This is a genomic window from Pseudomonas shirazensis, assembly GCF_050496565.1.
Classification (GTDB): Bacteria; Pseudomonadota; Gammaproteobacteria; order Pseudomonadales; family Pseudomonadaceae; genus Aquipseudomonas; species Aquipseudomonas shirazensis_A.
On record NZ_JBNWAE010000003.1, the window covers coordinates 106129 to 329820 of the forward strand.

Annotated in this window: 219 protein-coding genes, 3 pseudogenes and 1 riboswitch (2 of these 223 cut by a window edge); of the genes and pseudogenes, 132 read left to right on the forward strand and 90 right to left on the reverse strand. The window is 60.7% G+C overall.

What is annotated here, in order from left to right; translation table 11 throughout:
- The 21 genes from ACQZ2L_RS06370 to ACQZ2L_RS06470 all read left to right on the forward strand — a co-directional run.
- A protein-coding gene (locus tag ACQZ2L_RS06370) for an HNH endonuclease (protein ID WP_430325259.1) crosses the window boundary here: on the forward strand, positions 1-236 show its 3' portion. The gene continues 91 nt to the left of window position 1, outside the view; only the last 236 of its 327 coding nucleotides appear in the window; the start codon falls outside the window, past its left edge; its stop codon occupies positions 234-236.
- 293 nt (positions 237-529) lie between these two features.
- Positions 530-835, forward strand: coding sequence for a phage terminase small subunit P27 family (locus ACQZ2L_RS06375; RefSeq protein WP_430325260.1), 306 nt, complete (start codon positions 530-532; stop codon positions 833-835).
- Positions 789-2588, forward strand: a complete 1800-nt coding sequence (locus tag ACQZ2L_RS06380) for a terminase large subunit (RefSeq protein WP_430325261.1) — start codon at positions 789-791, stop codon at positions 2586-2588. Before ACQZ2L_RS06375 ends, ACQZ2L_RS06380 begins: the two co-directional genes overlap by 47 nt.
- The gene (locus tag ACQZ2L_RS06385; protein WP_430325262.1) at positions 2585-2794 is read left to right on the forward strand and encodes a hypothetical protein; all 210 of its coding nucleotides are present in this window, start codon (positions 2585-2587) and stop codon (positions 2792-2794) included. The genes ACQZ2L_RS06380 and ACQZ2L_RS06385 overlap by 4 nt, the downstream gene beginning before the upstream one ends.
- Complete coding sequence (locus ACQZ2L_RS06390) at positions 2794-4005, forward strand: phage portal protein (RefSeq protein WP_430325263.1); 1212 nt, start codon at positions 2794-2796, stop codon at positions 4003-4005. The genes ACQZ2L_RS06385 and ACQZ2L_RS06390 overlap by 1 nt, the downstream gene beginning before the upstream one ends.
- Positions 4006-4012: 7 nt before the next feature.
- A complete protein-coding gene (locus ACQZ2L_RS06395; RefSeq protein ID WP_430325264.1) occupies positions 4013-4636 on the forward strand; it encodes an HK97 family phage prohead protease in 624 nt (207 codons plus the stop codon).
- Positions 4637-4646: 10 nt separating this feature from the next.
- Positions 4647-5849, forward strand: coding sequence for a phage major capsid protein (locus ACQZ2L_RS06400; RefSeq protein ID WP_430325265.1), 1203 nt, complete (start codon positions 4647-4649; stop codon positions 5847-5849).
- Positions 5850-5888: 39 nt separating this feature from the next.
- Positions 5889-6170: a HeH/LEM domain-containing protein gene (locus tag ACQZ2L_RS06405; protein ID WP_430325266.1), complete on the forward strand. Its 282-nt coding sequence runs from the start codon at positions 5889-5891 to the stop codon at positions 6168-6170.
- Complete coding sequence (locus ACQZ2L_RS06410; RefSeq protein WP_430325267.1) at positions 6163-6480, forward strand: head-tail connector protein; 318 nt, start codon at positions 6163-6165, stop codon at positions 6478-6480. The genes ACQZ2L_RS06405 and ACQZ2L_RS06410 overlap by 8 nt, the downstream gene beginning before the upstream one ends.
- Before the next feature lie 11 nt (positions 6481-6491).
- Positions 6492-6797 (forward strand): phage head closure protein, encoded by a 306-nt coding sequence (locus ACQZ2L_RS06415; RefSeq protein WP_430325268.1) that lies wholly within the window; start codon positions 6492-6494, stop codon positions 6795-6797.
- Between the two features lie 11 nt (positions 6798-6808).
- Positions 6809-6997: a hypothetical protein gene (locus tag ACQZ2L_RS06420; protein ID WP_430325269.1), complete on the forward strand. Its 189-nt coding sequence runs from the start codon at positions 6809-6811 to the stop codon at positions 6995-6997.
- A 3-nt stretch (positions 6998-7000) separates the two neighbouring features.
- Positions 7001-7504, forward strand: coding sequence for an HK97-gp10 family putative phage morphogenesis protein (locus ACQZ2L_RS06425; RefSeq protein WP_430325270.1), 504 nt, complete (start codon positions 7001-7003; stop codon positions 7502-7504).
- On the forward strand, positions 7497-7883 hold the full coding sequence (locus tag ACQZ2L_RS06430) for a DUF3168 domain-containing protein (protein WP_430325271.1): 387 nt from the start codon (positions 7497-7499) through the stop codon (positions 7881-7883). Before ACQZ2L_RS06425 ends, ACQZ2L_RS06430 begins: the two co-directional genes overlap by 8 nt.
- Before the next feature lie 56 nt (positions 7884-7939).
- On the forward strand, positions 7940-8410 hold the full coding sequence (locus tag ACQZ2L_RS06435) for a hypothetical protein (protein ID WP_430325272.1): 471 nt from the start codon (positions 7940-7942) through the stop codon (positions 8408-8410).
- A 68-nt stretch (positions 8411-8478) separates the two neighbouring features.
- Complete coding sequence (locus ACQZ2L_RS06440) at positions 8479-8829, forward strand: hypothetical protein (RefSeq protein WP_430325273.1); 351 nt, start codon at positions 8479-8481, stop codon at positions 8827-8829.
- Between the two features lie 107 nt (positions 8830-8936).
- Positions 8937-9080 carry a hypothetical protein gene (locus ACQZ2L_RS06445; RefSeq protein ID WP_430325274.1) on the forward strand — a complete coding sequence of 48 codons (144 nt, stop codon included), beginning with the start codon at positions 8937-8939 and terminating at the stop codon, positions 9078-9080.
- A gap of 55 nt (positions 9081-9135) precedes the next feature.
- Positions 9136-14679 (forward strand): tape measure protein, encoded by a 5544-nt coding sequence (locus tag ACQZ2L_RS06450; protein WP_430325275.1) that lies wholly within the window; start codon positions 9136-9138, stop codon positions 14677-14679.
- The gene (locus tag ACQZ2L_RS06455) at positions 14676-15647 is read left to right on the forward strand and encodes a hypothetical protein (RefSeq protein ID WP_430325276.1); all 972 of its coding nucleotides are present in this window, start codon (positions 14676-14678) and stop codon (positions 15645-15647) included. The genes ACQZ2L_RS06450 and ACQZ2L_RS06455 overlap by 4 nt, the downstream gene beginning before the upstream one ends.
- Positions 15647-16375: a hypothetical protein gene (locus ACQZ2L_RS06460; protein ID WP_430325277.1), complete on the forward strand. Its 729-nt coding sequence runs from the start codon at positions 15647-15649 to the stop codon at positions 16373-16375. Before ACQZ2L_RS06455 ends, ACQZ2L_RS06460 begins: the two co-directional genes overlap by 1 nt.
- The gene (locus ACQZ2L_RS06465) at positions 16372-16992 is read left to right on the forward strand and encodes a hypothetical protein (RefSeq protein ID WP_430325278.1); all 621 of its coding nucleotides are present in this window, start codon (positions 16372-16374) and stop codon (positions 16990-16992) included. Before ACQZ2L_RS06460 ends, ACQZ2L_RS06465 begins: the two co-directional genes overlap by 4 nt.
- 58 nt (positions 16993-17050) lie before the next feature.
- Positions 17051-19648, forward strand: coding sequence for a hypothetical protein (locus ACQZ2L_RS06470; protein WP_430325279.1), 2598 nt, complete (start codon positions 17051-17053; stop codon positions 19646-19648).
- Positions 19649-19785: 137 nt separating this feature from the next.
- On the opposite strand, the gene ACQZ2L_RS06475 is transcribed toward ACQZ2L_RS06470, so the two are convergent.
- Complete coding sequence (locus ACQZ2L_RS06475; RefSeq protein WP_430325280.1) at positions 19786-20661, reverse strand: putative phage abortive infection protein; 876 nt, start codon at positions 20659-20661, stop codon at positions 19786-19788.
- A gap of 193 nt (positions 20662-20854) precedes the next feature.
- Between ACQZ2L_RS06475 and ACQZ2L_RS06480 the strand changes: the two genes are divergently transcribed.
- From ACQZ2L_RS06480 to ACQZ2L_RS06495, 4 genes are all read left to right on the forward strand, one after another.
- A complete protein-coding gene (locus ACQZ2L_RS06480) occupies positions 20855-21481 on the forward strand; it encodes a glycoside hydrolase family 19 protein (protein ID WP_430325281.1) in 627 nt (208 codons plus the stop codon).
- On the forward strand, positions 21478-21840 hold the full coding sequence (locus ACQZ2L_RS06485; protein ID WP_430325282.1) for a hypothetical protein: 363 nt from the start codon (positions 21478-21480) through the stop codon (positions 21838-21840). Before ACQZ2L_RS06480 ends, ACQZ2L_RS06485 begins: the two co-directional genes overlap by 4 nt.
- Positions 21837-22097, forward strand: a complete 261-nt coding sequence (locus ACQZ2L_RS06490; protein ID WP_430325283.1) for a hypothetical protein — start codon at positions 21837-21839, stop codon at positions 22095-22097. Before ACQZ2L_RS06485 ends, ACQZ2L_RS06490 begins: the two co-directional genes overlap by 4 nt.
- 140 nt (positions 22098-22237) lie before the next feature.
- Complete coding sequence (locus tag ACQZ2L_RS06495; protein WP_430325284.1) at positions 22238-22483, forward strand: pyocin activator PrtN family protein; 246 nt, start codon at positions 22238-22240, stop codon at positions 22481-22483.
- A gap of 29 nt (positions 22484-22512) precedes the next feature.
- Here the strand turns inward: ACQZ2L_RS06495 and ACQZ2L_RS06500 are convergent, their stop codons facing one another.
- A complete protein-coding gene (locus ACQZ2L_RS06500; protein ID WP_430325285.1) occupies positions 22513-22728 on the reverse strand; it encodes a helix-turn-helix transcriptional regulator in 216 nt (71 codons plus the stop codon).
- Positions 22729-23108: 380 nt separating this feature from the next.
- On the opposite strand from ACQZ2L_RS06500, the pseudogene ACQZ2L_RS06505 reads away from it, so the two are divergent.
- The 9 genes and pseudogenes from ACQZ2L_RS06505 to ACQZ2L_RS06545 all read left to right on the forward strand — a co-directional run.
- A pseudogene (locus ACQZ2L_RS06505) lies at positions 23109-23204 on the forward strand (DUF2514 domain-containing protein); the annotation flags it as partial.
- A gap of 67 nt (positions 23205-23271) precedes the next feature.
- The gene (locus ACQZ2L_RS06510; protein ID WP_430325286.1) at positions 23272-23481 is read left to right on the forward strand and encodes a hypothetical protein; all 210 of its coding nucleotides are present in this window, start codon (positions 23272-23274) and stop codon (positions 23479-23481) included.
- A 142-nt stretch (positions 23482-23623) separates the two neighbouring features.
- Positions 23624-24127, forward strand: a complete 504-nt coding sequence (locus tag ACQZ2L_RS06515; protein ID WP_430325287.1) for a DUF2441 domain-containing protein — start codon at positions 23624-23626, stop codon at positions 24125-24127.
- Positions 24111-24260, forward strand: a complete 150-nt coding sequence (locus tag ACQZ2L_RS06520) for a DUF2514 family protein (RefSeq protein ID WP_430325288.1) — start codon at positions 24111-24113, stop codon at positions 24258-24260. The genes ACQZ2L_RS06515 and ACQZ2L_RS06520 overlap by 17 nt, the downstream gene beginning before the upstream one ends.
- A 3-nt stretch (positions 24261-24263) precedes the next feature.
- The gene (locus ACQZ2L_RS06525) at positions 24264-24473 is read left to right on the forward strand and encodes a hypothetical protein (RefSeq protein ID WP_430325289.1); all 210 of its coding nucleotides are present in this window, start codon (positions 24264-24266) and stop codon (positions 24471-24473) included.
- Positions 24474-24606: 133 nt separating this feature from the next.
- Entirely contained in the window at positions 24607-24840 is a 234-nt protein-coding gene (locus ACQZ2L_RS06530) for a hypothetical protein (RefSeq protein WP_430325290.1), read from the forward strand.
- A 403-nt stretch (positions 24841-25243) separates the two neighbouring features.
- Positions 25244-26260, forward strand: a pseudogene (locus ACQZ2L_RS06535) (cytochrome ubiquinol oxidase subunit I); the annotation flags it as partial.
- A gap of 17 nt (positions 26261-26277) precedes the next feature.
- Positions 26278-27285, forward strand: a complete 1008-nt coding sequence (gene cydB / locus ACQZ2L_RS06540) for a cytochrome d ubiquinol oxidase subunit II (RefSeq protein ID WP_430325291.1) — start codon at positions 26278-26280, stop codon at positions 27283-27285.
- Complete coding sequence (locus ACQZ2L_RS06545) at positions 27285-27431, forward strand: DUF2474 domain-containing protein (RefSeq protein WP_430325292.1); 147 nt, start codon at positions 27285-27287, stop codon at positions 27429-27431. Before cydB ends, ACQZ2L_RS06545 begins: the two co-directional genes overlap by 1 nt.
- 133 nt (positions 27432-27564) lie before the next feature.
- On the opposite strand, the gene ACQZ2L_RS06550 is transcribed toward ACQZ2L_RS06545, so the two are convergent.
- From ACQZ2L_RS06550 to ACQZ2L_RS06565, 4 genes are all read right to left on the reverse strand, one after another.
- Positions 27565-28206, reverse strand: coding sequence for a 3-oxoacid CoA-transferase subunit B (locus ACQZ2L_RS06550; protein WP_186521048.1), 642 nt, complete (start codon positions 28204-28206; stop codon positions 27565-27567).
- Between the two features lie 8 nt (positions 28207-28214).
- Positions 28215-28907 (reverse strand): 3-oxoacid CoA-transferase subunit A, encoded by a 693-nt coding sequence (locus ACQZ2L_RS06555; RefSeq protein WP_430325293.1) that lies wholly within the window; start codon positions 28905-28907, stop codon positions 28215-28217.
- 255 nt (positions 28908-29162) lie between these two features.
- On the reverse strand, positions 29163-30473 hold the full coding sequence (locus tag ACQZ2L_RS06560; protein WP_430325294.1) for an MFS transporter: 1311 nt from the start codon (positions 30471-30473) through the stop codon (positions 29163-29165).
- A 322-nt stretch (positions 30474-30795) separates the two neighbouring features.
- The gene (locus ACQZ2L_RS06565) at positions 30796-31632 is read right to left on the reverse strand and encodes an IclR family transcriptional regulator (protein ID WP_430325295.1); all 837 of its coding nucleotides are present in this window, start codon (positions 31630-31632) and stop codon (positions 30796-30798) included.
- An 82-nt stretch (positions 31633-31714) separates the two neighbouring features.
- Between ACQZ2L_RS06565 and ACQZ2L_RS06570 the strand changes: the two genes are divergently transcribed.
- The 7 genes from ACQZ2L_RS06570 to ACQZ2L_RS06600 all read left to right on the forward strand — a co-directional run bounded on the left by ACQZ2L_RS06570 (position 31715) and on the right by ACQZ2L_RS06600 (position 40914).
- A complete protein-coding gene (locus tag ACQZ2L_RS06570) occupies positions 31715-32521 on the forward strand; it encodes an enoyl-CoA hydratase/isomerase family protein (RefSeq protein WP_430325296.1) in 807 nt (268 codons plus the stop codon).
- A 3-nt stretch (positions 32522-32524) separates the two neighbouring features.
- Positions 32525-34606, forward strand: a complete 2082-nt coding sequence (locus ACQZ2L_RS06575; protein WP_430325297.1) for an acetate--CoA ligase family protein — start codon at positions 32525-32527, stop codon at positions 34604-34606.
- Positions 34607-34821: 215 nt separating this feature from the next.
- Positions 34822-35649 carry an ABC transporter ATP-binding protein gene (locus ACQZ2L_RS06580; protein ID WP_430325298.1) on the forward strand — a complete coding sequence of 276 codons (828 nt, stop codon included), beginning with the start codon at positions 34822-34824 and terminating at the stop codon, positions 35647-35649.
- A gap of 26 nt (positions 35650-35675) precedes the next feature.
- The gene (locus ACQZ2L_RS06585) at positions 35676-36443 is read left to right on the forward strand and encodes an ABC transporter permease (protein ID WP_430325299.1); all 768 of its coding nucleotides are present in this window, start codon (positions 35676-35678) and stop codon (positions 36441-36443) included.
- Between the two features lie 36 nt (positions 36444-36479).
- On the forward strand, positions 36480-37478 hold the full coding sequence (locus tag ACQZ2L_RS06590) for an ABC transporter substrate-binding protein (protein ID WP_430325300.1): 999 nt from the start codon (positions 36480-36482) through the stop codon (positions 37476-37478).
- Between the two features lie 85 nt (positions 37479-37563).
- Positions 37564-38814 (forward strand): OprD family porin, encoded by a 1251-nt coding sequence (locus ACQZ2L_RS06595; RefSeq protein WP_430325468.1) that lies wholly within the window; start codon positions 37564-37566, stop codon positions 38812-38814.
- Positions 38815-38841: 27 nt separating this feature from the next.
- On the forward strand, positions 38842-40914 hold the full coding sequence (locus ACQZ2L_RS06600) for a 3-hydroxyacyl-CoA dehydrogenase NAD-binding domain-containing protein (protein WP_430325301.1): 2073 nt from the start codon (positions 38842-38844) through the stop codon (positions 40912-40914).
- A 10-nt stretch (positions 40915-40924) separates the two neighbouring features.
- Here ACQZ2L_RS06600 and ACQZ2L_RS06605 read toward each other — a convergent pair whose 3' ends face one another.
- Positions 40925-42034: an AbrB family transcriptional regulator gene (locus ACQZ2L_RS06605; protein WP_430325302.1), complete on the reverse strand. Its 1110-nt coding sequence runs from the start codon at positions 42032-42034 to the stop codon at positions 40925-40927.
- 99 nt (positions 42035-42133) lie between these two features.
- On the opposite strand from ACQZ2L_RS06605, the gene ACQZ2L_RS06610 reads away from it, so the two are divergent.
- Both ACQZ2L_RS06610 and pcaF read left to right on the forward strand, forming a co-directional pair.
- Positions 42134-43036 carry a LysR family transcriptional regulator gene (locus ACQZ2L_RS06610; RefSeq protein WP_430325303.1) on the forward strand — a complete coding sequence of 301 codons (903 nt, stop codon included), beginning with the start codon at positions 42134-42136 and terminating at the stop codon, positions 43034-43036.
- A 102-nt stretch (positions 43037-43138) separates the two neighbouring features.
- Positions 43139-44356 (forward strand): 3-oxoadipyl-CoA thiolase, encoded by a 1218-nt coding sequence (gene pcaF / locus ACQZ2L_RS06615; RefSeq protein ID WP_430325304.1) that lies wholly within the window; start codon positions 43139-43141, stop codon positions 44354-44356.
- Positions 44357-44409: 53 nt separating this feature from the next.
- On the opposite strand, the gene ACQZ2L_RS06620 is transcribed toward pcaF, so the two are convergent.
- Positions 44410-45336 carry a LysR family transcriptional regulator gene (locus ACQZ2L_RS06620; protein ID WP_430325305.1) on the reverse strand — a complete coding sequence of 309 codons (927 nt, stop codon included), beginning with the start codon at positions 45334-45336 and terminating at the stop codon, positions 44410-44412.
- A 153-nt stretch (positions 45337-45489) separates the two neighbouring features.
- Between ACQZ2L_RS06620 and ACQZ2L_RS06625 the strand changes: the two genes are divergently transcribed.
- Entirely contained in the window at positions 45490-46413 is a 924-nt protein-coding gene (locus ACQZ2L_RS06625) for a carbon-nitrogen hydrolase family protein (protein ID WP_430325469.1), read from the forward strand.
- Between the two features lie 102 nt (positions 46414-46515).
- Here ACQZ2L_RS06625 and ACQZ2L_RS06630 read toward each other — a convergent pair whose 3' ends face one another.
- The 7 genes from ACQZ2L_RS06630 to ACQZ2L_RS06660 all read right to left on the reverse strand — a co-directional run bounded on the left by ACQZ2L_RS06630 (position 46516) and on the right by ACQZ2L_RS06660 (position 52968).
- On the reverse strand, positions 46516-47409 hold the full coding sequence (locus tag ACQZ2L_RS06630) for an alpha/beta fold hydrolase (RefSeq protein ID WP_430325306.1): 894 nt from the start codon (positions 47407-47409) through the stop codon (positions 46516-46518).
- Positions 47406-48218 carry a molybdate ABC transporter substrate-binding protein gene (locus ACQZ2L_RS06635; RefSeq protein ID WP_430325307.1) on the reverse strand — a complete coding sequence of 271 codons (813 nt, stop codon included), beginning with the start codon at positions 48216-48218 and terminating at the stop codon, positions 47406-47408. Before ACQZ2L_RS06635 ends, ACQZ2L_RS06630 begins: the two co-directional genes overlap by 4 nt.
- Before the next feature lie 25 nt (positions 48219-48243).
- A complete protein-coding gene (locus tag ACQZ2L_RS06640; RefSeq protein WP_430325308.1) occupies positions 48244-49179 on the reverse strand; it encodes an SMP-30/gluconolactonase/LRE family protein in 936 nt (311 codons plus the stop codon).
- 36 nt (positions 49180-49215) lie between these two features.
- A complete protein-coding gene (locus ACQZ2L_RS06645; RefSeq protein WP_430325309.1) occupies positions 49216-50043 on the reverse strand; it encodes an amidohydrolase family protein in 828 nt (275 codons plus the stop codon).
- Between the two features lie 171 nt (positions 50044-50214).
- Entirely contained in the window at positions 50215-51033 is an 819-nt protein-coding gene (locus tag ACQZ2L_RS06650) for an SDR family NAD(P)-dependent oxidoreductase (protein WP_430325310.1), read from the reverse strand.
- Between the two features lie 10 nt (positions 51034-51043).
- Entirely contained in the window at positions 51044-51604 is a 561-nt protein-coding gene (locus ACQZ2L_RS06655) for a carboxymuconolactone decarboxylase family protein (RefSeq protein WP_430325311.1), read from the reverse strand.
- An 11-nt stretch (positions 51605-51615) separates the two neighbouring features.
- Complete coding sequence (locus tag ACQZ2L_RS06660) at positions 51616-52968, reverse strand: cation:dicarboxylate symporter family transporter (protein WP_430325312.1); 1353 nt, start codon at positions 52966-52968, stop codon at positions 51616-51618.
- A gap of 166 nt (positions 52969-53134) precedes the next feature.
- On the opposite strand from ACQZ2L_RS06660, the gene ACQZ2L_RS06665 reads away from it, so the two are divergent.
- On the forward strand, positions 53135-54061 hold the full coding sequence (locus ACQZ2L_RS06665) for a LysR family transcriptional regulator (protein ID WP_430325313.1): 927 nt from the start codon (positions 53135-53137) through the stop codon (positions 54059-54061).
- A gap of 207 nt (positions 54062-54268) precedes the next feature.
- Positions 54269-55135: an alpha/beta fold hydrolase gene (locus tag ACQZ2L_RS06670; protein ID WP_430325314.1), complete on the forward strand. Its 867-nt coding sequence runs from the start codon at positions 54269-54271 to the stop codon at positions 55133-55135.
- 512 nt (positions 55136-55647) lie between these two features.
- On the opposite strand, the gene ACQZ2L_RS06675 is transcribed toward ACQZ2L_RS06670, so the two are convergent.
- Positions 55648-57039 carry a tyrosine-type recombinase/integrase gene (locus ACQZ2L_RS06675; protein ID WP_430325315.1) on the reverse strand — a complete coding sequence of 464 codons (1392 nt, stop codon included), beginning with the start codon at positions 57037-57039 and terminating at the stop codon, positions 55648-55650.
- Between the two features lie 781 nt (positions 57040-57820).
- Here ACQZ2L_RS06675 and ACQZ2L_RS06680 point away from each other — a divergent pair.
- From ACQZ2L_RS06680 to ACQZ2L_RS06690, 3 genes are all read left to right on the forward strand, one after another.
- Positions 57821-58516, forward strand: a complete 696-nt coding sequence (locus ACQZ2L_RS06680) for a lipopolysaccharide kinase InaA family protein (RefSeq protein ID WP_430325316.1) — start codon at positions 57821-57823, stop codon at positions 58514-58516.
- A 232-nt stretch (positions 58517-58748) separates the two neighbouring features.
- Positions 58749-58910 carry a hypothetical protein gene (locus ACQZ2L_RS06685; RefSeq protein WP_430325317.1) on the forward strand — a complete coding sequence of 54 codons (162 nt, stop codon included), beginning with the start codon at positions 58749-58751 and terminating at the stop codon, positions 58908-58910.
- A 5-nt stretch (positions 58911-58915) separates the two neighbouring features.
- A complete protein-coding gene (locus tag ACQZ2L_RS06690; RefSeq protein ID WP_430325470.1) occupies positions 58916-59233 on the forward strand; it encodes a hypothetical protein in 318 nt (105 codons plus the stop codon).
- Between the two features lie 117 nt (positions 59234-59350).
- Here ACQZ2L_RS06690 and ACQZ2L_RS06695 read toward each other — a convergent pair whose 3' ends face one another.
- Complete coding sequence (locus ACQZ2L_RS06695) at positions 59351-61309, reverse strand: sigma 54-interacting transcriptional regulator (RefSeq protein WP_430325318.1); 1959 nt, start codon at positions 61307-61309, stop codon at positions 59351-59353.
- Between the two features lie 215 nt (positions 61310-61524).
- On the opposite strand from ACQZ2L_RS06695, the gene ACQZ2L_RS06700 reads away from it, so the two are divergent.
- The 3 genes from ACQZ2L_RS06700 to ACQZ2L_RS06710 all read left to right on the forward strand — a co-directional run bounded on the left by ACQZ2L_RS06700 (position 61525) and on the right by ACQZ2L_RS06710 (position 64561).
- Positions 61525-62406 carry a DUF1932 domain-containing protein gene (locus ACQZ2L_RS06700; RefSeq protein WP_430325319.1) on the forward strand — a complete coding sequence of 294 codons (882 nt, stop codon included), beginning with the start codon at positions 61525-61527 and terminating at the stop codon, positions 62404-62406.
- A gap of 12 nt (positions 62407-62418) precedes the next feature.
- The gene (locus ACQZ2L_RS06705; protein ID WP_430325320.1) at positions 62419-63123 is read left to right on the forward strand and encodes an RraA family protein; all 705 of its coding nucleotides are present in this window, start codon (positions 62419-62421) and stop codon (positions 63121-63123) included.
- Positions 63124-63199: 76 nt separating this feature from the next.
- Positions 63200-64561: a CitMHS family transporter gene (locus tag ACQZ2L_RS06710; protein WP_430325321.1), complete on the forward strand. Its 1362-nt coding sequence runs from the start codon at positions 63200-63202 to the stop codon at positions 64559-64561.
- A 344-nt stretch (positions 64562-64905) separates the two neighbouring features.
- On the opposite strand, the gene ACQZ2L_RS06715 is transcribed toward ACQZ2L_RS06710, so the two are convergent.
- From ACQZ2L_RS06715 to ACQZ2L_RS06725, 3 genes and pseudogenes are all read right to left on the reverse strand, one after another.
- Entirely contained in the window at positions 64906-65205 is a 300-nt protein-coding gene (locus ACQZ2L_RS06715; RefSeq protein ID WP_430325322.1) for a HigA family addiction module antitoxin, read from the reverse strand.
- Between the two features lie 8 nt (positions 65206-65213).
- A pseudogene (locus ACQZ2L_RS06720) lies at positions 65214-65490 on the reverse strand (type II toxin-antitoxin system RelE/ParE family toxin).
- Positions 65491-65644: 154 nt separating this feature from the next.
- A complete protein-coding gene (locus ACQZ2L_RS06725) occupies positions 65645-66337 on the reverse strand; it encodes a YoaK family protein (RefSeq protein ID WP_430325471.1) in 693 nt (230 codons plus the stop codon).
- A gap of 374 nt (positions 66338-66711) precedes the next feature.
- Here ACQZ2L_RS06725 and ACQZ2L_RS06730 point away from each other — a divergent pair, with 374 nt between their 5' ends.
- Positions 66712-66948, forward strand: coding sequence for a hypothetical protein (locus ACQZ2L_RS06730; protein WP_430325323.1), 237 nt, complete (start codon positions 66712-66714; stop codon positions 66946-66948).
- 44 nt (positions 66949-66992) lie between these two features.
- On the forward strand, positions 66993-67313 hold the full coding sequence (locus tag ACQZ2L_RS06735; protein ID WP_430325324.1) for a DUF3077 domain-containing protein: 321 nt from the start codon (positions 66993-66995) through the stop codon (positions 67311-67313).
- 157 nt (positions 67314-67470) lie between these two features.
- Here the strand turns inward: ACQZ2L_RS06735 and ACQZ2L_RS06740 are convergent, their stop codons facing one another.
- The 3 genes from ACQZ2L_RS06740 to ACQZ2L_RS06750 form a co-directional block, all read right to left on the reverse strand.
- Positions 67471-69516, reverse strand: a complete 2046-nt coding sequence (locus ACQZ2L_RS06740) for a TonB-dependent receptor domain-containing protein (protein WP_430325325.1) — start codon at positions 69514-69516, stop codon at positions 67471-67473.
- Between the two features lie 254 nt (positions 69517-69770).
- Positions 69771-69983: a DUF6434 domain-containing protein gene (locus ACQZ2L_RS06745; RefSeq protein WP_430325326.1), complete on the reverse strand. Its 213-nt coding sequence runs from the start codon at positions 69981-69983 to the stop codon at positions 69771-69773.
- A 65-nt stretch (positions 69984-70048) separates the two neighbouring features.
- Positions 70049-70663, reverse strand: coding sequence for a TetR/AcrR family transcriptional regulator (locus ACQZ2L_RS06750; protein WP_430325327.1), 615 nt, complete (start codon positions 70661-70663; stop codon positions 70049-70051).
- A 145-nt stretch (positions 70664-70808) separates the two neighbouring features.
- Here ACQZ2L_RS06750 and ACQZ2L_RS06755 point away from each other — a divergent pair, with 145 nt between their 5' ends.
- From ACQZ2L_RS06755 to ACQZ2L_RS06785, 7 genes are all read left to right on the forward strand, one after another.
- Positions 70809-72602: an ABC transporter ATP-binding protein gene (locus ACQZ2L_RS06755; RefSeq protein ID WP_430325328.1), complete on the forward strand. Its 1794-nt coding sequence runs from the start codon at positions 70809-70811 to the stop codon at positions 72600-72602.
- Entirely contained in the window at positions 72596-74362 is a 1767-nt protein-coding gene (locus ACQZ2L_RS06760) for an ABC transporter ATP-binding protein (protein WP_430325329.1), read from the forward strand. The genes ACQZ2L_RS06755 and ACQZ2L_RS06760 overlap by 7 nt, the downstream gene beginning before the upstream one ends.
- On the forward strand, positions 74362-75303 hold the full coding sequence (locus ACQZ2L_RS06765) for an ABC transporter permease (RefSeq protein ID WP_430325330.1): 942 nt from the start codon (positions 74362-74364) through the stop codon (positions 75301-75303). Before ACQZ2L_RS06760 ends, ACQZ2L_RS06765 begins: the two co-directional genes overlap by 1 nt.
- Entirely contained in the window at positions 75303-76250 is a 948-nt protein-coding gene (locus tag ACQZ2L_RS06770) for an iron chelate uptake ABC transporter family permease subunit (protein WP_430325331.1), read from the forward strand. The genes ACQZ2L_RS06765 and ACQZ2L_RS06770 overlap by 1 nt, the downstream gene beginning before the upstream one ends.
- On the forward strand, positions 76247-77011 hold the full coding sequence (locus ACQZ2L_RS06775) for an ABC transporter ATP-binding protein (RefSeq protein WP_430325332.1): 765 nt from the start codon (positions 76247-76249) through the stop codon (positions 77009-77011). Before ACQZ2L_RS06770 ends, ACQZ2L_RS06775 begins: the two co-directional genes overlap by 4 nt.
- 8 nt (positions 77012-77019) lie before the next feature.
- Entirely contained in the window at positions 77020-78003 is a 984-nt protein-coding gene (locus ACQZ2L_RS06780; protein WP_430325333.1) for a siderophore ABC transporter substrate-binding protein, read from the forward strand.
- Between the two features lie 197 nt (positions 78004-78200).
- Positions 78201-80330, forward strand: a complete 2130-nt coding sequence (locus tag ACQZ2L_RS06785; protein ID WP_430325472.1) for a TonB-dependent receptor — start codon at positions 78201-78203, stop codon at positions 80328-80330.
- A gap of 341 nt (positions 80331-80671) precedes the next feature.
- Here the strand turns inward: ACQZ2L_RS06785 and ACQZ2L_RS06790 are convergent, their stop codons facing one another.
- On the reverse strand, positions 80672-81385 hold the full coding sequence (locus ACQZ2L_RS06790; RefSeq protein WP_430325334.1) for a CPBP family intramembrane glutamic endopeptidase: 714 nt from the start codon (positions 81383-81385) through the stop codon (positions 80672-80674).
- A 323-nt stretch (positions 81386-81708) separates the two neighbouring features.
- On the opposite strand from ACQZ2L_RS06790, the gene codB reads away from it, so the two are divergent.
- From codB to ACQZ2L_RS06810, 4 genes are all read left to right on the forward strand, one after another.
- The gene (gene codB, locus ACQZ2L_RS06795; protein WP_430325335.1) at positions 81709-82968 is read left to right on the forward strand and encodes a cytosine permease; all 1260 of its coding nucleotides are present in this window, start codon (positions 81709-81711) and stop codon (positions 82966-82968) included.
- A complete protein-coding gene (locus ACQZ2L_RS06800; RefSeq protein ID WP_430325336.1) occupies positions 82965-84179 on the forward strand; it encodes a PucR family transcriptional regulator in 1215 nt (404 codons plus the stop codon). Before codB ends, ACQZ2L_RS06800 begins: the two co-directional genes overlap by 4 nt.
- A gap of 4 nt (positions 84180-84183) precedes the next feature.
- Positions 84184-85425: a cytosine deaminase gene (codA, locus tag ACQZ2L_RS06805; protein ID WP_430325337.1), complete on the forward strand. Its 1242-nt coding sequence runs from the start codon at positions 84184-84186 to the stop codon at positions 85423-85425.
- Positions 85426-85568: 143 nt separating this feature from the next.
- Complete coding sequence (locus ACQZ2L_RS06810; protein ID WP_430325338.1) at positions 85569-86309, forward strand: hypothetical protein; 741 nt, start codon at positions 85569-85571, stop codon at positions 86307-86309.
- Here the strand turns inward: ACQZ2L_RS06810 and ACQZ2L_RS06815 are convergent.
- The 5 genes from ACQZ2L_RS06815 to ACQZ2L_RS06835 all read right to left on the reverse strand — a co-directional run bounded on the left by ACQZ2L_RS06815 (position 86306) and on the right by ACQZ2L_RS06835 (position 91002).
- Positions 86306-88258, reverse strand: a complete 1953-nt coding sequence (locus ACQZ2L_RS06815; protein WP_430325339.1) for an alkyl/aryl-sulfatase — start codon at positions 88256-88258, stop codon at positions 86306-86308. The genes ACQZ2L_RS06810 and ACQZ2L_RS06815 overlap by 4 nt on opposite strands.
- A gap of 233 nt (positions 88259-88491) precedes the next feature.
- Entirely contained in the window at positions 88492-89253 is a 762-nt protein-coding gene (locus ACQZ2L_RS06820) for a DUF3618 domain-containing protein (RefSeq protein ID WP_430325340.1), read from the reverse strand.
- Positions 89250-89681 (reverse strand): phage holin family protein, encoded by a 432-nt coding sequence (locus ACQZ2L_RS06825; protein ID WP_340610142.1) that lies wholly within the window; start codon positions 89679-89681, stop codon positions 89250-89252. The genes ACQZ2L_RS06820 and ACQZ2L_RS06825 overlap by 4 nt, the downstream gene beginning before the upstream one ends.
- Positions 89678-90280 (reverse strand): hypothetical protein, encoded by a 603-nt coding sequence (locus ACQZ2L_RS06830; RefSeq protein ID WP_430325341.1) that lies wholly within the window; start codon positions 90278-90280, stop codon positions 89678-89680. The genes ACQZ2L_RS06825 and ACQZ2L_RS06830 overlap by 4 nt, the downstream gene beginning before the upstream one ends.
- Before the next feature lie 182 nt (positions 90281-90462).
- A complete protein-coding gene (locus tag ACQZ2L_RS06835; RefSeq protein WP_430325342.1) occupies positions 90463-91002 on the reverse strand; it encodes a WYL domain-containing protein in 540 nt (179 codons plus the stop codon).
- Between the two features lie 130 nt (positions 91003-91132).
- Positions 91133-91248: riboswitch (TPP riboswitch) on the forward strand.
- Between the two features lie 78 nt (positions 91249-91326).
- On the opposite strand from ACQZ2L_RS06835, the gene ACQZ2L_RS06840 reads away from it, so the two are divergent.
- The 3 genes from ACQZ2L_RS06840 (at position 91327) to ACQZ2L_RS06850 (ending at position 94745) form a co-directional block, all read left to right on the forward strand.
- Positions 91327-91974 (forward strand): TenA family protein, encoded by a 648-nt coding sequence (locus tag ACQZ2L_RS06840; RefSeq protein WP_430325343.1) that lies wholly within the window; start codon positions 91327-91329, stop codon positions 91972-91974.
- Between the two features lies 1 nt (position 91975).
- Positions 91976-92635, forward strand: a complete 660-nt coding sequence (gene tenA / locus ACQZ2L_RS06845; RefSeq protein WP_430325344.1) for a thiaminase II — start codon at positions 91976-91978, stop codon at positions 92633-92635.
- 154 nt (positions 92636-92789) lie between these two features.
- Positions 92790-94745 carry a TonB-dependent receptor domain-containing protein gene (locus ACQZ2L_RS06850; protein WP_430325345.1) on the forward strand — a complete coding sequence of 652 codons (1956 nt, stop codon included), beginning with the start codon at positions 92790-92792 and terminating at the stop codon, positions 94743-94745.
- Between the two features lie 55 nt (positions 94746-94800).
- Here the strand turns inward: ACQZ2L_RS06850 and ACQZ2L_RS06855 are convergent, their stop codons facing one another.
- The 3 genes from ACQZ2L_RS06855 to ACQZ2L_RS06865 all read right to left on the reverse strand — a co-directional run bounded on the left by ACQZ2L_RS06855 (position 94801) and on the right by ACQZ2L_RS06865 (position 98456).
- Positions 94801-96138 carry an ATP-binding protein gene (locus ACQZ2L_RS06855; protein WP_430325473.1) on the reverse strand — a complete coding sequence of 446 codons (1338 nt, stop codon included), beginning with the start codon at positions 96136-96138 and terminating at the stop codon, positions 94801-94803.
- Positions 96139-96163: 25 nt separating this feature from the next.
- On the reverse strand, positions 96164-96913 hold the full coding sequence (locus ACQZ2L_RS06860) for a response regulator transcription factor (protein WP_430325346.1): 750 nt from the start codon (positions 96911-96913) through the stop codon (positions 96164-96166).
- A 118-nt stretch (positions 96914-97031) separates the two neighbouring features.
- Positions 97032-98456 carry a PLP-dependent aminotransferase family protein gene (locus ACQZ2L_RS06865; protein ID WP_103437767.1) on the reverse strand — a complete coding sequence of 475 codons (1425 nt, stop codon included), beginning with the start codon at positions 98454-98456 and terminating at the stop codon, positions 97032-97034.
- 331 nt (positions 98457-98787) lie between these two features.
- Here ACQZ2L_RS06865 and ACQZ2L_RS06870 point away from each other — a divergent pair, with 331 nt between their 5' ends.
- Both ACQZ2L_RS06870 and tam read left to right on the forward strand, forming a co-directional pair.
- On the forward strand, positions 98788-100200 hold the full coding sequence (locus ACQZ2L_RS06870; RefSeq protein WP_430325347.1) for an amino acid permease: 1413 nt from the start codon (positions 98788-98790) through the stop codon (positions 100198-100200).
- A 362-nt stretch (positions 100201-100562) separates the two neighbouring features.
- A complete protein-coding gene (gene tam, locus ACQZ2L_RS06875; protein ID WP_430325348.1) occupies positions 100563-101339 on the forward strand; it encodes a trans-aconitate 2-methyltransferase in 777 nt (258 codons plus the stop codon).
- Here the strand turns inward: tam and ACQZ2L_RS06880 are convergent.
- Together ACQZ2L_RS06880 and ACQZ2L_RS06885 are read right to left on the reverse strand one after the other, a co-directional pair.
- Positions 101336-101701, reverse strand: coding sequence for a DUF2784 domain-containing protein (locus tag ACQZ2L_RS06880; protein ID WP_430325349.1), 366 nt, complete (start codon positions 101699-101701; stop codon positions 101336-101338). The genes tam and ACQZ2L_RS06880 overlap by 4 nt on opposite strands.
- Positions 101702-101777: 76 nt before the next feature.
- Positions 101778-102647, reverse strand: coding sequence for a LysR substrate-binding domain-containing protein (locus ACQZ2L_RS06885; RefSeq protein ID WP_430325350.1), 870 nt, complete (start codon positions 102645-102647; stop codon positions 101778-101780).
- A gap of 262 nt (positions 102648-102909) precedes the next feature.
- Here ACQZ2L_RS06885 and ACQZ2L_RS06890 point away from each other — a divergent pair, with 262 nt between their 5' ends.
- The 5 genes from ACQZ2L_RS06890 (at position 102910) to ACQZ2L_RS06910 (ending at position 108989) form a co-directional block, all read left to right on the forward strand.
- Positions 102910-104226: an MFS transporter gene (locus tag ACQZ2L_RS06890; RefSeq protein ID WP_430325351.1), complete on the forward strand. Its 1317-nt coding sequence runs from the start codon at positions 102910-102912 to the stop codon at positions 104224-104226.
- Positions 104227-104241: 15 nt separating this feature from the next.
- Positions 104242-105633, forward strand: coding sequence for an FAD-dependent oxidoreductase (locus ACQZ2L_RS06895; RefSeq protein ID WP_430325352.1), 1392 nt, complete (start codon positions 104242-104244; stop codon positions 105631-105633).
- A gap of 125 nt (positions 105634-105758) precedes the next feature.
- Positions 105759-106472, forward strand: a complete 714-nt coding sequence (locus ACQZ2L_RS06900; protein WP_103437761.1) for a YebC/PmpR family DNA-binding transcriptional regulator — start codon at positions 105759-105761, stop codon at positions 106470-106472.
- A 63-nt stretch (positions 106473-106535) separates the two neighbouring features.
- Positions 106536-107480, forward strand: a complete 945-nt coding sequence (locus tag ACQZ2L_RS06905; RefSeq protein ID WP_430325353.1) for a LysR family transcriptional regulator — start codon at positions 106536-106538, stop codon at positions 107478-107480.
- A 96-nt stretch (positions 107481-107576) separates the two neighbouring features.
- Complete coding sequence (locus ACQZ2L_RS06910; RefSeq protein ID WP_430325354.1) at positions 107577-108989, forward strand: DOPA decarboxylase; 1413 nt, start codon at positions 107577-107579, stop codon at positions 108987-108989.
- Between the two features lie 33 nt (positions 108990-109022).
- Here the strand turns inward: ACQZ2L_RS06910 and ACQZ2L_RS06915 are convergent, their stop codons facing one another.
- Positions 109023-110399, reverse strand: a complete 1377-nt coding sequence (locus tag ACQZ2L_RS06915; protein WP_430325355.1) for an MFS transporter — start codon at positions 110397-110399, stop codon at positions 109023-109025.
- Positions 110400-110703: 304 nt separating this feature from the next.
- Here ACQZ2L_RS06915 and quiC point away from each other — a divergent pair, with 304 nt between their 5' ends.
- Positions 110704-112611: a 3-dehydroshikimate dehydratase QuiC gene (gene quiC / locus ACQZ2L_RS06920; protein ID WP_430325356.1), complete on the forward strand. Its 1908-nt coding sequence runs from the start codon at positions 110704-110706 to the stop codon at positions 112609-112611.
- A 129-nt stretch (positions 112612-112740) separates the two neighbouring features.
- On the forward strand, positions 112741-113412 hold the full coding sequence (locus ACQZ2L_RS06925) for a TetR/AcrR family transcriptional regulator (RefSeq protein WP_430325357.1): 672 nt from the start codon (positions 112741-112743) through the stop codon (positions 113410-113412).
- Positions 113413-113418: 6 nt separating this feature from the next.
- Here ACQZ2L_RS06925 and ACQZ2L_RS06930 read toward each other — a convergent pair whose 3' ends face one another.
- Positions 113419-114426, reverse strand: a complete 1008-nt coding sequence (locus tag ACQZ2L_RS06930; RefSeq protein WP_430325358.1) for a GlxA family transcriptional regulator — start codon at positions 114424-114426, stop codon at positions 113419-113421.
- A gap of 141 nt (positions 114427-114567) precedes the next feature.
- Here ACQZ2L_RS06930 and ACQZ2L_RS06935 point away from each other — a divergent pair, with 141 nt between their 5' ends.
- From ACQZ2L_RS06935 to ACQZ2L_RS06950, 4 genes are all read left to right on the forward strand, one after another.
- A complete protein-coding gene (locus tag ACQZ2L_RS06935) occupies positions 114568-115038 on the forward strand; it encodes an FAD/FMN-containing dehydrogenase (protein ID WP_430325359.1) in 471 nt (156 codons plus the stop codon).
- Positions 115039-115111: 73 nt separating this feature from the next.
- Positions 115112-115324, forward strand: a complete 213-nt coding sequence (locus ACQZ2L_RS06940; protein WP_430325360.1) for a PLDc N-terminal domain-containing protein — start codon at positions 115112-115114, stop codon at positions 115322-115324.
- Positions 115325-115391: 67 nt separating this feature from the next.
- Positions 115392-115820, forward strand: a complete 429-nt coding sequence (locus ACQZ2L_RS06945) for a RidA family protein (protein ID WP_430325361.1) — start codon at positions 115392-115394, stop codon at positions 115818-115820.
- A 113-nt stretch (positions 115821-115933) separates the two neighbouring features.
- Positions 115934-118057, forward strand: a complete 2124-nt coding sequence (locus tag ACQZ2L_RS06950; protein WP_430325362.1) for a sensor domain-containing protein — start codon at positions 115934-115936, stop codon at positions 118055-118057.
- 21 nt (positions 118058-118078) lie between these two features.
- Here the strand turns inward: ACQZ2L_RS06950 and ACQZ2L_RS06955 are convergent, their stop codons facing one another.
- Positions 118079-118447: a response regulator gene (locus ACQZ2L_RS06955; protein ID WP_430325363.1), complete on the reverse strand. Its 369-nt coding sequence runs from the start codon at positions 118445-118447 to the stop codon at positions 118079-118081.
- A 254-nt stretch (positions 118448-118701) separates the two neighbouring features.
- On the opposite strand from ACQZ2L_RS06955, the gene ACQZ2L_RS06960 reads away from it, so the two are divergent.
- The 6 genes from ACQZ2L_RS06960 (at position 118702) to ACQZ2L_RS06985 (ending at position 125691) form a co-directional block, all read left to right on the forward strand.
- Entirely contained in the window at positions 118702-122160 is a 3459-nt protein-coding gene (locus ACQZ2L_RS06960; protein ID WP_430325364.1) for a response regulator, read from the forward strand.
- Positions 122157-122978 (forward strand): CheR family methyltransferase, encoded by an 822-nt coding sequence (locus ACQZ2L_RS06965; protein WP_103437751.1) that lies wholly within the window; start codon positions 122157-122159, stop codon positions 122976-122978. The genes ACQZ2L_RS06960 and ACQZ2L_RS06965 overlap by 4 nt, the downstream gene beginning before the upstream one ends.
- Complete coding sequence (locus ACQZ2L_RS06970; RefSeq protein ID WP_430325365.1) at positions 122975-123550, forward strand: chemotaxis protein CheB; 576 nt, start codon at positions 122975-122977, stop codon at positions 123548-123550. The genes ACQZ2L_RS06965 and ACQZ2L_RS06970 overlap by 4 nt, the downstream gene beginning before the upstream one ends.
- Complete coding sequence (locus ACQZ2L_RS06975; protein ID WP_430325366.1) at positions 123544-124770, forward strand: hybrid sensor histidine kinase/response regulator; 1227 nt, start codon at positions 123544-123546, stop codon at positions 124768-124770. The genes ACQZ2L_RS06970 and ACQZ2L_RS06975 overlap by 7 nt, the downstream gene beginning before the upstream one ends.
- A gap of 44 nt (positions 124771-124814) precedes the next feature.
- On the forward strand, positions 124815-125192 hold the full coding sequence (locus ACQZ2L_RS06980) for a response regulator (protein ID WP_430325367.1): 378 nt from the start codon (positions 124815-124817) through the stop codon (positions 125190-125192).
- Positions 125193-125289: 97 nt separating this feature from the next.
- A complete protein-coding gene (locus ACQZ2L_RS06985) occupies positions 125290-125691 on the forward strand; it encodes a hypothetical protein (protein WP_430325368.1) in 402 nt (133 codons plus the stop codon).
- A gap of 342 nt (positions 125692-126033) precedes the next feature.
- Here ACQZ2L_RS06985 and ACQZ2L_RS06990 read toward each other — a convergent pair whose 3' ends face one another.
- On the reverse strand, positions 126034-126651 hold the full coding sequence (locus ACQZ2L_RS06990) for a LysE family transporter (protein ID WP_103437747.1): 618 nt from the start codon (positions 126649-126651) through the stop codon (positions 126034-126036).
- A 175-nt stretch (positions 126652-126826) separates the two neighbouring features.
- Between ACQZ2L_RS06990 and ACQZ2L_RS06995 the strand changes: the two genes are divergently transcribed.
- Together ACQZ2L_RS06995 and ACQZ2L_RS07000 are read left to right on the forward strand one after the other, a co-directional pair.
- A complete protein-coding gene (locus ACQZ2L_RS06995) occupies positions 126827-127378 on the forward strand; it encodes a hydrolase (protein WP_430325369.1) in 552 nt (183 codons plus the stop codon).
- Between the two features lie 23 nt (positions 127379-127401).
- Positions 127402-128457, forward strand: coding sequence for a DUF1615 domain-containing protein (locus tag ACQZ2L_RS07000; RefSeq protein WP_430325370.1), 1056 nt, complete (start codon positions 127402-127404; stop codon positions 128455-128457).
- Between the two features lie 45 nt (positions 128458-128502).
- On the opposite strand, the gene ACQZ2L_RS07005 is transcribed toward ACQZ2L_RS07000, so the two are convergent.
- From ACQZ2L_RS07005 to ACQZ2L_RS07040, 8 genes are read right to left on the reverse strand one after another with little or no spacing between them, the layout of a single operon-like run.
- A complete protein-coding gene (locus tag ACQZ2L_RS07005) occupies positions 128503-129393 on the reverse strand; it encodes a metal ABC transporter solute-binding protein, Zn/Mn family (protein ID WP_430325474.1) in 891 nt (296 codons plus the stop codon).
- Positions 129394-129395: 2 nt separating this feature from the next.
- Positions 129396-130295 carry a metal ABC transporter permease gene (locus ACQZ2L_RS07010; protein ID WP_430325371.1) on the reverse strand — a complete coding sequence of 300 codons (900 nt, stop codon included), beginning with the start codon at positions 130293-130295 and terminating at the stop codon, positions 129396-129398.
- On the reverse strand, positions 130292-131041 hold the full coding sequence (locus tag ACQZ2L_RS07015; RefSeq protein ID WP_430325372.1) for a metal ABC transporter ATP-binding protein: 750 nt from the start codon (positions 131039-131041) through the stop codon (positions 130292-130294). The genes ACQZ2L_RS07010 and ACQZ2L_RS07015 overlap by 4 nt, the downstream gene beginning before the upstream one ends.
- Complete coding sequence (locus tag ACQZ2L_RS07020; RefSeq protein WP_430325373.1) at positions 131038-131955, reverse strand: metal ABC transporter substrate-binding protein; 918 nt, start codon at positions 131953-131955, stop codon at positions 131038-131040. Before ACQZ2L_RS07020 ends, ACQZ2L_RS07015 begins: the two co-directional genes overlap by 4 nt.
- Before the next feature lie 16 nt (positions 131956-131971).
- Positions 131972-132541: a DUF6162 family protein gene (locus ACQZ2L_RS07025; protein WP_430325374.1), complete on the reverse strand. Its 570-nt coding sequence runs from the start codon at positions 132539-132541 to the stop codon at positions 131972-131974.
- Entirely contained in the window at positions 132538-132858 is a 321-nt protein-coding gene (locus ACQZ2L_RS07030; protein WP_314872076.1) for a hypothetical protein, read from the reverse strand. The genes ACQZ2L_RS07025 and ACQZ2L_RS07030 overlap by 4 nt, the downstream gene beginning before the upstream one ends.
- A complete protein-coding gene (locus tag ACQZ2L_RS07035) occupies positions 132855-133394 on the reverse strand; it encodes a thiamine pyrophosphate-binding protein (RefSeq protein ID WP_101320276.1) in 540 nt (179 codons plus the stop codon). Before ACQZ2L_RS07035 ends, ACQZ2L_RS07030 begins: the two co-directional genes overlap by 4 nt.
- Positions 133391-134593 carry a PepSY-associated TM helix domain-containing protein gene (locus ACQZ2L_RS07040; protein ID WP_430325375.1) on the reverse strand — a complete coding sequence of 401 codons (1203 nt, stop codon included), beginning with the start codon at positions 134591-134593 and terminating at the stop codon, positions 133391-133393. Before ACQZ2L_RS07040 ends, ACQZ2L_RS07035 begins: the two co-directional genes overlap by 4 nt.
- Between ACQZ2L_RS07040 and ACQZ2L_RS07045 the strand changes: the two genes are divergently transcribed.
- Positions 134543-135274 carry a hypothetical protein gene (locus tag ACQZ2L_RS07045; RefSeq protein WP_430325376.1) on the forward strand — a complete coding sequence of 244 codons (732 nt, stop codon included), beginning with the start codon at positions 134543-134545 and terminating at the stop codon, positions 135272-135274. The two genes, ACQZ2L_RS07040 and ACQZ2L_RS07045, sit on opposite strands and share 51 nt — an antisense overlap.
- A 45-nt stretch (positions 135275-135319) precedes the next feature.
- Here the strand turns inward: ACQZ2L_RS07045 and pbpG are convergent, their stop codons facing one another.
- Positions 135320-136237, reverse strand: a complete 918-nt coding sequence (gene pbpG / locus ACQZ2L_RS07050) for a D-alanyl-D-alanine endopeptidase (protein WP_430325377.1) — start codon at positions 136235-136237, stop codon at positions 135320-135322.
- A gap of 276 nt (positions 136238-136513) precedes the next feature.
- On the opposite strand from pbpG, the gene ACQZ2L_RS07055 reads away from it, so the two are divergent.
- Together ACQZ2L_RS07055 and ACQZ2L_RS07060 are read left to right on the forward strand one after the other, a co-directional pair.
- Positions 136514-136714, forward strand: coding sequence for a hypothetical protein (locus ACQZ2L_RS07055; RefSeq protein ID WP_430325378.1), 201 nt, complete (start codon positions 136514-136516; stop codon positions 136712-136714).
- Between the two features lie 154 nt (positions 136715-136868).
- Complete coding sequence (locus ACQZ2L_RS07060) at positions 136869-137054, forward strand: hypothetical protein (RefSeq protein WP_430325379.1); 186 nt, start codon at positions 136869-136871, stop codon at positions 137052-137054.
- 81 nt (positions 137055-137135) lie between these two features.
- Here ACQZ2L_RS07060 and ACQZ2L_RS07065 read toward each other — a convergent pair whose 3' ends face one another.
- Positions 137136-137318 (reverse strand): hypothetical protein, encoded by a 183-nt coding sequence (locus tag ACQZ2L_RS07065; RefSeq protein WP_430325380.1) that lies wholly within the window; start codon positions 137316-137318, stop codon positions 137136-137138.
- Between the two features lie 236 nt (positions 137319-137554).
- Here ACQZ2L_RS07065 and ACQZ2L_RS07070 point away from each other — a divergent pair, with 236 nt between their 5' ends.
- A complete protein-coding gene (locus tag ACQZ2L_RS07070) occupies positions 137555-138376 on the forward strand; it encodes a shikimate 5-dehydrogenase (protein ID WP_430325381.1) in 822 nt (273 codons plus the stop codon).
- 10 nt (positions 138377-138386) lie between these two features.
- Here ACQZ2L_RS07070 and gloA read toward each other — a convergent pair whose 3' ends face one another.
- Both gloA and ACQZ2L_RS07080 read right to left on the reverse strand, forming a co-directional pair.
- Complete coding sequence (gloA, locus tag ACQZ2L_RS07075) at positions 138387-138908, reverse strand: lactoylglutathione lyase (protein ID WP_430325382.1); 522 nt, start codon at positions 138906-138908, stop codon at positions 138387-138389.
- Positions 138909-139133: 225 nt separating this feature from the next.
- Positions 139134-139508, reverse strand: a complete 375-nt coding sequence (locus ACQZ2L_RS07080) for a histone-like nucleoid-structuring protein, MvaT/MvaU family (RefSeq protein ID WP_259073245.1) — start codon at positions 139506-139508, stop codon at positions 139134-139136.
- 279 nt (positions 139509-139787) lie between these two features.
- Here ACQZ2L_RS07080 and cobF point away from each other — a divergent pair, with 279 nt between their 5' ends.
- The 4 genes from cobF to pssA all read left to right on the forward strand — a co-directional run bounded on the left by cobF (position 139788) and on the right by pssA (position 145626).
- Positions 139788-140537, forward strand: coding sequence for a precorrin-6A synthase (deacetylating) (gene cobF / locus ACQZ2L_RS07085; protein WP_430325383.1), 750 nt, complete (start codon positions 139788-139790; stop codon positions 140535-140537).
- A gap of 193 nt (positions 140538-140730) precedes the next feature.
- Positions 140731-141609 (forward strand): DMT family transporter, encoded by an 879-nt coding sequence (locus ACQZ2L_RS07090; RefSeq protein WP_430325384.1) that lies wholly within the window; start codon positions 140731-140733, stop codon positions 141607-141609.
- A gap of 261 nt (positions 141610-141870) precedes the next feature.
- Entirely contained in the window at positions 141871-144120 is a 2250-nt protein-coding gene (katG, locus tag ACQZ2L_RS07095; protein ID WP_430325385.1) for a catalase/peroxidase HPI, read from the forward strand.
- Between the two features lie 192 nt (positions 144121-144312).
- Positions 144313-145626 (forward strand): CDP-diacylglycerol--serine O-phosphatidyltransferase, encoded by a 1314-nt coding sequence (gene pssA / locus ACQZ2L_RS07100; RefSeq protein WP_430325386.1) that lies wholly within the window; start codon positions 144313-144315, stop codon positions 145624-145626.
- A gap of 36 nt (positions 145627-145662) precedes the next feature.
- Here pssA and ACQZ2L_RS07105 read toward each other — a convergent pair whose 3' ends face one another.
- The 3 genes from ACQZ2L_RS07105 to ACQZ2L_RS07115 form a co-directional block, all read right to left on the reverse strand.
- Positions 145663-146163 carry an HvfX family Cu-binding RiPP maturation protein gene (locus tag ACQZ2L_RS07105; RefSeq protein WP_430325387.1) on the reverse strand — a complete coding sequence of 167 codons (501 nt, stop codon included), beginning with the start codon at positions 146161-146163 and terminating at the stop codon, positions 145663-145665.
- 116 nt (positions 146164-146279) lie between these two features.
- A complete protein-coding gene (locus ACQZ2L_RS07110) occupies positions 146280-147566 on the reverse strand; it encodes a sensor histidine kinase (RefSeq protein ID WP_430325388.1) in 1287 nt (428 codons plus the stop codon).
- Positions 147563-148303, reverse strand: coding sequence for a response regulator (locus ACQZ2L_RS07115; protein ID WP_430325389.1), 741 nt, complete (start codon positions 148301-148303; stop codon positions 147563-147565). Before ACQZ2L_RS07115 ends, ACQZ2L_RS07110 begins: the two co-directional genes overlap by 4 nt.
- A gap of 210 nt (positions 148304-148513) precedes the next feature.
- On the opposite strand from ACQZ2L_RS07115, the gene ACQZ2L_RS07120 reads away from it, so the two are divergent.
- Positions 148514-148789 (forward strand): DUF2790 domain-containing protein, encoded by a 276-nt coding sequence (locus tag ACQZ2L_RS07120; protein ID WP_430325390.1) that lies wholly within the window; start codon positions 148514-148516, stop codon positions 148787-148789.
- Between the two features lie 41 nt (positions 148790-148830).
- Here ACQZ2L_RS07120 and ACQZ2L_RS07125 read toward each other — a convergent pair whose 3' ends face one another.
- From ACQZ2L_RS07125 to ACQZ2L_RS07140, 4 genes are all read right to left on the reverse strand, one after another.
- A complete protein-coding gene (locus ACQZ2L_RS07125) occupies positions 148831-149679 on the reverse strand; it encodes a shikimate dehydrogenase (RefSeq protein ID WP_430325391.1) in 849 nt (282 codons plus the stop codon).
- Positions 149676-150125: a type II 3-dehydroquinate dehydratase gene (aroQ, locus tag ACQZ2L_RS07130; RefSeq protein ID WP_430325392.1), complete on the reverse strand. Its 450-nt coding sequence runs from the start codon at positions 150123-150125 to the stop codon at positions 149676-149678. Before aroQ ends, ACQZ2L_RS07125 begins: the two co-directional genes overlap by 4 nt.
- 114 nt (positions 150126-150239) lie before the next feature.
- Positions 150240-151199, reverse strand: coding sequence for a FecR domain-containing protein (locus ACQZ2L_RS07135; RefSeq protein ID WP_430325393.1), 960 nt, complete (start codon positions 151197-151199; stop codon positions 150240-150242).
- Positions 151199-151729 carry a sigma-70 family RNA polymerase sigma factor gene (locus ACQZ2L_RS07140; protein WP_430325394.1) on the reverse strand — a complete coding sequence of 177 codons (531 nt, stop codon included), beginning with the start codon at positions 151727-151729 and terminating at the stop codon, positions 151199-151201. Before ACQZ2L_RS07140 ends, ACQZ2L_RS07135 begins: the two co-directional genes overlap by 1 nt.
- 170 nt (positions 151730-151899) lie before the next feature.
- Here ACQZ2L_RS07140 and ACQZ2L_RS07145 point away from each other — a divergent pair, with 170 nt between their 5' ends.
- A complete protein-coding gene (locus ACQZ2L_RS07145) occupies positions 151900-154095 on the forward strand; it encodes an OsmC domain/YcaO domain-containing protein (RefSeq protein ID WP_430325395.1) in 2196 nt (731 codons plus the stop codon).
- A gap of 33 nt (positions 154096-154128) precedes the next feature.
- On the opposite strand, the gene ACQZ2L_RS07150 is transcribed toward ACQZ2L_RS07145, so the two are convergent.
- Entirely contained in the window at positions 154129-154311 is a 183-nt protein-coding gene (locus ACQZ2L_RS07150; protein WP_101320094.1) for a DUF1289 domain-containing protein, read from the reverse strand.
- A gap of 148 nt (positions 154312-154459) precedes the next feature.
- On the opposite strand from ACQZ2L_RS07150, the gene ACQZ2L_RS07155 reads away from it, so the two are divergent.
- The 4 genes from ACQZ2L_RS07155 to ACQZ2L_RS07170 all read left to right on the forward strand — a co-directional run bounded on the left by ACQZ2L_RS07155 (position 154460) and on the right by ACQZ2L_RS07170 (position 158858).
- The gene (locus ACQZ2L_RS07155) at positions 154460-154897 is read left to right on the forward strand and encodes a DUF2231 domain-containing protein (RefSeq protein ID WP_101320092.1); all 438 of its coding nucleotides are present in this window, start codon (positions 154460-154462) and stop codon (positions 154895-154897) included.
- The gene (locus ACQZ2L_RS07160; RefSeq protein ID WP_430325396.1) at positions 154894-156186 is read left to right on the forward strand and encodes a PQQ-dependent sugar dehydrogenase; all 1293 of its coding nucleotides are present in this window, start codon (positions 154894-154896) and stop codon (positions 156184-156186) included. The genes ACQZ2L_RS07155 and ACQZ2L_RS07160 overlap by 4 nt, the downstream gene beginning before the upstream one ends.
- 187 nt (positions 156187-156373) lie before the next feature.
- On the forward strand, positions 156374-157876 hold the full coding sequence (proP, locus tag ACQZ2L_RS07165; RefSeq protein WP_101320088.1) for a glycine betaine/L-proline transporter ProP: 1503 nt from the start codon (positions 156374-156376) through the stop codon (positions 157874-157876).
- 85 nt (positions 157877-157961) lie between these two features.
- Positions 157962-158858 carry a PA4780 family RIO1-like protein kinase gene (locus ACQZ2L_RS07170; protein ID WP_430325397.1) on the forward strand — a complete coding sequence of 299 codons (897 nt, stop codon included), beginning with the start codon at positions 157962-157964 and terminating at the stop codon, positions 158856-158858.
- Between the two features lie 179 nt (positions 158859-159037).
- Here the strand turns inward: ACQZ2L_RS07170 and ACQZ2L_RS07175 are convergent, their stop codons facing one another.
- Positions 159038-159331: a hypothetical protein gene (locus ACQZ2L_RS07175; protein WP_430325398.1), complete on the reverse strand. Its 294-nt coding sequence runs from the start codon at positions 159329-159331 to the stop codon at positions 159038-159040.
- 139 nt (positions 159332-159470) lie between these two features.
- Here ACQZ2L_RS07175 and ACQZ2L_RS07180 point away from each other — a divergent pair, with 139 nt between their 5' ends.
- The 3 genes from ACQZ2L_RS07180 to ACQZ2L_RS07190 are packed head-to-tail and all read left to right on the forward strand — an operon-like array spanning position 159471 to position 163655.
- Positions 159471-160136 (forward strand): ABC transporter ATP-binding protein, encoded by a 666-nt coding sequence (locus ACQZ2L_RS07180; protein WP_430325399.1) that lies wholly within the window; start codon positions 159471-159473, stop codon positions 160134-160136.
- Entirely contained in the window at positions 160136-162598 is a 2463-nt protein-coding gene (locus tag ACQZ2L_RS07185; protein WP_430325400.1) for an FtsX-like permease family protein, read from the forward strand. Before ACQZ2L_RS07180 ends, ACQZ2L_RS07185 begins: the two co-directional genes overlap by 1 nt.
- Complete coding sequence (locus tag ACQZ2L_RS07190) at positions 162588-163655, forward strand: lipocalin-like domain-containing protein (RefSeq protein ID WP_430325401.1); 1068 nt, start codon at positions 162588-162590, stop codon at positions 163653-163655. Before ACQZ2L_RS07185 ends, ACQZ2L_RS07190 begins: the two co-directional genes overlap by 11 nt.
- A 31-nt stretch (positions 163656-163686) precedes the next feature.
- Here the strand turns inward: ACQZ2L_RS07190 and ACQZ2L_RS07195 are convergent, their stop codons facing one another.
- Entirely contained in the window at positions 163687-164643 is a 957-nt protein-coding gene (locus ACQZ2L_RS07195) for an MBL fold metallo-hydrolase (protein ID WP_430325402.1), read from the reverse strand.
- 221 nt (positions 164644-164864) lie between these two features.
- On the opposite strand from ACQZ2L_RS07195, the gene ACQZ2L_RS07200 reads away from it, so the two are divergent.
- Both ACQZ2L_RS07200 and ACQZ2L_RS07205 read left to right on the forward strand, forming a co-directional pair.
- A complete protein-coding gene (locus ACQZ2L_RS07200; RefSeq protein ID WP_430325403.1) occupies positions 164865-166247 on the forward strand; it encodes a PAAR domain-containing protein in 1383 nt (460 codons plus the stop codon).
- Positions 166228-166638, forward strand: coding sequence for a hypothetical protein (locus ACQZ2L_RS07205; RefSeq protein WP_430325404.1), 411 nt, complete (start codon positions 166228-166230; stop codon positions 166636-166638). The genes ACQZ2L_RS07200 and ACQZ2L_RS07205 overlap by 20 nt, the downstream gene beginning before the upstream one ends.
- Before the next feature lie 1044 nt (positions 166639-167682).
- Here the strand turns inward: ACQZ2L_RS07205 and ACQZ2L_RS07210 are convergent.
- Positions 167683-168231 carry a lipocalin family protein gene (locus ACQZ2L_RS07210; RefSeq protein ID WP_430325405.1) on the reverse strand — a complete coding sequence of 183 codons (549 nt, stop codon included), beginning with the start codon at positions 168229-168231 and terminating at the stop codon, positions 167683-167685.
- A 171-nt stretch (positions 168232-168402) separates the two neighbouring features.
- On the opposite strand from ACQZ2L_RS07210, the gene ACQZ2L_RS07215 reads away from it, so the two are divergent.
- The 3 genes from ACQZ2L_RS07215 to tcuB all read left to right on the forward strand — a co-directional run bounded on the left by ACQZ2L_RS07215 (position 168403) and on the right by tcuB (position 172070).
- Positions 168403-169329, forward strand: a complete 927-nt coding sequence (locus ACQZ2L_RS07215) for a LysR family transcriptional regulator (protein WP_430325406.1) — start codon at positions 168403-168405, stop codon at positions 169327-169329.
- Positions 169330-169453: 124 nt separating this feature from the next.
- The gene (gene tcuA, locus ACQZ2L_RS07220) at positions 169454-170908 is read left to right on the forward strand and encodes an FAD-dependent tricarballylate dehydrogenase TcuA (RefSeq protein WP_430325407.1); all 1455 of its coding nucleotides are present in this window, start codon (positions 169454-169456) and stop codon (positions 170906-170908) included.
- The gene (tcuB, locus tag ACQZ2L_RS07225; protein ID WP_430325408.1) at positions 170889-172070 is read left to right on the forward strand and encodes a tricarballylate utilization 4Fe-4S protein TcuB; all 1182 of its coding nucleotides are present in this window, start codon (positions 170889-170891) and stop codon (positions 172068-172070) included. Before tcuA ends, tcuB begins: the two co-directional genes overlap by 20 nt.
- A 41-nt stretch (positions 172071-172111) precedes the next feature.
- Here the strand turns inward: tcuB and ACQZ2L_RS07230 are convergent, their stop codons facing one another.
- The gene (locus tag ACQZ2L_RS07230) at positions 172112-173005 is read right to left on the reverse strand and encodes a LysR family transcriptional regulator (protein WP_101320065.1); all 894 of its coding nucleotides are present in this window, start codon (positions 173003-173005) and stop codon (positions 172112-172114) included.
- A 147-nt stretch (positions 173006-173152) separates the two neighbouring features.
- On the opposite strand from ACQZ2L_RS07230, the gene ACQZ2L_RS07235 reads away from it, so the two are divergent.
- The 3 genes from ACQZ2L_RS07235 (at position 173153) to ACQZ2L_RS07245 (ending at position 176977) form a co-directional block, all read left to right on the forward strand.
- Positions 173153-174226, forward strand: a complete 1074-nt coding sequence (locus ACQZ2L_RS07235) for a 4-oxalomesaconate tautomerase (protein ID WP_430325409.1) — start codon at positions 173153-173155, stop codon at positions 174224-174226.
- A 125-nt stretch (positions 174227-174351) separates the two neighbouring features.
- On the forward strand, positions 174352-175656 hold the full coding sequence (locus ACQZ2L_RS07240) for a CitMHS family transporter (protein WP_150572467.1): 1305 nt from the start codon (positions 174352-174354) through the stop codon (positions 175654-175656).
- A 67-nt stretch (positions 175657-175723) separates the two neighbouring features.
- Positions 175724-176977: an OprD family porin gene (locus ACQZ2L_RS07245; protein WP_430325410.1), complete on the forward strand. Its 1254-nt coding sequence runs from the start codon at positions 175724-175726 to the stop codon at positions 176975-176977.
- Between the two features lie 24 nt (positions 176978-177001).
- Here ACQZ2L_RS07245 and ACQZ2L_RS07250 read toward each other — a convergent pair whose 3' ends face one another.
- Positions 177002-178063 (reverse strand): AbrB family transcriptional regulator, encoded by a 1062-nt coding sequence (locus ACQZ2L_RS07250; RefSeq protein ID WP_430325411.1) that lies wholly within the window; start codon positions 178061-178063, stop codon positions 177002-177004.
- A 113-nt stretch (positions 178064-178176) separates the two neighbouring features.
- Between ACQZ2L_RS07250 and ACQZ2L_RS07255 the strand changes: the two genes are divergently transcribed.
- Positions 178177-179079 (forward strand): LysR family transcriptional regulator, encoded by a 903-nt coding sequence (locus tag ACQZ2L_RS07255; RefSeq protein ID WP_430325412.1) that lies wholly within the window; start codon positions 178177-178179, stop codon positions 179077-179079.
- A 9-nt stretch (positions 179080-179088) separates the two neighbouring features.
- Here the strand turns inward: ACQZ2L_RS07255 and ACQZ2L_RS07260 are convergent, their stop codons facing one another.
- Positions 179089-179451 (reverse strand): VOC family protein, encoded by a 363-nt coding sequence (locus ACQZ2L_RS07260; RefSeq protein ID WP_430325413.1) that lies wholly within the window; start codon positions 179449-179451, stop codon positions 179089-179091.
- A gap of 423 nt (positions 179452-179874) precedes the next feature.
- On the opposite strand from ACQZ2L_RS07260, the gene ACQZ2L_RS07265 reads away from it, so the two are divergent.
- Positions 179875-180132, forward strand: a complete 258-nt coding sequence (locus ACQZ2L_RS07265; RefSeq protein WP_430325414.1) for a hypothetical protein — start codon at positions 179875-179877, stop codon at positions 180130-180132.
- A 37-nt stretch (positions 180133-180169) separates the two neighbouring features.
- The gene (locus ACQZ2L_RS07270; RefSeq protein WP_430325415.1) at positions 180170-180457 is read left to right on the forward strand and encodes a DUF3077 domain-containing protein; all 288 of its coding nucleotides are present in this window, start codon (positions 180170-180172) and stop codon (positions 180455-180457) included.
- A 43-nt stretch (positions 180458-180500) separates the two neighbouring features.
- Here ACQZ2L_RS07270 and ACQZ2L_RS07275 read toward each other — a convergent pair whose 3' ends face one another.
- From ACQZ2L_RS07275 to ACQZ2L_RS07285, 3 genes are all read right to left on the reverse strand, one after another.
- Positions 180501-182840 (reverse strand): TonB-dependent siderophore receptor, encoded by a 2340-nt coding sequence (locus ACQZ2L_RS07275; RefSeq protein ID WP_430325475.1) that lies wholly within the window; start codon positions 182838-182840, stop codon positions 180501-180503.
- A gap of 137 nt (positions 182841-182977) precedes the next feature.
- Positions 182978-183949, reverse strand: a complete 972-nt coding sequence (locus ACQZ2L_RS07280) for a FecR domain-containing protein (protein ID WP_430325416.1) — start codon at positions 183947-183949, stop codon at positions 182978-182980.
- Complete coding sequence (locus ACQZ2L_RS07285; RefSeq protein WP_430325417.1) at positions 183946-184467, reverse strand: sigma-70 family RNA polymerase sigma factor; 522 nt, start codon at positions 184465-184467, stop codon at positions 183946-183948. Before ACQZ2L_RS07285 ends, ACQZ2L_RS07280 begins: the two co-directional genes overlap by 4 nt.
- Before the next feature lie 288 nt (positions 184468-184755).
- Between ACQZ2L_RS07285 and ACQZ2L_RS07290 the strand changes: the two genes are divergently transcribed.
- Entirely contained in the window at positions 184756-184935 is a 180-nt protein-coding gene (locus ACQZ2L_RS07290; protein WP_430325418.1) for a hypothetical protein, read from the forward strand.
- Between the two features lie 86 nt (positions 184936-185021).
- Here ACQZ2L_RS07290 and ACQZ2L_RS07295 read toward each other — a convergent pair whose 3' ends face one another.
- Both ACQZ2L_RS07295 and ACQZ2L_RS07300 read right to left on the reverse strand, forming a co-directional pair.
- Positions 185022-186644: a methyl-accepting chemotaxis protein gene (locus ACQZ2L_RS07295; protein ID WP_430325419.1), complete on the reverse strand. Its 1623-nt coding sequence runs from the start codon at positions 186642-186644 to the stop codon at positions 185022-185024.
- Between the two features lie 139 nt (positions 186645-186783).
- Entirely contained in the window at positions 186784-187224 is a 441-nt protein-coding gene (locus tag ACQZ2L_RS07300; protein WP_430325420.1) for a hypothetical protein, read from the reverse strand.
- Between the two features lie 169 nt (positions 187225-187393).
- On the opposite strand from ACQZ2L_RS07300, the gene ACQZ2L_RS07305 reads away from it, so the two are divergent.
- On the forward strand, positions 187394-188317 hold the full coding sequence (locus ACQZ2L_RS07305) for a LysR family transcriptional regulator (protein WP_430325421.1): 924 nt from the start codon (positions 187394-187396) through the stop codon (positions 188315-188317).
- Here the strand turns inward: ACQZ2L_RS07305 and ACQZ2L_RS07310 are convergent.
- Entirely contained in the window at positions 188314-189453 is a 1140-nt protein-coding gene (locus ACQZ2L_RS07310; protein ID WP_430325422.1) for a porin, read from the reverse strand. The genes ACQZ2L_RS07305 and ACQZ2L_RS07310 overlap by 4 nt on opposite strands.
- 375 nt (positions 189454-189828) lie before the next feature.
- Here ACQZ2L_RS07310 and ACQZ2L_RS07315 point away from each other — a divergent pair, with 375 nt between their 5' ends.
- Both ACQZ2L_RS07315 and ACQZ2L_RS07320 read left to right on the forward strand, forming a co-directional pair.
- Positions 189829-191139 (forward strand): MFS transporter, encoded by a 1311-nt coding sequence (locus ACQZ2L_RS07315; protein ID WP_430325423.1) that lies wholly within the window; start codon positions 189829-189831, stop codon positions 191137-191139.
- Positions 191140-191141: 2 nt separating this feature from the next.
- Positions 191142-192317: a M20 aminoacylase family protein gene (locus ACQZ2L_RS07320; protein ID WP_430325424.1), complete on the forward strand. Its 1176-nt coding sequence runs from the start codon at positions 191142-191144 to the stop codon at positions 192315-192317.
- Positions 192318-192356: 39 nt separating this feature from the next.
- On the opposite strand, the gene ACQZ2L_RS07325 is transcribed toward ACQZ2L_RS07320, so the two are convergent.
- Positions 192357-193565: an MFS transporter gene (locus ACQZ2L_RS07325; RefSeq protein ID WP_430325425.1), complete on the reverse strand. Its 1209-nt coding sequence runs from the start codon at positions 193563-193565 to the stop codon at positions 192357-192359.
- A gap of 135 nt (positions 193566-193700) precedes the next feature.
- On the opposite strand from ACQZ2L_RS07325, the gene ACQZ2L_RS07330 reads away from it, so the two are divergent.
- The 3 genes from ACQZ2L_RS07330 (at position 193701) to ACQZ2L_RS07340 (ending at position 196528) form a co-directional block, all read left to right on the forward strand.
- On the forward strand, positions 193701-194288 hold the full coding sequence (locus ACQZ2L_RS07330; protein ID WP_430325426.1) for a TetR/AcrR family transcriptional regulator: 588 nt from the start codon (positions 193701-193703) through the stop codon (positions 194286-194288).
- A gap of 191 nt (positions 194289-194479) precedes the next feature.
- On the forward strand, positions 194480-195463 hold the full coding sequence (locus tag ACQZ2L_RS07335) for a DUF1852 domain-containing protein (RefSeq protein ID WP_430325427.1): 984 nt from the start codon (positions 194480-194482) through the stop codon (positions 195461-195463).
- A 27-nt stretch (positions 195464-195490) separates the two neighbouring features.
- Positions 195491-196528 (forward strand): methionine synthase, encoded by a 1038-nt coding sequence (locus tag ACQZ2L_RS07340; RefSeq protein WP_430325428.1) that lies wholly within the window; start codon positions 195491-195493, stop codon positions 196526-196528.
- 161 nt (positions 196529-196689) lie between these two features.
- Here the strand turns inward: ACQZ2L_RS07340 and ACQZ2L_RS07345 are convergent, their stop codons facing one another.
- From ACQZ2L_RS07345 to ACQZ2L_RS07355, 3 genes are all read right to left on the reverse strand, one after another.
- Positions 196690-197364, reverse strand: coding sequence for an anti-sigma factor (locus ACQZ2L_RS07345; RefSeq protein WP_430325429.1), 675 nt, complete (start codon positions 197362-197364; stop codon positions 196690-196692).
- Entirely contained in the window at positions 197361-197927 is a 567-nt protein-coding gene (locus ACQZ2L_RS07350; protein ID WP_430325476.1) for a sigma-70 family RNA polymerase sigma factor, read from the reverse strand. The genes ACQZ2L_RS07345 and ACQZ2L_RS07350 overlap by 4 nt, the downstream gene beginning before the upstream one ends.
- Before the next feature lie 125 nt (positions 197928-198052).
- Positions 198053-198646, reverse strand: coding sequence for a fasciclin domain-containing protein (locus tag ACQZ2L_RS07355; protein WP_430325430.1), 594 nt, complete (start codon positions 198644-198646; stop codon positions 198053-198055).
- Positions 198647-198984: 338 nt separating this feature from the next.
- Between ACQZ2L_RS07355 and ACQZ2L_RS07360 the strand changes: the two genes are divergently transcribed.
- Positions 198985-199503: a cysteine hydrolase family protein gene (locus tag ACQZ2L_RS07360; protein WP_430325431.1), complete on the forward strand. Its 519-nt coding sequence runs from the start codon at positions 198985-198987 to the stop codon at positions 199501-199503.
- Positions 199504-199545: 42 nt separating this feature from the next.
- Here ACQZ2L_RS07360 and lysA read toward each other — a convergent pair whose 3' ends face one another.
- The gene (lysA, locus tag ACQZ2L_RS07365) at positions 199546-200778 is read right to left on the reverse strand and encodes a diaminopimelate decarboxylase (RefSeq protein ID WP_430325432.1); all 1233 of its coding nucleotides are present in this window, start codon (positions 200776-200778) and stop codon (positions 199546-199548) included.
- Between the two features lie 119 nt (positions 200779-200897).
- Here lysA and ACQZ2L_RS07370 point away from each other — a divergent pair, with 119 nt between their 5' ends.
- Complete coding sequence (locus ACQZ2L_RS07370; RefSeq protein WP_430325433.1) at positions 200898-201812, forward strand: LysR family transcriptional regulator; 915 nt, start codon at positions 200898-200900, stop codon at positions 201810-201812.
- A gap of 46 nt (positions 201813-201858) precedes the next feature.
- On the opposite strand, the gene ACQZ2L_RS07375 is transcribed toward ACQZ2L_RS07370, so the two are convergent.
- The 4 genes from ACQZ2L_RS07375 to ACQZ2L_RS07390 all read right to left on the reverse strand — a co-directional run bounded on the left by ACQZ2L_RS07375 (position 201859) and on the right by ACQZ2L_RS07390 (position 205342).
- The gene (locus tag ACQZ2L_RS07375) at positions 201859-202245 is read right to left on the reverse strand and encodes a cupin domain-containing protein (RefSeq protein ID WP_430325434.1); all 387 of its coding nucleotides are present in this window, start codon (positions 202243-202245) and stop codon (positions 201859-201861) included.
- Positions 202246-202316: 71 nt separating this feature from the next.
- A complete protein-coding gene (locus ACQZ2L_RS07380; RefSeq protein ID WP_430325435.1) occupies positions 202317-203135 on the reverse strand; it encodes an AraC family transcriptional regulator in 819 nt (272 codons plus the stop codon).
- Between the two features lie 36 nt (positions 203136-203171).
- Positions 203172-203969, reverse strand: a complete 798-nt coding sequence (locus ACQZ2L_RS07385) for a class I SAM-dependent methyltransferase (protein WP_430325436.1) — start codon at positions 203967-203969, stop codon at positions 203172-203174.
- 146 nt (positions 203970-204115) lie between these two features.
- Positions 204116-205342, reverse strand: a complete 1227-nt coding sequence (locus tag ACQZ2L_RS07390; RefSeq protein WP_430325437.1) for an MFS transporter — start codon at positions 205340-205342, stop codon at positions 204116-204118.
- 242 nt (positions 205343-205584) lie between these two features.
- Here ACQZ2L_RS07390 and ACQZ2L_RS07395 point away from each other — a divergent pair, with 242 nt between their 5' ends.
- Positions 205585-206151 (forward strand): nucleotidyltransferase family protein, encoded by a 567-nt coding sequence (locus ACQZ2L_RS07395; protein ID WP_430325438.1) that lies wholly within the window; start codon positions 205585-205587, stop codon positions 206149-206151.
- A gap of 66 nt (positions 206152-206217) precedes the next feature.
- The gene (locus ACQZ2L_RS07400) at positions 206218-206730 is read left to right on the forward strand and encodes an AAA family ATPase (RefSeq protein ID WP_430325439.1); all 513 of its coding nucleotides are present in this window, start codon (positions 206218-206220) and stop codon (positions 206728-206730) included.
- A 40-nt stretch (positions 206731-206770) separates the two neighbouring features.
- On the opposite strand, the gene ACQZ2L_RS07405 is transcribed toward ACQZ2L_RS07400, so the two are convergent.
- The 5 genes from ACQZ2L_RS07405 to ACQZ2L_RS07425 form a co-directional block, all read right to left on the reverse strand.
- The gene (locus ACQZ2L_RS07405; protein WP_430325440.1) at positions 206771-207223 is read right to left on the reverse strand and encodes an N-acetyltransferase family protein; all 453 of its coding nucleotides are present in this window, start codon (positions 207221-207223) and stop codon (positions 206771-206773) included.
- Positions 207220-207618 (reverse strand): GFA family protein, encoded by a 399-nt coding sequence (locus tag ACQZ2L_RS07410; protein ID WP_430325441.1) that lies wholly within the window; start codon positions 207616-207618, stop codon positions 207220-207222. The genes ACQZ2L_RS07405 and ACQZ2L_RS07410 overlap by 4 nt, the downstream gene beginning before the upstream one ends.
- A 221-nt stretch (positions 207619-207839) precedes the next feature.
- Entirely contained in the window at positions 207840-210920 is a 3081-nt protein-coding gene (locus ACQZ2L_RS07415) for an efflux RND transporter permease subunit (protein ID WP_430325442.1), read from the reverse strand.
- Complete coding sequence (locus tag ACQZ2L_RS07420) at positions 210917-212017, reverse strand: efflux RND transporter periplasmic adaptor subunit (RefSeq protein ID WP_430325443.1); 1101 nt, start codon at positions 212015-212017, stop codon at positions 210917-210919. The genes ACQZ2L_RS07415 and ACQZ2L_RS07420 overlap by 4 nt, the downstream gene beginning before the upstream one ends.
- A 79-nt stretch (positions 212018-212096) precedes the next feature.
- Positions 212097-212711, reverse strand: coding sequence for a TetR/AcrR family transcriptional regulator (locus ACQZ2L_RS07425; protein ID WP_430325444.1), 615 nt, complete (start codon positions 212709-212711; stop codon positions 212097-212099).
- A 90-nt stretch (positions 212712-212801) separates the two neighbouring features.
- Between ACQZ2L_RS07425 and ACQZ2L_RS07430 the strand changes: the two genes are divergently transcribed.
- Positions 212802-214259, forward strand: a complete 1458-nt coding sequence (locus ACQZ2L_RS07430) for an efflux transporter outer membrane subunit (RefSeq protein ID WP_430325445.1) — start codon at positions 212802-212804, stop codon at positions 214257-214259.
- A gap of 18 nt (positions 214260-214277) precedes the next feature.
- Here ACQZ2L_RS07430 and ACQZ2L_RS07435 read toward each other — a convergent pair whose 3' ends face one another.
- Complete coding sequence (locus ACQZ2L_RS07435) at positions 214278-215318, reverse strand: zinc-dependent alcohol dehydrogenase family protein (protein ID WP_430325446.1); 1041 nt, start codon at positions 215316-215318, stop codon at positions 214278-214280.
- A 161-nt stretch (positions 215319-215479) separates the two neighbouring features.
- Between ACQZ2L_RS07435 and ACQZ2L_RS07440 the strand changes: the two genes are divergently transcribed.
- Complete coding sequence (locus ACQZ2L_RS07440) at positions 215480-215962, forward strand: Lrp/AsnC family transcriptional regulator (RefSeq protein WP_430325447.1); 483 nt, start codon at positions 215480-215482, stop codon at positions 215960-215962.
- Between the two features lie 55 nt (positions 215963-216017).
- Here the strand turns inward: ACQZ2L_RS07440 and ACQZ2L_RS07445 are convergent, their stop codons facing one another.
- The 3 genes from ACQZ2L_RS07445 to ACQZ2L_RS07455 are packed head-to-tail and all read right to left on the reverse strand — an operon-like array spanning position 216018 to position 220160.
- Positions 216018-217607, reverse strand: coding sequence for an aldehyde dehydrogenase (NADP(+)) (locus ACQZ2L_RS07445; protein WP_430325448.1), 1590 nt, complete (start codon positions 217605-217607; stop codon positions 216018-216020).
- A 20-nt stretch (positions 217608-217627) separates the two neighbouring features.
- Positions 217628-218971 carry an MFS transporter gene (locus ACQZ2L_RS07450; protein WP_430325449.1) on the reverse strand — a complete coding sequence of 448 codons (1344 nt, stop codon included), beginning with the start codon at positions 218969-218971 and terminating at the stop codon, positions 217628-217630.
- A gap of 46 nt (positions 218972-219017) precedes the next feature.
- On the reverse strand, positions 219018-220160 hold the full coding sequence (locus ACQZ2L_RS07455; RefSeq protein ID WP_430325450.1) for an iron-containing alcohol dehydrogenase: 1143 nt from the start codon (positions 220158-220160) through the stop codon (positions 219018-219020).
- A 156-nt stretch (positions 220161-220316) separates the two neighbouring features.
- Between ACQZ2L_RS07455 and ACQZ2L_RS07460 the strand changes: the two genes are divergently transcribed.
- Positions 220317-221255, forward strand: coding sequence for a LysR family transcriptional regulator (locus ACQZ2L_RS07460; RefSeq protein ID WP_430325451.1), 939 nt, complete (start codon positions 220317-220319; stop codon positions 221253-221255).
- Between the two features lie 6 nt (positions 221256-221261).
- Here the strand turns inward: ACQZ2L_RS07460 and ACQZ2L_RS07465 are convergent, their stop codons facing one another.
- A complete protein-coding gene (locus ACQZ2L_RS07465; protein ID WP_430325452.1) occupies positions 221262-222074 on the reverse strand; it encodes a helix-turn-helix domain-containing protein in 813 nt (270 codons plus the stop codon).
- A 108-nt stretch (positions 222075-222182) separates the two neighbouring features.
- Between ACQZ2L_RS07465 and ACQZ2L_RS07470 the strand changes: the two genes are divergently transcribed.
- Positions 222183-222497: a DUF2834 domain-containing protein gene (locus ACQZ2L_RS07470; protein WP_430325453.1), complete on the forward strand. Its 315-nt coding sequence runs from the start codon at positions 222183-222185 to the stop codon at positions 222495-222497.
- Positions 222498-222554: 57 nt separating this feature from the next.
- On the opposite strand, the gene ACQZ2L_RS07475 is transcribed toward ACQZ2L_RS07470, so the two are convergent.
- On the reverse strand, positions 222555-223692 hold the 3' portion of the coding sequence (locus ACQZ2L_RS07475; RefSeq protein ID WP_430325454.1) for an OprD family porin. The gene runs 158 nt beyond the window's last position; the window shows 1138 of its 1296 coding nt (coding positions 159-1296); its start codon lies off the right edge, out of view; it ends in the stop codon at positions 222555-222557.

Here is a 223692-nt window from a genome sequence, read left to right on the forward strand (position 1 = left end):
GCCGCTGTGCTTCTCAGGGGCGAACAGTCGAGGCACGGATCGCTGACCACGTCACACCGCATCGCGGTAATGAGTCGTTGTTCTTCGACGCTGGCAACTTGCAGAGCCTCTGCAAGCTTTGCCACGACAGCGCCAAGCAGCGTCAGGAGAAGACCGGCGTTGTGGTTGGCTGTGATGTGAACGGCCTGCCTATTGATCCCAACCACCACTGGAACCGTCAGCGGCGCGGCAAATGAGATCTAATCGTGATTGAGGCGCACCCGAAGGCGTGTGGCACGTCACCGCCCCTAGGGGAGGGGCAAAAAGTATTCATTCTCGTCTAGCAAGACCGCCCTCGACCCTCTTTACGCAAAAAGCCAGAATTGGAGACTTTTTTTTGAAGGGCAGAACGCCAGTCCCCTCGGCCCAGAAAAAGGTCACCGGCACCTCGCGCCCGGCTCGGGAAAACAACCGCGAACCCCAGCTCGCGGTTGCCGGCTATCAGCCTCCACCCTCGCATATGACTGTCGAGGGGCAGGCGGTATGGAAAGTGTTTTGCCCACTCGCAGCTTCGATGGGCGTGCTCGCCGAAGCTGACCTTCAAACCCTCGAGCGGCTGTGCGAGGTGGCGGCCGAAGTCCGTCGGTTGACCAAGGTCATCTCCGAAGAGGGGCATACCTACGCAACCGAGGCCGGCCTGATCAAGGCGCACCCCGCTGTCGCCATGGCCGCGGACGCTGACCGCCGCCTGCTTTCCTATCTCACCCACTTCGGCATGACACCAGCCGCCCGTTCCAAGGTCCAGGCCATTGGCGAACCCCCGAGCAAAGACCCCGAAGACGAGTTCTTCAGCTGAGGTCAAGAAGGTTGCCTATGCCGTCGATCCAGTGACTGCCTGGGCTCAAGAGGTCCACTCTGGAAAAGTGCTGGCCGGGCCAGACATTCGAAACGCTTGCGGCCGACACCTGCGCGACCTGGTAGACGGGCCGAAGCGTGGGCTTACTTGGGATCTGGAGAAAGCCAACCGGGCGATCCGGTACTTCAAAACGGTGCTCAAGCTGAACGGCGGCGAGCACGAGGGGAGGCCGTTTGTCCTGCTGCCCTGGCAGGCGTTCATTGTCGGGTCGATTTTCGGCTGGATGGCTTCCGATGGCTTCCGACGATTCCGGACCGTCTACATCGAGTCTGGCAAAGGGTCTGGTAAGTCACCGCTTGCGGGCGGTATCGGACTGTACTGCCTGACCTCTGATGGCGAACCCCGGGCCGAGGTGTACGCTGCGGCAACGAAACGCGACCAGGCCATGATCCTGTTTCGCGACGCGGTGGCGATGGTCGATCAATCGCCAGCGCTCACGAAGAAGATCAAGAAATCCGGCCGCGATGAGAAGGTCTGGAACCTTGCCTATCTGGCTACCGGCTCATTCTTCCGGCCGATCAGCTCCGACGATGGCCAGTCTGGCCCGCGTCCGCATTGTGCCCTCATCGATGAGGTGCACGAGCACAAGAACAACAAGACCGTCGAGTTCATGCGGGCCGGCACGAAAGGCCGTCGGCAAGCCCTGATCCTGATGATCACCAACAGCGGTCACGATCGCACGTCGGTCTGCTACAGCTACCACCAGCTAGGCGTGAATGTCTGCGCGGCCGGTGCGAAAGGGGTTACTAAGCGGCACCGGCATTTCAACGACGGCTTCTTCGCTTTCATCTGCTCGCTGGATAAGGGCGACGATCCCTTTAAGGATGAGAAGTGCTGGGGCAAGGCAAACCCTTCGCTTGGGCACACGTTCCAGCCGAAGTACCTGCGAGAGCAGGTGACCGATGCCAAAGGGATGCCGGCCAAGGCCAGCACGGTCAGGCGTCTGAATTTCTGTCAGTGGGTGGATGCAGCGAACCCGTGGGTCGAGATCGATACCTGGTTGTCCTGCTGCGCCAAGTTCGATCCCGACAAGCTTGCGGGCCAGACCTGCTATGGCGGCCTGGACTTGTCCGGCAAGCGTGACCTCACAGCCCTGAACCTCTATTTCCCCGAAGAGGGAAAGGCGATTACCGAGTTCTGGACGCCGAAGGACACGCTGCTGGATCGAGCTGCGATTGACGGGGTGCCATACGAGGTCTGGCTGCAGGACGGTCACATCCACGCACCTCCCGGCAAGGCGATTAATTACGCCTTCGTGGCCAAGCGCCTGGGCGAACTGGCGGCCAAGTACGACATTAAGTCACTGGCCTTCGACCCCTACCACATGACTTACCTTGAGGCCGAGCTTGAGGCGCAGGGCATCGAATTGAATCTGGTGCCACACGGTCAAGGCTTCCGGCCCGCGCGGGATTCGAATCTGTGGATGACCCACTCCATCGACTTGCTGGAGGACCTAATCCTCACCGGCAAGATCCAGGTACTGGATAACCCATGTCTCACATGGAACGTCGCTTCAGCTGTGATGGAGGCTGACGCCCAGGAGAACAGGATTTTCTCCAAGCGCAAGAAGACCGGCCGCATCGACGGGGCGGTCGCAATGGCGATGGCTGTTGGCGCTGCCAATCAGGCAGAGACGAAGCCCGAGAAGAGCCTTTCGGACCACATAACCAAACACGGAATCAGAACCCTATGACCCCTGAACAAGAGGCTCCTCGTGATGACGAGGGGTCGGCCATCGCTCGCCTGCGCGAAAGCCTGCCGGATGTGGTCGGCCTGGTCGGCTTCGGGCTGCTCGCCCGCGGCCTGTGGGTGGGCTTCGGAGAGGCTGTGTCGCTGGCAGTGTGCGGTGTGATTCTCATGGCGCTCTCGGCCTACGCAATCATTCGAGGGGGTAGCTGATGCTTCGAGCACTCCTTGGAAGAAAGAGCAACCCGCTGGCAATTGATACGCCGGAGAAGCTGGCCCAGGCGCTTGGCACCGGCTATGAGACAGGCGCCGGGCAGAGAGTCACAACCACCAGCGCGCTGCAGCAACTGGTGGTGTTCAACTGCGTCCGCGTGCTGGCCGAGTCGATAGGTATGCTGCCCTGCCGGCTGATGAAACAGACCGATAAGGTGCGTTTGCCGGCGACAGGTCACCGGCTGTATCCACTGCTGACCATGGCGCCAAACGGCTACATGACCGCCCAGGAGTTCTGGGAGATGCTAGTGGCATGCCTGTGCTTGCGCGGCAACTTCTACGCCTACAAGGTCGAGGCTCTCGGCAATGTCGTTGAGCTTCTGCCCCTCAATCCGGACATCGTTCAGCCGAAGCTCAACGACGACTGGACGGTTGAGTACAAAGTCAACTTCAAGACTGGGCCGAAGACACTCACACAAAAAGAGATCTGGCACGTCCGGCTGTTCACGCTGGATGGCCTGAACGGCTTGAACCCGATCGCCTATGCCCGGCAGACGCTTGGCCTTGGCCAGGCGATGGATGCGCACGCAGGGAAGCTCTTCACGAACGGCGCGGTAACCAGTGGCGTGCTGCGAACCGAGCAGACTCTCACCGACGAGGCGTTCGCCAGGCTGAAGGAAGAGTTCCAGGGTGAGCACATGGGGGCCGCCAACGCCTACAAGCCCATGATTCTGGAGATGGGGCTGGACTGGAAACCGATCAGTCTGAATGCCCAGGACGCACAGTTCATTGAGTCCAAGCGCATGACGGAGGCGCAGCTGTGCGGCCTCTTCCGCGTTCCGCCGCACCTGGTGGCGAACATGGAAAAGATGACGCTCAACAACGTTGAGCAGATGGGCATGAACTTCGTGAACTACTCCCTGGTGCCGATCATCACGCGCATTGAACACCGGATCCAGGTCGGCCTGCTCAACGAGAAGGACCGACTTACCCACTACGCCAAGTTCAATGCCGGCGCCCTCATGCGCGGCGACCTGAAAGGGCGATACGACGCCTACGCCAAGGGTATCCAGTGGAGCATCTTGAGCGCCAACGAGTGCCGAGACCTTGAGGACATGAACCCCCGAGAGGGCGGCGACGTTTATCTGACCCCATTAAACATGACCACTAAACCAGAGGCTGCCGACGATGCAGACAAAACAGCGCCTTGACCGCCCCTTGACCATCAAGTCGGTCAGCGAAACTGGCGAGTTCGAAGGCTATGGCTCGGTCTTCGGCGTCGAGGACAGCTACGGCGATGTGGTGGTCCGTGGAGCCTTCGAGGCCAGTCTGGCCAAGTGGAAGGAGAAGGGCCGGCTTCCGGCAATGCTCTGGCAGCACAACATGAGCGAGCCCATCGGCATCTACACAGAGATGCGTGAGGACGATGTCGGACTGTTCTTTCGGGGGCGCCTGCTCATCGAGGACGACCCGCTTGCGAAGCGCGCCCACGCGCACATGAAGGCCGGCAGCCTGACCGGTACCTCCATCGGCTACATGCTCGATGACTACGAATACGACAAGGAGAAGGGCGTCTGGATCCTGAAGGCTATCGACCTTTGGGAGCTGTCCCTGGTCACCTTCCCGGCCAACGACGAGGCCAGGATCACTGACGTGAAATCCCTGCTGGCCCGCGGCGAAACCCCGCCGCCCAGCAAAGTGGAGCGGGCCCTGCGAGAGGTAGGGTTTTCCGGCTCCCAAGCCAAGGCCTTCATGGCTAAAGGCTACGGCGCAGTTTCACCGCGAGAGGCGGGTGCCGAAGATGCACTTCAATCCCTGAAATCCCTTTTGGACAAAATGTAAGGAGCCTCTCATGGCTGTGGAAAAGAAAGACATCGAAGACGTTGCCGAGGCTCTTGGCGCGAAGTTCGAAGAATTCAAGAAGAGCAACGACAAGCGTATTGACGGGCTGGAGGCCGAGAAGGGCAAGCTCTCGGGCCAGGTCGACACACTGAACGAGAAGCTTGGCGAACTCGACGAGCTCAAGTCGGCGCTGGAAAAGGAGCTGGCTGACCTGAAGCGCCCAGACGGTTCCGGCACCAAGGCCGCAAGCGAGCACAAGACCGCCTTCATGAAGTTCGTGCGCAAGGGGGTCGACACTGGCCTGGGCGACCTGCAGGCCAAGGCGCTTCAGATCGGCAACGACGCCGACGGTGGCTACGCGGTCCCCGAAGAGATGGACCGCAGCATCATTGAACTGCTGAAGGACACCTCGCCGATGCGCCAGGTGTGCAACCAGATCACGGTCGGCTCGCCGGATTACAAGCGGCTGGTCAGCCTCGGCGGCGCCGGCTCGGGCTGGGTCGGCGAAACTGATCCACGTCCCGCGACCGGCACGCCTACCTTGGGTCAGATCTCTGCCTTCATGGGCGAGATCTACGCCAACCCGCAAGCCACGCAGACCAGCCTCGATGACATTTTCTTCGACGCTGAAGGCTGGCTTGACGGCGAGGTCGCCCGCGAATTTTCGGAGCGAGAAGGGAGCGCGTTCACCAGCGGCAATGGTACCAACAAGCCGAAGGGGTATCTGGCTTACGAGCTGACCACCGAGACTGACAAGGTGCGGGCGTTCGGCAAGTTGCAGAGGCTGATCTCCGGCGTGGCGGGCGGCCTGACAGCCGACAACCTGATCGACCTCGTCCATGCGCTGAAGGCCGGCTACCGCGCTAACGCTCGCTTCATGATGGGGAACCTCACCGTCGCCTACGTTCGCAAGCTGAAGGACGAGCGCGGCGATTACATCTGGCAGCCAGGTCTGGCGCTGGGCCAGCCGGCCACGCTGCTCAGCTACGGCATCACGGAGAACGAGGACATGCCCGACCGTGCTGCGGATGCGAATGCAGTGTCTTTCGGCGACTTCAAGCGCGGCTACACCATCGTCGACCGCATCGGTACCCGGGTTCTGCGCGACCCCTACACCAACAAGCCCAACGTGGGCTTCTACACCACCAAGCGCGTCGGCGGCATGCTCGTCGACTCCCAGGCGATCAAGGTTCTGACCCTGAGCGCTGCCTGATCGAGCTGGCGCCTTCGGGCGCCCGCTCCCGGAGGATTTATGCCATTGATTTCCGTGGAAACGGCCTTCCCCTTCGCCGTGGATGGCAACGAGGTGGTTCTGGTGCAGGTCGGCGAGCAGGAGGTTTCTGAGCGCTGCGCGCTGGTGGCGGTTGAGCACCTGGGCGTGGCTACCTATCTCGACGATTCCGGCCCCACCGAAGACGACCCTCTCAAGATGAAAGTGCCAGAGCTGAAGGAATGGCTCACCGCCAAGGGTATTGACTTCGATCCGGCCGCGCTCAAGCCCGCTCTTCAGGCGCTGGTGCCGAAAAATGATTGATCTCATCACCGTGAAGTCGCATCTGCGGGTTGATGGTGATGAGGAGGATGCGTTGATCAAGGGCTACACGGACGCCGCGCTCAGCACCTTTGAGCTGTGGACCAACCGCAAGCTGATTCTTGAAGGCGATCCTTTGCCTGATCCGGTAGGGAATGCGTTGACCATCAGCAAAGCGATCCGGCAAGGGGCGCTGCTGCTGATCGGGCACTGGTATGCAAGCCGTGAAGCTGTAGTCACCGGCACGATCGCTACGGAACTACCCCTGGCGACGAATGCTCTGTGGCGCCCGCATCGCTGGGTGAATGTATGAGGGCCGGCCCCATGAACAAGCGATGCACTCTGATGCAGCCGGAGGCAGTTGATCGGCAAGGCGGTGGACGCTCTGTAACCTGGTTGGAGTTGGGCAAGGTCTGGGCCGAAATCTCTTTGCCCACAGGTCGAACGGCACCAGTAGCAGACAGGCTCGAGGTCGACATCACAGCCGAGATCAAGATCCGCTACAGGCGCGATGTAGTTGCTGGTATGCGTTTGGTCAGCCCTATTGGAACCTATCTGGTCGGCGCGGCATTGCCTGATAGAGATCCTGCGATGCTCCGTCTGCTGTGCTCGAGCGTCACCAATCCCTAGAGGTTATCAAAATGAAAGTACGTGCCTTGGCCAATATCTCTGGCCCCATGGGCCGCAAGGTTGCGGGCGACGATTTTGTCGTCAGCGCCGTTGAAGCCCAGTCGTTGATCGAGCGCAACCTGGTGGAGGCCGTCAAGGTTGAAGCTTCGCCGCCCAACACCGAGAAGCCCGCCAAGGTTAAAGCGGCTGCCGAGGAATAAGTCATGGCGCCGCGCAGATCGAGGATGTCCGGCGACTTCAAGCTGAGGAAAACGCTGCGTAACATTCATAGCCAGCTCGACAATGAATTGAAGCCTGCGATGCAGGAAGCCGCGGACAGGCTCCTGGCCACGATGAAGGAAATGGTGCCAAAAGACAGCGGTGAAGGCGCGGCTGCTTTGACAGCTTTTGTTTCGAAGAGCGGCCTGGACGCTGAGGTTGGTCTGCGCGGCAAGAAAGCCAACAAGCGGTACTACTACCTTCGCTTCATTGAGTACGGCACCAAGGGCTACGACCAAGGTGAACGTTCCGGCGGGCGTAAAAAGCGCGCCACCAATAAATCGGACGGGGCTCACTTCTTCGGCAAGTACCCAAAGATCGTGGCTCGTCCGGCACACCCATGGCTTCGCCCCGCATACGACGTGAACAAGGAGTTCATCCTGGCGAGTATTAATCATGCGGTCAGCAATACGCTCAAGCGGGCGGCGGAGGGTTTAGGCAATGGCTGATCCATCCTTCGCCTTGCAGGTAGCGCTTTTCGACAGGCTTACGGACGAGGTCGTTTCGTGCAAAACCTACGACCACGTTCCTATGAACACGCCGTACCCCTACGTCACCATCGGGTCAGAGATCTCCAATAACGACGATACTCTAGCCGGCCGCCGCGAGATTCGCCTGGTGTACCTCACGGTGTGGTCAGACTTCGAAGGGCAAGAGGAGGTCAAGCGGATCATGGGCGAGATCGATGCGGCCCTGCATGAGCGGAAGCTGCCGCTTACCACTGGCCGGGTCGTTTCCATTCGCGTCACCCGCAAACAGGCAACCCCCGAGCCTGACTGCATCACCTATCAAGGCTCGGTCACGCTCCGCATCATCACCCAACACTAAACCGCTGAACCATCGCCGCGCTGCGGCTTTATCACCTGTCCTCAGGAGGACTACCCATGTCTATCAATACCGGCGCTGGCACGCGAATCTACATCGGCCCTCGCCTCACTGCAGATCTGCCCAAGGACCACGCTGCTGCGGTAACGCTGCTGGCTGGCCTGACCTACGTAGAGGTCGGCGAGGTCGAGAGCATTGGCGACTACGGCGACACCATCAACGATGTGTCTTTTGCCGGGCTGGCCGAAGGCCGGGCCCGTCACCTCAAAGGCCTGGCGGATGCCGGGTCGGTCGAGCTGTCCATTGGCTTTGACGCAGGCGACGCGGGCCAGCTCAAGCTTGTTGAGGCGTTTCTCGATCGCTCACGCTTCGATTACCCGATCAAGGTCGTTTACGTCGATGGCGAGACCGACTACATGGCGGCCAAGGTCATGAGCAACAAGAAGACAGGCATCAGCGTCGAGGGCGTTCTCAAGCGCGCCGTGACTCTGGGGATCAACTCAGAGGTGTATGAGGTCCTCGAGCCTTAACAGGCTGGCCCCTCCAGCGCTGTAATCCTGCAGCGCTGGCCCCGCTCATTTGATTAAGAGAATCCCGCATGTCCCGAACCAATCACGGCACCATTGAAGTCACTCTGGGCGAAGAAGTCTTCACCCTCAAGCCAACCCTGAAGGCTATGAAGGCCATCGAGAACCGCTTCGGCGGGATTCTGCCGGCTATGCAGTCGGTCGGCACTGCGAACCTGTCATCGATCGCTTTCATTGTTGCCGTGGGCACCGGCGTGAACCTGACGAAGAAAGATGCACTGACTCCAGCGGAGGAAGCTGTCTTCGAAGAGGGTATTGATAGCGCCGGCAGCCAGGTAATCCCGTACCTCAAGGCATTCCTTAACCCCGCTGGCAAGTCCGATGCCGAGCTAGAGGCCCAAGCAGAATCGGGAAACGAGTAAAGCGCGATCCCAATCTCCCAGTCATCGATGAGCTGTTCAACATTGCTACTGGTTGGCTGGGGTGGTCCCCAAGCGAGGCCTGGAATACGCCTGTCGTTGAGATTCTCATGGCCTGGGAATCGAAGCGGCAATTCCTCATCGATACCAATCCATTCGGCGGCGGCGATGCTGAAAAGCCCAACAAGAAGGCGGTGGCCAAAGAGGCGAGGATGGGCTTCCGCGTGGCGGCTATGGGCAGAATAAAAGATTGAAAGTTGTTCCATCAGCACCGCTTTGAGCGGTTTTTTTTCGACTGAGGAAAAGTAAATGGCTGACGCCGACGTACAAGGGCTGCTGATCAGGATTGAGGCGACGACGGCCCAGTTGCGCCAAGAGGTTGCCCGCGGCGAGGCAGCAGTAGCTCAGTCGGCAGGTAAAATGGATGCCAGCCTCGTGCGCATCGACACGGCGTTTGACCGCGCAGGGGAGAGCGCCCAGAGCGCTGGGGGGCTGATTAGAAATGCGCTGGCAGCCGCCGTGGGCGCCGCATCCATCGGTACCATCCTCAAAACCGCCGACTCCTATTCGCAGATGTCAGACCGGATTGGTCTCGCTACCAAAAGCTTCGGCGAGTACAACACGGCTCAGGAGCGCCTGCTCGCCACCGCCAACCGCACCTACCGTCCCTTGGAAGAGGCGCAAGAGCTTTACATCCGGACCTCTGACAGCCTGCGTTCGATGGGGCTGAGCGCCGACCAGTCCATGGATGTGATGGACAGTTTCAGCTACTTGCTCGTGACGAACTCGGCCTCGGCGGACAAGGCTAGCTCGGCGATCGATGCTTACTCCAAATCGCTGCAAACCGGGAAGATTGATGCAGATTCCTGGCAAGCAATCCTTGCTGCCATGCCGACCGTTGTGGACACCGTTTCAAAGGCAACTGGCAAGTCAGCTGAAGAGATCCGCAGCCTGGGCGCTCAGGGAAAACTCAGCCTCGACACTCTCACCGAAGGCTTTCAGAAGAGCGCCGAAGCCAATGGTCTGCTCGCCGACAGCATGGGTGTGGCCGTTCGAGACGCCCTGGTTGCACTGAACAATGCGTTTTCGGTGTACGTCGGCCAGCTGAATGAATCGACCGACTTCACGGGGATACTCGCCGCAGGCATCGGCAGCCTGGCCGACAACTTCGGAACGCTCGCCGAAATTGCTGGTGTTGCTGCGGTGGGTGCGCTTGCTGTCTACGCTCGCAGCTTGGCGGCCTCTACCGCAGGATCGGTGTTGTCGGCTAAGGCCGCCCTCGAGGACACGATGGCTCGCCGTGCGCAGGCCACTTCGGTACTGCTCGCCGCCCAGGCTGATCAGCAAAAGGCCCAGACTGCCGTATTCCTTGCGCAAAAAGAGGCGATTGCGGCGAAGGGTACTGCAGTGCAAACGCAACTGTCGTTGCAGCTCGCAGAGGCTCGCATGGTCGAGTCCCGTGCAACAGCAGCAGTTGGCGCCGCCCAAGCTGCAATCGTAGGCACAGGCCGTACATTGCTCGGTTTGCTTGGCGGGCCTGTGGGTATCGCAGTGCTCGCAATGGGCGCAGCGACGGCGTTTATCACGCTCCGAGACAACACTGGTGACCTTGAGAGGAAGCTCGGTGATCTGTCGGACCCAATTGAGAAGTTGATCCAACGGTTCGGCGAACTTGACCGCGCCGGTCAGTCAGTCACGCTCCGCGGCCTTCAACAGAACATTGAGGAGACTCAGAGCAAGGTCACTCAAATGTCTGGCGCGATTGCCGACCGATTTGAGAATGACCTACGCAACATGGGGGCGGCAGGCGCAGACGGCTTGATGGCCGGCCTGGTCGGTCTTCCTGATGATGTCCAGGCTGCACTTGACCGAGTCCGTAAAGCTTCGAGTGATCAGGCCGCCGGCATTACGGTTGATTGGAAGGCAGTGGCTGACGAGCTGCGGCTTGTGCCTGGCGTCACCGAGGCAATGGCCGTTGCCATTGAAGCAAGCGGCAGTTCGTCAGCGAAGGCCGCTAAAGATCTGAGTGTGCTCAAAGATACAGTCGTCCAGCTCACTGGTGAAACCGACGAGCTTACTCGCGCTCAGCGTGAGAACGACGCTGCAAAAGCCGCTGCAGCTGGAGTCGGTCAAAAGTACCTGGAGCAGCTGCAGAAGCAACTCGGTACCGCGCAGGACAAGACAGCCCTGCAGGCCGCAAATCGATTCATCGCTGAGAACACCCTTCTTACCGATGAGATGGTTGTCGCCATCCGCTCGGCGGCGGCAGCGAAGGACGCACAGAAAGCTGCCGATGCTGCTGCGACCAAATCAACCGAAGAAGGGACCAGCGCGGCCAAAGAAGCAGCTACCGAGGCGAAGAATCAGGCCAAGGCGTTGACGGACCTGAAGACTCAGGCCGACATAGCCATAAAGTCTGCAACGGGTCTGGCTGCGGCCTACCAAGCCGGTACCGACAATTCGCGAGAATTCAGCCTGCAGCAGAAGGTTGATGAAGCGCTGCTCAAGGCCGGCTCAGCCGCGCGCCAGGAGGTCGAGAAGGCGATCAATGCCCAGCAGGATGCGCAGGACAAGCTGAACATCAGCAAGGCTGCCTACGATGTGGGCCGCGAGACGGCTGACATCATTGCTCAGGCCCAGGCTACGTTGATGGGAGCCGATGCGCTTGCGGCCTACAACGTTCAGAAATCCATGACTGTCGCACTGGCCGGGAAAAACATTGCAGTTGGCAGTGAGGAGTACAAGCAGCTTCTCGCCGCTACCGAGGCGCAGCAGGAGGCCGTGCGGGTGGCTCAGCGCGCTGGTAGCGTAGGGGGCCTCATGGATCGACTGTATCCGGAAGCCAAGCTGCTCAAGGATTACGCCGAAGATCAAAAAGCGCTCAACGCTGCGATGGCGTTGTACCCCGAAAACGCTGCCAATTACCAAGCTGCGCTGCTCAAGCTTGGGAATGAATACGAGGTCAACCGCAGCAAGGCAACACTGTGGGGCCAGATGACTGAGGGGGCAATTGATCGAATCGACGAAGCCTTCGCCACAGCGTGGGGCAATATCGGCAGCGGCGCCGAGAGCCTGTGGGACAACCTGAAGAAAGGCTTCAAACAGACGCTCGGCGAGATCGCGCACATGCTCACCACCAAGCCTCTGCTGGCCTCGATCAGTAACTGGCTGACCGGAGCTGACAACGGCCAGGGGCTTTCCTCCGTGTGGGGCAAGCTGCTGGGCGGTGCTAACGGAAGCAGCACCGGCGGTGGCGGAGGAATGATGAGTACTCTGACCAATGCCGGCAGCATGCTTTATAAGCTCTACAGCGCAGTGACTGGCGTGGGTTCGAGCGTAGCCTCTGGGTGGGCGTCTGGCGGCCTCGGCGGGGCTATCAACGGTGGCTACAGCTACTACGCGAACCTATTCAGCGGCTTGACCAGTAGTCTTTCAAGCGGGTTCAGCAGTGTTGTGGGGTCTATCTTGGGCAGCTCTAGCTCTCAGATCGCTGCCAATGCGGCCACCTCTGCTGCTCTCCAGGGCGCAGTTGCTCAGGGCGCTGCTACGGTTGGAACCAATATCGGCATTGGCGGTGCTGCGTACGCTGGTGCTGGCACCGCAGCCGCTGGGATATCAGGCGGTCTCGGAGCCCAGTTTGCGGCGATGGCCTCAAATCCGGTCGGCTGGGTAGTAGCCGCTGTCACTGCGGCCTACCAAAGCGGCAAGATTTATGACAAAGGCTACCGCTACGACATGATGGAAACGCTCACCGACAAGAACACGCTGGCAGCCGGCGGGATCTTGATGGAGCCGGCCTTCAATGTTGGCATCACCGACAAGGTCTTCAGCAAGCTGTTTGGCGGGAAGATCGCTGCCATCCTTTCCGGGTCGGCTCTTTTTGGGTCTGTACTTGGGACTGTCAGCAGCAAGCTCTTCGGTGGGAAGTGGCAGACCAAAGATGGGGGCTTGTCGCTGGGTGTGCAAAACGGCGAGTTCGACGGCCAGCAATATATCTACCAGAAGAAGAAAGGCGGGCTGTTCAGTTCGAGCAAAAAGAGAACTCGCTACTCGGCGCTCGAACCTGAATTTGCATCTGCTCTGCAACAGACCTACGAGGAGACCGAGGATAGTGTGGCCGATCTATTGGCACGTATTGGCGTGTCAGTGGGAGAGGGCGCATTTGCAGGGCTGACGATCGCCCGTCAGAAGATATCGACCAAAGGGAAAACCCAAGAAGAAATCCAGGCGGCCATCAACGAGATGTTCAGCGGCTTCGCTGACCAGATGGTTGCACACATCGATCAAGGCGCTCTCGGTCTGGGGGGTAGTTTCTCTGAGCTCGCAGCCAAGATCGCAGCTTTTGAAAGCTTCAATGCAACGCTTGATCTCATCGACGTGACAATGCTTCGGCTGTCGCCACGGTCGATGGAACTGGCTAACGCGCTCGTAGCCGCTGCCGGCGGACTAGAGACATACACCCAAAGCTTGAACACATACTTTGAGGGTTTTTTCAGTGACTCGGAGCGGGCCGATAAGTCACTCGGGCTGATTCAGCAGCAGTTCAAGGACATGAACGTCACGCTTCCCGACACCCGGGAAGCCTATCGAAAGGTGGTCGAAGCGCTCGATCTGACTACCGAGTCGGGGCAGAGCATGTACCTCACGCTCATCGGCGCCGCTGGTTCCGCTGCCCAGGCGTACGACATCCTTGAAACGAAGGCGAATGCCGCGGCGGCAGCCACGGCCCAGCAGTTGCAAGACGGCTTGAGCAATGCTTTCAGCGCGGTCCAGCGGGCAGTCTCTTCCCAGCAGAAGAAGCTCACCGAGGCGTACAACGCTACCAGCTCGTCACTCAACGATATGGTCAGCACCGTAACCGAGAAGGTCAACGGGCTGAGTGCTGTTAGCGTTAATCTGAGCTCGGCCCTCAAGGCGCTACGCGGTGATTCGGATGACGCCGTGAAGATGCTGCGTGCGCAGGCACAGGCCACGCTTCAAAGCGCGCTGGTGACGGCGCGATCTGGGAAGTCGTTGTCTGGGTTCACCGGCCTGGACGATGCGCTGGACACGGTCAGCAGTAACAACACTGATATGTACGGATCCATGGAGGCTTTCGCCAGGGACCAAGGGCGGACAGCTAACGTAGTGGCCGAACTGAACGCGCTCAACGGAAAGCAGCTCACCTCGGCAGAGAAGTCGCTGGAGGGTCTGAAGGCGCAGATTGACCAAGCCAAGAAATCCTATGACCTGCAGATGAGCCAATACGATGCACAGCTCACGCTTGCTCAGGCTCAGATCGATGCTCTCAACGGCGTCGACAATTCCGTGGTCTCGGTGGCTGCTGCCGTCAACAGCCTGAGTCAGGCCGTTGTCGCTTCACTAGCGATCAAGGGTGACGACTCAGCGCGGCAGAACACCTTCGACAACAACGCAGCGATCGTCCGTGCAGTGTATCGAACGGTGCTTGGTCGGGATGCGGATGCCAAAGGGCTCGCTGACTGGGCCGGCGCTCTTTCAGGAGGTCTCGTCACCTATGACGAGCTGATGGCGAGCATTGCACGCCAAGGGCGGATCAACGGCGAGAATGTCCTTGTTCCAGGATTTGCGAGCGGTGGTGTCTTTAGCGGCGGCCTGCGGCTGGTGGGCGAGCGGGGGCCAGAGTTGGAGGTTACTGGCCCAAGCCGTATCTACAACGCCAGCCAGACTGCTGCGATGCTCGGCGGTGACAAAGGCGGGGCGACGGCGGCCGAAGTGCGAGAGCTCAGGGCTGAGCTGAAGTCAGCGTTGTTCGCGATCGCCAAGTACACGCAGAAAGCAGCGAAGAACACCGACCTGCTACCGCAGAAACTGGAACAGGAGTTGTTTTCGTGAGGATCATTGAGCCCGTTGAAATCACGCCTAGCATGGCGGTGATGGAAGCGTTTTTGGTGGAGCCCAACAATGAGCCTTTAGTGGTTCAAGTTGGGCAGACTTTTCAGGTCGCATCGCTGCTGACCAATGTTCCAGAGACGGACCATGATCTGTGGCAGCCGACTAAGGCGTATGCCATCGGTGATCTTGTCATGCTCGATCACCGAAACTATGAGGCGTTTACTGCTAACACCAACAAGCGACCTGATGGCGCGGCTGTCGATCCTCCGATTTGGCTTGATCTCGGCCCTACCAATCGGTGGAGGATGTTCGATGACAAGATCGGTACCGCTACCACCAACCCGGAAAGCATCAAGGTAACCCTTGCGCCTGGACGGGCAGTGGATTCGCTTGCCTTCTTCGGCCTGGACGCTGCGTCTCTGTACGTGCGGGTTGTGGATCCGTATCAAGGCATTGTTTATGAATCCAGCGTTTCGCCGGTGTCTGCGGACGGAATCAACAACTGGTACGACTATTTCTTCACGCCGGTGGAAGTAAACGAAGACTTCGTGCTGATGGGCGTTCCGGCGGGCAGTTACGGCTCAATTGAAATCAGCATTTCCAAGCCTGGCGGTATCGCTCAAATCGGTGCGCTGATCCTCGGTAAAGCTGCCGTTCTGGGTCAAGCGCTCTACGGTAGTTCAGTCGGGATCACCGACTACAGCCGGAAGGAACGCGATGATTTCGGGAATGTGATCATCGTAGAACGTGGTTACTCCAAGCGCGCCGACTTCGATGTCATGGTGCAGACGAGCATGGTGTCCCAAGTGCAGCGCCTGCTCAGCAAGTATCGAGCTAAGCCCCTGGTCTGGATTGGGGAGGCAAGCTACGAGTCAACGATCCTCTACGGCTACTACAAGGAATTCAACCTGGTGATCAGCGGCCCGGAAGCGTCGGACTGTACAATTTCTGTCGAAGGACTCATTTGATGGCTATCCCTTCTATCACTCCATTGCCCGAAGCACCCAGCCGGCAGAACTCGGCGGGCACGTTTGCTGCTCAGGCCGACAGCTTCATGGGTGCGCTGCCCCAGTTTGCGGGGCAGATGAACCAGTCGATCGACTTTATTGCCAGCCAAGCGGAAGCTGCAGCCGAGAGCGCTCAGTTGGCCACCACCAACGGCGCTTTTCAGGTAGAGCTCGCTACCCAGAGAGCAAACGCTGCGTCACAGAGCAGTCAGTCGGCTGCGCAGCAGGCATCAGGCGCGAAGAGTCAGGCGGACTCGGCCAAGACATACCGCGACTCCGCCCAGGCTGCAGCTGCGGCTGCGCAGGCCGGCGCCGGTCTGCCAGCTACGGCCGGGAAAGGAGGCCTCCCGTTGGTGGCCAAACCAGACGGGACGGGCGTCGAGTACTCGGGAAGCCTTAAGCGTTACGACCTGGACACTGCAACTGCCACCACGACCCTGGACATGTCGATTGCTCAGGTGTTCCAGGTGGACGCCAGCGCGCCTCGCACTCTGGCTATAACCAATGCCCCCGCCGCTGCTCGCGCCATGACAGCGATGCTGAACATCACTGGCGCGGCAACCATCACCTGGCCCTCGGGGATTAAATGGGACGCCGGCCGCGAGCCTTTGCTGGGACCGCTCTGGACGCTGGTGGTCCTGATCTGGGTGGGCAATGGTTGGGTTGGCAAGGTAGGGGCAAGCGCATGATCGAAGCGGCCTTGCTCCTCGGTAAAACCGCCAACATTCTCTCGCCCTGGGAGTACGTAGGTTCGACAGACAGCCTCACGACCTCGGCGGCCAGCGTCTCATTGCAGATTCCAGCCGCCGCCCAGCCCGGCGACCTGCTGGTGGCCGTGATGTCGCCAGGTGATGAGGCAATCTCAACGGAGATGACCTCTGGTGGCTGGCAGCGGATGACTCCCGGCAGCCAGGACTACGTCTGCGTCACCCGCCTGACGGCGTTCACAGAGCGGCCGACATACAAGAAGGGCGGCGCGAATGTGATCTATGCCTGCCTGGCAGTGTTCCGGGCGACAGGTTGGTCTTCGGTCAGGCTTGCAGCCAACAACGCGCCCTATCAGCGCATTTCTGTGGCCACCGAGACCAACAACACTCTGATTCTGAGTCTTGCTACAACGCCTGGCTTTGCAGGCTCTTGGACAGCCGGGATGACAGGCGGGTCTCAGTTCGTGAGACGGATACGGGCGACCTCGCCGTCGATGGCTATCTACTCAGCTGACATAGCCAAGCCAACGAACGTCACGAACATTTTCGTAAATGCGCGGGACGGACTGGAGCGAAACATCATCCTCGCTATTTCCTGACCCAACCAACTTACAAAGACCGGCGAAAGCCGGTTTTTTTGTGCCCGGAGAAAAGTACATGGCTTACAACAGCGCCCACACTGGGCCGGAAATCGATGCAGCTGTGCAGCTTCTTGGTGAGATTCAGGAAGCAAAGGACACCACTGCCGCTGATCGGCAGGCCGTTACCGGCATGGCTGCAACTGTTGCTAGCCAAGCCGCTCAGGTTAACGCGCAGGCCGCCCAGGTCAGTTCAAACACCGCGGTTGTGCTGGCCTCGGCTTCTGCCGTAGAAGCAGACCGAGCTGAGGTTGAGCAGAACACCGGCGTCGTGCTTTCGGCAAAGACAGCTGCGCAGGATGCTGGTGCGGCCGCGGTTGCAGCCCAGGGCGCGATCGAGGTCATTCAGGAGTCGGTGAGTCAGGCGCAGATTGCCGCCGAACACTCCGAGCAAAGCGCAGGTGACAGCGCATCGGCGGCGCGGGCGGACCGTGAGCAGGTCGAGTTACTGGCGCAGCAAACGGCAGAAGACAGCGCTTCAGCAGCAGAGAGCGCGGCAGCTGCAGCAGCCGTGGTCACTGGCGGAACCGCCACTTTGAACCCAGAACCGGGGAAAATTCCACTCGCCAAGGGTGACGGCAAGATAGACGAGGGCTGGCTGCCCGCCGAGATTGCCCGAATCAGCTCTGTGGAAGCGGTTACCGAGCAGGTTGAGATCGCAATCGCCACGGCCGAAGCAGCCGAGGCGAGAACCGATCGTTACCTCATGCCAACTGATACCACCCCCGAGTTGCGCGACAACGGCCTGCCGCTCGAGCTTGGCGACGTGTGGTTCAACACCGCAGATCAGACGGAGTACATCTACAAAACTGCCGGCTGGCGCTCAAATGACAGTCTCCAGGCCGTAGATAGCTTGACCTTGAGCCTTTCGGATTCCACCAACCCTAACAAAGGTGCGGCTCTGTCGGGCTTTGAAGGCGGAACGGTAGCTGGCGCGCTGCTGGCTTCGAAAAAGATGGCATCGTATGCAGCGTTGCGAAACTACAGCGGCGCTGCGCAGCGGGTCGAAGTCACTCAAAGCGGAATTGCAGGGGCATTCATTCGCCAGGCATCTGCGGATGGGTTTTCTGATGATGGCGGCGTCACGATCGTTGGAGCATATGCATGGGTTCGAGACTACAACGGCATCGCTCAGGTGTCGTGGTTCGGCGCGCTCGGGAAAGGGGCTGATGAGACCCTCGCGCTACAGCGAGCCCATGACTCTTCGATGAGCGTCTGTTATGGGCGAGGGTCGTATTCCTTCGCCACGCTTACCATACGCCAGGGCACCAAGCTTGCGGGACTCAGCCGGACAGAAACCAAGCTTCAGGTAACCGGCGCGGGAATCGTTATCGTCAATGCCGGCATCAAACTGACGACCTCCATCACCGACCTGACCCTGATGCCGATGTCGGCTGGGCTTGCTTCAGGCATCCGCTCAGACCTGACGGACTTCTTCAACTTGAACGCGGTCGAGATTCATCGCGTCGACATCAAGGGCCCGGACTCCGATGCAGGTGGTTATGGACTGCGCACGCCCAACTACTATTTCCTGAAGAACATCGACAGCCGGAACATGAACAAGCTGTCGCTCGTTGACACCAACGTCACGGGCGGCTACAAGATCGAGGCAGACCCAACGCTCCAAGCCAAAACCTACGGGGTGTACACCGCGGGCACGAGCATTGGCATTCACATGAGCGACTTCAATGTGAAGTGCGTAGAAACGGCCTGGGAGTTCGGCGACAACGTCGAGGGGTTCTGGATCAGCTCGTGCGAATGGATCTACGTGCGCAGGGGCATCAACGGCAATACGACCACCAGCAAGCCGGGCGGCTGGGTCGATGGATTGCACATCAACTGCGCGCTATCCGGCATCCATCTCCGGCAGCGCAACGTCACCTATCTCGCTGGGGTATCTGTCCTGCGAGCAAGCTTCTATTACCCAGAGGCGACCTGGGACGGAATTATTCTCGATGACTGCCGGCGCTACACGGTCAGCGATTACTGCATGCGCCCAGACTTCACCGGTAACACAGGGGTCAAGAAGGGTATCTCCATCATTGGCGGTATCGGCGGTCAGCTCGGCAAGGGCTCAATTGCCTACATGACGCAGGGTATCTCTGTGAGCGGGGGCAACAATGGTTTCGATGTTGGGGAGCCATACCTCGAAAGTTGCTCCACTAACGTGGTGATCACGAGCGACTGCATTGATGTGAAGGTTGGAGACTTCAAGTGCAACGGCGCTCGCCTGGTCACAAACAGCAGCCCGAGCACCAGGTTCCACAAAAACAATGGCTTCTACACAGTTGACTCCAGTGTAAGGGCGATAAATGCGGCGGGGAGCGAAACCTTCCAGCAGGCAATCTCAAAACGACTTGCTCGTCTTCGGCTGGATGCCGGAACCGGCGCCTATACCTACAACATCATCATGAGCAATGTTGGCGCTATCGAGGGTGACATTTTTGAAGTGTCGGTAAGGATGGCGCCGACCAACCCAACCCTAACATTCACTGCGGACGGCGCCGTGACCCAGACGATTCCCCCTCCTCCTAACCAGACGAGTTACTACGTGAAAATGGCATTCACCAGCTCTGTGTGGCGATGCGTAGCTGCGTGCCAGTCCCTGCACGCATAACTACTTAGGGGGAGACTCGCGTGGTTGCCGTTCTTGGGGCAACCACGATTTATATTTTAATGGAATGATGCCTTGGGTGATGTCAAAGCGCATCTCATTACAGTATAAAATTTGATCTGGGTTATTTGCAGTCGGATTTAATTATTATTAGCTGAATGATGATTCTCAGCTTGCTGTATCAGGCCTGCTCGGTGAGAGTCCATGCCATCTCCACCACCCCTCCAGAAATAGTTAGAATTCAATTTGCTCATTAGCTTGTAGTATGAATCCGAGTGGAGCATTTCATAGAATAGTATATTTCGCTCGCTGGTAGTCATCTGATGTCTGATTATCCTCGCATAAAATTCTGATTGTGCGTTTTGATGTGAGCTCACGTCGTAAGTCGCGTACTGCTCTATTATGAACAAGACTGTTTCGAAATAGCTTCCTATGATTGGCCAGTAGGTGGTTCTCCATTTAATGTAAATCTTCATTCTGCTCTTATAGACTCTTTCGTATTCTTCTGGTGTGATCTCAATTTTTTCAACTTCTGGTTTGAGTAGTTTCCATGTTTGCCCAATCGCTAGGTGGTTTTCGAACGTTTCTGTAGTAGCCAGAATCGGGTTACTAGAAGCGGGGCTGCGTTCGAGATCTCTTTCGAGAGTAAGATGTACGCCCCTAGCTGATTCGTGTGTCAGCGAAATCAAATCAAAAAATCTTTGGTTTTCCAGCATTTTATTATGATTTGTTTCGGCCTGGGCACCATCTTTTCGTTGCTGTCTAAACGTGTTGATGAGAATTATGAAAGCGCCGAAGGAAAGTAGGGGGTTTAATAGCCCTCCAACAAAGTCTCCAATTGGGCCGAGTTTTTCAGGACCTTTTGTAGGGGAGCCTATTACAGTAAATGGGTATACAAATACAAATATCAAAAGGCAGCTTATAATTGCTATTGTTATGCCTGCGGTAGTAATTTTTCCTACAGTCTGGCTCCACTTGTTTCGTATTGCAGTAATTGCATTATTGATAGGTTCCATTCTATTTATTACCTTTGTCAGTTAGTCGCTTATCAAATCATGCAACTGTATCTAATTAATGCCTGATTACGCGTATGCCCAGAACTACTGCGGTATGCTTCCCAGTCATGCAGCCTGCCACATCAGCCACTTGAGCGAAATACTCACTTCGAAACCCGCCAAGTGCGGGTTTTTTTACGCCCGGAGAAAATGGATGCCGATCACTGAGCAGCAGCTGCTGCAGGTTCTACCCAAAGCCCGCCCTGTCGCGGGCATTTTTTTGCCTGCGCTGAACCGCGCCGCCGCGCGCTGGAAGGTCGACAGCCGGTTGCGTCTCGCAGCGTTCCTGGCGCAGATCGGCCACGAGTCGGGGCAACTGCGCGTGCTGGTGGAGAACCTGAACTACAGCGCCGAGGCTCTGGTGCGCACCTGGCCCAGCAGATTCACCGCCCAGACCGCGCCGGCATACGCCCGGCAGCCGGAGAAGATCGCCAACCGCGTCTACGGCGGACGGATGGGGAATGGCCCTGAGTCATCGGGCGATGGGTGGCGGTACCGGGGGCGTGCGCTGATTCAGCTGACCGGGCGTGACAACTACCGGGCTGCCGGCGCCGCGCTTGGGCTGCCGCTGGAGGATCAGCCGGAATTGCTCGAGCAGGCCGATCACGCTGCCCAGTCCGCTGCGTGGTGGTGGGCGAAGCATGGGCTCAACGAGCTGGCCGACGCCGGCCGCATCCAGGACATCGGCAGCATCATCAATACTGGCAAGCCTGGGCGCGTCCCGCATGGCGCTGCTGAGCGCAAGGCGCTGTATGACATTGCCGTGCGGGTGCTGGCATGAATGCCTGGGCGCTGCGCCTCGCTGGCGACGGCCTGCTGATCCTGCTGGGCACGGCCGTGGGTACTTGGGTGACTACTCACCACTTCCGCCCGCTGCTGGATGATCAGCAGAACCAGGTCGCCCAGTGCACTGCCGCGCGCGACAACCTGGCCGGGCTGGCCACGGAGCAGGGCAGGGCCATTGGCGACCTGATGCTTGCCGCCACCGGCCGTCAGGCTGCCGCCGAGCAAGCCGTGGGCGTGGCCAGGGCCAGTGCCGACACCGACTACGCCGCGGCGAACCGCCTGCAGCAGGAACGGACTGGTGGCGACCAGTGCGCGGCCGCCACCTCGATCATCGACAAGGAGCTTGACCTATGAAAGTGCAGGTGCTGCTGGCCGGCGTGCTACTGGCCGGATGCGCAGCGAAGGCGCCGCCGCAGGTCCAGTACGTGCGCGTCGAGGTGCCCGTGCAGGTGCCCTGCCGCGCGCCGGAGGTGGCCGTGCCGCCTTGGGCAGCGGCCGGCCTGCGTAAGGCCGACAGCCTGGAGGTGAAGGTGCGGGCCCTTCTAGCGGAGCGCCGGCAGCGGATCGGCTACGAGAAACAACTGGTAGCTGCGGTGACTGCCTGCAGGTAGGCTGAGTAAAGTTCAGCCTTTTCAGCCAGGCCAACTGATCATCCACGCAACCGATACGACCGGTTTATGCGCCTCGTATGTGAAGGGCAGCGATCGGATTCCGACTGAACGTTTCAGCAGGGGCATCGAAGGTCATAGTGATGAGAACTGAATTTCTACTGCTGGCACAGTACGATGGTCTCGCAGTGATTCCTTTAGACAAGGTGTGCGCCGACTACTTCCCTCACCTCAGTCCGGAGAAACTAAAACTCAAGATCTCGCGAGGTGAGATTCGATTGCCGCTCATCGCAATGGAGAGGAGTCAAAAGTCTGCTAGGGGAGTCCACCTAAATGATCTGGCTGCCTACATTGATGCGCGCCGAGCTGAGGCAAAAAAGCTTGTCTGATCTTCGTCGGCGCCGCGGCAGGTGATCATTCAGTCATCAGCGAGTGGTGCCAGGCTGCCTTCTACGACCGATGTCATCCAAGCGGAGATAGCCGATTGTAGCCAAGCGACGGACTTAGGTCCCAGCCGAACCTGCCGAGGAAATGTACCTTCGCCAATTCTCCGGTAGATGGTGTTCCTACCCAGCCCTGTCACCTTTATCACTTCATCAAGCCGCATGAAGCGGTCATTCGCAGCTGAGATCATTACGGCCTCCGGTTACCAGTTGGCTACATTACCCGGGCAAGCATAGGCGGTGATTTCCGCTTCCGCCCAGGCTTTGACCGAATGCCGCCGCGCTGCTCCCATTCCTTTAAAAATTCACGAACTGTCTCAAGTCTCCAGCAAACTCGCTGCCCCTGCTTGAAGCTTGGGGGGAGCCACAGTGCTCTGACCTGCCTGGCGCTTCGTACGGCAGATTCGGAACGGCCGAGCAACCTGGCCAGTTCAGGAATGTGAATAATTTCTGGCTCCATTGACGCGACCTCCACTGAGAAGAGACTGACATTGTAGGTTCAATAGACTGCCCGGGTCTGAATCTATTCGACAGCGAAGTCAGTTGCTGCACCTACACCGCCGCTATCGCCGGAGCCAAGGCAGCCAACCGCTCCGCCAGAGTGCTCTCCGACCTACTCGCACGGGCTGATGCTCGAGCGGGAGAGCTGGCGAAAACTTATGGGTAAGCAAGGATAGCGCGCTTGGCTTGCGAGGCGTCCTATAATGCGCTAATCAAGCCAGATGAATGAGAGCATGAAGAGGACGATCATGGGGCTGACAAGCGCAGGGGAGCCGTTGATTTTGGAGGCCACTGCGGCGCTGCGCCGGTACAACGAGGCCCAGGACGCCGGTGAACCGGCCGACCAGGTCGAGCGGCTGCGGGTGCTTGCAGAGTCAGCTTATCAGGCAGTGACGGACTACCAGCTTTATGCCTACGGCCTACAGCCGATCACAAAGCACTGATAGTTTCGAGAGCGCAGGTATAATAGACATCTCGTATTTGAAGTGCGTCTAGTGCCCAAGCACTGTATATGAGAAAACTAGTAGCTAAAGCTCGCAAAAGTAACCAATTGAAATATTAAGGAAGATTTTGAGACTATTTACAGTGGACCGTTTGAGTTGCTTTAAAGATGGATATGTTTGTGAGTTGTCTCAACTATACAGACTGAGCCAAGATCATTTGAAGGATTTTGCAATAGAACTGTTTCCGGAAGGGCTGTCTCAGCATGGTCATCACTACTTGGTTTCAAGCAATCTAGACACACCAAGCAAGCAAAATTCCCATGCTGAAATATTCTTTGAATGGATTAGGCGTGCTAGGTTTCCAAGTAGGCCGTCAAGATATCAAAGTATGTTTGCTGTTGATGATCTTGATTCGGCGCTTCAGTTCAGATCCAACTTTGGATCAATCGATCATGCGATTTATGAGCTTTCAAGCCCCAGTGCATTTAAGGCTGATATGAGGCTCATTACATTTCCTAGGCAAACACCTATTTTGAGTTCGTATTTGGCCGAGCTTTATTGGCAGGGGTTGCCCTGGCATGAGGGTGAGCCAATATGGGAGTGGATAGTTCCGTGCCCAGTCACTATAGGTGGACGTATCATGTAAAATCACAGTTTCCCGCGCTCTAGCACGTGCTATTGCTCAAGTGGGACAGCTGGCGCAGGCGTATGACCGAGCCAAGACAGCTGGGCTGACTTGCGAGGCGTCGTATAATGCCCTCATTAGATCAGGAGTATAGCCAGTGAGCGAGGATGTAAGCGACTTGTTGATGCCTGACCATGAGATGTACCTGCAGGTCACAGCGGCGCTGAAGCGCTATCACGAAGCCAAGGACATGGGCGCTCCAGCCCCTGAAATTGAGCGGCTGCGGCAGATTTATGAGGCCCATGCCCAGGCTGTTACCGAGTACCAGCTCGGAGTCCTGAGTGGAAAGCGCGATCCCGCGAACTGATCATCTCCATCGGGCAGAGCGACGTCAGTGCCTAGAGGTAGCTTTGCCCGCCGGCCTGACTATACTGGCCTCTCTACCAAAGGGAGAGACGGGATTGAGCGGTCGTCAAAGCAGCAGTCAGCCAGGCGAGTTCTTGCCTGGCATCATCCTGCCCCCGGCAATTCACGGACTACTGCGCAAGCGCCTGGCCGAGCTGAGCATGTGTGATACCGCAGTCAACTGCATGATCTTCCAGGCTCGGACCGAAAGCCTGGTCGAGGCGTTGGAGATCCTGAAGGCGATTCCGGCGCGGGACGTTCAGCGACTGTATGTGCTGATTGACAATATGACGCAGGACCGGCTGGCGGAGATCAGCGGTGAAGGGTAGGGCGTATTCAAAGGAAGGCGTAGGTCGGCAGAACACCGGGCGCAGGCCGAAGCCCGTGGGAGATTTTCGGGGGTTTGTGAAATTCGGTCTTGCAGAGTGCGGCACCGTTTGCAGCGAGCGCCCGCTCAAGGCCTTGTTCCGTAAGGCTTTAGTAGTGTCCTGCACGCATGGGGTGCAAGGGGTCGAGTGTTCGAATCACTCCGTCCCGACCAAATAATCCCAATGACTTAGGCCATTTCCGTAAGGAGTGGCCTTTTTCATGTGCGTGACTTTTGCGTGATTTCTCCATTCAAGCCCGCCTCCTTTTCAGAATTGCCAGTACCGGCCTACGCGAGTCCGTTACTGAAACCTCGTTTGCCGCCTCTATCAACTGCCCTAACTCAGCGTCGGAGTAGTGGCTGGTGTTGCCGTCGGCACGATGATCTCTGCCACCTGGATCCTCGCATCCAACAGCTGGATGCAGACCCCTCAGGGGCATGAGGTGGTCAACGGTGTGGTAATCCCGGTGGACTGGTTGGCGATCATTTTCAACCCGTCTTTCCCCTACCGCCTGGCGCACATGGTCACTGCGGCCATGCTGTCCACGGCGTTGTTCGTCGGCGCGTCGGGCGCGTGGCACTTGCTCAAGGGCAATAACACCCCGGCAGTCAAGCGCATGTTCTCCATGGCGTTGTGGATGCTGCTGTTCACAGCCCCGCTGCAGGTATTGATCGGTGACGTGCATGGCCTGAACACCCTCAAGCACCAGCCGGCGAAGATCGCCGCGGTGGAAGGGCACTGGGCCAATGTCCCGGGTGAGGGGGTGCCGTTGATCCTGTTCGGCTGGCCTGACATGGAGGCGCAAACCACCCGCTTCAAGGTCGAGATTCCGCGCCTGGCGAGCTTGATTCTGACCCACTCGCTGGATGGGCAGATCGCTGGCCTGAAAGACTTCCCGCGCGAGGACCGGCCCAACGCCACTGTGCTGTTCTGGAGCTTCCGGGTGATGGTTGGGCTTGGCCTGCTGATGGTTCTGCTTGGCGGGTGGGGCGCCTGGATGCCTTGGCGTGGGCGGTTGTACCAGTCCCCGATGCTGGCGCGCTTTGCCCTGTGCATGGGGCCGTCAGGGCTGATCGCATTGCTGGCAGGTTGGTACGTCACCGAGATCGGCCGTCAGCCGTGGGTCGTGTATGGGCTGATGCGCACCAAGGACGCGGTCTCCGAGCATTCGGCCATGACCCTGACTGTCGGCCTGGTGGTGCTGGTGGTGATGTACCTGGGCATCTTCGGCACTGGTATTACCTACATGTTGCGCCTGGTGCGCAAGGGGCCGCAGGCAGATGAGCCGCACCCTGCGGACATCGCTGACAACCAGCGCCCGGCTCGCCCGCTGTCTGCGGTGGACGAGTCACTGTCCGGCGCATCCAACTCCACACATTGACTACGGGAGACGTTGTCATGGGTATTGATCTTCCGCTGATCTGGTTCCTGATCATCGGCTTCGGGGTGATGATGTATGTCATCACCGACGGCTTCGACCTGGGAATCGGCATTCTCTTTCCTTTCATCCGTGATCGCGAACATCGCGACACCATGGTCAACACCGTGGCGCCGGTATGGGACGGCAACGAAACCTGGCTGGTGCTGGGCGGCGCCGGGCTGATGGCGGCCTTCCCGAAGGTCTATGCGATTCTGCTGAGCGCGCTGTACCTGCCAGCCCTGGGCTTGCTGGCCGGGCTGATCTGGCGAGGCGTATCGTTCGAGTTTCGTTTCAAGGCAGACGAGGCGCACAAGCCCTTCTGGGACCGAGCATTCATGTCCGGCTCATTCGCTGCAGCGTTCTTCCAGGGCGTGATCCTCGGGGCGTTCATCGAAGGCCATCAGATCGTCGATGGCGCTGCCACAAATGGCGTCATGAGCTGGCTGACATTGTTCAACGTGTTCTGCGGGCTAGGTGTGGTCGTGGCTTATGCACTGCTCGGTGCCACCTGGCTGGTCTACAAGACCGAAGGGCCCTTGCAGGCCAGCATCATCCGCGCAGCCACGCCAATCACCCTGGCCACGGTTGTGACCATGCTGGTGGTCAGCATCTGGACGCCGCTGACTCACCCGGCGATCTTCGAGCGCTGGTTCAGCCTGCCGAACTTCTGGTTCTTCGTGCCGGTGCCGCTGTTGGTGCTACTGGCTACCTGGGCAATCCTGCGGTCGCTGCGAGGTGAGCCACATGCCGGCCCGTTCGTGTGGTCGCTGGTGCTGATCTTCCTGGGCTATACCGGGCTGTTGATCAGCATCTGGCCCTACGTGCTGCCACCGAGCCTGACGATCTGGGACGCCGCAGGCCCGCCACAGAGCCTGGGCTTCGCTCTGGTCGGGGCGTTGTTCATCATCCCGTTCATCCTGGGTTACTCCGCATGGTCTTACTACGTGTTTCGCGGCAAGGTCAAAGTGGGGGAGGGGTACCACTAATGGGCAAGGTTGGCTCGCAATCATCGCCCCGCCTGGGTAGCAAGCTGCTGTGGATGGCGGGAATATGGGGCGTCAGCGTTGGCGCGCTGGGCGTGCTGGCCATGGCTGTACGCGTGGCGATGTCGCTGGCCGGCATGCAGTCCTGAATGGCTGCGCCGCACCCGCAAAACAAAGGCTGGCCATCAGTATGGCCAGCCTTTGTTTTGTGGGTAGCGGGGTGGTCGGGGCGCGATGCCGGGTTGGGCTGATGAGCGTCCAAGGCAAGGCGCCAGTGCCGGATCACTCGATCAGCGGCACCCCACTGAGCTCTTGCAAGGCCTGGAACGACAGGTCTGCGCAGATTTCCACGACCTTCAGGCCGTCAGGCGTCACGTCCAGTACGGCAAGGTCGGTGTAGATGCGGCTGACGCAGCCAATACCGGTCAGCGGGTAGGTGCACTCGGGCACCAGCTTGCTTTCGCCGGTCTTGGTCAGGTGGTCCATCATCACGAACACCTGGCGGGCGCCGGTAGCCAGGTCCATAGCGCCGCCCACGGCCGGGATCGAGCCTTCTGCGCCGGTGTGCCAGTTGGCCAGGTCGCCCTTGACCGAAACCTGGAACGCCCCCAGTACGGCGATATCCAGGTGGCCGCCACGCATCATCGAGAACGAGTCGGCATGGTGGAAATAGGCACCGCCGGTCAGCAGGGTCACGTGCTGTTTGCCGGCATTGATCAGGTCGTCGTCTTCCTCGCCGGGTGCCGGGCTTGGCCCCATGCCCAGCAGGCCGTTTTCGCTGTGCAGGAACACTTCCTTGTCGCCCAGGTAGTTGGCAACCAGCGTCGGTGCGCCGATGCCCAGGTTCACGTAGGCGCCTTCCTGGATGTCCGCAGCCACGCGCTGGGCCATTTCAGTACGGGAGAGCTTTTGGGTGATGGTCATGGCAGGCCTCAGGAAGCGTTGGCGATTGGAGCGGCGGCGCTGGAGACGGCAACCACGCGTTGGACGAAAATACCCGGGGTGATGATATGTTCCGGGTCCAGCTCGCCCAGCTCGACGATCTGGTCAACCTGGACGATGGCGGTCTTGGCGGCCATGGCCATGATCGGCCCGAAGTTGCGCGCAGCCTTGCGGTAGGTCAGGTTGCCCCAGCGGTCGCCCTTGTGCGCCTTGATCAAGGCAAAGTCGGCGTGCAGCGGCATTTCCAGCACGTACTGGCGGCCATCGATCTCACGGGTTTCCTTGCCCTCGGCCAGCAAGGTGCCGTAGCCGGTCGGCGAGAAGAACGCGCCGATGCCGGAGCCGGCAGCGCGAATGCGTTCGGCCAGGTTGCCTTGCGGCACCACCTCCAGCTCGATCTTGCCGGCCCGGTAGAGGGCGTCGAAGACGTAGGAATCGGACTGGCGCGGGAACGAGCAGATGACCTTGCGCACGCAACCGGCCTTGAGCAACGCGGCAAGCCCGGTGTCGCCATTGCCGGCGTTGTTGCTGATGATGGTCAGGTCACGCAGGCCGAGGGCAATCAGCCCATCGATGAGTTCGGACGGCATGCCAGCGGTGCCGAAGCCACCGACCAGAAGGGTTGATCCGTCGGTGATATCGGCCACGGCACTGGCGATGGACGCATGCGTTTTATCGATCAAAGCGGGACTCCCGGTAAGTTCAGATGAGCGGTGTCGGCCGGAGGGTGTAGCTAGTTGGGGGCGACCGGCAACAGGGATGGGTTTTGAGCGTTTTAGTAGTTTGACTTTACCCGTCCTAACTTTTGAGCATGAGGCTGCCAAAGTGGGCAATTATCAATCACTTTTTTTGAAGGCGCATTCAGCTAAGTAATGTCGTAACCTGCAATGAAAATAAGAGCGTGAGGGCGTTGCTGACTCCATTGCAGGTGTTTTCAGTCAAGCAGTCGGCTGTTTTTGTTTATTCACCATGAAGCTTAGAAGAATGGTAAGCAGCGTGGCTAAGCAAAGCATGAATGCCATGCCCATCAAACCGGCGCTGAAGGATCCAGTGAAATCTTTCAGCCAACCCACTGCATAGGGTCCAACTAGGCCGCCAAGGCTCCCTGTTGCGTTGATGAAAGCAATACCGCCGGCGGCTGCTTGTTTACTCAAAAATGTCGATGGAATGCTGTAGAAACACGTGCGTACTGAGCAGAGCCCGATGAGCGCTACTGTCAGTCCGATCAGTGCTGGGATCAGATCACTGTAAACAACAGAAAATATGAAGCCCGCCGCGCCGGTGCCGCACGTGAGCGCAAGGTGCAGAATATAACGTCTCTTCTTCGCAAGAATCTTGGCCCACAACAGCATCGCTACACTAGCAATCAAATAGGGGGCCGCGCTGACCCATCCGATCTGCATGGTGGTCAAGTGGTGACTTTTGAGAATCTGTGGAAGCCAAACGCCGATACCGAGGATGCCGATTATGTAGCTGAAAAGAATAGCGGCTAGCAACCAAACCCGCGGATCCCTCAGCGATTCCTTGAAGCTATGTGCGCTCTTGGACTGGTGCTCCGCATCAAGCACGCTCTGAAGCGCTTGCTTTTCTTCTGCTGTCAGCCAATGTGCATCACCCGGCTTGTCGGCCAGCAAACGCAAGCACAAGAACCCCAGGATGCAGGCTGGCAGGCCCTGCAAGACGAGCAACCACTGCCAACCAGCAAAGCCCCAAATACCATCCATTTCCAGCATAGCAGCAGACAAGGGGCCGCCGAGTACAGACGACATGGGAATAGCGAACAGGAACCAAGCCATGACCTTCGTGCGGTAATGTGCGGGAAACCAAAGTGATAAGAAGAAAATCACGCCAGGAAAGAAGCCTGCTTCGGCAATACCTGCAAGTAGACGAATAACGGCGTAGCTAGTAGGGCCTTGCGCGAGGGATGTAGCGGCGGCGAAAAGCCCCCATGTTATCATGATTCTTGCGAGCCACCGACGAGCCCCGTACTTGTAAAGCGCCAGATTGCTGGGTACTTCAAATAGGCAATATCCAAGATAGAAGATGCCCGCAGCAAAACCAAACTGTGACGCGGTTAGCCCCAGATCTTCATTCATTGTCAATGAGGCGAAACCTACATTAGTGCGATCCAGATAGTTGAAGAAGTAGGCGAGTGCTAAGAGCGGAATGAGACGAAGTGCAGCTTTCTTGCAAGCGCGTATTTCGGCTGGGTCGCGTTCCGCCGCGAGCGATGAAGTGAGGGTTGTCATGCGAATGCCCATTATTCTTGTTGGGATTGATTGCTACAGGATAAGGCCGCGACGACAAGCTGCGCCAAAACCTTTTAGCCATGACTTCCCATACCTTTTGGGCATCATTGCGCCGTGCCTGATAGGAAGTGGCATCCATTAAAAGTGCGCAGGCTGGACAGCGCAGCAGTGTGCCGATATCGCTTGGGCAATTGCGGCTACTTGGAAAAGATTCGCTTAACTGAATTCTGTCGACACTCAGCCCGGCTGCGTTTAACGCGGCATGCAATACCCACGTCCGCTGAACCGTCGAGTGCGGCCGTGGGCGTTCCTCGCTGGGCGCTCAGCCAACGCCTGGCTGGCTCAGCGATGCACGTATTGATTCTGCGAGCGACAGCAGGATGGGCGCAAAGCGATCGATGACATCTTCCTGCGCTTCAACCGTTGAGAGGCTGATGTTCAGAACATGGGCTTTGTAAACCGGGTGGTTCAACGGAGTCGCGATGGCGATGATCTCAGGTTGCCATGACGCTGCGCAGTATCCTCTTTTCTTGACATCGGCAATGGCCGCCTCGATATCCAGTACCAGTTGTCCAGCTCTAGCTTCACACCGCCTTGACCTGAACAGCTCGATCAGCGGCCGTCGCTGCGCATCCTCCAGGATCGAAAGGTAGGCTCTGCCCAGCGAGGTGATGTCCATCGGCAGGCGCTGGCCGGTAAGCACATTGCGTGGAGACTTGCGCTGACTGAACCGTACCGATTCGAGATAGATCATCTCCTCGCCATCCGCTGCGGCCAGACCGACATTCACTTGGTGCTCGCGTGCCACCTTGGCCATCAACGGCGTCGCGACCTGAAGCAGTGAGCTGCTATGGGACATCGAATGGGCCATACCCAGAACCGCCGCCGCCAGCCTGTAGCTCCCTGAAATGCAGTCGTAGTCCAGGAAACCGGAGCGAACCAGGGTCTGGGTGAGCCGACTGACCGTGGACTTCGAAAGCTGGGTGATTTCGCTCAAGTCTCCGTTGCTCAGGTATTCGCTGCCGGGCCTGAACGCGCGAAGGATATCCAGACCACGCTCCAACGAGCGATTGGGCGCGGCCTTGCCTTGCCCAGGAATGTGGGGGGAGGTAAGTCCACTCTCATCGTGTTCCAGTAGGTGGAACGGACGCGTTGTCATGTAAAGCCCTCTCCCTCAGATTGGAATCAAGCTTGGCTCATCGCTGGGCGGTCAATCAACCGAATAATAAGAGAGGCACCGCATGACGACTTCCCCGGAATTGTCGACCCCGATCGACCTTACCGTTGTTGATGGTATCGCAACCCTGACGCTCAACCGCCCCGAGGCACGTAACGCCATCAGCGATGAGATGCGCTCGCTGCTCATTGAACATCTTGAGCATGTGGCTGCGGACAGCGGCATTAAGGCGCTCATCGTGACCGGCACTGGCAAAGGGTTCTGCGCCGGTGGCGACATCAAGGGCATGCAAGCCCGGATGAGCGCACCGGCGGGTTCTGTAGCCTTCAACGGCTGGAAGCGTCAACAGCGTGTGCACCATGCGGTATCGCTGCTCCATAACCTGCCTAAACCGACCATTGCTGCAGTCAACGGCGCAGCGACTGGCCTGGGCTGCGACATGGCACTGAGCTGCGACTTCATCATCGCCTCTGAACACGCCTCGTTCGCCATGAGCTATATCGCCCGGGGCCTGATTCCTGATGGCGGTGGTTTGTACTTCCTGCCGCGCCGAGTTGGGCTGAGCAAGGCCAAAGAACTGATTTTCAGCGGTCGCACCGTTGCGCCAGCCGAAGCACAGCAGATCGGTATGATCGATCGCGTAACTCCGCATGAGGACCTGCTCCCAGCGGCTCACGACTGGGCACAGCAGATCTCTGCCGGCTCGCCGACCGCTTTGGCACTGAGTAAATCGATCCTCAACAACACCTTCGAGCTGACCCAGAGCCAGATTTTTGCCATGGGTAGCCAAGCCCAGGGTATCTGTTACACCTCTAGCGAGCATCAGGCGTCGGTTGCCGCCTTCCTTGCCCGCAAGGCCGAGCGGAGCTGAATCATGAACCCTATTGCACGCCTTCTCAGCCCTGCCAGCGTTGCCGTCATCGGGGCATCAGGTGATGCCCGCAAGACCTCCGGTCGCCCCATCGCCTTTCTTCGCAAGCACGGCTTCGAGGGCCGGCTGTATCCTGTGAACCCAAGGTATGAAGACATCGACGGGCTGCGCTGCTACCCCTCGGTGGATGCGCTGCCGGAGGTGCCGGATGTTGCGATCATTCTGCTTGGGCCAGAGCGAGCCAATCAGGCAGTAGCCGATCTGGCGGCCCGCGGTTGCCCAGCAGCTATCGTACTGGCGGGTGGCTACGGTGAAACCGGTGAGACCGGCGCTTTGCGCCAAGAAGAACTTAAAGCTGCACGGGGCTCAATGCGAATCCTTGGCCCTAATACCATCGGATTGGTCAATCTTACCGAACGCGTGACCCTGTCTGCCAGTGGTGCGCTGGACATGGACGAGCTGCTCGCCGGTCGCGTCGCGGTGGTTTCCCAGAGCGGTGGCATTTTGGGAGCGCTGTTGTCGCGTGGTGTCGCTGCCGGCATTGGCTTCTCTAAGCTCATTTCCACTAGTAACGAAGTGGATCTGGACGTGGCAGACTTCGTTGACTACCTCGCCGATGACCCGGCTACCTCGGTCATTGCGCTGTACATCGAAGGACTGCGCGACAGCGAAAAATTCAGCCGGGCCGCGCGTAAAGCTCGCAACGCGGGTAAGCCGGTGGTGGTTTACAAGGTAGGCCGCTCGGAAGCCGGTGCCCACGCAGCCAATTCGCACACCGGCGCGCTGGCCGGATCTGACGATTTGTACTCCGCGTATTTCAAGCAACTCGGCGTGATCCGCGCGGAAACCTTTGCGGATTTGCTCGATATCCCGTTCGCGCTGGCTAGCGGCCGGTCGATGAAGGGCCATCGTGTCGCGATTCTCACCTCGACCGGTGGCGCAGGCACGCTGATCGCCGACAACCTGGGCATGAGCGGTTTTGAAACCCCTGCGCCCGGCCCGGAAACTGCGGAGAAACTGCGTAACCTGGATATCGGTGACCAAGCGGTACTCGATCGCAATCCCATCGACCTGACCCTGGCGGGCTTGCAGCCAGAGCTGATGCGCAGCGCCATCGGCATCCTACTCGACAGCGATGATTACGATGCTGTGGTCAGCGTGGTTGGCTCATCGGGTGTCGCTCAACCGCACCTAATGGCCGACGCTATCCGCGACAGCCTGGCGCGCTCGGATAAACCCGTTTTGGCCTACATCAGCCCCCACGCCCCAGCTGCTGCACAGCGTATCAACGGCTCCGGAGGGGTGGCCTTCAACGCCCCGGAAAGCTGCGCCAGCGCGCTCAAGGCGTTGCTTATGTGCAGCCAGGTGGACTCGGCAGCTACCGCCGAAGTGGCCCCTTCGGCAGCGGCACCTACGGCCGAAGATCTTCCCAGCGGTGCGCTTGATGAAGAGCGCAGCAAGCGTTTGTATGCAGGCTTCGGCATCCCCGTAACCCGTGAGCGGGTGGTAAGCAATGGGCAAGAGGCAGCTCAGGCCGCGAGCGAACTGGGAGGGCACGTGGCGCTGAAAGTGCTTTCGGAGCGAATCCCGCATAAAAGCGAAGTTGGCGGCGTGGCCCTGCATCTTGGCTGCGACACCATCGGTGATCGCTTGGAGCAAATGCGTGATGAGGTCGGCGGCCATGTCGGCTTCACCCCGGGGGCTTTTCTGGTCCAGGAAATGGTCACCGGTGGCCAGGAGCTGATTCTTGGCTTCCATCGTGATCCGCAGCTTGGCCCCGCACTATTGCTGGGGATGGGAGGCGTCACCGCGGAGCTGTTCCAGGACACGACCCTGCGTCTACTTCCTGTCAGTGAAGCGCAGGCTCGGGAGATGCTGAGCGAGCTTAAAACCTATCCGCTGCTTGATGGCTTCCGCGGTATGCCGAAAGCGGATGTTGATGCAGCTGCCAAGTGCATTGTGGCGTTTTCGCAGATGGCCATGCAGTTGGGTGACCGCTTGCTTGAGGCCGAGATCAACCCGCTGCTGGTGCGCCCGGCAGGCAGAGGTGTGGTCGCGCTTGATGGTTTGACAATCATTGCCTGAATACCGGCTGTTCCATTGTATGGAACAGCCTCTTTGACCCTTTAACCCACGTTTGCATAATCAAAGAACGCTTCATTTCTGACTCATAAAAACAAGTAGGTCGCTATGAACACTCTCTATATCTCCGCCTCATGGCGCAGCGCTCTATCGACCACTTCAGTCGCGACACTCAACCCGCTTGAGCTGAACGCCGCCATCGTGCCGGGAGTAACGCCATGACCGCCGTCTTGAAAAGTGCCACGTCACCAGAGCCTATCGGGGCCAAAGCCGTCTCACCCACGGTCATTTCTTTCAAAGGGGTTTCGAAGTCGTTCACGGTGAAGGGTGTCGCCAAACAAGCCTCCCACAGCATCAATGTCGACATTCAGCAAGGCCAGGTAGTAACCATCATTGGACCATCCGGCTGTGGCAAATCGACCATGCTCAACATGGTTGCCGGGCTGTTCGCGCCTACTACCGGCGAAGTTCAGTATCGCGGTGAAGTCGTCAAAGGTATCAACGGCCGTACTGGCTATATGACCCAAAGTGACCACCTGCTGCCATGGCGTGACGTGACCGGCAATATCGCCATCCCGCTGGAAATCCAGGGAGTACCTAAAGCGAAGCGGCAGGCGCGCATCCGCGAACTTCTCTCCCTGGTGGGGCTGGAAGGCCATGAGAAAGCCTACCCAAGCCAGCTTTCAGGCGGCATGCGCAAGCGCGCGGCACTGGCCCGACTGCTTGCCTACGACCCCGAAACTCTGCTGATGGATGAGCCTTTCGCAGCACTGGATGCGCAGCTGCGGATGCGTATGCAGACCGAGTTGTTCAAGCTCAGCCGACAGCTGAAAAAAACCGTGCTGTTTGTAACCCACGACCTAGATGAGGCGGTCGCGCTGGGTGACCGCTGCCTGATTTTCTCTGGGCGCCCGGGGACCATCGTACGTGATGTCGACATCCCCTTGGGCGATGAGCGCAACATCCTCCAGTTGCGCAAGGACCCTCGTTACCACCAGCTCTGTGGCGATCTATGGGAATTCATCACGCCTTCTCACGACGCTTAAGGTCCTTCTTCTGGAGAGTTACCAACATGAAAATTTTCCTCGGTCGCCTCGCCATCTTCGCCGCTATTTTTCTATCCTGGCAGTTTGCTTCCGGTCCGTTGATCGACCCGTTCTTTGTCAGCTCACCGGTGGAAATCGGTGGCCGCTTCATTGACCTGGTTGCTAGCGGACGTCTGTTTTCCCACGGATGGATCACGGTTGTCGAAACCTTGGTTGGCTTCTTCTTCGGCGCCTGTGCGGGCATCTCGGTGGGCTTGATCCTGGGGCGGAACGAGCTCCTCGCCAAGCTGCTTGACCCTATTCTGGTGTCGATTTACAGCCTGCCGAAGGTCGCCTTGGCACCGCTGTTCATCATGTGGTTCGGCATCGGTATCGAGATGAAGATCATCCTGACCGCCACCATCGTGTTCTTCCTGGTGTTCCTCAATACCTACAGCGGCGTGCGTGCAGTAGAACGTGAGCAGTTGGAAATCCTGAGGTTGATGGGGGCCAAGGAACATCACCTGATCACCAAAGTCGTGCTGCCTTCTGCCATTCAATGGGTCTTCACCGGCCTGAAGATGTCGGTGCCCTATGCACTGATCGGCGCCATCGTGGGTGAAATCATGGCCGCGAACCGGGGGCTGGGTTATCTGCTGCAGGACGCTGCAGGGCAACTGGACACCGCAGGTGTGTTCGCGGCGCTTATTGCCATCATTGCGCTTGCCCTGATTCTCCAGGCCGCTGTACGCAAGCTTGAAGCGTCCCTGATGCCTTGGAAAAAGGATCAGGAAGAGCGTGAACTGTCTGTCTGATTGAAACCAACAAAACAACAACAAGAGGTGTTCTTCATGTCTATCAAAGGTCTGATTTCTGCGCTGGGTCTGAGCGTTGCCATGAGCGCAACCAGCTTTTACGCGCAGGCTGCCGACACCATCAAAGTCGCGCTGGGTACCGAAGGGTTTGTGCACATGCCCTTGTTCGTGGCATTGGATGGCGGGTTGTTCAAGAAGCATGGGCTGGACGTCGAATTGGTGAAATTCAAAGGGGGGGGCGCAGCGGCATCCGGCCTTGCCAGCCGCTCGGTAGAGTTCTGCTCGTGCGCTATTCAGAACGCCATCAATGCCAAAGTCAAAGGGGCGGACATCACTTTACTGGGGCGTTTGGTTGGCCAGTACGCGAGCAACGTTGTGATTCACCAGGCGTTGGCTGATCGTCTCGGTCTGACCTCCGATTCCACCGTCGAACAACGCCTGGCCGCCTTCAAAGGGCTTCGCCTGGCGGTGAGTGGGGCAGGTGGCAGCGCTGATTTTCTGGTGCGTTTCTTGGGGCAGGAGGCCCACTTGAACCCCGAGAAGGATTTCACGCTGCTGTACCTGAACAACGGCGCCGCCATGCTGGCAGCGTTCGCGCAGAACAAGATCGACGGTTTCGCGCTTTCCTCACCGGCCTCTGACAGTGCCGTGATCGACCACAAGGGCTACACACTGCTGGATATGTCCGAAGGCATGGTGCCAGAGCTTGATGGCTATCCCTCGATTGCCCTGAGTGCCCGCCGCCAATGGGCGACCCAGAACGAGGACACGGTCAAAGCATTCCTGGCAGCCTTGGGCGATGCCACGCAGTTGATCAATGATCACCCACAAGACGCGATGAAGGCCGTGCGCAGCCGCTTCGAGGGGGTTAACGACCAGGTGTATGCAGCCGCTTGGGAGAACAACCGCAAGTCCTTCCCGCAAACGCCTTACCTGACAGAGCAAGAGGTTGAACGTGCCATCAAATTCCTGGGTGAAATCCAGAAAGAAACCATCCCAGGCAAAGCCGCCGACTACCTGACCCAGGTGCGCTGAAGCGCCTAGTGACCTCCTGCCTGATCAACGCGGTCGCCAGGGACTGGCGCTGCGCGATCACCTCTTTGGTACAGCAGTAATGATGATGATCAAAAATATGCCGCTTTGCGCGGCAGGGGTTGGTATTGCCGCGTATCTGCCGCTTGCAGGTGCGCAGGGTTTCTTTGAAGACAGCAAGGCCTCCCTGGAACTGCGTAACTTCTATATGAGCCGGGACTTTCGCGAAGGGAGTGCGCAATCCAAGCGTCAGGAGTGGGCCCAAGGTTTCATTCTGCGTTATGAGTCAGGCTATACGCCGGGCGTCATAGGGTTTGGCTTTGATGCAATCGGGATGCTTGGGGTAAAGCTGGATTCCGGCCCAGGGCGTTCGGGCACGGGGTTGCTACCGGTGCAAGATGACGGTGGCGTGCCTGACAACTATTCCAAAGCCGGTGGCACGCTCAAGGTCAAAGTGTCTGACAGCGAGTTACGGGTTGGGACCTTGATTCCAAAGTGGCCGACGCTGGGCTCCAACAATGGCCGGTTGCTGCCGCAGACATTTGAAGGTGCGCAGATCCAGATCAACGAATGGAAACCGCTCGAGCTCACCGGAGCGAAGATTCAAGGCACTGTTTATCGCGACCAGTCTGGCTCGACAGGGCTTGCGTTGAACAATAAGAACCGCCGCTTCAGCGGGCCTCTTGATGGGGGGGACTTCAACCTGATGGGGGTGACGTACCACGTCGGCGCTGCGACCGATCTGTTGGCGCAGTATGCGGTCCTTGAAGACGTCTACACCCAGCGCTTCTACGGCCTGACCGATCGCAGAAAGGGGGCTTGGGGGGCGTTCAACACCGATGTTCGCTTGTTTGACAGCGATGACCAGGGCCAGGCCCGCGGCGGGCTAATCGACAACCGCGCATTGAGTGTCATGGGTACCTACAAACTGGGTGGTCACTCCTTTGGGCTCGGCTACCAGAAAATGTCAGGCGACTCGGCATTCCCCTACGTGGATGGTACAGACCCGTATCTGGTGAACTTCGTGCAGGTTGGCGACTTCGCCGAGAAGGATGAGCGCTCCTGGCAGGCTCGGTATGACTTCGATCTTGCAAGCTTGGGCATGCCAGGGTTGACCTTCATGACGCGTTATCTGAAAGGCAGCCAAGCAGATGTGCGCGGCGCCGAATCGGGGGCGGACGGTGAGCGCGAATTCGACGTCGAATTGCAGTACGTATTGCAGAGCGGGTCTTTGAAGGGGCTGAGCATGCGCCTGCGAAGCGCCACTTACCGTGCCGACTTCGCCCGGGATGCCGATGATGTGCGGGTGATCGTCAGCTACCCGTTGTCGCTTCTGTAACCCATGTCCTCTATCAGGAGATAAGCGATGCATTCGCTCGTAGTGCTTCAACGCGAAGGTGATGTCGGCCTGATCATCATCAATAATCCGCCGGTCAATGCCCTATCGCGCGAGGTGCGTGAGCAGGTTGCTGCGCGGCTCGATCAGGCGATCGGTGACACAGACATTCAGGCAGTCGTGATCGTGTGCGAAGGGCGCACCTTCGTTGCCGGTGCCGATATCAAAGAGTTTGATCTGCCATTGCAGGCTCCGCACCTACCTGATGTACTTGCCGCCATCGAAGGATCACCCAAGCCTGTCGTTGCTGCAATGCATGGTTCGGTGCTGGGCGGTGGCCTGGAGCTTGCGCTTGCCTGCCACTATCGCATTGCAGCCCCCGGCACTCAGTTCGGGCTTCCCGAAGTGAGTCTGGGCTTGATCCCCGGGGCTGGCGCAACGCAACGTCTGCCGCGCTTGTGCGGGATGCAGCTGGCCGTCGGCATGGTATTGGGCGGTGAGCAGATCGGTGTCGAGCAAGCGCTTGATATTGGCCTGCTGGACCGAGTGAGTCGCACTTCGGTATTCGCGTCAGCGCTGGAGTTTGCCAAGGCTATCGTCGGGCACCCTATCCCGCGTACCTGCAACCTGGGCGTCCCTGCCTTCGATTCCGAGGCCTTGCAACAAACCTCCCTGGCGATTCTTCGCAAGGTTGCAGGGCAGGAAGCACCGCCGCTTGCGCTCAAAGCATTGCAAGCTGCCTGGCAGATGCCGTTCGATGAGGGCATGGCGTTGGAGCGGGAACTGTTTATCTCGCGACGTCAAAGTGCCCAAGCGCGGGCCTTGCGGCATGTGTTCTTTGCCGAACGTGATCTGGCCTCCCGCCGCCGAACGTTGGCCAAACAAGCCCCGCTGCGTGCGATTGATACGGTAGCGGTTATCGGCGCTGGCACGATGGGCAGCGGCATCGCTCTGTGCCTGGCTAACGCCGGAATCGACACGCTTCTGATCGATACCCAGCCCCCAGCGCTTGAACGTGGGCGGACGACAATCGAAGGCTATTATGCCGGAGCCCTGGAGAAGGGGCGCCTATCCGCCGAGCAGGCTGCCAAGCATGCCGGGCTCATCCGCTACCACGTAAGCCTGGACCAGGTCGCAGGCGCAGACCTAATCATCGAAGCGGTTTTCGAGGACCTGGCTGTAAAGCAGGAAGTCTTCCGGCAGTTAGACCGTTTTGCCAAACCGAGTGCAATTCTTGCCACCAACACCTCCTATCTTGATGTGGACGCAATTGCCGCTGTGACTGAGCGCCCAGGTGATGTCATCGGGATGCATTTTTTCAGCCCCGCGCACGTAATGAAGCTGCTCGAGGTGGTGAAGACCGCGCACCTGCATCCCGAGGTGCTGGCAACCGTGCTGGAACTCGGCGGCCGGTTGGGCAAGACGGCGGTTGCGGTTGGTAACTGCTACGGCTTTGTGGGGAATCGGTTGCTGGCCGTGCGCGAGCGCGAAGCCACCTTCTTGCTTGAGGAAGGTGCGTCACCTGAGGATGTCGACCGCGTGCTGCGTGGTTTCGGCTTCCCCATAGGCCCCTTCGAGCTGCGGGACTTGGCGGGGGTTGACATCGCCTGGTTCAACAGAAAAGGCCGGGGAGAAAACCTTGGTCAGGCCGAGCGCAGATGCAACCTCATCGAGCAACTGCACGCAGCAGGCCGCCTGGGTCAGAAGTCTGGAGCGGGTTATTACCTTTACGAGCCAGGACAGCGCAAGGGGGTGCCAGACCCGTTCGTTGCCAGGATGCTTGTTGAACACCGGCAGGCAAGAGGGGTGCAGCCTCGCAATATCTCCGATGACGAGATCTTGCAGCGTTGCTTGTTCGTGATGGTCAACGAAGCGGCACATATGCTGGAGCAAGGCATCGTCGACAGCCCAAATGACATCGATTTGGTATGGATTCATGGCTATGGCTTCCCGCGCTACCGGGGAGGCCTGCTCTACCATGCCGATCAAATTGGGCTGAACGTGATTAGAGAGGCGCTTGAACAGTGGGCCCTCGACCATCCCGATCGGCAATTGCACGTGTGCGCTTTGCTCAAGACCGGGGCTCTGCTTAGCCAGAGCTGACGCTGTCGGTTCATTTAGGGTCGGCCGATGACCACGACTTCGGCTGACCCTCTTTTTGATTGGCGGCTGAGGGTGCGGCTCGTACAACCTGGCGTGCGATCACCACACTTATCAGAACCACCGAAAACAATCGCAGCGTTTGGCAGGCCAGCACGAAACCTGTATCTGCTTGGGTTTCAACAGCAAGGATCGCCATGGCGTCAAGGCCACCCGGGCTTGTCGCAAGATACATTGAAAGGAAATCAACCCTCATCAGCTTGGCCAACACCCAGGCGCAGCCGGCACACAGCAAAATCAGGGCTGTGGCGCTGAGGAGCATTGCAGGCAGTTGCCGCCAGACGTAAGTGACCGTGCGCCGGTCGAACCTCAGCCCGATATAGCACCCGATCAAGGCATAGCCAAGGCTGTAGACCCAACCGGGAAGGCCAATAGTCAGATATCCGGACAATTGCAGCCCAGCCCCTAGCAAGAGCGGCACCAGTAATGCACCCGCTGGCAAGCGTGTGCCTGCTGCGACACCAACCAGGATGACGCCCAGACTCAATGCCATATCTATCAGGCTTTCAGCCTGACCCATACTGGCGACACCGGAGGAGGGCGACTGTGCCCCGAGAAGGTGGCTTACCAAGGCCCCGACAATGACCACGCAAACCACTCTTACGTACTGCATGGTCGCCACCACACGTGCATCGGCTCCATAATCCTCCGACATTGTCACCATCGCCGATGCAGCACCGGGCGCAGTGCCCCAAGCGGCAGTCGCTCGGGATAAACCACTGAAGCGTATAGCGCCTAGCCCGACCAAGGCGCTCATGGCCAATGTCAGGGCCGTTATGCCGAACATCGGATAGCCGTGCTGGGCCAGCGTCTGGAAGACTGCCCAAGTCATCGAGTGGGCAACCAGCACACCAACGCAGCCCTGACCGAAGCGAAAGGCATGGCGATGCACCCTGACTCTGATACCCAGCAGTCCACAGGCGATACCTGCGAGCATGGGCCCGAGGAACAGTCCGGCGGGAACATGCAGAGCATGCAGTACCTGCCCAGCAGCGCCGGCAGCGATGATCACGCCTAGCCACTCCAATAAGGCGGTTTTTGGGATTGCGGGGAGTGTTTGCACTGGAAAGTCCTCGATGCTGGGCGAGGCAATTATCCGAGGCGCTGACGGGCGTGGTCCATTTGCTGTTTTTGATGAACCGATTACTGAGAGTTATTAATCATGGATCTTAGGGACCTCACTTACTTCGAGACTATCGCCAGAACCGGCCACCTTGGTAAGGCCGCTGAGTTGCTGCACAAAAGCCAGCCGGCGCTCACCAAGAGCATTCAGCGCCTTGAAGAAAGCTTGGGTGCGCAGCTTTTTCGGCGCGAAGGACGCAGAATCAAGCTCACGGAGGTGGGCGACTTACTGTTGCAGCGGGGGCGGCAGTTACAGCTGAGCATCGCGCAGACCGAACGCGAGGTTCGCGACTTTGCCAACGGGCAGATAGGCACCATCAGTTTGGGCTGTTCCGCCAGCATGGCCGAACATCTGCTGCCGCAGCTCACCTCCTTCCTGTTGGAGCACGCACCCGAGCTGCGCTTGAAGCTCTCGATTGGCCAAGATGACATGCTCCGGGAGGCACTGGGCTCAGGGCGCCTGGATGCGATCATCTGCCCCTTGAATGCGGAGGACGCTAATCTGCTTACCTTCCCAATACTGCAGGACGAGGCGGTGGTTGTAGCAAGCGCAGATCATCCGATCTTTTCCTCTGATATCGACATCATGGCCCTTAGCCGGTACCGCTGGGTGTTGCCCGGCGACGCAGTGGCTTCCAGACGCTGGATTGATGAGGCCTTCAGGTCACATCAACTACCTGCTCCCACCGTTCAGATTGAAGCCAATGCGGTTTCTCTGCTGCCCAGGCTAATCGCCAAAACCCGCTTGCTGAGTTTCATGGCTCGGGAAACGCTGGTGTCTGGGCGGTGGCAATCCACACTGCGAGAAGTCCCCGTGCAGGAGACCACGATGGCGCGAACGGTCGCTGTATCTGTGCGCGCTCACGGCTATCTGGCACCGGCGGTGCAGTTAATGGTGGAGTTGCTCAAAACAGACGGGAAGCGGTTTTTCTCCGAAGTGTGATTCCAAGGGGTGGAACGGTATGATTGCTAGCGGGGGATGGCTCTCCGACACTTTGGGGGCGCGTCGATTGGCTGCGCTTACCCCTTTGTATGGAGAGTATTGATGACTCGCGATGTGTTCATCTGTGATGCGGTACGCACCCCAATCGGTCGGCTGAACGGAGCCCTCTCGGCGGTCAGGGCCGATGATCTGGCTGCGATCCCGCTGAAGGCGTTGATTGAGCGCAACCCTGACGTTGATTGGGCGGCGTTGGATGAAGTGTTCATGGGGTGCGCTAACCAAGCCGGTGAAGATAATCGCAATGTGGCGCGTATGGCCCTGTTGCTAGCAGGGCTGCCTGCTTGCGTGCCAGGGGTAACGTTGAATCGCCTTTGTGCCTCGGGTCTGGAAGCGGTCGGAGCTGCATTTCGAGCTATCTCCACTGGTGAAATGGCGTTCGCCGTTGCTGCTGGGGTGGAGTCGATGACGCGCGCACCCTATGTGATGGGGAAAGCCGACGGCCCGTTTGCTCGAGCGCAGAAGCTTGAGGACACAACGCTCGGTTGGCGGTTCGTCAACCCAGCCATGCAAAGTGCCTACGGTGTAGACAGCATGCCGGTGACCGGTGATAACGTCGCCCACAAGTATGGCATTACTCGCGCCGATCAAGATGCCATGGCGCTGCGTAGCCAACGCCGAGCTGCGTGCGCGACCGAGCGTGGTTTTTATGCCGAAGAGATCGTTCCTGTCGTGATTCGCGGCAAGAAGGGCGACACCGTTGTGACGCAGGACGAACACCCCCGTCCAGACACTACAGCAGAGGCCTTGGCCAAGCTCAAACCGGTCAACGGCCCTGACTACACGGTCACCGCCGGCAACGCCTCAGGCTTGAATGACGGTGCCAGCGCGATGATTCTCGCCAGTGCCGAGGCAGTAGTCCGGTTTGGCCTCACCCCCCGTGCCCGTGTACTTGGCATGGCCAGTGCCGGTGTAGAGCCTAATGTCATGGGGATTGGCCCTGTGCCGGCGGTGCGCAAACTTCTGCAACGTCTGAACATGACCATTGATGCCTTCGACGTCATCGAACTCAACGAGGCCTTTGCAGCACAGGGGCTAGCGGTGATGCGTGAGCTCGGATTGCCCGATGACAGCGAACGCGTAAACCCCAATGGTGGAGCGATTGCATTAGGCCATCCGCTGGGCATGAGCGGTAATCGACTGGTTTTGACCGCTGTTCACCAGTTGCAGAACGCGGGTGGCCGCTATGGTCTGGCGACGATGTGTGTCGGTGTGGGGCAAGGGTTGGCCTTGGCCTTCGAGCGCGTGGACGCCGCCATCTAGGCGATGGCGAACAGAGCAGCAGGTACACTCTGCAGTCGCCGCTACCCACTGGTTCAGCCGGCTGTCGTCACGCCTGGCAGTTGAGCAATGACCTCGCGCACCCAGCCCATCACCAGGCGAATCGCCGGGTCCCGGGCATTGTCGATTCGCCATCCCATTTCTATCGAGTAACGTGGCAGGCTGATGGGGCAGGGGTGGCATTCGACCTTGCTGATGCTGGCCAAGGCTTTGGCAGCATGGGTCGGCAGGGTCGCCACGCAGTCACTGTGTTGAAGCAGCGCCGGGAGCGCCGCGAAATGGGTGGTAGAAGCCTCTACCGTGCGCTGCTGCGACTGCGTCGCCAGTACTTCGTCCACCACGCCCACATAGCCACCCGATGAAACCAGAATGTGGCGCTTCTCAAGGTAGGCCTCATGTGTCAGCACGGTAGCACCAGCATGGGCAGCGGTCAGGCAGGTGTAGTCACCTGTCGCAAGTGCCAGGCGCCCCAGCGTCTTCGAGGCAACGGCGCCCGAGGTCAAGGCAAGGTCAAACTGCCGGTTCATCAACGCATCGCTTGCAAGCAAACTGTGGGTTTGCTTGAACACCAGGCGGATGCCAGGCGCCTGCTCCTGCACTTTGTTGATCAACAGCCTGCCAATTGCCAGTTCGAAGTCGTCCGACATGCCCAGTGCGATGGTGCGCCCGTGAATCGCCGTTTCGTCGTGCAGTGCCAGCATCAAGCCTTGGCGGCATTTGTCCAGCGCGGCGACCACGATCGGGCGTAACTCCTCGCTTTTGGCAGTGGGCTTGAGGCCGCGGCCTGTTCGTTCAAACAAGTGATCCCCAAACACGGCCCGTAGCCTGGCCAGCGCAGCGCTTACCGCTGACTGGGTAATGCCCAGGCGGATGGCAGCGCGGCCGGCGCCGCCTTCTTCATATAACGCTTCGAAAACCTTGAACAGGTTCAGGTCCACAGAGGCGATGTCCAGTTTGTTCATGATCAAGAGAACCGTTACAGGGTTAATGCGCAAACACCCGTGAGACGGGGAGCGATATGAGTTTCATTGATATCAGATCAGTTCCTCGCAGTATTGCTCAATAACGGCCTGAAGCTGAACATTGCATGCAGACACCCCATGCGAGATCTGATCATGCCCCTTACAACCGTTGCAGCATTGCAGATAGGTTCCCACCCCCTCGGAAAATCCGAGACCTTGAAGTCCATCCTCGGCTACGAAGAAGCGATAAGGTCGAGCGGTGCCAAACTGGTCGTGTTGCCCGAGGCGATCCTGGGTGGCTACCCGAAAGGGCAGACATTCGGGACTTTCCTGGGGTACCGCTTGCCAGAGGGGCGCGAGATATTCCAAGCCTATTTCGAGAACGCCATTGATGTGCCTGGCGAGGAGACCGACGAGCTCGCGGCCTTGTCCGCCCGCACCGGGGCGCATCTGGTGGTCGGGGTGATCGAGCGCTCGGGCAACACACTGTTCTGCTCCGCGCTGTTCTTTGCGCCAGAGGGTGGGCTAATCGCCAAGCACCGGAAGCTGATGCCAACCGGTACCGAGCGTCTCATCTGGGGGCAGGGTGATGGCTCGACGTTACCTGTTGTCGATTCGCCAGCCGGCAGGCTTGGCACGGCGATTTGCTGGGAAAACCACATGCCGCTGTTGCGTACCGCGATGTACGCCAAGGGCGTGCAGGTGTGGTGCGCACCGACGGTCGACGAGCGTGACGTCTGGCTGGCCAGTATGCGGCACATCGCCCATGAGGGGCGGGTGTTTCTGGTCAGCGCCTGCCAGGTGCAGAAATCGCCGCGCGAATTGGGTATCGAAGTGCCCGCATGGGACCCGGAGCGCCCCCTTATCCAAGGTAACAGTGTCATCGTCGGCCCACTGGGCGATGTGCTCGCCGGCCCGTTGCGCGGGGAAGAAGGGCTGCTGACTGCGGATATAGACACCGATGAACTGGTGCGTGCGCGCTACGATTTCGATGTGGTTGGCCACTATTCGCGCCTAGATGTGTTCTCGTTGAGCGTCGATGAGCGTGCTCGGCCAGGAGTAGACTTTTTAAGCTGAGGCGGTTTTGAAAGCCTAGGCCAAAGCTTGCATCGGTCGCGTTGCAGGTAGGCGCTAGGATATCGCGAAGGACGGGGGCTTGCGCCGCCCGTCCTGGATATTTCACTTGGTGTATTGGGCTTTGGCAAAGGTTGCAATGGCGGCGGCCATAGCTTTGGGTTGCTCTGGCGCCATGGCGTGACCCGCGTTCTTCAACACTACCATTTGCACACGATCACCCAGCATGCTCTTCAGCACGCCAGAGAACCGCCGCGGGGCTACTGTGTCCGATTCTCCCTGCAAATCCAGAATCGGCGCCTTTCCGGCTGCAAAGTAGTCGTCTACCGGTGTGTTGTTACGCGCGTAGGACTGGGCGTCATGGGTTGCGTCGTGCCAGCCGCCGAGCCAGACATGTGGGTCATTACCGGGTGCAAAGAACGCCTTGCGCAGATAGATCAACCGCTGCTCCTCGGAGAGCTTCAGGTCGCCGGCCCCATCGATGGCCTGACGCATCTCGGCGTTGATGGGCTTCTCGGTCGACCCTGGTGGGACCTTACCAGCAGACGCAGCGGCCAGTACTACGCCGCGCACCAGGTCGGGTCGGTCGGCTGCCAGTTGCCGTGCAGGAAAGTTGCCCCATGCATGGCCGACCACTACCACGGGGCCTTGCTTTTCATGCTCGACGACTGCTGCGATATCGCGCGCGAAGTCATGGATGGATAGCTTCTCCATGGGGCCTTGGCTTTGGCCGATACCGCGTGGTTCTGGACGTACGACGCGGAATCCATCTTGCTGAAGGTATTGTGCCACCTGATCATAGTCACGACCTGAGCGCCCCAGGGAGGGAAGCATCACGATGATCGGGCCTGTTCCCTGGGTGTTGACTTCGATTTGCACATCGTCGTAATGCACAATTTTTTGCTGCACGGCAGGCGTTTCGGCAGGCATGCCCGCCAGCGCGACGGTGGCAGCTAGTGTCAGCGACGCGCCAATGATCAAATGCGAGATTTTTTTCATTCTTGTTGTCCTTTTGCAGCTTGCGAGGGAGCTGGTTCGAGGCCACTTTCCTCGAGCAATTGGTGCGCTTCTGCGCTGTTGAGGTAGGCGATGAACTCGCGCGCCAGTTCGGCGTGGTGGCTGGTGCTGGCGACGGCTGCATAGAAGCGGCTGACCTTCTGCACATCCTCGGGAAGAGGCCCCAGGTAATCCACGCCAGGGGTTACTTTCAGTTCGCTGATCTGCTGCATGCCGATATCTGCATCGCCTCGGGCGAGCGCTGTGCCTACCAACTCTTTGCCCTGAATCTCTACGGTTTTCTGTTTAACCAGATCCGTGATGCCCAAACGGGCAAACAATTCTGTGCGGATGTAGACACCGCTGGCACCTTGGGAATAGGCAATTTTTTCCGAGCTAAGCAGGGCGGCACGAAGTGCTGGGACTGTGGATACGTCCAGATGCGGATGGCCTTTGGGTACGCCTACGCCGATTCGGGAGTCGGCAATGGCGCGACGCGTCGCCATATCGAAAGCGCCTGTCGGGCCAAGCAGGTCCATGGTCTCGCTGGCCATGATGGCTAGGTCCATAAGCTCCTTGTGCTTGATCCTCTGCGGTATGGACTCCGGGGAATCCCCCATCGACGGTCCCCAACTGATACTTAGGGTGTTACCACTGGCTCGCTCATATGCGGGCTGGAGGTGGGCCATGGCCCCTTTCAATGCCCCGCTTGCGATGATTTTCAGTTCGGCGGCTTCAGCACCGGTCGATAGGGTCAGAAGGCTGGCCAGGCCAGTGGAGAGCAGCAGCGGAGTAGATCTTGTTTTTTTCATATGGCTACCTGTGCATGTGCGCCCTTTAGGCGCCGCGAGTGTTGACGAACAGCGAATACAATGAGGTGGTTGAAGCCATCAGCAGGCGATTGCGCTTTGGACCGCCAAAACAAAGGTTGGCGCATCGTTCAGGCAGATCGATGTGCCCAATGGGGGTGCCGTCGGGGGCGAACACGCGTACACCATCCAGGCCCGGTTCAGGAGCGCCCCAGCCACACCAGAGGTTTCCATCAACGTCCACACGTATCCCGTCTGGCAGGCCTGTTCCGGCGTCGATGAATGCGCTGCGTTCGTGGAGCTGGTTTTGATCATCGACGCGGTAGGAGACGATGCGTCGTGGGCGGGCCCTTGATTCAACCAGGTAAAGGGTTTTCTCATCAGGGGAAAATGCAAGCCCATTGGGGCCTTCGATGTCCTGCGCTACGCAATGCAGTTTCCCGTCTGGCGTCAGGCAGTACACATTGGCTGGAAGCGCCGCTTGGCCCTGACAACCCATGTAGTCACTGACCAAGCCGAAGGGCGGATCGGTGAACCAGATGCTGTCATCGGACTTCACCACGATGTCGTTCGGTGAGTTGAGTGGTTTACCTTCAAAGTGGCTCGCCAGAACGGTGATGCTGCCGTCGTATTCCGTACGGGTGACACGACGTCCGCCGTGCTCACATACGAGCAGGCGGCCCTGACGGTCACGGGTCATGCCATTGGCCTGATTGGCTGGCTGGCGAAATACGCCCATGGCACCGGTGGCCTCATCCCAGCGCATGATGCGGTCGTTTGGTAGGTCGGTGAACAGCACATACCGGCCGTCAGCGAACCAGGCGGGCCCTTCGGCCCAGCGCAATCCGCCCCCTAGCCGCTCGACCTTGGCATGCGCCAGTCGGTAATGTGCAAACCGTGGATCAAGCTCCCGTACGGCTGGATCAGGTACACGGGTGCTTGGACGCCAATCTCTATCGTCCATTCTTGATTTCCCTCAGTGTGTTGAAGCTCACACGACTCATCGGTACAACCGCGCCGGGTTGTCGACCAGAACGGCGTGCTTGAGCGTGTTGCTGTCACAGACCTGTTCGATGAACTGAAGCAGTTGCATATCATCCGGCGGGCTGCCCTTGATGTTTGGATGCGGCCAGTCCGAGCCCCAGATGGCTCGTTCCGGTGCGTACTCGAGGAACTCGCGAGCCAGGTCCAATGCTTGTAGCCATGGCCCCGGCTTGCCCTGCATGGCACGGTCAATGCCGGATAATTTAATCCAGCGGCCTGGATGCTCCAGGTGGCGCTTCAGTCCAGCAAGTTCCTCGCGAGGGAGGGGCTTGGTAAAGTCGACTCTAGCCATGTGGTCAATGACCAGCGGCGTCCTCAGGTCTTTCCACTGGTCTAGGAAGGGCAAGAGTGCATGCAGCTCCCCGTGTACCAACACATGCCACCCGAAGGGGGCTACCCGTTCGGCGAGATGGCGCAATTTTTGCGGATCCCGTGCACCCGGCAGATGCCCCATCAGGTTGAAGCGAATGCCACGCAACCCACCGTCGTGCAGCGCTTGAAGCTGAGCATCGGTAGTGCGCTCGTCGATCAGCCCTATGCCACGGTAGCGCCTGCCGCTCTCGGCGATTGCGGTCAGGATGGCCGAGTGATCGGTGCCATAGGGCGCAGCTTGAACCAACACACCCTGTTCAATGCCTAGCCGCTGGTGCAACGCCAGAAGATCTGCAAATGGCGCGGGTGCGGGGGTGTAGGCGGCGTTGGCCGGTAGTGGAAAATGCTCCCAGGGGCCGTAGATATGGGTGTGGCAATCCCACCTCCCAGATGCATTGGGTGGACTGGACATGAAGGCTCCAAATGTCTGACTGGCTGTTGCGCCGAGCAGGGCAATACCCGCGGCAGCGATGACTGTTTGCTTAATGACAGGCGCTGTGGAGGCTGAACATGGTCGTGAGCGTTCATGGTGACCTGTTCTTGCGGTACGTCTGTGGATGGTGCCTGTCGGCCCCAGTGGCACTTAGCCGCAGCGCACGGTCATACCGCCGTCGACGACGATCTCGGTGCCCGTCACGAAGCGGGACTCATCACTGGCCAGGTACAATGCTGCGTAGGCAGTGTCACGACCATCACCCATGAAGCCCAGTGGGATACGAGCTAAGCGAGAGTCCAGCAACTTGTTCACATCCCCTCCGGTGCGCTGCCCTGCCAGGCGGACTTCGACCATCGGAGTGTGAAGTTGGCCGGGTACCACAGTATTAACCCGGATACCTTTGGGCGCGTATTCAATGGCGGTCACGCGGCCCAGTTGAATGACGCCGGCCTTGCTCGCGGCATATGCGACTTGTGCGGAACCGGTAAACCGGATCCCAGACGTCGAGGCCGTATTGATAATTGAGCCGCTGCCTTGCGCCTCCATCAGCGGAATCACGTGCTTGCAGGTCAGGTATACACTTTTCAGGTTCAGCGCGATCTGGGCGTCGAACTTGTCTTCTGGCAGAGCAACCGCTCCACCTGCGGCAGATCCGCCGACGTTGTTCACAAGGATGTCGACGGTCCCGTATACGTTTTTGCAGGCGGCCACCATGTCGGCTACCGCTGCGCTGTCAGTGACGTCGCAAGCGTAAGGCGTCACTTCGCCACCCGCTTCACGAATGCGACCCAGTGTTTCCTCCATGGCGTCAATGTCGCGGTCAACAGCGAATACGCGGGCGCCGGCAAGCGCGAACAGCACCGCCACAGCACGGCCATTACCCCAGCCGCTGCCTACACAACCTGCACCGGTAACGATCGCGACCTTGCCTTTCAAACGATCGCTGGTTGGAATTACTTCATTCATGGTGTAGCCCTCAATTCAACGTGGTAGGCAGTTCGGAGGCGACGCCTGCCGGTGGCGGGACCTCGAACACTTTGATGGTCATGGAAATCAATGTGTAATAGCCGGCAATACCCACGAGATCGACTGCGGCATCGTTGCCCAGCAGGTCGATGAATTCTTTGTAGAGACCGTCGCTAATGCTGCGGGTGTCGTGAAGCTCGCGGACGAAGCGATACACCAATGCCTCATCGGCGTTGTGGAATGGGGGCGCTTTTCCATCGCGGATGGCGTCGATGACTTCCGGAGCCAGGCCAGCTTCCAGCGCAAAGGGTTTGTGCGCTGCCCACTCATACTCGGCGAGCCAATGACGCCCCATCAGCAGAATGGCCAATTCAGAAAGGCGCGGTTCCAAGCTACTGTCATAGCGGCAGTAGCGTCCAAGGGCTTGGGCGCACTCTGCCAGTTCCGGGCGATGGAGCCAGATGGCGAGCGGACCGCGGACCCCTTTCCGCGGGCCGTTGGCGATGCGATCGTAGACGGCACGTTGGGTGTCATTGAGTTGCTGCGGATCGATGGGAGGCAAGCGATTCATGGCCATTCCTGTTACGAGTGCTGGGTATGCGATTGAGTCTGAGTTTGTGCGTGTGAACCTGCGTCATGCGCCGTGGCTTGGGTTGCAGTGACAGCCGGTGGCTTGAGCAGGCTGCGGCCAGGCGCACGGCCTGTTTCACGCTCGAACGCTTGTGGATCGAAAGCACCCTCCCAGCGTGCGATTGCGAAAACAGCGATGGTGTTGCCAACGATGTTGGTGAGTGCTGTCGCTGTTGCCATGATCCGATCGATGCCGAACAGAAGGCCCAGGCCGCTCAATGGGAGGGTTTGTACAGACTGCAAGGTGGCTGCCAGCTTGATGAAAGCTCCCCCGGCGACCGTGGTGCCGCCTTTGGAGGTAATACTGAGAATTGCCAGCAGACCCGCTTGTTGCCACAGGGAGAAAGGCGTGTCTGTGGCCTGCGCAATAAAGCCGATGGCGATTGCCATGTAGATGGCTGTGCCGTCCAGGTTGAAGCTGTAGCCGGCCGGCAGCACGAACCCAACCACCACTTCATCACAGCCAGTGCGTTTGAGTTTTTCGATGAGCCGCGGGAAGGCTACTTCACCTGAAGCTGTACCAAACACCAGCAAGATTTCATCACGGATCAACCGCAGCACCGTCATGAACGGCAGGCCAATTGACCAACTGATGGTGCCGAGCACGCCGAATACGAACAGCAGCGAGGCGGCGTAATAAACGGCGATGAGTTTGAGAAGGTAGAGCAGGGTGTCGCCACCGTAGCTACCGATTGCAGCAGCCATCGCGCCGAATGCGCCGAGGGGGGCCAGCTTCATGATGAAACTGAGCATCTTGAAGAGAATGGTTTGGGCTTCGTCAATAGCGCGTACTGCCACTGAGTCAGGCCCGCATGTACGGTTGATTGCGATACCGGCTAGGACCGAGATCAGCAAAACCTGAATGATGTCGCCTTTGGCGAAGGCGTCCACAAGGGTGTGGGGAATCAGGCTCAAAAGGTAAGTGATCACGGAGACTTCGCCAGCGGCAGCCGTCGCCTTGATGGCTGCCGAGGACTCATCCATGCCGGTGGCGTGTAACCCTACGCCTGGCTCGACAACGTTCACCAGTACGAAACCTACGAGCATCGCCACCGTACTGACGACTTCAAAATAAAGCAGTGATTTCATGCCAAGCCTACCGAGCTTGCGCATGTCCTGAACGTGGGTGAGGCCATGCACCAAGGTCACGAAGACAATTGGAGCGAGCATCATTTTCAGCAGGGCAATAAAAGCTTGTCCCAGTGGTTTCATGGCAGTGGCCCAGGTGGGCGCGGCGAAACCGAGAATGACGGCAGCGACAAGTGCGATCAGCACCTGGACGTGGAGCTTCTTCAACTGATTCATGGCATTTCCTCGCCCCTGTAGGGGCGTCATTGTTCTTGTGGTTCGCATGCAGGGACGGCCAATCCCAACTGCATAGCTATTTGAAGTGAGCATAGAGAACTGGCGTAAGAGGTACAAAAACCTTATTTTGATAAAAAGCTATGCCCTATCAGCATGGGATTCGACAATGGATATTCGTGAACTCCGCTCTTTCGTGAAGGTTGCTCAGTGCGGCGGGTTCAGCCGCGCCGCGCGTGAGCTGTTTATTGCCCAGCCGGCGTTGAGCCGGCAAATCGCCAAGCTGGAGGAGCAGCTCCAGGTGGAACTGTTTACTCGACATGGGCGTGGTGTCGAACTGACAGCTGCCGGCTCTAGACTGCTTGAACGCGCTGAAATCATGCTCCGGTATGTGGAAGAGACAGCGGACCATGTGCGCAATACTGCTGATGAGGAGCGAGGGCATCTGGCAATAGGCCTGCCGCCGGCGATTGGATCAATTGTCGGGCCCGAGCTGATTCGTAAATTCAAAGAGCGCTGGCCCAAAGCCTCGTTGCACGCACTTGAGGGCCTCAGCACATCGCTTCAGGAGTGGCTGCTGGAAGGCCGTATTGACGTGGCCGTGGTTTATAACCAGCCCCTGGTCGAAGCTTTCGACGTGCGGCCATTGTTCAGTGAGCGCATGGTTCTGGTCGGTCCACCAGGGGAGGGTGCTCGCAATGTCCGCTTGACTGCGTTGGGTGATTTTCCGTTGATTTTGCCTGGTTTGCCTCATAGCAACCGTCGTTTAGTGGAACAGATTGCCGCGCAAAACGCGGTCCGCCTCAATGTCGTGCTTGAGGTGGATAGCGTTAGCCTGACCAAGCGCTTGGTTGCAGAAGGCCTTGGCTATTCGATTTTGGCGCATGCCGCGGTGCAGGAGGATGTGAACAGCCACACTTTGGTCGGGCACCCCATCGAAAGGCCGGGTATTCGCTCTACCGTATCATTGACTCGGCTACGTGAGCGACGCAGCTCGCGCCTGGCTTTGAGCTATGAGAAAATTTTGCTGGAGACCTTGGAGGAATTGGTCACGGTTGGCGCCTGGAAGGAGGCGACCCATTGGCTGGCCCACTAAAGATGTGCTGATGGCCAAAGCTCCACTTCAATCTGGCCTGCGAGCGAAAATGTCTTTCGCTCCATCTCCCTAGCAACCCACCATGCTCAAAAATCATCGATAGCTATCGTTACACGGTATTTGTCATGTTTTGCCAAACGCATAGTCTGCTGTCAGCGGAGCAACTGATGGGCTCCGTCCACCAGATAAAAACAAGAGGCTTAGACCATGCGTTCTACCTACTTTGCGACGTCCCTCACCCTGCTCAGTTTCTGCCTGGCTAGCCAGCACGTGCTGGCCAGTAATGACGTCTCCGTACTGACTGCGAGCAAAGGCGACGTGACTATCGAGGCTTTGGTTCAAGGCTCTGGGAAAACTATCGTGATCCTGCCATCCAAGGGGCGCGGTGCTCACGACTACGATGAGGTTGCCACTTACCTGGCTGATGATGGTTACCGCGTCATTCGGCCTGAGCCGCGGGGTGTCAATGGAAGCCGGGCACCCATGGATACACCTACCCTGCATGACTTTGCGGCCGATGTCGCGCTGGTGATGGACAAAGCGCAAACCGGACCTGCGATTGTGGTCGGTCACGCCTGGGGCAGCCAACCTGCTCGGGTGCTTGCAGTTGACCGTCCGGATCTTGTGAAAGGCGTAGTGCTGGCGGCTGCCTCCATTGGCAAATTGCCTGCTGGTTCTTCTGAGAAGCCCTACGGTCGGATGGTTGAAGCTATTAAGGGTGCGGGGAATTATGCGTTACCCGAGGCCCAGCGTCTGAAATATCTGCAACTCGCGTTCTTCGCACCTGGTAATGATGCACGAGCCTGGCTGGGCGGTTGGTATGACAAGACTCATGTGGCTCAGGATCACGCACGCGACAGCACCCCGGTCGAAAGCTATTGGTCTGCTGGGGACACGGTGCCCATTCTGGATCTGCAAGCTGAAAAAGATGCTGTGGTTATCCCCAATATCTTGAAATCGATGCTGGGTGATCGAGTGGAACATCAAGTGATTGCCGGAGCGGGCCACGCGCTGGCTCCGGAGCGGCCGAAGGAGATGGCTGACGCTATTTCCAGCTTTGCTGAACGGGTATAAGGCGAATAGAGTTGAACGCGCGCCTGATCCATCGCTGTTTGCTCAAAAAGGTTCAGGGGCTATTTAAATATTAGGAGAGCTGGCCATCCTAGGTGGTCAGCTCTCGCTCGTGCAGTCGTTGTCTTGTGAGTGGGTTTCTGAGTCAGCGATTGCCCGCTGTGTTGACCACATGATTGGTAGCATTTTATATTTAATAACGCTGAGCGATTACAATAAGAAGTTTCTCGATACATGGGCTATTCACCAGATAAAATCGTGGACAAGCTCACCAGATGTTCTGCTCTGCCGAGAAAGTCCCACTCCATGGGTACGAAAGCTTTTAGAGAAGCTCTGCCGTGGTAGGTATGTGGCAGATCGGTTCTAACGGATCGACGACCGTGTGTATGATGTTTTGTTGAAAGCTGAAAAAATTAAGGCTATACGGTGTTGACGGGAGATTGAAAAAACTCTGTTTTCAATGGGTCGGAAGCCAGACAGAGTTTTACTCTTCTTCGCCTACTGCGTTTTCTATTTTATTCAGTGGACGGGCGGAGAATAAACTCAAGCCGCTCTCCCAATAGGTCCCATGCCTCCTTTTTTTCCTTGGCATAGTCATAGTGCAAATAATGCCGGCGAACTTTTGAACCACCCAACATGTGATTCTGGCAACGATCAATAATTTCGAGCGTCACTCCTAGCTCCTGCATCATGGTCGCGCCTGTACGACGCAAATCATGCGGCGTCCATTCGCCCTTGTTACCTTGGTTTAGAACCAGCGAATCATCGTGATGACGGCCAGATAAAGGCTTGCTACGGTTTTTGAAGCAGCATTGCCGATCTCCGATCAGCTTGCTGACGGTCTTGGTATCCACATGAGCTCGTTCATCCTTGCTGGGAAAGCAGAAGGACGTGTGGCCGGTTTCCTCTCTAAGACGTTTGAACTGGTTCAGTGCGAAGGCTGAAAGGAAGACATGGTGATCCTGCCGTTTACCCTTATGACCTTTAGTTGCTTGCGCTGGGATGAGCCAGGTGCCTGTCTCCAGATCGATGTGTCGCCATTCGGATTTGAGGAGTTCGCCGATGCGACAGAGTGTGCTGAGGCAAATCCAGACCGCGCATTGCACGCGGGCGTTCGTAGGTCGTATGCCTGAATACTTTTGGCCAGAGGGTAGGGCATCATAATCTCGCGCTAGGCGAACGAAAATTTGCTGCAACTCTTGGATTTCGACACTCGATAAAAGCCGATTGCGCTGCTCCTGATAGTTATGATCGAGGAGCCTGTTGACGTCAACCAGGTCGGAGGGGTTCCCGTCGACCATCAAGGTACGCCACGGCTTGCGCTTTTCAGCCCACCGCAGCATTTGGCCTATGTCCTTGCTGCGAATCACTACAGTGCGGTTGAGGCCGCGGGCTTTGATCTTGCGCAGAAGAGCGAGCAGGTCTTTTTCAGTGAGGGTTCGAAGTGGTTTAGCGCCGATGGCGGGTAGTACGTCTTTGGAGAAGCTGCGGCGAAGTTCTGCGTTGCCGTCCTGACGAGATACCCCGTCGCGGATCCACTCTTCAAAAAGTTCGGTGACAGTCTTGCTCTCGGCGGAATGACGTTCGGCTTTAGCAATGGTTGCCGCGACCGCAGCTTGAGCCTCAATCTTGGCCGCCTTTCGGGCGGCGGCGGGTGCAATACCTTTAGTAACGCCTGCTCTCACTTCGTCTCGCTCAGCACGAATTTGCGCGAGCGATTTTTTTGGCCAACTGCCTAGGCGGTGATCACGCTTTACTCCGCCCATTTTGAACTCATAGCGGAACAGCGCTGTAACACCCCGCACACCAGCACGAACTTTTGCAGTCAGGCCACCCTCTTCGCGCAGCGTTTTGCCATCATCGCCGGGGGTGAGTGCTTCGAGTTGCTTCGCGGTGATCTTCGCCAATGTCTACCCCTAGCCAAGGTCGATGACCTTGGAATTTTGCCCCACTTTTGCCCCACCGAACCGTCTGGCTAGAGGTGGATGCCGGTGAGCCGCTACGGAACATAATATCGCCTGTAAGGCCTTTATTTACTAGATTACAGGCGATCCTTGGCGAGCCATTGTATTCCACGGAAATACGTTAAATAAGCGCATGGGGTGCAAGGGGTCGAGTGTTCGAATCACTCCGTCCCGACCAAATAATCCCAATGACTTAGCCACCTTAGGGTGGCTTTTTCATTTCTGTATGGGGATTTTTGCGACCATCCGATTTTCATCTTCAAGATCGTCAACGCCGAACAAGAGAGTCCGATTGCTCTCTGCTGAAACCCTCAATCGGCTATCGCCGTAAGCTCACCTTCTGAGCACTCCTACGAGCGCTTGGTCATCCCGATCCCTATGGAATAATTCCTTCGCGCATAGCATAAGTCCAGTGCGTCGCCAAATCGTTAAGCGCCGTTTCGTAGGGCGCTGGCAGCTTTATGATGGAGTACCAAAGAACATCTGGAAAAGACCTCGATTTGGTCAGGGAACTCGACGTTCAGGCCGATCGGATCGCAAAGGATGGCTCCAGACTCACTGCCGCGTCAGGCGACTTTCGCGAGACATTCCTACCCTATCTGGCGGGTTTACTCCCGGATTAGAGCATCGACAGTGATCCGACTGTGGCACTACTGAAATAAAAGCAAAGAGTATCTCTTGTTGGTACGATGGTGCCTGATATCTAACCGCCCGCAGGTTTTTGATGAGACAAGTTTGTTCGACCAGCCCTGAAATCAATGCTCTGGCACTGGAGCGCATCTTGGGAGCTCCTGGGGAATGGGTTGAGCCTCCAAACATCCGCAGAGGAGGTGAGAGCGGTGTTCTGAGGATCGAGTGCGATGGCCAAACCTTCTACAAAAAACAGCAGTCAGGGCATATTTTTCGAAGCCTGCGCCATCCATTCGGATACCCGACTGTTGCCCGCGAAGCGAATGCACTGGAGGCGGCCACTTCGCTGGGTGTTCTGACGCCTGCGCTTCTCCACAGAGACGTTCGCAAGCTTGATGGAGTCTGGCACGCAGTGATGATCACTGCGGCTCTGGATGGCTATTTGTCACTGGAGGACTACTACGCTCGGGGTTTGGCCACCTCTGTGGGAACCGACCGGCATCATGAGATCCTGGCTGCATACGGCCGCGCGCTTGCGACCTTCAACCGCGGACGGTGGCAGCATGGCTGCTTATACTTGAAACATGTATTCGTCGACATACGCGCCAGCGACGTCAAGGTGGCGTTGCTGGATTTCGAGAAGTCTCGTAAACGCTTCAGCGCAACGAAAGCAAGCCGTCATGACTTGCGGCAGGTCAAGCGCAGGTCCAACTGGACGGACGCCGAATGGCTTGCGTTTGTCAGTGGCTACAGTAGCGTGTTCAAGGTTGACGTCCTGCGGAGGATTTAGATTGATCCGCCCAATTTGCCCTCAATGTCACGCTTACAGCTCCTCATAACCGAAGCGCTTGTGGTACATCACATGATGCTGAGGTAGAAAGTCGAGCGATGGGTGAGGAGATAGATCAGGCAGTTGATGTCAGGCAGATGTGGCGCCGGTTGTTTCGCATGGTCCTGAGACCGTATGATCAGATCGGTGTCTTGGTCTAACGCTGAGATCCACATTCTTGAAGGACATGAGCATGGCAAAGCACTTCAATAATTCAGGCCTGTTCAAGGCTGCTTCGTATTTCAACAGCGTGCTTCCGGTCAGCGGCATCAGCTGCTGGGAGCGCAAAAATGCTGCGCTAAATGCGAAGGAGTTTTTGATATGTCCAAAGAACTATTCGGAGTTTCTGCTCTAGGCTTGATGGTGGTGGGTGAGTTTTGTGCGATCTACAGTGAGGTAGTAGTAGCTAAACTTGCGCAAACAGGAAGTGCCTCATGGGACACACTCGTCCTTCCCGGAATGCTGATGTGTTTTGCAGGTGTGTGCCTACTGGCAGCCTACTGGCTTGGGTACGTGGCAGTAGGTGATATCTGGATCGTCACCGTGGTATCAGTCACCTCATTGTTGCTTCTTGAGCCAGTAGTTGTCTGGTCTCTGTTCCACGAAGCACCAGGGCGGGGGGCGCTCATCGGTTTCATCTTGGGGGCCTTAGGTATGCTGGCCACTGTATTGCTGTAACTCACCCTGTGGCCCAGCATTTGATTGCTGGGCCAATTCTCGGTAGCCCTGACAGCTCAACCCGCCAATTCGCGGCCCGCTCGTACCACAAGCGGGCTAAGAGCCGTGCAGGAAGCATCAGGAGTATCGCGCTGCATCGAAGCAGCCTGGATCCTGATCCAGGAATTTCTTCATCCTGCGCCACAGCGTTGTGGTGCTGATGCCCAGGTGCTCGGCTGCGATTCGCCGATTGCCGCCAGCGTTGGTCAGCGCGGCAAATAGAATGTCTCGCTCGTTCGGCAGCTTTGAGACACTTTCACCAGCAGGATTGATGGCTACCGGCGAAAGATCGTCAAGCGCTTCGTCCAGCCAGCCCGGAAGCAACTTGCTGCACTTGCTCATCACGCTCAGGCGTTCGACGATGTTGCCCAGCTGTCGTACGTTGCCTGGCCAGTGGTGCTCGCATAGCCTGGCGATAAGCTTCGGCGTGCTTTTCAGTAGGTCGCTGGCGCTATCTTTGAGAATGTGGCGGGCTAGGGCAGGGATGTCCTCTCGACGCTCGCGCAGAGGCGGCAACTTGAGTCTCAGCACGCAGATCCGGTAGTAAAAGTCCTCGCGGAACAGTCCTTGGGCAATCAACGCCGGCAACGGTTTGTTGCTCGCGGTGATAATGCGGATATCCACCGGCGTGACCTTGTCGTCCCCCAGGCGGATCACTTTGCGCTCCTGCAGAGTTCGCAGTAGCTTTAACTGGATGTCCGAAGAGGTTTCGCTGATTTCGTCGAGAAACAGTGTACCGGTATGAGCGAGTTCGAAGACCCCGGCCCGGCCCTCGGCCGTTGCTCCAGTGAACGCGCCTTTAACGTAGCCGAATAGCTCGCTCTCCAGCACGCCGGGCGCGAACGCTGCACAATTGATGGCCACGAAGGGACCGCTGCGGCGTGGTGAGGCATTGTGGATACTCTGCGCGAACAACTCTTTGCCGGTGCCGGTTTCACCTTCAATCATCAGAGTGCTGTCCACCCCTGCATAGGTCGCAGCCAGGGCCTTGGCTTTCAGCAAGGCCGCGCTGTTGCCGATGATGTCGTCGAAGCTGCTTTCGGCCAGGTGGCGGCCTGCCAACGCGCGACGCATCTTCTGCTCGATCGCTTTGATATCCGTCTGGTTTTGCAGGGTGGCGACGGCGCCGATGATCTGTCCCTCCAGCACGATGGGGGCAATGCTCAGTGTCAGCGAAAGTCGGCCTATGTCGATCAACGCCCCCCGCACTGGTTTGCCATGGCGCAGTGCCTGAGTGAAGTAATTGCTTAGCGGTAGTTGGGTGACGGCGTCTCCGCAGTTGACTGCACTCAAGTAGCTCCGGGCGACATTATTCATCCTGGTCACCACGCCCGAACCATCGACACTGAAGATGCCTTCAGACACGCAATCCAGAATCGACTGAATCATCTCGTATCGGTGTTGCAGCTCCTGTCGCTGCTGTCTTCTTTCCTCCTGCACCTGCAAAAGGTGCAAGGCTTCGTCGATCGCTTCTGCTGCTGCGTCACTGTCGGTATCGGACATGACGTAGTGCATGCCCCTCGATTTCACCGGTTCCTCAAGTGACAGTCCGCCTATGGCTACTTCGATACCCTGCGCCTGCAGGTTGTCGAGTACCGACTCGGTGTTTTGCAAGCTGCTCAGAGGGTCGATAAAGCAGATCGAAGCATTGGGTACGAATGGGCGGGACTTTTCCAGGATTCTTGCGTAGCCCTCTGAGGTGGCCAAAAAAGCAATTTTCGATGACAGGCGTGAAGCCTTTTCATAAGCATTGATGCAATCGAAAAAGGTGTGCCTGACCTCCACGACCGGCACGCGAAAGTGTTCGCGAAGCATGCTTGCGGTTTTGCCTCGGCTGATCAGCACCTCAGCACCTTCCTCAATCAACTGGCGAGCAGTCTTGATCGCATCGGTCTGGGCCGCTTCCACAACGGGCAGCGAAAGCTGGCGCGCTCGCAGGATGCTGTTCATTACCCGGGTCATGGTGGTGGACGGCGTGATGACGGCGATTCCGTTTGCAGGAATGCTCTGCTCAGCCAGGTGCACCTCGTCGTTCATTCGTTTTCCTTATATTTCATTATTGTTAAGGAAATGAAATTAACTGCAATCAAGAGGTTATCCCTCTGTTGCCTCTTGGCAAAGGCCAAGTGGTCGAGCACGCGCTAATGAATTGATCTTGAACGATTTTATTTTAAGTGAAGCCGACGTCGCCGCGCGTGGCACATGCCTTGCTCTACCTCAAGGAAATAAATCCAATAAGAGGCACTGTGTTCATGGACCTGATCTTTATCGGTTTCGGCGAAGCCGCGTTCCACCTGGCCAGCGGCCTGGGGCAGCAAGGGGAAATGCGCATAGGCGCATATGACGCCTATAGAGACGACCCAAAGGCTGGCCCGCTGATTCAACAGCGTGCCGAGCAAGCGCAGGTGACGCTGTATGACACCCTGGAAGAGGCCTGCCGAGAAGCGCGCTTCATCGCATGTTTGACCAGCGCCAGCAGCGCCCTTGCACTGGCCGAGCGAATCATGCCGCTGCTCCAGAGCGGGCAGCACTACATCGATATGAACTCTGCAGCCCCCACTGTCAAACAGGCTATCGATCGCTTACCGCGGGCAGCTGGCGTTGGTTTCTGCGACGTTGCGGTGATGGGCACCGTTCCGGGTAACGCCCACCGTGTCCCGATGCTGCTGGCCGGCAGCGGCGCCCAGGCGTTTGAGCAGGCTTTCACGCCGCAGGGTATGCGGCTGACTGTGCTGGACGCCGAGCCCGGCTCTGCTTCGGCCATCAAGATGCTCAAAAGCGTGGTGATGAAAGGCTTGCCACAACTGTTTCTGGAATCCTTCCTGGCGGCCGAGCGATTCGGCGTGCTTGATACCTTGGTCGAATCCTTGGCTGACTCACTGAACGGCAAGACGGTAGAGCAACTCGCCAATACCTTCACCGCTCGGACCTTGATCCATGCGAAGCGCCGCGGTGCTGAACTCGACGATGTAGTGACGACGCTCGAAGCGGCCGGTGTCGATTCCAGCATGTCCACGGCCACCCGCGATCAACTACAGAAACTTGCTCTAAGCGACTGGGCCAGCCTGCTAGGGCCGGGTGGCAGCGACATGAATTATCGCGACGCCATTGCCCATCTCGCCCGCCACTCTTGAGGATCGTCGACCATGAACACCGAACAGTATTTTGCTCTGCCTGAACCCATCCCGCAGGACATCCTCGAGCGCTTTCGTAAACTCAGCCCCGCCCAGCTTTGCGATGGCATGCAAAGCCTCGGTATTGCCCGTAATGGCTGCATGGACAGCGATCTGATGCCGCTCGATGAAAGCAAGATCATGCTCGGCACCGCCTACACGGTGGATACCGAAGATGGTGACAATTTCCCCATCCATGTAGCCATCTACCAAGGCCAGCCAGGGTACGTGCTGGTGGTGGCTGGCAAGGGCTATCGCGGTCGTGCCTACATCGGTGACCTGATGGCTGGCGCTGCCCAGGCAGTTGGCCTCAGCGGGCTGGTGATCGACGGCTGTGTGCGTGACAAGGTGCCGCTGGCTGAGCTGGACATTCCGGTCTACGCCAAGGGATTCATGCAGCGTAGCCCGGCCAAGCAGGGCCCCGGCAAGATCAACGCGCCAGTGCACTGTGCCGGTGTAGAGGTCGCTCCAGGTGACTTGGTCTTCGGCGATTACGACGGTGTCACTGTCGTTCCTCGTGGCCGCCTGCTCGAAGTCTTGCAGGCTTCGGAGAAAAAGGATGCTTATGAGGCCAAGCGGCGCGAGGTCATCGATAACTACGCCCGTTGCAGGGCTAGCGGCCAGCCGCTGCCAGAGCTTGCGCCAGCCTGGGTGACTGAACTGCTGACCGGGCGCTGATGCACTCAAGGGAGCCCATGAGGCTCCCCTGATATACCGTTTCCGCACTATAAGAATAAAATTGGGAGATGCCCGAATGCTTACCGCCCTCGGCTATTTGTTGATCGTTTCGTTCCTGATCCTCGTTATCAAGCAAAAGCTTTCCCCGTTCACCGGGCTGATCGTCGTTTCGCTTATTGTCGGTGCACTGGCGTGCATGGCCTCCGGTGTGTCGTTCGATACGCTGGTCACCTGGGTGAGGGAGGGCCTGTTCTACACCGTCAACGCAGAAGGCAAGGTGTCGCTGGGGACCGTCAATCCGACGGTGATGATCCTGTTCGCAATTCTTTACTTCAGTCTGATGATGAATGTGGGTCTGTTCGATCCGTTATGCACATACCTGATCCGCAAGGCCAATGGCGATCCGTTAAAGATCATCCTGGTCACGGCCTTCACTTCTTCTGTGGTAACCCTCGATGGTGATGGCACCACTACCATCCTGATCATCACCAGCGCCTTCCTGCCGCTTTACAGACAAATGGGCTTGAAGTTGTCGAACTTGGCCATGCTCATCATTCTCCCTTGCGGGCTTGGCAACTGCCTGCCTTGGGGCGGGCCGTTGGCGCGCGCTGCCGCAGTGCTCAACGTGGAGGTGAACACGCTGTTCGTGGCAATTTTGCCGATCCTTGGCGTGTCGTTCATCTACGTGTTCTTCATGGCCTATCTGATGGGGCGCAAGGAGCGCGTTCGGCTAGGTTTCATACCGGGCGAGCGGGCCATCGTCACGCCGCAGCAGATTGAGGAAATGGTCACGGTGATCGAGGAGAACGACCGTGAGTTCAAGCGGCCTAAACTGTTTCTGTTCAACCTGGCCCTGACCATCGGCATGCTGGTCACCCTGCTGGCAGGCTGGGCGAGTGGGGCAATCGTCTTCATGCTTGGCACCGCCATCGCTCTGGCGGTGAACTACAGCGCCACCGAGCAACGTGACCGCATCACTGCCAATGGTGGCGATGCCATCGCAGTTGCGTCGATCATCATGGCGGCAGGCTGTTTTCTCGGCATCTTCAATGGTAGTGGCATGGCTGCTGCGGTCGCGCAAAGCATTGCGGGTCTGATCCCCGAATCCATGGGCAGTCATACCGCCCTGATGTTCGCCTTCCTGGGGGCGATCGCCTGCTACGCCTTGCCAGTGGACGCCTATTATTTCGGCATCCTGCCGGTAGTAGCGCCGATCGCCTACCAGTTCGGCATCACTCCCACTGAAATTGGTGTTGCCTCGTTCATGGGGCAGGCGCTGCGTTATGCCAGCCCTACGGTAGCGTGGTTGTTCCTGCTGATGAACCGGACCGAGATGACCTTCGGGCAATACCAGAAAGAGTTCTTCAAGTGGTCGCTGCCGCTGTTCGGCATCTTTATCGTTACCGCGATCGTGACGGGAGAGTTGCCGGTGGGCTGATCAGCCTGCCTGCCAAGTGTTGGGTCAGCCAGTCATCGCTGTGGATATATCGCGATGACTGGCCTGCAACCTTTTGATCACAAAAGCGGTGATATCGAGATACCCCTGCATCAGTGCACCGGCAACGAGGAAGGAGAGTGCTACGACCATGCACAGCGGCATTGCCCTCTGGGTTGAAGTGGCCCAAAGCGTTCATGGTCATCACCTTCTGGCCGGCATGCAGGCGCCGCCTGTGCAGGGGAGGCACTCATCGCTTGGGGGATGATAACCTTCGCCGTTTACCAAACCCTTGGCATTTGGCTCGCGGGCGGAGCGTGAAAGGGCGCCGGGTTTGCAAATCGGTTTCAGGCGACCAGCCGATGTACCGCTGCAGCTATCTCTTCCCCGTGCTCCAGTTCGGCTTTGCGCAGTTCGTAGGCTATTTGCAGATTGAGCCAGAACTCTGGAGTGGTATCCAGGCAGATAGCCAAGCGCAGCGCCATGTCCGCAGAAACGCCGCCACGCTCAAGCAGGATGTTATTTACTGTTGGAGTAGATATACCCAAAGCACGAGCCAAGGCCGCAGCGCTAAAGCCCAGTTCGCTTTGGAAGTCTTCGCGCAGGACCTCGCCAGGATGGACGGGTCGCATGCCGTTCTTAAACATACTGCACCTCAGTGATAGTCAACAATTTCAACGTTTTCAGGGCCTTGCTCGGTCCATACGAAACAGACGCGCCACTGGTCATTGATTCTTATGCTGTGCTGCCCGGCACGATCTCCCCGCAATGCCTCAAGCCGATTCCCTGGCGGAGCGCAGGTCTCGAAGCGCTTTTGCGGCATCCAGTGCAGCCAGCTTGCGCTCTGCGACCGATTTTATTTCGTTCCAGCGGTGGGTGTTGCCTGTAGTGAAGAGCGCTTGCGTATCGTTGCATCCGAAGCTTCGAATCATGAGCTTTAATGCTTAACGTTAATCGTTAAGTCTGAGTGTACACCGCTTTACCCGGTATTCAAGCATCGGTGGGTTCGCGTTAGAGGAAGCCGTCGATGGGTCATTCTAAGTGGGAGAGGAGAAAAAATGAGGCTGATGGGCCATCCGACCAAAACTACTTCTGCACATACGCCCGCTGCCAGCGGCGGGGGATTGCCAGGGATGAGGCGGCGAGCAAAACGGCCAGCAACCCGTTGATCACAAACGCGGTGATACCGAGATACCCCTGCAGCAGTGCACCTGCAACTGCTCCAAGCAGCATCCCCATCCAAGGCAACAATTGCACCCGCCAACCCGGCTTGCGTTCCCCCATCAGCCAACGGCCAAGACCGCGGCCGAAGCGTGACAGGGCGCCGGTGACGTAGGTCAGCCCGATCGGCAGACCATTCACTTCCTCGACCACGGCATTGATCATGCCCATGGCGATGACGGTGCACACCAGTGAGAAAAGTGGCATCGAGATCAAACCAGCCAGGCAGAGCAGGGCGCCTACGCAGAGCAGTAATGGCCAAGAGCGGCGGCCGACCAGGCGCGTGACGATGACGCCGATGGCGTTGCCGGCGATGAAGCCGCCGATCAGAGTGCTGATGGTGAGGATGGAGCTGTAGTCCCGCTCACCTATTGAAACGGCAAGGCGGGTGGTATTGCCGCTCATGAAGGATACGAAGTCGCCTGTTGCGGTGAACCCGACTGCGTCGGTCATGCCCGCGAGGAAGGAGAGTGCTGCGACCATGCACAGCCCAACTTTGCCACGCAGTCGAGCTATGCGTCTCCCGCGCGCTGTATAGAATGCTGAGTCTGGGAGCATCAGTGCCTCAGAGGCTTTTGGAAACAACGTATTACCGGACAATAAGACCTGTTTCAGATCGCGTCAAATCATGTCCAAAGTCAGATTTTTCCGCTTTCCTGTAGTCCGTTTCCCAAACATACTTCCCAGCGCTTTGCGTCATTGCAGTCCATTCACATCCCCTCTAGCCTGACCCTGTCGCTGCCAATTCAGCGACCGGTTTTGACAGACTGTGAATTTAGTGACTGCGTGCCCGCGGCTTTCAATGGTGGCTGTACGTGGGGCACCTCGTGTGCGCCGGTTTCCTATTTTCCCGGTCTGTCAACCCGCGTACAGCTGCCACCCTTCTGTTTGACAGCAGATGCCGGCAGCACCACCAAAAAATAGGTATTCATATGCTCAAGATCGTCCCCGATCCACCCCTCTTTTCATCTGACCCATCCCCCTCCCTCGAAGACCTCCTGATCCAGATCTCCGAATACCTGGTCTGCGCCCTGACCGTCTCTCAGCAAACGGTAATGCTCCACTCAAAACCTCCCGGCCAAGTCCTGACGCTGGCTGCCATGCACGAAATCGAACATGCCCGCTCCCTGGTGGAAGTGGCGCTCAGTCGTGTTCAACGCCAGCACTGACCACGCGAGCAAACCCGCATTTCGCGCAGCCTAGGAGATACGTCATGGATAATCATCAGCCGCACTTTTTTGACAAGGTCAAAACCGTGGGAGTAGGTCAGTTCGGCGAGAGCGTCGATCTGGATTTGGAGAAACCATTGTTTCGCGTTCAAGCCGGGCACCCGCTGACCCATGCGCTCGAGCAGGCCACGGTGCTGATGTGCACGGTACACAAGCTCACTGATCTGGCCTTGGCCGATCAGCAGGAGGTGCCGACGCTACTGACCGCACTGCATTACTTGAGTGGCATGGCCAAAGCGCTTGCTCAGGATGTGAACCATGGTTTGATGGTTCACACACTGGGAAAATTACCGTCCCAATCCTGACACCACGCGGTTTCTGTAGGAGCGGCCTTGTGTCGCGAAAGGCTCGCGTAGCGGGCCCGGCGATATTGGTCGCGAAGCTGAAACCTGGGGCCGCTGCGCGCCCCTTTCGCGACACAAGGCCGCTCCTACAGGGATTTGCGTGAGGTCCAGACAATCTTCAGAAGTAGGTCGTCATACCTACAAAGTACGCCCGACCCGGCACGTAAAAGCTGGTCGACTCATCCCGCGGGTCTTCATCCAGCAAGTTCTGCACACCGGCATTGAGTGACAGCCAGTTGGTCGCCGCCCAATTGGCGCTGAAGTCGTAGGTGGTGTACGACTTGACGAAGTCGGTGCCCAGACCGCGCTGCTTGCCCACATGCTGCGCTGACAATTCGGTGCCGATGCGCTCGCTGATCTGCCAGTCGATGGCGCTGAACAGCGACAGTTTCGGCGCGCTGATGAGGTCGCGGCCGGTCGACAGGTTGCGGCTTTCGAGCATGTAGGTGGCGTTGGTGCGCCAGCTGGCATTTTCCCACAGGGGGACTGTGCTGCTGCCTTCCCAGCCGCGGGTGCGAGCTTTGTCGGCGTTTTCCAGCATGGTCCACCAGCGGCCCTGGAAGTTGCCCAGTGGGGCGTACTCGATCTTGTCCTTGAAGTCAGTGTGGAAGTAGGTGAGGCCTGCTTCCCAGCCATCGTGGTCATAGGACACGCCGATTTCTTTGTTGGTGCTGATTTCCGGCCGCAGGTTTGGATTACCGGCCATCCAGCATTCGCCGGTGACGTACCCCTGCGGGCGCAGCGATGTGCAGCCGCGACCGCCGGAGTTGGTCGCCGCACCGGCGCTGCCTTCTTTCAGGCTTGGCGCGCGGAAACCTCGCGATACGCCGCCGCGGACCGTCCAGTCCGGGTGCGGGTGGTAGACAAGGTAGGCGCGCGGGCTGTTGTGGTTGCCGTACTCGTCGCTGTGGTCAAAGCGGTTGCCCAAGGTCAACGAGAGGTTGTCGAGCAGGAACAGTTCGTCCTCGATGAACAGCGCCGAGTAGTCGCCCTCAAGGTCCGCACCACCGACTGGCTTGCCCTGATAATCGACGGGGACGGTGCCCAGCGTGTCGGTGTTGGTCAGTTGCTCGCGCTTCCACTGGCCGCCGACGGTAAGGCGCTGGTTGATCAGCACATCGAACGGGATGTTGAGGCTGCCTTCGACGATCTTTTCTTCAGAGCTGGCCTTGCCCCAGCTGATGTCGTTCTTGAATTTGTTCAGGTAGGCGTCGATGCGCGATGTGCCAAAGCCCCAGTCCGCGTTGTGCGAGATGATAAAGCTGTCCCGGGTCAGGCGATTGGCACCAAAGCCTTCACCAATGGTTTCGTCCCAGTCGCCGAAGGTCTTCTTCGATGACCATGAGCGCTCAACGCCTTGGGTGGCTTCGAACGACAGTTGGTGGTTGTCGTTGACTTGCCAGTTGAGCAGGGCGTTGACGCTGTGGTCCTTGGCCCCGCCAGCGCCGTCGTTGTAAACGAAGTCGCCGAGGGTATCGACCCGCGGCTCGACTTCGTCGGCAGCGCGCCGGGTGAGGTTGGCGCCCAGGCGCAGGCCCAGCGATTCGGTGATCGGGCCAGACAGGTTGACGCTGGTCTGGTTGGTCTGGCCGCGGTCGGAGTCTTCCGGGATGGTCGTGTTGGCGTTGAGCGAGCCGCTCCACTCACGGGAGACCTTGCGGGTGATGATGTTGATGACGCCGCCCATGGCGTCCGAGCCGTACAGCGACGACATCGGCCCGCGCACGATCTCGATCCGCTCGATCATGTTCGGCGAGATCCAGTTGATGTCCTGGCGGCCGAGGTCGCGGCGGTAGTTGGTGTCGGCGGAGCTGCCGATGCGTTTGCCGTCCACCAGAATCAGCGTGTACTTGTCGTCCAGGCCGCGCAGCTTGATCTTCGACTGTTCGCCCACCGGGCCAAAGCCGCCGGTCACGCCGGGGATGCGCCGCAGCAGGGTGTTGAGGTCGTACACCGGTTGGCGCTCGATCTCTTCGCGGGTAATGACGCTGACGCTGGCCGGGGCATCACGCACATCAGTGCCGCCGCCGCTAGCGGTGACGAACGAAGCTTGCAGTTCAGTGGCAGGCAGCGGTTCTAGCTCGAGGGTTTCCTCGGCCTGGACGGGGCTTGCGGCGATCAGCGCCAAGGTGAGCAGGGCACGGCAGAAGGGTGGGCGTGGCATCGTGGAACGGTCCTTGTCGATCGGTTGGATTCAAGAGGCAGAATGCAATCGGGGTCGGACGGTATCGCAAATGAGAACCATTTAAAAGTAATTGCCCAATTTTGTTTACACAAAACTGACAAATACTTTACTGAGCGCATTGCCGCAGCATGTTCTTGGAAAGCGTGATCGGGCCTTCACCCAGACATGAAAAAGCCCACTCGGCGGTGGGCTTGGCGGGGATCGATTCAGGCTCAGACAATCGTGGTCGCCTGCTAGCCTCTGCGGTTCCTGCGCTTCCATTCGTCAGCGACGTCGCCCATCGTTGCTGGTGCACCGCTCTTGATCCAGGCCATGAACGGACGGTCGAATTTAAAGCCATCACCGCATTCGGCGGTCAGGAACTGGCGGACCTTTTGGGTGTTACGGTATTGATCGTCCAAAGGAGTGGAACGACTGAAGGGGCCTGAATGCCAGTTGAAGCTCATGGGCCAGTCCTGCGGCGACGATTTGGATTTGCAGAGTAGCATCGCCGATTAATAGCCGCGAGCAGCTACACGCCGTCCCCGGCTTCCCCCAGCATTCCCAGTGCGCCATTGATCAGCGCGCGCACTCCATGGCCCAGTGCTGCCTCCATCTCAAGCTTTTCAGCCTCCCGATCGACGCCTGGCAGCGGCTCCAGGCTGGTTGCCGAATACACCGTATCCGCCACGGCAAAGCAATGAAACGCAACGGTCGCCAGTAGCCAACGCGCACTTTCTTGCGAGAGCGCGTAAGCCTGGGCGATGTGCGCCTGGTGCCCAATGATCTTGGCCAGCATCGACTCGGTCGCCACCGAGCGACGGATGATGTACGGCGTTAGCCCGGGGTGGGCTTTGACGAACGCCTGGATCGAGTCGGCAAAGCGCAGCATGTAACTGGCCAGGTCCGCGCACTCGTGCGCCTGGGGGATCTGCCAACGCTGGAACATTTCTTCGGCCACCAGAATCTTCAGCGCCTCCAGATTGGCCACATGCTTATACAGCGCCATGTGGCTGACGCCGATCGCGGCGGCAACGCCGACAAAGGTGATATGCGGCAGGCCTATCGCTATGCCGGCCTCGGCAATCCGTTCGCGGGTGATAAGGCGCGGGCGTCCTCGGGTCGCAGGTTGTTGGGGGGCACTCATGGCTGATCCTTGGTTCGTGACAGCAGTCTTGTAACCGTCTTGTCGAGAATTCGCAAATTAGTTTATAGTCATGCAACTAAATATGATTATGCTTCTCAGACCGCTTCGCATTCAGCGATTTGGCTTGATTTCGACGAGTTTTCCAATGAGCGCTGATGACATGGCTACGGCCATCCCGCCACCTGCCGGGGCGATATACCGACTACTCAAACCCATTCAGGGACGGCTGCTGTTGGCGGGATCGTTGGCGGCGCTCGGGGCGATGCTGACGTTGGTGCCGCTCGCGGCCATTGCGCACATCGGCACAATGTTACTGGGCGAGCAGGGCGGGGCCAGTGCAGCGCTGCACGGCAACATTGCCTGGGGCCTGGGTATCAGCGTGCTCAGCTTGTTGCTGGGCATCGCGCTCATGTCTGCAGGCGAGCTGCTGGCGCACCTGGCTGATAACCACATCACCCACCAGTTGCGTCTAGCCATTACCCAGCGCTTGTCACGGGTACCGTTGGGTTGGTTCAGTGAGCGTGCCTCGGGTGAGGTGAAGCAGGCGCTGCAGGACGATATCGCCACCCTGCACAGCCTGACGGCGCACTTCTACACAACTGTAGGGCGCGCGACGGGGGCCATTGCGGCTTCGTTGATCTACCTGTTTGCGATGGATTGGCGGCTGGCACTGGTGTCGCTGTTGCCGTTCCCTGGGTTCTTCCTGTTTTTCGGCAGGGCGATGAAGGCCAGCGCGGGCAATATGCAGGCGTTTGCAACCGGCATGGCCAAGATTGGCACGGCAGTCACTGAATTCGTTGACGGCGTGCAGGTAGTCAAGGCCTTTGGCAGCACCGGCAAGGCGCACGCCAGCTACCGCACTGCAGTGGATGATTTTGCCGACACATTCGCCGACTTCACCCGGCCGTTGGTAGCGTCGATGGCGACAGCCAATGCGCTGATCGCACCGGTATCGGTGCTGGGCGTGGTGCTCTGCAGCGGCGCAGGGTTTGTCGCGTTGGGCTGGATCGCCCCGCTTGAGGTCTTGCCGTTTGCCTTGGTGACCCCGGGGTTGTGCGCGCCGCTGCTGCTGTTGCACTACCTCAGCCACGACCTGAACAGTGCGAGCGCCGCCGCCCAGCGGATCCAGGCGCTGTTGCAGACACCTTTGTTGGAGCAGCCGCCAGCGGCTGTTGCGCACACGCCAGGCAGCAACGAGATACGCCTGGAGCAGGTCAGCTATAGCTATCGGCCGGAGCATACGGTGCTCAGCGACATCAGCTTGACGCTCAAGCCAGGCACGACCACAGCCATTGTCGGCCCATCCGGCGCGGGCAAATCGACGCTGGCGCGGCTGCTGTTGCGCTTTTTCGACCCCAGCGCAGGACGCATCACCCTGGGCGGCGTCGACCTGCGGCAGATCGAATCGACGCAGTTGTACCAGCGCATCGGTTTCGTCCTGCAGGAGGTGCGCCTGATCAATGCCAGCGTGCGCGACAACATCGCGCTGGGGCGCCCCTCGGCGAGCCAGGCACAGATCGAGGCCGCTGCCCGTATCGCCAACATTCATCAACGCATTACCTGCCTGCCGCGTGGCTACGACTCGATGGTCGGCGACGATGCGCGATTGTCCGGCGGTGAGCAGCAGCGCTTGAGTATTGCCCGCGCAGTGCTGCTGGACCCGCCGATTCTGCTACTCGACGAGGCCACCGCTGCGGCCGACGGCGACAGCGAAGCTGCCATCCAGGAGGCGCTGTCGCGCTTCGCCGCCGGGCGCACACTGCTGGTGATCGCCCACCGGCTGGACACGATCACGGACGCCGATCAGATCATCGTGGTCGACGGCGGGCGCATTTGCGAGCAGGGCAGGCACACCGACCTGCTCGCGCTGGGCGGGCTGTATGCACGGCTCTGGAGGCGGGGCGGTTATGTGCAGCGGGCGGGAGTGGCGACATGCTGAACGCGCTCTCTGAACTGCTGGCCGATGACGCCAAGGTGCTGTTTCGTTATCTCACGCTGGCGGTGGGCTACGGCTTGTTAAGCGGCCTGACCATCGCCATCGTGCTGCCGGCGCTGAGTTGCCTGTTGAACGGCGATATGCGTGGCAGTGGTCTGTGGCTCGGCGGGTTGCTGGGCGGGGTGCTGCTCTGCTGGGGGCTGCGCCTCAAGGTAGAACGGGCCGGGGTAGCGGTGGGGGTCGCGGTGCTGCGCAGCGCCCGCCAGCGCATTGGCGATCACGTGGCGCGCCTCCCGATTGGCTGGTTCGACGCCGAGCAGACGGCACGGCTCGCGCACGTGATTGGCCCAGGCATGATGGCGGTGGCGCAGTTGCCTGCGCATGTCTTCACGCCCCTGATCAGCAGCGCACTGACGTCGCTGGTGATGCTGTTGATGTTGTTCTGGATACACGGTCCGCTGGGTCTGGTTGCACTTTTGGGGCTGCCGATGCTGCTGAGTACGATGTGGCTCACGGGCCGCCTTGGGCGTGGCGTGGACGCGGCTTTTCAGCACGATTTCGCGGCCGCGAGCCAGCGCATTGTCGAATTCGCTCAGGCGCAGTCGGTGCTGCGGGCGTTCAACGGCGAGGGCGGCGGCACGCGCTTGCTGGACCAGGCCATCGACCGCCAGCGGCAATCATCCAGGCGTCTGATCGTGCGCTCGTCATTGTCTGCGCTGCTGAACGCCTGGGTGGTGCACGTGTTGTTTGCCTGCTTGCTCGGTGTGGCAGCGCTGTGGCTGAGCGATGCCTTGGGCGCAGGCGCGGACTACACCACGTTGGTGACGTTGGTCGTCGGGCTGGTGATGCTCTGCCGTTTTGTCGATCCGCTGTTGGAGGTTGCCAGCTACGCAGACATCCTGCGCGCTGGCCAGGCTCAGCTAGCGGCCGCACAGGCGATTCTCGCGGTCGCGCCGCTGACTCAGCCACACGCGCCGCAGCAACCGGCCGATGGCGCGGTCGAGCTGCATGACGTCAGCTTCGCGTATGCGCCCGGCCAGCCAAACGTTCTACAAGGCATCAGCCTGCGAATCAAAGCCGGCAGCATGGTTGCGCTGATCGGAGCGTCCGGCTCAGGCAAGACCACCCTGGTCAGGCTGATCGCGCGCTTTTTCGATGTCAGCCAAGGCAGCCTGCAGGTTGGCGGCGTGAATGTGCGGCAGATCGCCAGTGAGCGCCTGGCCGGGCAGATCAGTCAGATCTTCCAGGACAGCTACCTGTTCCAGGGCAGCATCGCCGATAACATCCGCATCGGTAAGCCGTCGGCCAGCACCGAGCAAGTACTGCTCGCGGCGCAGCAGGCGGGCGTCAGCGAGATCGTCGCGCGTCTGCCGGACGGCCTCGACAGCCAGGTCGGCGAAGGCGGGGCGCGGCTCTCCGGGGGCGAGCGTCAGCGCATCGCGATTGCCCGGGCGCTGCTCAAAGACGCACCGATCCTGCTGGTCGACGAAGCCACCGCAGCGCTGGATGCGGACAACCAGGCGGCGATTGCGCAAACCCTGCAGCGCCTGCGCGGCCGCTGCACGTTGATCGTCATCGCTCATCAACTGTCGACCGTGGCGACGGCTGATCAGATCGTGGTGCTGGAAAACGGCCGTGTCGTCGAGCAGGGCGCGCCGGCCGTCTTGCTTGGCGGTCGCGGCCGCTACGCCGAGTTCATCCGCCAGCGGCAGGCGGCGCAGGGCTGGCGTATCACCGCAGCCACCCAGCAAGGTCCGGTCTGATGCGTGCCGGTTGGCTTGGCGTATTCATTGGGCTGTGCGCCGTATCGCTGATGGTAGGGGCCCGCCCATTGCAGTGGGCGCAGTTGGTGGCGGGTGATGCGAGTGCCTGGCTGACGCTGACGGCGAGCCGCTTGCCGCGGCTGGCCGCGCTGGTCCTGATTGGTGCCGGTTTGGCCGTATGCGGGGTAATTCTGCAGCATGTGGTGCGCAACAAGTTTGTCGAGCCGGCCACCTCCGGCGGCCTGGACGCGGCCAAGCTGGGCATCCTCGTAGCGATGGTGCTGGCGCCGGGGGCGGGTAGTGCTGGGCGGATGCTGCTGGCGTTGGTGTTCTGCTTCGGCGCGAGTGCGCTGTTCGTTGCGATCATCCAGCGCATTCACCTGCGCAACAGCGTGCTGGTGCCGGTGATCGGGCTGATGTATGGCAGTGTGTTAAGCGCCTTGGCCGAGTTCTACGCCTACCGGCACAACATTCTGCAGAGCATGCAGGGCTGGCTGTTGGGCGACTTCTCCAGGGTAGTGCAGGGCAATTATGAAATCGTCTACCTGACGTTGCCTGTGGTTCTCGCCAGCTACCTGTACGCCCAACGCTTCACCGTGCTGGGCATGGGCGAGGGCATCGCCAGCGGCCTTGGCCTGAACTACGTCGGTACCGTGACCGCAGGCTTGATGCTCGTGGCGGTGACGGTGGCGGTCTCGGTGATCACGGTCGGGGCTATCCCGTTCGTGGGCCTGGTGATCCCCAACCTGGTTGCCCTGCGCTACGGCGATAACCTGCAGCGTACCCTGCCCATCGTGGCCCTCGGCGGTGCGGCGTTGCTGCTGCTGTGCGACATCCTGGGTCGGTTGATCATCTACCCCTTCGAGGTGCCGATCGGGCTGACCGCCGGGAGTCTTGGCGGCGTGCTGTTGCTGGCCTTGATCGTTTGGAGGCAGCGCTGATGGCCCGCAGCAGACTGTTCGCGATCTGGCTGTTGGTGGGTGCGCTCGGCGCAGTCTTTGTGCTGTGGAACACGGGGCTGGATTTTGACTATGTGATGCGCAAACGCCTGCTCCGCCTGGGCGCCATGACCATCGGTGGCGTCTGCGTGGCGTGGTCGTCGATCGCGTTCCAGACCCTTACCGGCAATCGCATTCTGACCCCGGCGATCATGGGCTATGAGGCTGTTTACCTGCTGTTCCAGGCATTACTGGTATTGGCGCTGGGCACCTCCAGCCTGGTCGTGCTCGGCGCTAGCGGCAACTTCGCGCTGTCGGTGCTGTTGATGCTGGTTTACTCGTGGGCGATCCATTACTGGTTGTTTCGCGATGGCCGCAGCAATGTCTATTTCCTGCTGCTGGTGGGACTGGTGCTGAGCATGCTGATGGGCACGTTTACCCAATTTGTGCAGCTCAAGGTGAGCCCCGGCGAGTTCTCGATGTTGCTCGGCTTCAGTCAGCCTTCGTTCAACCGCGCCCAGCCAGTGCAGTTGCTCTGCTCGGGGCTGCTGGTCAGCGCGGTGTTCTGCGTCGGCGTAACCAGGCTTGCGACGCTCGATGTGCTGGCGCTGGGGCGCGAGCAGGCGATTTCACTCGGTGTGGACTACCGGCGCACGGTGCGCCTGACGCTGGCGCTGATCGCCGTGCTGGTGGCGGTCTCCACTAGCTTGCTTGGGCCCGCGGCGTTCATGGGCATCTTTGTTGCGAACGTCACCTACGCACTGGCTGCGACGTTCCGCCATCGCATCACGCTGGCCTTGGGCAGCGCGGTCGCGATCGCGCTGTTCATCATCGCGCAACTGCTGGTCGAGCACGTCTTCAACTACAAAACTACCGTCGGCATTCTGGTCAACCTGCTGTGTGGCGGGTATTTCCTGGCGCTGATGGTGCGCGGCCGAGGCACACCATGATCACCGTTCACGACCTGCACAAATCCTACGCCGGCAAAGCCGTGTTGAATGGCGTCGACCTGAGCTTTCCACGCGGTCAGCTGACGTCACTGATCGGCCCCAATGGCGCCGGCAAGAGCACGCTGCTGATGACCCTTGCCCGTTTGCTGCAGCCCAGCCAGGGCGAGGTGCGCATCGACGGCCGGCGCATTGCCGACATCGCGCTGAAAGACTTCGCCAGGCAAGTGGCAACCTTGCGTCAGTCGCCGGATTTCAACCTGCGCCTGACGGTCGAGGAGCTGGTGGCGTTCGGTCGCTTTCCGCATTGCCGCGGTGTGTTGGGTGTCACTGATGTGCAGGCGATCGAGGACGCCATCGGCTTTCTTGCCCTGCAAGCGTTGCGCCACGCCTATATCGACGAGTTGAGCGGCGGCCAGCGGCAGATGGCGTTTCTGGCCATGACCATTGCCCAGCAAACCGATTACCTGCTGCTCGACGAACCCCTGAACAACCTGGATATCAGCCACGCCGTGCAGATCATGCGCGCGCTGCGCAGGCTCTGCGACGAGCAACGGCGAACGGTGATTCTGGTGGTGCATGACATCAACTTCGCCGCCAGCTACTCCGACCACATCGTTGCCATGCGCCAGGGGCGCGTGCATGCCCTGGGCTGCGTGGGCGAGGTGGTCACCGAAGCGTGCATGAGCGCGTTGTACGGTCTCGACTTTGAAATTACCCAAGGCCAGCGCGGCCGCCTCTGCAACTATTTCAACCCAGCATGAGAACTGCAATGATTAGCACCAAACACACCCGCTATTGGGCCTTGACCGTCATGATGACAGCGGCCGCTGCGCTGTCAGGTTGCAACGAAGAATCTGCGAGGTCGCCGACCAGTGCTGCCGCCCAGGCGGCATATACGGCGGTTACGGTATCGCATCAGTCAGGCACCAGCGTGGTCAACAAGCTGCCGCAGCGGGTGGTCGCGCTGGATATGAATGAGGTCGACTTTCTTGATCAACTGGGCGTGCCGGTGGCGGGCATGCCCAAGGATTTCGTGCCGCATTTTCTCGCTCGCTACAAGGACGCCGCCCAGGTGGAGGATTTAGGATCGATCGTGCAACCCAACCTGGAGCGCGTACACGCAAGCAGGCCCGACCTGATCCTGATCACGTCATTGCAGGCCAATCACTACGCCGAGCTCAGCGAGATGGCACCGACCATTCAGTTCGATGTTGACTACCGTGACAGCCAATCAAGGCACATCGAGGTGATCCGCGAGCACCTGCTGACGCTGGGCGAAATCTTCGGCAAGCAGGCCCTTGCCGCGGCCAAAGTCAGTGAGCTGGACGCCACGGTGGCACAGGCCAGGCGCATTACCCACGGGCGCCCGGAACGTGCGTTGGTGGTGCTGCACAACAACGGCGCGTTCAGCTCGTTCGGGGTCAACTCGCGCTATGGGTTTGTCTTCACGGCTCTGGGCGTCAAGCCCGCCGGCCCAGCGGGCGAAACCGGCCTGCACGGCCAGCCGATATCCAGCGAGTTCATACAGCTTGCCAACCCGGACATCATCTATGTGGTCGACCGCACAGCGGTGATGGAGCGCCGAGCTGGCATGACGGCGGCCAGCATGAGTAACCCGTTGCTGCGTCAGACGACCGCGTGGAAGCAGCACCGCGTGCTCTTCGTCGACCCTGAAGCCTGGTATGTCACGGCCGCCAGCCCAACCTCGCTGAAGTTGATCGTCGATGACGTGATCAAAGCCTACCAACCCTGATTCAACCCTGAACTGAAACACCGATATGCCTATGGGCCAGCGCATCGCACTGGCGCCATTGCTTTCGCTCGCCCTGAAAAAACACAACCACTGCCCGTACTACCCACTGGAGCTTCAGCGTGAACAACGTTCCCGTAACCCCCGCGCGCCTTCGCGCAGCCTTTACCCGCAAGCCACTCGCCACCGCTGTGCAAGCGATGCTGTTCGGGGCGAGTCTGAGCAGCCAGGCGTTAGCTGCGCAAGACAGCCAGCCGGCGCCGCAGGAGAGCGCTGCAGTACTGCCCGCCACCCACATCGAAGACACCGAGTTGCAGTCAGCCGAACTGCCCAGCGAATATGCCGGCGGCCAGGTTGCCTATGGTGGTCGGGTGGGCCTGCTCGGCAACAAGGACTTCATGGAGACGCCGTTCAGCACCATCAGCTACACCGAGAAATTTATTGCCGATACCCAGGCGCAGAACATCACCGATGTGATTGCCGCTACTGATCCTTCGGTATTCAGCAACGGCCTGACCGGTACCTACAGCGAGAACTACCTGATCCGCGGCCTGGCCTCGAGCAGCAGTGACATGAGCTTCGGCGGCCTGTTCGGCATCGCGCCGTTCTATCGCACCTCACCGGAAATGTTCGAGCGGATAGAGGTGCTCAAAGGGCCGTCAGCGTTGCTCAATGGCATGCCGCCGAATGGCTCCGTGGCGGGCACGGTCAACCTGGTGCCCAAACGCGCAGGCGAGCAGCCGCTGACTCGGCTGACCACCAGCTACATGTCGGATGCGCAGTTAGGTGGGCACCTCGACGTTGGCCGGCGGTTTGGCCAGGACCAGCAGTTCGGCGTGCGCTTCAACCAGGTCTATCGCGACGGCGACACAGCGGTCGACGGGCAGCGGATGAAAGTCGGCGTCTCGGCACTGGCACTGGACTGGCGAGGCGAGCGGGCGCGCTTGTCGGCAGACTTTTACAGTGCCGATGACAAGGTCAGAGGGCAAAACCGGGGCATCAGCCTGGCACCGGGAGTGGCAGTGCCCAAACCGCCAAAATCCGACACGCTGCTCAACCCGGATTGGGCCTATGTCGAAAGCAAGGACAAGGGCGCGATGCTGCGCGGCGAGTTTGATCTCAACGAGCATTTGCTCGCCTACGCGGCGGTCGGCGCGAGCAAGACCGACTACGCCTACAGCGGGACCATGTCTGCCCAGGTGATCAACGCTGCGGGTGACTACAACACCACCATGGGCCAGCTGAAAATGCAGCTCGAGAAAAAATCCGCTGAAGCCGGCGTGCGCGCAACCTTCGATACCTTCGGCATCGGTCATCAGCTGACGGTGAATGCCACCCATTATGATGACGAGCAAAAAGACTTCGGCCGTCGTTCGGTGCCGGGTGCCAATGTCACCACCAATATCTACCATCCTGTCTGGGGGCCGGCTGCCGCCGAGTCCTGGCCTGCCGTGCAACATCTGGAAAATCGCCTGGCCAGCTACGGCGTCGCCGATACGCTGTCGGTGTTGGAGGACCGGTTGCAGTTGACCGTCGGCGTGCGTCGTCAGGAGGTGCTGACTGACACCTTCAGCATTGTCACCGGCGATCGCACCTCACGTTACGACGAAAGCGCCACGACGCCTGCCGTCGCGTTGCTGGTCAAAGTAACTGACGACTTGTCGCTGTATGCCAACTACATCGAGGGGTTGAGCAAAGGTGCAGTTGCGCCGATCACCAGCGCCAATTCCGGCGAAGTGTTTGCCCCGTACAAATCCAAACAGAAAGAAGTCGGCCTGAAGCTGGACCTGGGCAGCTTCACCCATACTTTGGCGCTGTACCAGATTGAACGCCCAGGCAGCTATACCGACCCGGTCAGCAATATCTACTCTTTTGGTGGCGAGCAGCGTAACCGCGGCGTGGAGTGGGGGTTCTTCGGCGCGCCGCTCAGCGATGTCCGTTTGATGGGAGGGGTGGGCTATGTTGAAGCAGAAGTGACCAAAAGCGCCAACGTTGCCAGCGAAGGCAAGCTGGCCACCGGGTTGCCCAAACTGCAGGGTAAGCTGGGCCTTGAGTGGGATACGCCGCTGGTGCCGGGCCTGACCCTGACCGGCAATGCTACTTCGGTCGGCAAGCAGTACATCAGCAGCGACAACACGCTGTCGATCCCGGGCTACACCATCTATGACGTAGGTGCCCGCTACACCACCCAGGCAGCCAGCTATCCCTTGACCTTGCGCGGCAGCGTGACCAACGTCACCAACAAGGCCTACTGGGGCATGCCGTTGACTTCCAGTCTTGGCCTTGGGGCTCCGCGCACTGTTCAGTTATCGGCGACCGTCGACTTCTGACGATATTTGAACAGGGCAACCATCCTGCACTGGCCGGGGCGCAGCTAAATCTGAACTGCTCCGCCAGTGGACTGCCCAACGACCACACACTGAGGAAACTGCCATGACCGATCCAAAAGACGACCAGCAAGACAGCCAGGTGCCGGCTCACTCCACCGAAGAGGAAAAAGCTCGGCTCAAGGACAGGAACAAGGATGGGATTCCGCCTGGTGCCGAGTGAAAGCGCGCCTCGGCGGCCAGGCCCTCAAGCATGTGGGGCTGGCCGCCATTCACGTTGAGCCGTTTCCTGAAGGCGGCGAATCTGTTCGATGTTCAGACTCGCTGACGCGATCAGCTGTGGATCAATCCATCTGCAGATAGTTGATCGAAATCGCCACAACCTCCGCCGCCGCATGCAGTAACACCGGCACCAGCAAACCGCCGCTGGCCACACGTGCGATGGCCAGGATCAAGCCGACCGCGACCAGCGTTATCAAGGTGATCAGGTTGTCGTACTGATTGTGCAGTGCAGCGAACACCAGCGTGCTGACCACAATCGCGGTCCACTGCCAGAAGCGGCCTCTGTCCAGCGGAAACACGCGCATCACGTAGTGCCTGAACAGCAGCTCTTCGGCGACCGGCGGGAACAGCACCAAGGTCAGGCAGAGCAGGGCGATCCGGGCCGGACTAAGCCCGTCGTAGAAGTGCACCATGAAGCTTTCGCGGGGTATCTGCAGAAGGTACATCAGCAGCGCACACAGCGTGTAGACACCGACCATGGCGATCAGCCCAAACAGCAACGGGCGCCGCCAGTGCTGGCCGAGGATCACCTGCCTGAGGCCTTGCTTGCGGTACTGCAAACACAGCAACACCAGCAGGCCGATCGCGGCGTAGCCTACCGAGTTGATCAGCTTCTGGCTGGTGAGGGGCGCGGACGGGTCGGGCAGGACAACCAGCACGCTTGCCGCGAGGTAGATGATGAGCGCCAGGGCCAGCATGCCAAGGCGCTTGAAGACGTTATAGCGTGACGACGCAGGAGCTACCGCTGTGGGCAGGGATGATGCTGAGGTTTGCACGGAGACGTTCCTTGTTTGGGCAATTCGGCGGGCATCTTGCCGTTGCCGCTATCGCCTGACAATCGACGATCGTAGATAAACAATATTTACCCTGGACAGCACAACGCTCGTTCCCCAACTTCCCATAGCAATGGGCCTGAATGGTGCAGGGTTGCCTCGGGATGAGTCATAAAGCACAGGCACGACACTGTTAAACCAAAAAATATGTGCTGACTGCACAGTGATCATTGTTGCAGACGCACGCTTTTTACGAGATCAGCGGCCGCCTCGAAGCGGCCCGCATATTGCTCTAGCTGCTCCATCCACAACCCGGAGCAGCATCGATGAGCGCGCCCAGCGAATTCCCGTTATCCGAAGCCCCGCAGTCAGCCCGCAAGGGCCTGCTGCCGATCGCCATGGTTTTGTTCAGTTTCACCTTCTTCACCGGCACCATGTTCGCCGGCGGCAAGCTGGGCATGGCATTCAATTTTGTCGACATGCTGTGGATTGCTACCATCGGCAACTCACTGCTGGCGCTGTACGCCGCAAGCCTAGCGTTCATCGCCTCGCGCAGCGGGCTGAACACGGTACTGATGGGGCGGTTTTGTTTTGGCGAGGCGGGCAGCCGGCTGTCGGACTTTCTGCTGGGCTTCGCCGAGTTGGGCTGGTACGCCTGGGGCACCGCGACGGTGGCGATCGTATTGGTGAAGATCCTCGGCTTGGCCGAGGGCTTCACCGTGCCGCTGATGGTGCTGTTCGGTCTTGGTTTCAGCATTACCGCGATCATTGGCTTCAAGGGCCTGGACCTGCTGTCGCGGGTGTCGGTGCCGTTGATGTTCGTGCTGTTGCTGGTGTCGATGTACATCGCCACCGGCGACGCCGGTGGGTTTGCTGGCCTGGCTGCGGTAGTGCCGCATGAGGCGATGACGTTTTCGGCGGCTGTGACCATGGTCTTTGGCACCTTCGCCAGCGGTGCGACTCAAGCCACCAACTGGACGCGCCTGTCGCGCAGCGGGCGAGTCGCGGTGACCGCCAGCGTGGTCAGTTTTCTGCTCGGCAATGGCTTGATGGTGGTGGCGGGAGCGTGGTGCGCGATGGTCTATCAGCAGGCCGATATCGTCGAGGTGATGATCCTGCAGGGCTTGTCGTTCGCTGCAGTGATCATGCTCTGCCTGAACCTGTGGACCATCCAGGGGCCGACCATCTACAACGTCTCGGCAGCGGCCTGCCACCTGCTGCGCAGCGAACGCCGGCGCACGGCAACCTTGGTCGCGGCGGGCCTGGGCATCCTCCTGGCGATAGGCGGCATGTACGAGTTGCTGATCCCGTTTCTGGTGCTGCTGGGCTCAATCATTCCGCCGGTCGGTGGGGTGATCATGGCTGATTTCTGGTACCGCCACCGCGGCAAGTACCCTGCGCTGGCCTCGGTGAAACTGCCACGCTACAACCTCAAAGGGCTGACCGCCTACGCCGTTGGAGCGTTGTTGGCCTACTGCTCGCCGTGGGTGGCGCCGCTGGTGGGGATTGGCGCTTCGGCGCTGTGCTATATCGTCCTGATTGAGCTGAGCGGGCGGCGTCGGGCGCTGGCGCAGGTCGAGCCGTGAGCCTGGCATTGGAAGAAATTCTGCGCCTGCCAGGGCTTGCGCAGATGACTGTGCGCGCCGGCCAACGCAACCTGCAGCGGCGGGTGCGTTGGCCCTATGTAGCCGAGAACGAGGGGATCGCCGAGTGGGTGATGGGCGGTGAGCTGGTGTTCGTTACGGGCATCAATCACCCGCGCGGCGAGGCCAATCTGCTGAGCCTGGTCGAGGATGGCGACGCGGTGGGCATCGCCGGTTTGGTGATCCTCACGGGCGGCAGCTTCATCCAGCAGATTCCGCCGAAGGTGATCGAGCGCGCCGAGCAACTGGGCCTGAGCTTGATCGAGCAGCCCTATGCGCTGAAGATGGTGGTGGTGACCCATTTGATCGGTACAGCGCTGGTGCAGATGGCGCAAGCGCGCCGCTCGCGCGACGACATCATCGGCCAGCTGCTCACCGGCGACTATCCAAGCCTGGCCATCGCCCGGCAGCGCGCCGCGCACTTGCAGCTGGCGCTGGATGAGCCGCGGCGGCTGGTGGCGCTGCGGTTGGCAGGCGATGAGGTATTCGAACAACATGCTCCGGAGCAAGCCGAGCGCCTCTGGCAGGCCAGCCAGCAAGCGCTGGAAGACTGCCTGCAAGCCTGGTGTCGCACCCAGCCTGGCGCTGTCACGGCGCAGTTGCCGGGCGATCTGTTTGTGCTGTTGCTGCCTGACGGGCCGAACCTGCGCGATGCGTTGGCGCAGTTGCATCAGCAGTTGCAGGTTATTGCCGGGGAGGCCGGGGTGTACCTGGGCATGTCCAGTCTGGCCGAGGACTGCGCGCACTATCGCCAGGCACTTAACGAGGCCCGCCAGGCGCTCGACGTCGCCCAGCATTTGCGCCCGGCCAGCGGCCTGTGCGACTTCAGCGAGCTGGGCGTGCTGCGCCTGTTGCAGGGGATCAGTGATCGCGGCCTGATCGACAGCTTCGTCAGCCAAACCCTCGGTCGCCTGATCGAAACCGGGCGCAAGCATCCCCATGCGTTGTTGCACACACTCGACGCCTTGCTGGGCGCCAACGGCAACGCCTTGCAAGCCGCCGCTCGGCTGGGCCTGCACCGCAACACCATCAATCAACGCATGGGCAGAATCGAACAACTGAGCGGGCAATCACTCGATGATCCGCTTTTTCGTATGAATGCTGCGGTCGCTATGCTCATATGGCGCATGACCGCAGCCCAGGGCAAGGAGTAGAACCATGAACATCATCAATGCACGCCTGCGTGGCAAGGACGGGCTGTTTCGCATCGAGCTCGAAGGTGAACGCATCGCTGTCATTCAGCCGCAAAGCGGGCCGCTGGCGCTGAATAACGCCACTGATATCGACGCCGGGCACAACCTGGTGGTGCCGCCCTTTATCGAGCCGCATATTCACCTCGACGCCACCCTCACCGCTGGCGAGCCCAACTGGAACATGAGCGGTACCTTGTTCGAGGGCATCGAGCGCTGGGCCGAGCGCAAGGAGCTCAATACCCATGAAGACACCAAGACCCGCGCCAGCAAGACCATCGGCATGCTGGTCGATCATGGCATTCAGCATGTGCGTACCCATGTCGACGTCACCGATCCCAAGCTGACCGCACTCAAGGCGATGATCGAAGTCCGCGAAGAAGTGCGCCACTTGATCGACCTGCAGATCGTCGCGTTTCCTCAGGAGGGCATCGAGTCGTACGCCAATGGTCGCGCCTTGATGACCGAGGCGATAGCGATGGGCGCGGATGTCGTGGGCGGTATTCCGCACTTCGAGAACACCCGCGATCAGGGTGTGTCGTCGATCAAGTTTCTGATGGACCTGGCCGAACGCAGCGGCTGCCTGGTCGATGTGCATTGTGACGAGACCGACGATCCACAGTCGCGCTTCCTCGAAGTGCTGGCCGAGGAGGCCCGCGTGCGCGGCATGGGTGCGCGGGTTACTGCCAGCCACACCACGGCGATGGGCTCGTATGACAACGCCTACTGCTCGAAGCTGTTCCGCCTGCTGAAAATGTCGGGCATCAACTTTGTATCCTGCCCGACCGAAAGTATCCATCTGCAGGGCCGGTTCGACACTTACCCCAAACGCCGTGGCCTGACCCGTGTCGCCGAAATCGACCGCGCCGGGATGAACGTGTGCTTTGGCCAGGACTCGATCGTCGACCCGTGGTACCCACTGGGCAATGGCAACATCCTGCGCATTCTCGAGGCCGGCCTGCACATCTGCCACATGCTCGGCTACGAAGACCTGCAGCGCTCGTTGGACCTGATCACCGACAACAGCGCGCGCACCCTTAACCTCGGCGAGCGCTATGGCCTGGAGGTCGGCCGGCCGGCGAACCTGCTGGTGCTGTCGGCACCGGATGATTACGAGATGGTCCGCAGCCAGGGCTACGCGCTGGTTTCAGTGCGCAATGGCAAGGTGCTGATGCGCCGTACCCCGGCTCAGGTGCAGCGTCTGGCTTGATCCAGACCAAGCCCGCGCAGGCGTGCCTGCGTGGGCGATGGCTGGCGATCGGTCCAATTCTCATTTGCCCCTGAGCGCGATCAGTGGCACGCTTGGCCGGCGATTTTTGCATCGCCCCTACAGCGAAATAAGGAAACGCCCAGGTGAGTTGGGAAAAAGTCGGTAAAGCCCTCGTTGGCCTGCTGGTCGCTGGCGCCTGCGCAGGCGGCCTTTACCTGGCATTCAAGCAGGACCCAGCCCTGGAAGCGCGGCTTACCTACTCCTACCTGACCTATCCAAGCCAGTTCAGCGAGCGCATCAGCACGGCCAATGACATGCTGCGCTACGAGCGTTTGCACGGGCAGATGAGCGATATCAGCCAGGGTCAGTTGAGCAATCAGCAGGTCGACAAGCTGGTGGACGCGGCTCAGGCGCCGTATCTGGCGTTGTTTGCCAAGCCGTTCGAGGCAGGCCTGGTCGACCATCGTACCGGCCTGGTGATCGAGCTGAAGAACACCCGTGAAGCCCCCTTGAAAAACATTCAGATCCGCTTGCCGGCCAAGGGGCTGGTGCAGGTGCGCGACGATGACGGCAACGACATCATCCCGCAGGCCGCCACCAACCTGATTGACATCGCCACCATCGGCGGGCGCGAAGACTGCAAGGTGTGGGTGTACTTCGATTCGGACTACTCGCAGATCCGACAGGGCGGCCTGAGCATTCGCCACGCGGACGGCGAGGCGCAGATTCTCGCTTACCGCGAGTTCGTCGGCCTGCCAGCCACCATTGCCAGCTACAGCGAGCTGCTGCTGGCCTTGCTTGGGGCACTGGCAATCGGTGTGCTGGGCCTGGGCTACGCATGCCTGAGCCGCAGCCAGCAGGCTACAGCCCAGCGCCGCGCCTAAGGCGCGACCAGCTCGAAACGCCCCTGCGGATCTTCCAGCCCGGACATCAGGCGCAGGAACTTGATCCGCTCGCCCGTGATGCTGATGTCACCGACCGTGACCTCCTTGACGAAACCGGTCTGCTTCAAGGCGATACGATCGAGTGTGGCTTTTTTCATGCTGACCTCGACATCCGCACGGCGGTGGCGCGTGCGGTCGCGGTGGGTCAGCACGCCGTTGCGCACGGTCAGCGCGTAGTCTTCACCCAGGTCAGTGAAGCGCCAGTTGATGGTCAGGTCTTGCTCGGCTGCCTTTTGCGCATCGAGGCGCACGCTGAGCAAATCGAAAAACAGAGGCGCGGCGAGGGCCCGAACCATGTCATCGACGTTGCCGGGGTCGGGGCTTGCGGCAACACCGTCGCGCAGCTCCTGCGCGCCACTCAGGTACGCATTGCGCCAGGTGGCATTCTCGCTCTGGTAGCCGAGCTGCTCGAGCGCATCGGCCTGCAGCTGACGTGCTGAGCTGTTACCGGGCTGTGCGTAGATCAGTTGCCGAGTCAGCTCGGCGACCCAGCGGTAATCACCTGAAGCAAATGCCTTGCGCGCCAGGCTCAGCACCTGGTTGGCGCCGCCCATGGCTTCGACATAGCGCCGGCCAGTGTAGGTCGGTGGCAGGGGGTCGAGGGTAGCGGGGTTGCCGTCGTAGGTGCCCATGTAGCGTTGATAGACCGCGCGCACGTTGACGCTCAGCGAGCCGTAGTAATCGCGGCTGTACCAGCGCTTGGCCAGGCGCGGGGGCAGGGTGGCGAGTTGCGCGGCAATCGCGTCCGGGGTCAGGCCCTGATTGATCAGGCGTAGCGTCTGGCCATCGATATAGGCGTACAGGTCACGCTGGTCGGCAAGGTATTCGCGCACGGCGGCGCCGCTCCAGGTTGGCCAGTGATGCTGGCCCAGTACAACCTCGGCACGCTCACCGTAGCGCACCAGGGTCTGGTCGAGGTAGCGCGACCAGCTTCTGGCATCGCGCACCGGTGCGCCACGCAGGTCGAGCAGGCTCAGTTGGCTGTGGGCGACGTTCTCGCCCATGGCCAGCGCCTTGAAGCGCGGCAGCCAGAGGTTCATCTGCGCCGGCGCGTCCTGGCCTGAGGTGAGCTGGAATTCGATGTCGATGCCATCGATGCGCACGGTCTCGACCGCTTTGCTTATCTCCCGCGTGGGGGCGAGCAGGCTGATCGTGGCGTTGCTGGAAATATCCTTGCCCAGGCCTGCGTCGACCTGACCGCGAGGCCCGCGGGGCAGGGCGTTGCCGTACAGGTATTCGGCGCGGCGCTGCATCGCTGGGCCCGCCAGCACGTTCTCGCTGATGGCCTGCGCATAGAAACCACGAGGTGCCAGCACCTGAACCCTTCCGGCCTTGACCTCGGCGGGGTCGACGACACCGCGCACGCCACCATAGCTGCTCACCTGCGGGTTGCTGTAGATCACCGCCAGCACGGGCTTGCGCGGGCGATGCTTGAAGTACAGCTCCATGGCGGCGCGGGCGGTTTCTACCGAATGCAGCGGGTCGATCACGATCAGTCCGCTGTCGCCTTCGACCAGAGTCATGTTGGCGAGGTCCAGGCCACGTACCTGATAGATGCCCTCGGTGACCTGGAACAGGCCAGCGATGGCGTTGAGTTGGGCTTGGCGCCACAGGCTCGGGTTGACGGTGGCAGGCGCTTCGCCGCTGATGAAGGCGTAGCGCTGCAGGTCCCACACCGGCTGGTTGTCGCTGTTGTCGACGCGGCCATCGAAGCGCTCGATCAAGCCGCGCTGGGCGGCGTCGCAATCGGCGCGGTCGCTAAAGGGGAGGCGCTGCAACCATTGTTGGTTGCTTTGGCGGGTGAAGCTGGTGGCGTCTTTTTGCGGTGCATTGGCGGCAGAGGCGAGTGGGCATAGCAGCAATAGCGGCAGTAATAGGCGATGCGGCATAGGGGTTCCTTGGCTTGGGCGACGCGCAGGGGGAAACAGTAGCCTATGGCATGGGGGGCTGGGGAGATGTTATGGCTCTGACTGTGAGTTTTTGGGGCCGCTGCGCGGCCCTATCGCGACACAAGGCCGCTCCTACAGGGACCGCGCATGTCGATGGTACGCGGTTACCTGTAGGAGCGGCCTTGTGTCGCGAAAGGGCTGCGAAGCGGCCCCCTCTAACGGATAACTCAACCTCAGCGCTGGAAACCCAACCCCGACGACAAGTCGGTCTGCGCAGGCTCATGCCGATCCGGCGCAGTGTTGTCCTTCACCGACTGTGTAACAGCCTCTTTGGCCTGCTCACCCTTGGCCTTGAGCGCATCGGTCAAGCGATCACTGTGCTCGCCCATCAACTGGTCCTCCTTGCGCGTATTCGGCAACGCCGCGCCCAACGCAGCGCCCAGAGCGATGCCCAGTGCAGCCATCACCAGCGGTTGCTCCTTGAGCAGTTGATCGAACTGGCTTTTCACGACAGTGGCTTTATCACCCACCTGATATGCCGCGTCGCGCACGCTGCTGGCCGAGCCGCTAGTCGAATCGCGCAAATCATGTGCCTTGGCTTGCACCGAGTGCTTGGCATCCTGCAGCGCATCGCCCGCGTGTCCGAGCGCGCCTTTGACCGCATCGACAGCCTCACCCAGCCTGTCCCCCAAGCCCGCCCCGGTGTGCGCAGGCCCTGGGCTGAACGGGCGATTCTGGTTCATCGCCAGCCAGGCCATACCCACTGCGGTGAGGGTCGCTGGCACAGGGTTGTTCTTCAATGTAGTGCCCAGATTATGCAAGAACTCACTGCCATTACCTTTGCCGTACGCCAGCACCTGATCCATCAACTGGCCCGGGCTCAGGCGCTGTTCCAGGGCATCGACCAGGTCACTGATATGCTCGCGCTTGGCGTTGATTTCCTGCTCGAGCAGGTCCGGGTCTTTGTCTGCTTCATGTTCAAAAGAAGTGCTCATGGCAGTTTCCTCTTCAGCGTGTCCTTGTCCTGTTGCATGGCATGCAGGGTGCGATCGGGCATCAGATGGCCGGGTTCGAACTGCTTCTTGCCCGACTGCAGCATGATGAAGCCGATGATCACCGTGATCGCGCCGACGATCAGTGCCGCCAGCCACGGCTCGACCACCATTGCCAGCGCGTAGACCGCCGCCAGCAGAAGGATGATGAAGCCCGCTAGCAACACGATGGCGCCAGCGGCAACTGCTGCGGTACCCGCTTTCAAGGTGTTGAGGTTGTGCGTCAGCTCGGCTTTGGCCAAGGCCAACTCCTTGCTGAACAACTCAGGCACTTCACGCATCAGTTGGCGCAGCAGGCCGCCGATGCCGACTGGATCTTCGCTGGCCGGTTGTACCGGAGGCGGGGTGTGGAACGAGTCGTTGTTCATCATTCGGCTCCTTCAAGCGGGTCACGTTGCTGAGCACTGCCGGTCACAGGCGTGGCGGCACCGACGCCGATCGGATCGACCGGGGTGTACGGCTTGTGGGTAGAGACATCGCTCGCGCGGTCGGGGGTAGGCGGGGTGCTGTGGTAGGGCTCGTTGCTGCCGTAGGCGGGGGCGGGCGTTGCTGAAGTGGCGTCATGCTGGCCGCTGGCGCGCAGGAACCGCGACAAGGCAAAGCCGACGGCCACACTGCCAGCGAGGAACAACCCGGGGTTGTCACGGGCCAGACGCGAGCCTTTGTGTAGCAGGTCTTCGGCGCTCTCGTGGCGGATCTGCTCGGCGAAGGTGCCGATGCATTCTGCGGCCTGGCCCAGATAGTGCGAGATGCCTAGCGTGTCGTTGTCTTTCAGCGCAGATGCCGCCGAACGAGCACCCTCCTTGAGCGAGTCCAGCTGGTCGGCAGCTGTGTCGCGGTAGTGCTCGAATTGCTCGGCACCTTGCGTCTTCGCCTCGCCGAGCAGTGCACCGGCCTCGTCGGCAAGCGTGTGCAGGTGATCTTGAGTGTTATCGGGTGGCGATGAGGCGCTGTGGTCGGTCTTGTCCATGGTCGTTTCCCTCGATGATGAAAGCCCCGGCACAGGCCGGATTGGTTTCGTTCATTCGGGGGACGCGGTCGAACAGCAGGGAGTTCACTCAACTTGATCGGTGACGTTTAGCGCTGGCGCCAATGATTTGTGCGGCGTTTATCGCAAATCGAGGTAATTTGCGCACAGATATCGACGCTGGTTCATTCGCTGTCGTGCAACAGCAGCGCTTGCTGCAGCCGTTCGAGCAGGGCCTCACGCACGCTGTCGGGTGCAGTTACCTTGATCGAGCCGGCATGTGCCAGCAGCCAGCTGATGAGGGCCTGGTCATAAGCAACCGTGGCCACCAACCTGGCGTCGCCTTCGGCAAGCGGCTCCAGCAACATGTCGTCCGACAGCGGCTGCGCCGCCAACTGCCGCGCCAGCCCCGGCGTTACCCAGGCACGCAAGGTGATCGGTTGCGCCATGCAGCGGTCGCTCGGCTGCGGCGGATGCAGTTGCTCACGAGCAGGTTCCGCCTGCCAGTACCAGCCATACGGTGTGCCCTTGCTGTTGCAGCGCACCGGAAACAGCTCAGTCAGCTCGTTCAGATCACGTTCGACCGTGCGCTTGCTGGTGCCGTGGCCGACCTGATGCAGGGCCTGCTGCAGCTGGTTGGAACTCATGCCCGGGTGCCGGTCGGGCAGCAGCTTGAGCAACTGCCACTGGCGGGCGATGGTCTGGCGCGTGGGGTTGCTGGGCAAAGCGGGATCCTTGGCGCGCGATCACTGCACGGCATTAATGGTGGCAATTGGCTATGGTCGCGAAGCATACCCGTTGCTGGGCGTGCAGCCAACGTGCCGTGACAACCGACCTGCGTCTGCGGTATACCTGAGCGCTACCAAGGGGAGCCCGGAGACGGGCTGAGAAACCGCTGGCGAGATGCAGCGCGGTGACCCTTAGCACCTGATCCGGATCATGCCGGCGAAGGGATGGGACAGCCGACCTGCCTTTGCGCCGGCCTCACTGCGAGGCCGCACCATGCACCACCCGCCTGGCCTCGCTGCCACCTCCCAGAGGACAGCAGCATGAGCGAACGTTTTACCCATTATTTGCGCGAGCAGAGCGAACCGACCTGGTCGGCTGCCGTTGGCCATCGTTTCGTGCGGGAGCTGTGCGACGGCTCCCTGGCCGACCCGGTCATGGTCCGCTACCTGGTTCAGGACCATCGCTTTCTCGACAGCTTCCTGACTTTGCTCGGTGCGGCTATTGCCACAGCCGATACCTTCGAAGCGCGCCTGCGTCTGGGCCGTTTTGCCGGAATGATCTCGAGTGACGAAAACACCTATTTCCTGCGTGCGTTCGAGGCTCTCGATGTAAGCCCGGCGCAGCGCGACGAGCCTGCCGACAGCGCACCTACCGCAGGCTTCAAGGCGATCATGGCCGAGGCGGCGGCAAGCCGCTCCTATGCGGCGGCGCTGGCGGTGCTCAATGTGGCCGAAGGGTTGTACCTGGACTGGGCGCAGAAGGCGCCGCAGCCACTGCCCGAGCATTTCGTCCACGCTGAGTGGATCACCTTGCATGACAACCCGTTCTTCGAGGATTTTGTCGCGTTCCTGCAAGCCGAACTGGACCGCGTCGGGCCAAAGGAGGCCGAGCTCACCCGCGACTTCTACCTGCGCACCGTCGCGCTGGAACTGGCCTTCTTCGATGCCGTATACGATGGCGAGGCCTGACATGGATATTTTTGATCGGCTCAAAGCTGCTGCCGCGCCGCAATGGGCGAGCTACGTCGAGCATGACTTCCTGCAGCAGATGCAAGCGGGCACCCTCAGTCAGGCGGCGTTTCGCGAGTATCTGGTGCAGGACTACCTGTTCCTGATCCAGTTCGCCCGCGCCTGGGCGCTGGCCGCCTACAAGAGTCGTCTGCCAGGTGACATCCGCGCTGCCCAGGCCGGGCTTGCGGCGATTCTTGACGAGACTGAACTGCACCTGCGCCTGTGCGCCCGCTGGGGCTTGTCGCAAGCCGATATTCAGGCTGCCCCTGAGCATCAGGCGACCGTCGCTTATACCCGCTATGTGCTTGACTGCGGCGCCGCCGGCGACCTGCTTGAGCTGCACGTTGCGCTGGCGCCGTGCGTGATCGGCTATGCCGAAATCGGCCAGCGCCTGGCTGCTGCATTAGGTGATCTGAGCGAGCATCCGTACCGCGAATGGATCGGCGAGTATGCCGGCGAGGCCTATCAAGGCGTGGCCGCGTCCGCCCGCAAGCACCTGGACGAACTGGCCGCGCGGAGCATGACCGAGTCACGCTTTACCGAGCTGGCGGCGATCTTTGCCCAGGCCTCACGGCTTGAGGCGGACTTCTGGCAGATGGGCTTGCAGGCGGGCGACTGATCGGTGCGCGAGGCGTCTGCGGGCATACCTGCGGCGTCTCGGCCGCGACCTCCCGCACCGCTACCCCTCGAGAGCAGCTGTCACACTTTGTCCCATTTTCGCCAATGCATCTGATTAGGATTCTCTTTTACATCAGAATCCACAGGTCATTCGCATGCCCGCGCCACGCCTTATTTTCAGTTGTTCCTCCACTTTGGTCGTCCTCCTCGCGGGTGCCGCGCAGGCGCAGACCACGCCCGTCGCACCCGTCCCGCTTACCCTCGAGGACGTGGTCGTCACCGCCTCGGGCTTCGAGCAGCGGGTCGAGGACGCGCCCGCGTCGATCACCGTGATCGACGGTGAAGACCTGCGCCGCAAGTCATACCGCGACCTCGGCGACGCGGTGCGTGATGTCGAGGGCGTAACCGTCAACGGCGGTGCCAACGAAAGCGATATCTCCATGCGCGGCATGCCTGGCGACTACACCTTGATTCTGGTCGACGGCAAACGCCAGAGCGCCCGCGAATCACGGGTCAATGGCAACGCCGGCTATGAGCAGAGCTTTGTCCCGCCGGCAGCCGCCATCGAGCGGATCGAGGTGGTGCGCGGGCCGATGTCGTCGCTGTACGGCTCGGACGCTATTGGAGGGGTGATCAACGTCATTACCCGCAAGGTCTCGCCCGAGTGGGGCGGCTCGATCGGCTACGACTATTCGGCACGTCAGCACAGTGCGGAAGGCGACGCCGGGCAAACCACCTTCTACTTGAGCGGGCCGCTCAAGGAAGACCTGCTTGGCCTGCAGGTGTGGGGCCGCTACCTGGACCGCCAGGCCGATGCTGATCTGGAGCAGACCAACGGCCACAGCAAGGCCGATCACCGCGACCTGACCACGCGCCTGGCCTTCACCCCCACTATCGACCACGACATCCTGCTCGAAGCCGGCGTTACGCGCCTGAAAAATGGTGATGGCGTCAGTGCCAACTGGGCCACCCGCGAGCAAGAGAACAACCGTGATCACTGGTCGCTTTCGCACCAAGGGCGCTGGGGCTGGGCCACCTCTGACGTCGCCCTCTATCAGGAAACCACCAGCCGCGAAGGCAAGGCCACGCCAGACCAGACCGACATCTACGGGCGCAAGCCTGAGATCCGCAATCGTGTGCTCGACGCCAAGCTGGTTGTGCCGACCACCCACAACGTCAGCACGGTTGGCCTGCAATGGCAGGAAAATCAGGTCACCGACTGGAACCAGGGCTTGGGTGACAAGGTTGATTACGAGTTCTCGGTCCAGCAAAAAGCGCTGTTTGCCGAAAACGAATGGTCGGTCACCGACACCTTCGCCTTGACCGGCGGCCTGCGTATGGACAACCACGAAGAATACGGCAACCACTTCAGCCCACGCCTGTATGGGGTCTGGCGCGCCACGGATCAGTGGACGCTCAAAGGCGGGGTTGCCCGCGGCTTCAAGACCCCTGAGCTGCGCGCCGTGGTTGAAGGCTACGCCTACCTGCGCCGCAACCGGTTCGTCATGCTCGGCAACCCTGACCTCAAGCCCGAGACCAGTACCAACTACGAAGTGTCGGCGCTGTGGTCCAACCGCAATGACCTGTCGGCAGGCGTGACGTTGTTCTACAACGACTTCCAGGACAAGCTCTCGACCGTCACCACCGACCGGCGCTGGAACGGCTACATCGTCATGGACCGGGTCAATGTCGACAAGGCGGTGATCCGTGGCGTCGAGCTGACCGGCCAGTGGGACATCCGCGCCGACTTGCTGATCAAGGGCAACTACACCTACACCGACTCTGAGCAGAAGACCGGTGCCAACGCCGGTGCGCCGCTCGCCCTGACGCCGAAACAGAAAGCCAACCTGCGTGGCGAGTGGCAGGTCAATGACCGCGGCCAAGCCTGGGCAGCGGTGAGCTACTACGGCGAAGAAACCGGTAATACCATCACCGCCGAACCGGCGCCGGGCTACACCACGGCAGACATCGGCGGCTCCTATGACCTGACCCATGCGCTGACCTTGAACGCCTCGCTGAACAACATCACCGACAAGCGTCTGGACGACGAGACCTACGGAACGGTGAACTATGGCCGCACCTTGTGGATGGGCGCGACCTACAACTTCTGATCCCTGCTGTACTGCAAACGGGGCCGTACATCGGCCCCGTTCGCGCTATCCGGCCTCAGCCCTGGGCGATCGGCAGCCTTACCAGCGCACACAACTCGCGTGGCGTGCGGTTTTCCAGCAGCAGTTCACCGCCATGGGCCTGAATGCACGCACGGGCAATCGCCAGGCCAAGCCCGAGGCCGCCTCCGCTGCGCGCATCAGCACCACCGCGGCCTAGTTGCACAAAGGGTTCAAAGACTTTTTCCAGCCATTCTTCAGGCAGGCCCGGACCTTGATCGATGATCTCCAGGCGCACCTGACCGTCAGCCTTGCTCAGTGCCACATGGGCTGCACCGCCGTGTTTCAAGGCGTTGTCGATCAGGTTGGTGAGGGCACGCTTGAGCGCCAGAGGACGGCAGCTAAGCCAGACCTGTTGCTGCACATCCCAGGTCAACGGCTGCCCGAGCAGGCGATAACGCCGGTCCAGCTCATCGAGCAAGTCGTTCAGGCGCAACTGACAGGTCGCTTCCTGCACCGCATCGCCGCGCACGAATTCGAGGGTTTCGCCGACCATCGCCGTCAACTCGCCCAGGCTCTCCAGCAAGTCGTCGCGGGTCGCGCCAGGGTCCAGCAGCTCTACCTGCAAGCGCAACTCGGTCAGCGGCGTGTTGAGGTCATGGCTGATCGCTGCCAGCAGGCGGGTGCGGCCCTCGACGTGCCGAGCCAGGTTGGCCTGCATGGTGTTGAAAGCGCGAGTCAGCTCGTGTGCCTCCTGCGGGCCGGTCAGTGGCAGTGGCGCAATCCACTCGCCACGGCTGACCCGCTCGGTGGCCTTGGCCAAGGTCTTGATCGGGCGCAGCACGCGGGCGAAGCCGAAGATCATCACCAGCAAGACCGGCAGGGTGGTCATTGGCAGACTGTAGGCCAGTACCGTGCCCCATTGATAAGCGCCGCTGGGGTGCTGCACGGCATTCAGGTACTGCCCATCGCCCAGCGCCAGGCTGCTGCGCAACCGTAGCGGCGCCCAACCGCCCGGGCTGAACGGATAGGCGCGGGCGTCGGCGCCGTTGACCCGCTCCAACTGCACGATCAACGGGTGTTCGGGGAGTAGCTGCAGCCGTTGGCGCAAGTCGCGGGTCAGCCGCTGTTCTTCAGGACGAGCGTCGAAAGCAGCGACCTCGGGGCTTGCCGCGATCCAGAAGCGGGTTTCCGGGTTGGCCATTTTTGCCAGCAGGCTGTTGGCCTGCGCTGCGGGCAGGTCGCGCGCCAGGTTGAACGCGGTGGCTAGCCGCTCCAGGCTGGCCGCGCGCGACAGTGGATGGAGCAGGCTGCCATGACGATGCAACAGCACGATACCGATCAGGTGCGAGGCCAGCAGCGCCAGGCACAGCAACAGCAGCAACTGATGCAGCAAGCGCTGCGGCCACAGCTGGCGCAAGCTATTCAAGCTCGACATCGGCAGCCAGCAAGTAGCCGCTGCCCCACAGGGTGCGCAACAGTTCGGCAGTTTGCCCGTCATGGCTGAGCTTGCGCCGCAGGCGGCTGATCTGGCGGTCGATGGCGCGTTCGCTGATGTCGCTGTCGTGCGCTGCCGTCAGGTCGACCAGCCGTTGCCGGGTCAGGCTGCGATGCGGGTGGGCCAGAAACACCTGCAGCAGTTTGCCCTCGGCGGTGCTCAACTGAACTGACTCGGCACCCTCGCGGCTGAGCGAGGCGCTGCTGGCGCAGAAGTGCCAGCCGGCGAAGCGATAGCGGCGAACTGCGGGCGTAGCAGCAGGCGCCGCGTGGAGTCGCGCCTGGGTTGCCTGATGCCGGCGCAGCACGCTGTTCAGGCGCGCGACCAGCTCACGCGGCTCGAATGGCTTGGTCAGGTAGTCATCGGCGCCCAGGTCGAGGCCGCGAATGCGGTCTGCAGTGGTGTCGCGGGCGGTCAGCAGGATCACTGGCAGGTTGCAGCGCCGGTGCAGTTGCTGGCACAGCTCGAAGCCATCGCCGTCGGGCAGCATGACATCGAGTACGGCTACATCGAACGCCTGCTGCTTGAGCAATTGCCAGAGTCCGGCCGCGTCGGCGGCGGTGCGCACCTCGAAGCCATGGCGGCGCAGGTAGGTGGCGAGCGGGTCGCGGATCTTGCGGTGGTCGTCGACCACCAGCACTCGCGGCGCGGGCGTGGGTTGTTCAGCTGGCATTGGCGATCGCGCGTGATATGAAGGGCAGGGCGCAATATTACTACGAGTCATTATCATTTGTGACTGCCCGCTGTGGGCAGATTGTCACAGCGGGTATCATCGCCTGCAGTGGCTGGCGCTAGATAGCCGAGCGCCGCACCTGCTTGACCAGGATCTTCTCCAACAGCTCCCACATCGCCGGGTCGGTGCTGAACGCGACGTTGAAGCGCATCCAACCGGTTGCCTGGGCATCGACCATGAACAACTGCCCGGGGCCGAGCATGATGCCTTGCTCCAGCGCGTCATCGAGCAAGGCCGCGCTGTCCGGAATGGCCCGATGGCGCGCCCAGACGTACATGCCTTCGTCCGATTCGGTGAACAGCTCGAAGCCCAGCCGGTGCAGGTGCCGGCCCACTTCCTGGTGGGCTTCGGCCAGGCGCTGGCGCAGGCGTTTGAGGTGCTTGCGCCAGCGGCCGTCGATGATCGCCGCGTAGACCACCCGCTCCATTACTTGCGAGGTGGTCAGCCCGGAGCGCATTTTCAGGCGCAGCAGCTGCTGCATCAGTTCCGGGTTGGCGAACAGGTAGCCGACCCGCACGTTTGGCGAAATGCTTTTTGAGTAACTGCCGACGTATACCACCTGCTGCAGGTGATCAAGGCTGGCCAGGCAGGGCTGCGGCTCGGCGATCATGTCGGCGTACAGGTTGTTTTCCACCAGGCGAAAGCCATGCTGGCTGGCCAGTTGCAGCAAGCGGTGCAGTTGCGGCAGCGGGGTACGCGAGCAGGTTGGGCTGTGCAGGTGTGGCTGAGTGAAGAAAACGCTTGGGCGGTGCTCGCTGAGCAGTTGCTCCAGGCGATCGAGGTCGTAACCAGCCGGGGTGCGCGGCACGCCGATCAGGGTAGCGCCCTGAAACCGCAGGATGCTCATCAGGTTGGGATAGCCCGGGTCGTCGACCAGCACCACATCACCGGGGCGCACCAGCGTGCGTACCGCCAGGTCCAGCGCCTGGCTGGCGCCGTGGGTGAGCATCAACTGCGCGGGGTTGACCACGATCGACAGCTCTTGCTGCAGGTTCTGCGCGGTCAGCGTGCGCAGCTCCGGCAGGCCCATCGGCTCGCCATAGCCGGACAGCTCCAACGGGCTACCGGCGACCTGACGCATGCCCCGGCGCAGGCCGTCTTCGTACATCCAGTCGTTGGGCAGCCAGCCGCAGCCGGGTTTGAACGGCAACTGACGGGTTTCGAAAATCTGCTGCAGGTACCACTCGGCATTGAACGACGGCCTACTGTTGTCGGCGCCGTGGGCCGGTCTGTCGAGTTGCTCGCTGGCCGCGCGATTGACGAAGAAGCCGGTGTTGCCGCGGCTGACCAGCAGCCCTTGCGCAACCAGGCGGTCGTACGCCTCGACCACGGTGAATGTGCTCACCGAGTAGGTGGCGGCGAAGGCGCGGATCGACGGGACCTTGGCACCGGGTTTGAGCGCCTGGCTGTCGATCAACTCGCGCAAGCCGTCGATGATCTGGTTGACCAGCGGGGTGGCGGAGTCTGGATGTAGTACGAGCATGGGTGTGCCTTCAGGTGTGCAGACGCGGGGCGTCGGCCGGGTGTCGCGCGGTGTATTGCATGGGCGGCCTGTACAGTGCAGTGCGACTTTCATGCCACTGTGCATGGCTCTATCAGCGCGACATTTTTACATTAGGTGTCTGAGATCGCCAGACACCTTTTGTTTCAGTTCGTTCGAGGCCCGCCTCGCACGACCCACAGGCCGCCAGGGAAGGCCTGCTCGTGCCCTCGCACAGCGCCTGCGCGCATCAGTATCGATGTACAGGTGAAACCGCTTGCCATCGGGGTTTCACGCAATTCCTTAGATAAAAAGAAGCACGGGGACACAACTGATGGACGCAACATCTACAACTACCGCATCCGAAAAAGGGGCGCCGGAGAGCAAGCTGAATGCTTCGCTCAAGTCGCGCCACCTGACGATGATGTCGATCGCCGGGGTCATCGGCGGCGCATTGTTCGTCGGCTCCGGCAGTGTCATTCACAGCGCAGGCCCTGCTGCAGTGCTGGCTTATCTGGCTGGCGGCATCCTGGTGGTGCTGATCATGCGCATGCTCGGTGAAATGGCCACGTCTTCGCCAGACACCGGCTCGTTCTCGACCTACGCCGACCGCGCCATTGGCCGTTGGGCCGGCTTCACCATCGGTTGGTTGTACTGGTGGTACTGGGTCATCCTGATGGCCTGGGAAGCGTACGTCGCGGGCAAGATCCTGCACGGCTTCTTCCCGGGGGTGAGCACCAATGTGTTCGTCCTGGCGACGACCCTGGTGCTGATCACGGTCAACTTCTTCAACGTCAAGCACTACGGCGAGTTCGAGTTCTGGTTTGCCTTGATCAAGGTGATCGCGATCGTCTGCTTCCTGATCGTGTGTGGCTCGGCTGTGCTGAATATCTGGCAGTTCGGTGAGGTCCGCGGGATCACTCACCTGACCGCAGAAGGCTTTATGCCGAACGGCTTTACCACGGTGATTGGCGCGCTGCTTGGGGTGATGTTCGCCTTCCTCGGGGCGGAGATTGTGACCATCGCTGCCTCCGAGTCGAAAGACCCGGCCGGGCAGATCGTCAAGGCGACCAACTCGGTGGTCTGGCGGGTGTGCCTGTTCTACGTCGGCTCGATCTTCCTGATCGTGTGCCTGGTGCCGTGGAATGACCCGCACCTGGGTGAGTCGGGCTACGGCGCCTACCGCCGTACCCTGGAGCTGCTGGGCGTGCCATATGCCGAGCTGCTGATGAACTTTGTCGTGCTGACTTCGGTGAGCAGCTGCCTGATCTCGGGCCATTACACTGCCTCGCGCATGCTCTTCTCGCTGGCTCAGCGTGGTGATGCGCCGTCGTTCTTCAAGATCACCCGTGCCGGCACTGGCGTACCGGTGTTCGCGATCGTCGGTTCGTGTGCAGTCGCGGTTGTCTGTGCGCTGATCAACTTCAGCGAGACCCTGCGGCCGAAAGACGTGCTCGATACCTTGATGAACACCACGGGCATGATTGCTTTGCTGGTGTATCTGGTGATCGCCTTCTCGCAGCTGCGTATGCGCCGCAAGTTGATTGCCGAAGGCAAGGAGATCCGCCTGCAGATGTGGCTGTTCCCTTGGCTGACCTACCTGGTGATCGCGTTTATTGTTGCGGCGTTGGTGACCATGGCGTTCATGCCTGACTACCAGATCCTGGTGATCTCGACCGGTATTGCTGCTGCCGTAGTGGTTGCGATGGGCGTGGTGCATCAGATGCGCACTGCCAACAAACACTAAGCTGAGCGCTGTCTGACGCCGGCCGGTTCCCGCAAGGGGCCGGCCGCGTTTGTTTATGAGGCTGCTTATACGGGTTTATGCTGGCCGTGCGGGGCCACTTCGCTCCTGAGTCGGCGATGGGCAAGTCCAATTTCGGGGCCGCGTTGCGCCCCTTCGCGGGTAAACCCGCTCCCACAGGATTTGCAGCGCCGCTCCAACCTGTGGGAGCGGGTTTACCCGCGAAGGGGCGCAACGCGGCCCCGCTCTCGATTTCAATCCACCAGCAATTACAGGAGGCCGATACACGCGGACCTGCTGATGCCTCACCGCGAAACCCTCGACATGGCTTATGCTAGGCGCTCAGCCGCCTACAGGAGCCGCCCATGGCCTGGTCTGCCAACCAATATTCGCTGTTTGAAGACGAACGCAGCCGCCCCGTGCGCGATCTGCTGGCGGCGGTGCCGCCGCGTCCAGTGCGTCACGCTACCGACCTTGGCTGTGGGCCGGGCAACTCCACCGAAGTGCTGTTGCAACGCTGCCCGGACGCTCAGGTGACAGCGCTCGACAGTGATCCGGACATGATCGACAAAGCCAATAAACGGCCGCGTTTGAGTGTGCCGAGGGTGAGCTGCAAGATTGCCGACATCGCGACCTGGCAAGCAGCCGAGCCACAGGACTTGATCCTTGCCAACGCCTCGCTGCAATGGCTCCCCGAGCACGCCACGCTGTATCCGCACCTGGTCCGCCAGCTTAGCGAAGGCGCCAGCCTTGCCGTGCAGACTCCGGACAACATCGACGAACCTGCCCACCGACAGATCCGCGAGATCGCCAAGCGCGGGCCATGGGCCGACAAGTTCGCCGACTTCTCGCTGCCGCCGCGGCATACCGCAGCGTTCTACTACGACTTGCTCAGCCCGCTGTGCAGCCGCGTCGACGTCTGGCGCACGACTTACCATCACCCCTTGGCCGACGGTGCGCAGGCGGTGGTTGAATGGTTCAAGGGCTCGGCCTTGCGCCCCTATCTGGATCGTCTGAACGAAGCAGAACAGGCGGACTTCCTGCAGTTGTATCTGCAGGCGATGGAGCATGACTACCCGGCCTCCAGTGATGGCAAGGTACTATTGCCGTTCCCCCGCTTGTTTGTCGTCGCTACCCGTTAACGACGGCGCCAGCGCCAGATCACATAGGCGTAAATGGCCAGGTTGAGCATCAGTACGACCAGGCCCAGCACGATCTGGATCTGCGCGGTCAGCCCGGCCGGGTAGATCATCGGCAGGATGTAGTGCTCGATGAAGCCGCCGTGATAGCCAGCGTCACCGGCGGCGGCGCGCAGGCGGTTTTCCCATTCGGTGAGTGGGCATTGCAGATGCAGCAGCTCGACTGCCAGGCCCCATGCCACGGCGGGCAGATGCAGCAGCAGAGCAGGGCGCCATTTGAGCACCAGCAAGCCGCCGAACAGCACCAGCAGAATGAACGACAGATGAATCAGGACCAGGGCGTCAGCGCTGAGACGGTAGATCATGGCAGGGGCTTATGTTGTCAGAAGCCACGCAGAATAGGCCTAATTGCCGATAAAAACTGCGTCTGTACCCAGCGCTTCACAGCTCTTCCTGGACCAGCTGCAAAAAGGTCGCCACCACCCGACGGGTACGTTGCTCGCTGAGGCACACCAGTGTTTCAGTCAGATGCCGCTGGCAGTCGATGATCGGCAGCGCACACACCCGAGCGTCAGCGCCAAACTCGGCAGCCGACACCACGCCAACGCCAATCCCCACTACCACCGCCTCGCGCGCCGCTTCGCGGCCTTCGACCTGAATCGCCGCGCGGATGCGCAGCCCTGCCCGGTGCATTTCTTCTTCAAGCGTCTGCCGCGTCACCGATCCCGGTTCACGCAGCACCAGCGGCGTGTCGTCCAGATCAGCCAGGCTGATCGAAGCGCGGCTGGCCCAGGGGTGGCTGTGCGACACGAACGCCACCATCGGGTCGCGGCGCATGGGCACGCAGTACAGCCGCTCGTCATCGACATCGCGGCCGAGCAGGGCCAAGTCGGCCTGATAACTGAACAGGCGCGCCAGTGATTCATCGGTGTTGCCAGTCTCGATCTTGACCTGGATGCCGGGGTAACGCTGGCAGAAACGGGCGATCTGCGGCAGCACATGCACTGGCGCATCCACCGCCAACACCAGGCTGCCGGTGTGCAACGCGCGCGAATCCTGCAGCAACTCGACGGCTTCGGCTTCGCAAGCGAACAGGCGCTGGGTCACGCCCAGCAGCCGTTCACCAAGGTCGGTTAGCTGTACCGAGCGCTTGTTGCGATGGAACAGCAGCACGCCAAAGCGTTCCTCAAGCTTGCGCACCTGGTCGGACACCGCCGGCTGGGTGAGAAACAGCTTTTGCGCCGCGCGGGTGAAGCTACCGTGTTGAGCGACCGCATGAAATGCCTTGAGCTGTGCCTGCGACACCGACATACCGCCTCCACTTACAAGCTGAGCTTATGTGTGAAATACGATAAATCGATTTTTGTTATCAGTCAGTAACTGTTTCTATGATCGACAGCTCCAGTGCGCAGCAAGACGCAGCGCGCTGGTGGCCATAGCAGCGGCGCGGTCATGTCAGCCCGCCCTGTTATCTGACCCGACGATGGCCACCGTCATGTAGTGCGACTCACAACAACAAGACAGGCGTTTTTTCACATTCTGCCGGCACACTTGAGCGAGAGGTCAGACTCCCATGAACCAAACCCTAGCCACCATCAAACGGTGGCGTATCCAGATCTTTGCCATTACCTGGTTGGCCTACGCCGGCTTCTATTTCACCCGCAAGGCCTTCTCGGTGGCCAAGTTGGGCATCGGCGAAGACCCAAGCTTCATGCTCGACAAGGCGGCAATGGCCAACCTCGATGCCATCTATCTGGCTGCCTACGCAGTCGGCCAGTTTACCTGGGGCATGCTTGCCGACCGTTTCGGGCCGCGCGTGGTAGTGCTTGGCGGGCTGCTGATTTCAGCGGCGGCGGCGGTGGTGATGGGTAGCTACGCGACCTTCCCGATCTTTGCCACCTGCATGCTGATCCAGGGTCTGGCGCAGTCGACCGGTTGGGCGGGGTTGTGCAAAAACCTTGGCAGCTTCTTCCCCTCGTCACAGCGTGGCCGGGTGCTGGGGCTGTGGAGCTCGTGCTACGCCTTCGGCGGGCTGGTGGCATCACCGTTTGCCGGCTGGTGGGCGTATACCCTGATCGGCACCTGGCATGCGGCGTTTTTTTCCAGTGCGGTAGTGGTGGCGCTGGTGGCAGTGTTGTTCTTCTTTCTGCAGCGCAACAAGCCTGAAGACGTCGGCCTGCCGGCGGTCGAACCAGAGCCGCAGAGCATGGCCCCAGGGCCGAACCTGTGCAGCGTCTGGCAACCCTTGCGCGAGATCCTGCGTAACCGCACAGTGCTGACATTGGGCCTGGCCTACTTTCTGTTGAAACCCGCGCGCTACGCCATCTTGCTGTGGGGGCCGGTGATCGTGTTTGAACATATGCCAGCGGTGGGCAAGGTCGGTGCGGCAATCATTCCCACCGCATTCGAGCTGGCCGGGCTGCTCGGGCCGATCATCATCGGCCTGGCGTCGGACAAGCTGTTCGGCGCCCGGCGCATGCCCGCCTGCGTGATCAGCCTGCTGCTGTTGACGGTCACCCTGGCGTTGTTCATGGCAGCGATGAACAGCGGCAGCATCGCCCTGGTAGTGGGCCTGCTGTTTGTCATGGGCCTGACCTTGTACGGCCCCGATTCGATGATCAGCGGCGCCGCTGCAATTGATTTTGGCAGCGCCAAGGCCGGTGCTACCGCCGCAGGCTTCGTCAACGGTTGCGGTTCGGTGGGTGCGGTGCTGGGCGGCTTGCTGCCGGGCTACTTCGACAGCGTCACGGTATTCATCGTGTTTGCCGGCTGCGCGCTGTTCTCCGCGCTGGTGCTGCTGCCGCACTGGAACAGCCGCCCGGTCGCCGCCGAACAGGTGGTCGACGTTGCCCCCAATACCAGCATGGCAATCAAGCCACTGCGCAGCTAAAGGAAAGCCCAAGCGATGAGACCCTTCTGGCTGCAACAAGCCCTGGATCAGGAGCAGGACGCACTGTGCCCGCCGCTGAGCGCCGACATGCGCTGTGATGTGTGCATCGTTGGTGGCGGCTACACCGGCTTGTGGACGGCATTGATGATCAAGGAGCAGGCGCCGCAGCTGGAGGTGGTGCTGATCGAGGCGGATATCTGCGGCGCCGGGGCCAGCGGACGCAACGGCGGTTGTGCGTTGTCCTGGTCGGCCAAGTACTTCACCCTCGAACGCTTGTTCGGCGCGGCCGAAGCGGTGCGCCTGGTACGCGAATCGGAGCGCAGTATTGCGGCCATCGGCGACTATTGCGCAGCCAACGGCATCTATTGCGACTACCGCATGGATGGCACCTTGTACACCGCCAGCAATACCGCGCAACTGGGCGGCACCGATGCGGTGATCGCCGCCCTCGCGCGCGAGGGCATCAATTCCTTCGAGCGGCTGGCGCTTGAGCAGGTGCAGCAGCGGGCGGGCTCGGCGCGTCACCTGGAAGGCTGGTTCTCGCCGGCGGCGGCGACCGTGCAACCGGGGCGGCTGGTGCGTGGCTTGCGCCGGGTCGCGTTGCAGCGCGGCGTGCGCATTTACGAAGGCACTGCCATGACCAGCCTTGAGCATGGTGCACCGGTGCAGGTGCGCACTGCCCATGCAACGGTCCGCGCTGATCGGGTGGTGCTGGGGCTCAATGCCTGGATGGCGCGGGCCTTCCCGCAGTTCGAGCGCAGCGTGGCGATCGTCTCCAGCGACATGGTGATCACCGAGCCGTGCCCTGAGCTGCTCGATGACATCGGCCTGAACAGCGGCATCAGCGTGCTCGATTCGCGCATCTTCGTGCATTACTACCACAACACCAGCGACGGTCGGCTGATGCTCGGCAAGGGCGGCAATACCTTCGCCTATGGCGGGCGCATGCTGCCGGTGTTTGATCAGCCTTCACCCTATCAGCCGCTGTTGCGCCAGACGCTCAACGAATTTTTCCCGGCGCTGGCCGAGGTGCCGATTGCGGCGAGCTGGAACGGGCCGTCGGACCGTTCGGTGACCGGCTTGCCGTTCTTCGGGCGGCTGGACGGGCAGGGCAATGTCTTCTACGGCTTCGGCTATTCAGGCAGTGGCGTCGGCCCTTGTCATATGGGCGGGCAGATTCTCTCGTCGCTGGCCCTGGGCCTGGACAACCCCTGGACCCGATCGGGGCTGGTCAAAGGCCCATTGGGGCAGTTTCCGCCGGAGCCGATCCGATATCTGGGCTCGCTGCTGGTGCGCGATGCAATCCGCCGCAAGGAGCGGGCAGAAGACCGCGGCGTGCGGCCACGGCGGCTGGACGTGCGCCTGGCCAGGTATGCCGCAGCCGCTGGCAAAGCCGACAAAGGCTGATATTGATCAAGCCTCAGTGCCGGCTTGCGGCGCAGGCGCGAGATTTTTTGTCGAGGGCCGTATAAACTGCTGCCACTTTGGCCGGTCGCTTCCTGAACCGGCCCGCAGAAACGTAGAGAGTCGACATGGGCGCACAGTGGAAAGCCAAGCACAGAGAAACCGCAGCCAATGCCAAAGGCAAAATCATGGGCAAGCTGGCCAAGGAAATTCAGATCGCTGCCAAATCCGGCGCCGACCCTGACTCCAACTCGCGTCTGCGTCTGGCGATAGAACAGGCCAAAAAGGCCTCGATGACCCGCGAGACCCTTGAGCGGGCGATCCGCAAAGGCGCAGGTCTGGATGGCGATGCGGTGCAGTACACCGCTGTCAGCTACGAAGGCTTCGCGCCGCATCAGGTGCCGCTGATCGTCGAATGCCTGACCGACAACGTCAACCGCACCGTCGCCCAGATCCGCGTGCTGTTCCGCAAGGGTCAGTTGGGCGCCAGCGGTTCGGTGGCCTGGGACTTCAACCATGTTGGCCTGATCGAAGCCACCCCGGACAGCGCTGACGCCGATCCGGAAATGGCTGCCATCGAAGCCGGCGCGCAGGACTTCGAAGAAGGTGAAGAGGAGGGCGCGACCCTGTTCATCACCGATACCACCGACGTCGATGCTGTACAGAAAGCGCTGCCAGCCCAGGGCTTTACCGTGATTTCGGCAAAAATCGGTTACACCCCGAAAAACCCGGTAAGTGCTGCCAGCCTCAGTGCTGAGGCACTGGCCGAAGTTGAAGCGTTCCTCGAAGCGATCAACGACAACGACGACGTGCAGAACGTCTACGTCGGCCTGACTGACTGATCAGTGCATGGGGGCCGCATTGCGGCCCTTTCGCGGCGCAACGCTGCTTTTGTGTGGTACGTCATGCATCCTGTCTTCGCCTCGCTCAGCCTTGCCCACCTACGGACTCTCGATTGCCTGCTCGAGCTGAAAAACTTAAGCCATGCCGGTGAGCGCCTGGGCGTCAGCCAGTCGGCCTTGAGCCGCCAGTTGGCCAGCTTGCGCGAGGCGTTCGATGATCCGTTGCTGGTCCGTCAGGGCCGTGGTTACGTGCTCAGCGAGCATGCCGAGGCGCTGGTCGAGCCGCTGCGCCAGGTGCTCGAAGCCTTGCAGGCGTTGCGCGAGCCGGCTGTGTTCGACCCGGCCCGGTGCGAGCGGCGCTTTTGCCTGGCCGCATCGGATTACGTTGCCGAGCACATGTTGCCGTTGCTGGTGGCGGCGCTTGAGGTGGAAGCGCCAGGAGTGTCGCTGGATTTTCGTACCTGGCAGGCAGGGCAGTATGCGCAGCTTGCCAGCGGTGAGATCGACCTGGCCACGACGCTGTTCGACGAGTCGCCGGCGAACCTGCATGGCCGCCTGCTTGGCGAGGACCGCGCCGTATGCCTGATGCGCGCTGATCACCCGCTGAGCGCCCGCGAGGTTCTGAGCCAGGATGATTATCTGGCCTTCAAGCATGTGCGCATCAGTGGCGGCGGTGACAAGGACAGCTTCATCGATCGCCACCTGCGCGCGCAAGGGTTGCAGCGCCGGATCAGCCTGGAGGTGCCATTCTTTTCCGCCACCGTACAGGTCGTTGGCAACAGCCAGGCGCTGGCGACGGTGCCCGAGCACATTGCTCGCCAACTGGCACGGCTGCACGGCCTCGCTTGGCGGCCATTGGCTTTTGTCGAGCACAGCCAGCGCTACTGGGTAGTCTGGCATCAGCGCTTGCAGGCGTCGGCCGAGCACCGCTGGCTGCGCAATCGGGTCTATGAAGTGTGGCGTCAGTCGCAGTTCGGCGTGCACGGCGGGCATGCGCCTTCGCCATAGTACCTATGCACCAGGCGGGGTTATTGCGTGACGTCCACGCGCCTAGACTGGGCTGCAGCAACAGCAGCCCATTCTCAGCCCGCAAGGAGCCCGCGCGTGACCCCCGAACAATTCCGCCAACACGGCCACCAACTGATCGACCTGATTGCCGACTACCGCCAGACCATCGCCGAGCGCCCGGTCATGGCGCAGGTCGAGCCCGGCTACTTGAAAGCTGCCCTGCCTGCTGCCGCGCCGCAGCAAGGCGAGCCCTTCGAAGCGATCCTCGACGATTTCAATAAACTGGTCATGCCCGGCCTGTCGCACTGGCAGCATCCAGACTTCTATGGCTACTTCCCCTCCAACGGCACCCTGTCGTCAGTCCTCGGCGACTTTCTCAGTACCGGCCTGGGCGTGCTCGGCTTGTCCTGGCAATCCAGCCCGGCGCTGAGCGAGCTGGAAGAAACCACCCTCGACTGGCTGCGGCAACTGTTGGGTTTGTCCGCGCAGTGGAGCGGGGTGATCCAGGACACTGCATCGACCAGCACTCTGGTGGCATTGATCTGCGCCCGCGAGCGCGCCAGTGACTTTGCCCTCACCCGTGGAGGCTTGCAGGGCCAGCCCAAGCCGCTGATCGTGTATGCCAGCGCCCACGCCCACAGCTCGGTGGACAAAGCTGCGCTGCTGGCAGGGTTCGGTCGCGAGAACATCCGCCTGATCGCTACCGATGAGCAGTTCGCCATGCAGCCAGCGGCGTTGCAAGCGGCCATCGAGGCTGACCTGGCGGCGGGTAATCAACCTTGCGCGGTAGTCGCCACCACCGGCACCACGACCACCACTGCGCTGGACCCGCTGGCCGCGATCGGCGCTATCACCCAGGCACACCAGCTGTGGCTGCATGTCGACTCGGCCATGGCCGGCTCGGCGATGATCCTGCCTGAGTGTCGCTGGATGTGGGACGGTATCGAGCTGGCGGACTCGGTAGTGGTCAACGCGCACAAATGGCTAGGGGTGGCCTTCGACTGCTCGATTTATTACGTGCGCGACCCCCAGCACCTGATCAGGGTGATGAGCACCAACCCGAGTTATCTGCAGTCGGCGGTCGACGGCGAGGTGAAGAACCTGCGTGACTGGGGCATTCCGTTGGGCCGGCGCTTCCGTGCGCTGAAGCTATGGCTGATGCTGCGCAGCGAAGGGGTTGAGGCCCTGCAGCAGCGCTTGCGCCGCGATCTGGACAACGCTCGCTGGCTGGCCGCTCAGGTTGAGGCCGCAGAAGATTGGCAGGTGTTGGCGCCGGTGCAGTTGCAGACGTTGTGTATTCGTCATTGCCCGGACGGGCTGGAGGGTGCGGCGCTGGATGCGCATACCCGCGCCTGGGCCGATCGGCTCAATGGCTCGGGGTTGGCGTATGTCACGCCGGCAACGCTGGAGGGGCAGTGGATGGTGCGGGTGTCGGTAGGGGCGCTGCCCACCGAGCGTGAGCATGTCGAACGCTTGTGGGCCAACTTGCAGGTGGTGGTCAGCGCTTGAAACGGCTGGGGCTGCATGCAGCCCCAGCAGTTTTTACTGAGTTGCAGCGGCGTTGAGGCTTCCTTTGCGGGTCGCTTCGTAGGTGTCTTTGTCCATCGGTTTGGCGTTCGGGTTGCCGAGGTCTTCCATCGCCAGGCGGTGCGTCTCAGGCGCCACGTAGGCGGCCAGGGCGCAGATGCAGGTGATGAAGAACGCCGAACCACCCACGACCAGCCAGATGTTTTCCGAGCCTGGTGGCGCGATGGCAGCGAAGACCGCTGGCAGCATGGCAGTGAACATGGTGCCGATGTTCTGCGCGATAGCCATGGCCGAGACGCGGTAGCGGGTGTGGAACAGCTCTGGGTAGAAGCTTGGGAATACCGCGTTGTAGCCCTGGTAGACCATGCCCCACATCAAGATCGATGCGCAGAAGGCCAGCGGCACGTTCTGAATGCTGATCGCATACAGGTAACCGAAGGCCAGCAGACCCGAGCCCAGGCAACCGGCAATCATGGTTGGGCGGCGGCCGATCTTGTCAGACAGGTTGCCAACGAACGGGATCACCAGCACGGCGACGATGTTGCCGACTACCGGGATCCACAGGTACACGCTCTTGTCGAAGCCGATGCCGTAAGCCGGCTGCACCGCGTAGGCTGCACCGAAGACGGTGGCAACTACTGGAATCACGTTCATCAGGGCCATGAACATAACCAGGACCATGTGCTTCCAGCTGTACTTGAACGCTTCCTTGACTGGCGAGCGGGCGATCTTGTCTTTCTGCTCTTCTTTGACGAAGGCCGGGGTCTCGTGGACTTCCTTACGGATGATGAAACCGGCTACCAGCACGAATGCGCTGAGCAGGAATGGAATGCGCCAGCCCCAATCGTTGAAGGCTTCGCTTGGCATGAAGTAGGCCAGTGGCAGGAACACCGCTGCAGCCAGTACCTGACCTGCCTGAACCCCCTGCAGGGTGAAGCTGGCGAAGTAACCTCGGCGTCCGAACGGCGCATGCTCCATGATCATCGAGCTGGCACCAGAGATTTCACCGGCGACCGCAAAGCCCTGAACCAGGCGCAGCAGCACAAGAATGATGGGGGCAATGATACCAATGTCATGGTAGGTCGGCAGCAGGCCAACGGCCATGGTCGAGATACCCATGAGGAACATGCACAGCAGCAGAACGTTTTTGCGGCCGCGGGTATCACCCCAGTGACCGAGGACAACGGCACCTACCGGACGGGCCAGGTAACCGACTCCGTAAGTCGCCAGCGAGGCGATGATGGCCATTTTCGGGTCCATCGACGGGAAGAAGATCTGCGGGAAGATCAGCGCTGCGGCTTGGGCGTAGATGAAAAAGTCGTAGTACTCGAGGGCCGAGCCTATCCACCCACTGGCGGTCGCTTTCTTGGCTTGAGAGCTGGAGTGAGCCATTGTTGTCTCCGTTGTTTTTGTTATTGAACTTATTATGTCGTGACGCTGGGCTTGTCGGTACAGGGTCCGCTGAACGTTCGCAGGGCAGTGAGGAGTTCGAATGGTCTGTAACTGGATTCATGGTTGCCCAGGCTCGAGCACCGAATCAATTCGCCAAATCCGCTTTTGTTCGGTAATCGAACAAAAACTAACCGTTTCGTACAAAAGTCATTGATGGCGGGACTTTACCCGCGAATAATCGATTCTGCCAAGCACCTGCAAGGGTTTTTCGGCTGACGCTTCTCAAATAACAAGGAACTCCAGCATGCAGCGTTCGATTGCCACCGTGTCCTTGAGCGGCACTCTGCCAGAAAAACTCGAAGCCATCGCCGCAGCCGGCTTTGACGGCGTCGAGATTTTCGAAAATGACCTGCTCTACTACGCCGGCAGCCCGCGCGAGATCCGCCAGATGTGCGCCGATCTGGGCATCGCCATCACCCTGTTCCAGCCCTTTCGCGATTTCGAAGGCTGCCGCCGCGACCGTCTGCAGAAAAACCTCGACCGCGCCGAGCGCAAGTTCGACCTGATGCAGGAGCTGGGCACGGATTTGGTGCTGGTTTGCAGCAACGTCCAGGCAGACGCGCTGAGCGATGAGCAGATTCTGGTCGACGACCTGCGCCTGCTGGCCGAACATGCTGGTGCACGCGGCTTGCGCATTGGCTACGAAGCCTTGGCCTGGGGCCGTCACGTCAATACCTACCAGCAGGTCTGGAACCTGGTGCGCCAGGCCGATCACCCGGCGCTGGGGGTGATCCTCGATAGTTTCCATACCTTGTCGCTGAAGGGCGACCCGAGTGCAATCCGGCAGATTCCGGGCGACAAGATCTTCTTCGTGCAAATGGCCGATGCGCCGATCCTGGCCATGGACGTACTGGAGTGGAGCCGCCACTTCCGCTGCTTCCCGGGGCAGGGCGAAATGGACCTGGCGGGCTTCCTCGCACCGATTCTGCAAACCGGTTATCGCGGGCCGTTGTCGCTGGAAATCTTCAACGATGGCTTCCGCGCTGCGCCTACCCGGCAGAACGCCGCCGATGGCCTGCGTTCGCTGCTGTACCTGGAAGAGAAAACCCGCCTGCAATTGCAGCGCGAGGCCCAGCCGATCGAGCCTGAGGTGCTGTTTGACCCGGCGCCAGCGAGCACCTACGACGGTGTCGAATTCCTTGAATTCGCTGTAGATGAAGCGGTAGGGGCGCGTTTGAGTGGTTGGCTCAAGCGCCTGGGCTTCGTCGAGGCGGGCGCCCACCGCAGCAAGGGTGTCCGGCTGCTGCGCCAGGGCGATATCAACATCGTGCTCAACGCTGAGCCCTACTCATTCGCGCATAACTTCTTCGAAGCCCATGGCCCCTCGTTGTGCGCCACCGCACTGCGGGTCAAGGATGGCCAGGCCGCCTTGCAGCGCGCCACCGCCTACCGTGGCCAGCCGTTCCGTGGCCTGGTCGGGCCCAATGAACGCGAGATCCCGGCCGTGCGCGCACCGGATGGCAGCCTGATCTACCTGGTCGAGCAGGCCGGTGCCGGGCATACCATCTACGACAGTGACTTCCGCCTGGATGCCGCCAGCGGCGCCAGTGGAGGCTTGCAACGCATCGACCACATGGCCCTGGCCCTGCCGGCCGAATCGCTGGACAGCTGGGTGCTGTTCTACAAAAGCCTGTTCGATTTCGAGGCCGACGACGAGGTGGTCTTGCCCGACCCCTACGGCCTGGTCAAGAGCCGTGCCTTGCGCAGCCAGTGTGGCACCCTGCGCTTGCCGCTGAACATCTCCGAAAACCGCAACACCGCGATTGCCCATGCCTTGTCCAGCTATCGTGGCTCGGGTGTGCATCACATTGCCTTTGACTGTGCCGACATCTTCAGTGAAGTGGCGCGGGCAAAAAACGCCGGTGTGCCGCTGCTGGAAATCCCCCTGAACTACTACGATGACCTCGCTGCGCGGTTCGATTTCGACGACGAGTTCCTCAGCGAGCTGGCCTACTACAACGTGCTGTACGACCGTGATGCGCAAGGCGGCGAGCTGTTCCACGTGTACACCGAGGCGTTCGAAGAGCGTTTCTTCTTCGAAATCATCCAGCGCAAGGGTGGCTATGCCGGTTACGGCGCAGCCAACGTCGCGGTCCGCCTGGCGGCCATGGCCAAGGCCCGCAGCGGGGCAGCACGCAAACCTGTGTTGTAAGGCAGGCGCCGGCCCAGCGGCCGGCGCACCTGTCACAAAACCTGACCAATGCGACCATCTGCGCGCTTCCCTGCGTCGCACCAGTCACGGATAATCCCTCCAATTCCAATAATTAGCCTGTGAGTGGGTATGAGTGATTCCGTAGTCAGCCTCGGCGAGCCTGCCCTCGAAGGGGCGCGCAAATCGCGCAAGAACAACCCGGAGAAGACCCGCGAGGACATCCTCCAGGCCGCCATCGGCGAGTTCGTTCAGCAAGGCCTGGCCGGCGCCCGCGTCGACGCCATCGCCGAGCGTACCGCCACTTCCAAGCGGATGATCTATTACTACTTCGGCAGCAAGGAGCAGCTCTACGTCGAGTGCCTGGTCAAGCTGTATGGCGACATTCGCAAGACCGAGCGCAGCCTCGACCTGGAGACCCTGCCGCCCGAGCAGGCCATCCGCCGGCTGGTGGAGTTCACCTTTGATCACCACGACCACAATGTCGACTTCGTACGTATCGTCTCGACCGAAAACATTCACTATGGCGAATACGTCAAGCAATCACCGGTGATCCGCGAGATGAGCAGCGTGGTGCTGGAGACGCTCGGCCGCTCGCTCGAACGCGGCGTTGCCGAGGGCGTGTTCCGCGCGGGTATCGAAGTCATCGACCTGCATATGCTGATGAGCTCGTTCTGCTTCTACCGGGTCTCCAACCGGCACACGTTCAGCGAGATCTTCCAGATCGACATGACTGACGACCAGGTCAAGCAGCGCCACAAGCAGATGATCGGCGACGTCGTGCTGCGCTATATACGTGCTTGAACCGGGCTATTCGCCCAGGCGTTGCTCGCGCGACGGCGGATAGCCAAAGTAGGCCGCATAGCACTTGCTGAAGTGCGATACCGAGACAAATCCGCAGGCGACGGCCACTTCCATCACCGACAGGTCCGAATACTGCAGCAGACGCCGGCTCTTGGTGATGCGCAGCTCCATGTAGTAGCGCCGCGGTGAGGTGCCCAGTTGCGCCTGGAACAGCCGGTCGATCTGGCGCCGCGAGCGGTCGCTGTAGGCCGCCAACTGGTCGAGGCTGAGGGTCTCCTCGAGGTTGTTTTCCATCAGCTCGACGATGGTGCGCAGGTGCAGGCTCATGGATTTTTTCGCGCCAGGGCCGACCTGCCGATAGCGCGCCCCCGAGAACGACAGAATCTCCTCGACGCCTTCGGCCAGGGCGTCACCGTACAAGCGCCGGACCAGCCCAAGCATCAATTCCATCGCGCCATTGGGGCTGGCCGCGGTCAGCCGGTCACGGTCAAGGGTGAAGCTCGCCGGCGTGATCCGCGTTTGCGGGCTGCGCTCGGCCAGGCTGGCACGCTGTTCAGGGTGAACGCTGCAGCCATAGTCACTCAAGACTCCGGCCCGCCCGAGAAACCACGCACCGTTCCACAGCCCGCCCAAGGCCAGGCCGTGATGGCTGCAGTCCTGCAGCAGACGGTCCAGTGCCGGGTACTTGAGTGGAGTGCGCAAACCGCCGCAGATGATCAGCAGATCAGCCTGCTTGAGGGCTGCCGGATCCAGATCGGTGGCGATCAGCTCAAGGCCCAGGTCGCTTTGCACGCGCTCGCCATCCAGCGACAACGGGGTAAAGCCGAAGCTGTCGGCGCGCAGCAGGTTGGCCGTGACCAGGACGTCCATGGCCACAGTGAAACTGGCCATCGAAAAATGCTCGAGCAAGACGAAATCGACCTGGTAGGGCTTCTGCACACTGGCATCTGCGGACTTGGTCCGGAACATGTTGCTGGTGCTGGTCTTCTTGCTGAATTGACGAGGTGTGGCCACTGCCGGCTCCGCTTCCTGGCTGACGCGGTGAGTGTGCTGTGGGCGCCGGGCAAAGACAACAGAGGCGGCGCTGGGGTGGTAGTTGAGGTCGTTATTGGCGACATGTTCTATGCTGGCCGGCCGCCCACCCGAGTATTCAAGATGAAATACGCCGCCGCCCTGCTATTCGCCTGTCTGCCGCTCCTGGCCAACGCCGTTGCAGTCGGCGATCAACTCGCGCCCTGGACCCTGCAGGATCAGCATGAGCAGAGCTACACTCTGGATGGCGACACCCGCATTCTGCTTGTAGCCCGCGACATGGACGGGGCCAAGCTGGTCAAGGCGGCCATCGCCGAGCAGCCCAAGGGTTACCTGGAGGCGCGGCATGCAGTGTTCGTCGCGGATATCCAGCGCATGCCGTCTATAATCAGCAAGCTGTTCGCCATTCCAGCCATGCGTGACTACAGCTACCGGGTCATGCTTGATCGTCAAGGTGAAGTCGCCAGCCGTTACCCTGGGCAGGAAGGCCAGGTGCTCTGGTTGCAACTGGACCACAGTCGCGTGGTAGCACAACAGCAGTTCAGCGATGCCAAGGCGCTGCAAAGTGCGCTGGATCAGGTGACGAAGCCCTGAGACGGGCTGAATCGGAATGAACCCTTGCGCCCTCTGCGGGACCAAAGCATTACATGCTCACGGGAGGACGCTTATGGAAATCGGAACGATCTGGATCATCGTCGCCGCTGTGGTCATCGCCCTGGAAATCTGGGCGATCTGGAACATCATCGGCAGTGAACGGCGAGCGGAGCGAAAAATGCTCTGGGTCGTCTTTGTTGTCTACGCGCCTGTGCCTGGGCTGTTGTTCTGGATGTGGCGCGGCCCGCGGGCGGTCAAAGGCCGTCATGTGCTGGAAGAAAAATAATCCTCTTGACCTCGGGTTAACCTGAGGTTTGATACTCGGTCGTTCTTTCACTCGATGGAGCGACCGCATGTCCCACGTTTTTCAGTTGTCCAATCCCGCCGGCCTTTACGACCCCACCGCCAATGCTTATTCGCATGTTGCTCAGGTTCGCGCCGACAGCTGCCTGCTGTATGTAGCCGGGCAGGGCGGCGAAGATGCTCAGGGCAACCTGTCAGCACTGTTTGCTGAACAGGCGACCCAGGCGTTGCTCAACCTGCAGCTGGCGCTGGCTTCCAAAGGGGCCGGTCTGGGCGACGTATTCAAACTCACCTTGCTTATCGTTGATCACAGCGAAGAGCGTCTGCGCCAATGGGTGCAGGCGGCAGATCAGGCCTGGGGCGAGCACATGAAGCCAACCTGCACGCTGATCCCGGTACCGCGTCTGGCGCTTGATGGGATGCTGATTGAGGTTGACGCAGTCGCTGCCATCGGTAGGCAGGGTGAAGGCGACCACTAAAGCGCCATTAAGTTCACAAAAAAATCCGCTCAGCCGGCATAATGCCACTGTCTGTCTCGGCCCGGTCTCTTGCCGGGCCTTTTCTTGTGCGTGTTGCCGATCAGAGAAGCCTCATGTCGCTAGTCAGTAATCCCGACGTCATGTATCGCCTGTTGATTCAGAGTGTGGTGGATTACGCCATCTACATGCTTACGCCGCAAGGCGTGGTCGCCAACTGGAACCCGGGGGCGCAACGCGCCAAGGGTTACAGCGCCGAGGAAATTGTCGGGCAGCATTACTCGCTGTTCTACGACCATGAGGATCGCGCCGCCGGCATCCCCGAGCGCAATCTCGAGCTGGCGCGCAGCACCGGCCGGTTTGAAGAGCAGGGCTGGCGAGTGCGCAAGGACGGCAGCTCGTTCTGTGCACATGTGGTAATAGACGCAGTTCTCGATGCTGATGGGCAGTTGCTCGGTTTTGCCAAGATTACCCGCGATGTGTCCGAGCGCCATCGCTACGAGCAGGAGCTGCTCAAGGCCAAGGAGCTGGCCGAGCAGCACAGCCAGGAAATGGCCGACCTGTCGCGTTTTCTCGACTCGGTGATCGCCAACATTCCGGCCAGTCTGATCGTCCAGGATCTCGACAGCCATCGCATCCTGTTGGCCAATCAGCAGGCCGAGCGTCTGTTTGGCGGCCTGGGCGCGAGCATGATCGGCCAGTTGCCAGAAGATTGCCTGCAGCCAGAAGCGGTCGATTACCTCCAGCAGCAACTGACGCGTGGTTCGCGCAGCAGCAAGGGCTACGCCTCGGAAACTCGGGTGAATACGGCCTGTGGCCCGCGAACTTTGCGCAGCCGAGCATTGCTCAGCGAAAACCGCGAGGGCCAGCCGAACTATGTGCTGTTCGTGGCTGAGGATGCGACCGAAGAGCTTGCCGCGCATGCGCAGATCCACCACATGGCGCACCATGATGCCTTGACCGGGTTGCCTAACCGCACGTTGTTCCATGAGCGCTTGAAGCAGGCGCTGCAGCGCGCAGAGGAGAGTGGCAAGCTCACCGCCGCGCTGTGCCTGGACCTGGATAACTTCAAGAACATCAACGACTCGCTCGGCCATGCTTTTGGCGACAAGCTGCTGCGTGCGCTGGGCACTCGCCTGCGCGGTGAACTGCGCGATCAGGACACCTTGGCGCGGCTTGGCGGCGATGAATTCGCTGTCGTCCTCAATGGCATGGACAGCCCGCAAGCTGCCTGTGTCACTGCGCGTCGCCTGATCGAGGCGATGGCGCCGGCATTTCGTATCGAGGGGCATCAGTTCAGCGTTGGCGTCAGCATCGGCATCGCCATTGCGCCAAATGACCATGAACATGCCGAGCAACTGCTGGGCTACGCCGACATGGCTTTGTACGAGGCAAAGCGCAACGGCCGCAATCGTTACGAGTGCTTCCATCTTGAGCTCGACAATGCCGCCCGTCAGCGTCGCCTGGTCGAAACCGATTTGCGCACCGCCTTGCACCTGGGGCAGTTGCAATTGCACTACCAGCCGGTGGTCGATCAGCAGACCCATGCGGTCACAGGTTACGAAGCATTGCTGCGCTGGGAGCATCCCAATCGCGGCATGATCATGCCGATGGACTTTATCCCAATCGCCGAGGAAACCGGCCTGATTCACGAGATCGGCGCCCGGGCTCTGAACCTCGCCTGCCAGGAGGCAGCCACCTGGGGCACAGACCAGGTGGTTTCGGTCAACCTCTCGCCCGTGCAGTTCAAAAACGCCAATCTGTTACACGTCGTGACTCTGGCATTGGCGGACTCGGGCTTGCCCGCTCACCGTCTGGAGTTGGAAATCACCGAGTCGGTTCTGTTAGGCAACAGCGAGGAGAACGTCAATACCCTGAGGGCACTGAAGGCGCTCGGAACGTCGATTTCGCTGGATGATTTCGGCACCGGCTATTCATCGCTGGGGTATCTGCGCTCGTTCCCGTTCGATCGGATCAAGATCGACAAATCGTTCGTCAATGACATGTGTGACAGTCGCGAAGCGATGTCGATCATCCGCGCCATCACCGAACTGTCCAGCAGCCTGATGATCAAGACAACTGCAGAGGGTGTCGAGACGCCCGAGCAGATGGAACTGCTGCGCGCCGAGGGTTGCTCGCACTTCCAGGGGTTCTTGTATGGACGGCCGGTACCAGCCAGCGAGCGCTTGATTACAGTGAGCCAGGTCGACGGCGCCGGGCCCGCTGCAACCAAGTTGTAATAGCGGCCTTTTAGCCAGGGGTCAGGCCTGCGTGGAGTCCGCGGGCCCGATCATCTGCACGACCTTGTCGCGCAACTGGTCGATACTGAACGGCTTGCCGATCGAGTGCATGCCCTCGGGCACGCTCAAGCTGTCGGCATAGCCACTGGCAAACAGCACGGGCAGCAGCGGGCGAATTTCCCGTGCCTTGCCCGCCAGTTCCTGACCGCTCATATCGGGCAAGCCGACGTCGGTCATCAACAGGTCCAAGGGCATGTCAGGGTCATTGAGGATAGCCAGGGCACTGGTGGCGTCTGCTGCTTCGATCACCTTATAGCCAAGATCCTCGAGCACTTCGACCATCAGCATACGTACGATGTCGTCGTCTTCGACTACTAGAAGGGGGTGCATGTCGCGGTCCTGTACCAGATAAGTGTCTCTACTCTGTGCCTGTATCAGGCCCAGAAGTTCCCAATATAACGTTCACTGCAATCAGATGGAACGATTGGCGCACCCCGTTCTCAAATACTGGCTAAATGCCCCTGCCATAAATGGCAAAGCTGGTTAGACTTCGCTGTCAGACCCGCCAGTGGGACACTGCAGCAGCATCTTGCAGGTGCCGGCACCCTCGGTATTCAACGGTTAATTCGCTCGGGCGTTATCAGATGATTCAAGCAGCTTCTATGGACCAGCAGAGCTTTCGCAAGCTGTTAAGCCGCAACGTCGGCTTGCCACTTGGCGTGGGCCTGCTTGGCGCCGTGGCGTTTGTCGCGGTAATCAGCTACCTGCTCTCGGCCATGCAATGGGTCGAACACACCGACCGCGTGATTGGCAATGCCAACGAAACGCTGAAACTGTCGATCGACATGGAAACCGGCATGCGCGGTTTCCTGATCACCGGCGACGAGCGTTTTCTGGACCCTTACGAGGTGGCCAAGCCGCGCATATTCGCAAGCCTGGACAGCTTGCGCGAGCTGGTGGCAGACAACCCGGCGCAAGTCGACCGGATTGATCGGCTGAGCGCGTTGCAGCATGCCTGGAACGAGTTTGGCCAAGAGATGATCACCCTGCGCCGGACTGAAGGCGGATTCCAGCAGGCGATCACCAACGGCCGCGGCAAGCGTATCACCGACGAAGTGCGCAAAGAGTTCGACGACTTCATCGGCAACGAACAGCAACTGCGCCAGGCCCGTAACCAGACCGTCAACACGGTTACCGTCACGGCGATTACCACCTTCGTACTGTTTATCGTCGCGCTCAGCGGGCTGCTGGCGTACCTCGGGCGTCGCGACCTGCTGGCGCTGTCGGACAGCTACGTAGGCAACATGCAGGCGCAGCAGCGGGCAAATGAGCGTCTGGAACACAATGCCTGGCTGCGTAATGGCCAGACCCAGCTGGCCGAGCAAGTGCTGGGGCAGTTGACCCTGCCGATGCTGGGCGACAACATCCTGCAGTTTTTTGCGACGTACCTGGGCAGTGTGGTTGGCGCGTTGTATGTGCGTAACGAGCACGGCAGCCTGGTCCGTGTCGCCAGTTACGGCCTGAGCGCCGAGGAGCAAGCGCGTACGCAGGCGCTGGGCGTCGACGAGGGCCTGGTGTCGGAAGCGGTGCGCCAGTCGCGCGTGGTGCGCCTCGATCAACTGCCGGAAGATTACTTCCGCCTCAGCTCGGGTCTGGGCAGCGGCTTGCCGCGCAGCGCACTGTTGATGCCGACTCGCGACAATGGCCAGATCAATGGCGTCGTCGAACTTGGCTTCCTGCGCCCGCTGAGCGAGCGTGACCAGGAGATCGTCGAGCGTGTTGCCGAAAACCTCGGCATGTCGATCGAAAGCGCCCGCTACCGTCAGCGCCTGCAAGAGGTGCTGGCCGAAACCCAGCAGCTCAACGAAGAACTGCAGGTGCAACAGGAAGAGCTCAAGACCGCCAACGAGGAGCTGGAAGAACAGTCTCGGGTGCTCAAGGAATCGCAGGCGCACCTTGAGACGCAGCAGGCTGAGCTGGAACAGACCAACGAGAGCTTGTCCGAGCGCACCGAGGCGCTCGATCGCAAGAACAGTGAGCTCAACGAAGCGCAGCAGGAGCTGCAGGCCCGCGCCGAAGACTTGCAGCGTTCGAGCAAGTACAAGTCTGAATTTCTCGCCAACATGTCCCACGAGCTGCGCACACCGCTCAACAGCTCGCTGATTCTGGCCAAGCTGCTCGCCGAAAACGGCGAGGGTAACCTCACCGCCGAACAGGTCAAGTTCGCCGATTCGATCTATTCGGCTGGCAACGATCTGCTCAACCTGATCAATGACATTCTCGACATCGCCAAGGTCGAAGCGGGCAAGCTGGAAGTGCGCCCTGAGACGACCCAGGTCGAGCGCCTGGTCGAAGGCTTGCGCAGCATGTTCGTGCCGCTGGCCAAGGACAAAGGCCTGGACTTCCAGGTCGTGCTCGAGCACCCGCTGCCGGCGACGCTGTTCACCGACCGCCAGCGCCTGGAGCAGATCCTCAAGAACCTGCTGTCCAATGCAATCAAGTTCACCGAGCGTGGCCAGGTCAGCATGACCATCAGCAAGCAGGCCGGCGTCGGCCTGGTGTTTGCCGTGCGCGACAGCGGTATCGGCATTGCGCCGGATCAACAGCAGGCGATTTTCGGCGCCTTCCATCAGGTCGACGGCACCAGCAATCGCCGTTACGGTGGTACCGGGCTGGGCCTGTCGATCTCGCGCGACCTGGCCCACTTGCTCGGTGGCCAGATCAGCCTCGACAGCAGCCCCGGCCAAGGCAGTGTATTCAGCCTGATCATGCCCGAGCGTTATGAGTCGGATGAGCCGGTCGAGGTGCAGACCCTGCGCCCGGCCGTCGATCAGTTGCCGGCTGCGCCGCAGGTGCCAGCAGCAGTGCCGCTGCCGCGCCACGCGTTTACCGATGACCGCGAGCTGGCGCCGTTCAGCAAGCGCTGCATTCTGGTGATCGAGGACGAGCCGAATTTCGCCCGTATTCTGTTCGACCTGGCCCACGAACTGGGCTACAACTGCCTGGCCGCGCAGAGCGCCGACGAGGGCTTCCAACTGGCAGCTCAGTATCTGCCGGATGCGGTCCTGCTCGACATGCGCCTGCCAGACCATTCCGGCCTGACCGTGCTGCAGCGGCTCAAGGAGCAGGCCAGTACGCGGCATATTCCGGTGCATATCATTTCGGTCGAGGACCGTGTCGAAGCGGCGATGCACATGGGCGCTGTCGGCTACGCGGTCAAGCCGACCAGTCGCGAAGAGCTCAAAGAGGTGTTCGGCCTGCTCGAAGCCAAGCTGACCCAGAAACTCAAACACATCCTGCTGGTTGAAGACGATGACCTGCAGCGCGAGAGCATCGCCCGCCTGATCGGCGACGACGACATTGAAATCACCGCAGTGGCGTTGGCTCAGGATGCACTCGAGCTGCTGCGCGAGAACATCTATGACTGTATGATCATCGACCTCAAGCTGCCCGACATGCTCGGCAACGAGCTGCTCAAGCGCATGACGGCCGAAGATATCCGCGCGTTCCCGCCGGTCATCGTCTACACCGGGCGCAACCTCACCCGTGAAGAAGAAACCGAGCTGCTCAAGTACTCGCGCTCGATCATCATCAAGGGCGCGCGCTCGCCAGAGCGTCTGCTCGATGAAGTGACGTTGTTCCTGCACAAGGTCGAGGCGCAGTTGTCCAACGAGCGTCAGCGCATGCTGAAGACGGCGCGCAGCCGTGACAAGGTGTTCGAGGGCCGCAAGATCCTTCTGGTCGATGACGACGTGCGCAACATCTTCGCCCTGACCAGTGCCCTGGAACACAAGGGCGCCATCGTCGAGATTGGCCGCAACGGACGCGAGGCGCTGGAGCAGCTGGAGCTTCACGACGACATCGACCTGGTGCTGATGGACGTGATGATGCCGGAAATGGACGGTTACGAGGCGACCCGCTTGATTCGCCAGCAACCGCGCTGGCGCAAGCTGCCGATCATTGCCGTGACCGCCAAGGCGATGAAAGACGACCAGCAGCGCTGTCTGCAGGCTGGAGCCAATGATTATCTGGCCAAACCGATTGATCTGGACCGGCTGTTCTCACTGATCCGTGTCTGGCTGCCGCAACTGGAGCGAATTTGACTAGCGAGCGCAACACCGACATCGAGATCCGACTGCTGATCGAGGCGATCTATCTCAAGTACAGCTACGACTTCCGCGACTACTCCGGTGCGTCGATCAAGCGCCGCATCCTGCACGCGCTGCGTCAGTTCGACTGCCGTACGGTATCGGCGCTGCAGGAGCGGGTGCTGCATGATCCAGGCATGTTCATGCAGTTACTGCAGTACCTGACGATCCCGGTCAGCGAGATGTTTCGCGACCCTGGGCATTTTCTTGCACTGCGCGAAGAAGTCGTGCCGTTGTTGCGCACCTGGCCGTCGCTGAAGATCTGGATCGCGGGTTGCAGCACGGGCGAGGAGGTGTATTCGATGGCCATCCTCCTGCGTGAGGAAGGCCTGCTCGAGCGCACCATCATCTATGCCACCGATATCAACCCGCATTCGCTGGAAAAAGCAAAGCAGGGCATCTATTCGATGCAGAACATGCAGGGCTATGAAGAAAACTACCGCAAGGCCGGTGGCCGCCGCGATTTCAGCGAGTACTACACCAGCGCCTACGGTAACGCGATCATGGACAGCAGCCTGCGCGACAACGTCACCTTTGCCGACCATAGCCTGGCCACCGACAGTGTGTTCTCGGAAACCCAGTTGGTGTCGTGCCGCAACGTGCTGATCTACTTCAACAAGAGTCTGCAGGACCGCGCCTTTGGCCTGTTCCACGAGTCGCTGTGCCACCGCGGCTTTCTGGTGCTGGGCAGCAAGGAGTCGGTGGATTTTTCTGCTTACAGCGAGCAGTTCGAGCCCTTGGTCAAACCTGAACGGATCTTCCGTAAATCATGACAGGTGTCGATGCGGTAGTGATCGGCGCTTCGGCGGGTGGCGTCGCAGCCCTGTTCACCGTGCTCGGCAGCCTGCCCCAGGGCTTCGCCGTGCCGGTGCTGTGCGTGCTGCATCTGCCGGATGACCGCCACAGCCAGCTTGCCGAAGTGTTGCAGCGCAAGGTGCAGCGACCCGTGCTGGAGGCGCGTGACAAGGCGTTGATCGAGCCTGGGCTGATCTACGTGGCCGGGCCGGCCTATCATTTGTCGGTCGAGCAGGACTTCAGCCTGTCGCTGAGCCAGGAGGAGCCGGTGCATTTCTCTCGCCCGGCAATTGATTTTCTGTTCACCTCAGCAGCCGATGCCTATCGCCAGCGGCTGCTTGGTGTGCTCCTGACCGGTGCCAATGAAGACGGCGCGCGCGGGCTCGCCTACATCAAACAATGCGGAGGCCGGACCGTGGTCCAGGACCCGCAAGACGCACAAGTAGCGCTGATGCCGGAAGCCGCTTTGGCCCTGCACAGCCCTGACTACATCCTTACTTTGAGCGGCATCGGGCAATTGCTCGGCAGCCTGGAAACCAGCGCATGTTAAGCCACATCACCGCCAAACTGCTGATCGTCGACGATCTGCCAGAAAACCTGCTGGCCCTCGCCGCGCTGATCCACGGCGAAGACCGTGAAGTGCACCAGGCGCTGTCTGCCGAAGACGCATTGGGGCTGTTGCTTGAACACGAATTCGCCTTGGCCATTCTGGACGTGCAGATGCCCGGCATGAACGGCTTCGAGCTGGCGGAGTTGATGCGCGGCACGGAAAAAACCAAGCACATCCCGATCGTCTTCGTCAGCGCCGCCGGGCGTGAGATGAACTACGCGTTCAAAGGCTACGAAAGTGGCGCTGTCGACTTTTTGCACAAACCCCTCGACACCATGGCGGTGAAGAGCAAGGTATCGGTATTTGTCGATCTGTACCGCCAGCGCAAGGTGCTTGATCGCCAGTTGCAAGACCTGGAACGCAGTCGCCAGGAGCAGGAAGTGTTGCTCGGCCAGTTACAGGTGGCTCGCGGCGAACTGGAGCGTGCGGTGCGCATGCGCGACGATTTCATGTCGATCGTGTCGCATGAAGTGCGCACGCCGCTGAACGGGCTGATTCTGGAAACCCAACTGCGCAAGATGCATCTGTCGCGGGGCAACCTGGCTGCATTCAGCGAGGACAAGCTGCGGGCCATGGTCGAGCGCGACGAGCGGCAAATCAACAGCCTGATCAGGCTGATCGAGGACATGCTCGACGTGTCACGCATCCGCACTGGCAAATTGTCCCTGCGCCCGCGCCAGTTTGATCTGTCGCAACTGGTCAGCGGCCTGGTGGAAAACTTCGAAGCGCAGGCGTTGGCCTCCAACACGCACATTGAGCTGCAACGCTGCGATACAGTTGAAGGCGAGTGGGATGAGTTTCGGATTGAACAGGTGGTAGCCAACCTGTTGTCCAATGCATTGCGTTACGGTGAACGGCAACCGGTGCAGGTGCGGGTGTTCGAGCAGGCGGGTATGGCCTGGGTGCAGGTGCAGGACCACGGCATCGGCGTCAGCGCCGCCAACCAGCAGCGGATCTTCCAGCAGTTCGAGCGGGTAGCGGCAGAGCAGGCCATCGGAGGCCTGGGCTTGGGCCTGTATATCTCTGAGCAGATTGTCAGGGCCCATGGTGGGCAGATCCAGATCGACAGCGAAGTAGGCCAGGGCGCGACGTTCAGCGTGCTGTTGCCAATGGCGGCGCTGTCACAACAAACCGACCAGGCGCAGGCAACCTCTGCCTAAGCCCGGGGTCAGATGGCCAACTTGCTGAATTCCAAGGCGTTGTCATGAGCGAAGATGCACAAGATGTTGTACTGGTAGTCGAGGATGAACCGGCCATTCGGATGATCTTGCGCGACTATCTCTCAGGTGAGGGCTATCACGTGCTGGTTGCCGAAGACGGCCAGCAGGCGTTCGAGATTCTCGCGCGCAAGCCACATTTAGACCTGATCGTCACCGATTACCGCCTTCCGGGCGGGATCTCCGGGGTGCAGATCGCCGAGCCGGCGGTCAAGCTGCGGCCTGATCTGAAGGTGATTTTCATCAGCGGCTATCCAGCCGAGATTCTCGAATCCGGCAGTCCGATTGCCCGCAAGGCGCCGATCCTGGCCAAGCCGTTCGATCTGGATACGCTGCGTGACAAGATCCAGGATCTGTTGCGATGACAGATTGTTGGCTGGGCTGAGCGAGGGCATCGATTTGCCCGCTCTCAGATCAGTAGCGGCGATGGTTGCGGCCCGGTGACACAGCTATGCTAGGCACATGACAACCAGCCAGCCGATACGTCAACCTTGCCCACCCGGCGCCTGCGACTGCGGGCGCGATAAGTTGCACGCCGCACCACCCGCGGCGCAGCGTATCTTGCAGCTGACCCGTCACGAAGAAAAACGCCTGCTCGAACGCCTGGAAAACCTCAAGGGCCTGGAAGACCTGCACCGTTTGCAGCAGCTGATGCATGATCAGCTTGGTATCCGAGTGCGCATTGCGCCCAGTTTCAATGAGGTCCGTACCATGCGCGGTATCCTCATCGAGCTGGCCGAACAGCCCGGCCTGTGCCGCAAGACCCGGAAGGCCATTCCCGCGGCGATCCGCCGTGGGCTTGAGCGCAACCCCGAGGTTGCTTTCCGCCTACTCGATGCCCACGACCTGCTGCGCGACGCCTGAGTTGGTGTGCCTACCGGGTCGGGTTAGCTGGCAGAGATTTTCAGCACCGCAGCCAACCTCGTCGGGCTCGCTGCGCGCGCCTTTCCGACCGGTCCGGCGCCCCGGCAAGGCCGCTCCTACAGGGATTCGTGGTGGGCTGCAAAACCAGGCAACGCAGGAGTGCGTCGCTGCTCTTGCAGCTGACCCTGTTCGCCACTGGTGCGCTGCCTGTGTAGGAGCGGCCTTGTGTCGCGAAAGGCGCGCGTAGCGGGCCCGGCGAGGCTGGCAGCGCCGCTTTCCGTCCGGTCCCACGCCCCAGCTACCTGAAGTTTCCCCAATCGCAGAACTCGTCAATCCAGGACGCTAACGCATCGCCGCCAATTTGATCCCGAAACCAATCAGGCAAGCCCCGGCCAGGCGCTCCAGCACATTCGACAGCTTGGGGCTGGCGCGCATGCGTTCGGCCAAATGGTGGGTCAGCAGCACTGCGACCAGCCCATAGAGCAACGTCAGCGCAGCGATGGTTACCGCCATGAAGGCGAAAGTGACCATGCCCTGGTGCCGAACCGGATCGATGAACAGCGGGAAGAACGCCATGTAGAACATGATCGCCTTGGGGTTGAGCAGGGTGATCATCATCGTCTGGCGCAGGTAATGACCGCTGTCCATGCGGCTGACGCGCGGCGCGCCGCCGGCCTTGCTCAGCAGCATGCGCAGCCCTAGATAGGCCAGATAGGCCGCGCCGGCCCACTGCACTACATGGAAGGCAGCGGGGTAGGCTGCGAGTAGCGTGGCAACCCCAGCTACCGCCAGCCACATCAATACCTGATCGCCAAGAATCACCCCGCAGGTCGCGGCCAGGCCGCCTTTGATGCCTGCCTTGCCGGTGGCGGTGATCAGCGCGAAGTTGCCAGGGCCGGGGATGGCCAGCAGGATCAGAAAGGCGATGACGAAAGCGCCGTAGTCGGTCACGCCGAGCATTGTTGTTCTCCTTGAAGCGCTGGGGCGAATGTAACTGGATGTATGACAGCATTGGCGGCGCTTGCAAAGTACCCAGGCTACTAATTTTGCCCAGAGCTTCGCTGCGCCTGACTACCTGATTGACGTCCTCCCTTGCTTGCGACAGGCTTGAGTTTTCCTACGCAAGGGATGGGCAATGTTGATTGAACCGCTCAAGGCCACGCTGCTGGTCGTCGATATCCAGGAAAAGCTGATTGGCGCCATGAGCGATCCGGCTGGCACCCGGGCGCGGGCGCGCTGGTTGCTGGCGGCAACTGCCGAACTGCAGCTGCCAACGGTTATCTCCGAACAATACCCGCAAGGCCTCGGGCCAACCCTGGCTGAGCTAACGGCGGCGGCTCCCGCTGCGCAGGTGGTCAGCAAACAGCACTTTTCCTGTATCGCCGCGCAGTGCCTGCCAGACAGCCTGCTCGAGCGCGAGCAGGTGATTGTGTGCGGCATGGAAACCCACGTATGCGTACTGCAAACCGTGCTTGATCTGCTGAGTTTGGGCAAGCAGGTGTTTGTGGTCGAGGATGCCTGCGACAGCCGCACCGCCGCCAACCAAGCCAGCGCGCTGGCGCGTATGCGCGCCGCCGGTGCTCATATCGTCACCCGCGAGATGGTCGTATTCGAGCTGCTGGGTAGCGCCAGCCACCCGCAGTTCCGCCATATAAGCAAAACCTACATGGTCGGAGAACAGCCCTGAACCGCCGTCTGGCCGCGGCCGGCGTGGTGATTCTGGCCCTGCTGCAAGGCTGTGCCGGCCAGCGCGAGAGCGCTCCCGAAGCAGATCCGGACAAGGTTCGCGCACAACTGCTGGGACTGCTGCCCGCCCAGCTCAAAGATCGTCAGGGCTGGGCCGAAGACATCCAGGCGGCGTTTACCGCCCAGCAACTTGACCCAAGCAAGAGCAACCTGTGCGCGGTATTGGCCGTGACCGAGCAGGAATCAACTTTTACCGCCGATCCGCAGGTACCCAACCTGGGCCGCATCGCCCGCGCCGAGATCGACCGCCGCGCTGGCCGCCTGCATATCCCCAAGCTGTTGGTGGATGCTGCATTGCTGACGCCCTCCGGCGACGGCAAGTCGTATCAGCAACGGCTGGCGGCGGTGCGCAGCGAGAAGCAGCTCAGCGCGCTGTACGACGAGGTCATCGACCGTTTGCCGCTGGGCAAGACGCTGCTCGGCGGGCTTAACCCGGTGCACACCGGTGGACCGATGCAGGTCAGTATCGACTTTGCCCAGCGTCATGCCAGCAATTACCCCTACAGCTATCAGGGCACCATTCGCCAGGAGGTGTTCAGCCGGCGCGGTGGCATGTATTTCGGCATCGCCCACCTGTTGGGGTATCCGGCGCATTACCAGCGTCAGCTGTACCGCTTTGCCGACTTCAATGCAGGTTGGTACGCCAGCCGCAACGCGGCGTTTCAGGCAGCGCTGAGTCGCGCCAGCGGTGTCAGCCTGGCACTCGATGGTGACCTGATTGCACCGGGCTCGATCATGCCCGGCACTACCGAGCAGGCAGCGCGCAAGCTTGGGGTGAAGCTGGGGTTGCGCAACACGCAGATACGCAGCCAACTGGAGCAGGGCGACAGCCTTGCGTTTGAGGAGAGCGAGTTGTATCGCGAGGTATTTGCCCTGGCGGATGCCAAAGCCGGCAAGTCGCTGCCGCGAGCGGTGTTGCCAGGCATCGAACTGAAGAGCCCGAAGATCACCCGCAAACTGACCACGGCGTGGTTCGCTGGTCGGGTTGATGAGCGTTATCAGCGCTGTATGAAACGCTGATCGCTGAGCAGTATCAGGGGCTGTTGGCAGCCCCTGAAACCAGGTTTAGCCGAGCAGAGCGGCGATGACCTGTTCGACACTGGTTTTGAGTCCGGCAACGCTGTCTTGTGGGTCGCTTTCGACGATTACCAGTTTTGCTCCGGCTGCCTTGATAACCTCGGCGACTTCGGCAGCGGGTTGGCGATGGTGAACTACCAAGGCCACATCCTGGCCTTTGAGCGTATCGGCCAAGGCCATCAGCGCCGCGGCGTCCCACTTGTCATCTGTCGGCAGCGGCTGATCGACCACATCCAGATTCAGCCCGCTGACCAGATAACCGAGGCGCTCGGACAGGTTCACCACACTGAGGTTGTCGGCCTCGGCCAGGCGCGTCTGGCTGCTGGCGTTGAGTTCGAGCATCTGCCGTTTCAGGCCTGCCAGGTTAGCCTGAATCCTGACCTTGTCGCTCGGCGACAAACGCTCGAGATCGTTGGCCACAACGTCGGCCATGCGCCCCATGTTGGTCGGGTTGAGCCATGGGTAGCCGGAAAACGCGTTGTCGCCCTGTACCGCAATGCCGGGCAGCGCGCCGTCTACCGGGCGTGCTGCATCGATCTCGACGATGCGGATGTTGCTGCGCCGGGCCATCGGGTAGAGCGGGTCATCGCGCCAGATCGAACGCAGACCAATGGCGGCGTCGGCTTTTTGCGCGGCCTTGTCCAGGCTGGCGCCACCGCGGCCACTGAAGTACGACGGCTGGCGGGTGGCGGGCAGGTTGGCCGGCGCTGCGCTGTTGAGCTGTACCGACGTGCCTTCGAGCAGCGCGGTGGCCAGGCTGTGGGTGACCGGCAGGCTGGTGAGCACGGTAATCGTCGCCGGTGCGGCCGGTTTGGCCGCCAGTGCCAGTGCGGGCAGGCCCGCCAGAGCCAGGGCTAGAGTCAGTTGCTTGAGGGTCAAAGTCATGCCGGGTTTCCTTGCAGGCGTGGCACCAAAGCGCGGGCGAGGGCGGCGAGGGCGAAGCACACACCGGCCACCAGAATGATCGCCGCGCCAGACGGCACCGGCAGGTCGAAGACGATCGGCAGCAGAATGCCGCACAGCGTGCTCAACGTGGCGATCAGCACCGAGATAAAGAAAAAGCCTTGCAGCGACTGGCTGACCAGCCGTGCGGCCGCTGCCGGGATCACCAGCAGCGCGCCGACCAGAATCGCGCCGATGACCTTGACCGAAGCGACGGTCACCAGCGTCACCAGCACGACGAACAGGTAGTCCAGGGTCTTTACCGCGACACCGCGGACCGCCGCCAGCTGCGGATTGAAGCTGGCCAGCATGATCCGGTTGTACAGCGGCAACGCCAGGGCCAAAACCAGCACGGCGACGATGCCCAGCACCAGCAGGTCCTGAGCGCTGACCGTAAGCACCGAGCCGAACAAGACGTTCTCGAGGATGTGCACGTTGATCTTGCCTGCGAGCATCAGCAGCAGGCTTGCGCCCAGTGCCAGCGATACCGACAGGAACACCCCGATCAAGGTATCCGGCGACAGCCCGGTGCGGTTACGCAGGAAGTTGAGCAGGATGCCGAACAGCAGGCAGTAGCCGAACAGGCTGCCATATGGCCCGGTGTAGGGCTCGCCGAGCAGGATGCCGATGGCAACCCCGGTTAGCGCAGCATGGCCGACTGCTTCAGAGAAGAAGGCAAAGCGTTTTACCACGACCAGCGTGCCAAGGCCGCCGAGTACCGGGCCGATCATCACCCCGGCAATCAGCGCGTTGATGACGAAGCCGTAGGCCAGGGCCTCCGGCAGGTAGCCAGCGCTGGCCCATTCCTGGATCAGTTGGCGGAAGGCTTCAAAGCTCATCGGGCGAGGCTCTCGCTGCGAGGGTGGACGGAGAACAGGCTCAGCAGCCGCTCGGGGGTCAGGGCCTGGGCCGGTGGCGCATCGAACAGGACTTTGCGGCTCAAACCGGTCACCCGGTCGGCCAGGCGCAGCACCGCTTGCAGGTCATGTTCGATCCACAGCACGGTGGTGCCGCTCTGGCGCCAGCTGTGCAGCAGTTGCTCGAACACCTGGATACCGGCTTCATCCAGGGCCGACATCGGTTCATCGAGCACCAGCAATTGCGGCTCGGGGATCAGGCCCTGAGCCAGCAGTACGCGCTGGCGCTCGCCACCGGACAGCGCGCCCATGCGCCGTTTGCGTTTGTCGAGCATGCCTACCCGCGCCAGCGCTGCATCGATGGCTGGCTGCACCCGGCGCGACAGGCCGAGAAAGGCCGGTCGGCGCTGGCACATGGCAGCCATGAAGTCGTCGACGGTCATCGGCAGGCCACGATCGAACTCCAGCGCCTGCGGTACATAACCGATCACTTCGCGCTCGCCCGGCCAGTGCAAGGTCAGTTGACCCTGGTGCGGCATCTGCCCGAGCAGGGTCTTGATCAGCGAGCTTTTACCGCCGCCGTTGGGGCCGACGATGGCATGCACGCTGCCAGCCGCCACGCTGAAGCTGACCTGTTCCAGAATCGACGTACGCCCGAGGTTCAGGTCGATGCCAGCGAACTCGATGCGCGGGCCCATGGCCAGGCTGAGGTTGGCCGCCGCAGTCATGCGTTGTTCTCCTGAATGGCCCGGACCACGGTGTCGAGGTTGCGCTGCATCTCGACCTCGTACTTCTCCTTGGTGTATTCGCCGTAGGAGATGTGCGTCAGCGGGTAGATGCGCACGCCAGACTCACGCTGGATGGTTTCGACGTAGGCCGAAGGGAAGTCCATCTCCGAAAAGATCACTTTGACGTCCAGCGCCTTGAGCTGGTCGATGGTCTTTTTCAGCTGCGCCGGGCTTGGCTCGATGCCATGGGCTGGCTCGACCACTGCGGTCACTTCCAGGCCGAAATCGCGTACCAGGTAGTCGTAGGCGGCATGAATGGTCGCTACGCGGAAATCTGCATGGGGCGCTTCGGTGACCTTGGCCAGCGCGTCGGCGCGCAGTTTGCGCAGGCGCTTGGCGTAGGCACGGGCATTTTGCGTGTAGAACTTGGCGTTGTCCGGGTCGAGCTTGCCCAGCTCGCGGGCGATGTTGTTGACCTGGGCGATGGTGGTGCTGATCGACAGGAAGGTGTGCGGGTTGACCACCTTGCCCGCACCACGGGCGGCAATCCCGGTTGCGGCCAGCAGCGGCACGTTGGCATTGGCCTCGATGGTTTTGACATCAGGGGTTTCGCTGGCGGCTATCATGCGGTCGGCAAAGTCATCATGGCCGACCCCGTTGAGGACGATCACGTCCAGGCCACCAATGCGCTTGATATCTTCGGCGCGCGGCTCGTAGGCGTGCGGGTTGAAGCCGGCCGGAATCAACGGCACCACTTCGGCCTTGTCGCCGACGATGTTGCTCACGTAGCTGTAATAGGGATGCAGGGTGATGCCGATGCGCAGTGGCTTGCCGGCCTCGGCATGGGCCAGGGCCGGGAGGGCGCAGGCCATGAGCAGAGCGAGGACGCGGCGGGCGAGGGCAGAGCGGAGCATGGAGAAGTCCTTGGGTTCAGTGACGGTGTTGACGGGTAACCCCGGCGTCGTAATGGCTGACCACTTGCTGCCAGCCAGCGGCGATCAGGGCCATCGGCTGCAGGTCGTCCGGGACCACCGCTGCGCTGTCGCGGCGCAGCCAGACATCGGCCCGCTCATCCGCCTGTGCGGGCACGATCAGCAGGAAGCTGCCGGCGACCGCGCTGTCCTGGCTGCGGCCCAGATAAGCGCCGGCATCCAGCCACTGCCATCGATGGCCACCGCGGCTGACGCTGCTGGCATCGCTGACAAACGGCGGCAGGCCTTCTTCGGCGAGGCTGTCCACTTCAGGCATGGAACCGGTCTCTTCGCGCAACTGGCGAATCTCGTCAAACGCCACCAACAGGTCTGTGAACACCCCTTGTTCGGCCGCCGTCAGGTCGCGACGGGCGTCGATCTGGTGGCTCTCGATGCTGACTTCGTCTTCACGCTCGCCGCGCAATGTCACCACGGTGGCGGCCAGGGCCAGGATCAGCAGCGCTGTCAGCAGTACGTACAGCGTTTCGTGCCCGGCACCGGCCGGACGGATTAGCTGGGCGCGGCTCATGGCTCGCCTATATCGGCATGGTCAATCTCAACGACGTGGCCGGGGCCGGCGTCGAACAGCACGTAGAACTCACCGTCGGGGCGCTTGAAGGTCAGGGTTGAGTCGTCTCCCAGCTTGCTGCCGACCAGCACCTGCTCGTCGTAGCCGATCACGTCCAGGGTCACGCCGGGTGCGCCGCTACCATCGGAGAAGCCGCCGGTGCATTTGATCTGCTCGGCATCGACCGGGGTGCATTCGCACATCGGGTTGTGCGCCAGGGCAGGGCCCGCGCAGAGCAGCAACAGTGGCAGGGCCAGCCTGCGAGTCAGGTGTTTCATTTGGTGCCTCCTTGTTTCTCGAGCCAGGCCACGGTTGCAGGTGAGGCCTGGGCCAGGGGGACGGATGCCTGGTGCATGCTGCCGTCCCAGCCTTCGATAGTGATCCAGACCTGTGCGTCAGATCGGGTGCGCGGCGGTACCGGCAGCGAAGTGATCATGCGGTAAGGAGCCCCGAAGAAAATCGTCCCCGCAGCGCGCAGGCTGCGCGGCTTGCCGATACGCAGGTAAACCGCTTTAACCTCCGTGGTGCAGGCTTTGCACAGGGCGGCGTTGAACAGTTTGAAATGACCCGCCGGGCCATCCGCCCTGGGCGCTTCGTCGCGCAGCTCGGCCAGGTCGAGCGTGTAGGGGCCTACCTGAATGTCGCTGACCTGATTGGCGCCCAAACCGCTGTCGCCGCGGAACATGGCCGCGTCGGCGAAGTACTTGGGCATGAACCCCAGCGGGATCAGGATGAGCAGGATGTTGATGTGGAATCGCCACTTCAGCCAGAACTGCTTGAGCGGGCTCACCGGTACTGCCTGCGCCTTGCTCATGGCTGCACCTCCACTGAAGTCTCACTGCGTGCCGGTTGTTGTGTTCGCGCCATCCGATCAGTGCGCTTGAGCGCTGCGGCGGTGGCCTGGGCGGTGCGCTTGGTCCAGATCAGCAGGCCGCTGAGCACCATCAGGGTCAGTACCAGGCCGAAGAAGAACCAGATCAGCTTGATCGCCAGGCCGCCGAAGTCGCCGGTGTGCAGGGGGCGCATCGACTCGGTGACGAACTCCAGCGCGGAGCGATCTTCGAGCAGGAACTTGCTGTCGACATTGCTGGTGTAGGGGTTGACCGAGGCGGTCTGGAACATCAGCGGGTACCAGCCGCGGCCACCCATCTCGACATGGCTGTAGGCGGTGCTGGGCAGGCTGATGAAGGTGATCTCAAGGCCGGGAATGGCCTCGGTGGCGATGCGCGCCGCTGCATCCAGGTCGATCCGCGGCGCCGGGCTGCCGTCGGCAGTCAGCGGCACGTCTTCGCGTGCAATCACCGGCACGATCGGCTCGCTGGAGATGGTTATGTGGTTGTCGCCGAGAATGGCCTGGATCAGGAACCAGATACCGGTAATCGAAATGACCGTGATGAACCAGATCGACCAGACCCCCGCCAACCGGTGTACGTCACCCCAGAAGATCCGCGAGCCGTGGCCGCTGCGCACCGGCTTGAAAAAGCCGCGCCAGAACTTTTTGTACACCACCAGGCCCGTCACCAGCGAGGCCAGCATCGGCAGGCCGAGCAGCGATACCAGGTACCAGCCCCAGCTGTAGCCGTTGGTAAACGGCACCAGCCACCAGCCGTGCAGGGCGCGGGTGAAGGCTTCGAAGTTGAAGTCCGGCGCCTTGCCCTGAATCACCCCGGTGTACGGGTTGACGTACAGGGTTGGCGTGGTGCCATCGGGGTTGGTGACACTGGCGGCGAGGGCAAAGTGCGAACCCTCGGGTTGCACCAACATGCGCACGGCCATGTCCGGCTCGGCCTTGTGCAGGGCGTCGAGGATCTGCTGAAAGCTCAGCCGCTCGGCGCCGTCGCTGGGTTTGCTCGCACGCACGTCGGAGTTGGCCAGCCAGACGATCTCCTGGCTGACCACGGCCAGCATGCCGGTGAAGCAGACGATCAGGACAAAGAACCAGATCGGCAGGGCGAGCCAGCTGTGGACGAGAAACCACAGCTTGGACTTGGACTTTTTCGTAGGTTGGGCCATCGGTCATCTTCTGAAAATAAGGGTCGAGCGCATGCTCAACCGTGTAAGGCTGCACTAATAAAGACGAATGAGAATGAAAATCCTGCCTTTTTAAATGCAACCGAATATTTCAGGAAGCAGCTGATGCTCTCAGTGGCTACTGACGGCGGCCATCCCAACCTGCAGCGTCGGTCTCGCTCACTTCAAGATGTGCATCCGGCGGCCGATAACCTGGTCAACGCAAGGACCACCTCAGGGCAGGTAGGGAACATGGTTGCAATTACAGGCATCTCGATTGCCGGCGCGGCTTCGGCGGAAATCGCCGGAAAAACCAATCAGCGTGATGACGTCGAGCAGGCTGCGAAGGGCGGCGCACTGGCCGTTGACTTGTCCAAAGTCGCTGGCGGCACCAAGGCGGCAGAAGCGGACAGCAGCTCGGACAGCAGCGAGCCGCCGCACATAAAGCAACTGCGCGAGGTGATCAAACAGCTGCAAAAACAGCTGGCCGAAGAGCAGAAGCAATTGGCCGACCTGATGGCCAAAGAAACAGATGATGGTGCCATGATGGCTTTGATTAGTGCCAAGCAGGCCAGTGTCGCCACCTTGACCGGGCAGGTCATGGCGGCGACTGCGCAATTGCTTGAAGCCCTGACCAAGACGGGTGGCAGCAGCGCCGGCGGTACGGTCGATACCCAGGCCTGAAAAGCCGCCCGGCAGTTGCCCGGGCGGATTACTTGAAGCTCAGATTCAGTCGGCAACAACCTTGCGTCGTTCCGCCTTGTATTGCATGGCCACGGCCGGTGCAGGTTTGGTCGCACCAGTTTCCAGCCACTGGCGCATACGGCTGGCGTCGGCGAAGTGGGTGTACTTGCCGAAAGCATCCAGAATCACCATCGCTACGGGGCGGTTGTCCATTTTGGTCAACAGCACAAGGCAATGCCCGGCTTCGTTGGTGAAGCCGGTCTTGGTCAGCTTGATGTCCCAGTTGCTCTTGTTGACCAGGTGGTCGGTGTTGCGAAAGCCCAGGGTGTAGTTAGGCTTGCGAAACGCCACAGTCTTCTCGCGAGTGGTCGACAGGTCGCTCAGCAGCGGGTACTTGCGCGATGCCAGCAGCAGCTTGCCGAGGTCGCGTGCGGTCGACACGTTCAGGGTCGACAGGCCAGTCGGCTCGACATAGCGGGTATGGCTCATGCCGAGGGCGCGCGCCTTGGCGTTCATGGCTCTGATGAACGCCCCGTAGCCGCCTGGGTAGTGGTTGGCTAGAGTGTTGGCTGCGCGGTTTTCCGACGACATCAAAGTGATCAGCAAAGTCTCGCGGCGATCGAGCTGGCTGCCCAGGCGTACTCGTGAATACACGCCCTTCATTTCCGGGTTATTGGCGATGGTCATGGTCAACTGCTCGTCCATAGGCAGTTTCGCGTCGAGCACGACCATGGCCGTCATTAGTTTGGTCACCGAGGCAATCGGTACCACCCGGTCGGCATGGCTGGCGTACAGCTCTTTGTTGCTGTTGAGGTCGATCAGCAGCGCGCTGCCCGAGGCCAGGTGCAGTTTGGCCGGATCGCGCTGAGTCTGGCTCGGCGGCGCGGCGCAGGCGGTCGTCGGCAGGATCGTGGTTCCAGTGAGCAACAGCAGCAGGCTGAGGATGGACAGAGAAGTTTTCACGTTGAGGCTCACTAAAAGTAGGTATGTCGTTGGCTTTGCAGGGGTTTTCCCCAAAAAACGCTGCATTGTGAAGTATGGTCGAAAGTGTGTCGAATGCCTTATGACTAAAGGGCGCAAGGTGAACGAATTTTAATCCTGGATCCATTTGCCAACGTTACGCCCAAATTGTGGGAGCGCCTTCGTGTCGCGAACGGGCTGCGTAGCGGCCCCAGATTGCTGCGGTTGATTGCATTTTCTGAGGTTATGATTAAATACCGCACTTCAAGGAGGATCATCATGAGCAAGCACAGCATTACCCCTTTTTACGCCGCAGGCGGGTCCATGCTGGTTATCGGTATTGTCTTCGCCGCCGTAGGCGCTTCTGGTCAGCCCGCGTTTGGCTGGACCGCGGTGGGTCTGTTGATTCCCAGCGCTGTATTATTGCTGCAGGCGGTTCGGCGCAAACGTCGTTTTAATAACGATGGAGCGCCAAATTGATCAGCCTGGAAAATACGATCGGCTTAGCCAATACCCACTCTCAAGAGTTGCTGCGCGAGGGTTAGCGCCGTTGGTCTCGTCGCGGGCACTTGCGTCGCTCGCGCAGCTCTTACGCTAAGGCACAGATCATCTGTGCATCGACGAGGGCAGTGCTATGGATATCGACGAAAAAGCACCGGGCAACATCTCCCAGCAGGGCGTAGGCGGCAAGACCGATAACGAAACCGCACATGATCCAATGCCGCCGATACCCGAAGACGAGGATGCTGGGCTGGACGAAGAGATGCCCGATGTAGACGCCAACAATTCAGTCTCCAGTGAGCATCCCGATCCAGTGTGAAGCCCGCTCCAGCGCGCAAAAAAAAGCCCGCCAAAACTGGCGGGCAACAAGGGCACAAGGAGCAACACACAACAGATTCGTTCAAGCCATCAGGCTGCCGCTCTGCAGCTGATCAGCCATCGCTACCGCACAGGCCTTGGATGCCAGCGGGCCGCTCACCGGCTCGCCATTACGCATCAGGTACCAGCAGGCCAGCAGCCCTTGCTCACGCAAGCGGGAAGGGACCGCGCTACCAACAACTGACATGATCTGGATAGTGGCCATGCTGACCTCCTGTAGGACATGCGCCAACCTTAGCGAGCAGATGACGCGGTTTGAAATCAACTTTCTCAATAGTGGTCATCAGCAATATCAACAGTAGTGCGCTACCACGCTGCGCAATGGCTCCTACTATGCACGCCGGCACTGTCAACCAAGCGCCGGGAAAGGGTAAAGGTTGTGTAAGCACTGCCCTCTGGTACGCTTGGCCAACGATTCAGCCCAGGCAGACGGAGCAGTTGATGAGCCATATTCCCAGCCGAAACACGCAGTTGTGCATCTCCCTGGCCGGCCGTCCCGGCACCTTTGGTGTGCGCTTTCACAATCATCTCTATGAGCAGTTGGGCCTGGATTATTACTACAAGGCCATGACTACAGATGATCTGCCGGCGGCCGTGGGCGGCATTCGTGCGTTGGGAATTCGCGGCTGCGGCGTGTCGATGCCGTTCAAGGAAGCCTGCCTGGCGTTGGTTGACGAGGTCGACGCGTCTGCGGCGGCCATCGAGTCCGTTAACACGTTGGTCAACAGCGATGGCTATATCAAGGCTTACAACACCGATTATCTGGCCGTGCAGCAGCTACTGGCCAAACATGAGGTAGATCCGAACACCGCGTTCGCGCTGCGGGGCAGCGGCGGCATGGCCAAGGCAGTAGCCTGTGCGTTGAGTGACGCCGGTTTTCGTGAGGGTTTGATTGTTGCCCGCAACGAACAAGCTGGGCGGCAACTGGCCGATATGCTGGGTTATCGCTGGCAGGCAGACTTGGGTGACCTGGCGCCGCCGATGCTGATCAATGTCACGCCGATAGGTATGGCCGGCGGCCCGGAAGCGGAGCAACTGGCGTTCCCGGAAACCGCGATTGCGGTGGCCGAGCGGGTGTTCGACGTCGTCGCAATGCCTGCGCGCACGCCGCTGATCCGCCGTGCCGAAGCGCTGGGTAAACCGGTCATTACCGGGCTTGAAGTGATTGCTTTACAGGCGCTGGAGCAATTTGTGCTGTACACCGGCGTGCGCCCCACGGCAAAGCAGATCGATGCTGCCGTTGCCTATGCGCGGGGCGCTTAGTCAGCAGTGCTTACAAAGGCGTCGGCTGTATCACCTCAACCCAGTAACCATCGGGGTCTTTGATGAAGGCCAGATGGTTCATGCGGCCGTCGCTCAGTCGCTTCTGGAAAGGCACCTGCAACGCCTCGAAGCGTTCGCAGGCTGCAACTACATCGGGCACCGAAATGCAGATATGACCAAAACCGCGTGGGTCAGTGTTGCCATCGTGATAGGTAAACGCGGCATCACTTTCGGTGCCGTGGTTGTGGGTCAGCTCCAGTACACCTGGAATCGACTTCATCCACTGGTGACGCACCTCGTCATCTGCGGGAATCTGCGCAGGGTCGACCAATGCCAGGAAGTACAGGCTGAACTTGGCTTCGACGAAGTCGCGCTTGTCCACCAGTTTGAAACCTAGCACGCGGGTATAGAAGTCCAGCGACTTCTCGATGTCCTTGACGCGCAGCATGGTGTGGTTGAAAACGAATTGCGCAGTGGCAGCGTCCGCTTGTGCGGTAACGCCAGGCAAGGTGTTGAGGTCGTTCAGGCTCATGTAGGCTCCAGAGACGAGGCCGTGCCCGCAGGCACCAGCGGTAAGACAGGCCGTCCATGATACGGGACGTGAGCGGGGGAGACAAAATGAAAGCGCCCTGCACGAGGGCAGGGCGCTGAAATTAGAGGCCCGCGTGTGCGGGCGCAGATGGGGTCGCTAATCCGTTAGCTGGGGCTGATCATGGCCCAGGCGCTGTGAAAAAAGTGTGAAGTGTATGTCCATGTTTCATGGACGCAACCAGCCATCAACAGTGCTGGCGCCGTGCTCTTCCTTCCAGGCTTTCAGACCACGGTGGTTGCCGCCTTTGGTCTCGATCAGTTCGCCGGTGTGGGGGTTTTCGTAAACCTTGACCACGCGTGCGCGGCGTTGCTGTTTCGGGGCGGCCCCGGACGCCTTGGTGGCGGGTTTGCTGCTGCCCTTTGGATCAAGGATGGCGACGATATCGCGCAGGCCCTTTTCGTAAGTCTTCATCAGGCCCAGCAGCTTCTGTTCGAACTCGATTTCGCGTTTGAGACCGGCATCCTGCTTGAGCGCCTCGAGTTGGGCGATCTGTTCCTGAAGCGCTTTTTCGGCAGCGCGAAACTCTGCAAGTCTGGACACTTTCATCACTCCTTAAATACGACTGCGTCAAAACGTGACGAACATTGTAAGAAGATTTAACGTTGGCCACGCAGGGATAGTGCTGTTCACTAGTCCCGAGTGTAGTTGCCGATGGCGTCAGGGTAAACCATAAACTTTGCAAGTAGTCAGGGAACTTTACTAGTTTTATGGGCGTTAATTTATTTGCTGTTCTGCCGCAGCGTTAAACGCTCGACATAGTGTCGACTCAGGCCGACACTCAGGGTCTGGCGACGACAGCAACCCGAGCGGGAGCCGCTAATGAAGCAGTTATTATTGATCGGCATCGGCCCTGGTGATCCGCGGCAGGTGACGTTCGAGGCAGTCGATGCGCTCAAACGGGCCACGGTCTTCTTCGTCCTCGACAAGGGCGCCCGCTCTGATGAGCTGTTGCGCATGCGCCGGGCAATTCTCGAGCGCTACCTGCCCACTGGTGACTACCGTGTGCTGCAAGTCGACGATCCGCAGCGTGATGCATTGGCCAGCGATTACATTGATGCAGTACAGGACTGGCACCAGCAACGCGCAGCGCTCTATGCGAGATTGATCGATGAAGAACTCGGCCCAAACGATGTGGGGGCTTTCTTGCTGTGGGGCGAGCCAAGCCTTTACGACAGCACCCTGCGGATTCTCCAGCTGGTCCGCGAGCGCGGTCTGCAGCTGGAGCTGGAAGTGATCCCGGGTATCAGCAGCATTCAGGCCTTGGCAGCTCGTCATCAGATCCCATTGAACCGCATCGGCGAGCCACTGACCGTACTCCCGGGGCGGCGTCTTGGCGCAGTGGAGCGAATCGACAATGTAGTGGTCATGCTCGATGGCCAGTGCGCATTCGCCGGTATCGATGACCCGCATTTATATATTTACTGGGGGGCCTATCTAGGCACCGCCGACGAGCTGCTGCTGGCCGGGCCGTTGTTGCAGATGAAGGCGCAGATTGTGGCCGTGCGTGAACAAGCGCGGCAACGCAAGGGCTGGATCATGGATACTTACCTGTTGCGGCGGGAGCTTTAGTGGATCAGCGCTGTCGTAACCGCTGTGACAAAGTGTTCGATCAGCGAACGTTAAATCGGATGCCAGGCAAGGCAATCAGCCACCGGCTATCGCAATTGAGCCCATCTCTTCTAGAATTCGCCCATATCCAGGCCGCCTTTGCTGGCAGCCGGATCTTGGCGGAGTAGCTGCCAGGTCCCTATTTGAGTACGCCATGAGTTCGAGTACACCGCTGTCCGGAATCAATCAGCCGCTGCGAGGGATCGCCCTGGTGGTGGTCGCCACTTTCCTGTTTGCCAGCCATGATGCGCTGTCCAAGTTCCTCGGTGGTCTGTACCCGATCATCATGGTGGTGTGGGTCCGGTATCTGGTGCATACATTGCTGATGGCCGGGATCTTCCTGCCCAAGTCGGGCATGGCCGTACTGCGTACTCGCAAGCCTGTATTGCAGACGCTGCGTGCACTCAGCCTGCTGAGTACCAGCCTGCTGTTTACGGCAGGCCTGCAATATCTGCCACTGGCCGAAGCTACGTCGGTCAACTTCCTCGCACCGGTACTGGTCACCGCGCTGTCGGTGCCGTTGCTCAAGGAGCGTGTCACCACTGGCCAGTGGGTCGCAGTGGTAATGGGCTTCATCGGCGTGTTGGTGGTAGTGCACCCGGGCGGATCGATGTTCACCCCGGCGATTCTGTTCCCGTTCGGCTCCGCATTGGGTTTCTGTTTTTATCAGATACTCACGCGCAAGGTGGCTGCCTACGACAGCCCGACCACCAGCAACTTCTTCGCTGGTCTGTGCAATACCTTGGTCATGAGCGCACTGGTGCCGTTCTTCTGGAAGATGCCCGAGTGGGATCACCTGCTGCTGATGCTGGCGCTGGGTGGTTTCGGGATGTCTGCGCACCTGCTGCTGACCCAGGCCTTCCGCTTTGCCGCGCCGGCCATGCTGGCGCCGTTCAGCTACTGCCAGATCGTGTTTGCCGGGCTGTTGGGCTTTGTCGTCTTCGGACAGGTGCCAGACCACCTGAGCATGGTGGGCATCGCGATCATCTGCCTGAGTGGTCTGGGCGCCGCGTGGATGCAGCGGCGCAAGTAATCTGCTGGCTTCGGGGTGCTGACAGATTCACGCTATTGGTGGGGAATACTTGCTCTATTAGACCTCTGCCAACGCTCGGCTAGTCTTGCTCAAGGGAAAAACCTGCGGCTGCACAGCACGCCGTACTCAGGCAATCCCTTTGCAAGCTTGTGGCGGCCTGACCGCTCCACCTGATGAGCAGACGGCCGAGCCTGTGGGCTCGGCTGATCAAGCTGGCCTAGACCGGAACTCTGACAGAACCCGACCCGAAGGTACCCGCAGATGTCGAACGAATCGAAATGCCCGTTCCATCAAACAGCAGGTGGTGGCACCAGCAATCGTGACTGGTGGCCTGACCAACTCAACCTGAACATTCTGCACCAGCATTCAGACAAGTCCGATCCAATGGACCCCGATTTTGACTACGCCAAGGCCTATGCCAGCCTTGATTTTCAGGCCCTGAAGCAGGACCTGACCGCGCTGATGACCGATTCGCAGGAGTGGTGGCCAGCCGACTTTGGTCATTACGGGCCGTTGTTCGTGCGCATGGCCTGGCATAGCGCCGGTACCTATCGTATTGGCGACGGGCGCGGTGGTGCAGGCTCCGGGCAACAACGCTTTGCGCCGCTCAATAGCTGGCCAGACAACGTCAGCCTGGACAAGGCGCGGCGTCTGCTGTGGCCGATCAAGCAGAAATACGGCAAGGCTATCTCCTGGGCGGACTTGATCGTACTGACTGGCAACGTCGCCCTCGAATCGATGGGCTTCAAGACGTTTGGCTATTCCGGCGGCCGAGCCGATGTGTGGGAACCCGACGAAGACGTCTATTGGGGTTCGGAAAAGGTCTGGCTGGGCGGTGACACCCGCTACGGCAAGGCCCAGGCGCCCGGCCAGGGTGACCTGGTTGCCGAGCCCGCCAAGCATGGTGAGGAACAAAGCCGCACCGATGCCGGGCGCAACCTGGAGAATCCGCTGGCGGCGGTGCAGATGGGCCTGATCTACGTCAACCCGGAAGGCCCCGAGGGCAATCCGGACCCGGTGGCATCGGCCAAGGACATCCGCGAGACCTTCGGCCGCATGGCCATGAACGATGAAGAAACCGTGGCCCTGATCGCTGGCGGGCACGCCTTCGGCAAGACCCACGGCGCCGGCCCGGCCGACAACGTTGGCGCCGAGCCCGAGGCTGCCGGCCTTGAACAGCAAGGTCTGGGTTGGCACAACAAGTTTGGCACCGGCAAAGGCCCCGATACCATCACCAGTGGCCTGGAAGTGACCTGGACCTCGACGCCGACGCGTTGGAGCAACGAGTACCTGGAGAACCTGTTTCGCTTCGACTGGGAACTGAGCAAAAGCCCTGCTGGCGCCCATCAGTGGCAACCAAAGAACGGTGATGGGGCAGGGCAGATCCCCGACGCGCATGACCCAAGCAAGCGCCATGCTCCGTCAATGCTGACCTCCGACCTTGCGTTGCGCTTCGACCCCATCTACGAGCCGATAGCCCGTCGCTTCAAAGACAATCCCGAGCAGCTGGCGGATGCCTTCGCGCGCGCCTGGTACAAGTTGATCCACCGCGACATGGGCCCGCTGGCACGCTATCTGGGGCCGGAGCTGCCGCAGGAAGAGCTGCTCTGGCAAGACCCTCTGCCCAAAGCAGCGCCGTCGGCACTGAGCGAGCAGGACATCGCCTCGCTCAAGAGCAAAGTGCTCGCCTCAGGCCTGAGCGTTGGCGAGCTGGTCAATACCGCCTGGGCCTCGGCCTCGACCTTCCGTGGCTCGGACAAACGCGGCGGTGCCAACGGCGCGCGCATACGCCTGGCGCCGCAGAAGTTCTGGGCCGCCAATCAGCCGCAGCAGCTGGATAAAGTGCTGGGCGTACTGGAAGGCATTCGCAGTGATTTCGCCGCTGGCGGCCAGCAGGTGTCGATGGCCGACTTGATCGTGCTGGCTGGCAGTGCTGCTGTCGAAAAAGCGGCGCGTGATGCCGGTCATGCCCTGACGGTGCCGTTCCGTCCGGGCCGGGTCGACGCTTCGCAGGAGCAGACCGATGTCGAATCGTTCGGGGCGCTGGAACCGTTAGCTGACGGTTTCCGCAACTTCGCCAAGGGCAGTTACAGCGTCAAGGCAGAGCGGCTGTTGCTGGACAAGGCGCAACTGCTGACCTTGACCGCACCCGAGCTGACCGTGCTGATCGGTGGTCTGCGTGTGCTGGGCGCGAACAACGATGCGAGCCAGCATGGCGTGTTCACTGACAGACCCGGGCAGTTGAGCAATGACTTCTTCCGCAATTTGCTGGATATGGGCGTTGAATGGAAGGCCACCGGCGCGGACAACAACGCGTTCGAAGGCCGTGACCGCAAAACTGGCCAGGCCAAGTGGACGGGTACCCGGGTAGACCTGGTGTTCGGCTCCCATGCGCAGTTACGCGCATTGAGCGAGGTCTACGCCAGCAGTGATGCCAGCGAGAAGTTCGCCAAGGACTTTATTGCCGCCTGGGTGAAGGTGATGGAGCTGGACCGTTTCGATCTGAAGTAGCCGTTGGCGCCCCGGGCAGCCCAGGCAATCTGGGTTGCCCTGGTGGCGGCGACATCTTCTCCCTTCATTTTTTTGTAATGATCGCGATGGTCGAGCGTGCTGGCGTTATTGCTATGATGGGCGCCACGCAATGCACAGGTGAACCTTGCATTTCACTCGAGACCGGAGGTGATCCGCTTGATCCGCACGTCCATGCCCGTTCCCCAGCTTGGTTTTGCCATTGACCCGCACGCCATCAGCGCTTTGCCTGATGCTGCCGCTTATCGCACGGTGTTGCTCGAACGCATTGCCAGCGCGCAGCGGCGCATCGTCATCGTGGCGCTGTACCTGCAGGAAGACGAAGCCGGTCAAGAGGTGCTGGACGCGCTTTACCAGGCCAAGGCGGCGCGGCCTGAACTGCAGATTGTCATCGTGGTCGACTGGTTCCGCGCGCGTCGAGGCTTGCTTGGCGCGGGCCGCCAGCCCGGCAACGCCGCCTGGTATCAGGCCCAACGTGAACAGCACGGTCTGGATGTAGTTATCCACGGCGTACCGGTCCAGACTCGGGAGCTGTTTGGTGTGCTGCACCTCAAAGGCAGTGTCATCGATGATTGCGTGATCTACACCGGCGCCAGCCTAAACAATGTTTACCTGCATCGCTTCGATCGCTATCGCCTCGACCGTTATCACCTGTTCGAATGCCCAGGCCTTGCCGATGCCATGGTCAGCCTGGTCCACGAGGTGCTCGCCAGCGCCGCCACGCCGCGATTGGACCTGCCCGCGCCGCCGGCCACGCGCAGCCTGCGCTCTGATATCCGCCGCCTGCGCGCTCGCTTGCGGCGCATGACTTATCCTTTGCCGGCTGATCCGGCCGGTCATGGCCTGCGAGTCATCCCGCTGCTCGGCATTGGCCGTGGCAACCCGCTCAACCGTGCGATCTGTGCGCTGCTGGCGGCAGCTGACGAGCAGATTGTCATCAGCACGCCCTATTTCAACCCACCCCGCCTGGTCATGGCCGAAATCGACCGAGCACTGGCGCGCGGTGTTGCGCTGGAAATCATTGTTGGCGATCGTACTGCCAATGATTTTTACGTCGCGCCTGGAGAGCCGTTCAGCGCCAGTGGTGTGTTGCCGTACCTCTACGAAGACACGCTGCGGGCCTTTGCCAAGCGCCGCCAGGCGGCGATCGACGCGGGTCAGCTGACCCTGCGTATCTGGAACGACCCCGGCCACACCTTCCATGCCAAGGGCGTCTGGATCGATCAGCGCTACAGTCTGCTCACCGGCAACAATCTCAACCCGCGTGGTTTCAACCTCGACCTTGAGAACGGGCTGCTCATCGATGACCCGCTCGGCCAGTGGCTCGCGCCGCGAGCGCAGGAGTTGCAAGCGCTCAGGCAGCATGCTCCGGCGCTGCGCTCAGCCAGTGAGTTGGGCGAGCCAGGCGAGCATCCACAGCAGGTGCGCAAATTCCTCAAGCGTTTGCGTTTCAGCCGGCTGGAGCCGCTTGTCAAACGGGTACTGTAGGGCAGAGCGATGCTTCGGCCAACGCTGCCGGGCTTGCTAGCAAGCGGTTGCAGCTGCCCGTCGCTGGCCAAGCCAATGATCCACACTCATTCGGCCAGCGCCCCTCAGCAGCAGGGCCAGCAAGACCACCAGATAAATCAGTGGGAGCTTGTAGTTGCCGTAGCCTTGGTCGCTGATCGCATAACCTTTGGCCAGCTCTGCCAGGCTTGACCAGTCGGCAGGCCAGTGAACTGCGGCAATGGCTACTACGGTCAGAATGATCAGTGTCATCGACACCAGGCGGGTGCCCAGCCCCAGCAATAGCAGCAGAGGGGCGATCAGTTCGACCCACATCGACAGCTGCCAGTTGAATTGTGCAGGCAGCAGGTTGAACGGGAAGGGGAAATTCGCTTGCAGGTCGCCAAACCAGTTGCCGCCGTTGAATTTTTCCCAGCCTGATTCGAAGAACTCCCAGGCCAGGAACACACGCAGGGGTATGTCGGCAGTCCAGCCTGCGAAGTTTTCGAAAGTGCTGAAGGCGCGGTTTAGAGCATTCATGGTCAGACTCCGCTGCATGAAGAGGGGAGAGCAGAGTCTGCGGCGCTGAGGTATCGGCAATGTGTCGACGAAACAGCGTTGTGTATCGCTATGTATTGCACGTCCCGGCTACGCGTTCAAGGCACCTCGATTTGAGCGCAAAGGCCACCGCCCGAGCGGTTGCTCAATGTCAGCCTGGCCCCCATGGCCAGCGTCAGCTGCTGGGCAATCGCCAGCCCAAGGCCGGTGCCCCCTGTCTGACGATTGCGTGAGCCTTCAACCCGGTAAAACGGCTTGAGTACCTCGTCGAGCTCTTCCTGAGGTATGCCCGGACCGTCATCGAGCACGCGGATGATCGTCAGAGCGTTATGCCGTGAGACGTCGAGCTGCGCAGCCCCGGCAAACTTCAGCGCATTGTCGAGCAGATTGACCAGCACCCGGCGCAAGGCATGCGGCCGGGTCTGCACGGTACCGCCGGCATGGCCCAGCCGCTCGACCTGGGCTCCGCTGTCCTGATAATCGAAGACGATGCTGTCGATGAAGGCGTCAACATCAACGCGGCACGGGGCTTCGGTGCCGCCGTCCATGCTGCGGGCATAGGCCACGCCCTCGCGCACCAGATGCTCCATGGCGCTCAGGTCGCTCGCTAATTTGTCCTTTTCCTGCCCATCGTCCATCACCTCCACGCGCAGTTTCATGCGGGTAATGGGCGTCTGCAAATCATGGGAAATCGCCGCGAGGATTTGCATGCGCTCTTTCAGGTAGGCAGCGATACGTGCTTGCAGGGCGTTGAAGGCCACTGCCGCATACCTGACCTCGCGCGGGCCGCTTTCATCCAGTTGCGGCCCGGGGGCGTTGGGGTCGAGGTTGTCCACTGCCTGCGACAGCCGCGTCAATGGGCCAATCGCCAAGTGCACAGCGAGCCAGGTACAGATCAGCAGCAGCACCAGTTGTATCAGCAACACAACCGGCAGCCAGCTGGCTACCGGTGCCAGGGCTGGCGTTACATCAATGGTCAGTGGAGCGCCGTCGGCCAGGCGCAAATGCACCTGGAAGTGCGCGTCCTGATCGGGGATTTCCAGAAACGTCAGGTGATAGTCCTTGCCAATTGCCTTGACTACCGACTCGGCCGCCATCGGCGGGTTCTCGCTGGGCATGGCCTGGCCGCTCTGGCCGTTATCGAGCCGGTAGCGGTAGGTGCTGCGCTCCAGCCGCGGCAGCCAGGCGGCGCGCTCTGCCGCGGGCAGGCGGTCGAGAATTGCCACCGAGGTGGCTACATCCTGTTCGAGGTTGGTGAGCATCATCGAGCGGCTGCTGACAAAGCGCTCATAGGCCTGCAGGCTGAACGACAGCCCGTAGGCCAGCACCAGCCCGCTGAAGAAGATCAAGGCCAGCCGCGAAGCCAGCGTGTGCGGCCATTTCATAGCGGTGGCTCGAGCAACTGCACCGCCAGCGAAAATACATAGCCCTCGCTGCGTACAGTTTTTATGCAGGTCGGCTCACGAGCATCGTCGCCCAGACGCTGCCGCAGGCGGCTGACCAGCAGGTCGATCGAGCGATCGAAGATATCCGCCTCACGGCCCTGGGTCAGGTTGAGCAACTGCTCGCGGCTGAGCACCCGCTGCGGGTGGTCGAGGAACACCCGCAGTAGACGGTACTCGGCGCCGCTCAGGGCCACCAGCGTGCCTTGCTGGTCAAGCAGGTGGCGCGCGCTGGTATCCAGCCGCCACTGGCCGAACGCCAACAGTCGGCTGCTTTCACTGATGGTCAGATTCGGCGGCAGCATCCGCGTGCGGCGCAGCACTGCGTTGATCCGCGCCAGTAGCTCACGGGCGGAAAACGGTTTGGTCAGGTAATCATCGGCGCCCATCTCCAGACCGACGATGCGATCGGTCTCGTCATTGCGCGCGGTAAGCATCAGAACCGGCGTGGTGCGGTGGCGACCGGCGCGCAATTCACGGCACAGCAGCAGGCCGTCGTCGCCGGGCATCATGATGTCGAGGACGATCAGGTCGACCGTGTTCGACTCCAGAAAGCTGCGCATCTGCCGGCCGTCGGCGACAATGCTGGTGCGCAGGCCGTTCTTTTTCAGGTAATTGCCGACCAGCTCGCGGATTTCGCGATCGTCGTCGACGATTAGGATGTGGTCGATGTGATCCATCAGGCAAGTCCGTCTCAGCGAGAATGGACGCAGTGTACCGAGCGCCAAGGCGCTTGCCTGCGCGGCTTTGTATTGCAGTGTATCTCGCGGTGCTGCAGATACACGGGCTCGCAATAACGCCGCTTCGGCGACACAGGGCAGATACCTGTCGGAGGTGAAATGGCACTCAACGGGAAGCGTGGTCTTCCCCACCTAGCCCGGAGAGTTGCCATGAACTTCAAGACTATTGCCAGTGCAGCCTTGTTCGCCGTTGCCAGCAGTGCCGCCATCGTTGCGCAAGCCAGCAGCGTATCGATGGACAGCAGCAGCGCCATGCACTATCGCTACGGCGATCGGCTGGACGTGAAGAAAGTACTGTCGGTAGAGGATGACCGCAGCAATGCGTGCGGGGTAGTCAACTCGCGCATCGACTATCTCGATTCCCACGGCCAGCGCCAGAGCGTTGAATACCGCAGCTATGCCACCAGTGGCTGCCATGAGAGCTGAGGCAAGCGGGCTGCAACCTCGGCAACCCGCCGCCCGGCATTTCAATCCATGCTGGCGAAATGCGCCTGCATCCTGCTGGCGTCTGCAACTCTGCCGCTGATCAGCTCGAATGCCTTGACCGCCTGGAACACCGCCATGTTGCCGCCGTCGAGTGTGCGGCAACCGAGTGCTCGGGCGTGGCGCAGCAGTGCCGTCTCAAGCGGGAAGTAGATGATCTCGGCGACCCATAGCCGCGGATGCAGCAGTTCCACCGGCAAGGGTGTGCCCGGCAGCTTGGCCATACCCACCGGCGTGGTGTTGACCAGGCCATTGGCATCGGCCAGGATGGCGGCGAGGTCACCGCCCAGGGCCGCTCGGCCTGCGCCAAAGCGCTCGTTGAGGTTGTCAACCAGGGCTTGCCCGCGGGCGACATCCACTTCAAACAGCACTAGCTGTTCGACCCCTTCAGCGAGCAGGGCATGGGCCACTGCAGCACCTGCGCCACCGGCGCCCATCTGCACCACCAAGCGCTTGTTGACGTCACCCAGGCCGCGCCGGAAACCTTCGGCAAAGCCCAGACAATCAGTGTTGTGGCCAATGCGCTTGCCGTCCTTGAACACCACCGTGTTCACTGCGCCAATGCCACGCGCCTCATCGGACAGTTCATCGAGTAACGGCAGGATCGCCTGCTTGAACGGGAAAGTGATGTTGAGGCCGGTAAAACCGGTGCGCTGCGCGGCCGCGAGCAGATCGGGCAGGGCGCTGTCCTCCAGTCCCAACTGGTCGGCATCGATCAGCCGATACAGGTAACGCAGCGATTGCGCGTCGCCCTCGTGTTCATGCAACGCAGGGGTGCGGGATGCCTGGATGCCACGGCCGATCAGGCCGGCCAGAATGCTCGGTTGGCTCATGCTGCCTGCTCCACGAACATCTGCCCAAAGTGCGCCAGTGCCATGCGATAGCCGTGGCTGCCCAGGCCGCAGATCACCCCAACGGCAATCGACGAGACGAACGAGATATGTCGGAACGGTTCACGCTTGTGCACATTGGACAGGTGTACTTCGATCACTGGCAGCTCGCTGGCGACCAGCGCATCACGGATGGCCACCGAGGTGTGGGTCCACGCACCCGGGTTGATCACGATACCGGCGCAGCGACCGCGGGCGGCGTGGATCCAGTCGATCAGTTCGCCTTCGTGGTTGGTCTGGCGGAATTCGATATCCAGGCCCATGTCGCGGGCGCTGTCGGCGCAGCTGTTGGCAAGGTCGGCGAGCGTCTCGCGGCCATACTGTTCAGGTTCGCGGGTGCCGAGCAGATTGAGATTGGGGCCGTTGAGCACGAGGATTCGGGGCGTCATGGCAGATCACTTTGTTGTTTTTGATTGCCCCCGATATTTGTACTATCTGGTTAATTCGTCAATCGGCTAACACGACTGCTAGCCGAAAATGGGCGATTACCGAACCAGGATGCTTTATAGCGCTACCACCGTGACCCAATAGCGTGTGGTCTGTACCACGCGCACGGGCAGGGCCGTGCTCAATGCGCGCAAGGTCTGATCGCTGTCATCGGTGGCGAAGGCGCCGCTGATGCGTAGCCCGCCGACTGCAGGGTCGCAGCGTAACCAGCCGGGGCGATAGCGGCTCAGTTCCGCAACAAATGCATCCAGGCGCTGATCATTGGCTACCAGCATGCCCTGGCTCCAGGCGTCCTGACCGGCATTGACCTGTTGCACCGCGCCAAGCTGGTTGGCGCTGAAGCGACACTGTGTGCCCGCATCGAGCACCAATGGCGCAGCGCCTGATGGGTTGATGCGCACTTGATGTTCAAAAACACTGACCAGCGTGCTGTCGGCCTCGGCTCTGACGGCGAAGCGTGTGCCCAGTGCCTGGATGCTGCCTTGCGCGGTCTGCACCAGCAGCGGCCGACGAGCAGGGTCGACAGCGCTGTTCAGCAGCAGCTCGCCTTTGTGCAGTTGTATTCGGCGCTGAGTAGCGCTGTAGAGCACGTCGACGGCACTGTCAGTGTTCAGTTGCAGGCGCGATCCGTCGGCGAGTACCGTATCTAGCCGCTCGCCGGTGCGCGTGTGGTAGTCAGCCATCCAGCCTGCACGTTGGCCTTGGCGATAGGTTGTATAGCCAAGCGCGCCGGTGCCCACCATCATCGCGAAACCCTTGAGTATTGAACGCCGGCTACCCAGCGCCGGTTGCTCGGCAAGGCGCAGCGCTCGCCCGGTAACGTTCGTGGGCATGTCATGCAGACGTTGTTGCAGTTGTTCGACCTGAGCCCAGGCCCAGCGATTGTACTCATCGCGTTCAAGCCAGGCTTGCCAGCCGGCCTGGTCTGCCACCGAAGCTTCCTCGCACTGCAAAAGCCCAAACCATCCTGCGGCTTGCTCCAGGGCTGCGCGTTGTCGAGCGTGGAGGACGGTCATCAGCGTTCGGCGCCCAGGCTGAACAGCACGCAATGCTGGGTGGCCTTGGCGATATAGCGAGTGACCGTCACCACCGAAACCTGCAATTGCTCTGCAATAAGCTTGTAGCTCATGCCGTCGAGTTGCGACAGCAAAAACGCCTGACGCACGTTTGAGCCCAGACCGGCGAGCATCGCATCCAGTTCGCACAGGCTTTCGAGAAGGATTGCGCGGGTCTCTTCGCTGATGCTGACCGCCTCGGGTTGCTCGGCCAGCGCCTGCAGCCAGGCGCGCTCGAGCCGAGCCCGGCGAAAGTGATCGATCATCAGGCGGCGGGCGATGGTGGCCAGATACCCTTTGGGTTCGCGCACTGCCTCAAGCTGGTTTTGCGCATCCTTGGCACTGAGCACCCGGATGAACACGTCCTGCACCAGGTCTGCGGCAAGCTCACGGCAGTCGACGCGCGGGCGCAGCCAGCTCAGCAGCCAACGCTGATGTTCCTGATAAAGGCGCTGCACCTGGCGGTTCAGCGGGCGTTGGCTGGAGGTCATAAAAGGCTCGAAGCGCAATTGGGAGTCATTATCATTTTATGAGGGGCCTTGGCGCTAAGCAAGCTCGGCAGAGGCTGCAACCTGCACGCGGCGCTGATCGGCAAAGACTTGCGCGGCAAAAATCCGGATAATGGCGGCCATTTCGTTTCGCTTTATCATGGTAATCCCGCATGGAAATCAAGGTTAACTTTCTCGACAACCTCCGACTTGAAGCCAAGTTCGATGATTTCACGGTGGTCGCCGATCAGCCCATTCGCTACAAGGGCGATGGCTCGGCGCCGGGCCCGTTCGACTACTTCCTGGCCTCGTCGGCGTTGTGTGCGGCTTACTTCGTAAAGTTGTACTGCGAAACCCGCAACATCCCTACCGACAACATTCGCCTGTCGCAAAACAACATCGTCGACCCGGAAAACCGCTACAACCAGATCTTCAAGATTCAGGTCGAGCTGCCGGCGGATATCTCCGACAAAGACCGCCAGGGCATCCTGCGTTCGATCGACCGTTGCACGGTGAAGAAGGTGGTACAGGCCGGTCCAGAGTTCGTCATCGAACAGGTGGCTAACCTGGATGCTGATGCGCAAGCCTTGTTGATGCTCGACAGCGATCCACAGGCAAGCACGTATATCGCCGGCAAGGACCTGCCGCTGGAACAGACCATCGCCAACATGTCGGGCATTCTTGCCGGGCTGGGGATGAAGATCGAAATCGCCTCGTGGCGCAATATCGTGCCTAACGTGTGGTCGTTGCATGTGCGCGATGCGCATTCGCCCATGTGCTTTACCAACGGCAAGGGCGCGACCAAGGAAGGCGCCCTGGCTTCGGCACTGGGCGAGTTCATCGAGCGGCTCAACTGCAACTTCTTCTACAACGATCAGTTCTGGGGCGAAGACATCGCCAACGCCGAGTTCGTGCACTACCCGGACGAGCGCTGGTTCAAGCCAGGCAGCAAAGACGCTTTGCCGGCCGAGATTCTCGATGAGTACTGCCTCGAGATCTACAATCCTGACGGCGAACTGCGCGGCTCGCACCTGTACGACACTAACTCCGGCAATGTGAAGCGCGGCATCTGTTCGCTGCCGTTCGTACGCCAGTCCGATGGTGAGGTGGTGTACTTCCCCTCCAACCTGATCGAAAACCTGTACCTGAGCAACGGCATGAGCGCCGGCAACACCCTGGCCGAAGCGCAGGTGCAGTGCCTGTCAGAGATTTTCGAACGTGCGGTCAAGCGGGAAATTCTCGAAGGTGAACTGGCCCTGCCAGATGTTCCCCAGGAGGTGCTGGCCAAATACCCGGCCATACTCGCCGGGATCAAGGGGCTGGAAGAGCAGGGCTTCCCGGTGCTGGTCAAGGATGCATCTCTGGGCGGCGAATTCCCGGTCATGTGCGTGACCTTGATGAACCCGCGCACCGGCGGCGTGTTCGCCTCGTTCGGCGCGCACCCAAGCCTGGAAGTGGCGCTTGAGCGAAGCCTCACCGAGTTGCTTCAGGGGCGCAGCTTCGAAGGTCTCAATGACCTGCCGCAGCCGACGTTCGAGAGCCACGCAGTAACCGAGCCGAACAACTTCGTCGAGCATTTCATCGACTCCAGCGGTGTCGTCTCATGGCGCTTCTTCAGTGCCAAGGCCGACTTCGAATTCGTTGAGTGGGACTTCTCTGGCGAAGGTGAAAACTCCAACGAAGAAGAAGCTGCAACCCTGTTCGGCATTCTCGAATCGCTGGGCAAGGAAGTGTACATGGCCGTGTACGAGCACCTTGGCGCCAAGGCCTGCCGTATTCTGGTGCCGGACTATTCCGAGATCTATCCGGTCGAAGACCTGATCTGGGATAACACCAACAAGGCGCTGTTGTTCCGCGAAGACATCCTCAACCTGCACCGCCTGGACGATCGCAGCCTGAAGGCGCTGGTCAAGCGTCTGGACAACTGTGAGGTGGACGAATACACCGACATCACTACCCTGATCGGTGTCGAGTTCGACGACAACACGGTGTGGGGCCAGTTGACCATTCTGGAATTGAAGCTGCTGATCAAGCTCGTCTTGAAGCGCTTTGACGAAGCCAAGGAACTGGTCGAGGCGTTCTTGCAGTTCAACGACAACACCGTCGAGCGCGGCCTGTTCTATCAGGCGCTCAACGTGGTGCTGGAAGTGGTGCTCGATGATGAACTGGAACTGGCCGACTACGAGGTCAACTTCCGCCGCATGTTCGGCGATGCGCGGATGGATGCGGTCGTCGGCTCAGTGGAGGGCAGTGTGCGCTTCCATGGCTTGACGCCGACCAGCATGAAACTGGAGGGGCTCGATCGGCACCTGCGGTTGGTTGACAGCTACAAGAAGTTGCATGCCGCGCGAGCGAAGTTCGCCGGATAAGCAGATACACAACGGGGCTGCCAGGCAGCCCCCTTATTTTTTGCCTTTCTTGATAGCCTTCAAGCGCGCCTTGGCCTTTTGCACAGCCTCGATGCGCTCGCTCTTCTTCATCTTCTTCCACTTGCGAATATCGTCCTTGCTGCGCCCGCAGCCCAGGCAAACTTCGTCGCGGATCTGGCATTTGGAGATGCACGGGTTGTCTGCGTCTTTGCCCAAAACTCTTGTCCTCAGCCGGTGCAGCCCAGCAAACGGGTAGTCGCCAGATTACAGTTCTGTCTGCAATTGCGCTGAACTATCGCTTTGGCCGAGCGATCTTCCATTAGGCCTCCAGGCGCAGTCTGTGCGGGGAGGGACCTCTGGATCGATGAAAGGAGCCACCGTGAACGACTCAACCCTCTATCGCTGCCGGCCAGGTGCGCTGCACGCGACCCTGCTGGCCGGTACTGTGCCGCTGTTTCTCGGCGCTTTGTTAAGTGACATTGCCTATTACCAAAGCTACCAGATCCAATGGGCCAACTTTGCCGCCTGGTTGATTGCCGGTGGCTTGCTGTTCTGCGGACTGGCACTGCTGTTCGCCCTGGTCAATCTGATCCGCGCCGAACACAAGGGCGGGCGCCCAGTGGTGTACTTCGTGCTGCTGCTGGCTACCTGGCTGCTGGGCCTGATGAACGCCTTCGAGCATGCCAAGGATGCCTGGGCTGTGATGCCGTCCGGGTTGGTGTTGTCGGTCATCGTCAGTGCGCTGGCGTGCATCGCAACCGGCCTTGGCCTGACCAATCTGCGCTCCGGAGGTGTGCGATGAACCGCGTACATGCACTGACAGCCCTGAGCATGGCGCTGCTGCTCAGCGCCTGCGGTGGAGAGGGCGACGCTACGCAAACCTACGGCGCCAACCCGAAACTGCCTGATCAGCAGCGCGGTCTGTTGCCGAGCATGAAAATTGCCGAGCCGACCGCCTGGGGTGATCTCAAGCCAACCGTACCGCAGGGCTTCAACGTCACTGCGATTGCCACTGATCTGAAGATCCCACGGCAGACCCTGGTGCTGCCCAATGGCGATATCCTGGTCGCCGAAGGGCGCGGCGGCAGTGCGGCCAAGCTCAAGCCCAAGGACGTTATCGCCAGCTCGATCAAAGCCAAGGGCAATACCCAGGTCAAGGGCGGCAACCGCCTGACCTTGCTGCGTGACGCCGATGGTGATGGCAATTACGAAATGAAGACGGTGTTCGCCGAAGGCCTCAACGCGCCCTACGGCCTGGCCTATTTCGAGGGCAGCGTGTACGTGGCCAACCAGGATGCGCTGGTGCGCTTTGACTACGCGGATGGCCAGACCAAGGCCAGTGGCCCGCCCAGCAAGGTCACCGACCTGCCGGCCGAGATCAATCACCACTGGACCAAGGCGCTGACCATCAGCCCGGACGGGCGCTACCTGTACGTCGGCATCGGCTCCAACAGCAATATCACCGAGCGCGGCATGGAGGTCGAAATCGATAGGGCCATGGTCTGGCAGATCGACGCCCAGACCGGTGCGCACAAGCCGTATGCGACCGGCCTGCGCAACCCGACTGCGTTGACCATCGAACCCACCAGCGGTGAGCTGTGGGCTGTGGTCAACGAGCGCGATGAGCTTGGCCCTGACCTGGTGCCTGACTACCTGACCTCGGTCAAGGCCGGCGGCTTCTACGGCTGGCCCTATAGCTACTGGGGCCAGAACGTCGACCCGCGCGCGCAGCCGCAAAACCCCGAGAAAGTCGCTGCGGCGATCAAGCCTGACTACAGCCTTGGTTCTCACGTAGCGGCTCTGGGTGTTGATTTCTCGGTAGCGGCCATGGGCGCACAGTTTGCCGAGGGCGCGTTTGTCGGTGAGCACGGTAGCTGGAACCGCCCCAACCCTGTGGGCTACAAGGTGATCTTCGTGCCGTTCAGCAATGGCAAGCCGGCCGGCGAGCCGATCGACTTTGCCACCGGCTTCCGTGGTGAAGATGGCAAGACCCGCGGTCGCCCGGTGGGTGTGACGGTCGACCCGCGTGGTGCGCTGATCATCGCCGACGACCTTGCCAACACCATCTGGCGGGTGACGCGCAGCCAGTAATGTCGCGCTGATCACCAACAACAGGCCATCTGCGTAGGCTCCATTTGTGCAGATGGCCTGTTTGTTAGCGCGAAAAATGTCGGCGCTCAGTGAATTTTTTCGTAACCCTTTGTATCTGATGCCTTAGAGCCTGGCCATTAAAACAATGGCAACGGGTAAAGGACACGTCAGTAACAGAGTGGCAGATATGAAATCACGCAAAAAAAGCGTCAAGCCGATCGGCTTGAAAGACATCACCATTGTTGACGACGCCAAGATGCGCAAGGCGATCACCGCCGCAGCGCTTGGCAACGCCATGGAATGGTTCGACTTCGGCGTCTATGGCTTTGTCGCCTATGTGCTCGGCAAGGTCTTTTTCCCCGGCGCTGATCCCAGCGTCCAGATGATCGCCGCCTTGGGTACGTTCTCGGTGCCGTTCCTGATTCGCCCTCTGGGCGGCCTGTTCTTCGGTGCCCTCGGCGATAAATACGGCAGGCAGAAGGTTCTTGCCGCCACCATTGTGATCATGTCGCTGAGCACCTTTGCCATCGGCTTGATTCCTTCCTACGCCGCGATTGGCATCTGGGCGCCCATCCTGCTACTGCTGTGCAAGATGGCCCAGGGCTTCTCGGTGGGAGGTGAATACACGGGGGCCTCGATCTTCGTCGCCGAGTACGCCCCGGACCGCAAGCGCGGCTTCCTCGGCAGTTGGCTCGACTTCGGCTCGATCGCAGGCTTTGTTGCCGGTGCCGGCCTGGTGGTGTTCATCTCGGCCATGATCGGTGAAGAGAGGTTTCAGGAGTGGGGCTGGCGCGTGCCGTTCCTGCTGGCACTGCCGCTGGGCATGATCGGCCTCTACCTGCGCCACGCGCTGGAAGAGACTCCAGCCTTCCAGCAGCATGTCGACAAGCTCGAGCAGGGCGATCGCGAAGGCCTGGCCGGCGGTCCGAAGGTGTCGTTCAAAGAGGTGGCCACCAAGCACTGGCGCAGCCTGCTGACTTGCGTTGGCGTAGTCATCGCCACCAACGTCACCTATTACATGCTGCTGACCTACATGCCCAGCTACCTGTCGCACAATCTGCACTACAGCGAAAACCGCGGTGTGCTGATCATCATCGCGATCATGGTCGGCATGCTCTTCGTGCAGCCTCTGATTGGCTTCCTCAGCGATAAATACGGCCGCCGCCCATTCATCCTGTGCGGCAGCATCGGCTTGTTCGCGCTGGCCATCCCGGCCTTCATGCTGATCACCAGCGGCGTGCTCGGGCTGATCTTCGCCGGTTTGCTGATGCTGGCGGTGCTGCTCAACTTCTTTATCGGGGTGATGGCTTCGACCCTGCCAGCGATGTTCCCCACGCATATCCGCTATAGCGCGCTGGCCAGCGCATTCAACATCTCCGTATTGATTGCTGGCTTGACCCCGACCATTGCCGCCTGGCTGGTAGAAAGTACCAACAACCTGTACATGCCGGCTTACTACCTGATGGTGATTGCCCTGATCGGCCTGATCACCGGCATCACCATGAAAGAAACTGCCAATCAGCCATTGCGTGGCGCTGCGCCCGCCGCCTCGGACATCGAAGAAGCGCGCGAACTGCTGCAGGAACACCACGACAACATCGAGCAAAAAATCGAGGACATCGACGAGCAGATTGCGGAACTTGAGGCCAAACGCACGCATTTGGTACAACAACATCCGCGTATTGATTAGCTCGAAACGAGCAAGTCGGATCAGGCTGTGAGAGGATGGCCGGCAAACCATGTGTCTGGCAGAACAGGACCCTGAATTAAACCTGATGAAGACTCCAAAACGTATTGAGCCGCTGATCGAAGACGGCCTGGTCGACGAGGTGTTGCGGCCCTTGATGAGTGGCAAGGAAGCAGCGGTGTATGTGGTGCGCTGCGGTACCCAGGTGCGTTGTGCCAAGGTCTACAAGGAGGCTAACAAACGCAGCTTCCGCCAGGCGGCCGAGTACCAGGAAGGGCGCACAGTGCGCAACAGCCGCCAGGCGCGGGCGATGGCCAAGGGTTCCAAGTACGGTCGCAAAGAAGCCGAAGATGCCTGGCAGAATGCCGAGGTGGCAGCCTTGTTCCGCCTGGCGCATGCCGGCGTGCGGGTGCCCAAGCCTTACGACTTCCAGGACGGCGTGCTGTTGATGGAGTTGGTGGTGGATGAGGACGGCAACGCTGCGCCACGCCTCAACGACGTGCATCTGGAGCCGGAGCAGGCGCGTGAATATCACGCGTTCGTGATCCGCCAGATCGTCTTGATGCTCTGTGCAGGGCTGGTGCACGGTGACTTGTCGGAATTCAATGTCCTGCTTGGACCCGATGGCCCGGTGATCATTGACTTGCCCCAGGCCGTTGATGCTGCGGCCAACAACCATGCCTTCAGCATGCTCGATCGAGACGTGGCGAACATGAGCGGTTACTTCGGGCGCTTTGCTCCCGAACTCAAGGACACCCGTTACGCCCGTGAGATGTGGTCACTGTTCGAGGCCGGCAAGTTGTTGCCAGATAGCGCGCTGACCGGCGAGTTTCAGGATGACGACCACGACGCCGATGTCGGCGGCGTGCTGCGCGAGATCGAAGCGGCGCGGATGGATGACGAACGTCGTCGTGCCGGGCGTGAAGAAGCCGAGCGTGGCCCGGTCAAGAGCGAGGAGCCGCCACCGCCGCCGTGGCTGCAGTAGCCCGTGGCAATCAGATTCGCCTGATTGCTGCCTGCCCACTGGCCGACCATGATTGCGCGATTGTTCAGGTGCAATACCTGAGCAATCGCAATGGTGGCTGCGGGCGGGCGGTCTTACGACCAACCGAGTTAACCAACCTTATAGCCCGGCCTAGCGGGCCCGCTCGTAGTCGCCACCCATCATTTGCACTTGGCCATCACCACCTGACAGGTCTTCGGCGTACCGCCTGAACGGCTTGCATAGCGCATGCAACTGTCCATGGATTTCTTGCGTGCCGCGCTCAACGTGTTGCCCCATGCCAGGCCACCCTCGCCAGCGGTCGGTACTGCTTTGGCGAAGCAGTTCGCGCCTGCTTGGGCATAGCGCGCAGCGCTGCCTTTGTTCGAGCATCCTGAGAGGGCGGCAAGACAGCCGAAGAGCAGGACCAGCAGCAGCCATGATGAGTGATCCCGGTGTGTCGCAATGCGGATCATGTATGTTCCTGTAAGCCTGATGATGTTCATTCCCCAGTTTAGCCTCGATTGCGCCTACCCTTGAAGGGCAGACCGATGCAACCTATGTCCTCACTGTCCTGCCTAAAGCCTGTCATACCGCGAGAGGAAGCCCCCACCGATGTTGGTCGTTGAGCAGCTGCGCAAGTCATTCACTACCGCCCAAGGCGCGCTGCCGGTGCTGCAGGGCGTCGACCTGCAACTGGCGCGGGGCAGCAGCCTGGCGCTGATGGGCGAATCCGGTAGCGGCAAGAGCACCTTGCTGCACCTGCTCGCCGGCCTCGATCGGGCCGACAGCGGCAGGATCCTGATCGAGGATGTACCCCTCGATACGCGGGACGAAACGGCGCTGGCACGCTGGCGACGAGACAGCATTGGCCTGGTGTTCCAGCAGTACAACTTGATCAGCAGCCTCGACGTTGCCGCCAACCTGGCGTTTCAAGCCCGCCTGGCGGGGCGCCACGATCCCGCCTGGAGCGCGCAGCTGGCTGAGCGCCTGGGCCTGACCGAGTTGTTGCAGCGCTACCCCGAGCAGTTGTCGGGCGGCCAGCAGCAACGCGTGGCGATTGGTCGTGCATTGGCCGCGCGCCCAGCGTTGGTACTGGCCGACGAGCCGACCGGCAGCCTTGACGAAGCCAGCAGCGAAGAAGTGCTGCAACTGATGCTGGAGCTGGTTGCCCAAGCGGGCAGCAGCCTGTTGATGGTAACCCACAGTCGGCAGCTGGCGGCGCGGCTGGAACATCGGTGCTTCCTCAAGGCTGGGCGTGTGCAGCCGGAGCCGGATTGATGACCAGTTTGCTGATCACCTTGCAGGCGCTGCTCAGCCATTGGCGCCGGCACCGCTTGCAGTGCTTCAGTATCTTTACCGGGCTGTGGCTTGCAACAGCACTGTGGACCGGCGTGCAGGCACTCAACAGCCAGGCCCGCAGCGACTATGCCCGTGCCAGTGGTGTGCTGTCAGGCGCGAGCCAGACGCAACTGGTGCCGCGTCAGGGCGAGCATCTGGCGCAAGCGTTGTATGTGCAACTGCGTACACGAGGCGTGCAGGTGACGCCAGTTCTGGAAGGGCGCCTGCAACTTTCAGGAAGCGCGGCTCAGGCAGTGCGCTTGATCGGCATCGAGCCGTTGAGCCTGCCAGCAACAATGGCCGTGGCCGGGGTCCAGGCGCAAGCGTTTGACCTTGCGGCCTTCATCGACAGCCCCGGGCAAGCCTGGATCGGGCCCGACACGCTGCGCCAACTGAATCTGCAACCGGGTGAGCGTGCGCGCACCCGCGCTGGTCAGCTGCTGCCGCCGTTGGTCCTGCAAGCGGAGCTGGCGCCTGGGGTGATCGTGGTCGATATCGGCCACGCGCAGGCGCTGCTCGGTGCGCCAGGGCAACTGTCGCGTCTGCTGCTGGAAAAAGAGCCCAGCGCGCTGCCCGCCGACATCGGCGCCCAGCTCATGCTGCAAAACGGCAGTGACGACGGTGACCTGCAGCGCCTTACCGACAGCTTTCACCTCAACCTGACTGCGCTGGGTTTGCTTGCATTCGTGGTCGGCCTTTTCATTGCCCATGCGGCCATTGGCCTGGCGCTGGAGCAACGGCGCGGCTTGATCAGAACCTTGCGTGCCTGCGGTGTCAGCTTGCGGGTGCTGTTGACCGGGCTGGCGATGGAGCTGGGTGTGTTCGCGGTGCTCGGGGGCGTCGCCGGAGTGGTCAGTGGTTATCTGCTGGCCAGCCTGTTGTTGCCTGACTTCGCGGCCAGCGTGCGCGGCTTGTATGGGGCGCAGATCGCCGGGCAGTTGAGCCTTTCGCCGCAGTGGTGGTTGGCCGGCGTCGGTGTGAGTCTGCTCGGGGCGTTGTTGGCCGGTGTCAGCAGTGTGCTACGCGCTGCGCGCCTGCCGCTGCTGGCGCTTGCCCAACCGCAGGCCTGGCGCCTGGCCCAAGGGCCGTGGCTGCGCCGTCAGGCGTTGATCGCCTTGTTGCTGGCTGTGGTAGCGCTGGGGTGTTGGCAGTGGGGCAATAACCTGACCAGCGCCTTCGTCCTGCTCGCAGCATTGCTGCTGGCTGCAGCGCTATTACTGCCGGCCTTGCTTGAGCTTGCCCTGGCCGGGTTGGCGCGCCTGTGCCGGCGGCCCTTGCCGCAGTGGTTCGTGGCCGACAGCCGCCAGCAACTGCCCGCGCTGAGCCTGGCGCTGATGGCCTTGCTGCTGGCGCTGGCCGCCAGTGTCGGTGTGGGCAGCATGACCGAGGGCTTTCGCCGCACCTTCACCGGCTGGCTAGATCAGCGCCTGTCGGCAGACCTGTATCTGACCCCGCGTGACACTGCCCAGGCAATGCAGATCAGCGAATGGGTGGCACGCCAGCCCGGAGTCACCGCAGTGCTGCCCAACTGGCGCGTGGAGTGGCGGCTGCAGCAATGGCCGACGCAGGTTCAGGGCATCGTCGATCACCCGTACTATCGCAGCCACTGGCCGCTGCTGGAACAAACCGCCGATGCCTGGGAGCAGCTAGCGCAAGGGCACGGGATCATGCTCAGCGAACAGTTGGCCAGGCGCCTGCAGCTGGGCCTTGGCGACACGCTACGATTGCCGCCGCCCGTTGAACAGACAATGCCGGTAGTGGGCATCTATGCTGATTACGGCAATCCCAAGGGACACCTGCTGATCAGCGCCGACTGGCTACGCCAGCACTGGCCGCAGGCAACGCTGAACAATTTGGGCCTGACTGTGGCTGGCGAGCACCTGCCGGCGATCAAGCGCGCCCTCAGCCAACAGTTCAGCCTCGATGACAGCCGCATGGTAGAGCAGACAACGCTCAAACGATGGTCTGCTGCAGTATTCGAGCGCACCTTTGCCGCTACCGCCGCGCTCAACAGCCTGACCTTGGGTATCGCCGGTGTGGCGTTGTTCATCAGCCTGCTGAGCCTCGGCCAGAGCCGCCTGGGCCAGTTGGCGCCGCTGTGGGCGCTGGGCGTCGAACGCAATCGGTTGATCTGGCTGACACTCGGCCAAACCCTGATGCTGAGCAGTTTCACCGTGCTGCTGGCGATGCCACTTGGCTTGCTGCTGGCCTGGTGCCTGGTGGCCGTGGTCAACGTGCAGGCGTTTGGTTGGCGCCTGCCGCTCTATGTATTCCCCGGTCAGCTGCTGCAACTGGCAGTGCTCGGCGTGCTGACCAGTTTTCTGGCCAGTGCCTGGCCGCTCTGGCAGCTGGCGCGCAGGCAACCCAGTGATCTCTTGCGGGAGTTTGCCAATGAACGTTAAAACCTGGCTGACAGCGCTGTGTCTGCTGCTTGCAGGCTGCGATGGGCCTGCATCCGAGCCCAGCAGTTTTGCCGGCCTGGGTCAGCAGGCCAGCGCCTTCCAGCAGGTGACGCCTGGCCACGAGCTGCTGTTCCCGCGTGATCACGGCGCCCATGACGGCTTTCGTATCGAATGGTGGTACGTCACTGCCAACTTGCAGGATGCCCAGGGGCGGCAGTGGGGCGTGCAGTGGACCTTGTTTCGTTCGGCATTGCGCCCTGGCGCAGAAACCGCCGACTGGGACAGCCCCAATCTGTGGATGGGCCACGCCGCGCTGACCGGGCCGGGCGGTCATCAGTCCAGTGAGGTGCTCGCCCGCGGTGGGATCGGCCAGGCAGGGGTTGAGGCGCAGCCATTTCGCGCCTGGATAGATGATTGGTCGCTGCAGGGCGGCAATGGGATTGGCCAGTTGCAGATGAAAGCTGCAGGCAAGGATTTCCGCTTTGATCTGCACTTGGTCAGTGAGCGGCCACTGGTGCTGCACGGTGCCAAGGGTTACAGCGAAAAGTCCGGCAAGGGCCAGGCATCCTATTACTACAGCCAACCGTTCTATCAGGTCAGTGGCGAAGTCGAGCGTAACGGCCAGCGCGTGGCCGTTACCGGTCAGGCCTGGCTCGATCGCGAGTGGAGCAGCCAACCGCTGGCGGCCGGGCAGTCGGGCTGGGACTGGTTTTCCCTGCACCTGGCCAGCGGCGCCAAGGTGATGCTGTTTCAGGTGCGCGAAGCTCAAGGCGAGGCCTATAAAGCCGGCACCTGGATCGGCGCCGACGGCAAGACCCAGGCGCTACAGGGCGCGCAGATCGAGTTGCAAGTGCTGGCCTCGAGCAAGCAGGCCAACGGTAAAACCGTACCGACTCGCTGGCGCGTGCAGTTGCCGGGGCAGGGCGTCGATGTGCAGGTCGAAGCGCTGTACAAGCAGGCCTGGATGAATACCCGGTTTCCCTATTGGGAAGGGCCGGTGCGGGTCGAGGGCGGCAGCGGGCAGGGCAGAGGCTACCTGGAAATGACCGGGTACTGAACGTAATGGGAGAAGCGCACCGCCGGCCAATTCACACCGCTGCGAGCAGCCCATCCTTGCCCAGGTGATAACGCTGCAGGTCCCGCGCCAGTGTCAGTTGCCCGCTGTAATGGGTCAGCGCCTCCTGGCGCACATCATCGATGGACGGGCTGCGCTGCGTGTTGTCCTGATAACGGGCGCTGAAGTGAGTCAACACCAGGTTCGGTACACCTGCAGCCTCGGCAAATTGCGCGACAGCCGCCGCAGTGCTGTGGCCGAAGTTCGATTGCGAGCGTTGCAGCACGGGTTCGGTGAAGGTGGCTTCATGCACCAGCACATCGGCACCTTTGGCAACTTCGGCCAGCAGCGCAGGTGAGTCGTTATCGCCACAGACGACGATGCGCTGCGCCGCTCGCGATGCCTTCAGGTAAGTCAGTGAGTCAAGCACACGACCTTCATGTTCGACCTCCCGGCCATGGGCCAGATCACCCCACAGCGGCCCGCGCGGGATGCCGTCGGCTTGCAGGCGCTCGATATCCAGACGCGGCTCCGGGTTGATCTCGGTGAACACAAAGCCATAGCTCGGCACCCGGTGCGACAGCTCCACGGTAGTCACCGCCACCTGCGCGCTGCGCCAGTCCTGCAGCGTTTCCACTGCCAGCAGATGCAGCTCGAAGGGCAGATAGGTCTGGCTCACCGCCAGGCTCAGGCGCAGCCACTCATGCAGTGCCAACGGCATGATCAGTTCGAGCGGTTCGCTGCGCCCGGACATCCCCGCACTGGCGAGCAATCCCGGTAGCCCGTAGCAGTGGTCACCGTGGACATGGGTGATGAAGATCCCGCGCAGATCACGCATCGACAGCGGTGTGTGCAGCAACTGATGCTGGGTGCCTTCGCCGCAATCGACCAGATACCAGCTTTTGCCGGAGGCCTCGATGACTGCTGTCGCGCTGACGTTGCGGGCCTTGGTGGGTACCCCAGAGGAGGTGCCCAGAAACTGCAGGTCCATTGCAGGATCCTCTTGGGTTCGGGGGGCTATTTTAGCCTTGCGTTGGCTAGCTGATGAAGACTCTTAAAGCAGGTTTGAGGGTTTCGGCCGTCAGGAAAAGTATCCGGCCGTAAGACTTTTCGCTCACTGCAGTAGGACGCATCCTGTTCGCTTTTGGCGGGGAAAAATACCGGTCAGAAGCTGCTAGTTTCCCTGGCTCGACAAGCACAGGGAGTTTGCAAATGCGCGTGATAATTGACGGTAAAGGTCAAGCTGTTGATGGCGATGATACGACAACAGGTGCGGTGTGCATCGCCACGGGTGATGGCTACATCTGTGATGGACGCATGGTCCTGCGTGTCGGCGACAAGACCACAGCGTGTCCGCGGTGCGCCGAACCAGGCACCGTCGCCGAAGGCGCCCCATGCTTTATCTCCGATGGCAGCGAAGTAGCGGTCGATGGCTCGCTGGTGCTGTGCGCTTGCCCGCCCGGTACCAACCGAGTTGTAGCGCCACCTGACTATGTCCCACCTTGGCGGGAGACAAGGTCCTCGCGCGTGGTCGGCCCAGGCGCGCAGAGCTTTGGTCAGCCTGTGCACTTCGTTGATAGCCGGCCGTATATCAATGAGCCAGGCTTTCATATTGTGCAGCGCAACATGTCCTTTCCGCAGGTGCTGCTGCGCTTGGCCGAGCAGGACAGCACCTTGCCGATCTCGCGCCTGCAGATGCTCAACCCGACCTTCAAGGACGGCTTCAAGGCCGGCGAGATTTTCGTCATCGGAGACCCCGACAACGGCGACGCCTGCACCCGCGAAGAAGCTCACCTCATGGCCGCCGCACAGCAGACCCGCGACTCGCTGGCGCTGCTCGACTACGACGAAGCCGAATTCATGATGGAGCATCAGGCTGAAATTGCAGGGCTGCTGACAGGCGCGAGTCAGTCCATGGGTGTCGGTAAGGACGTGCTGGAGCAAGGCCTGAGGCAGGTCCGGGCGACCTTGCTGGAGGTTGATCAGTTGCACAAGCAGCAGTTCGCCAGGTTCGGCCACCTGAACAGCCCGGAGTTTTTTGCTACTCGACAGAAGTTGCTCAGGCAACTGGATGGACAGTTGAAGGCGGCGTTTTTGAACAAGCGACTGAACCTCGGGCCTTACGAACGTCTTCGTCGTGATTTGAAGATTTCTACCAAAAGCCTGGTTCACCATTGGTCAAAAGCGGGAGGGCCGGGGCAGATCCCAGGGTATGCCACGCATTTGGATGAGGTGGCGAAAGTGGCGAAGTATTTACAGCATGGTGGAGCTGTCGGTACGGCTATAGGGGGCGGCGCTTCTTACTTAAATGTTCAAGAAGTATGTCGTTTCGGTGAAACAGCGGAGTGCAAAAAAATCAGACTGACGGAGGCGGGGAATTTTACGGGAGGAATTGCTGGAGGTGCAGTAGGCGCGAATTTGGGTACGTCCGTTGCCTTAGCGGTCTGCGGTGTGTTCTCTGTTGTATCTGCGGGTGTCGGGGTGCCGGTGTGTGGGCTCGTCCTCGTAGGGGCTGGTTCGTTGGCAGGTGGTATGGTAGGTGGAGTAGCGGGAGAAAAAGTAGGTGAGATGATGTATGGCCAGTATTATGATTGAGTTCGATAGTTGGCCATTTATGTTGCGTATCAGCGTGGTGTTGACCCCGGTGGTGATAGGTATGTCAGGTGTGGCGTTAAGCTTTTACATAGCCTGCACGCGTGAGTTCTTTGTGGTCGTGGCCGCCCTTAGTAGCACTGCCTGGATTGAAGGTCAGAAGCGGTACATGAAGAGCTTGGGCTTGAAATCACGTTGGATCATTGTGTGCGGTGTATGCGGATTGCTTATCGTGCCAGGGCCACAAATCCGAAGAGGGATGTTAAGTGTTGAGGGGTTAAAGGCGTTCCCGAACGGGCTGAGGAAAAGGATGGTGGCGTCCGTATGGCTTACGTTTGTTGGATTTATAGGGATGATTGTTGTCGCTGCATTCATCAAGATGGGTAAGTTGTAAGTACTCGCTTGGTCGGTTTTTTTGTTAACGAGAGCAATTTTGCGTAGCCAGTTGAAAGTACTTCCGCTCCCTGTAGGCGTATGCGTCCTGTTCGACTATGGTGGGGGTATTATCTGTTAGATACTGCTAGCACTTCTGACCCAACAAAGCACTGGAAGTTTGCGATTTTAATGTGTGTGGGGCTAGCACTCCGATTCTTAATGATTTTAGGGCGCGATTTGGAGGATATGGAACGAATCGTCTCCGGCAATAGGCGGCTGGCATCTGTAGCCAGGAAAGACAACTAAACTTTGAAAGATAAATGGTTTTTTATTGCAGAGTTTTCTGCGTTGTTAACGTATAAGCGCCTCCTGATTTGGGGTTGTCGGATTATCGCGGAGGATCTAAATTGTATTTCGCGAAACTTACGCATGCGCCTACGTATTTCAACAGTGTGTCTGTATATTGGGTTTTTTTGGATGATGCTACTTTACTTTGTTAAGAAAATGTCATCTGGGTGAGCAAAAGTGCGTGGGAATTGCATTCATGAAATTGCAAGCAAGCCTGAGAGTGTCAGAGAGTTACTGAGATTAGAGAATGTGAGGGGTATTTGGGTGGTTGAATTCAGTAGTTGTTCGCCAGCGTTCCGCATCGTTATATTGGCGTGCCCCATACTGATTGTTCTGTCAGGCTTGGCGTTAAGCTTTTATATTGCCTGTAGTCGAGACTTCTTTGTCGCGTTGTCTGCCATCAAAAGCAGTCCGTGGCTTGAGCGACAAAAGAACTACACGGATTTTTCAAATGCGCGTTCTCGATGGATGCTTGTTTCCAATATATGCGGTCTATTGCTTCTACCAGGTCCGCACCTTCGAAGGGGTTTACTGAGCATTGAAGAGTTGCAGGCGTTTCCGGTCAGGTTGAAGAAGAGGATGCTGGCGTCTACGTGGCTCACGATTATTGGGTGTAGCTGGATAGCGATCGTTGCAGCAATAATAAAGTTGGAGAATATATGAGTACATAGGCCGGAAGGGCTCGCAAAAGCCAGCCCTTTCCAGCCCATCTCCCTTAGTCCGCCTTACGCCACACCAACTCACTCACGTCATACCCTTGCTCACGCGCCGTAGTCAGCAATTTCTCACGCGTTTCACTGCTGATAGTCGGCGTGCGCGACAGCAGCCACAGATACTCGCGGTTCGGGTGGCCGACCAGTGCCACCTGGTAATCCTGATCGTGGTACAGCACCCAGTACTCGCCTTTGGTCAAGCCGGGCAGGAGCTTGCTAAACCAGTTGTCGAACTTGACCCAGAGCTTGTCGGTCTTGCCCGGCACCTGTGGTTCGGCGGTGCCGTGGATCTCGTTCCACTTGCCGTCTTCTTCACGGCAGCGGTTGGTGACGTCGATCAGGCCGTCGGCGCGCAGGCCGTAGCGCGCTTCTGACTGCACGCAGTTGCGCTGGAAGAACATCGGCAGGCGGGCGACTTCATACCAGGTGCCTTGGTAACGCTGCAGGTCGACCTGCATGGTCGCTGGCGGTTTCTGGTTGTCGCTGGAGCTGGCGCAGCCGGCCAGCGCCAAGGCCAGGCATGACAGCAGCAAAGTGTTGCGTAGGATCATCAGGCACCTCCTGGAAAACAGTCGAATGGCTTGTCTGCAGGGTTCGATCCCAACGCGCTGGGAAAGTGCCGATGTACGGCCCAGCAGGTTGCAACAGCACCGTCGAGTCAGCCATTGAGTTGTGCAAAGCTTTGAGTATAGGGTAGCCGCCCACCATCGCCCGAGGTCTCCATGGAACTGCGCCAATTACGCTACTACCTCGGTGTGCTCGAACACGGCAGCCTCGGCCGCGCCGCCCTTGAATTGGGGGTGGGCGCTTCGGCGCTGAGCCAGCAATTGTCCAAGCTTGAAGGCGAGCTGTGCACGCGGCTGTTGACCCGCACCAGCACCGGCGTGACGCCGACTGCGGCCGGCTTGGCGTTCCAGCACCATGCCCGGCTGACGCTGCGCCAGGCCGAGCACGCTGTGCTGGCTGCGCAGAGCGGGCGCATGAGCGGGTATGCCAGCGTTGGCCTGGCGCCGACCACCGCTTCGATCCTCGGCCTGCCGCTGATTGCGCGCATGCGCGAGCGTTATCCAGATGTGCGCCTGCATCTGGTCGAGATGCTTTCGGGTTATCTGGTCAACCAGCTCAACGCGCGCCATTTGGATCTGGCGGTACTGTTCCAGGCCGATGTGGGGCCGCGTTTGAGCCTGCGGCCGCTGCTGCAAGAGCGCTTGTTTGCATTGGTACCGGCGGCGCTGGTGCGGGCAGAGTGGGGCGCTAGTCTGAGCCTGGCACAGCTCAAGGACTTGCCGCTGGTATTGCCCAGCGCCCAGCACGGTTTGCGCACGACACTGCGTTCAGCCTTCGAGCGGGTGGGGCAGGAGCCTGACATCGTCATGGAGATCGATGGTCTGTCGCTGTTGATGGACGCAGTGTGTGCCGGCCACGCCGCAACCATTCAGCCAGGCGCCACGGTGGCGCGTTCGCTGCAGGCGGGGCTGAAGGTATTCGAAATCAGCGATGCCGACGCCGAGCGGCGCAACGTGATGGTCAGCCTGGCTGAAGACGAACTGTCACCGGCGGCACTGGCCACGCGCATCGTATTGTTCGACGTGGCCCGTGAGCTGGTCGAGCAAGGTCGTTGGCCCGGCGCGCGGATGCTCTCGGCCTGACCCTTTAGCAAAACTGCAGGCCCCTGTGCCGACAGCCCGTTTCGCCGTCCTGGGCAGCGCTCTAAAGTCGCCGCCATCGCGAGGAGCAACCGAACGCCCGTCTCCTCGCTGAACAGGAGGCGATATGATTGATGTGCTCGTAATAGGGGGCGGCAACGCAGCCCTGTGCGCTGCGCTGATGGCGCGCGAGGCCGGCGCCAGCGTGCTGTTGCTGGAAGCCGCGCCGCGTGAATGGCGCGGTGGCAACTCGCAGCACACGCGCAACCTCAGGTGCATGCACGATGCGCCGCAGGATGTGCTAGTCGAGAGCTACCCGGAAGAAGAATTCTGGCAGGACCTGCTCAAGGTCACCGGCGGCATGACCGATGAAAAGCTGGCGCGCCTGGTGATCAGAGCCTCGGCAACCTGCCGCGACTGGATGCGCAGCCATGGCGTGCACTTTCAGCCGTCGTTGTCCGGTGCCCTGCATACCGCGCGCACCAACGCCTTTTTCATGGGTGGCGGCAAGGCGCTGGTCAATGCCTATTTCCGCAGCGCCGAGCAGCTCGGCGTAGGCGTTCGCTACAACGCACCGGTCAGCCACATCGAACTGGACGGTGATCGTTTTGTGGCGGCGCACATCGGCCCACGTCACGTCGATGGCCGCGACCTGCCCGCCGAACGTATCGAGGCACGGGCCTGTGTGCTCGCCGCCGGTGGCTTTGAGTCCAACCGCGAATGGCTGCGCGAGGCCTGGGGCCAGAACGAGCGTGGCGAGTGGACTGCAGACAATTTCCTGATCCGCGGCACGCGCTTCAATACCGGCGTGCTGCTCCGTGGCTTGATGGAGCAGGGCGCCGACACCATCGGCGACCCGACCCAGGCGCACATGGTCGCCATCGACGCGCGTGCTCCGCTGTATGACGGCGGCATCTGCACCCGCATCGACTGCGTGTCGCTCGGCGTGGTGGTCAACCGTGACGGCCAGCGCTTCTACGACGAGGGCGAAGACTTCTGGCCCAAGCGCTATGCCATCTGGGGCCGTCTGGTCGCCCAGCAGCCAGGGCAGGTGGGCTTTTCGATCATTGACCAAAAGGCGCTCGGGCGCTTCATGCCGCCGGTGTTTGCCGGGACCAAGGCCAATACCCTCGGCGAACTGGCACAGAAACTCGGCTTACCCGAAGGCGAGTTCGTCGCCACCGTGCAGGCCTACAACGCCGCCTGCCAGGTCGGCACGTTTGACCACACCCGGCTTGATGACTGCCATACCCAAGGCGTGCGACCGGTGAAGAGCCACTGGGCACGCCCGCTGGATACCCCGCCATTCTACGGCTACCCGTTGCGCCCCGGCGTGACCTTTACCTACCTGGGCCTGCGCACCGATCACACCGCCGCCGTGCACTTTGCCGGCAAGCCCAGCCCGAACTTGTTCGTTGCCGGTGAAATGATGGCCGGCAACGTCTTGGGCAAGGGCTACACCGCCGGCGTCGGCATGTCCATCGGCACTGCCTTCGGCCGGATTGCCGGCACCCAGGCGGCGGCTGCGCTCGGTTATCACCATCCTTCCAGCGAGAATACCCATGACTGCGCAACTGCTTGAACCGCGGCTGGTCGAGCCCAGCAAGGGCCACGGCGAGCTGATCGCCGTGCTGAATGTGGACGAAAGCGAAGTCGACCGGCAGATGCGCATCTGCAATGCCTGCCGTTATTGCGAGGGCTTTTGCGCGGTGTTCCCGGCAATGACCCGGCGGTTGGACTTCAACAAGGCCGACATCCACTATCTGGCCAACCTGTGTCACAACTGTGGTGCCTGCCTGCATGCCTGCCAGTACGCCGCGCCGCATGAGTTTGCCGTGAATGTGCCGAAGGCGCTGGCCACCGTGCGCGGCCAGACCTACTCGGACTACGCCTGGCCAAGCGCGTTCGGCCGGCTCTACCGGCATAACGGCACGCTGCTCGCCAGTGCTCTGGCAGCCGGGTTGTCGCTGTTCCTGCTGCTGGCGCTGCTGGTCAATGGCACGCTGCTGCCAGGGCGGCTGGCGGGGAATTTCTATGCGGTGTTCCCGCATAACACCTTGGCATTGATGTTTGGCGTGGTCTTCGCTGCGGCCATGCTGGCGTTGGCCATCGCCGTCAGACGCTTCTGGCGCGAGGTCGCACCGGCAGACAGCCCGTCCGCGAGCAAGCATGCTGCGGTGGTGGAAGCCTCGACTGCGGCGCTGACACTGAAGTATCTGGACGGTGGCCATGGCCAGGGCTGCACCAACGAGAGCGACCGCTACACCTTGTGGCGCCGGCGTTTTCATCACCTGACCTTCTACGGTTTCATGCTCTGCTTCGCGGCGACGGTGGTCGCCACCGGTTACCACTACCTGCTGGGTGAAATGGCGCCTTATCCGCTGCTCAGCTGGCCAGTAGTGCTGGGTACTGTCGGTGGTATCGGCCTGGTCATCGGCCCAGTCGGCCTCTTGGTGCTCAACCTGCGCCGCGACCCGGCACATGGCGATGTCAGTCAGCGGCCGATGGACCGCGCGTTCATCCTGCTGTTGCTGCTGGTCAGTCTGACCGGCCTGGCCTTGCTCGGCTGGCGCGACACTGGAGCGATGGCAATCCTGCTAGCGGTGCACCTGGGCTGCGTGATGGCGCTGTTCCTGACCTTGCCCTACGGCAAGTTCGCCCACGGTATTTTCCGCAGCGCGGCGTTGCTCAAGTTCGCCATCGAAAAACGTCAGCCCGATCCGCACGGACTGGGGGGCGAATGACGCCCGCTCAGTATCAGGGCAACCCAGTCGCCGTGCATGGCTCAGCTGTTCGGCCATTTCTCCAGCAGAATGGCCACGAACTTCTCGGCAGCCGGCGACAGCGAGGCGCCGCGCCGATAGACCAGGCCGAGGGTGCGGGTCACCTCGGGCTCGCTCAGCGGCACGCTGACCAGGGTAGGGTGATCGGCTGCCGGCATGGCCAGGCTGGGCATGGCAGAGACGCCAAGGCCCGCCTCGACCATGCCCAGCGACGTCGACAAGTGCTGCACCTCATAGAACCACTTGGGACGCCAGCTCAGGCCGGACAAGGCATGGTCGAGCAGCATCCGGTTGCCGCTCAAGCGGCCCACGCCGATCAGGCGATAGTCGGCCAGCTGCGTCCAGGTCACCGACGCGCGGCTGGCCAGCTCGTGGTCACGGCGGCAGGCGAGGACGAACTTCTCCTCGACCAACGGCACGAACTCGATGTCCGGGTGCTGGCCACTCATCATGTTGATGCCGAAGTCGGCTTCACCGCGCAGTACCGCTTCCAGCCCGTCGTTGGCGCTGAGGTCGAGCAGGCGAATCCGGATTTTCGGGTATTGCTCGTTGTACAGGCGAATCACCGACGGCAAAAAGTAGAACGCTGCCGTCGGGATGCAGGCCAGGGTCACCTGGCCGGTCTGGCGTTCGGCCAGTTCGCGGATGCTCAGGATCGAATCTTCGAAGTCATCCAGCAGGCGCCTCGCCTTGGGCAAAAAATCGCGGCCGACACTGGTCAGGCTGACCCGGCGCGTAGTCCGTTCGAGCAACGGCGTACCCAGGCCTTCTTCTAGCTTCTTGATCCGCCGGCTCAGTGCCGGTTGCGACAGATGAAGCACATCAGCAGCTTCGTGGAAGCTGCCAAGTTCGGCGATTTTCACGAAAGATCTTATATCCTGGAGCTCATATTCCATGACGATTCTCTTCAGCAGTTCACGGCTGTATTCATTTGCTACACGCAATAATAGCTACGATCTTTGCATTGGATTGATTTATCGGTCCCTGTCACTCTTGTTTCCAACACATCAATACCCCCTATTGATCAACAAGAGTCAGTAGTCATGCAACGAATTCCTTGTGTTCTGATGCGCGGCGGTACCTCCAAGGGTCCGTTTTTCCATGCCTGGGACTTGCCGACCAACGTGGTCGAGCGTGACGAAATGCTGATCAACCTGATGGGCTCTGGCCATGAGCTGGAGATCGACGGCATCGGCGGCGGTAGCCCGCAGACCAGCAAAGTGGCAATCCTCAGCCCCTCGCTGCACGCCGATGCCGATGTCGATTACCTTTTCGTCCAGGTCATGGTCGCTCAGCGCCGCGTTGATACTGCACCCAATTGCGGCAACATGCTCTGCGCAGTCGGCCCGTTCGCCATCGAAGAGGGCCTGGTCAAAGCCACCGAAGGCAAGACCCTGGTGCGCATCCGCAACCTGAACACCGGCACCTTCGTCAACTCGCTGGTGGAAACCCCGGGCGGCATCGTCCGTTACGAGGGTCGCACTGCGATCGATGGCGTACCGGGTACTGCAGCACCGGTGCAGTTGACCTTCCTTGATGCCGTTGGCAGCAAGACCGGCAAGCTGTTCCCCACCGGTCAGGCCAGCGATGTGATCGATGGTGTCGAGCTGACCTGCATCGACATGGCCATGCCGATGATGATCATCGAAGCCAGCAAGCTGGGCGTTACCGGCGGCGAAAGCCCGGCCGAGCTCGAGGGCAACAGTGCGCTGATGCAAAAGATCGAAGCGCTGCGGCTCAAGGCCGGCGCGGCGATGGGCCTGGGCGATGTCAGCGGTATGGTCATCCCCAAACCCGTGCTGATCTCGCCAGCCAAATTCGACGGCACCCTGCAGGTGCGTTACTTCATGCCGCACGACTGCCACCGGGCATTGGCCATTACTGGCGCCATCGGCCTGGCGACTGCCTGCGTCAGCCCGGGCACGGTGGTCATGCAGATGCTTGGCGAACGCGCCAATGGCCTGACTCAGGTTCGCCTGGAACACCCGAGCGGCAGCATCGATATCGCCCTGGAACGCGCCGAAGGCAAACCGATTCAAGCCTCGGTGGTACGCACTGCCCGGCGGCTGTTCTCGGGCTACGTCTACGCGCCGTCCGTGCGCAGGCTCGCCGGCTGATCGCTTTAAACGCTTTGTTCAACGATTGACTTACAATCGCTCGCTGCCTTGCCGGGCATCGAGCGGGTCAGGCGCCGTCTGCCCGGCAGACGTGCACATTTACAATAAAAACAAGAGATACAGACATGCTCGCACTCCTCGGTTTGGTCATGGTAGTGACGTTCACCTACCTGATCATGAGCAAACGCTTATCCCCAATCGTGGCCTTGACGGTCGTACCTATCGTATTTGCGGTGATCGGCGGCTTCGCCCCGGAAACCGGCAAGATGATGCTCGACGGCCTGAAAATGGTTGCGCCGTCGGCAGCCCTGTTGCTGTTTGCCATTCTCTTCTTCGGCCTGATGATCGATGCAGGCTTGTTCGACCCGCTGATCCGCAAGATCCTCAAACGGGTCAATGGCGATCCGCTGAAAATTGCCATCGGCACCGCGTTGCTGTCGTTGCTGGTCGCTCTGGATGGTGACGGCACCACCACCTACATGATCACTTGCGCCGCGATGCTGCCGCTGTACAAGCGCATCGGCATGAACCCGATGATTCTGGCGACCATCTCGATGCTGTCGCTGAGCATCATGAGCGGCATGAGCCCTTGGGGCGGGCCGGCTACCCGCGCCATCGCGGCCTTGGGCCTGGATGCCACGCACTACTTCATCCCGATGCTGCCAACCATGATCGGCGGCGCTGCCTGGGTCGTGTTCACGGCGTTCCTGCTCGGCCGTAGCGAGCGCAAGCGCATTGGTAACATCAAGCTCGAGTCCGGTGGTGGCGACTGCTACATCAAGGCGATTCTGGAAGACACCCCGCACAAGCGTCCGCGCCTGGCCTACGTCAACCTGGTGCTGGTGATCGCGGTGATGACTGCGCTGGTGCTGGGTGTGATGCACGCGGCGATCCTGTTCATGATCGGTTTCGTTGCTGCGCTGATGATCAACTACCCGCAACTGGACATCCAGAAAGAGCGCATCCTCGCCCACTCGGGCAATGCCATGACCGTGGTCCTGCTGGTGTTCGCGGCCGGTATCTTCGCTGGCATATTCTCGGGCACGAAGATGGTCGACGCCTTGGCGCAGACCCTGGTTGACTGGATTCCGGATGCCTGGGGCCACTGGTTCCCGTTGGTGGTGGCGATCACCAGCATGCCGCTGACCTTCGTCCTGTCCAACGATGCCTACTACTTTGGCGTAGTGCCGATTCTGGCCAACGCCGCTGCTGCCTACGGCATCGACCCGGTGGAAATCGCTCGCGCCTCGGTACTTGGCCAGCCGGTGCACCTGATGAGCCCGCTGGTGGCTTCGACCCTGCTGCTGGTGGGGATGGTTGACCGCGACATCGGCGACTTCCAGAAAGCCACGGTGAAATGGGCGGTGTATACCTCCCTTGTGATCACCGCCCTGGCCGTCCTGACCGGCGCCATTTCGTTCTTCGCCTGACCCTGTTGGACGGGCACCGCTCGGTGCCCGCGCAGCCCCTCAAAAAACAATAAAAGAGTCCTCTGACATGCAATCACTCCTTCTGCGTGGGGCCGCTTGCGGCCTGTTCTGCGGCTGCCTGCCTGCGGCCGTCGCCGGCGGTTTCATCGAAGACAGCAAACTCAAGCTGCAACTGCGCAACGTCTACTTCAACGAGAACTTCCGTGACGAGCAGGGCATGACTGCCCGCGCTGCCGCCACGGCCAAGAGCGAGCGCACCGAGTGGGCGCAGGGCTTTCTGCTCGATTACCAGTCAGGTTTTACCCAGGGCACCATCGGTGTTGGCCTTGATGCCATGGCGCTGGTCGGGGTCAAGCTCGACTCCGGTCGCGGCCGCAGTGGCACCGGCCTGTTGCCCGTACATGACGATGGCCGCGCGGCCGACGAGTTCGCCAGCGCGGGTGTAACTGCCAAAGCCAAGCTGGCCAACACCGTGGTCAAGCACGGCACCTTGCTGCCCAAGACGCCGGTGCTGGTGCACAACGATGCACGCTTGTTGCCGCAGACCTACCAAGGCACGCAGTTGGTCAGCACCGATATCGATGGCCTGACCCTGACTGCCGGCCAGCTCGACCGCTTCAAGCAGCGCGACTCTTCCGACAGTACCGGGCTCTATGTCGACGGCTATCGCGGCGACGAGACCGGCGATTTCCGCTACGCCGGTGCTGACTATGCCGCCAGCAAGACGCTGCGCCTGAGCTACTTCCATGGTGAACTGGAAAACTTCTACCGTCAGGACTTCGCCGGTATCCAGCACGACCTCAAACTCGGTGGCGGGGTGTTGACCAGCGACCTGCGTTACTTCCGCAGCCATGATAGCGGTTCGGCCTACGCCGGGCGCATCGACAACGACATGCTCAGCGGCCAGTTGGCCTACGCCCACAGCGGCCATACCGTAGGTGCCGGTTATCAGGTGCTCAACGGCGACGCCGGGCTGCCGTACATCAGCGGCGCGACCGTGTATTCGTTCAGTAACGTCGGCATCGGCAAGTTCATCGAGGAAGAAGAAAAGACCTGGATGGCCAGCTACGCCTACAACTTTGCCGCAGCCGGTGTGCCAGGTTTGACCTTCATGACCCGCTACCTGAGCGGTGACAATGGCCGTTCCGGTGAGGCTGGCCTGAGCGAGTGGGAGCGTGACATCGAGCTGGCCTATGTGGTCCAGTCGGGCACCTTCAAGGGGCTGGGCATCAAGGCACGTAACTACGTCTACCGCGCTGACTTCGCCCGCGGTCGTGACAGCAATCGGCTGTACCTGACCTACGACATCGCGCTTTGGTAAGCGCGCAGCAGGGTTCAGCGCGTTTCAGGCCTTGGCCAGGCGGATGATCTGCCTGGCGCAAAAGGCACCGGTGATGATCACAGCAATCAGGCGCAAAGTCTGCATTGCCAGCACCAGCCCGACATCTGAGTGGGTCTCCACCGCGATGATGGCCATGGCATCCAGCCCGCCTGGGCTGGTTGCCAGGTACATCGAAAGAAAATCATGCCCAGTAACCCACGCCAGCAACCAGGCGCAGCCGGCGCACAGGGCGATCAACCCGGTCGCTCCAGCGATCATGGTCGGCAAGCGGCTCCCTACGTAACGCACCGTGGCCCGATCAAACCGCAGGCCGACGTAGCAGCCGATGGCGCCATAGGCAAAGGCCAGCAACCAGCCGGGCAGGGCAATCTGCATCAGGCCACTGAGTTGCAGCGCACTGCCGATCAACAACGGTGCCAGCAGCGCGCCCGCAGGCAGTTTGGCGGCCAATGTTATCCCGATCACGATCACTGCCAGGCATGGCAGCAGTTCATTCAGCTGCACGGCAGGGGTGCTCGCGGCGGGAACCAACGCCTTGCTGGCGATATCGCCGGCACCAAGCAGGTGGCTGACCAGTGCGCCGATCATCACTACGCAGACCACCCGCACGTATTGCATGGTTGCCACGACCCGAGGATCGGCACCGTGTGCTTCCGCCATCGAGACCATCGCCGAAGCAGCGCCAGGGGCTGTGCCCCAGGCGGCGGTCGCGGCCGAGATACCGCCGTATCGCACCGTAGCCAGCCCGACCATGGCGCTCAACAGCACAGTGAGCAGTGTGGTTGTAAGCATCACCGGCCACGACTGCGCCAAAGCCACCAGTACTGTCCAGCTCATCGAGTGGGCCACCATCAGGCCGACGCAGCCCTGGCCAAAGCGAAACACCTGTTTGTGCAGGCGCAGCCCGGCGCCACTGACGCCAAAGGCAATCGCGGTCAGCATCGGCCCGAGAAACAAGCCCGCTGGCACTGCCCATGCATGCAGCAGTTGGCCACTGGCGGCAGCACAACCGATCAGCGCCAGCCAGCGTAGGATCAACAGGGGATTTGAAAGGAACAACTGCACGTGGTGATTCTCCTCGACCCAGTAGCGGCGCTTGCTGGAGAAAATTATCGACGGCGCAATCGATCAAGTCTATTTTCTACTTTCGATGAACCTATAACTGAAATTCATGAATCATGGACCTTCGCGACCTGACTTACTTCGCCACCATCGCTGAGCTGGGCCATCTCGGCCGCGCTGCCGAGCGGCTCAACCGCAGCCAGCCCGCCTTGAGCAAAAGTATCCAGCGGCTGGAAGAATCCCTCGGCACGCGGCTGTTCAAGCGCGACGGCCGGCGCATCAAGCTGACTGATGTCGGTGAGCTGCTGCTTGAGCGCGGTCGGCAGTTACAGCTGAACATCGCCGAAACCGAGCGTGAGGTCCGCGATTTTGCCGGTGGCTTGATTGGCAACATCCGCCTCGGTTGCGCGGCGAGCATGGCCGAGTACTTGTTGCCGCGGCTGACCGAGTCGCTGTTGCAGCGCGCGCCCGAGCTGACCTTGCAGCTGTCCATCGGCCAGGATGATCTGCTCAAGGAGTCGCTGCGCTCGGGGCGATTGGACGCCATCATCTGCCCGCTGATCGTCGATGACCCGCACGTCAACAGCTACCCGATTTTGCAGGATGAGGCCGTGGTGGTAGCCAGTGCTGATCATCCACTGTTTGCCGCGCCGATAACCTTGCACAGCCTTTGCCAGTACCGCTGGGTGCTGCCGGCGATCACGGTCAGTTCCAGGCGCTGGATCGATAACGTGTTTGCCACGCACCATTTGCCGATGCCACAGGTGCAGATCGAAGCCAATAGCATCTCGATGCTGCCCCGCCTGATCGAACGCACCCGGCTGCTGAGCTTTGTCGCGAGGGAAACCCTTGAGCACGGTCACGGTATGTCGCGCTTGCGTGCGGTGACCCTGGAGGAAACCACCATGCATCGCACTGTGGCGGTGTCGATCCGCGCCGAGGGCTATCTGCCACCGGCCGTGGCCGCGATGGTCGAATTGCTCAAGGAGCGCGGTCGCAGTTTTTTTGGTGACAACTGAGCGGGCCGATCAAGCAGCGCTTGTTGCAGTCCACACCGCCAGTTCGTAGCCGTCCGGGTCGATGAAGTGGAAGCGGCTGCCACCGGGGAATGAGAAGGTCTGCCGGCTGATCTGCGCGCCGGCAGCCAGCAGCCGCTGCTGAGTCGCATCCAGGTCGTCGGCGTACAGAATCACCAGCGGGCCACCGGGGCGGACCGGCTCGCCGGTAGTGAAGCCGCCGCTCAGGCGACCGTCACTGAATTCGGTGTAGGTTGGGCCGTAGTCGACGAAGGTCCAGCCGAAGGCTTCGGCGTAAAACGCTTTGCTGCGGGCAATGTCGCTGACATTGAGCTCGATGTTGTCGATCTGCCGGTCGTTGCCGCGAACACTCATGATGGCTTCCTTGCTCGGTGGTGTATTGGAGGCGGCAAGCATGCAGGCTATCTGGCAGCTTTGTCCACAAAGTGCAGGACTTGGGCGAGTGCCCAAATGACGTAAAAATATATTGCGCCTGATACATATTGATCGGATTTTACCTATACCGTGTAGGCCGTTTCCGAATCATCCTTTTCAAGGCTTTGCGCCATTGCATGTCCTGGGGAGCACAGCCTAGTCTCTGCCGGTCGTTGCCATTCAACGACCGGCTTTGACAGGCCGTCACAATCTCTAGAGCACGTGCACCTCCTATGGCGGTTGTACGTGGGGCACCTCGCGTGCGCCGAGTTTCTAGAGTCCTCGGTCTGTCAACCCGCGTACAACTGCCACCCTCCTGTTTGACGGCGGGTGTCTGGCAGTCCACAGACTCTAGAGGTATGTATGCTCAAGATCGTCCCCGATCCACCCCAGTGCAGCCAATCCGCCCGTATCCTCGAAGACACCCTCGTCGAAGCCTCCGACTACCTCATGGGCGCGCTCATCGTCGCCCGCCAGACCGTCCTCCTGCAGCCAAAATCAGCCGGTTCCATGAGCATGCTGACCGTCCTCCACGAAGTCGAATCCGCCCGCGCACTGGTCGAAGCGGCAATCGCCTATGTGCAACGTCGCGGCCGTCCCCCCGCCGCACAACTGCACTGAGTCACCGTTCTGCTACCCGAACATCAGAGGATTGCGCATGGACACCCAACCCCCACAAGACACCGGCAAGCCAGGCCTCACCGTAGGTTCGGCGACCTGCCTCGATGGCGCCGGCAATGGCCAGCGGCTGTTTCGAACCGAGCCCGGCAACTGCTGCATGCACGCCCTGGAGCAGGCCTCGATGCTGCTCGCCAGCGCCCGTCGCGCCTCGTTTCTTGGCGTGATGGACGACGAACCGGAACTGGTCTGGGCTTCGCACTTTCTGGGCCAGATGGCCAAAGCGCTGATCGATGACGCCAATATCGGCCTGCACAAACGCTCGTAAATCCTGGGCAGGCGCAATAAACCTGCGTCTGCCCAGGCTAACTTCAGAAGCTGTACTTGAAGCTGGTCATCAGGTTGCGCGGCGCGCCGTACACGCTATATAACCCGGACTGGCTGTAATACTCGCGATCGAACACGTTATTGAGGTTCAGCGCAGCACTGAGGTTGCGGCTGATGTCGTAGCGGGCCATCAGGTTGGTAACCGCGTAGCTGCTCTGGCTGAAGGTGTGCAGGTCAGCGCCAACCTTGCTCTGCCAGTTCACCCCGCCGCCAATCGTCAGTTTGTTCAGTGGCCCCTGCAGCCGGTAGCTGGTGAAGGTCTTGACGCTGTTGCGCGGCAGGTTGGTATTGATGCGCTGGTCATCGGCATCGGTGGTCACCGAGTAGGCGTAGCCGGCGGACGCCTGCCAGCCTTCGGCCAGTTCGCCGTTCAGTTCCAGCTCGATGCCTTTGGAGGTGGTGTCCTGCTCGGCGCTGTAGACGTTATCGTGCTGCCAGATGGCAAGGTTGTCCTGCTCCAGCTTTAACAGGGCAAGGCTTGAATTGAGCTTGCCGTCGAGGTGCGAGCCTTTGATGCCGATCTCGTAGCCGACGCCTTCCATCGGGTCGAGCGGGCTGTTGCTTTCATCGGTCACCCACGACGCTTGCGGGTTGAAGATTTTGGTGTAGCTGGCATACAGCGACCAAGTCTGATCAAGGTCGTAGACTACGCCGGCGTACGGGATGAACACGCCGCTTTCTTTGCGCTTGACCTCGGTTTCGACGCCGCCATATGGGCGGTCGGAGGTGTCGCGCTGCCAGTCGATCAGACGGCTGCCGAGGATCAGGCTGAGGTCGTCGCTGACGCTGAAGCGTGAGGTCAGGTAGGCCGCATACTGGTTTTCGTCAATCGACGACTTGCCGCTTTCAGTGAAGGTGGGCTTGGCCGACTTGCCGTCCCAGTCGAACAGGCTGTCTATCGCGCCGGCAGGCGAGCCTGCATAGTCATAGCCCCAACCGCCCCAGCCGGGCACGCTTTCCTTGTACTGGGACAAGGTCATGCCGGTGATCAACTCGTGCTCGCGGCCGAACAGGCTGAAGGGCCCGGTGGCATAGACATCGAGGTTGTCCTGGCGTGGCGTACCGGAGAAGCGCACGGGCAATTGGCTCATGCCGCTGCCATCGGTGTTCAGGTCGCCCATGGCATAGTTGAAGACTTCGTCGAACTTGTTTTCGGCGTGGGTCAGCTCGATCTTGCCGCTCCAGCCGTTGCCCAGTTGCTGCTCAATGGAGGTGAAGAAACTGGTTTGCTCGTGGTCGTTGTAGGACCACTCCGGGGCGGCGTTGAGCGAGCGCTTGAGGTTGGTGCGCTGGCCGGTGCTGAAACGCGATGGCAGGCCCGAACGCAGCGGCGAGTCGACATCGCTGCGCAGGTAGCTGAAGCCCAGGGTCAGCAAGGTGTCTTCGGTCAGGTCGAACTCGGTGATGCCGTAGATAAGTTGCGACTGCGATGAGTAGCGGTCGATCCAGGCCTTTTCAGTCTTATAGTCAGCGACGAAGCGGCCGCGGATATTGCCCGCGTCGGTCAGCGGTCCCGAGACGTCGAAGCCCGTGCCGTAGCGGTCCCAGGTGCCGGCCTCGCCGGTGATGCTGGCCTGCGCATCGGCCGTTGGGCGCTTGCGGATCAGGTTGATGGTCGCCGACGGGTTGCCCATGCCGCTGATCAAACCGGTGGCGCCGCGGACGATTTCGACGCGGTCGTACATCGCCATGCTTTGCGAGTAGTTGTCCAGACGGGTGTTGGTTGGCACGCCGTCGACCTCGTAGTTCTGGATGGCAAAGCCGCGTGACCAGTACGAGTCGCTCTCGGCGCCGAGGCCGTCGCGCACGACGATGATGCCGGGGGTAGCCTCGAGGGCGTCGGTGAGGTTGGTCAGGCGCTGGTCATCGAGGCGCTGGCGGGTCATCACGGTCAGTGACTGCGGGGTCTCTTGCGGGGTCAGGTTGAGGCGGGTCGAGCTGCTTGACGAATAGGTGGTGTAGAGGCCGGTGCCTTCGGTGGTCGAGCCGGGGGCTTTGCCGGAGATGGATACCGCGCTCAGCTCCATCGCGCCGCTGCTGCTGGCTTGCAGGGTGTAGTTGCCGTTAGCGCTACGGCTGGCCTCCAGGCCACTGCCGGCAAGCAGCATGGCCAGGCCCTGGTCAACGTCGAAGTTGCCGTGCAGGCCGGCGGTGCTGCGCCCGTCGGTGAGGGTGCTGGGGTAGCTCAGCAGAATATGCGCGGCCTGGCCAAAGCGGCTCAGGGCTGGCGCGAGCGGGCCGGCGGGGATGTCGAAGTCGGCCTGGGCCTGCTCGGCGGCGCTGGCCCAGGTGGGCAGCATCAGCAGCGGTGCGGTGGCGGTCATGCAGGTGATGGCCTGGACCACGGCGCCGGCCAGTTTATGCTTGAGATTCACGCGTTGTTCCCCGATTGAATGGATTGTCTGGGGGTTAAGTCTCGCGAGAATCAAAAATGGACCACCCTGGCGCAGTTTTTTTTGCACTAGGCCGTGCGTGGCTTCAGCGTCACCCAGTAACGGGTGAACTGCTCGACCTCAAGCTGCAGGGTGTTGGCCACGGCGAGGATGACCTTGTCGGTATCGGCCAGCGGGAAGGTGCCGGACACACGTAGCCTGGCCAATGCTGGATCACAGGACAGATGGCCACGGCGGTAACGGCTCAGTTCAGCGATGAATTCCGCCAGTGGCTGGTCCTGAGCAACCAGCATGCCTTGGCTCCAGGCGGGGACGGCGAGCGGTTCAGGTTGCCGGCTGACAATGCCAGTGTCGGCCAGGCTGGCCCGCTCACCGGCTTGCAAGCTGATCGGCGGGTGTGCCAGCAGGGTAGGGCTGAACACCAGCGCGCCGCGGTAAACGCTGACCTGAGTAAGGCCCGCGCGTTGCCTGACGCTGAACTGCCCAAGTTGCGCCTCAAGCCGACCCTGAGCGGTGTAAACCGACAGCAAACGCCCGGCGCTGGCGTTGCTGCGGGTGATCAGCAGCTCGCCGCGCAGCAGTCGTATGCGCCGCTCGTTATGTTCGATAGCGACGTTGATCGCCGTGTCGGTGTTCAATTGCAGCTCAGTGTCATCGGCCAGGCTGATGCGCCGTTGTTCGCCGACACGGCTGTGATAATCAGCGCTGAAGTCTTGCACCAAGGCCGTGTCCTTCATGTACCAGGCACTCGCGCCGGCAGCCATCAGCACGCTCAGTTGCTTGAGCGCAGCACGCCGCGACAGGCCAGGGCGCAGCGCCGCCTGGGCCAGACGGCGCTGGCCCGGATTACGCAGGTCGCCCATGCGCTGGGCGAATGCTTCGGCGCGTTGCCAGGCATGCTCATGCATCGGCAGCGCCTGCCTCCAGGCCATCCACGCGGCGAGGGTGGCCGGGCTGACCTCAGGTTCCTGCAACTCGAAATGCCAGTGCATGGCCTGTTCGGCCACTTCTGCGGCAATTGGCGGCGTATTGCTGGTCACGGCAGGTCCAGGCTGTCATCGAGGACAATGCACAGCGCGCTGGCCTTGATGATGTAGCGCTTGATGGTCGTCACCGACAGCTTGAGCCGCTCGGCGATCTCGGCGTGGCCGAGGCCATCGACCTGCGACAGCAGAAACGCCTCGCGCACCGGCCGCTCCAGGCTTTCGAGCATGGCGTCGAGGGCGATCAAGGTCTCGAGCAGGATTGCCTGGGTTTCCAGGCTTGGCGCAACCGGCTCGGGCATTGCCGCCAGCGCTTCAAGGTAGGCACGTTCGATTTTCTGCCGACGGTAATGGTTGCACAGCACGCTCTGCGCCACCTTGGCGAGAAAGGTCCGCGGTGCGTGCAGCGCTGGCAGCTGCTCTTTGGCCAGCAGGCGCATGAAGGTGTCCTGGGCCAGGTCCGCTGCGTTGTGCGAGCAACTCAGGCGTTGCCGTAGCCAGCCCGTCAACCAGCTGTGTTGCTGACGGTAAAGCACAGCCACGTTGCACAGGGCAGGTTGGGGGGATGGGAGCATGATCTGCAGGCGCCGATGAGGAAGTGTTGCAAACGATAATGCTTATCATATATACGGCCCGGGGCAGGATGCAACTGGCACCACGCGGCCGCTATTGCAAAGTAATCGGCATGCTCGGGAAATTTGGTTACTGTGCGACCATGGAGCCTCAGGCATTGCGTTAGGTTTAGGGGCAGCTGGATGGATGACCGAGCGTATTGGTTAGCAAAGGGCAGTCGGGCAGCCGAGAGTGTTTGCACTTGGTCGGCGTTCGTCGCGGCCACCGAGTTTCTCTGGCAGGACGCTGATTTGATCAAGGACAGCGATGCCTGGCAGGCGCTCTGGTTTGAACTTGAGATCGTCAACGCGCTGGCATTGGCCGAGTGGGATGAGCAGGGGCGACCTGGGGACTGGTCGGTGCGCTGGGGTGAGGGTTATCAGCAGGATGCGGCTGAGCTGGCGGCGCAGCTACTAGCGCTGTTGGCGTGATCCGGATTTCGGTATGGGGCTGCGCAGCAGCCCCAACCTTCCAACGGCCTGTCATCAAGGCGCGCCAGTTGGACGCGCAGTTTTACCTAGAGTGAGAACCTGGCCACCAACTTGCTCATGTCCACCGCCAGGCGCGACAGCTCGGCGCTGGCGGCGGCGGTTTGGTCGGCGCCGGTTGCGCTCTGGATGGACAAATCACGGATGCTCATCAGGTTGCCGTCGACCGAGCGGGCGACCTGAGCCTGCTGCTCTGAGGCCGTCGCGATCATCAGGTTCATCTCGTTGATCTCGTTGATCGCCTTGGCGATCAAGGTCAGCGCTGCGCCGGCTTCGTGCGCGGTAGTCAGGGTGCCGGCCGCCTGGCCACAGCTTTCGCTCATGGCTTTGGTGGCTTGTTCGGTGCCCTTGAGAATGCCGCCAATCATCTGCTCGATTTCTTGAGTGGAGGCCTGGGTTCGGTGTGCGAGCGCGCGAACTTCATCGGCGACTACCGCAAACCCACGCCCTTGCTCACCCGCCCGCGCGGCTTCGATGGCGGCGTTCAAGGCGAGCAGGTTGGTCTGCTCGGCGATGGTGCGGATAACTTCCAGTACCTTGCTGATGTCCTTGGACTGCACAGCCAGGCGCTCGACGTCGGTACTGGTGCTTTGAATGGTCTGGCTGAGGCTTTCAATGGCGCTGACAGTGCTGGTCACGCGCTCTGCGCCAGTGCGAGCCGATTGGTCGGAAGTTTTCGCGGCATCGGATGCCGAAGCGGCATTACGGGCAACTTCATCAACGGCAGCGGTCATCTGATTGACCGCAGTGGCGGCCTGGTCAATTTCGTGGTTCTGACGGATCAAACCCTGGCTCGATTCCTGAGTAACGGCGCTCATTTCTTCGGACGCCGAGGCGAGCTGAGACGAAGAGTCGCCAATCAGTTTGATGGTGTCGCGCAAGTTGCTTTGCATCACTTGGGTAGAGCGCATCAAGTCCGAGAATTCGTCCTTGCCTGTAACGGTAATAGTGCTGCGCAGATCACCGGTGGCGATGGTCTGGTTGATCTGCAGCATGTCGCGCAATGGCGTAACGATACTGCGGGTGAACAACGTCGCGAGCACGATCGTGGCCAGTGCAGCAGCAATGATGATAACGATCACGAACATCAAGCCGCTGTTGTAGGTGGCCTCCGAGGCGATACCGGCCTTATCCGCTTCGCCAATATTCAGTTGCACCAGCCCATCCACGGCATTTGCCAATACCGCGGCGATCGGGCTGATCGAAGTGTTGGTATAGGTCAGTGCTTCGGCCAGCGCACCCTTCTTAGTCAGAGCAATGGCCTGGTCCAGTGCAGCCAGGAACTTCTCGCCATTGTCGGCCACGGCTCGGTACAGACGCGTTTCCTGTTCACTGACAGGGAACTGGGCGTAAGCCTGGATCTGAGTGTTCAGTTCGTTACGCACGACGCTGATGTCGTTAAGCGTCTTGGCAACGGCTTGCGGATCGCTTTGGGAAATCAACCGACGGTTCTCAAGGCGCAAGCGCAAGGTGGCGGCATTGATCTTGTCGGCGATGACGATACTTGCCAGGGCGTCTTTTTCCAGCACCCTGGCGGTCTCGCGAATGGCCCCCATCTTCCAGACGGCAATCGCGCCCAGTGCGATCAGCAACAGCGTGATTAAAGCGAAGCTGAGGGCAGCGCGCAGCGATACTTTTATGTTTCTCATCATCCCAGATCTCAAAGTTATCCTGTGATGTGTATCGGCCACTGCGATGCGAGCATAAGTCGCTTTACAACAAAAAACTCAATAAGTTCAATACTTCTTTCGTTCAGGATTGGGCAGGCCGGTCAGCCTACCCTGATCAGTGCTACTCAGGCACACCGGTCACGCTGTGCACTACCCCCATCGCGCAGCGAGGGCGAGCGTCTTCAGGGGTAATTTCTTCGCACTTTTTCAACAGTGGATGCACCTCGGCAAAGTTGATGGCGGCGACCTTGTCTGCATGCTGCTGGGAAACAAAACAACGCTCGAACCGGTAGGCGCCGTACACCTCTGGGCGCAACGGTGGGTAGTCGTACACTTCATCGACAATGGACTTGAGCGTCGGATACAGATCACCGTCGGTTTGCGGCGAAATCTTGGCGAGCAAGGCCTCCTTTTTGATGCCGGCCTGTCTGGCTTCAACCGCTGCCCTGGATGCCCCGATGGACGCTTGCACGCCTTTGGGGAATGGGCAGTCGGAGGCAGCCTGTGCCGAGGTTGCAGCCATGCTGCTGATCAAACCGAGAACAACGAACATCCGTTTCATGACATATCCCTGTGTTGAAAAAGCTCAGTAGAAGAGGGTGCGGTAAATTTTAAACACGGTCTGACTGGTCGATCGCCGCGAAGTTCCCATGGCGCCGACGCCATAGCATTGCTGTCTGGCGAGGCTTTTGCAGTATGTTAAGGGATAAACAAAAACAGAGTGGGGCGCCGTGAAATTCCATCAAATCAGAGCCTTGGTAGCGATCAACCAGTGCGGCAGCATCATCGAAGCTTCGCAGATCCTGCACGTTACCCAGCCTGCCCTGAGCCGCTCGATCAAGGATCTGGAGCGCGAGCTGGGCCTGACCCTGCTGCAGCGTTCGTATAAAGGCATGTCGCTGACCGATGAGGGGCGGCGGGTTATTCGTCACGCGCAGATGGCCGTCGAGAGCATGCGCCGGCTGCAGATCGAGGCGGATAATATCCACGATACCGTGGTGGGTGAAGTGACCATCGGCGTCACGTCTTTGACCGCCATGTTGCCTGGGTTCGATCAGTGCCTCAGTGACTTTCAGGCAAAAAATCCACGCGTGAGGCTCAAGATCAGCGAGCAACGCCCCAGTCACCTTGTGCAGCTGCTGCGTGACGGTACGCTGGACTTTGCCTTGACATCGCAGCAGCACACCCAGCGTCTGAATCTTGATTGGGAGGCCTTGCAGCGCATTGGCGGCACGGTGGTCTGTGGCCCCAACAATCCCCTGCGTCACTCCCGCTCGCTGCGCCAGCTGCAATACGCCAACTGGATCAGCATGGATGAAATCGACGATCGCTCTTCGCAGTTCTACCAAATGTTCGAGGTCAACGACATCCATCCACCGCAGCGTGTGATCGAGTGCACGTCGCTGCTGTTGGCCTTGCGCATGGTGGAAAACGCCAACGCTTTCATGACCCTGAGCAACCTCTCGATCAAGGACAATCTGCCGCCGGCGCAGATGCCGGAACTGGTCTGGGTCGAGGTCGAGGAAATCATCCCTGAATATCCGATCTATCTGGTGTGCATCGACCGCCACGCGCTGACGTCGCCAGCGCGAGACCTGTTTCACGGGCTCAAATCCAGGCTGGCCGCGCAGGCGGCCAGCGGGCTCGCGCGCTAGAAGTGGTAGTACATACCGACAGCCAGGTTGTGCGGGTCGTCGCCTGGCTGCTGGAGATCGATGCCGGCGTAACTGATGGCTGAATTGCGGCGGTTGTCGATCAGCGCCAGACGGCCGTAGACAGCCCAGTTGGGTGTCAGGAAATGGTCGTAACCGAGCATCATGCCAATGGCGTCTTTATCGCCGAACTCGATCTTGCGTTTGACCAGCGCCAATCGCGCGACATCGGCCTTGCCAATCGGCGCCCAGATGCCGGCGGTCCAGGCGGTCATGCTCGGCGTTGCGTAGTAATCGACATCCTGGCGTTGCCAGGTGATGCCTGCAGCGAAGGAGCCAAAGTCGCGATAAGCGAGCGCGCTTTTGTAGTAGTTGTGAGTCTGGCGCGGTTGATCACCGTCCTGCCAGGGGTCGCTTAGATAGTCGTTGAATGAGCCCACCACGATCCATCGCGGGCTGCCGTACTGCACGCTCAGCCCTTTGCCGCGCAGGTTTTTTCCGGCACTGGCAGTGTCATTGAATCCGAACGTCAGGGCACTGGCGAAGCTCCAGGCAGCCCATTTCGGCGTGGTGTAAGCCAGCGTGTGCTTTGGCCGCAGATCCAGATAGTAAGCACCCGGCCCGGCGGGCGGGCTGGTCAGGTAGGTATAGGGCGAGCCGTAGGTCGCCAGGAACGGATCGGCAAACGTCGGCGTGCCCATGCCGTAGGTCTTGCCAAACTCCAGCTTGCCGTAGTGCCGCGAACGCAATGCCGCGACCGCCAGGCGTAATGTTCCGACCTGTTTCCAGTGCGCATCGAGTGCAGGCCCATTCACGTTGAAGCCTTCTTCGATGTCGACTTCCAGTACCGTGTCCGCATCCAGTGCCTTGCGCATGTAAACGCCCAGTTTATTGGTCCAGGCGCCGCCGCCGGCGACCTTGAAACCGGCATTGTCGCCAGCCTCCTGATAGTTGGCGAAGGCATCAACGGTACCGTACACCTTGAAGCGGTCATCAAAACCCTTGTCGATGTTGTAGTAGCCGAATCCTGATGCAACTCGGCCGATTGAAAGGAAACCTTCGGCCTGACTGGCACTTGGCAAACCAAGGCCTACACACAAGGCGGCCAGTGGCCAATTGCAGACGACGGCTTTACCCATTGCGGACTCTCCAGAGGTATCAGGGCTGAGGAGGTGCAGCCTGGGCGAAAATAAAAATGGGCAAAAATGATCAATATTGCATGGCTATGCCTAACGGTTAATTAGGTGCTTGAAAGCCCGTCGCTCTGGCAGTCGCCGCATCCCTGATTGCTGCGCCCATACCGCCGCAACGCCGCCGAGTGCTACTGCGACCGATGATCTTGTGCGCCAAAATAGCGAGGCTATGAACGGTTCGCACCGTTCAAGCGCTTGTTACAAGGACGCTTGCAAACCAACTTAACCGACGGTTAATTGCCTGCATAAAGTGCATGTGATTGATCATGCCTGTTGCTTGATAGTGGCTCGGGACAACGATGACTCGGAGAGAGCACGGCAATGACCTCTATTCACTCGGACACCCCAATACCCCGCAGCACGACCAACGCCGCCGTTGGCTCGCGCAAAGCCACGGTGGCCTGCGCGCTGGGCAATGCTCTGGAGATGTACGACTTCACTATCTACAGTTTCTTTGCGGTGGTGATTGCCAAAAACTTCTTCCCCGCGCAGTCGCCGACAGCCTCCTTGCTGATGTCGCTGACCGCGTTTGGCGTAGGGTTTCTGATGCGACCGATTGGCGCCTTGGTGATCGGCCGTTTTGCCGATCGCAAGGGGCGCAAGGCCGCACTGACACTGACAATATTCCTCATGACCTTGGGCACAGCCTTGATCGCCTTCGCCCCGACGTACCAGCAGGCCGGCGTGTTCGGCACCGTGGTGCTGGTCATTGGCCGCCTTACCCAGGGGTTTTCTGCAGGCGGCGAGATTGGCACCGCTTCAGTGTTGATGATGGAGTCGGCATCCACGGCCAAGCGTTGCAGCAGCGTCAGCTGGCAGGCCGCCAGCCAAGGCTATGCAGCGCTGGTCGGCGCGGGCATCGGGCTGCTGCTGAGCAGTGTGATGAGCACCCCAGACCTGGAAAGCTGGGGCTGGCGCCTGCCTTTCATCATCGGTTTGCTGATCGGTCCGGTCGGCTGGTACATCCGCCGCTGCCTGCCGGAAACCCTCGAGCAGCCCGAGCATACGCAAGTGTCGACCAGCACTGCCAAGCCACGCTGGCGCGAAGTGGTCGACCTGCGCAACACCGTATTGGCGACGGGGTTGATGGCCAGCGCAACGATTGGCATGTACCTGTTCATTTTCTACATGCCTTCCTACCTGATGACCACGCTGCATTACCCACAGCGCAGCGCGTTGGCAATTGCCTGCGTCGCAGCGGCCTGTCTGGCGATCATCACACCGCTGGCCGGGCGCTTCGCTGACCGTCATGGCTTGCGCAAAAAATTGCTGATATGGACCGTCGTGTTGCCCGTAATCGCGGCCTGGCCGGCGCTGTGGCTGCTGTCGCACACCACCGACCTCGCTGTTGCGATGCTGATCGTCGCCTTGCTGGTGCTGCCCGGCTGCGTTGGTTCAGGGGCTTTCTTCGCGTTGATCATGGAATCGTTCGCCAAGCAGCACCGGGCCTTGGGCACCTCCGTCAGTTACAGCTTTGGCGTGACCCTGTTCGGCGGCTTTTCGCCGCTCATTGCCACCTGGCTGACCGCCACCCTCAACAACCCTGTGGCACCCGCGTTCTACTTGCTGGCCGGCGGGGTCATCAGCCTGATCTGCCTGAAGCTGCTACCGGAAAATATTGGAAGGGACTGACCATGAACAATCGATCATCCGCAAAGACGTTTACCGATCACGATCTGCAAGCCTTCATTGACCTGCGCCGGCAGATCCACGCGGCGCCGGAGCTGGGCGGCGAAACCCCGCAGACGGCCGAACTGGTGGCGGGCAACCTCGCGCAATGGGGCTATCAGGTCCACCGCAATATTGGTGGCCACGGGCTGGTCGCGGTCATGCGCAAAGGCCACGGCTCCCGCCGAATCGGCTTGCGCGCCGACATGGACGCGCTGCCGATGCAGGAGAAAAACCCGTTTGCCCATGCCAGCAAAATCGCCGGCCGTATGCATGCGTGCGGTCACGACGGGCACACTGCGATCTTGCTGGCGGCGGCCTATCGCTTGGCCGACAGCGATTTCAACGGCACCCTCAACCTGATCTTTCAGCCTGACGAAGAAGGTTTGTGTGGCGCCAAGGCGATGATCGACGATGGCTTGTTCCAGCGTTTTCCCTGCGATGCCATTTTTGCCTTGCACAACATGCCGGGCGCACCGGTGGGCACCGCCGTGGTCCAGGCCGGGCCGACCATGGCCTCCTCGGAACGGGTGCAATTGCGCATCACCGGCAAGGGCGGGCATGGCGCGATGCCGGAGCTGAGCGTCGACCCTGTGCCGGTGGTCGCGAGCCTGATCAATGCCATCCAGACCATCAAGTCGCGCAACCTGGGCCCTGAAGAGTATGCGGTCATCAGTATCGGCATGCTCCAGGCCGGCAGCGTCTATAACATCATCCCCGACGAGGCCAGCATGCTGGTCAGCGTGCGTACCGACACACCGCAGACGCAAGAGAAAATCAACCAGCGGCTGGAGCAGATTGTGCGCGGTCACGAGCAGTCATTCGGGGTCAGCATAGACATGCAGATCACCCAGCTGGCCCCGGCGCTGATCAATGATCCGGCCGAAACCCAGAGGGTTCAGCAGAGCCTGCAGACCTTGTTCAAGCCGGGGCACCTGCATAGCCGTGGGCCCAAGGTGATGGGTACCGAGGACTTTGCCTGGATGCTGGGCGAAGTCCCGGGCTGTTATTTCATGCTGGGCAACGGTGAAGGCGAGTTCCACGGCTGTTCGGTGCATAACCCGCATTATGACTTCAATGACCAGCTGGTCCGCCTTGGTGCAGATTGCTGGGTGAAGCTTGTGGAGGATTATCTGGTATAGGCTGCGACGCTGTGTTGGCGACTGGGTGGCGCGAACCGTTCACTCAGCCATCAGCGCAGCCGTTTGCTGGCTATGCAGCGTCCTTGATGCCTGCAGTGCCACCAGCAGCACTGCACAGGCTGCCACCAAGGCCAGGGTGAATCCGGCGTGGACACCCGCGCCGTCAACCAGGCGCCCGGCACCCGCTGCGCCCAGCGCCACGCCAACATTCAGCCCGGCCAGCAGCCAGGTCATGCCCTCGGTCACTTGCTGTTCAGGGACCAACCGCTCGATCAGGGTCATCGCCACGATCATGGTGGGTGCGAAGCACAGGCCTGCCAGCAGCACCGCGGCCGCGAGGGCAGGGATGCTGCCTGCAAGCATCAGCGGCAGCGTGGTTACGGCAGTAGCGGCAGCACCGATGAGCAACTGTCGATGCAGCGCAACGCTCGTCTGCAAAACGCCAAACAGCAAGCCGGCCGCGCAAGAGCCGAGCGCATATGCGGCCAGCACCACGCTCGCAGCTGCCGGGCGCTGCAGCTGCTCGGCGAATGCCACGCTGGCGATATCGACGGTGCCGACAATGATGCCCATGCACACCATCAACAGCGTCAGCAGACGCACGCTGCCCAGGCGGATGACCGAGCTTGATGGTGTAGTCGAGGTATCTGCAGCAGCGACGCGAGGCTCCGTAGCACGCTGGAGCAGCAGCGCAGTTACGCCAAGCGCCAAAACGCTTGCGCTCACCAACAACGCAGCTTCTGGAAACATCGCGACAGACAAACCGACCGCAAGCGGTGGCCCGAGGATGAACGTCACTTCGTCAAACACCGTTTCCAGCGAATACGCCGTTTGCAGACATGGCTGGCCGCGATAGAGGGCGGTCCAGCGGGCCCGCACCATCGCCGACATGCTCGGCATGAACCCGGCGAGCAATGCTGCAATGAACAAGCACCAGCTTGGCGCCTGCCACCTGGCGCTGGCGGCCAGCATCAACAGGCCGACCACGCTGATCGCGGTCGCGACCGGCAGCACGCGGCGTTGCCCATGTAGATCAACCAACCGCGACAGCTGCGGCGAGAGCAGGGCGTAGGTCAGCACAAAGGTCGCCGAGACCAGGCCTGCCAGGGCATAACTGCCGTACAGCTGGGACAACAGGGTGATGATGCCGATACCGGTCATTGGCAGAGGTAGCCGCGCCAGCAGGCCTGCGGCGGTAAAAGCTGAGCTGCCAGGCGCGCTGAACAGTGCTCGATAGGTGGGGGCCATGGGGATCTCCTGAAATGCCGACTTGCATGTGCATTGCCCATGCAGGGAAAATACATACGCTATGTATGAAAGCGATCGTATATTCATACGATACGTATGTAAATCATCATTCAGGCCGTAGCCAGGAGAACGCAGATGGTCCGTCGCACCCGTGTCGAGATGGAAGAAACCCGCGCAGCCTTGCTCGCCACCGCGCGCAAGGTGTTCACCGAGCGAGGCTATGCCGACACTTCAATGGATGACTTGACCGCCCAGGCGGGCTTTACCCGCGGCGCGCTATATCACCACTTTGGCGACAAGAAAGGGCTGCTGGCGGCGGTAGTCGAGCAGGTCGACAGCGAGGTGGATGCACGGCTGCAGGCCATTTCTGATTCGGCTGAAACCCCCTGGGAAGGCTTTAGCGGTCGCTGCCATGCCTATCTGCAGATGGCCCTCGAGCCGGAGATCCAGCGCTTGTTGCTGCGTGATGCGCGAGCGGTGTTGGGCGCTGCCTCGGCCGAGGCGCAGCGCCACTGTGTCGAGTCGATGACGGGGCTGATCGATGAACTGATGGCCCATGGAGTGGTAGCCGAGGTGGACTCGGAAGCGTTGGCATCCTTGATCTATGGCAGTCTGTCGGAAGCGGCATTCTGGATCGCGGAGGGCGACCAAGGCTCCCGTCGGCTGGAGCGGGCCAGCGCGGCATTGGAGTTGCTGCTGCGCGGTTTGCTGCTCAAGGCATGATCCCGGGGCGCGCGAGATCTTCATGAATATGCCTAATGATGCTGTGAAATCGTTTCATTAGTTCGCACCTGGCCAGCAACCTAGACTACGTCCTACTTAGTTACGCGATAAAACTGAAGCCCGAATTGCCCAGATCAAAATACACGTTCGGGTTTCAGGTTTCATCTCGCTCAACAGGATGTCAGGTTGCGATGAATAACCAATTTGCTTTTACCCTGAAAAGTCTTCGTTTCGACGAACACTATCAACCCTGCGAAAAGACCCGCATCACCACCAACTTTGCCAACCTCGCGCGCGGCAGCAACCGCCGGGAGAACCTGCGCAATACCCTGCAGATGATCGACAACCGCTTCAATGCCCTGGCCCATTGGGACAACCCGACAGCGGATCGCTACTCCGTCGAGCTGGATATCATTTCGGTTGAAATGGACCTCGGTGCGCCAGATAGCGCGCGCGGCCTGCCGTTGATCGAGATATTGAAGGCGACCGTAGTCGATCGCGTCACCGGTGAGCGTACCCAGGGCATGGTGGGCAACAACTTCTCCTCCTACGTGCGCGATTACGACTTCAGTGTGCTGTTGTTGCAGCACAACAAAGGGGCGTCCGCGTTCGCCGTTCCGGAGAACTTCGGCGAGCTGCATGGCAAGCTGTTCCAGCACTTCGTCACGTCCAGCGCCTACCGCGAGCACTTCGCCAAGCCCCCGGTTATCTGCCTGAGCGTTTCCACCAGCAGGACGTATCAGCGCACTGACAATCACCACCCGGTATTGGGCATCGAGTACCGCCAGGATGATTATTCGCTGACCGATGAGTACTTCAAGCAGATGGGTTTGAAGGTGCGCTACTTCATGCCGCCCAACAGCGTTGCACCGCTGGCGTTTTATTTCTCCGGTGATTTGCTGGCCGATTACACAACGCTTGAACTGGTCAGCACCATCAGCACGATGGACACCTTCCAGAAGATCTATCGCCCCGAGATCTACAACGCCAATTCCGTGGCGGGCAAGTCGTACCGGCCAAGCCTGCAACATGAGGATTATTCATTGACGCGCATCGTCTATGACCGCGAAGAGCGCAGCCGGCTGGCGCAAGAGCAGGGTCAGTTCGTCGCTGAACACTTCATCAAACCTCACCGCGCTGTTCTCGAACAGTGGGCCGCCAACTACACGGTTTGATCCGTTAACAGAGCAAGGTTATCTACTGTGAAAAAACTGCTACCTACTTCGACTGCCGGCAGCCTGCCGAAACCTTCCTGGCTGGCCCAGCCCGAAACGCTCTGGTCGCCCTGGAAGCTGCAAGGTGCTGAACTGACCGAAGGTAAACAGGATGCTCTGCGTCTGGCGTTGCAAGCGCAGCAACTGGCGGGCATCGATATCGTCAGTGACGGTGAGCAAACCCGTCAGCATTTCGTCACCACGTTCATCGAGCATCTGAGCGGGGTTGACTTCGAAAAGCGCGAAACTGTGCGCATTCGTGACCGTTATGATGCCAGCGTGCCAACCGTGGTGGGTGCTGTTGCGCGGACAAAACCGGTGTTTGTCGAAGACGCCAGGTACCTGCGCCAATTGACCGACCAGCCGATCAAGTGGGCACTGCCGGGCCCCATGACCATGATCGACACGCTGTACGACAGCCATTATAAAAGCCGTGAAAAGCTGGCGTGGGAATTTGCCAAGATCCTCAACCAGGAAGCCAGAGAACTGGAAGCGGCAGGCGTCGACATCATTCAGTTCGACGAACCGGCCTTCAATGTGTTCTTCGATGAAGTCAACGACTGGGGCATTGCTGCCATGGAGCGGGCAGTCGAAGGCCTGAAGTGTGAAACCGCGGTGCATATCTGCTACGGCTACGGCATCAAGGCCAACACTGACTGGAAGAAGACCCTCGGCTCGGAATGGCGTCAGTACGAAGAGGCGTTTCCGAAGCTGCAGAAGTCCAGCATCGACATCATCTCGCTGGAATGCCACAACTCCCATGTGCCGATGGACCTGATCGAACTGATCCGTGGCAAGAAGGTGATGGTCGGCGCGATCGATGTCGCGAACCACACCATCGAAACGCCCGAGCAAGTGGCCAGCACCTTGCGCAAAGCGCTGCAGTTCGTCGATGCCGACAAGCTGTACCCGTGCACCAACTGTGGCATGGCGCCGTTGCCTCGGCAGGTTGCCCAGGGCAAGCTGAGCGCGCTGAGTGCGGGTGCAGAGATCGTTCGTCGGGAGCTTTACGGGTCATCTTTCTGAGGGGGCTTCAGAAATGCCGGGGGCTGCCTTGCAGCCCTTTCGCGACACAAGGCCGCTCCTACAGGGACCGCGTACTACCTGCTTGCGCGGTCCCTGTAGGAGCGGCCTTGTGTCGCGAAAGGGGTGCGCAGCGCCCCCGACGTACTCGAGCCAGGCACAATCTACATCTGCGCCAGCGCACCTTTGTACAGCACCGGCCCCGTCGGCTGACCAGTCGGCGATCCGCCTTTCGGTTCAAGGCTGATCGCCAACACCACGTCCTTGCCGAGCAACCGGCTCTGAGCCTGATCAAGCTTGAGCGTGCTGCGCCCAGTTTCGGCGATCAGCCCGAGCGAGACCGGCTTGCTGCCCGCGGCAATCGCCCAGAGTTGCAGGCTGTGCGCTGGGGTAATTGCAGTTAGCGCCAGCGCTTCGATGTGCAGCTGGTCTGCACCAGCGTCAATCCGGAACACAGCCTGCGCACTGTCACTCAGCAGAGTGGCGCGGTAGCGACTGTCGTCTAGGTTGGAGATCACGCCAAACACCACTGCCACCGCCAGCGCACAAGCCACCACGCCGATGCGTAGCCCGTTCCACCACCCGCGTTTAGTCGGTTCAGTGACCGGCTGCGGTTCGATGCGTGCCTTGATCCGCTGCCAGACATGCTCTGCAACGGGCGTCTCAGGGATAGTCTCGGTCATGCTGGCCAGGCAGGTTTGCCACTGGGCAAGCTCTGCACGCATTGCCTTGTCCTCAAGCAACAGCCGTTCAAAGCGCCGCTGCACCAACGCCGGCATCAAACCGATGGCGTAGTCACCAGTCAGGGCGCGGCGCAGGGCAGGGGTTTGATAGTTCATGATTCAAGGCACCTGCGCAGGCGCTCCATACCACGGCGGATCCACGACTTGACCGAGCCCAACGGGGCCTTGAGGTGAACGGCGAGTTCGGTACAGGACAAACCCTGGAAATACGCGACCGCGATCGACTGGCGTTGCATCCCTTCAAGCGTGTCCAGGCAACGATTCAGCGCGCCGGCCTCGCGGGCAGTACTCAATTGCTCATGTGCAGAAGGGCTTTGATCCTCCAGCAGCTGCGCTTCGACATCGCTCAGGGAACGTTCACGCTGCTTGCGCAAGTGATCCACGGCCTGATTGCGGGTGATGTTGATCATCCAGGTCATCGGCGCGGAAAGGTGCGCCTGATATCGGGAGGCGTTATGCCAGATGCGCACGAAACTCTCCTGCAGCACGTCTTCAGCCAGATCGCCGCGTCCCATGAAGCGCAGGGCAATCCCGTGCAAGCGCGGGCTGACACTGCGATAGAGCGTTTCGAAGGCACGTCGGTCGCCCAGCGCGGTGGATGCCAGGAGTTGCGCCAACTGGTCACTTTCGGCGATTGAGATAGCTGTTCTCCTGGCAATCGGGTTGAGTGATGCGAGGCTTCGATTGCAGTCAGAGAATAGTGTACGAAGCGGGTCTGGGCCATTCACTGAGCGGCGCCTGGCAAATACCGCCGCGCCCCGTCCGATGGGCGCGGCGGCAGGCCTCAGCCTTTGGGCATCAGGACCTTGTCGATCACCTGGATCACGCCATTGGACTGGTACACGTCGTAGGTGGTGATGTCGGCCACGTCACCCTTTTCATCCTTGAGGGTGATGTTGTGCGGCCCGTTCATCATCGCCCACAACTTGCCGCCCGCCACGGTGGTCAGTTCGGCTTTGCCGCCGCCCGCCTTGATCTTGGCGGCAAGGGCAGCCATGTCGAGCTTGCCGGCAACCACATGGTAGGTGAGCAGCTTACTCAGGGTGGCCTTGTTTTCCGGTTTCAGCAGCGTGTCGACGGTACCTGCGGGCAATGCCGCGAAGGCTGAGTTGACCGGCGCGAACACGGTGAACGGCCCTTTACCTTTGAGTGTATCGACCAGCCCGGCCGCTTTCACCGCTGCGACCAACGTAGTGTGATCAGCAGAGTTCACCGCGTTGTCGATGATGTCCTTGCTCGGCAACATGCTCTGGCCGCCCACCATGACGCTGTCCTGGTTCATGCCCGCCGCTTGCGCGGTACTGATGGTGAAATTACCGGCGAAGGCGAGCGTCAGCAGGCTGGCGACCAGCTGCGTTTTCAATGCAGTGCGTTTCATGGTGGTGATCCTTGCAGGAGGTATCGGCCAGGAAGGTCTGTCCGTGCTTGATATACGCGCGGGCTGGTGGGTTGGATGCAGTGAGGGCGACGTTTATTTTTGGGCGGGCGGAGCAAGCGCGGTGTTCTGGCAAGGTGGCTTGCTAAACAGCGGGCGGGCGGTTAACGTCGTCGTCATGAGCACACTGCGCAGCACGCCGACTACCACCACCACGACCTCAAGTGACGGGTCGAGGGTGCCTGCGTGAGTTGATCGAACAGCGCCCCCAGAGACCCGCCAGCAATGGATCGGGTCTTTTTTTTGCCCTGATTTTTTATCACTGACGTAAGGATACGAGCATGTATGCACTTCTGATTCTCGACATGCAGGTTGGACTGGTGCATGGGCCGGACAAGCCGTGGCGCATCGGGCAGGTTATCGATAATGTGAACACGCTCATCGAGCAGGCCCGCGACCAGGGCGCGCCTGTCTTTCTCGCGCGTCATGTGGGGCCAGCAGGCTCTGCAATAGAGGCGGATAGTCCACTGACGCAGATCATCCCGCAGTTGCAGTTACAGGGCGAAGAAGTGATCTTCGAGAAGCGCCGGCCCAGCGCCTTTGCCCACACAGATCTAGCCGAGCAACTGCGTGAACATGGCTGTGAAGGCGTGGTCGTGACCGGTATGAAAACCCAGTATTGCGTAGACAGTACGTGTCGGGCGGCTCGCGACAGTGGCTTTGACGCAGTGCTGATTGCCGACGGTCATACCTGTTCCGACACCCCCGCACTTGGCGCCGAGGCCATCGTCGCTCATCACAACGCAACGCTGGCCGGTGCATTTTGCCGCGTGCTGCCCGCTGAGGGTTGGCGCTTCTGAAGTCACGCTGATCGGCTCGGGCCGAGTCGATCAGCGTGGGCCTTACAGTTCCAGATCCAATAGCGCCTGCATGGTTTGCCGGCGCCTGATCAGACGAATATCGCCATCCTCGATCAGCACCTCGGGCAACAACGGCCGACTGTTGTAGTTCGACGACATGGAGGCGCCATAGGCCCCTGTATCGTGGATCACCAGCAGGTCGCCGACACAGGCCTGGGGCAAAAGCTGGGCAACCAACCCGTGCTCATCCTGGGTGAAAACATCGCCCGACTCGCACAGCGGGCCAGCCACCTGAGTCAATTGCACTGGTCGCTCGACTGGATTGCCGTCGGCATCCAGCACGGTCATCCGGTGATAACTGCCATACAGCGCCGGGCGCATCAAATCGTTGAAGCCGGCGTCGACCATGATGAAGCGGTTGCCGCCCATCTGTTTGACCGCACGCACCTCGGTCACCAGGTAGCCCGACTCGGCAAGCAAGAACCGCCCCGGCTCAATCTCCATGTGCACTGCATGGCCAAGCATTGCTTCGATCTGGTTTTTTGCCGCTGCCCAGGTTCGGGCATAGCGCTGGATGTCGACCGGAGTATCGCCGTCCCGGTACGGTACCGATAAGCCGCCGCCGATCGAGAACGCCTCGATATCCATGTCCAGTCGGCCGACCAGCTCGACCATCGCCTGGGCAACCTGCTCCAGGTGGGCATAATCCACACCGGAGCCGATGTGCATGTGCACGCCCACTAGATGCAGGCCGTAGGCGCGGATGCAGTCGAGGGCCTCGCCGAGTTGCTCGTGCCAGATGCCATGCTTGCTGTTTTCGCCGCCCGTATTGGTCTTGCGGCTGTGGCCGTGACCGAAGCCCGGGTTGATCCGCAGCCACACCCGGTGCCCGGGGGAGCACTCGCCCAGCTGTCGGAGCATGTCGATCGAGCCCGCATTGACCTCGATGCCCGCTTCGACCACCCGCGCCAGCGTGGCGCGATCCAGCACATCGCTGGTCAGCACCAGCTCTGCTGGCTGCTGATCAAGCTTGGCGCCTGCAGCCAGGGCCCGTTCGATTTCGCCCAGTGATACCGCATCCAGGGCCAGGCCTCGTGCGCGCATCAGGCGCAGGATATGCAGATTCGGGTTGGCTTTTTGCGCATAGCGAACCAGATCGAAGCCTTGCAGCTGGTCGATCCTGGTGTTGATGGTGTTTGCGTCGTAGGCCCACAGCGGCGAGCCATGGCGGCGAACTGCGCTGGCCAGTAAGTGGAAGGGGGTGGATTCAGGCATGGGGTAATCCTTATACGGGGGGCGTACAAGGTTGAGGTAAGAGGCATATTTATAAAAATAGCTTTTTATGTGCCGGCAATTCATATCTGATATGGCAATTGTACTAGGTCGGTGCCGCTGTGAAGCTTACTTTCCGTCATATCGAGATCTTTCGGGCCATCATGTCAGCCGGCAGCGTGACCGGGGCGGCACGCCTGCTGTTCACCTCGCAACCCACGGTCAGTCGTGAGTTGGCGAGATTCGAGCAACTGGTGGGGTTGAGCCTGTTCGACCGCGAAGCAGGGCGCTTGAAGCCGACGGCGCAGGCGTTGTTGCTGCTGGAGGAAGTGGAGCGTTCGTACATCGCGCTGGAGCGCATCGATCGCTGCGCCCAGGCGATTCGCAACTTTGAGCAGGGCAGGCTGGCGATCACTTGCCTGCCACTGTTTTCGCAGACGTTGCTGCCGGAGGTGTGCCAAAGCTTTCATCAACACTACCCCGGCGTGAGCGTAAGGATCGAAGCGCAGGAGTCGCCACAGCTGGAAGAGTCTCTGATTGCACAACAGCATGATCTTGGGCTCACCGAGGTCGAGCAAACGCCACACGGGACCGTCGCTGAGTTGTTGTTCAGCGCAAGCATGGTCTGCGTATTGCCGAATCAGCACCCGTTGCTCGACAAGGGCCAGCTTGAACTCAGCGACTTTCACCAGGTTAATTTTATCAACCTGTCCAGCCTGGATACCTATCGCCAGCAGCTGGATCAGCATTTCAGCGCGGCGGGCGTCAACCGGCGCACCGTCATCGAGACGACCAATGCCGCCTCGGTATGCGCGATGGTCAGGCAGGGGCTGGGCGTAGCGGTCATCAATCCGCTAAGTGGTCTGGACGCTGCGCGCAGTGGCCTGTCGATCCGCAAGTTGGCTGTCAGCGTACCTTACAAGGTAATGCTGACTCGCCCAGATCACCGCCCCGGCTCGGCGGCGGTCGATCGCTTCTGCCAGACGCTGCGGGCGCAAGCGCGCAAGATGAGTGATGCCTTGGCTACGGGGCTGTAAATTCACTTTGTCCGTTACGAGCGCAGCAGCAGAAGTGGTTCTTGCGCTAAATCCAGACGTCGCTGTCAGCAGTGCGCGCGCCGCCCTCATGCCCCGTGTTCAAAATCCCTCGCGGTTCGATCATCATCAGCTTCGCTTCGCCCTGTGCTGCGGTTCTATGTTCGATCCCGCGTGGCACAACGTACAGTTCGCCAGCGCCGACATGGACGCTGCGCCCCGGCAGATCGATGCGCAAAGTTCCTTCGAGTACCAGAAACGCTTCATCGGTTTCCGGGTGGGCGTGCCAGATGAATTCGCCCTCGATACGCACCACTTTGAACTGGTAGTCGTTCATTTCGGCCACGACCCGTGGGCTCCATTGCTGTTCTATCAATGCAGCTTTTTGCGCGAGGTTGATGGGCTGGGTTTTGCTTACAGAGGCTGATTCAGGCATGACGGCTTCTCTCGGATTGGAGTCGCCAGCCTACCGAGTGGGTAGTCACCGATCTTGTACGATCCTGCAACTCAGCGTGTAGCTCGCAAGCGTTCCAGCCAACGCGAAGGCGACACGCCATAGCAGCGAGTGAAATGCCGAGTCATGTGGCTTTGATCATGAAAGCCAGCCGCAAGGGCGGCATCGACCAGGCTAAAGCCCCGCACGATCATGCCGCGCAGCAGGTCCAGGCGGCGCAGTGTGACGAAGCGGTAGGGACTGGTTCCGTACAGGGTGCGAAAGTCTCGCGACAGGCTCCAACGCTCGCGGCCGCTGGCGTGTTCGAGCATCTCGAGCGTGATGCCAAGCTGCAAGTGGCCCATGATGAATTCGCGCGCACGTTCTGCTGCGCGATAGTCCAGACGCTTGCGCCCCCGCGGTTTACCGCCGACCGCCAGCAGTGCCATGGCTAGGTCGTAGAGGGCGTCCTGTTCTTCAAGCGGCTCCAACTGATGATCCAGCCCTTGCACCAGTGCCTCACTGGCGCGATACAACCGCGGATCGTCAGACAAGCCGCCCCTGATGAAGGGCAACGGCTGCCCTGCAAGAATGGTCTGGATCGCCGCCGGATCAATATAGGCCATGCGGTAGCGAAAGCCTGCATCGGTGCCGGCCATACCGTCGTGCAGTTCGTCCGGGTGCAGCACCAGCGTCTTGCCCACAACGCTGTGGACCAGCGCACCGGTGTAGTGAAAGCTCTGCACACCCGCCAGGGTGCGGCCGATCGAGTAGGTGTCATGACGGTGAGGATCGTAGCCGTGACCACCAAACCATGCTTCGATACGCTCTACACTGCCCGTTTGGGCACTGCGTATGACCCAGTCAGTGCTTGAGAGTGCGGTTCGGTCCATGACGGGGGGTCCATTGGTAGATAGAGACTGCGTCGATTATCTCACTGCCAGCAAGGTGTAACACATCGGCACCTGCACCTCGCCGCGCTCGTAAACGTCGTAGAGTTCTTCGCGGTTCGAATGCGGGTACTCGGTAAATGCCTGCAGTTGCAACGACGCTTGCAGCACAGCGGTAACGATGTCGCTCATCCGGTGGATGTGCCAATACGATGTCACCCCATTCGCCTCACCCTGGCCTTCATAAACAATGGCCTTGTCTTCAACCACAGGCTCTGTCTGGAAGTAGCTGCCGCTGATACGCCAGGGGTCGTTGGACTCAGGGTCGAGCATTTCCAGGAACGGGTGAGTTTCATAGATGGCCAGCGTCCCGCCCGGCTTCAGCGTGCTGGCGGCGTGGCGGAAAAACGCGGACAGATCGGGCATCCAGTTGAGCACGCCAATTGTGATCAGTACCACGTCGAAGCGCGCGTTCACCGAGGCCGGTAGCTGGTGGATGTCGGCCTCGATGAACTCGACAGCGTGGGGCGATCTTGCGGCCAGCTCATGGGCTTGCTGCAGAAATGCGGCAGACTGATCGACGCCCACCACATGCTCTGCGCCTAGCGCATACAGCGAGAGCGCTTCGCGGCCATTATTGCAGCCCAACTGCAGTACCTGTTTACCGCGAAGATCGACCTGCTTGAGCAGCGCCGTGAGTGTCGTGTCCAGGCAGGAGAACTGCGCATGGGCAACCTCGGTCAACAAGCTTTGCCAGGTGGCACTGTTGCGATGCATGTCGGCAGAGGCGTTCCAGGCATCGCGGTTGCTTTCGATCATGTGTTTGAACGAGGGCATGTCAGACTTCACTCCATGAAGGTGCCAGTGAGTCCCCGGCTTACGGCTTAGTGAACGCGCAGGTGAGGTCAAAAGCAAATACCCAGCCAGCGACCCGAATTAAACACCGGCCTTACCTGCTGCTACAGGCTGACGGTTACTCCAATTCAGCAGGGCTGCACAGCGAGCCGGTTGCTGACCTTGCGGCCCAGCACCAGCACCGTCATGAAACCGCAGGCGACCAAAGCGGTGGCCAGGCTGAGCAACGCTGCAGTACCCAACTGATCGACGATCTGCCCACCAAAGAACGAGCCCAGCGCAATGATCACCTGGAACATCGCCACGAACAGCGGCATGCCGCGTTCGACGTCCTTGGGCGCGACGATGAACATCCAGATACTGGCGCAGGCCGGGAACGCACCGAAGGCGAAGCCCCACAGCGCAATCAAGATGGCCGCGCCGGTCATGCCGGTGGCGAAGTGAGGGAACAGCGCAGTGCTGATACCGATCATTACAGCCACCAGCATCAAGGTATAACGCACGCTGCGGTTGGCGGCAAAGCCGGCAAAGATATTGCCCAGCACACCGGCCACGCCGTACAGCAACAGCAGCGAGCCAATGGTCGGTCCGTCGAAGCCGGCATTCTGTTTGAAGAATGGCGCCACGTAGGTATATGCCGCAAAGTGCGCCAGGCCAATCAGCAACACGGCAATCAGGCCAATCCGCGCCTGCGGATTGATGAACAACGCCGGCAGGTCACTGACGCGGATGGCCTTTTCCGGATTGAGCCGCGGTAGCAAAAACACCTGCGCCAACAGCACGGGAATGCCTACCAGTGCGGTCACCAGAAAGGTCATGCGCCATCCCATCAGGCCGCTCAGCCAAGTACCGACCGGCACGCCGAGAACGGTGGCCAGGGTGACGCCAACCATGATGATCGAGGTCGCCTGTGCCACGCCGACACCCTTGGGCGCGAGGCGGCCACTCAGGGCAATCGCGGTGGCCCAGAAGCCACCGATACTGATGCCCAGCAGCACGCGGCCGAACAGCAGCAGGCTGAAGTCGCTGGCGTAGGCCACCACTGCGTTGGCGATGATCATGATCAGGGTCAGGCCGATAAGCAGGTACCGGCGGTCCATAGTGCCGATGCCGACTGACAGCAGCGGGGCAGCGAGGGCCGCCATGATGCCGGGCACGGTGACCATCAGCCCGGCGTGGCCGGCGCTGATGCCCAGGTCGCGGGCGACGTCGTTGAGCACGCCCACTGGCAGAAACTCGCTGGTGACCAGGGCAAATGCGCCCACGGCGACCGAGAGGATCGCCAGCCACTGCTGTGCGACGCTTTGTTGATTGTGTTCAGGGAGGCCGCTAGGGGCCTGGCTGGCGCTTGGCATGAGGCTTGGTTCCAAGGATGAAGTCGCCTTGAACAGGCGGGAGAGGGCGGATTGGCGGGCATTATAGAAGTCGCCTGGCGCAAGCGGGCAGACGTGCGGTTCGATAGTAATCATCAGTGTTATCGATGAAAGGGGCTGAACAGAGCGGCCGCAGATGCCGGGTATTCAAGCTTGCCGCAGCTTGCTCTGGGAGCGTTAGAATCGAGCGAGCGCATCGACTTACGCCAACATGGACGGCGATTATGAATCAACTGACAAACCAGCACCTGTTGACGATCATCCAGACCAATGCGATCAACCAGCAACTGCTGGCGCTGCTGCCAACGTTGCAGATCCCTGACTGCATGCTGGTGGCAGGCTGTCTGTTCCAGACCTACTGGAATCACCAGGCAGGTCAGCATGCCGAATGGGGCATCAAGGACTACGACATTGCTTACTTCGATGACGATCTCTCCTGGGAGGCAGAGGATCGCGTGATCCAGCGTGTGCACGAGGCCTGCGCGCACCTTGGTGTCAACGTCGATGTGCGCAATCAGGCCCGTATCCACCTTTGGTACAAAACCAGGTTCGGTGCTGACTACCCGCAGCTTCGCAAGGCCACCGACGGCATCGACCGCTACCTGATCGCTTCGACCTGCGTCGGCGTTGATGTTTATAACGGCGAGCTGTACAGCACTTACGGGCTGGATGATTTGCAGCACAACGTCCTCAGGCTCAACCCGCTCAACCCGCTGGCTGGTTTGTTCAACGACAAGGCAGCAAGCTATCGCCAGCGTTGGCCTTGGCTGAAACTGGCTGATCAGCATTGACAGTGCCGGTCACCCCCTTACAATCGCGCCCCCTCGATTCAGCACGCACAGCGAGAAGGAGCTTCGATGCAACGGGTGATGATTGTTGGCCAGCCGGGTTCGGGCAAAAGCACCCTGGCGCGGCAGCTTGGTGAGCGCACCGGTTTGCCGGTTGTGCACATCGACACCATTCACTGGCAGCCGGGCTGGGTCGAACGCAGCCGGGATGAGAAGACGCGGCTGTGCGCTGAGGTCGAGGCGGGTGATCGCTGGATCTTCGAGGGCGGCCATTCTGCGACCTGGGAAAATCGGCTGGCGCGCGCCGACCTGTTGATCTGGATTGACCGATCGACTCCGCTGCGGTTTTGGCGGGTGTTGCTGAGGACGTTGCTCAATCATGGTCAGACCCGGCCAGACCTGCCGGCAGATTGCCCGGAGTTGTTGGGCAATCTGCCAGAATTTTTCCGCTTTATGTGGCAAACCAGACAGTCGGCGCGGCGCAAGATGCAGCAGTTGGTGGTGGATGCACCGCAGGGTTGCCGGGTGGTTTGCTTGCGTTCTGATCAAGAGACCCAGGCGTTTTTGGCCATCTTCGACTAAGGATTCGCGGTGCGCTCGGGAAGTTGGGCCGGTGCTGCCTCTATCGCAATGTCTTTTGCATGATGATCGTGCGCTCGGCACCGTGAAATTCGTCGCGGACCTCGCTGAAGCCCAAGCGCCGATAAAATGCCTGAGCAGTGATCGACGAAGGCACGCTCAACTCGCCAAGGCCTCTGGCCTGCGCCACTGCCTCAAGCTTGCGCATCAATTGCTGCCCAAGCCCGCGTCGCTGAAAAGCAGGACTCACAAATACACTGCGCACAACGGCCCCATCCAGGCTCGCCGTAGCTACTAACTGGTCATGCACCGTTGAGACATACACCTCACGCAAGGCAATCAGTTGCTCGACCGCTGCGGGTGAAAAACTGCGTTGCACCTGTTCAATGATGTCTGCCGAGTAGTCCTTGGCGTTGGACTCACGCAATGCGCCAATCACTACAGCGCTGATTGCTGCTGCGTCCGCCACGGTTGCCGGTCGAATCACAGAAGTCATCCTAGGCCCCGGCTTGAGTTGGAGGTGTACCAAGGTACTGCGGACTCGAGATGAACGTGTTTCTGTTTGGCCGGCAGCAACGGTGTGTCGAGCGTGCCTAGTGCAATCGAAACCCAATCAGCGAACTCACCCGTTGAGCGCGACCAGAACAGGTTTGATCCGCACTCGCCGCAGAACTCACGTTTTACTGTGGCTGATGATGCATAGGCCCTGATGCTCGACTCGCCACTGAGGATGCGTAGCGCGTCGCGTGGCACGCTGGCGTACGACGCGAATGCTGCGCCGTGACCTTTGCGGCATTGACCGCAATGACAGTGGCTGACGGCTTTTGGCGGCGTGAGTAGCTGGTAGCTGACGGCTCGGCAGAGGCAACTGCCGCTATGGGTTTCGGTCATGTGCTTCTCCAAGGGGCGAAGTGGCAGCGTAGCCAGTTGTGCCGGGTGGGTCTAGTCGGGGGAAATGGGGCCGCTGCGCAGCCCTTTCCGACCGGTCCGGCGCCCCGGCAAGGCCGCTCCTACAGGGGGACCGCGTCAGCAGGTAATGCGCGGTCGGTGTAGGAGCGGCCTTGTGTCGCGAAAGGGCTGCAAAGCAGCCCCAAAATCCCAGGCTCACACCGTCAGGCCCTGACCTCCACACTGCGTGGCTGCACCCCAATCCTGAACCAGATCGAATACATCGCCGGGAGAAACACCAACGTCATGATGGTGCCAACCAGCGTGCCGCCGATCAGGGTATACGCCAGCGTGCCCCAGAACACTGAATGAGTCAGCGGGATAAACGCCAGGATCGCCGCCAGTGCCGTCAGCAGCACTGGCCGGGCGCGCTGGACCGTGGCCTCGACCACTGCATCGAACGGATCCAGCCCGGTGCTCTGGTTCTGATGAATCTGCCCGATCAGGATCAACGTGTTGCGCATGAGGATACCCGACAGCGCGATCAGCCCGACCAGCGCGTTGATGCCAAACGGCTGCTGGAACAGCAACAGCACCGGCACCACGCCGATCAAGCCCAGCGGCGAGGTGAGAAAGACCATGACCATCGCCGAGATCGAGCGCACCTGCAGGATGATGATCAGCAGGGTCAGGGCAATCATGATCGGCAGCAATGGCACGATCGCCTGACTGGCCTTGGCCGACTCTTCGATCGAGCCTGCCATCTCGACCCGGTAGCCCGCCGGCAGCGTCGTGACGATCGGCTGCAGCGCCTGCCAGATCTGCGCGGACACATCCGGCGGCTGCAGGCCTTCGGCGGTATCGCCGCGCACGGTGATGGTCGGGCTGCGGTCACGCCGGCGCAGCAGCGGGTCTTCCATGCGCACGCTGACCTCGCCAACCTGGCCGAGGGGAATGCGCTGCCCGGCGGCGCCAACCAGGCTGAAGTTTTCGATCCTGGCCGGATCCAGCCGGGTGTCGCCAGCCGCGCGCGCCTCGACCTGCACTTGGCGGATGTCCTCGCGTACCGCCGTGACCGGCACACCGCTGAGCAAGAACTGCAACTGCTGGGCGACCGCTGCAGAGCTCAGGCCAACCGCCTGCAAGCGGTTCTGATCCAGCGAGAAATGCAGCGTCGGTACCCGCGTGCCCCAGTCGGCGTTCACTGTCTTCAGCAGCGGGCTGGCCTGCATCACGCTTTGCACGCGCGCAGCGATTTCACCCAGTTGCGCGGTATCCGGGCCGGTTACCCGGTACGCCACGGGGAACGGTGAGTAAGGGCCGAACACCAGTTGCGTCACCCGCACGCGGGCTTCGGGGGCCAGGCCTTCGGCGGCCGCCTGGCGCAGGCGATGCTTGAGCGCCTCGCGCGCTTCCTGGCTGTCGGTGAGCACAACGATCTTGGCAAACGAAGGGTCAGGCAGCTCGGGCGCCATCGCCAGGAAGAACCGCGGCGGGCCCTGGCCGATATACGAGGTGACGATCTTGGCCTCCTCTTGCTTGCGCAGCCACGTCTCAACCTTGATGGCTGCGGCGTTGGTCTGCTCGATCGAGGTGCCGTATGGCAGCTGCAACTCAACCAGCACTTCTGGCCGATCAGATGTCGGGAAGAACTGCTTCTTGACCAAGCCCATGCCCAAGACCGCGGCCACGAAGGCCGCGATGACCGCGCCCGCCACCAGCCACTTGTGCGCAATCACCCGCGCCAGCAGCGAGCGAAAGCGGTTGTAGTGGCGGGTGTTGTAGATCGCGGCGTGGCCGCCTGGCACCGTCTTGATGTCCGGCAGCAGTTTGACCCCAAGGTAGGGCGTGAAGGCTACCGCTACGATCCACGAGGCAATCAGTGCGATACCAACGATCCAGAACATGTTGCTGGTGTATTCACCGGCGGTGGACTGGGCGAAGCCATTGGGCATGAAGCCGATGGCCGTCACCAGCGTGCCGGCCAGCATGGGTGCAGCGGTGTGGCTCCAGGCGTAGGCGGAGGCCTGGAAGCGGTCGTAGCCTTCCTCCATCTTCACCACCATCATCTCAATGGCGATGATGGCGTCATCGACCAGCAGGCCCAGCGCCAGAATCAACGACCCCAGGGTGATCCGGTCAAAGCTCTTGCCGGTCGCCGCCATCACCACAAAGACCATGGCCAGGGTCAGCGGCACGGCGGCCGCGACCACGATGCCCACCCGCCAGCCCATGCTGATGAAGCACACCAGCATCACCACCAGCAGGGCGACCACGAACTTGACCATGAACTCGTCGACCGAGGCGCTGATATTGACCGCCTGATCGGTGACCTTGCTCAGCGTCATGCCCAGCGGCATGGCCTGGTTGATGCTGGCTGTTTCCGCTTGCAGCGCCTTGCCCAGCTCCAGGCCGTTCCAGCCTTCGCGCATCACCACGCCCAGCAGCAGGGCCGGCTCACCGCCATTGCGCACGAGGAAGGTGGCCGGGTCCTGATAGCCGCGCTCGACGTCGGCCACATCGGCCAGGGTCAAGGTGCGGCCTAGGGCGGCAACCGGGGTCTGGCGGATCTTTTCCAGTTGGTCGAAGGCACCATCGACCCGCACCACCACCTGCGGGCCATGGGTTTCGACCGAACCGGCCGGGGTCAGTGCGTTCTGCTCGTTGAGCGCGGCGAAGATCGCTTGCGGGGTGACGCCCAGGGTCGCCAGGCGATCATGGGAAAACGACACAAAAATCCGCTCGGCCTGTTCGCCGATGATATTGACCTTTTTTACCCCCGGCACATGCAGCAGGCGCTGGCGCAGCCCTTCGGCGTCGCGCACCAGCTGGCGTTGCGGCTCGCCTTTGGCCTTGAGCGCATACAGGGCAAAGGTCACGTCGGAGAATTCGTCGTTGATCATCGGCCCGATCACGCCGGCCGGCAGCGCCTTGGCTTCATCGCCGAGCTTCTTGCGCGCCTGGTAGAACTCCTCCTGCACCTGGGAGGGCGGCGTGCGGTCCAGCAGCGAGACCATGGTGAAGGCCAGCCCGGCGCGGGTGTAGGTCTCGCTGCGGTCGTACCAGCGCAGCTCCTGCATGCGCTTTTCCAGCGGTTCGGCCACCAGGTCCTGCATCTGCTGCGCTGTCGCACCGGGCCAGGCGCTGACGATAGTCATCTGCTTGACCGTGAAGGGTGGGTCCTCGGCGCGGCCGAGTTTGAAGAACGCCAGCGCGCCGGCGAAGGCGATCAGCACGATCAGAAACAGGGTGATACCGCGCTCGCGCACTGCCAGCGCCGACAGATTGAAACGCGACGCACTCATGGCTGGCTCCCGGCAACGTTAGCTGCGGGTGCGACCAGCACCGGCTGATCATTGCGCAGCAGGTGCGCGCCGAGGGCGACGACCTGTTCGCCGGCAGCCAGATCGCCGACTACCCGCGCCGCATCGTCGCTGACCCCGAGCACCTGAACCGGGCGCCATACGACCTTGGCCGGTTGCCCGGTCACGACCCATACGCCACTGCCGCTGCCAGGGTCGTACAGCGCACCAATCGGCACCTGGCGGGCATTCTCTTCGGTGATCTGGGGGGCAAGCACGAGGGTAATGGTCGCGCCCAGCGGCGCGTTTGCCAGAGGCCCAGCCAGCACATACCTGGCTTCAAAGGTGCGGGTGGTGCTGTCGGCAGCCTCGGACAGCAGGCGTAATCTGGCCGGAACAGCTTGGGCCTGCTTGCCATACAACGTTGCCTGCGCGATCGAACCGGCGGCCGGGCGCAGTGTTTCCGGCAGGTGGACCACAGCCTCACGCTGGCCGGCGCGGGCCAGCCTGACCACCGCTTGCCCGGCGCTGACGACTTGCCCCGGCTCAGCCAGGGTATCCATCACCACGCCGTCGGCATCGGCCAGCAGTACCGCGTAGCCGGTGGCATTGCTGGCCACGTCCGCCTGCGCCTGGGCGGCTTTGAGCTGAGCCGTGGCGGAGTCTGCAGCTGCCTTGAGCTGGTCGTAGGCCGAGGCGGACACCGCGCCTTCCGCCACCAGCCCGCGATAGCGGGCTTCGTCGTCGCTGGCCTGCTTGGCCCGTGCCCGGGCAGCCGCAACCGCCTCTTGCTGGGCACGCGCCTGCAGCTTCAGGTCAACCGGGTCCAGGCGCATCAGTGGCTGCCCGCGCTGCACCGTTTGCCCGGTGTCGACCAGCCGTTCAAGGATTTTGCCCGGCACGCGAAAGCCCAGGTCGCTCTGGGTGCGGGCGACCACTACGCCGGTGAAGGCGCGGGCTGCGGCGGAGGCGTTGGCCACTGGCGCCGTTCTGACCAGCGGTGGCTGATCGCGGGGGTCGTTACTGGCCGACGAATCGCCGCACACCACCAGGACGATAGGCAGCAGGCAACTGGCAAATGCGGCAGGGTGCAGGCGCATGGGATCCATTACTCAAAGGCATCAAGGAATCCCATTTTTGTTCTGGTGACTAAATCTGTCAATGGTCACAGTTTGATTTTCAAGGCGCCAGGCTCCTCAGAATCAGCGCCGGCAACTGCACCACGGCCGTTGCAACCGAGTCCAGGTTGTATTGCAGTTGCGCTGCGTTGACGTAGGGCATGAGCACCAGGTAGATCGCTTCGGTTGTTTCATCCAACGGGGTCTTGCGCTCGAATTCGCCCGCTTCGCGGCCCTCGATCAAGACCTGCTGAATGACCTGGCGAAGGTGCGCCTCATGTGCCTGGACTGACGGCCACTGGTCGCGCGAGGCCACTGCGGCGATGTCGTACAGCTTACGTTCGTGGAAGAACAAGTCGCTCCCAGTCTCAGCGATGGCGCGGAACAGCCGCCTGATCTTCTCTGCGGCTGTGGGCGCGTCGGCGATGGCGGTGGTCACCAGCTGCCTGATCATCGCCAGCCGGTTGGCGCAGATCACTTCACCAATGGCCTGCTTGGAGTCAAAGAATTTGTAGATGTATGCCTTGGAAAAACCAATGGCCTTGGCCAGGTCCGAGACCGTGGTTTTTTCGTAGCCGTAGTGGGCGAAATGCTGCATGGCCGCCTGGATGACCTGGTCGCGGACATCATGGTCGGCTGGGCCGCGAGTGGGCGCTGGGGAGGTATTTGTCGTCATGCTCAAAGCGTACTCTGCTGAGGGCCGGATTGACAGTGAGTGACCAATCTATAATATGGTCACAACCTGTTACGGTCTATGGGAATCATCATGCAGCCTTATCGAAGCATCGCCCTCATCCTGAGCGCCAGCCTGTCTGCAGGGTGCATGGTGGGGCCTGATTATAAACAGCCGCAGGCGCCGCTTGCCGATCACTATCAGGGCCGGGTGGGGACGCAGCCACAATCGGCAGGTACCGTAGCCAACCTCGATCAGTGGTGGACAGGCTTTGCTGATCCGGCTCTCAGCGGGTTTGTCCGCCAGGCGCTGGCGCAGAACCTCGACCTGGCCCAGGCTCAGGCGCGGCTTGCTCAGGCCCGGGCCGCGTTGGGTTCAGCCAACGCAGCGCTTGCACCGTCTGCCGGAGTCGATGGCCAAGCGGCCCGTGCCTATCAATCGATCCAGACACCCTTGGGTCAGGTGCTCGATGCAACGCCTGGCTATGACCGGTACGGCAACAGCTATGAGCTCAACCTGGTTGCGGGCTGGGAAATCGACGTGTTCGGCGGGCTGCGCCGCGACCGCCAAGCCGCATTGGCCGAGTACCAGGCTTCTGAAGCCGGGGCAGTGGCGACGCGGCTTGCCGTGGCCGCCCAGACCGCTGACCTGTATACCAGCGTGCGCGGGCTGCAGGCGCGTTTGGCGATCGTCGAACAGCAAGTGCAGACCCAGCGTGAGCTGCTGGCCAAAGTGCAGTTGCTCAACCGCAAGGGCGTTGCCGCAGATGCCGAGCTGCGCCAGACCGAGGGCGAGCTGGCGCAGGTCGAGGCCCGTGCGCCGCTGTTGCGCTCGGCGCTGGACGCGGCGCTCAACGCGTTTGATGTAACGCTCGGCAGCCCGCCGGGGACCCACCGCGCCGCGCTTGCGGCTGGGGTGGCGATTCCCCAGGCACCCCAACTCACCGACATTGGCGCACCCGCTGATCTGTTGCGGCGCCGGCCGGATCTGATCGCCGCCGAGCGCAGACTGGCGGCTGCCAATGCCTCCATCGGTAGCGCGATCAGCGAGTATTACCCGAAGTTTTCCCTGGGTGCGTTGCTTGGCAGTGCGACGACCTCGGGTGGCCAACTGTTCAGCGGTGGGGCGAGCCAGTCAGCTGTGTTGCTGGGGCTGCGCTGGCGGCTGTTCGATTTTGGCCGGATCAACGCCGAGATTGACCGCGCCAGGGGGCGTGAGGGCGAGGCGTTGGCTTTTTATCGGCAGTCGGTGCTGAGGGCGTCGGCAGATGTCGAGAATGCGTTGTCGGTGTTGCTCAACCGCCAGGCGCAAGCCGCTACGCTTGCGGCTGGCGAGTCATCGCTGCAGCAGGCGCGTCGGTCGTCCTTTGCGGCCTATCAAAAGGGCGCCGCCAGCCTGATCAATGTGCTCAATGCTGATCAGCAACTGCTGCGTGCTTCGGATGCCAGGGCGGTGGCACAAACAGAAACCGCTCGTGCGGCAATTGCAGCGTACCGAGCGTTGGGTGGGGGCTGGTCGCCCGCTGAGGCCGTTACGCAGCGGCCTCAGTAGGCAAAGCTCACCACCGCCTCAAAACTGTGTAACCACCGTCACGCCTGCCGTCTCGAACCGGTCCATGTTCACCAGTGCATCAATCGACTGCTCAAGGCTGATGGTTTTGCCCACCAGTTTTTCCGGGGCTAGCTTGCCGCTGTTGATCATCTCGAGCATGGCACCGTAGCGGTGTGCCTGCATGCCATGGCTGCCGCAGATTTCCAGTTCGTGGGCAATCACCTTGGCCATCGGCACGGCCGGGCTGGCGTGGTCGGCGAGCATCAGGCCTACCTGTACGTGCCTGCCGCGACGGCGCAGGTTATTGATCGAGTTGAAGCAGGTGGTCGGATGGCCCAATGCGTCCAGCGATACATGCGCACCGCTCTTGGTAATCTCCATCACCGCTTCGGCAACGTCCGCCACCTGAGTGGCGTTGATGGTGGCAACGGCGCCTAGCGCGCGTGCCAGCGCCAGTTTGTCATCGGCAATATCGACTGCCACCACATTCGCGCCCAGGGCGTTGGCAATCATCACCGCCGACAGGCCAACCCCACCGCAGCCGTGTACGGCGACCCACTGGCCAGCGCTGACCTTGCCTTGATCGACTACCGCGCGGAATGAGGTGACGAAGCGACAGCCAAGGCTTGCAGCGGTGGCATAGTCCATCGATTCGGGCAGCGCGACCAGGTTCAGATCCGCCTGGTAGATGCCCACGTATTCGGCGAACGAACCCCAGTGGGTGAAGCCAGGTTGGAACTGGCTGTGGCAGACCTGCTGATTGCCGCTATTGCATTCAGGGCAGGCACCGCAGCCGCCCACAAACGGCACAGTGACGCGGTCACCAACCTGCCACCGGCTGACGTGGCTGCCGACCTCGGCAATGACTCCGGCAAGTTCATGCCCTGGCACGTGCGGCAACTGAATGTCGGGATCATGGCCTTTCCAGCCATGCCAGTCGCTGCGGCATACGCCGGTGCCCTTGACCTTGATGACCACGCCGTGGCGCTCCGGGGTTGGGTCGGCAACGCTCATCAGGCGCGGTGGCTGGTTAAAGGCTTCGTACACTACAGCTTTCATGGCAACGACCTCCGTGTGCAAGGCAGCACAATCTGATTCAACGCTTGGGGTGCGTTCAATTATCCAGAATCAAGCTGAAATTGCCTTTCAGAGTGCAATTGACTTTGAGCATTGGCTGAAATTAACTTCGCTTAAAGCCATTCCTTTTGAAGAGTACTGTCATGCTCGAGCGCCTGGACAAGGTAGATATTGCGATTTCAGACAAACTGCAACGCGACGGCAGGCTGTCCAACGTCAAGCTTGCCGAGCAGTTGTCCTTGAGCGAAGCCTCCTGTTGGCGAAAGCAAAAGCGCCTGGAGCAGTGTGGGATCATCGAAGGCTACCAGGCGGTGCTCAACAGAAAGAAGCTGGGCCTGGGGGTGATGGCTTTCGTGCAGATTTCCTGCACAGACCACAGTGAGGAAGCGACTGCAAAATTCGAACGGATCATCGAATCGGCGCCGCAGGTGCTGAGCTGTCACAACACTACCGGGGAGGCAGACTTTTTGTTGCAGGTAGTGGCCAGAGATCTCGACAGCTACAGCCGTTTTGTTGAAAAAGTGCTGAGAACCCTGCCGGGTGTTGCCAGTATCAGGTCCAATATTTCCCTGCGTGAACTGAAGACCTCCAATCGACTGCCGGTGACCGAGCTTGTGAGTATTTGACAGGCGGATGCCAGTGACCAGAGCGTCGTACGCTCTGGTTACTGGCGAAGCTCATTCAGCCAAGCGGCGCTGTGGTTACCCCGTCAAGCTGACGCCAGATCTGCAGTGGGTTGTCTTGCTTGAGCGCATCAGGCAGCAAGGCATCCGGCAGGTTCTGATAGCACACCGGGCGCAGGAAGCGCTCGATGGCGGTCGAGCCGACCGACGTGCTGCGGCTGTCGGAGGTGGCCGGGAAGGGGCCGCCGTGGACCATCGCATCGCAGACTTCGACGCCGGTAGGAAAGCCGTTGACCAGCACCCGCCCGGCTTTCTTCTCCAGCGTCTGCACCAGGCTGCGCGCAACCTCAAGGTCCTGCTCCGTCAACTGCAGGGTTGCGGTCAGCTGACCTTCAAGCGACCTGGCGAAGGCCAGCATCTGGTCCACGCTCTGGCAACTGATGACGATTGCCGCAGGGCCGAACACTTCTTCCAGCAGCTGCGGGTTGGCCGCGACATTGGCGAAGGTCGTGCGGTACAGATGACCCTGCGCTTGCGTCGCGCCAGAAGGCGGCTGGCCAGCGGCAACCAGTGCTGTGTCGGGCTGCGCAGCGATCCGTTGCAGGCCGGTCAGGTAAGCGTCGTGGATGCCCGGTGTGAGCATCGTCTGGCTGGCCTTGTCAGCCAGGCAGGCACCGGCACGGGCAACGAACGTTTCCAGCTCGGGCCCTGCAACGGCCAGCAGGATGCCTGGGTTGGTGCAGAACTGGCCGGCGCCCAGTGCCAGCGCGTCGGTAAAGCCTGCAGCGATTGTCTCGGCTCGCGCTGCCAGTGCGCCTGGCAGCAGGAACACCGGGTTGACGCTGCTCATTTCGGCATACACCGGGATCGGCTCGGTACGCGCCGCGGCTGCCCGCAGCAAGGCCAGGCCACCGCTGCGCGAGCCGGTGAAGCCAACGGCCTTGATGGCCGGGTGAGCGACCAGTTGTTGGCCAACGTCATTGCCGTCACCGACCACCAGCGAGAAGGTGCCTTCGGGCAGTTCCAGCTGCTGTACAGCCTGTTGGATCACGCGCCCGACCAGCTCACTGGTGCCCAGGTGCGCCCGGTGCGCCTTGACGATTACCGGGCAGCCTGCGGCCAATGCCGAGGCCGTGTCACCGCCTGCGACCGAGAACGCCAGCGGGAAGTTGCTGGCGCCGAACACCACCACCGGCCCTAGCGCCACCTTGCACATGCGCAGATCCGGGCGCGGCAGTGGCGCTCGGTCGGGCAGGGCAGAGTCGAAGGTCGCCTGCTGCCAGCGGCCTTGGCGCAGCACCGAGGCAAACAGGCGCAGTTGGCCCACGGTACGCCCGCGCTCACCTTCCAGGCGGGCCAGGGGTAGCCCGGTCTCGCTGTGGGCGCGCTCGAGCAGCGTTGCGCCCAGGCCGACCATACCGTCGGCAATCGCTTCGAGAAGCTGCGCGCGCCGTTCCGGGCTGGTCGAACGCAAACTGTCAAAGGCCTGGTCAGCAAGCTCGCACGCCTGATTGACCAAGGCGGCGCTAGCGCAGTTGAACACAGGGGCGGGGATAGCCTCTTGAGTCGCGGGGTTGATCGCCAGCAGTTCACGGCCTTGGCCACGAAGCAGTTGATGACCGATTATTTGTTCGCCGGTAAGTGGCATTGGTGTACTCCGTAAGCCTGTTATTTGTCAGAAGAAATCGGCTGCTTCAACAGCAACAGGTAAGCCATGGCAGCAACCGCTGCGACGACGGCGCTGATGAGGAATGCCGAGGCGAACGAGCCCGATTGCTGAATGCTGAAGCCGGTAACGATCGGCGCCACTGAACCTGCCAGGTAGCCGCCAAAGTTCTGAATGGAGCCGAAAGACGCGACCTGGCGGCTGTCGACGATGGTGTTGGCGATCATCCAGGCGGTGGAGCTGGCCATGTTGATGCTGAACAAGGCGCAGCAGAGCAGGGCCAGGCTGAGCACAATGCCGCTGCCAAAGGCCAGGGGGACGGTGAACGCCGCTGCTGCCAGCAACGCACTGACCACCACCCGTTTGCGACTGCCCAGCACCGTGCCGCCTTTTTTCACCAGGCGATCGCAGAGCCGGCCGGCGACGATGGTGCCCAAGGCGCCGAACACGTAAGCCAACGACACCACCCAGGCGGTCTGGTACAGGCCCAGACCGTGCTCGCGCTCGAAGTAGCCGGGCAGCCAGGTCAGGTGCAACCAGAGCATGTAGATCACGCCCATGAAGCCCAGCACTGCGCCCCAGGTGCTTTTGTGGCGGAACAGTTCAGCCCAGGCGCTGAGCTGGGATTTCAAACTTGGCTTTGGCGCCACGTTGACCTGCTGCTGAGTTTGCGACGCCAGCAGGCGCTCGCGTTCTTCGGCAGGCAATTCGGCCAGGTAACGCTCCTTGCTCTTGTAGAAGGCGAACCAGCACAGCGCGATGACGATGCCGAACACACCGGTGGCGATGAACATCCCACGCCAGCCCCAGTTGATCATCAGCAGGGTCAGCAGCGGCGGGGCGATGCAAGGGCCAATACAGGTCGAGGACAGCACGATGCCGGTGGGCGTCCCGCGTTTCTCTGCCTCGAACCATTCCGCCAGAGCCTTGGCCGCCGAGGGGAACATCGGCGCTTCGCCGATCCCCAGCGCGATGCGCAAGCCGATGAAGGCCGAGAAGCTGTTGATCAGGCCCGAGGCGGTCTGCGCCACCGACCAGCCCAACAGGGCGGCGCCGAGCGAGAGTTTGCTGCCCAGGCGATCGATGATCACCCCCAGTGGCAGTTGCGAGAAGGCATAGGCGAGGGAAAACGCCGACAGCAGAATGCCCATCTGCGAAGGCGTGATAGCCATGTCGCGCTGGATCGAGGTGTTGGCAATCGACAGGGCGCTGCGGTCGACATAGTTGATGATGCCGATCACCAGCAGCAGGCTGACAGTGATGAACTGGTATTTCTTGAACGGGTTTCGGCTGGCCACCGTATCCGCGGTGCGGTCAAGCTCGGCTTGCGCATATTTACTGGTCATGGCTGTTCACTTTTATTGTTATTGGGAATTAGCAGTTGGCTTGGGCTTACATGGACGCCTCGAGTATCCAGCGGTAGTCCTCGGCACTGGCTTCACGCGGATTGGTGCGGTGGCTATGGTCGGCCAGGGCACCCTGGATGATGCCTGGGAACATCGCTTCGCTGACGCCCAGTTCACGCAGGCCTGTCGGCAGGCCCAGGGCACGGGTCATGTCACGCAGGGCCGTTTCGATCTGGCTGTCGTCGGCCAGGCCCATGGCCTGGGCAATGCGCTGCGTCTTCTGTTCAGCGGTCATCGTTGCCGCCTGGCGATTGAAGGCAATCACCGCCGGCAAGAAGATCGCGTTGAGCGTGCCGTGGTGCAGGCGTGGATTGATGCCGCCCAGCGCGTGGCTCAGGCTATGCACACAGCCCAGGCCTTTCTGGAATGCCAGGGCGCCCTGCAGTGAAGCGCTCATCATGTTGGTGCGCGCTTCGAGGTTTTGCGGGTCGGCGGTGGCGGCGGTGATGAAGCGCCAGGCGCGCCATAGCCCGTCCAGGGCAATGCCGTCAGCCGGCGGGTTGAACGCAGGTGCCATGAACGTCTCGAGGCAGTGCGCAATTGCGTCCATGCCGGTAGCAGCGGTCATTGCGGCGGGCAAACCTACGGTCAGCGCAGGGTCGCAGATGGCCGATTTGGGCACTACATGCGGGGAGATCACGCCGACCTTGCGACCGTCATCGAGGATCAGGATGGCGCCGCGACCAACTTCGCTGCCCGTGCCCGCAGTGGTCGGTACCGCAATCACTGGCGCAGTGGCGGCGGTGATGTGGGCAAGGCCGCCCTCGATCACCGCAAAGCGCTTCAGTGGGCCCTCATGGCGGGCGCAGACGGCCACGCCTTTGGCCAGGTCGATGGCCGAGCCGCCACCGATGGCGATGATGCCGTCGCAGTTACATTCGTGGAACATGGCGACCGCTTCGCGGACTGCACTCTCGTTTGGGTTGGGTGGCGTGGCGTCGTAAATCGGCAAGGCCATGTCAGCGCCTTCGAAGGCGTCAAGCGCCCGGTCGACCAGCCCGGCGGCGCGTACGCCGCGGTCGGTCACGATCAAAGGTCGGGTTATACCAATGCGTTGGCATTCGGCGGGCAGCAGCGCAATCGCGCCGACCTCGAACTGGATTTGAGTGATGTAGTTGATCAGGGACATGCGCTCTCCTGGAGCCTTTTGGCGTTGTTGTTTTTGGCCAATCTCAGGGCCGTCCTGGCGCACTGGGTGCGTCATCGTGCGGGGCCAGTATAGAAATCCGCAGACGGCTGTGGTACTGAGAACAATCCATACAGCTATAACCAGGACTCATAGCCAATGACGCCATCGCTGAACTCGATCATGTCCCGGCTGCACGCCAGGCATCTGCGCCTGTTGATCGAGCTGGATGCGCACCGCTCGTTGCTCGGCGCGGCCGACAGCGTTGGGCTTACTCAACCCGGTGCGAGCAAGGCGTTGCAGGAGATCGAAACGACGTTTGGCACGCTGCTGTTCAAACGCACCAACCGCGGCCTGGAGCCGACCGCTGCGGGCCACTGCGCGATCAGATCCGCTCGGGTGATCCAGACCGACCTGTCCAATCTGCGGCATGACCTCGATGCGATTTTGCGTGGGGTCGGCGGCAGGCTTGCGGTGGGCGCGATCATGGGCGCGGTGCCGCTGCTGATGAAGGCAGTGTCCGAGCTCACGGCGATCCAGCCGGAAATGTCCTTCGAGATCGTCGAGGGCACCAGCCAGTTTCTGCTTAGCCAGATTGAAAGTGGCCGCCTGGACATGGCCGTGTGCCGAACCTCTGTCAGCAGCTCACCGCATTTGTTCGCCAGTGAGTTCGTCCAGCACGAGACACTTGCAGTGATCGCCAGCGTCGATCATCCGCTCAAGAACGCCGCGACCTTGAGCCTTGAGCAACTGGCCGAGAACCGCTGGATTGTCTACCGGGCGAACATGCCCATGCGCGTACAGCTTGAACGTGAATTCCACGATGCCGGCCTGCGCTTCCCGCTGCACCTGGTAGAAACCACGTCGATTCTGGCGACGTTGTCGCTGTTGCAGAACCAGCCTGAGTTCGTCGCGCTGGTGTCTATCGATGTGGCCCAACAGTGTCTGCAGCATCACCGCATCTGCATTCTGCCGCTGGCGATCCAATCGGTGAGCGACCCGTATGAGCTGGTGACACGCCAGGCCAGTCAGGAAACGCCCGCCATGCAGCAGCTTCGCGGTTTGCTGCTCAGCGCTGCTGGCAGCTCGACGCGTTAAGACGCGTTAATTAGCGAGCCAGTGCTCACACGCCGCCGTCATCCGCTGCCGGGTCGGCGCATCGGCCGGAATCAGATGCTCGATCCGTAGCGACTCAACGGTGATGTCCAGCGGCATGCCGAAGGTGGTGAAGGTCGACAGAAACCTCAGCTCACCCTCCGCTGTATTCACCCGCGTCAGCAACACCGGCGTGGCTGCGGGCGCGTGCAGTTGAGCAGCGGGCGCCGGCAGCTCGCGTATCAACTGCGCGAGCTCGGAATTGGTCACGGCCTCCCGCGATGCACGCTGCCAGGCGACGGCGCGAATCTCATCGGCATTGGCCAGGCGATCACCCAAGCCGCCGGGGCGCAGCAGGGTGTCGAGCAAATTCAGCCGCGCAGTCGCCTCAGGCGCGATGCCGGCCATGGCAAACAGCAAGCCGGCACTGGCATTGGCCGCGGTGACATCCCAGTTGCTGGCGATGACGATGGCCGGCGCCGGGTTGTTCGCGTGCAGAATATGCTCGATAGCTTCGTGGACCATCTGCAGCCCCGGCGCATCCAGCGGCGAGGTGGCGTAGCGCGGGGCGTAGCCGGCGGCGACGAACACCTGGTTGCACTGCTCCAGCGGTGTGGCGAGGGCCGAGAGCAGGGCATGCAGGGTGCTCGGACTGGCCTTGGCACGGCCGGTTTCGACACAGCTCAAATGGCGCTGGGAAACGCCGGCCAGCAGCGCCAGCTCGAGCTGGCTGAGGCGCGCCTGCTGGCGCAACTGACGCACCTGCTGGCCGGCCGAGATGCCTGCTGGCGGTTGCGGGTGATGGAAGATTGGGTGGTTCATGGCTCGACTCTGACCGTCCTTGGTGCCCTGTGTCGATGACCTGTCAGGTCATTGAGAGCGCGCAACACTATCACTACTCTGCCGGCGAACCCTACCAAGGAGTGGCTGATGAACCTGCGTTTGCTTGCCTTGATCTTGCTGGTGCCGTTTGCGGCGTATACCGGCTGGACGCTGATGAATGCCGAGCAGTCGCTCGTGGCGTTTGGTCTTGAGCTGATGGCTCGACCGGATACGGCCCAGGTCGTTATTGACCTCTACATGATGGCGGGCCTTGGCTGCTGCTGGATGATCAGCGATAACCGCTCGCGTGGTGGATCATGGCTTGCGCTATTGCCTTACCTGCTGCTGACCGCTGTTTTCGTGTCGTTGGGCCCGCTGCTCTATCTGGCCATTCGAGGTGTAGCTCGGGCGCGGCAAATATGAAGGCGCCATTGCTGCACCCGCTGGCCAATTGGCCCGCTGTGCAGCAATGGCGTTTCATCAAAACAGCTTGACCGTGTAGCTCAGAATCAAACGATTCTCGTCAATATCGGTGCGGTAGTTCGAGCGCGCCATGACGTTGCGTACCCGTACTCCCAGCCCCGCCAGTGGTCCACTCTGCACCACATAGGCAAGGTCCAGGTCGCGTTCGCGGTCACGGCCCTCGAAGCCAAGACCTGTCTCCACATCGCGGCCTTTGACGTAGCGCAGCGTTGAGGTCAGCCCCGGCAGCCCGAGGGCGACGAAGTTGTAGTCATGGCGCACCTGCCATGAACGCTCACCAGGTGCGGAAAACTCGTAGGTCGGCAGGGTGTTGCCCATCGGGTTGGTGTTGGCGCCGACCTGGATGAAGCCGTCATCGCCGCCAATCTGCTGATAGCCGACATAGAAGGTGTGCCCGCCGGTCTTGGCCGAGAACAGGCTGAACAGTGCGTGGTTGTCGTAGTTGCCGGCGATCTTGCGGCCGTCTTCACGGGCGTCGAAATAGCCGGCGTTCACGCCGAGCGTCCAGGCACCAAGCGGTTCGGCGTGCTTGAGGCTGTAAAAGCGCTGTTGGTAGATGTCTTCCAACTGTGCCTGCCAGACGCCGACGCTGGTGCGGTTGTCGTTGAAAGCATAGTCGGCGCCGACGTAGTTGAAGCGGTCGCTGGTAAAGCGTGCCAGGCGTGCCGGATTGATCGGGTCGTTGACCAGGGCATACATGTCCTGGCTGTTGGACGAATCGCGCAGGCTGGTCGAGCGAAACTGCCCTGCGCTAAGGGTCAGCCCGGCAATTTCGCGCGACTCGAGCATGGCGCCTTGATAGGTCGGCGGCAACAGGCGCAGATCACTGAACAGCAAGACGGGCAGGTTGGGCATCAACTCGCCGATCTTGAGCTCGGTCTGGGACAGCTTGAATTTAATCGCGGCGCCCATGCGGCTGTACTGGTCAGCCGACTCGCCGCTGTCGAGGCTGGGTAACAGGCCCGAGCGCGCATGTGCGGCGCTGCTGTCGAGCTTGAAGCCAAGCAGGCCGGTGAAGTCGAGGCCAACGCCGACGCTGCCCTGGGTATAACCCGAGCTGGCATTGAGGATAAAGCCCTGGGCCCATTCCTGGGTTCGCGATTGCGTGCTGGGGCCTTTGATGTCGGCGTAGTCA

Bases quoted from the DNA above. Each gene is read 5' to 3' on its own strand.
- ACQZ2L_RS06595 (WP_430325468.1), top strand. From the start codon at position 37,564: ATGATCAAAAATATGCCGCTTTGCGCGGCAGGGGTTGGTATTGCCGCG.
- ACQZ2L_RS07330 (WP_430325426.1), top strand. From the start codon at position 193,701: ATGGTCCGTCGCACCCGTGTCGAGATGGAAGAAACCCGCGCAGCCTTG.
- ACQZ2L_RS07105 (WP_430325387.1), bottom strand. From the start codon at position 146,163: ATGAATGCTCTAAACCGCGCCTTCAGCACTTTCGAAAACTTCGCAGGC.
- ACQZ2L_RS07315 (WP_430325423.1), top strand. From the start codon at position 189,829: ATGACCTCTATTCACTCGGACACCCCAATACCCCGCAGCACGACCAAC.
- ACQZ2L_RS06785 (WP_430325472.1), top strand. From the start codon at position 78,201: ATGCTGTTCGGGGCGAGTCTGAGCAGCCAGGCGTTAGCTGCGCAAGAC.
- ACQZ2L_RS07450 (WP_430325449.1), bottom strand. From the start codon at position 218,971: ATGACCAGTAAATATGCGCAAGCCGAGCTTGACCGCACCGCGGATACG.
- ACQZ2L_RS06820 (WP_430325340.1), bottom strand. From the start codon at position 89,253: ATGAGCACTTCTTTTGAACATGAAGCAGACAAAGACCCGGACCTGCTC.
- ACQZ2L_RS07400 (WP_430325439.1), top strand. From the start codon at position 206,218: ATGCAACGGGTGATGATTGTTGGCCAGCCGGGTTCGGGCAAAAGCACC.
- ACQZ2L_RS07125 (WP_430325391.1), bottom strand. From the start codon at position 149,679: ATGAGCCAACCGAGCATTCTGGCCGGCCTGATCGGCCGTGGCATCCAG.
- ACQZ2L_RS06410 (WP_430325267.1), top strand. From the start codon at position 6,163: ATGATTGATCTCATCACCGTGAAGTCGCATCTGCGGGTTGATGGTGAT.
- ACQZ2L_RS06885 (WP_430325350.1), bottom strand. From the start codon at position 102,647: ATGTCGGTGTCGCAGGCACAGCTCAAGGCATTTCATGCGGTCGCTCAA.
- ACQZ2L_RS06565 (WP_430325295.1), bottom strand. From the start codon at position 31,632: ATGACAACGCGTCCGTTCCACCTACTGGAACACGATGAGAGTGGACTT.
- ACQZ2L_RS06880 (WP_430325349.1), bottom strand. From the start codon at position 101,701: ATGATCTACCGTCTCAGCGCTGACGCCCTGGTCCTGATTCATCTGTCG.
- ACQZ2L_RS06945 (WP_430325361.1), top strand. From the start codon at position 115,392: ATGTCCCACGTTTTTCAGTTGTCCAATCCCGCCGGCCTTTACGACCCC.
- ACQZ2L_RS07030 (WP_314872076.1), bottom strand. From the start codon at position 132,858: ATGAAACACCTGACTCGCAGGCTGGCCCTGCCACTGTTGCTGCTCTGC.
- ACQZ2L_RS07195 (WP_430325402.1), bottom strand. From the start codon at position 164,643: ATGGACCTGCAGTTTCTGGGCACCTCCTCTGGGGTACCCACCAAGGCC.
- ACQZ2L_RS07235 (WP_430325409.1), top strand. From the start codon at position 173,153: ATGCAACGAATTCCTTGTGTTCTGATGCGCGGCGGTACCTCCAAGGGT.
- ACQZ2L_RS07390 (WP_430325437.1), bottom strand. From the start codon at position 205,342: ATGCCAAGCGCCAGCCAGGCCCCTAGCGGCCTCCCTGAACACAATCAA.
- ACQZ2L_RS07040 (WP_430325375.1), bottom strand. From the start codon at position 134,593: ATGGCCCAACCTACGAAAAAGTCCAAGTCCAAGCTGTGGTTTCTCGTC.
- ACQZ2L_RS06390 (WP_430325263.1), top strand. From the start codon at position 2,794: ATGCTTCGAGCACTCCTTGGAAGAAAGAGCAACCCGCTGGCAATTGAT.
- ACQZ2L_RS07470 (WP_430325453.1), top strand. From the start codon at position 222,183: ATGAACCTGCGTTTGCTTGCCTTGATCTTGCTGGTGCCGTTTGCGGCG.
- tam (WP_430325348.1), top strand. From the start codon at position 100,563: ATGGCCTGGTCTGCCAACCAATATTCGCTGTTTGAAGACGAACGCAGC.
- ACQZ2L_RS06430 (WP_430325271.1), top strand. From the start codon at position 7,497: ATGGCTGATCCATCCTTCGCCTTGCAGGTAGCGCTTTTCGACAGGCTT.
- ACQZ2L_RS07260 (WP_430325413.1), bottom strand. From the start codon at position 179,451: ATGAGTGTTCGCGGCAACGACCGGCAGATCGACAACATCGAGCTCAAT.
- ACQZ2L_RS07065 (WP_430325380.1), bottom strand. From the start codon at position 137,318: ATGGCCACTATCCAGATCATGTCAGTTGTTGGTAGCGCGGTCCCTTCC.
- codA (WP_430325337.1), top strand. From the start codon at position 84,184: ATGAACATCATCAATGCACGCCTGCGTGGCAAGGACGGGCTGTTTCGC.
- ACQZ2L_RS07410 (WP_430325441.1), bottom strand. From the start codon at position 207,618: ATGACCGAAACCCATAGCGGCAGTTGCCTCTGCCGAGCCGTCAGCTAC.
- ACQZ2L_RS07465 (WP_430325452.1), bottom strand. From the start codon at position 222,074: ATGAACCACCCAATCTTCCATCACCCGCAACCGCCAGCAGGCATCTCG.
- ACQZ2L_RS06765 (WP_430325330.1), top strand. From the start codon at position 74,362: ATGCGTGCCGGTTGGCTTGGCGTATTCATTGGGCTGTGCGCCGTATCG.
- ACQZ2L_RS06825 (WP_340610142.1), bottom strand. From the start codon at position 89,681: ATGATGAACAACGACTCGTTCCACACCCCGCCTCCGGTACAACCGGCC.
- lysA (WP_430325432.1), bottom strand. From the start codon at position 200,778: ATGCCTGAATCCACCCCCTTCCACTTACTGGCCAGCGCAGTTCGCCGC.
- ACQZ2L_RS06445 (WP_430325274.1), top strand. From the start codon at position 8,937: ATGGCCTGGGAATCGAAGCGGCAATTCCTCATCGATACCAATCCATTC.
- ACQZ2L_RS06900 (WP_103437761.1), top strand. From the start codon at position 105,759: ATGGGCGCACAGTGGAAAGCCAAGCACAGAGAAACCGCAGCCAATGCC.
- ACQZ2L_RS07285 (WP_430325417.1), bottom strand. From the start codon at position 184,467: ATGCTCCCATCCCCCCAACCTGCCCTGTGCAACGTGGCTGTGCTTTAC.
- quiC (WP_430325356.1), top strand. From the start codon at position 110,704: ATGCAGCGTTCGATTGCCACCGTGTCCTTGAGCGGCACTCTGCCAGAA.
- ACQZ2L_RS07270 (WP_430325415.1), top strand. From the start codon at position 180,170: ATGGACACCCAACCCCCACAAGACACCGGCAAGCCAGGCCTCACCGTA.
- gloA (WP_430325382.1), bottom strand. From the start codon at position 138,908: ATGAGCCTGAACGACCTCAACACCTTGCCTGGCGTTACCGCACAAGCG.
- ACQZ2L_RS06575 (WP_430325297.1), top strand. From the start codon at position 32,525: ATGAACCCTATTGCACGCCTTCTCAGCCCTGCCAGCGTTGCCGTCATC.
- ACQZ2L_RS06570 (WP_430325296.1), top strand. From the start codon at position 31,715: ATGACGACTTCCCCGGAATTGTCGACCCCGATCGACCTTACCGTTGTT.
- tenA (WP_430325344.1), top strand. From the start codon at position 91,976: ATGGATATTTTTGATCGGCTCAAAGCTGCTGCCGCGCCGCAATGGGCG.
- ACQZ2L_RS06470 (WP_430325279.1), top strand. From the start codon at position 17,051: ATGGCTTACAACAGCGCCCACACTGGGCCGGAAATCGATGCAGCTGTG.
- proP (WP_101320088.1), top strand. From the start codon at position 156,374: ATGAAATCACGCAAAAAAAGCGTCAAGCCGATCGGCTTGAAAGACATC.
- ACQZ2L_RS07375 (WP_430325434.1), bottom strand. From the start codon at position 202,245: ATGCCTGAATCAGCCTCTGTAAGCAAAACCCAGCCCATCAACCTCGCG.
- ACQZ2L_RS07265 (WP_430325414.1), top strand. From the start codon at position 179,875: ATGCTCAAGATCGTCCCCGATCCACCCCAGTGCAGCCAATCCGCCCGT.
- ACQZ2L_RS06735 (WP_430325324.1), top strand. From the start codon at position 66,993: ATGGATAATCATCAGCCGCACTTTTTTGACAAGGTCAAAACCGTGGGA.
- ACQZ2L_RS06955 (WP_430325363.1), bottom strand. From the start codon at position 118,447: ATGCACCCCCTTCTAGTAGTCGAAGACGACGACATCGTACGTATGCTG.
- ACQZ2L_RS06460 (WP_430325277.1), top strand. From the start codon at position 15,647: ATGGCTATCCCTTCTATCACTCCATTGCCCGAAGCACCCAGCCGGCAG.
- ACQZ2L_RS06560 (WP_430325294.1), bottom strand. From the start codon at position 30,473: ATGACAACCCTCACTTCATCGCTCGCGGCGGAACGCGACCCAGCCGAA.
- ACQZ2L_RS07190 (WP_430325401.1), top strand. From the start codon at position 162,588: ATGAACGTTAAAACCTGGCTGACAGCGCTGTGTCTGCTGCTTGCAGGC.
- ACQZ2L_RS07140 (WP_430325394.1), bottom strand. From the start codon at position 151,729: ATGACCTCCAGCCAACGCCCGCTGAACCGCCAGGTGCAGCGCCTTTAT.
- ACQZ2L_RS07110 (WP_430325388.1), bottom strand. From the start codon at position 147,566: ATGAAATGGCCGCACACGCTGGCTTCGCGGCTGGCCTTGATCTTCTTC.
- ACQZ2L_RS07135 (WP_430325393.1), bottom strand. From the start codon at position 151,199: ATGACCGTCCTCCACGCTCGACAACGCGCAGCCCTGGAGCAAGCCGCA.
- ACQZ2L_RS06700 (WP_430325319.1), top strand. From the start codon at position 61,525: ATGGACCTGATCTTTATCGGTTTCGGCGAAGCCGCGTTCCACCTGGCC.
- ACQZ2L_RS06985 (WP_430325368.1), top strand. From the start codon at position 125,290: ATGACAACCAGCCAGCCGATACGTCAACCTTGCCCACCCGGCGCCTGC.
- ACQZ2L_RS06435 (WP_430325272.1), top strand. From the start codon at position 7,940: ATGTCTATCAATACCGGCGCTGGCACGCGAATCTACATCGGCCCTCGC.
- ACQZ2L_RS06585 (WP_430325299.1), top strand. From the start codon at position 35,676: ATGAAAATTTTCCTCGGTCGCCTCGCCATCTTCGCCGCTATTTTTCTA.
- ACQZ2L_RS06695 (WP_430325318.1), bottom strand. From the start codon at position 61,309: ATGAACGACGAGGTGCACCTGGCTGAGCAGAGCATTCCTGCAAACGGA.
- ACQZ2L_RS06650 (WP_430325310.1), bottom strand. From the start codon at position 51,033: ATGAATGAAGTAATTCCAACCAGCGATCGTTTGAAAGGCAAGGTCGCG.
- ACQZ2L_RS07055 (WP_430325378.1), top strand. From the start codon at position 136,514: ATGAGCAAGCACAGCATTACCCCTTTTTACGCCGCAGGCGGGTCCATG.
- ACQZ2L_RS06990 (WP_103437747.1), bottom strand. From the start codon at position 126,651: ATGCTCGGCGTGACCGACTACGGCGCTTTCGTCATCGCCTTTCTGATC.
- ACQZ2L_RS07295 (WP_430325419.1), bottom strand. From the start codon at position 186,644: ATGATGAGAAACATAAAAGTATCGCTGCGCGCTGCCCTCAGCTTCGCT.
- ACQZ2L_RS06590 (WP_430325300.1), top strand. From the start codon at position 36,480: ATGTCTATCAAAGGTCTGATTTCTGCGCTGGGTCTGAGCGTTGCCATG.
- ACQZ2L_RS07205 (WP_430325404.1), top strand. From the start codon at position 166,228: ATGGCCAGTATTATGATTGAGTTCGATAGTTGGCCATTTATGTTGCGT.
- ACQZ2L_RS06915 (WP_430325355.1), bottom strand. From the start codon at position 110,399: ATGGCTCACTCCAGCTCTCAAGCCAAGAAAGCGACCGCCAGTGGGTGG.
- tcuA (WP_430325407.1), top strand. From the start codon at position 169,454: ATGATTGATGTGCTCGTAATAGGGGGCGGCAACGCAGCCCTGTGCGCT.
- ACQZ2L_RS06780 (WP_430325333.1), top strand. From the start codon at position 77,020: ATGATTAGCACCAAACACACCCGCTATTGGGCCTTGACCGTCATGATG.
- ACQZ2L_RS07385 (WP_430325436.1), bottom strand. From the start codon at position 203,969: ATGCCCTCGTTCAAACACATGATCGAAAGCAACCGCGATGCCTGGAAC.
- ACQZ2L_RS06925 (WP_430325357.1), top strand. From the start codon at position 112,741: ATGAGTGATTCCGTAGTCAGCCTCGGCGAGCCTGCCCTCGAAGGGGCG.
- ACQZ2L_RS07210 (WP_430325405.1), bottom strand. From the start codon at position 168,231: ATGATCCTACGCAACACTTTGCTGCTGTCATGCCTGGCCTTGGCGCTG.
- ACQZ2L_RS06665 (WP_430325313.1), top strand. From the start codon at position 53,135: ATGGATATTCGTGAACTCCGCTCTTTCGTGAAGGTTGCTCAGTGCGGC.
- pcaF (WP_430325304.1), top strand. From the start codon at position 43,139: ATGACTCGCGATGTGTTCATCTGTGATGCGGTACGCACCCCAATCGGT.
- ACQZ2L_RS07200 (WP_430325403.1), top strand. From the start codon at position 164,865: ATGCGCGTGATAATTGACGGTAAAGGTCAAGCTGTTGATGGCGATGAT.
- ACQZ2L_RS06865 (WP_103437767.1), bottom strand. From the start codon at position 98,456: ATGCTCGTACTACATCCAGACTCCGCCACCCCGCTGGTCAACCAGATC.
- ACQZ2L_RS06750 (WP_430325327.1), bottom strand. From the start codon at position 70,663: ATGAGTGCCCCCCAACAACCTGCGACCCGAGGACGCCCGCGCCTTATC.
- ACQZ2L_RS06840 (WP_430325343.1), top strand. From the start codon at position 91,327: ATGAGCGAACGTTTTACCCATTATTTGCGCGAGCAGAGCGAACCGACC.
- ACQZ2L_RS06755 (WP_430325328.1), top strand. From the start codon at position 70,809: ATGAGCGCTGATGACATGGCTACGGCCATCCCGCCACCTGCCGGGGCG.
- ACQZ2L_RS07395 (WP_430325438.1), top strand. From the start codon at position 205,585: ATGAATCAACTGACAAACCAGCACCTGTTGACGATCATCCAGACCAAT.
- ACQZ2L_RS07240 (WP_150572467.1), top strand. From the start codon at position 174,352: ATGCTCGCACTCCTCGGTTTGGTCATGGTAGTGACGTTCACCTACCTG.
- ACQZ2L_RS06405 (WP_430325266.1), top strand. From the start codon at position 5,889: ATGCCATTGATTTCCGTGGAAACGGCCTTCCCCTTCGCCGTGGATGGC.
- ACQZ2L_RS06400 (WP_430325265.1), top strand. From the start codon at position 4,647: ATGGCTGTGGAAAAGAAAGACATCGAAGACGTTGCCGAGGCTCTTGGC.
- ACQZ2L_RS06480 (WP_430325281.1), top strand. From the start codon at position 20,855: ATGCCGATCACTGAGCAGCAGCTGCTGCAGGTTCTACCCAAAGCCCGC.
- ACQZ2L_RS07025 (WP_430325374.1), bottom strand. From the start codon at position 132,541: ATGAGCCGCGCCCAGCTAATCCGTCCGGCCGGTGCCGGGCACGAAACG.
- cobF (WP_430325383.1), top strand. From the start codon at position 139,788: ATGAAGCAGTTATTATTGATCGGCATCGGCCCTGGTGATCCGCGGCAG.
- ACQZ2L_RS07215 (WP_430325406.1), top strand. From the start codon at position 168,403: ATGGAACTGCGCCAATTACGCTACTACCTCGGTGTGCTCGAACACGGC.
- ACQZ2L_RS07145 (WP_430325395.1), top strand. From the start codon at position 151,900: ATGGAAATCAAGGTTAACTTTCTCGACAACCTCCGACTTGAAGCCAAG.
- ACQZ2L_RS07435 (WP_430325446.1), bottom strand. From the start codon at position 215,318: ATGAAAGCTGTAGTGTACGAAGCCTTTAACCAGCCACCGCGCCTGATG.
- ACQZ2L_RS06960 (WP_430325364.1), top strand. From the start codon at position 118,702: ATGATTCAAGCAGCTTCTATGGACCAGCAGAGCTTTCGCAAGCTGTTA.
- ACQZ2L_RS06775 (WP_430325332.1), top strand. From the start codon at position 76,247: ATGATCACCGTTCACGACCTGCACAAATCCTACGCCGGCAAAGCCGTG.
- ACQZ2L_RS06645 (WP_430325309.1), bottom strand. From the start codon at position 50,043: ATGTCCAGTCCACCCAATGCATCTGGGAGGTGGGATTGCCACACCCAT.
- ACQZ2L_RS06715 (WP_430325322.1), bottom strand. From the start codon at position 65,205: ATGTTTAAGAACGGCATGCGACCCGTCCATCCTGGCGAGGTCCTGCGC.
- ACQZ2L_RS07320 (WP_430325424.1), top strand. From the start codon at position 191,142: ATGAACAATCGATCATCCGCAAAGACGTTTACCGATCACGATCTGCAA.
- cydB (WP_430325291.1), top strand. From the start codon at position 26,278: ATGGGTATTGATCTTCCGCTGATCTGGTTCCTGATCATCGGCTTCGGG.
- ACQZ2L_RS06935 (WP_430325359.1), top strand. From the start codon at position 114,568: ATGAAATACGCCGCCGCCCTGCTATTCGCCTGTCTGCCGCTCCTGGCC.
- aroQ (WP_430325392.1), bottom strand. From the start codon at position 150,125: ATGACGCCCCGAATCCTCGTGCTCAACGGCCCCAATCTCAATCTGCTC.
- ACQZ2L_RS07355 (WP_430325430.1), bottom strand. From the start codon at position 198,646: ATGAAACGCACTGCATTGAAAACGCAGCTGGTCGCCAGCCTGCTGACG.
- ACQZ2L_RS06950 (WP_430325362.1), top strand. From the start codon at position 115,934: ATGTCGCTAGTCAGTAATCCCGACGTCATGTATCGCCTGTTGATTCAG.
- ACQZ2L_RS06890 (WP_430325351.1), top strand. From the start codon at position 102,910: ATGAACCAAACCCTAGCCACCATCAAACGGTGGCGTATCCAGATCTTT.
- ACQZ2L_RS06635 (WP_430325307.1), bottom strand. From the start codon at position 48,218: ATGAAAAAAACAAGATCTACTCCGCTGCTGCTCTCCACTGGCCTGGCC.
- ACQZ2L_RS07155 (WP_101320092.1), top strand. From the start codon at position 154,460: ATGAAAGGAGCCACCGTGAACGACTCAACCCTCTATCGCTGCCGGCCA.
- ACQZ2L_RS06730 (WP_430325323.1), top strand. From the start codon at position 66,712: ATGCTCAAGATCGTCCCCGATCCACCCCTCTTTTCATCTGACCCATCC.
- ACQZ2L_RS07310 (WP_430325422.1), bottom strand. From the start codon at position 189,453: ATGGGTAAAGCCGTCGTCTGCAATTGGCCACTGGCCGCCTTGTGTGTA.
- ACQZ2L_RS06870 (WP_430325347.1), top strand. From the start codon at position 98,788: ATGGACGCAACATCTACAACTACCGCATCCGAAAAAGGGGCGCCGGAG.
- ACQZ2L_RS07455 (WP_430325450.1), bottom strand. From the start codon at position 220,160: ATGTCCCTGATCAACTACATCACTCAAATCCAGTTCGAGGTCGGCGCG.
- ACQZ2L_RS07035 (WP_101320276.1), bottom strand. From the start codon at position 133,394: ATGAGCAAGGCGCAGGCAGTACCGGTGAGCCCGCTCAAGCAGTTCTGG.
- ACQZ2L_RS07020 (WP_430325373.1), bottom strand. From the start codon at position 131,955: ATGCTCCGCTCTGCCCTCGCCCGCCGCGTCCTCGCTCTGCTCATGGCC.
- ACQZ2L_RS07380 (WP_430325435.1), bottom strand. From the start codon at position 203,135: ATGGACCGAACCGCACTCTCAAGCACTGACTGGGTCATACGCAGTGCC.
- ACQZ2L_RS07185 (WP_430325400.1), top strand. From the start codon at position 160,136: ATGACCAGTTTGCTGATCACCTTGCAGGCGCTGCTCAGCCATTGGCGC.
- ACQZ2L_RS06620 (WP_430325305.1), bottom strand. From the start codon at position 45,336: ATGAACAAACTGGACATCGCCTCTGTGGACCTGAACCTGTTCAAGGTT.
- ACQZ2L_RS06550 (WP_186521048.1), bottom strand. From the start codon at position 28,206: ATGACCATCACCCAAAAGCTCTCCCGTACTGAAATGGCCCAGCGCGTG.
- ACQZ2L_RS07335 (WP_430325427.1), top strand. From the start codon at position 194,480: ATGAATAACCAATTTGCTTTTACCCTGAAAAGTCTTCGTTTCGACGAA.
- ACQZ2L_RS07180 (WP_430325399.1), top strand. From the start codon at position 159,471: ATGTTGGTCGTTGAGCAGCTGCGCAAGTCATTCACTACCGCCCAAGGC.
- ACQZ2L_RS07070 (WP_430325381.1), top strand. From the start codon at position 137,555: ATGAGCCATATTCCCAGCCGAAACACGCAGTTGTGCATCTCCCTGGCC.
- ACQZ2L_RS06685 (WP_430325317.1), top strand. From the start codon at position 58,749: ATGGCAAAGCACTTCAATAATTCAGGCCTGTTCAAGGCTGCTTCGTAT.
- ACQZ2L_RS06485 (WP_430325282.1), top strand. From the start codon at position 21,478: ATGAATGCCTGGGCGCTGCGCCTCGCTGGCGACGGCCTGCTGATCCTG.
- ACQZ2L_RS06385 (WP_430325262.1), top strand. From the start codon at position 2,585: ATGACCCCTGAACAAGAGGCTCCTCGTGATGACGAGGGGTCGGCCATC.
- ACQZ2L_RS06465 (WP_430325278.1), top strand. From the start codon at position 16,372: ATGATCGAAGCGGCCTTGCTCCTCGGTAAAACCGCCAACATTCTCTCG.
- ACQZ2L_RS06500 (WP_430325285.1), bottom strand. From the start codon at position 22,728: ATGATCTCAGCTGCGAATGACCGCTTCATGCGGCTTGATGAAGTGATA.
- ACQZ2L_RS06475 (WP_430325280.1), bottom strand. From the start codon at position 20,661: ATGGAACCTATCAATAATGCAATTACTGCAATACGAAACAAGTGGAGC.
- ACQZ2L_RS06760 (WP_430325329.1), top strand. From the start codon at position 72,596: ATGCTGAACGCGCTCTCTGAACTGCTGGCCGATGACGCCAAGGTGCTG.
- ACQZ2L_RS06815 (WP_430325339.1), bottom strand. From the start codon at position 88,258: ATGCCGCATCGCCTATTACTGCCGCTATTGCTGCTATGCCCACTCGCC.
- ACQZ2L_RS07120 (WP_430325390.1), top strand. From the start codon at position 148,514: ATGAACTTCAAGACTATTGCCAGTGCAGCCTTGTTCGCCGTTGCCAGC.
- ACQZ2L_RS06545 (WP_430325292.1), top strand. From the start codon at position 27,285: ATGGGCAAGGTTGGCTCGCAATCATCGCCCCGCCTGGGTAGCAAGCTG.
- ACQZ2L_RS07345 (WP_430325429.1), bottom strand. From the start codon at position 197,364: ATGAACTATCAAACCCCTGCCCTGCGCCGCGCCCTGACTGGTGACTAC.
- ACQZ2L_RS07430 (WP_430325445.1), top strand. From the start codon at position 212,802: ATGCAGCCTTATCGAAGCATCGCCCTCATCCTGAGCGCCAGCCTGTCT.
- ACQZ2L_RS07175 (WP_430325398.1), bottom strand. From the start codon at position 159,331: ATGATCCGCATTGCGACACACCGGGATCACTCATCATGGCTGCTGCTG.
- ACQZ2L_RS07325 (WP_430325425.1), bottom strand. From the start codon at position 193,565: ATGGCCCCCACCTATCGAGCACTGTTCAGCGCGCCTGGCAGCTCAGCT.
- ACQZ2L_RS06450 (WP_430325275.1), top strand. From the start codon at position 9,136: ATGGCTGACGCCGACGTACAAGGGCTGCTGATCAGGATTGAGGCGACG.
- ACQZ2L_RS07300 (WP_430325420.1), bottom strand. From the start codon at position 187,224: ATGAAACGGATGTTCGTTGTTCTCGGTTTGATCAGCAGCATGGCTGCA.
- ACQZ2L_RS06625 (WP_430325469.1), top strand. From the start codon at position 45,490: ATGCCCCTTACAACCGTTGCAGCATTGCAGATAGGTTCCCACCCCCTC.
- ACQZ2L_RS06705 (WP_430325320.1), top strand. From the start codon at position 62,419: ATGAACACCGAACAGTATTTTGCTCTGCCTGAACCCATCCCGCAGGAC.
- ACQZ2L_RS06510 (WP_430325286.1), top strand. From the start codon at position 23,272: ATGAAGAGGACGATCATGGGGCTGACAAGCGCAGGGGAGCCGTTGATT.
- ACQZ2L_RS07425 (WP_430325444.1), bottom strand. From the start codon at position 212,711: ATGACGACAAATACCTCCCCAGCGCCCACTCGCGGCCCAGCCGACCAT.
- ACQZ2L_RS06660 (WP_430325312.1), bottom strand. From the start codon at position 52,968: ATGAATCAGTTGAAGAAGCTCCACGTCCAGGTGCTGATCGCACTTGTC.
- ACQZ2L_RS07060 (WP_430325379.1), top strand. From the start codon at position 136,869: ATGGATATCGACGAAAAAGCACCGGGCAACATCTCCCAGCAGGGCGTA.
- ACQZ2L_RS07360 (WP_430325431.1), top strand. From the start codon at position 198,985: ATGTATGCACTTCTGATTCTCGACATGCAGGTTGGACTGGTGCATGGG.
- ACQZ2L_RS06980 (WP_430325367.1), top strand. From the start codon at position 124,815: ATGAGCGAAGATGCACAAGATGTTGTACTGGTAGTCGAGGATGAACCG.
- ACQZ2L_RS06680 (WP_430325316.1), top strand. From the start codon at position 57,821: ATGAGACAAGTTTGTTCGACCAGCCCTGAAATCAATGCTCTGGCACTG.
- ACQZ2L_RS06670 (WP_430325314.1), top strand. From the start codon at position 54,269: ATGCGTTCTACCTACTTTGCGACGTCCCTCACCCTGCTCAGTTTCTGC.
- ACQZ2L_RS06655 (WP_430325311.1), bottom strand. From the start codon at position 51,604: ATGAATCGCTTGCCTCCCATCGATCCGCAGCAACTCAATGACACCCAA.
- ACQZ2L_RS07445 (WP_430325448.1), bottom strand. From the start codon at position 217,607: ATGCCACTTACCGGCGAACAAATAATCGGTCATCAACTGCTTCGTGGC.
- ACQZ2L_RS07255 (WP_430325412.1), top strand. From the start codon at position 178,177: ATGGACCTTCGCGACCTGACTTACTTCGCCACCATCGCTGAGCTGGGC.
- ACQZ2L_RS06975 (WP_430325366.1), top strand. From the start codon at position 123,544: ATGTTAAGCCACATCACCGCCAAACTGCTGATCGTCGACGATCTGCCA.
- ACQZ2L_RS06770 (WP_430325331.1), top strand. From the start codon at position 75,303: ATGGCCCGCAGCAGACTGTTCGCGATCTGGCTGTTGGTGGGTGCGCTC.
- ACQZ2L_RS07245 (WP_430325410.1), top strand. From the start codon at position 175,724: ATGCAATCACTCCTTCTGCGTGGGGCCGCTTGCGGCCTGTTCTGCGGC.
- ACQZ2L_RS06580 (WP_430325298.1), top strand. From the start codon at position 34,822: ATGACCGCCGTCTTGAAAAGTGCCACGTCACCAGAGCCTATCGGGGCC.
- ACQZ2L_RS07230 (WP_101320065.1), bottom strand. From the start codon at position 173,005: ATGGAATATGAGCTCCAGGATATAAGATCTTTCGTGAAAATCGCCGAA.
- ACQZ2L_RS06850 (WP_430325345.1), top strand. From the start codon at position 92,790: ATGCCCGCGCCACGCCTTATTTTCAGTTGTTCCTCCACTTTGGTCGTC.
- ACQZ2L_RS06745 (WP_430325326.1), bottom strand. From the start codon at position 69,983: ATGAGCTTCAACTGGCATTCAGGCCCCTTCAGTCGTTCCACTCCTTTG.
- ACQZ2L_RS06905 (WP_430325353.1), top strand. From the start codon at position 106,536: ATGCATCCTGTCTTCGCCTCGCTCAGCCTTGCCCACCTACGGACTCTC.
- ACQZ2L_RS06725 (WP_430325471.1), bottom strand. From the start codon at position 66,337: ATGCTCCCAGACTCAGCATTCTATACAGCGCGCGGGAGACGCATAGCT.
- ACQZ2L_RS06830 (WP_430325341.1), bottom strand. From the start codon at position 90,280: ATGGACAAGACCGACCACAGCGCCTCATCGCCACCCGATAACACTCAA.
- tcuB (WP_430325408.1), top strand. From the start codon at position 170,889: ATGACTGCGCAACTGCTTGAACCGCGGCTGGTCGAGCCCAGCAAGGGC.
- ACQZ2L_RS07010 (WP_430325371.1), bottom strand. From the start codon at position 130,295: ATGAGCTTTGAAGCCTTCCGCCAACTGATCCAGGAATGGGCCAGCGCT.
- ACQZ2L_RS07420 (WP_430325443.1), bottom strand. From the start codon at position 212,017: ATGCGCCTGCACCCTGCCGCATTTGCCAGTTGCCTGCTGCCTATCGTC.
- pssA (WP_430325386.1), top strand. From the start codon at position 144,313: ATGCCCGTTCCCCAGCTTGGTTTTGCCATTGACCCGCACGCCATCAGC.
- ACQZ2L_RS07115 (WP_430325389.1), bottom strand. From the start codon at position 148,303: ATGGATCACATCGACCACATCCTAATCGTCGACGACGATCGCGAAATC.
- ACQZ2L_RS06630 (WP_430325306.1), bottom strand. From the start codon at position 47,409: ATGAAAAAAATCTCGCATTTGATCATTGGCGCGTCGCTGACACTAGCT.
- ACQZ2L_RS07460 (WP_430325451.1), top strand. From the start codon at position 220,317: ATGACGCCATCGCTGAACTCGATCATGTCCCGGCTGCACGCCAGGCAT.
- ACQZ2L_RS06610 (WP_430325303.1), top strand. From the start codon at position 42,134: ATGGATCTTAGGGACCTCACTTACTTCGAGACTATCGCCAGAACCGGC.
- ACQZ2L_RS07415 (WP_430325442.1), bottom strand. From the start codon at position 210,920: ATGAGTGCGTCGCGTTTCAATCTGTCGGCGCTGGCAGTGCGCGAGCGC.
- ACQZ2L_RS06415 (WP_430325268.1), top strand. From the start codon at position 6,492: ATGAACAAGCGATGCACTCTGATGCAGCCGGAGGCAGTTGATCGGCAA.
- ACQZ2L_RS07015 (WP_430325372.1), bottom strand. From the start codon at position 131,041: ATGACTGCGGCGGCCAACCTCAGCCTGGCCATGGGCCCGCGCATCGAG.
- ACQZ2L_RS06440 (WP_430325273.1), top strand. From the start codon at position 8,479: ATGTCCCGAACCAATCACGGCACCATTGAAGTCACTCTGGGCGAAGAA.
- ACQZ2L_RS07170 (WP_430325397.1), top strand. From the start codon at position 157,962: ATGAAGACTCCAAAACGTATTGAGCCGCTGATCGAAGACGGCCTGGTC.
- ACQZ2L_RS07160 (WP_430325396.1), top strand. From the start codon at position 154,894: ATGAACCGCGTACATGCACTGACAGCCCTGAGCATGGCGCTGCTGCTC.
- ACQZ2L_RS06940 (WP_430325360.1), top strand. From the start codon at position 115,112: ATGGAAATCGGAACGATCTGGATCATCGTCGCCGCTGTGGTCATCGCC.
- ACQZ2L_RS06640 (WP_430325308.1), bottom strand. From the start codon at position 49,179: ATGGACGATAGAGATTGGCGTCCAAGCACCCGTGTACCTGATCCAGCC.
- katG (WP_430325385.1), top strand. From the start codon at position 141,871: ATGTCGAACGAATCGAAATGCCCGTTCCATCAAACAGCAGGTGGTGGC.
- ACQZ2L_RS06425 (WP_430325270.1), top strand. From the start codon at position 7,001: ATGGCGCCGCGCAGATCGAGGATGTCCGGCGACTTCAAGCTGAGGAAA.
- ACQZ2L_RS07405 (WP_430325440.1), bottom strand. From the start codon at position 207,223: ATGACTTCTGTGATTCGACCGGCAACCGTGGCGGACGCAGCAGCAATC.
- ACQZ2L_RS06420 (WP_430325269.1), top strand. From the start codon at position 6,809: ATGAAAGTACGTGCCTTGGCCAATATCTCTGGCCCCATGGGCCGCAAG.
- ACQZ2L_RS06490 (WP_430325283.1), top strand. From the start codon at position 21,837: ATGAAAGTGCAGGTGCTGCTGGCCGGCGTGCTACTGGCCGGATGCGCA.
- ACQZ2L_RS06740 (WP_430325325.1), bottom strand. From the start codon at position 69,516: ATGCCACGCCCACCCTTCTGCCGTGCCCTGCTCACCTTGGCGCTGATC.
- ACQZ2L_RS06995 (WP_430325369.1), top strand. From the start codon at position 126,827: ATGTTGATTGAACCGCTCAAGGCCACGCTGCTGGTCGTCGATATCCAG.
- ACQZ2L_RS06710 (WP_430325321.1), top strand. From the start codon at position 63,200: ATGCTTACCGCCCTCGGCTATTTGTTGATCGTTTCGTTCCTGATCCTC.
- codB (WP_430325335.1), top strand. From the start codon at position 81,709: ATGAGCGCGCCCAGCGAATTCCCGTTATCCGAAGCCCCGCAGTCAGCC.
- ACQZ2L_RS06495 (WP_430325284.1), top strand. From the start codon at position 22,238: ATGAGAACTGAATTTCTACTGCTGGCACAGTACGATGGTCTCGCAGTG.
- ACQZ2L_RS06895 (WP_430325352.1), top strand. From the start codon at position 104,242: ATGAGACCCTTCTGGCTGCAACAAGCCCTGGATCAGGAGCAGGACGCA.
- ACQZ2L_RS07090 (WP_430325384.1), top strand. From the start codon at position 140,731: ATGAGTTCGAGTACACCGCTGTCCGGAATCAATCAGCCGCTGCGAGGG.
- ACQZ2L_RS07440 (WP_430325447.1), top strand. From the start codon at position 215,480: ATGCTCGAGCGCCTGGACAAGGTAGATATTGCGATTTCAGACAAACTG.
- ACQZ2L_RS07275 (WP_430325475.1), bottom strand. From the start codon at position 182,840: ATGACCGCCACCGCACCGCTGCTGATGCTGCCCACCTGGGCCAGCGCC.
- ACQZ2L_RS06860 (WP_430325346.1), bottom strand. From the start codon at position 96,913: ATGCCAGCTGAACAACCCACGCCCGCGCCGCGAGTGCTGGTGGTCGAC.
- ACQZ2L_RS06690 (WP_430325470.1), top strand. From the start codon at position 58,916: ATGGTGGTGGGTGAGTTTTGTGCGATCTACAGTGAGGTAGTAGTAGCT.
- ACQZ2L_RS06600 (WP_430325301.1), top strand. From the start codon at position 38,842: ATGCATTCGCTCGTAGTGCTTCAACGCGAAGGTGATGTCGGCCTGATC.
- ACQZ2L_RS06970 (WP_430325365.1), top strand. From the start codon at position 122,975: ATGACAGGTGTCGATGCGGTAGTGATCGGCGCTTCGGCGGGTGGCGTC.